Source organism: Enterobacter sp. C4G1 (genome assembly GCF_052886895.1).
In genome coordinates this window covers 959982-1190667 of record NZ_JBQVVV010000002.1, presented here as the reverse complement: position 1 = coordinate 1190667, position 230686 = coordinate 959982, and the positions used below count along the sequence as shown (strand labels likewise).

The 230686-nt window shown below is 54.5% G+C and carries 202 protein-coding genes and 6 pseudogenes (2 of these 208 only partly in view); 120 read left to right on the top strand and 88 right to left on the bottom strand.

Features of this window, described 5'->3' with window-relative positions; all coding sequences use genetic code 11:
- The 5 genes from flhC to cheW all read left to right on the top strand — a co-directional run.
- Window positions 1-286, top strand: partial view of a flagellar transcriptional regulator FlhC gene (gene flhC / locus ACT9TW_RS19640; RefSeq protein WP_014070721.1) — the 3' portion only. The gene continues 296 nt to the left of window position 1, outside the view; the window shows 286 of its 582 coding nt (coding positions 297-582); the start codon falls outside the window, past its left edge; the stop codon is at window positions 284-286.
- A gap of 123 nt (window positions 287-409) precedes the next feature.
- Window positions 410-1297, top strand: coding sequence for a flagellar motor stator protein MotA (gene motA / locus ACT9TW_RS19635; RefSeq protein WP_094935636.1), 888 nt, complete (start codon window positions 410-412; stop codon window positions 1295-1297).
- A complete protein-coding gene (motB, locus tag ACT9TW_RS19630) occupies window positions 1294-2223 on the top strand; it encodes a flagellar motor protein MotB (RefSeq protein ID WP_182061532.1) in 930 nt (309 codons plus the stop codon). Before motA ends, motB begins: the two co-directional genes overlap by 4 nt.
- Before the next feature lie 4 nt (window positions 2224-2227).
- Window positions 2228-4249: a chemotaxis protein CheA gene (cheA, locus tag ACT9TW_RS19625; protein WP_446493445.1), complete on the top strand. Its 2022-nt coding sequence runs from the start codon at window positions 2228-2230 to the stop codon at window positions 4247-4249.
- Window positions 4250-4268: 19 nt separating this feature from the next.
- Window positions 4269-4772 (top strand): chemotaxis protein CheW, encoded by a 504-nt coding sequence (gene cheW, locus ACT9TW_RS19620; protein WP_182061530.1) that lies wholly within the window; start codon window positions 4269-4271, stop codon window positions 4770-4772.
- Between the two features lie 127 nt (window positions 4773-4899).
- Here the strand turns inward: cheW and ACT9TW_RS19615 are convergent, their stop codons facing one another.
- Window positions 4900-6159, bottom strand: a complete 1260-nt coding sequence (locus tag ACT9TW_RS19615) for a dicarboxylate/amino acid:cation symporter (RefSeq protein ID WP_315686073.1) — start codon at window positions 6157-6159, stop codon at window positions 4900-4902.
- A gap of 430 nt (window positions 6160-6589) precedes the next feature.
- Between ACT9TW_RS19615 and ACT9TW_RS19610 the strand changes: the two genes are divergently transcribed.
- The 11 genes from ACT9TW_RS19610 to cheZ all read left to right on the top strand — a co-directional run bounded on the left by ACT9TW_RS19610 (window position 6590) and on the right by cheZ (window position 18206).
- Complete coding sequence (locus ACT9TW_RS19610) at window positions 6590-7162, top strand: Csu type fimbrial protein (RefSeq protein ID WP_446493444.1); 573 nt, start codon at window positions 6590-6592, stop codon at window positions 7160-7162.
- 8 nt (window positions 7163-7170) lie between these two features.
- The gene (locus ACT9TW_RS19605) at window positions 7171-7719 is read left to right on the top strand and encodes a Csu type fimbrial protein (protein WP_446493443.1); all 549 of its coding nucleotides are present in this window, start codon (window positions 7171-7173) and stop codon (window positions 7717-7719) included.
- Window positions 7720-7735: 16 nt separating this feature from the next.
- Complete coding sequence (locus ACT9TW_RS19600) at window positions 7736-8497, top strand: fimbrial biogenesis chaperone (protein ID WP_446493442.1); 762 nt, start codon at window positions 7736-7738, stop codon at window positions 8495-8497.
- Window positions 8473-10857: a fimbria/pilus outer membrane usher protein gene (locus ACT9TW_RS19595; RefSeq protein WP_446493441.1), complete on the top strand. Its 2385-nt coding sequence runs from the start codon at window positions 8473-8475 to the stop codon at window positions 10855-10857. The genes ACT9TW_RS19600 and ACT9TW_RS19595 overlap by 25 nt, the downstream gene beginning before the upstream one ends.
- Window positions 10854-11816 carry a Csu type fimbrial protein gene (locus ACT9TW_RS19590; RefSeq protein ID WP_446493440.1) on the top strand — a complete coding sequence of 321 codons (963 nt, stop codon included), beginning with the start codon at window positions 10854-10856 and terminating at the stop codon, window positions 11814-11816. Before ACT9TW_RS19595 ends, ACT9TW_RS19590 begins: the two co-directional genes overlap by 4 nt.
- 83 nt (window positions 11817-11899) lie before the next feature.
- The gene (tar, locus tag ACT9TW_RS19585; RefSeq protein ID WP_446493439.1) at window positions 11900-13567 is read left to right on the top strand and encodes a methyl-accepting chemotaxis protein II; all 1668 of its coding nucleotides are present in this window, start codon (window positions 11900-11902) and stop codon (window positions 13565-13567) included.
- 44 nt (window positions 13568-13611) lie between these two features.
- A complete protein-coding gene (gene tap, locus ACT9TW_RS19580) occupies window positions 13612-15213 on the top strand; it encodes a methyl-accepting chemotaxis protein IV (RefSeq protein ID WP_446493438.1) in 1602 nt (533 codons plus the stop codon).
- Window positions 15214-15232: 19 nt separating this feature from the next.
- Window positions 15233-16099 (top strand): protein-glutamate O-methyltransferase CheR, encoded by an 867-nt coding sequence (cheR, locus tag ACT9TW_RS19575; protein ID WP_217186435.1) that lies wholly within the window; start codon window positions 15233-15235, stop codon window positions 16097-16099.
- On the top strand, window positions 16096-17145 hold the full coding sequence (locus ACT9TW_RS19570; RefSeq protein ID WP_014832418.1) for a protein-glutamate methylesterase/protein-glutamine glutaminase: 1050 nt from the start codon (window positions 16096-16098) through the stop codon (window positions 17143-17145). The genes cheR and ACT9TW_RS19570 overlap by 4 nt, the downstream gene beginning before the upstream one ends.
- A 16-nt stretch (window positions 17146-17161) precedes the next feature.
- Entirely contained in the window at window positions 17162-17551 is a 390-nt protein-coding gene (gene cheY, locus ACT9TW_RS19565) for a chemotaxis response regulator CheY (RefSeq protein WP_182061520.1), read from the top strand.
- Between the two features lie 10 nt (window positions 17552-17561).
- Complete coding sequence (gene cheZ / locus ACT9TW_RS19560) at window positions 17562-18206, top strand: protein phosphatase CheZ (protein ID WP_182061519.1); 645 nt, start codon at window positions 17562-17564, stop codon at window positions 18204-18206.
- A gap of 47 nt (window positions 18207-18253) precedes the next feature.
- Here cheZ and ACT9TW_RS19555 read toward each other — a convergent pair whose 3' ends face one another.
- The 4 genes from ACT9TW_RS19555 to ACT9TW_RS19540 all read right to left on the bottom strand — a co-directional run bounded on the left by ACT9TW_RS19555 (window position 18254) and on the right by ACT9TW_RS19540 (window position 23362).
- Window positions 18254-19411 (bottom strand): fimbrial protein, encoded by a 1158-nt coding sequence (locus tag ACT9TW_RS19555; protein WP_446493437.1) that lies wholly within the window; start codon window positions 19409-19411, stop codon window positions 18254-18256.
- Window positions 19401-21872, bottom strand: a complete 2472-nt coding sequence (locus ACT9TW_RS19550) for a fimbria/pilus outer membrane usher protein (protein ID WP_446493436.1) — start codon at window positions 21870-21872, stop codon at window positions 19401-19403. Before ACT9TW_RS19550 ends, ACT9TW_RS19555 begins: the two co-directional genes overlap by 11 nt.
- Window positions 21873-21965: 93 nt before the next feature.
- Complete coding sequence (locus ACT9TW_RS19545) at window positions 21966-22658, bottom strand: fimbrial biogenesis chaperone (RefSeq protein ID WP_446493435.1); 693 nt, start codon at window positions 22656-22658, stop codon at window positions 21966-21968.
- A 128-nt stretch (window positions 22659-22786) separates the two neighbouring features.
- Window positions 22787-23362 (bottom strand): fimbrial protein, encoded by a 576-nt coding sequence (locus ACT9TW_RS19540; RefSeq protein WP_446493434.1) that lies wholly within the window; start codon window positions 23360-23362, stop codon window positions 22787-22789.
- A gap of 496 nt (window positions 23363-23858) precedes the next feature.
- Here ACT9TW_RS19540 and flhB point away from each other — a divergent pair, with 496 nt between their 5' ends.
- From flhB to bglB, 5 genes are all read left to right on the top strand, one after another.
- Window positions 23859-25007, top strand: a complete 1149-nt coding sequence (gene flhB / locus ACT9TW_RS19535; RefSeq protein ID WP_182061514.1) for a flagellar biosynthesis protein FlhB — start codon at window positions 23859-23861, stop codon at window positions 25005-25007.
- Window positions 25000-27078, top strand: a complete 2079-nt coding sequence (gene flhA, locus ACT9TW_RS19530) for a flagellar biosynthesis protein FlhA (protein ID WP_446493433.1) — start codon at window positions 25000-25002, stop codon at window positions 27076-27078. The genes flhB and flhA overlap by 8 nt, the downstream gene beginning before the upstream one ends.
- The gene (flhE, locus tag ACT9TW_RS19525; RefSeq protein WP_446493432.1) at window positions 27078-27470 is read left to right on the top strand and encodes a flagellar protein FlhE; all 393 of its coding nucleotides are present in this window, start codon (window positions 27078-27080) and stop codon (window positions 27468-27470) included. Before flhA ends, flhE begins: the two co-directional genes overlap by 1 nt.
- A gap of 260 nt (window positions 27471-27730) precedes the next feature.
- A complete protein-coding gene (locus tag ACT9TW_RS19520) occupies window positions 27731-29314 on the top strand; it encodes an MFS transporter (RefSeq protein WP_446493431.1) in 1584 nt (527 codons plus the stop codon).
- 4 nt (window positions 29315-29318) lie between these two features.
- Complete coding sequence (gene bglB, locus ACT9TW_RS19515; RefSeq protein WP_446493430.1) at window positions 29319-30458, top strand: beta-galactosidase BglB; 1140 nt, start codon at window positions 29319-29321, stop codon at window positions 30456-30458.
- Window positions 30459-30493: 35 nt separating this feature from the next.
- On the opposite strand, the gene argS is transcribed toward bglB, so the two are convergent.
- Window positions 30494-32227, bottom strand: coding sequence for an arginine--tRNA ligase (gene argS / locus ACT9TW_RS19510; protein WP_315686064.1), 1734 nt, complete (start codon window positions 32225-32227; stop codon window positions 30494-30496).
- Window positions 32228-32465: 238 nt separating this feature from the next.
- On the opposite strand from argS, the gene ACT9TW_RS19505 reads away from it, so the two are divergent.
- Together ACT9TW_RS19505 and cutC are read left to right on the top strand one after the other, a co-directional pair.
- Entirely contained in the window at window positions 32466-33026 is a 561-nt protein-coding gene (locus tag ACT9TW_RS19505) for a VOC family protein (RefSeq protein WP_315686063.1), read from the top strand.
- A gap of 85 nt (window positions 33027-33111) precedes the next feature.
- Window positions 33112-33855, top strand: a complete 744-nt coding sequence (gene cutC / locus ACT9TW_RS19500) for a copper homeostasis protein CutC (protein ID WP_446493429.1) — start codon at window positions 33112-33114, stop codon at window positions 33853-33855.
- A 141-nt stretch (window positions 33856-33996) separates the two neighbouring features.
- Here cutC and cmoB read toward each other — a convergent pair whose 3' ends face one another.
- The 5 genes from cmoB to ACT9TW_RS19475 are packed head-to-tail and all read right to left on the bottom strand — an operon-like array spanning window position 33997 to window position 37577.
- Window positions 33997-34968: a tRNA 5-methoxyuridine(34)/uridine 5-oxyacetic acid(34) synthase CmoB gene (cmoB, locus tag ACT9TW_RS19495; protein ID WP_446493428.1), complete on the bottom strand. Its 972-nt coding sequence runs from the start codon at window positions 34966-34968 to the stop codon at window positions 33997-33999.
- Window positions 34965-35708: a carboxy-S-adenosyl-L-methionine synthase CmoA gene (gene cmoA, locus ACT9TW_RS19490; protein WP_446493427.1), complete on the bottom strand. Its 744-nt coding sequence runs from the start codon at window positions 35706-35708 to the stop codon at window positions 34965-34967. The genes cmoB and cmoA overlap by 4 nt, the downstream gene beginning before the upstream one ends.
- Before the next feature lie 40 nt (window positions 35709-35748).
- Window positions 35749-36144, bottom strand: a complete 396-nt coding sequence (locus ACT9TW_RS19485; protein WP_182061505.1) for an MAPEG family protein — start codon at window positions 36142-36144, stop codon at window positions 35749-35751.
- Window positions 36145-36195: 51 nt separating this feature from the next.
- Complete coding sequence (locus ACT9TW_RS19480) at window positions 36196-37014, bottom strand: DUF72 domain-containing protein (protein ID WP_446493426.1); 819 nt, start codon at window positions 37012-37014, stop codon at window positions 36196-36198.
- Entirely contained in the window at window positions 37011-37577 is a 567-nt protein-coding gene (locus ACT9TW_RS19475; RefSeq protein ID WP_446493425.1) for a hydrolase, read from the bottom strand. Before ACT9TW_RS19475 ends, ACT9TW_RS19480 begins: the two co-directional genes overlap by 4 nt.
- 266 nt (window positions 37578-37843) lie before the next feature.
- On the opposite strand from ACT9TW_RS19475, the gene aspS reads away from it, so the two are divergent.
- The 6 genes from aspS to ruvB all read left to right on the top strand — a co-directional run bounded on the left by aspS (window position 37844) and on the right by ruvB (window position 43207).
- Window positions 37844-39616 carry an aspartate--tRNA ligase gene (gene aspS, locus ACT9TW_RS19470; RefSeq protein ID WP_446493424.1) on the top strand — a complete coding sequence of 591 codons (1773 nt, stop codon included), beginning with the start codon at window positions 37844-37846 and terminating at the stop codon, window positions 39614-39616.
- Between the two features lies 1 nt (window position 39617).
- Window positions 39618-40061 (top strand): dihydroneopterin triphosphate diphosphatase, encoded by a 444-nt coding sequence (gene nudB, locus ACT9TW_RS19465; protein WP_182061501.1) that lies wholly within the window; start codon window positions 39618-39620, stop codon window positions 40059-40061.
- A 139-nt stretch (window positions 40062-40200) separates the two neighbouring features.
- Entirely contained in the window at window positions 40201-40941 is a 741-nt protein-coding gene (locus ACT9TW_RS19460) for a YebC/PmpR family DNA-binding transcriptional regulator (protein WP_014070693.1), read from the top strand.
- A 34-nt stretch (window positions 40942-40975) separates the two neighbouring features.
- The gene (gene ruvC / locus ACT9TW_RS19455; RefSeq protein ID WP_182061500.1) at window positions 40976-41497 is read left to right on the top strand and encodes a crossover junction endodeoxyribonuclease RuvC; all 522 of its coding nucleotides are present in this window, start codon (window positions 40976-40978) and stop codon (window positions 41495-41497) included.
- 79 nt (window positions 41498-41576) lie between these two features.
- Window positions 41577-42188, top strand: coding sequence for a Holliday junction branch migration protein RuvA (gene ruvA / locus ACT9TW_RS19450; RefSeq protein WP_014070691.1), 612 nt, complete (start codon window positions 41577-41579; stop codon window positions 42186-42188).
- A gap of 8 nt (window positions 42189-42196) precedes the next feature.
- Window positions 42197-43207 carry a Holliday junction branch migration DNA helicase RuvB gene (gene ruvB, locus ACT9TW_RS19445; RefSeq protein ID WP_315686059.1) on the top strand — a complete coding sequence of 337 codons (1011 nt, stop codon included), beginning with the start codon at window positions 42197-42199 and terminating at the stop codon, window positions 43205-43207.
- Between the two features lie 78 nt (window positions 43208-43285).
- Here the strand turns inward: ruvB and ACT9TW_RS19440 are convergent.
- The 3 genes and pseudogenes from ACT9TW_RS19440 to znuC form a co-directional block, all read right to left on the bottom strand.
- Window positions 43286-44040, bottom strand: a pseudogene (locus ACT9TW_RS19440) (DDE-type integrase/transposase/recombinase); the annotation flags it as partial.
- A gap of 189 nt (window positions 44041-44229) precedes the next feature.
- Window positions 44230-45015 carry a zinc ABC transporter permease subunit ZnuB gene (znuB, locus tag ACT9TW_RS19435; RefSeq protein WP_182061498.1) on the bottom strand — a complete coding sequence of 262 codons (786 nt, stop codon included), beginning with the start codon at window positions 45013-45015 and terminating at the stop codon, window positions 44230-44232.
- Window positions 45012-45767, bottom strand: a complete 756-nt coding sequence (gene znuC, locus ACT9TW_RS19430) for a zinc ABC transporter ATP-binding protein ZnuC (RefSeq protein WP_446493423.1) — start codon at window positions 45765-45767, stop codon at window positions 45012-45014. Before znuC ends, znuB begins: the two co-directional genes overlap by 4 nt.
- Before the next feature lie 77 nt (window positions 45768-45844).
- On the opposite strand from znuC, the gene znuA reads away from it, so the two are divergent.
- The 3 genes from znuA to lpxM all read left to right on the top strand — a co-directional run bounded on the left by znuA (window position 45845) and on the right by lpxM (window position 49215).
- Window positions 45845-46789 carry a zinc ABC transporter substrate-binding protein ZnuA gene (gene znuA, locus ACT9TW_RS19425; protein ID WP_446493857.1) on the top strand — a complete coding sequence of 315 codons (945 nt, stop codon included), beginning with the start codon at window positions 45845-45847 and terminating at the stop codon, window positions 46787-46789.
- A gap of 15 nt (window positions 46790-46804) precedes the next feature.
- On the top strand, window positions 46805-48124 hold the full coding sequence (gene mepM / locus ACT9TW_RS19420) for a murein DD-endopeptidase MepM (protein ID WP_446493422.1): 1320 nt from the start codon (window positions 46805-46807) through the stop codon (window positions 48122-48124).
- A 119-nt stretch (window positions 48125-48243) separates the two neighbouring features.
- Entirely contained in the window at window positions 48244-49215 is a 972-nt protein-coding gene (gene lpxM, locus ACT9TW_RS19415) for a lauroyl-Kdo(2)-lipid IV(A) myristoyltransferase (RefSeq protein WP_182061495.1), read from the top strand.
- Window positions 49216-49874: 659 nt separating this feature from the next.
- On the opposite strand, the gene pyk is transcribed toward lpxM, so the two are convergent.
- Both pyk and ACT9TW_RS19405 read right to left on the bottom strand, forming a co-directional pair.
- Window positions 49875-51317, bottom strand: a complete 1443-nt coding sequence (gene pyk, locus ACT9TW_RS19410; protein WP_182061494.1) for a pyruvate kinase — start codon at window positions 51315-51317, stop codon at window positions 49875-49877.
- Between the two features lie 123 nt (window positions 51318-51440).
- Window positions 51441-52310, bottom strand: coding sequence for a MurR/RpiR family transcriptional regulator (locus tag ACT9TW_RS19405; protein WP_041162241.1), 870 nt, complete (start codon window positions 52308-52310; stop codon window positions 51441-51443).
- A 356-nt stretch (window positions 52311-52666) separates the two neighbouring features.
- On the opposite strand from ACT9TW_RS19405, the gene zwf reads away from it, so the two are divergent.
- The 11 genes from zwf (at window position 52667) to ACT9TW_RS19350 (ending at window position 68668) form a co-directional block, all read left to right on the top strand.
- Window positions 52667-54142 carry a glucose-6-phosphate dehydrogenase gene (zwf, locus tag ACT9TW_RS19400; protein ID WP_182061493.1) on the top strand — a complete coding sequence of 492 codons (1476 nt, stop codon included), beginning with the start codon at window positions 52667-52669 and terminating at the stop codon, window positions 54140-54142.
- A 234-nt stretch (window positions 54143-54376) separates the two neighbouring features.
- Window positions 54377-56188: a phosphogluconate dehydratase gene (edd, locus tag ACT9TW_RS19395; protein ID WP_446493421.1), complete on the top strand. Its 1812-nt coding sequence runs from the start codon at window positions 54377-54379 to the stop codon at window positions 56186-56188.
- Between the two features lie 37 nt (window positions 56189-56225).
- The gene (gene kdgA, locus ACT9TW_RS19390) at window positions 56226-56867 is read left to right on the top strand and encodes a bifunctional 4-hydroxy-2-oxoglutarate aldolase/2-dehydro-3-deoxy-phosphogluconate aldolase (protein ID WP_014070680.1); all 642 of its coding nucleotides are present in this window, start codon (window positions 56226-56228) and stop codon (window positions 56865-56867) included.
- A gap of 694 nt (window positions 56868-57561) precedes the next feature.
- Complete coding sequence (locus ACT9TW_RS19385) at window positions 57562-60075, top strand: type VI secretion system Vgr family protein (protein WP_446493420.1); 2514 nt, start codon at window positions 57562-57564, stop codon at window positions 60073-60075.
- On the top strand, window positions 60072-62210 hold the full coding sequence (locus ACT9TW_RS19380) for a T6SS effector phospholipase Tle3 domain-containing protein (protein ID WP_446493419.1): 2139 nt from the start codon (window positions 60072-60074) through the stop codon (window positions 62208-62210). The genes ACT9TW_RS19385 and ACT9TW_RS19380 overlap by 4 nt, the downstream gene beginning before the upstream one ends.
- A gap of 13 nt (window positions 62211-62223) precedes the next feature.
- Window positions 62224-62943 carry a T6SS immunity protein Tli3 family protein gene (locus ACT9TW_RS19375; RefSeq protein ID WP_446493418.1) on the top strand — a complete coding sequence of 240 codons (720 nt, stop codon included), beginning with the start codon at window positions 62224-62226 and terminating at the stop codon, window positions 62941-62943.
- A 524-nt stretch (window positions 62944-63467) separates the two neighbouring features.
- The gene (locus tag ACT9TW_RS19370; protein WP_446493417.1) at window positions 63468-65618 is read left to right on the top strand and encodes a T6SS effector phospholipase Tle3 domain-containing protein; all 2151 of its coding nucleotides are present in this window, start codon (window positions 63468-63470) and stop codon (window positions 65616-65618) included.
- Window positions 65619-65620: 2 nt separating this feature from the next.
- Window positions 65621-66316 (top strand): T6SS immunity protein Tli3 family protein, encoded by a 696-nt coding sequence (locus ACT9TW_RS19365; protein ID WP_446493416.1) that lies wholly within the window; start codon window positions 65621-65623, stop codon window positions 66314-66316.
- Between the two features lie 2 nt (window positions 66317-66318).
- On the top strand, window positions 66319-67035 hold the full coding sequence (locus tag ACT9TW_RS19360; protein WP_446493415.1) for a T6SS immunity protein Tli3 family protein: 717 nt from the start codon (window positions 66319-66321) through the stop codon (window positions 67033-67035).
- The gene (locus ACT9TW_RS19355; RefSeq protein ID WP_446493414.1) at window positions 67035-67292 is read left to right on the top strand and encodes a PAAR domain-containing protein; all 258 of its coding nucleotides are present in this window, start codon (window positions 67035-67037) and stop codon (window positions 67290-67292) included. Before ACT9TW_RS19360 ends, ACT9TW_RS19355 begins: the two co-directional genes overlap by 1 nt.
- A complete protein-coding gene (locus ACT9TW_RS19350; RefSeq protein ID WP_446493413.1) occupies window positions 67292-68668 on the top strand; it encodes a hypothetical protein in 1377 nt (458 codons plus the stop codon). Before ACT9TW_RS19355 ends, ACT9TW_RS19350 begins: the two co-directional genes overlap by 1 nt.
- A gap of 294 nt (window positions 68669-68962) precedes the next feature.
- Here the strand turns inward: ACT9TW_RS19350 and purT are convergent, their stop codons facing one another.
- Window positions 68963-70141, bottom strand: coding sequence for a formate-dependent phosphoribosylglycinamide formyltransferase (purT, locus tag ACT9TW_RS19345; protein ID WP_182061491.1), 1179 nt, complete (start codon window positions 70139-70141; stop codon window positions 68963-68965).
- Window positions 70142-70339: 198 nt separating this feature from the next.
- Between purT and ptrB the strand changes: the two genes are divergently transcribed.
- Entirely contained in the window at window positions 70340-72400 is a 2061-nt protein-coding gene (gene ptrB, locus ACT9TW_RS19340; RefSeq protein ID WP_446493412.1) for an oligopeptidase B, read from the top strand.
- Here the strand turns inward: ptrB and exoX are convergent.
- From exoX to ACT9TW_RS19325, 3 genes are all read right to left on the bottom strand, one after another.
- A complete protein-coding gene (gene exoX / locus ACT9TW_RS19335; RefSeq protein ID WP_446493411.1) occupies window positions 72397-73059 on the bottom strand; it encodes an exodeoxyribonuclease X in 663 nt (220 codons plus the stop codon). The genes ptrB and exoX overlap by 4 nt on opposite strands.
- 24 nt (window positions 73060-73083) lie before the next feature.
- Window positions 73084-73734, bottom strand: a complete 651-nt coding sequence (locus ACT9TW_RS19330; RefSeq protein WP_446493410.1) for a nitrilase-related carbon-nitrogen hydrolase — start codon at window positions 73732-73734, stop codon at window positions 73084-73086.
- A gap of 109 nt (window positions 73735-73843) precedes the next feature.
- Window positions 73844-74074 carry a DNA polymerase III subunit theta gene (locus tag ACT9TW_RS19325; RefSeq protein WP_045908216.1) on the bottom strand — a complete coding sequence of 77 codons (231 nt, stop codon included), beginning with the start codon at window positions 74072-74074 and terminating at the stop codon, window positions 73844-73846.
- A 137-nt stretch (window positions 74075-74211) separates the two neighbouring features.
- On the opposite strand from ACT9TW_RS19325, the gene yobA reads away from it, so the two are divergent.
- Genes yobA through ACT9TW_RS19310 form a run of 3 tightly spaced genes read left to right on the top strand, consistent with a single transcriptional unit; the run spans window position 74212 to window position 75810 of the window.
- Window positions 74212-74586 carry a CopC domain-containing protein YobA gene (gene yobA / locus ACT9TW_RS19320; protein ID WP_446493409.1) on the top strand — a complete coding sequence of 125 codons (375 nt, stop codon included), beginning with the start codon at window positions 74212-74214 and terminating at the stop codon, window positions 74584-74586.
- A 1-nt stretch (window position 74587) separates the two neighbouring features.
- Window positions 74588-75457: a copper homeostasis membrane protein CopD gene (gene copD, locus ACT9TW_RS19315; RefSeq protein WP_446493408.1), complete on the top strand. Its 870-nt coding sequence runs from the start codon at window positions 74588-74590 to the stop codon at window positions 75455-75457.
- Between the two features lie 14 nt (window positions 75458-75471).
- Window positions 75472-75810 (top strand): YebY family protein, encoded by a 339-nt coding sequence (locus ACT9TW_RS19310; protein ID WP_446493407.1) that lies wholly within the window; start codon window positions 75472-75474, stop codon window positions 75808-75810.
- A gap of 481 nt (window positions 75811-76291) precedes the next feature.
- Here ACT9TW_RS19310 and ACT9TW_RS19305 read toward each other — a convergent pair whose 3' ends face one another.
- Window positions 76292-77233, bottom strand: a complete 942-nt coding sequence (locus ACT9TW_RS19305) for a VirK/YbjX family protein (protein ID WP_182061483.1) — start codon at window positions 77231-77233, stop codon at window positions 76292-76294.
- A 178-nt stretch (window positions 77234-77411) separates the two neighbouring features.
- On the opposite strand from ACT9TW_RS19305, the gene pphA reads away from it, so the two are divergent.
- Window positions 77412-78056, top strand: coding sequence for a protein-serine/threonine phosphatase (pphA, locus tag ACT9TW_RS19300; protein WP_315686053.1), 645 nt, complete (start codon window positions 77412-77414; stop codon window positions 78054-78056).
- A gap of 38 nt (window positions 78057-78094) precedes the next feature.
- On the opposite strand, the gene ACT9TW_RS19295 is transcribed toward pphA, so the two are convergent.
- From ACT9TW_RS19295 to yebS, 4 genes are all read right to left on the bottom strand, one after another.
- Window positions 78095-78334, bottom strand: a complete 240-nt coding sequence (locus tag ACT9TW_RS19295) for a YebV family protein (RefSeq protein WP_014070670.1) — start codon at window positions 78332-78334, stop codon at window positions 78095-78097.
- A 105-nt stretch (window positions 78335-78439) separates the two neighbouring features.
- Window positions 78440-79882, bottom strand: a complete 1443-nt coding sequence (rsmF, locus tag ACT9TW_RS19290; RefSeq protein WP_446493406.1) for a 16S rRNA (cytosine(1407)-C(5))-methyltransferase RsmF — start codon at window positions 79880-79882, stop codon at window positions 78440-78442.
- 76 nt (window positions 79883-79958) lie between these two features.
- A complete protein-coding gene (locus ACT9TW_RS19285) occupies window positions 79959-82592 on the bottom strand; it encodes an MlaD family protein (RefSeq protein ID WP_446493405.1) in 2634 nt (877 codons plus the stop codon).
- Window positions 82561-83844, bottom strand: a complete 1284-nt coding sequence (gene yebS / locus ACT9TW_RS19280) for a membrane integrity lipid transport subunit YebS (RefSeq protein WP_182061479.1) — start codon at window positions 83842-83844, stop codon at window positions 82561-82563. The genes ACT9TW_RS19285 and yebS overlap by 32 nt, the downstream gene beginning before the upstream one ends.
- Window positions 83845-83976: 132 nt before the next feature.
- Here yebS and ACT9TW_RS19275 point away from each other — a divergent pair, with 132 nt between their 5' ends.
- The 4 genes from ACT9TW_RS19275 to htpX all read left to right on the top strand — a co-directional run bounded on the left by ACT9TW_RS19275 (window position 83977) and on the right by htpX (window position 88403).
- On the top strand, window positions 83977-84474 hold the full coding sequence (locus ACT9TW_RS19275; protein WP_446493404.1) for a GAF domain-containing protein: 498 nt from the start codon (window positions 83977-83979) through the stop codon (window positions 84472-84474).
- Between the two features lie 96 nt (window positions 84475-84570).
- Window positions 84571-85260, top strand: coding sequence for an RNA chaperone ProQ (gene proQ, locus ACT9TW_RS19270; protein WP_182061477.1), 690 nt, complete (start codon window positions 84571-84573; stop codon window positions 85258-85260).
- Window positions 85261-85279: 19 nt separating this feature from the next.
- Window positions 85280-87328 carry a carboxy terminal-processing peptidase gene (gene prc / locus ACT9TW_RS19265; protein WP_446493403.1) on the top strand — a complete coding sequence of 683 codons (2049 nt, stop codon included), beginning with the start codon at window positions 85280-85282 and terminating at the stop codon, window positions 87326-87328.
- 193 nt (window positions 87329-87521) lie between these two features.
- Window positions 87522-88403 carry a protease HtpX gene (gene htpX / locus ACT9TW_RS19260; RefSeq protein WP_446493402.1) on the top strand — a complete coding sequence of 294 codons (882 nt, stop codon included), beginning with the start codon at window positions 87522-87524 and terminating at the stop codon, window positions 88401-88403.
- 49 nt (window positions 88404-88452) lie between these two features.
- Here the strand turns inward: htpX and ACT9TW_RS19255 are convergent, their stop codons facing one another.
- Entirely contained in the window at window positions 88453-89826 is a 1374-nt protein-coding gene (locus tag ACT9TW_RS19255) for an MFS transporter (protein WP_182061474.1), read from the bottom strand.
- Between the two features lie 178 nt (window positions 89827-90004).
- Here ACT9TW_RS19255 and kdgR point away from each other — a divergent pair, with 178 nt between their 5' ends.
- Window positions 90005-90796, top strand: a complete 792-nt coding sequence (kdgR, locus tag ACT9TW_RS19250) for a DNA-binding transcriptional regulator KdgR (protein ID WP_182061473.1) — start codon at window positions 90005-90007, stop codon at window positions 90794-90796.
- 61 nt (window positions 90797-90857) lie between these two features.
- On the opposite strand, the gene ACT9TW_RS19245 is transcribed toward kdgR, so the two are convergent.
- Window positions 90858-91097: a YobH family protein gene (locus ACT9TW_RS19245; protein ID WP_436353303.1), complete on the bottom strand. Its 240-nt coding sequence runs from the start codon at window positions 91095-91097 to the stop codon at window positions 90858-90860.
- A 160-nt stretch (window positions 91098-91257) separates the two neighbouring features.
- On the opposite strand from ACT9TW_RS19245, the gene mgrB reads away from it, so the two are divergent.
- From mgrB to rlmA, 7 genes and pseudogenes are all read left to right on the top strand, one after another.
- Window positions 91258-91401: a PhoP/PhoQ regulator MgrB gene (gene mgrB, locus ACT9TW_RS19240; protein WP_013096124.1), complete on the top strand. Its 144-nt coding sequence runs from the start codon at window positions 91258-91260 to the stop codon at window positions 91399-91401.
- 74 nt (window positions 91402-91475) lie between these two features.
- On the top strand, window positions 91476-91763 hold the full coding sequence (locus tag ACT9TW_RS19235) for a YebO family protein (RefSeq protein WP_446493401.1): 288 nt from the start codon (window positions 91476-91478) through the stop codon (window positions 91761-91763).
- Between the two features lie 23 nt (window positions 91764-91786).
- Window positions 91787-92776, top strand: a complete 990-nt coding sequence (locus ACT9TW_RS19230) for an MBL fold metallo-hydrolase (RefSeq protein WP_446493400.1) — start codon at window positions 91787-91789, stop codon at window positions 92774-92776.
- A gap of 527 nt (window positions 92777-93303) precedes the next feature.
- A pseudogene (locus ACT9TW_RS19225) lies at window positions 93304-93448 on the top strand (DUF2627 domain-containing protein).
- 12 nt (window positions 93449-93460) lie between these two features.
- On the top strand, window positions 93461-93670 hold the full coding sequence (gene cspE / locus ACT9TW_RS19220) for a transcription antiterminator/RNA stability regulator CspE (protein ID WP_001062678.1): 210 nt from the start codon (window positions 93461-93463) through the stop codon (window positions 93668-93670).
- A gap of 230 nt (window positions 93671-93900) precedes the next feature.
- Complete coding sequence (ftsI, locus tag ACT9TW_RS19215) at window positions 93901-95607, top strand: peptidoglycan glycosyltransferase FtsI (RefSeq protein ID WP_446493399.1); 1707 nt, start codon at window positions 93901-93903, stop codon at window positions 95605-95607.
- Between the two features lie 65 nt (window positions 95608-95672).
- On the top strand, window positions 95673-96485 hold the full coding sequence (gene rlmA / locus ACT9TW_RS19210; protein WP_315686049.1) for a 23S rRNA (guanine(745)-N(1))-methyltransferase: 813 nt from the start codon (window positions 95673-95675) through the stop codon (window positions 96483-96485).
- Here rlmA and mntP read toward each other — a convergent pair.
- The 5 genes from mntP to manX all read right to left on the bottom strand — a co-directional run bounded on the left by mntP (window position 96482) and on the right by manX (window position 100635).
- A complete protein-coding gene (gene mntP, locus ACT9TW_RS19205) occupies window positions 96482-97048 on the bottom strand; it encodes a manganese efflux pump MntP (RefSeq protein WP_182061468.1) in 567 nt (188 codons plus the stop codon). The two genes, rlmA and mntP, sit on opposite strands and share 4 nt — an antisense overlap.
- Before the next feature lie 399 nt (window positions 97049-97447).
- On the bottom strand, window positions 97448-97906 hold the full coding sequence (locus ACT9TW_RS19200; protein WP_446493398.1) for a DUF986 family protein: 459 nt from the start codon (window positions 97904-97906) through the stop codon (window positions 97448-97450).
- A 54-nt stretch (window positions 97907-97960) separates the two neighbouring features.
- Window positions 97961-98812, bottom strand: a complete 852-nt coding sequence (locus tag ACT9TW_RS19195) for a PTS mannose transporter subunit IID (RefSeq protein ID WP_014070653.1) — start codon at window positions 98810-98812, stop codon at window positions 97961-97963.
- A gap of 12 nt (window positions 98813-98824) precedes the next feature.
- The gene (gene manY / locus ACT9TW_RS19190) at window positions 98825-99625 is read right to left on the bottom strand and encodes a PTS mannose transporter subunit IIC (protein ID WP_008500490.1); all 801 of its coding nucleotides are present in this window, start codon (window positions 99623-99625) and stop codon (window positions 98825-98827) included.
- A 47-nt stretch (window positions 99626-99672) separates the two neighbouring features.
- Window positions 99673-100635, bottom strand: a complete 963-nt coding sequence (gene manX, locus ACT9TW_RS19185; protein WP_446493397.1) for a PTS mannose transporter subunit IIAB — start codon at window positions 100633-100635, stop codon at window positions 99673-99675.
- A gap of 463 nt (window positions 100636-101098) precedes the next feature.
- Between manX and yoaE the strand changes: the two genes are divergently transcribed.
- Window positions 101099-102658, top strand: coding sequence for a CNNM family cation transport protein YoaE (gene yoaE / locus ACT9TW_RS19180; RefSeq protein ID WP_446493396.1), 1560 nt, complete (start codon window positions 101099-101101; stop codon window positions 102656-102658).
- Between the two features lie 6 nt (window positions 102659-102664).
- Here yoaE and ACT9TW_RS19175 read toward each other — a convergent pair whose 3' ends face one another.
- From ACT9TW_RS19175 to pabB, 4 genes are all read right to left on the bottom strand, one after another.
- The gene (locus ACT9TW_RS19175) at window positions 102665-104263 is read right to left on the bottom strand and encodes an EAL domain-containing protein (protein WP_446493395.1); all 1599 of its coding nucleotides are present in this window, start codon (window positions 104261-104263) and stop codon (window positions 102665-102667) included.
- 132 nt (window positions 104264-104395) lie between these two features.
- Window positions 104396-105760 (bottom strand): L-serine ammonia-lyase, encoded by a 1365-nt coding sequence (sdaA, locus tag ACT9TW_RS19170; RefSeq protein WP_014070649.1) that lies wholly within the window; start codon window positions 105758-105760, stop codon window positions 104396-104398.
- Window positions 105761-105944: 184 nt separating this feature from the next.
- On the bottom strand, window positions 105945-106523 hold the full coding sequence (locus ACT9TW_RS19165) for a CoA pyrophosphatase (RefSeq protein ID WP_014070648.1): 579 nt from the start codon (window positions 106521-106523) through the stop codon (window positions 105945-105947).
- A 3-nt stretch (window positions 106524-106526) separates the two neighbouring features.
- Window positions 106527-107885, bottom strand: a complete 1359-nt coding sequence (gene pabB, locus ACT9TW_RS19160; protein ID WP_446493856.1) for an aminodeoxychorismate synthase component 1 — start codon at window positions 107883-107885, stop codon at window positions 106527-106529.
- Between the two features lie 61 nt (window positions 107886-107946).
- Between pabB and ACT9TW_RS19155 the strand changes: the two genes are divergently transcribed.
- Window positions 107947-108132, top strand: coding sequence for a YoaH family protein (locus ACT9TW_RS19155; protein WP_182061461.1), 186 nt, complete (start codon window positions 107947-107949; stop codon window positions 108130-108132).
- A gap of 6 nt (window positions 108133-108138) precedes the next feature.
- On the opposite strand, the gene ACT9TW_RS19150 is transcribed toward ACT9TW_RS19155, so the two are convergent.
- Complete coding sequence (locus tag ACT9TW_RS19150) at window positions 108139-108483, bottom strand: RidA family protein (RefSeq protein ID WP_446493394.1); 345 nt, start codon at window positions 108481-108483, stop codon at window positions 108139-108141.
- A gap of 132 nt (window positions 108484-108615) precedes the next feature.
- Between ACT9TW_RS19150 and ACT9TW_RS19145 the strand changes: the two genes are divergently transcribed.
- From ACT9TW_RS19145 to rnd, 5 genes are all read left to right on the top strand, one after another.
- Window positions 108616-110526 carry an ATP-dependent DNA helicase gene (locus tag ACT9TW_RS19145; RefSeq protein ID WP_182061459.1) on the top strand — a complete coding sequence of 637 codons (1911 nt, stop codon included), beginning with the start codon at window positions 108616-108618 and terminating at the stop codon, window positions 110524-110526.
- Window positions 110527-110592: 66 nt separating this feature from the next.
- A complete protein-coding gene (gene tsaB / locus ACT9TW_RS19140; RefSeq protein ID WP_446493393.1) occupies window positions 110593-111288 on the top strand; it encodes a tRNA (adenosine(37)-N6)-threonylcarbamoyltransferase complex dimerization subunit type 1 TsaB in 696 nt (231 codons plus the stop codon).
- Window positions 111289-111325: 37 nt separating this feature from the next.
- Window positions 111326-111907, top strand: coding sequence for a Slp family lipoprotein (locus tag ACT9TW_RS19135; RefSeq protein WP_182061457.1), 582 nt, complete (start codon window positions 111326-111328; stop codon window positions 111905-111907).
- Window positions 111908-112110: 203 nt separating this feature from the next.
- A complete protein-coding gene (fadD, locus tag ACT9TW_RS19130) occupies window positions 112111-113796 on the top strand; it encodes a long-chain-fatty-acid--CoA ligase FadD (RefSeq protein ID WP_331410898.1) in 1686 nt (561 codons plus the stop codon).
- Window positions 113797-113879: 83 nt separating this feature from the next.
- Complete coding sequence (gene rnd, locus ACT9TW_RS19125; RefSeq protein WP_182063595.1) at window positions 113880-114995, top strand: ribonuclease D; 1116 nt, start codon at window positions 113880-113882, stop codon at window positions 114993-114995.
- Between the two features lie 82 nt (window positions 114996-115077).
- On the opposite strand, the gene minE is transcribed toward rnd, so the two are convergent.
- Genes minE through minC form a run of 3 tightly spaced genes read right to left on the bottom strand, consistent with a single transcriptional unit; the run spans window position 115078 to window position 116891 of the window.
- A complete protein-coding gene (gene minE, locus ACT9TW_RS19120) occupies window positions 115078-115344 on the bottom strand; it encodes a cell division topological specificity factor MinE (RefSeq protein WP_003859937.1) in 267 nt (88 codons plus the stop codon).
- A gap of 3 nt (window positions 115345-115347) precedes the next feature.
- Window positions 115348-116160 carry a septum site-determining protein MinD gene (gene minD / locus ACT9TW_RS19115; protein WP_182061455.1) on the bottom strand — a complete coding sequence of 271 codons (813 nt, stop codon included), beginning with the start codon at window positions 116158-116160 and terminating at the stop codon, window positions 115348-115350.
- A 23-nt stretch (window positions 116161-116183) separates the two neighbouring features.
- Window positions 116184-116891: a septum site-determining protein MinC gene (gene minC, locus ACT9TW_RS19110; protein ID WP_446493392.1), complete on the bottom strand. Its 708-nt coding sequence runs from the start codon at window positions 116889-116891 to the stop codon at window positions 116184-116186.
- A 124-nt stretch (window positions 116892-117015) separates the two neighbouring features.
- Here minC and ACT9TW_RS19105 point away from each other — a divergent pair, with 124 nt between their 5' ends.
- From ACT9TW_RS19105 to ACT9TW_RS19095, 3 genes are all read left to right on the top strand, one after another.
- The gene (locus ACT9TW_RS19105; protein WP_182063594.1) at window positions 117016-117291 is read left to right on the top strand and encodes a YcgL domain-containing protein; all 276 of its coding nucleotides are present in this window, start codon (window positions 117016-117018) and stop codon (window positions 117289-117291) included.
- A gap of 47 nt (window positions 117292-117338) precedes the next feature.
- Complete coding sequence (locus ACT9TW_RS19100) at window positions 117339-117998, top strand: fumarylacetoacetate hydrolase family protein (protein ID WP_446493391.1); 660 nt, start codon at window positions 117339-117341, stop codon at window positions 117996-117998.
- A gap of 93 nt (window positions 117999-118091) precedes the next feature.
- The gene (locus tag ACT9TW_RS19095) at window positions 118092-118532 is read left to right on the top strand and encodes a YcgN family cysteine cluster protein (protein ID WP_217186477.1); all 441 of its coding nucleotides are present in this window, start codon (window positions 118092-118094) and stop codon (window positions 118530-118532) included.
- A gap of 123 nt (window positions 118533-118655) precedes the next feature.
- Here the strand turns inward: ACT9TW_RS19095 and dsbB are convergent, their stop codons facing one another.
- Together dsbB and nhaB are read right to left on the bottom strand one after the other, a co-directional pair.
- Window positions 118656-119186, bottom strand: a complete 531-nt coding sequence (gene dsbB / locus ACT9TW_RS19090; protein ID WP_014070634.1) for a disulfide bond formation protein DsbB — start codon at window positions 119184-119186, stop codon at window positions 118656-118658.
- Window positions 119187-119329: 143 nt separating this feature from the next.
- The gene (gene nhaB, locus ACT9TW_RS19085) at window positions 119330-120868 is read right to left on the bottom strand and encodes a Na(+)/H(+) antiporter NhaB (RefSeq protein ID WP_315686027.1); all 1539 of its coding nucleotides are present in this window, start codon (window positions 120866-120868) and stop codon (window positions 119330-119332) included.
- Between the two features lie 200 nt (window positions 120869-121068).
- Between nhaB and fadR the strand changes: the two genes are divergently transcribed.
- Window positions 121069-121788 (top strand): fatty acid metabolism transcriptional regulator FadR, encoded by a 720-nt coding sequence (gene fadR / locus ACT9TW_RS19080; RefSeq protein ID WP_182061450.1) that lies wholly within the window; start codon window positions 121069-121071, stop codon window positions 121786-121788.
- Window positions 121789-121897: 109 nt separating this feature from the next.
- On the opposite strand, the gene ACT9TW_RS19075 is transcribed toward fadR, so the two are convergent.
- A complete protein-coding gene (locus ACT9TW_RS19075; RefSeq protein WP_446493390.1) occupies window positions 121898-123430 on the bottom strand; it encodes a SpoVR family protein in 1533 nt (510 codons plus the stop codon).
- Window positions 123431-123752: 322 nt separating this feature from the next.
- On the opposite strand from ACT9TW_RS19075, the gene ACT9TW_RS19070 reads away from it, so the two are divergent.
- Both ACT9TW_RS19070 and dadX read left to right on the top strand, forming a co-directional pair.
- The gene (locus ACT9TW_RS19070) at window positions 123753-125051 is read left to right on the top strand and encodes a D-amino acid dehydrogenase (protein WP_014070630.1); all 1299 of its coding nucleotides are present in this window, start codon (window positions 123753-123755) and stop codon (window positions 125049-125051) included.
- A 12-nt stretch (window positions 125052-125063) separates the two neighbouring features.
- Entirely contained in the window at window positions 125064-126134 is a 1071-nt protein-coding gene (dadX, locus tag ACT9TW_RS19065) for a catabolic alanine racemase DadX (RefSeq protein WP_446493389.1), read from the top strand.
- Between the two features lie 111 nt (window positions 126135-126245).
- Here the strand turns inward: dadX and ACT9TW_RS19060 are convergent.
- Window positions 126246-127913: pseudogene (locus ACT9TW_RS19060) on the bottom strand (potassium/proton antiporter); the annotation flags it as partial.
- A 97-nt stretch (window positions 127914-128010) separates the two neighbouring features.
- Window positions 128011-128925, bottom strand: coding sequence for a muramoyltetrapeptide carboxypeptidase (gene ldcA / locus ACT9TW_RS19055; RefSeq protein ID WP_446493388.1), 915 nt, complete (start codon window positions 128923-128925; stop codon window positions 128011-128013).
- Window positions 128926-129033: 108 nt separating this feature from the next.
- Here ldcA and emtA point away from each other — a divergent pair, with 108 nt between their 5' ends.
- Complete coding sequence (emtA, locus tag ACT9TW_RS19050; RefSeq protein WP_166715770.1) at window positions 129034-129645, top strand: membrane-bound lytic murein transglycosylase EmtA; 612 nt, start codon at window positions 129034-129036, stop codon at window positions 129643-129645.
- Between the two features lie 37 nt (window positions 129646-129682).
- Here the strand turns inward: emtA and ycgR are convergent, their stop codons facing one another.
- Window positions 129683-130414 carry a flagellar brake protein YcgR gene (ycgR, locus tag ACT9TW_RS19045; RefSeq protein WP_182061444.1) on the bottom strand — a complete coding sequence of 244 codons (732 nt, stop codon included), beginning with the start codon at window positions 130412-130414 and terminating at the stop codon, window positions 129683-129685.
- Between the two features lie 206 nt (window positions 130415-130620).
- Between ycgR and ACT9TW_RS19040 the strand changes: the two genes are divergently transcribed.
- Complete coding sequence (locus tag ACT9TW_RS19040) at window positions 130621-130875, top strand: GlsB/YeaQ/YmgE family stress response membrane protein (RefSeq protein ID WP_182061443.1); 255 nt, start codon at window positions 130621-130623, stop codon at window positions 130873-130875.
- 113 nt (window positions 130876-130988) lie between these two features.
- Complete coding sequence (locus tag ACT9TW_RS19035) at window positions 130989-133091, top strand: TonB-dependent siderophore receptor (protein ID WP_446493387.1); 2103 nt, start codon at window positions 130989-130991, stop codon at window positions 133089-133091.
- A 438-nt stretch (window positions 133092-133529) separates the two neighbouring features.
- Here the strand turns inward: ACT9TW_RS19035 and ACT9TW_RS19030 are convergent, their stop codons facing one another.
- Entirely contained in the window at window positions 133530-135215 is a 1686-nt protein-coding gene (locus tag ACT9TW_RS19030; protein ID WP_446493386.1) for an alpha,alpha-trehalase, read from the bottom strand.
- Between the two features lie 355 nt (window positions 135216-135570).
- Here ACT9TW_RS19030 and ACT9TW_RS19025 point away from each other — a divergent pair, with 355 nt between their 5' ends.
- Complete coding sequence (locus tag ACT9TW_RS19025) at window positions 135571-136929, top strand: glycoside-pentoside-hexuronide (GPH):cation symporter (protein ID WP_446493385.1); 1359 nt, start codon at window positions 135571-135573, stop codon at window positions 136927-136929.
- Window positions 136930-137026: 97 nt separating this feature from the next.
- A complete protein-coding gene (locus tag ACT9TW_RS19020; protein ID WP_446493384.1) occupies window positions 137027-138409 on the top strand; it encodes a carbohydrate porin in 1383 nt (460 codons plus the stop codon).
- A gap of 13 nt (window positions 138410-138422) precedes the next feature.
- Here ACT9TW_RS19020 and ACT9TW_RS19015 read toward each other — a convergent pair whose 3' ends face one another.
- Entirely contained in the window at window positions 138423-139379 is a 957-nt protein-coding gene (locus ACT9TW_RS19015) for an AraC family transcriptional regulator (RefSeq protein ID WP_446493383.1), read from the bottom strand.
- 116 nt (window positions 139380-139495) lie between these two features.
- On the opposite strand from ACT9TW_RS19015, the gene ACT9TW_RS19010 reads away from it, so the two are divergent.
- Window positions 139496-140686: an MFS transporter gene (locus ACT9TW_RS19010; RefSeq protein WP_315686015.1), complete on the top strand. Its 1191-nt coding sequence runs from the start codon at window positions 139496-139498 to the stop codon at window positions 140684-140686.
- A gap of 137 nt (window positions 140687-140823) precedes the next feature.
- Here the strand turns inward: ACT9TW_RS19010 and gap are convergent, their stop codons facing one another.
- The 4 genes and pseudogenes from gap to hpaX all read right to left on the bottom strand — a co-directional run bounded on the left by gap (window position 140824) and on the right by hpaX (window position 145668).
- Window positions 140824-141834, bottom strand: a complete 1011-nt coding sequence (gene gap / locus ACT9TW_RS19005; protein ID WP_446493382.1) for a type I glyceraldehyde-3-phosphate dehydrogenase — start codon at window positions 141832-141834, stop codon at window positions 140824-140826.
- A gap of 78 nt (window positions 141835-141912) precedes the next feature.
- The gene (locus ACT9TW_RS19000; RefSeq protein WP_446493381.1) at window positions 141913-142893 is read right to left on the bottom strand and encodes a GlxA family transcriptional regulator; all 981 of its coding nucleotides are present in this window, start codon (window positions 142891-142893) and stop codon (window positions 141913-141915) included.
- 52 nt (window positions 142894-142945) lie between these two features.
- Window positions 142946-144142 carry a DUF2235 domain-containing protein gene (locus ACT9TW_RS18995; protein ID WP_446493380.1) on the bottom strand — a complete coding sequence of 399 codons (1197 nt, stop codon included), beginning with the start codon at window positions 144140-144142 and terminating at the stop codon, window positions 142946-142948.
- Between the two features lie 138 nt (window positions 144143-144280).
- Window positions 144281-145668: pseudogene (gene hpaX, locus ACT9TW_RS18990) on the bottom strand (4-hydroxyphenylacetate permease).
- Between the two features lie 265 nt (window positions 145669-145933).
- Here hpaX and ACT9TW_RS18985 point away from each other — a divergent pair.
- The 17 genes from ACT9TW_RS18985 to catA all read left to right on the top strand — a co-directional run bounded on the left by ACT9TW_RS18985 (window position 145934) and on the right by catA (window position 159835).
- Entirely contained in the window at window positions 145934-146407 is a 474-nt protein-coding gene (locus tag ACT9TW_RS18985) for a MarR family winged helix-turn-helix transcriptional regulator (protein ID WP_014070613.1), read from the top strand.
- Between the two features lie 333 nt (window positions 146408-146740).
- A complete protein-coding gene (locus ACT9TW_RS18980; protein ID WP_446493379.1) occupies window positions 146741-147865 on the top strand; it encodes an amidase in 1125 nt (374 codons plus the stop codon).
- A gap of 99 nt (window positions 147866-147964) precedes the next feature.
- On the top strand, window positions 147965-149092 hold the full coding sequence (locus ACT9TW_RS18975; RefSeq protein ID WP_446493378.1) for an acyl-CoA dehydrogenase family protein: 1128 nt from the start codon (window positions 147965-147967) through the stop codon (window positions 149090-149092).
- Window positions 149093-149114: 22 nt separating this feature from the next.
- Window positions 149115-149474, top strand: coding sequence for an IacB protein (locus tag ACT9TW_RS18970; protein WP_446493377.1), 360 nt, complete (start codon window positions 149115-149117; stop codon window positions 149472-149474).
- A gap of 11 nt (window positions 149475-149485) precedes the next feature.
- A complete protein-coding gene (locus ACT9TW_RS18965) occupies window positions 149486-149998 on the top strand; it encodes a nuclear transport factor 2 family protein (protein WP_446493376.1) in 513 nt (170 codons plus the stop codon).
- 19 nt (window positions 149999-150017) lie between these two features.
- The gene (locus ACT9TW_RS18960) at window positions 150018-151331 is read left to right on the top strand and encodes an aromatic ring-hydroxylating oxygenase subunit alpha (protein ID WP_446493375.1); all 1314 of its coding nucleotides are present in this window, start codon (window positions 150018-150020) and stop codon (window positions 151329-151331) included.
- Window positions 151331-151810 carry an aromatic-ring-hydroxylating dioxygenase subunit beta gene (locus ACT9TW_RS18955; RefSeq protein WP_182063593.1) on the top strand — a complete coding sequence of 160 codons (480 nt, stop codon included), beginning with the start codon at window positions 151331-151333 and terminating at the stop codon, window positions 151808-151810. Before ACT9TW_RS18960 ends, ACT9TW_RS18955 begins: the two co-directional genes overlap by 1 nt.
- A gap of 10 nt (window positions 151811-151820) precedes the next feature.
- Window positions 151821-152555, top strand: a complete 735-nt coding sequence (locus ACT9TW_RS18950) for an SDR family NAD(P)-dependent oxidoreductase (protein WP_446493374.1) — start codon at window positions 151821-151823, stop codon at window positions 152553-152555.
- A 9-nt stretch (window positions 152556-152564) separates the two neighbouring features.
- Window positions 152565-153497, top strand: a complete 933-nt coding sequence (locus ACT9TW_RS18945; RefSeq protein ID WP_446493373.1) for a PDR/VanB family oxidoreductase — start codon at window positions 152565-152567, stop codon at window positions 153495-153497.
- A gap of 10 nt (window positions 153498-153507) precedes the next feature.
- A complete protein-coding gene (locus ACT9TW_RS18940) occupies window positions 153508-154002 on the top strand; it encodes a flavin reductase (RefSeq protein ID WP_182061425.1) in 495 nt (164 codons plus the stop codon).
- 30 nt (window positions 154003-154032) lie between these two features.
- Window positions 154033-155346, top strand: a complete 1314-nt coding sequence (locus tag ACT9TW_RS18935; protein ID WP_446493372.1) for an MFS transporter — start codon at window positions 154033-154035, stop codon at window positions 155344-155346.
- Window positions 155343-156026 carry a 3-oxoacid CoA-transferase subunit A gene (locus ACT9TW_RS18930; RefSeq protein WP_446493371.1) on the top strand — a complete coding sequence of 228 codons (684 nt, stop codon included), beginning with the start codon at window positions 155343-155345 and terminating at the stop codon, window positions 156024-156026. Before ACT9TW_RS18935 ends, ACT9TW_RS18930 begins: the two co-directional genes overlap by 4 nt.
- On the top strand, window positions 156023-156685 hold the full coding sequence (locus tag ACT9TW_RS18925) for a 3-oxoacid CoA-transferase subunit B (RefSeq protein WP_446493370.1): 663 nt from the start codon (window positions 156023-156025) through the stop codon (window positions 156683-156685). The genes ACT9TW_RS18930 and ACT9TW_RS18925 overlap by 4 nt, the downstream gene beginning before the upstream one ends.
- A 12-nt stretch (window positions 156686-156697) precedes the next feature.
- The gene (gene pcaD, locus ACT9TW_RS18920) at window positions 156698-157477 is read left to right on the top strand and encodes a 3-oxoadipate enol-lactonase (protein WP_446493369.1); all 780 of its coding nucleotides are present in this window, start codon (window positions 156698-156700) and stop codon (window positions 157475-157477) included.
- Complete coding sequence (locus tag ACT9TW_RS18915; protein WP_446493368.1) at window positions 157461-158576, top strand: muconate cycloisomerase family protein; 1116 nt, start codon at window positions 157461-157463, stop codon at window positions 158574-158576. Before pcaD ends, ACT9TW_RS18915 begins: the two co-directional genes overlap by 17 nt.
- A gap of 9 nt (window positions 158577-158585) precedes the next feature.
- A complete protein-coding gene (gene catC / locus ACT9TW_RS18910; protein WP_182061420.1) occupies window positions 158586-158873 on the top strand; it encodes a muconolactone Delta-isomerase in 288 nt (95 codons plus the stop codon).
- A gap of 35 nt (window positions 158874-158908) precedes the next feature.
- A complete protein-coding gene (catA, locus tag ACT9TW_RS18905; RefSeq protein ID WP_446493367.1) occupies window positions 158909-159835 on the top strand; it encodes a catechol 1,2-dioxygenase in 927 nt (308 codons plus the stop codon).
- 161 nt (window positions 159836-159996) lie between these two features.
- Here the strand turns inward: catA and ACT9TW_RS18900 are convergent, their stop codons facing one another.
- Complete coding sequence (locus tag ACT9TW_RS18900; protein WP_182061411.1) at window positions 159997-160317, bottom strand: AzlD domain-containing protein; 321 nt, start codon at window positions 160315-160317, stop codon at window positions 159997-159999.
- A gap of 1 nt (window position 160318) precedes the next feature.
- A complete protein-coding gene (locus ACT9TW_RS18895) occupies window positions 160319-161059 on the bottom strand; it encodes an AzlC family ABC transporter permease (protein ID WP_446493366.1) in 741 nt (246 codons plus the stop codon).
- A gap of 120 nt (window positions 161060-161179) precedes the next feature.
- Between ACT9TW_RS18895 and ACT9TW_RS18890 the strand changes: the two genes are divergently transcribed.
- Window positions 161180-161494: a cupin domain-containing protein gene (locus tag ACT9TW_RS18890; RefSeq protein WP_446493365.1), complete on the top strand. Its 315-nt coding sequence runs from the start codon at window positions 161180-161182 to the stop codon at window positions 161492-161494.
- Window positions 161495-161511: 17 nt separating this feature from the next.
- Here ACT9TW_RS18890 and ACT9TW_RS18885 read toward each other — a convergent pair whose 3' ends face one another.
- The 3 genes from ACT9TW_RS18885 to ACT9TW_RS18875 all read right to left on the bottom strand — a co-directional run bounded on the left by ACT9TW_RS18885 (window position 161512) and on the right by ACT9TW_RS18875 (window position 166286).
- Window positions 161512-162414 (bottom strand): LysR family transcriptional regulator, encoded by a 903-nt coding sequence (locus ACT9TW_RS18885; protein ID WP_446493364.1) that lies wholly within the window; start codon window positions 162412-162414, stop codon window positions 161512-161514.
- 105 nt (window positions 162415-162519) lie between these two features.
- The gene (locus ACT9TW_RS18880; RefSeq protein WP_446493363.1) at window positions 162520-164808 is read right to left on the bottom strand and encodes an FdhF/YdeP family oxidoreductase; all 2289 of its coding nucleotides are present in this window, start codon (window positions 164806-164808) and stop codon (window positions 162520-162522) included.
- Between the two features lie 578 nt (window positions 164809-165386).
- Window positions 165387-166286: a LysR family transcriptional regulator gene (locus ACT9TW_RS18875; RefSeq protein ID WP_446493362.1), complete on the bottom strand. Its 900-nt coding sequence runs from the start codon at window positions 166284-166286 to the stop codon at window positions 165387-165389.
- A 146-nt stretch (window positions 166287-166432) separates the two neighbouring features.
- Here ACT9TW_RS18875 and ACT9TW_RS18870 point away from each other — a divergent pair, with 146 nt between their 5' ends.
- Together ACT9TW_RS18870 and ACT9TW_RS18865 are read left to right on the top strand one after the other, a co-directional pair.
- Window positions 166433-167455, top strand: a complete 1023-nt coding sequence (locus tag ACT9TW_RS18870) for an aldo/keto reductase (RefSeq protein ID WP_446493361.1) — start codon at window positions 166433-166435, stop codon at window positions 167453-167455.
- Window positions 167456-167501: 46 nt separating this feature from the next.
- Window positions 167502-168197: pseudogene (locus ACT9TW_RS18865) on the top strand (carboxymuconolactone decarboxylase family protein); the annotation flags it as partial.
- Window positions 168198-168536: 339 nt separating this feature from the next.
- Here ACT9TW_RS18865 and ACT9TW_RS18860 read toward each other — a convergent pair.
- The 4 genes from ACT9TW_RS18860 to nifL all read right to left on the bottom strand — a co-directional run bounded on the left by ACT9TW_RS18860 (window position 168537) and on the right by nifL (window position 173677).
- On the bottom strand, window positions 168537-169046 hold the full coding sequence (locus ACT9TW_RS18860; protein ID WP_182061398.1) for a nitrogen fixation protein NifQ: 510 nt from the start codon (window positions 169044-169046) through the stop codon (window positions 168537-168539).
- Complete coding sequence (gene nifB, locus ACT9TW_RS18855; protein ID WP_446493360.1) at window positions 169046-170452, bottom strand: nitrogenase cofactor biosynthesis protein NifB; 1407 nt, start codon at window positions 170450-170452, stop codon at window positions 169046-169048. Before nifB ends, ACT9TW_RS18860 begins: the two co-directional genes overlap by 1 nt.
- Window positions 170453-170618: 166 nt before the next feature.
- Window positions 170619-172193 carry a nif-specific transcriptional activator NifA gene (gene nifA / locus ACT9TW_RS18850; RefSeq protein WP_182061396.1) on the bottom strand — a complete coding sequence of 525 codons (1575 nt, stop codon included), beginning with the start codon at window positions 172191-172193 and terminating at the stop codon, window positions 170619-170621.
- Window positions 172190-173677, bottom strand: a complete 1488-nt coding sequence (nifL, locus tag ACT9TW_RS18845) for a nitrogen fixation negative regulator NifL (protein ID WP_446493359.1) — start codon at window positions 173675-173677, stop codon at window positions 172190-172192. The genes nifA and nifL overlap by 4 nt, the downstream gene beginning before the upstream one ends.
- A 356-nt stretch (window positions 173678-174033) precedes the next feature.
- On the opposite strand from nifL, the gene ACT9TW_RS18840 reads away from it, so the two are divergent.
- Complete coding sequence (locus ACT9TW_RS18840; protein ID WP_182061394.1) at window positions 174034-174564, top strand: flavodoxin; 531 nt, start codon at window positions 174034-174036, stop codon at window positions 174562-174564.
- Window positions 174565-174651: 87 nt separating this feature from the next.
- Here the strand turns inward: ACT9TW_RS18840 and nifM are convergent, their stop codons facing one another.
- The 14 genes from nifM to nifH form a co-directional block, all read right to left on the bottom strand.
- Complete coding sequence (nifM, locus tag ACT9TW_RS18835) at window positions 174652-175446, bottom strand: nitrogen fixation protein NifM (RefSeq protein WP_446493358.1); 795 nt, start codon at window positions 175444-175446, stop codon at window positions 174652-174654.
- Window positions 175443-175886 (bottom strand): nitrogen fixation protein NifZ, encoded by a 444-nt coding sequence (locus ACT9TW_RS18830; RefSeq protein ID WP_182061392.1) that lies wholly within the window; start codon window positions 175884-175886, stop codon window positions 175443-175445. Before ACT9TW_RS18830 ends, nifM begins: the two co-directional genes overlap by 4 nt.
- The gene (locus ACT9TW_RS18825) at window positions 175883-176140 is read right to left on the bottom strand and encodes a nitrogenase-stabilizing/protective protein NifW (RefSeq protein WP_074779443.1); all 258 of its coding nucleotides are present in this window, start codon (window positions 176138-176140) and stop codon (window positions 175883-175885) included. Before ACT9TW_RS18825 ends, ACT9TW_RS18830 begins: the two co-directional genes overlap by 4 nt.
- A 2-nt stretch (window positions 176141-176142) precedes the next feature.
- Window positions 176143-177282 carry a homocitrate synthase gene (gene nifV, locus ACT9TW_RS18820; RefSeq protein ID WP_446493357.1) on the bottom strand — a complete coding sequence of 380 codons (1140 nt, stop codon included), beginning with the start codon at window positions 177280-177282 and terminating at the stop codon, window positions 176143-176145.
- 10 nt (window positions 177283-177292) lie between these two features.
- Entirely contained in the window at window positions 177293-178495 is a 1203-nt protein-coding gene (gene nifS, locus ACT9TW_RS18815) for a cysteine desulfurase NifS (RefSeq protein ID WP_446493356.1), read from the bottom strand.
- 15 nt (window positions 178496-178510) lie between these two features.
- Window positions 178511-179350, bottom strand: coding sequence for a Fe-S cluster assembly protein NifU (gene nifU / locus ACT9TW_RS18810; RefSeq protein WP_315685956.1), 840 nt, complete (start codon window positions 179348-179350; stop codon window positions 178511-178513).
- Between the two features lie 207 nt (window positions 179351-179557).
- Window positions 179558-180022 carry a NifB/NifX family molybdenum-iron cluster-binding protein gene (locus ACT9TW_RS18805; protein ID WP_446493355.1) on the bottom strand — a complete coding sequence of 155 codons (465 nt, stop codon included), beginning with the start codon at window positions 180020-180022 and terminating at the stop codon, window positions 179558-179560.
- Window positions 180009-181394, bottom strand: a complete 1386-nt coding sequence (gene nifN / locus ACT9TW_RS18800; RefSeq protein ID WP_446493354.1) for a nitrogenase iron-molybdenum cofactor biosynthesis protein NifN — start codon at window positions 181392-181394, stop codon at window positions 180009-180011. Before nifN ends, ACT9TW_RS18805 begins: the two co-directional genes overlap by 14 nt.
- A gap of 10 nt (window positions 181395-181404) precedes the next feature.
- Window positions 181405-182778, bottom strand: a complete 1374-nt coding sequence (nifE, locus tag ACT9TW_RS18795; protein ID WP_446493353.1) for a nitrogenase iron-molybdenum cofactor biosynthesis protein NifE — start codon at window positions 182776-182778, stop codon at window positions 181405-181407.
- Between the two features lie 156 nt (window positions 182779-182934).
- Complete coding sequence (locus ACT9TW_RS18790) at window positions 182935-183597, bottom strand: NifB/NifX family molybdenum-iron cluster-binding protein (RefSeq protein ID WP_446493352.1); 663 nt, start codon at window positions 183595-183597, stop codon at window positions 182935-182937.
- An 11-nt stretch (window positions 183598-183608) separates the two neighbouring features.
- Window positions 183609-183827 carry a putative nitrogen fixation protein NifT gene (nifT, locus tag ACT9TW_RS18785; protein ID WP_182061384.1) on the bottom strand — a complete coding sequence of 73 codons (219 nt, stop codon included), beginning with the start codon at window positions 183825-183827 and terminating at the stop codon, window positions 183609-183611.
- A 40-nt stretch (window positions 183828-183867) separates the two neighbouring features.
- Window positions 183868-185430, bottom strand: a complete 1563-nt coding sequence (gene nifK, locus ACT9TW_RS18780; protein ID WP_446493351.1) for a nitrogenase molybdenum-iron protein subunit beta — start codon at window positions 185428-185430, stop codon at window positions 183868-183870.
- A gap of 55 nt (window positions 185431-185485) precedes the next feature.
- A complete protein-coding gene (nifD, locus tag ACT9TW_RS18775) occupies window positions 185486-186934 on the bottom strand; it encodes a nitrogenase molybdenum-iron protein alpha chain (protein WP_182061382.1) in 1449 nt (482 codons plus the stop codon).
- A 27-nt stretch (window positions 186935-186961) separates the two neighbouring features.
- Window positions 186962-187843 (bottom strand): nitrogenase iron protein, encoded by an 882-nt coding sequence (nifH, locus tag ACT9TW_RS18770; protein ID WP_182061381.1) that lies wholly within the window; start codon window positions 187841-187843, stop codon window positions 186962-186964.
- A 386-nt stretch (window positions 187844-188229) separates the two neighbouring features.
- On the opposite strand from nifH, the gene nifJ reads away from it, so the two are divergent.
- Both nifJ and ACT9TW_RS18760 read left to right on the top strand, forming a co-directional pair.
- Window positions 188230-191742: a pyruvate:ferredoxin (flavodoxin) oxidoreductase gene (gene nifJ, locus ACT9TW_RS18765; protein ID WP_446493350.1), complete on the top strand. Its 3513-nt coding sequence runs from the start codon at window positions 188230-188232 to the stop codon at window positions 191740-191742.
- 103 nt (window positions 191743-191845) lie between these two features.
- A pseudogene (locus ACT9TW_RS18760) lies at window positions 191846-191965 on the top strand (IS3 family transposase); the annotation flags it as partial.
- A 145-nt stretch (window positions 191966-192110) separates the two neighbouring features.
- Here the strand turns inward: ACT9TW_RS18760 and ychF are convergent.
- Both ychF and pth read right to left on the bottom strand, forming a co-directional pair.
- Complete coding sequence (gene ychF, locus ACT9TW_RS18755; protein ID WP_182061379.1) at window positions 192111-193205, bottom strand: redox-regulated ATPase YchF; 1095 nt, start codon at window positions 193203-193205, stop codon at window positions 192111-192113.
- A 126-nt stretch (window positions 193206-193331) separates the two neighbouring features.
- Window positions 193332-193916, bottom strand: coding sequence for an aminoacyl-tRNA hydrolase (gene pth / locus ACT9TW_RS18750; protein WP_182061378.1), 585 nt, complete (start codon window positions 193914-193916; stop codon window positions 193332-193334).
- 273 nt (window positions 193917-194189) lie between these two features.
- Between pth and ychH the strand changes: the two genes are divergently transcribed.
- Both ychH and ACT9TW_RS18740 read left to right on the top strand, forming a co-directional pair.
- On the top strand, window positions 194190-194465 hold the full coding sequence (ychH, locus tag ACT9TW_RS18745; protein WP_182061377.1) for a stress-induced protein YchH: 276 nt from the start codon (window positions 194190-194192) through the stop codon (window positions 194463-194465).
- A 119-nt stretch (window positions 194466-194584) separates the two neighbouring features.
- The gene (locus ACT9TW_RS18740) at window positions 194585-195631 is read left to right on the top strand and encodes a MerR family transcriptional regulator (RefSeq protein WP_446493349.1); all 1047 of its coding nucleotides are present in this window, start codon (window positions 194585-194587) and stop codon (window positions 195629-195631) included.
- On the opposite strand, the gene dauA is transcribed toward ACT9TW_RS18740, so the two are convergent.
- The 4 genes from dauA to lolB all read right to left on the bottom strand — a co-directional run bounded on the left by dauA (window position 195614) and on the right by lolB (window position 199982).
- Window positions 195614-197308: a C4-dicarboxylic acid transporter DauA gene (dauA, locus tag ACT9TW_RS18735; protein WP_446493348.1), complete on the bottom strand. Its 1695-nt coding sequence runs from the start codon at window positions 197306-197308 to the stop codon at window positions 195614-195616. The two genes, ACT9TW_RS18740 and dauA, sit on opposite strands and share 18 nt — an antisense overlap.
- Window positions 197309-197432: 124 nt before the next feature.
- A complete protein-coding gene (gene prs / locus ACT9TW_RS18730) occupies window positions 197433-198380 on the bottom strand; it encodes a ribose-phosphate diphosphokinase (protein ID WP_003856663.1) in 948 nt (315 codons plus the stop codon).
- A 124-nt stretch (window positions 198381-198504) separates the two neighbouring features.
- Window positions 198505-199374, bottom strand: coding sequence for a 4-(cytidine 5'-diphospho)-2-C-methyl-D-erythritol kinase (gene ispE / locus ACT9TW_RS18725; protein WP_182061374.1), 870 nt, complete (start codon window positions 199372-199374; stop codon window positions 198505-198507).
- A complete protein-coding gene (lolB, locus tag ACT9TW_RS18720) occupies window positions 199371-199982 on the bottom strand; it encodes a lipoprotein insertase outer membrane protein LolB (RefSeq protein WP_446493347.1) in 612 nt (203 codons plus the stop codon). The genes ispE and lolB overlap by 4 nt, the downstream gene beginning before the upstream one ends.
- Before the next feature lie 234 nt (window positions 199983-200216).
- Between lolB and hemA the strand changes: the two genes are divergently transcribed.
- From hemA to kdsA, 6 genes are read left to right on the top strand one after another with little or no spacing between them, the layout of a single operon-like run.
- Window positions 200217-201473 carry a glutamyl-tRNA reductase gene (gene hemA / locus ACT9TW_RS18715; protein WP_166715684.1) on the top strand — a complete coding sequence of 419 codons (1257 nt, stop codon included), beginning with the start codon at window positions 200217-200219 and terminating at the stop codon, window positions 201471-201473.
- Window positions 201474-201514: 41 nt separating this feature from the next.
- The gene (gene prfA, locus ACT9TW_RS18710) at window positions 201515-202597 is read left to right on the top strand and encodes a peptide chain release factor 1 (RefSeq protein ID WP_182061372.1); all 1083 of its coding nucleotides are present in this window, start codon (window positions 201515-201517) and stop codon (window positions 202595-202597) included.
- Complete coding sequence (gene prmC, locus ACT9TW_RS18705) at window positions 202597-203427, top strand: peptide chain release factor N(5)-glutamine methyltransferase (protein WP_446493346.1); 831 nt, start codon at window positions 202597-202599, stop codon at window positions 203425-203427. The genes prfA and prmC overlap by 1 nt, the downstream gene beginning before the upstream one ends.
- On the top strand, window positions 203424-203816 hold the full coding sequence (gene sirB2 / locus ACT9TW_RS18700; protein WP_446493345.1) for an invasion regulator SirB2: 393 nt from the start codon (window positions 203424-203426) through the stop codon (window positions 203814-203816). Before prmC ends, sirB2 begins: the two co-directional genes overlap by 4 nt.
- Window positions 203817-203819: 3 nt before the next feature.
- Window positions 203820-204629, top strand: a complete 810-nt coding sequence (sirB1, locus tag ACT9TW_RS18695) for an invasion regulator SirB1 (protein ID WP_182061369.1) — start codon at window positions 203820-203822, stop codon at window positions 204627-204629.
- Between the two features lie 36 nt (window positions 204630-204665).
- A complete protein-coding gene (gene kdsA / locus ACT9TW_RS18690) occupies window positions 204666-205520 on the top strand; it encodes a 3-deoxy-8-phosphooctulonate synthase (protein WP_446493344.1) in 855 nt (284 codons plus the stop codon).
- 89 nt (window positions 205521-205609) lie between these two features.
- On the opposite strand, the gene chaA is transcribed toward kdsA, so the two are convergent.
- A complete protein-coding gene (chaA, locus tag ACT9TW_RS18685) occupies window positions 205610-206710 on the bottom strand; it encodes a sodium-potassium/proton antiporter ChaA (protein ID WP_446493343.1) in 1101 nt (366 codons plus the stop codon).
- A 447-nt stretch (window positions 206711-207157) separates the two neighbouring features.
- Between chaA and ACT9TW_RS18680 the strand changes: the two genes are divergently transcribed.
- Window positions 207158-207853: a gamma-glutamylcyclotransferase gene (locus ACT9TW_RS18680; RefSeq protein WP_182061367.1), complete on the top strand. Its 696-nt coding sequence runs from the start codon at window positions 207158-207160 to the stop codon at window positions 207851-207853.
- Between the two features lie 42 nt (window positions 207854-207895).
- On the opposite strand, the gene ACT9TW_RS18675 is transcribed toward ACT9TW_RS18680, so the two are convergent.
- The 3 genes from ACT9TW_RS18675 to ACT9TW_RS18665 all read right to left on the bottom strand — a co-directional run bounded on the left by ACT9TW_RS18675 (window position 207896) and on the right by ACT9TW_RS18665 (window position 210593).
- Window positions 207896-208135, bottom strand: a complete 240-nt coding sequence (locus ACT9TW_RS18675) for a DUF1883 domain-containing protein (RefSeq protein ID WP_182061366.1) — start codon at window positions 208133-208135, stop codon at window positions 207896-207898.
- A 213-nt stretch (window positions 208136-208348) separates the two neighbouring features.
- Window positions 208349-210133 carry a methyl-accepting chemotaxis protein gene (locus ACT9TW_RS18670; protein WP_446493342.1) on the bottom strand — a complete coding sequence of 595 codons (1785 nt, stop codon included), beginning with the start codon at window positions 210131-210133 and terminating at the stop codon, window positions 208349-208351.
- Between the two features lie 106 nt (window positions 210134-210239).
- On the bottom strand, window positions 210240-210593 hold the full coding sequence (locus tag ACT9TW_RS18665; RefSeq protein ID WP_182061364.1) for a DsrE/DsrF/TusD sulfur relay family protein: 354 nt from the start codon (window positions 210591-210593) through the stop codon (window positions 210240-210242).
- A gap of 73 nt (window positions 210594-210666) precedes the next feature.
- Here ACT9TW_RS18665 and nasR point away from each other — a divergent pair, with 73 nt between their 5' ends.
- From nasR to ACT9TW_RS18630, 7 genes are all read left to right on the top strand, one after another.
- A complete protein-coding gene (gene nasR, locus ACT9TW_RS18660; RefSeq protein ID WP_446493341.1) occupies window positions 210667-211851 on the top strand; it encodes a nitrate regulatory protein NasR in 1185 nt (394 codons plus the stop codon).
- Window positions 211852-212080: 229 nt separating this feature from the next.
- Complete coding sequence (locus tag ACT9TW_RS18655) at window positions 212081-213328, top strand: CmpA/NrtA family ABC transporter substrate-binding protein (RefSeq protein ID WP_446493340.1); 1248 nt, start codon at window positions 212081-212083, stop codon at window positions 213326-213328.
- Window positions 213329-213330: 2 nt separating this feature from the next.
- Complete coding sequence (gene ntrB / locus ACT9TW_RS18650) at window positions 213331-214212, top strand: nitrate ABC transporter permease (RefSeq protein WP_446493339.1); 882 nt, start codon at window positions 213331-213333, stop codon at window positions 214210-214212.
- 9 nt (window positions 214213-214221) lie between these two features.
- On the top strand, window positions 214222-215010 hold the full coding sequence (locus ACT9TW_RS18645) for an ABC transporter ATP-binding protein (RefSeq protein ID WP_182061360.1): 789 nt from the start codon (window positions 214222-214224) through the stop codon (window positions 215008-215010).
- A 13-nt stretch (window positions 215011-215023) separates the two neighbouring features.
- Window positions 215024-219010: a nitrite reductase large subunit NirB gene (gene nirB, locus ACT9TW_RS18640; RefSeq protein WP_446493338.1), complete on the top strand. Its 3987-nt coding sequence runs from the start codon at window positions 215024-215026 to the stop codon at window positions 219008-219010.
- Window positions 219007-221523 (top strand): nitrate reductase, encoded by a 2517-nt coding sequence (locus tag ACT9TW_RS18635; protein ID WP_446493337.1) that lies wholly within the window; start codon window positions 219007-219009, stop codon window positions 221521-221523. The genes nirB and ACT9TW_RS18635 overlap by 4 nt, the downstream gene beginning before the upstream one ends.
- Before the next feature lie 171 nt (window positions 221524-221694).
- The gene (locus ACT9TW_RS18630; protein ID WP_446493336.1) at window positions 221695-223101 is read left to right on the top strand and encodes a YchO/YchP family invasin; all 1407 of its coding nucleotides are present in this window, start codon (window positions 221695-221697) and stop codon (window positions 223099-223101) included.
- Window positions 223102-223103: 2 nt separating this feature from the next.
- Here ACT9TW_RS18630 and narL read toward each other — a convergent pair whose 3' ends face one another.
- Together narL and narX are read right to left on the bottom strand one after the other, a co-directional pair.
- Window positions 223104-223754 carry a two-component system response regulator NarL gene (gene narL, locus ACT9TW_RS18625; protein WP_003856701.1) on the bottom strand — a complete coding sequence of 217 codons (651 nt, stop codon included), beginning with the start codon at window positions 223752-223754 and terminating at the stop codon, window positions 223104-223106.
- Entirely contained in the window at window positions 223747-225543 is a 1797-nt protein-coding gene (gene narX / locus ACT9TW_RS18620; protein WP_446493335.1) for a nitrate/nitrite two-component system sensor histidine kinase NarX, read from the bottom strand. Before narX ends, narL begins: the two co-directional genes overlap by 8 nt.
- A gap of 309 nt (window positions 225544-225852) precedes the next feature.
- Here narX and ACT9TW_RS18615 point away from each other — a divergent pair, with 309 nt between their 5' ends.
- A complete protein-coding gene (locus ACT9TW_RS18615; protein WP_446493334.1) occupies window positions 225853-227250 on the top strand; it encodes a NarK family nitrate/nitrite MFS transporter in 1398 nt (465 codons plus the stop codon).
- A gap of 44 nt (window positions 227251-227294) precedes the next feature.
- Here the strand turns inward: ACT9TW_RS18615 and ACT9TW_RS18610 are convergent, their stop codons facing one another.
- A complete protein-coding gene (locus tag ACT9TW_RS18610; protein ID WP_446493333.1) occupies window positions 227295-229574 on the bottom strand; it encodes a patatin-like phospholipase family protein in 2280 nt (759 codons plus the stop codon).
- Between the two features lie 353 nt (window positions 229575-229927).
- Between ACT9TW_RS18610 and ACT9TW_RS18605 the strand changes: the two genes are divergently transcribed.
- A protein-coding gene (locus ACT9TW_RS18605; RefSeq protein ID WP_446493332.1) for a nitrate reductase subunit alpha crosses the window boundary here: on the top strand, window positions 229928-230686 show its 5' end (the start). The gene runs 2985 nt beyond the window's last position; 759 of the gene's 3744 nt are visible here — the first part of the coding sequence; the start codon lies at window positions 229928-229930; its stop codon lies off the right edge, out of view.

The following is a 230686-nucleotide window of genomic DNA, read 5'->3' as shown; positions in this document are numbered from 1 at the left end:
TAAACTTTACCTTGAGCAATGCCCACAGCAGAATGACGACGGTCCGCTGCTGGCCTTAACTCGTGCCTGGACGCTGGTGCGTTTTGTTGAAAGCGGAATGCTTGAACTGTCACGCTGCAATTGCTGTGACGGTAATTTTATTACCCATGCTCATCAGCCTGCTGGCAGCTTTGCCTGTAGTTTATGCCAGCCTCCATCCCGAGCCGTAAAAAGACGTAAACTTTCCCGGGATGCTGCCGATATTATTCCACAACTGCTGGATGAACAGATCGAACAAGCTGTTTAACCCGAACGTGTGGGCAAGACTCCAGCAGCGGTAAGAAATTACCGCTGCTTTTTTTTACCCCGCATTCCGGTCACACACTCGAAATGAACGTCCTGCCTTAGTCACTAGCGGAAGGATGATGTCGTGCTTATCTTATTAGGTTACCTGGTAGTTCTCGGTACAGTTTTCGGCGGTTACATGATGACCGGCGGGCACCTTGGAGCACTCTATCAACCGGCTGAACTTATTATCATCGGCGGCGCAGGGGTAGGGGCTTTTATCGTTGGTAACAACGGTAAATCGATCAAGGGGACGCTGAAAGCTATTCCACTGCTGTTCCGTCGCTCGAAATACACCAAAAGCATGTATATGGACTTGCTGGCGCTGCTCTATCGCCTGATGGCGAAGTCGCGTCAGCAGGGAATGTTCTCGCTGGAGCGAGACATTGAAAATCCAAAAGAGAGCGAAATCTTTGCCAGCTATCCGCGCATTATTGCCGACGCAATGATGCTGGATTTTATCGTTGATTATCTGCGCCTTATCATCAGCGGCAACATGAACACCTTCGAAATCGAAGCGCTGATGGACGAAGAGATCGAAACCCACGAAAGCGAATCCGAAGTGCCAGCAAACAGCCTTGCGCTTGTGGGTGACTCCCTTCCGGCCTTCGGTATCGTTGCGGCGGTAATGGGGGTAGTACACGCCCTGGCGTCTGCGGATCGTCCGGCGGCAGAACTGGGTGCCCTGATTGCGCACGCAATGGTCGGAACCTTCCTCGGTATTTTGCTGGCCTACGGTTTTATTTCTCCGCTGGCAAGCGTGCTGCGTCAGAAGAGCGCGGAAACCACCAAAATGATGCAGTGCGTGAAGATCACGCTGCTCTCTAACCTCAACGGCTATGCACCGCCGATCGCTGTCGAATTCGGTCGTAAAACGCTTTACTCCAGCGAACGTCCATCGTTTATCGAGCTGGAAGAACATGTGCGTGCGGTGAAAAACCCAAATCAACAGACGACAACTGAGGACGCATGAAAAACCAGTCCCATCCGATCGTCATCGTAAAAAAGCGCAAGCACAAGGGCGGCGGGCATGGTTCGCACGGCTCCTGGAAAATTGCTTACGCCGACTTTATGACCGCAATGATGGCGTTCTTTCTGGTGATGTGGCTTATCTCCATCTCCAGCCCGAAAGAGCTTATCCAGATTGCTGAATATTTCAGAACCCCGCTGGCGACGGCGGTGACAGGGGGGCAGCGTATCGCGAATAGCGACAGCCCAATCCCTGGCGGCGGTGATGACTACACCCAACAAAAGGGTGAAGTGAAAAAAGAGCCGAACATTGACGAGCTGAAAAGACGGATGGAACAGGCGCGCCTGAAAAAACTGCGTGGCGATCTGGATCAGTTGATTGAAGCCGATCCGAAACTGCGCGCATTACGCCCGCATCTGAAGATAGACCTGGTGCAGGAAGGTTTGCGTATACAGATTATTGATAGCCAGAACCGCCCAATGTTTAAAACCGGCAGTGCTGAAGTTGAACCTTATATGCGCGACATTTTGCGTGCAATTGCGCCGGTTCTGAACGGGATCCCAAACCGCGTCAGCTTGTCAGGACACACGGATGATTTCCCGTATGCCACGGGTGAGAAGGGATACAGCAACTGGGAACTTTCTGCCGACCGTGCCAACTCCTCGCGTCGCGAGCTGGTGGCGGGTGGGCTTGATGATGGCAAGGTACTGCGCGTGGTCGGCATGGCCGCAACGATGCGCGTCTCCGACCGCGGGCCAGATGATGCCATCAACCGTCGTATCAGTCTTTTAGTGCTGAACCAGCAGGCGGAGCAGGCCATCCTGCATGAAAACGCCGAAAGTCAGAATGAGTCACTGGACGATTTAAAACAGCCTGGGGCCGTACCTTCGGCTGCCGTTCCAACATCGCCACCAGCCAATCCGAGGTGATAGCGTGAGCATGGATATTAGCGATTTTTATCAGACATTCTTTGATGAAGCCGACGAATTGTTGGCTGACATGGAGCAACACCTTTTGGATCTGGTGCCTGAAGCACCGGATTCAGAGCAGCTCAATGCCATCTTCCGTGCGGCGCATTCTATTAAAGGCGGAGCAGGGACGTTTGGTTTTACCATCTTGCAGGAAACAACCCATTTAATGGAAAACCTGCTCGATGAAGCGCGCCGCGGTGAGATGCAGCTCAATACCGACATTATTAACCTGTTTTTGGAAACCAAAGATATTATGCAGGAACAGCTCGACGCCTATAAAAGCTCGGCAGAGCCTGATGCCGCCAGCTTTGAATACATCTGCAACGCGCTGCGTCAGTTAGCGCTGGAAGCAAAAGGTGAAGCAGCGGCTCCCGCTGTTAGCCCGGCAACCCTGAGCGTTGTCGATTCCGCTGAAGACGTCGCGCCTGCCGCTGCGGCAAGTAAGTTGCGCGTTGTGCTATCTCGCCTTAAAGAGAGCGAAGTCAATCTGCTGGAAGAAGAGCTGGGTAATCTGGCCAAATTAAGCAATGTGGTGAAGGGGAAAGACAGCCTTGCCGCAACGCTTGAAGACGGCATTAGCCAGGACGACATCGTGGCAGTGCTGTGCTTTGTAATCGAAGCCGATCAGATTGATTTTGAGAAAGAAACTGCTCAAGCCCCTGCGGTGGCAGAAGCGGTTGTTGCGGTCGCTGAAGTGGCGGCTCCTGCTGTTGTTCCTGCCGCGCCAGCGCTGAAAGCGGTGCCAAAAGAATCAGCAGCACCTGCCCGCGGTGAAAAACCGGCGGCACGTTCAAGTGAATCCACCAGTATTCGTGTTGCGGTCGAGAAAGTTGACCAGCTGATTAACCTGGTGGGCGAACTGGTGATTACCCAGTCCATGCTTGCCCAGCGTTCCAACGAACTGGACCCGGTCACTCATGGTGATCTCATCACCAGCATGGGTCAGTTACAACGTAACGCCCGCGATTTGCAGGAATCGGTGATGTCCATCCGTATGATGCCGATGGAATATGTCTTCAGCCGTTTCCCGCGTCTGGTGCGCGATTTGGCCGGTAAACTGAACAAGCAAATTGAACTGACGCTGATGGGCAGCTCTACCGAACTGGATAAGAGCCTGATCGAGCGCATCATCGATCCATTAACGCACCTGGTGCGTAACAGCCTTGACCATGGTATCGAACTGCCGGAAAACCGCGTTGCTGCGGGGAAATCACCGGTCGGTAACCTGATTTTGTCTGCGGAACACCAGGGCGGCAATATCTGTATCGAAGTGACCGACGACGGTGCTGGCCTGAACCGCGAACGTATTCTGGCGAAGGCAATGTCTCAGGGTATGGCGGTAAGTGAAAACATGACCGATGAAGAAGTGGGGATGCTTATTTTCGCGCCTGGCTTCTCGACGGCTGAACAGGTGACGGACGTTTCCGGCCGTGGCGTGGGCATGGACGTGGTGAAACGTAATATCCAGGAGATGGGTGGCCACGTTGAGATCAAGTCTAAACAAGGTTCCGGTACGACCATTCGCATCCTGCTGCCGCTAACGCTGGCGATTCTGGATGGTATGTCTGTCAAAGTTGCTGGTGAAGTCTTCATTCTGCCACTGAATGCGGTAATGGAATCTCTGCAACCGCGTGAAGAAGATCTGCATCCACTGGCGGGTGGCGAGCGCGTACTGGAAGTGCGTGGCGAGTATCTGCCACTGGTTGAACTGTGGAAAGTATTCGAAGTCGATGGTGCGAAAACCGAAGCGACGCAAGGCATTGTGGTTATTTTGCAAAGTGCAGGACGCCGCTATGCGCTGCTGGTCGATCAGTTGATTGGTCAGCACCAGGTCGTGGTGAAGAACCTCGAAAGCAACTACCGCAAGGTGCCGGGAATTTCTGCCGCCACCATCCTGGGTGATGGTAGCGTTGCGCTGATCGTTGATGTATCAGCGCTTCAGGGATTAAATCGTGAACAACGTGTGGCATACACAGCCGCCTGATTAAGAAAAAGGTAATAACATGACCGGTATGAGTAATGTAACGAAACTGGCGGGCGAGCCATCTGGACAGGAGTTCCTGGTCTTCACTTTAGGCGATGAAGAGTACGGAATCGACATCCTTAAAGTGCAGGAGATCCGTGGTTATGACCAGGTTACGCGTATTGCTAACACCCCATCTTTTATCAAGGGCGTGACGAACCTGCGCGGTGTGATTGTGCCAATCGTTGACCTGCGTGTGAAGTTCAGCCAGGGCGACGTGGATTACAATGACAACACCGTGGTGATTGTCCTGAATCTGGGCCAACGTGTTGTGGGTATTGTTGTTGATGGCGTGTCTGATGTGCTGTCACTGACCTCTGACCAAATCCGTCCTGCGCCAGAGTTTGCGGTAACGCTGTCCACCGAATATCTGACCGGTCTGGGTGCGCTCGGCGAGCGTATGCTGATTCTGGTGAATATCGAGAAGCTGCTGAACAGCGATGAGATGGCGCTGCTGGATATCGCAGCGAGTCATGTAGCTTAAAACAAAGCCGGGTGGCGCGAACGCTTACCCGGCCTACGTGTGCGAGCCATTTGTAGGCCGCCGGCCTACGTGTGCGAGCCATTTGTAGGCCGGGTAAGGCGAAGCCGCCACCCGGCTTTTTTACATCTTAAGCTTCCTGCTCTACCAGCTCAGCTTCCGCTTCCCGCGCACCTTCGTTCTGTGACAGCATCGCCGTCGCAATCCCGTTCCCCAGCACGTTAATTGCAGAACGCCCCATATCCAGGAAGTGGTCAATCCCCATCAGCAACAGAATACCCGCCACCGGGATATTAAAGCTTGGAATGGTCGCAGCCAGCACCACTAGCGAAGAGCGCGGCACACCCGCAATCCCTTTGGAGGCCAGCATCAGCGTCAGCATCAGAACGGTGACTTCGGAGAAACTCAGATGAATGTTGTACGCCTGGGCGATAAACATAGAGGCAAAAGAGCAATACACCATCGAACCCACCAGGTTAAAGGAATAACCAATCGGCAGAACGAAAGAGGCAATATTGCGTGAACAGCCAAAGCGCTCCAGCTGTTCCAGTGTTTTTGGATAAGCGGCTTCAGAACTGCTGGTGGTAAACGCGACCAGTACCGGATCTTTCAGCATACTGACCAGACGAAACACCTCTTTTTTCAGCACCATGTAACCCACCGCCAGCAGCACCATGCAGGTGAGCAGGATGGCAACATAGTAACCGCCAATAAATGACGCGTAGTTCAGCAAAATGCCCAGACCCTGCGTGGCAATGACGGATGAAATCGCCGCGAAAATGGCCAGTGGTGCAACGTACATCACGTAGCCTGTCACCTTCAGCATGATGTGCGAAACCACATCCAGCGCGGCAACCAGCGGAGCATTGAATTTTTGACCCAGTGACGCGCCTGCAATACCGAAGAACATCGAGAACACCACAATTTGCAGGATCTCGTTATTCGCCATCGCGCCCGCAATACTGGTTGGAATGGTGTGAGACAGGAAGGCTTTCAGCGTCATTCCCCCCACGGCCAGGCCGGTATCAACCGCTTCTTTCGGGATAGTCAGGTTCAGGCCGCTACCCGGGTGTTCCAGGGTGACAATAAACAGCCCCACCAGAATAGAAAGCACGGAAGAGCTGATAAACCACACCATCGCTTTGCCGCCAACGCGGCCAATGGTAGAGGTTTCGCCCAGCTTCATAATGCCGACGGTTAACGTACTGAACACCAACGGCGCTATCACCATTTTAATCAGTCGCAGGAAAATATCGGTCAGCAGCGTGATGTTATCCGCCCAGGCGGTAATGACATCCTGTGATGCGTACTCGTGAATTACTGCCCCTGAAAGAATACCCGCCAGCATGAATATCACGATGAAGAGTGTGAGTTTGTTTGCACTTGCCACGAAAAAAGACCCTCTATGCGCTTAAGATTCATCCCCGCGCCGATACATATAGATTTTTTATTACAGCGCAGGAAAATATTCGGCACATAAATTGACGTAAAGCGAGTGGGGATACAACTGGTTTTTAATTTTTATTAATTTTGTTGCTAATGCCTCAACGATATATTGTGATGCTTATCACGTTTTTATGGATATATTCTCAGGATGAGACGCATTTACTTCCCGTAAATTGTTTTAACTGATTGTTTTTTAATTAACTAAGTTGTCAATACGGCAAAAGTTGCACGTATCCTGGCAAGGGTGGTTGAAGCGGTATCCATCAACTAAATTCACAATAACCCCCTTTCGGGATTGTTCAGTGGGGCTAACATCTTGAACAGTATAAATAAAATGTGGTAAGCGAACGGCGACATCTTCTGGAGGGGGAAAAATGAAAAGAAAACGCCTTTTAATATTTGCAGGCACCCTGCTTATCGCCACGACCGCCTGGCAGGCGCTGGCGGTAACCAGTAGCGGCACCATCGGCGCGACACTGACTCTGACCAACGGTTGTTTGATCAACGGATCACCTACTCAAAACGGAATTAACTTCGGGACGCTGGATTTCGGGACCCATCCTGCGACCTTTTCTACGCTGACTACCCAGTTGACCGGGGCCAGCGGCGGTAACTCCTTCAGTATTCAATGCACCACCGCCAGTTATACGGTGGCGATAACCGGCAATACCAACTCCACCGCTCCGACCACCGTGGTAGGGACACCAGGTACGCCCGCGCGTTATCTGATTAATACCACCGACGCGGCACAGGGTGTGGCATACAGCTTGTACAGCGACAGCGGATTTAACAACATCATCGCCAATAACGCGGCGTTGCCGGCAGCGTCGACGACGGGCGAGGTGAGCAGTTACACCCTGTACGGACGCATCACCGGAGGCGGCAACAGCGTTACGGTTGTCCCGGGAACCTACACTGACACCATTAACGTCAGCGTAACCTACTAGTTCCAGTCATGAAGGCATTCTGGTTATGTCTGCGCGAAAGCGCAGAGGGTTTCCTGCAACCTTTTTTTGTCCTCGCTGTGGGGCTGATGCTAGCGCCCATCTCCGGGGCGGTGACGTCGCAGCCATTTAAGGTCAGTGCGACCATTGTGCCGGGCTGCTCGGTAATTTCCGGAACCGGTGGGCTGTTGGGTACGCTGGATTTTGGCACACGTACTGGGGTAGAAAGCGCCCCGGTCAGTACCAGCTTTGTGCCCAACGGGGCATTGTCCATTGCCTGTACGCCAGGCGTGGCGCTGAGTATGAGCATTGATGGTGGACAGAATTACGCTTCTGTACGGCGAATGAAACGTTCAGGCGGAACCGATGTTGTGGCGTACCGACTCTACAGCAACAGTTCTCTGGCCGCGAACAGTGAGATTGGGGTCAACCAGGCGGTCGCGGTGACCTATACCAACAGCAACAACATCTCACTGCCACTCTTCGGTGTGGCGCTCCTGACCGGGTTTAGCCCGGCAGGTGTGTATTCTGATCAACTCGTCGTGACGTTGTCATGGTGATTAAGGGAGAAAATCGATGCAGCCATTATTCAGGCGTATTTGTCTGGTAAGTATGTTGGGAGTCACCGCCGTTGCAACAGGCCAGGCGCACGCGGCTGCGACCATTCTGTTATGGCCCATCGACCCGTGGCTTTCGGCAGACACCAAAGCGACGGAATTATGGATCCAGAATCAGGGCAACAGCGCGACGACCATGCAGGTACGCATTGTGCGCTGGAAGCAGGAAGAAGGGTTTGAACGCTATACCGCACAGCAGGATGTTGTCGCCAGCCCGCCGATTGTCACCATCGGCAAAGACAGCAAGCAGCTTATCCGTCTGATCAAACAGGGCGCTGTCCCGATGGGCGTCGAACAAGCCTACCGCATTATCGTGGATGAAATTCCCCAGCCTGATGCCAAAGCTGAACCGACCATCGGCCTTAAACTCCAGATGCGCTACTCCATTCCGCTCTTTGTTTACGGGCAAGGGATCCCGACAATAAAAGAGGGTGCGCATCATGCGCTGGTGGAGAGTAAAAATCTGAGCTGGCGGGTAACGCAGGAAGGAGGGCATCCTGCGCTTGAGGTTCGTAATCAGGGAGATGTGCACGTCAGGCTGAGTCAGGTGACGCTGGAGCAGGGCGGGCAGAAACGAACGGTTGCTGATGGATTGCTGGGGTACGTGCTGCCCGACAGTACCCGCAGGTGGCCGATCCCGGCGGGAATTCGCCAGCCAGAGCAGATGAGCGCGCAGATTAATGCCAGGGATACGCAATGGCAGTCGACGCCCGTCAACTGAAACCGGCGATGATTATCCTGCTCTGCGTCAGTACCAGCACCTGGGCCGAGCCTGGCGATGACAGTTTGCCGCCGCCACCGCAAGCCCAGGCAATAAAAGGTGAAGCCGTTTTCCAGCTTGCTCTCGTACTGAATCACTATGACACCGGGCTGGTGGTGCCCGTCACGCAACGCGATGGCGCTTACTTTATTTCCAGCGCCGATCTGCTGCGTGCCGGGCTTCCCCCCGAGCATGTGCCGAATGGGGACGTCAATCTTTCTACGCTTTCTCAGGTGCGCGTGGAGTACGACAGCGCCGCACAGCGGCTGTTGATAACCGTGCCTCGCGACTGGGTTTCATCCCGCATCACGCCGTTTAGCGGCCTGGCAGCACAGAGCAAACCTCATTATGGACGGGGGGCGCTGCTGAATTACGATCTCTATACCAATCATACCGACCACATTGGCGGCCAGGCGTCTCTCTGGCATGAGTTCCGCTACTTCAATGAAAACGGCTCGTTTTCATCTACTGGCTACGCCCGACAAAATTTCTCCGGGGACAATGGTCAACAGGAAGGTTACGTTCGCTATGACACCACCTTGTTGATGACTAACGAAGACGATGCAACCACCTGGACTGCCTGGGATGTGATAAGTGATGCCCTGAGCTGGAGCAGCAGTGTACGGATGGGCGGGATAAGCTACGGGCGTGATTTCTCTCTGCGCCCGGATCTGGTGACCTGGCCGCTGCCGGAGTTCTCGGGGGAAGCGGCCGTGCCCACCTCCGTCGATCTGTTTATCAACGGCTATCGTTCGGGCTCTACTCAGCTCCAGCCCGGGCCATTCACCCTCACGAACCTGCCCTATATCAACGGCGCCGGGGATGCCGTGCTGGTGACCACCGATGCGCTGGGTCGACAGGTCAGCACGACGCTGCCGTTTTATGTCACCAGTGATGTGCTCAAACAAGGGCTGAGTGACGGCGCGGTGACGCTCGGGAGCCTGCGGCGTAATTATGGAATCAAAAGTTTCGACTACGGTCCGGCGGCAGGCAGCGGATCGTATCGCTATGGCCTTACAGACTGGCTGACGCTGGAAGGACACGCAGAAGGCGCGCAAGAGCTGGCACTGGGCGGGGCGGGAACGGTGGTGAAGCTCGGACGTTTTGGTGTGGTGAATACGTCATATACCCGCAGTCAGATGCGTGGGGACGATGGCGGGCAAATCAACTGGGGTTATCAGTACAGCACCAGTGAGTTTAACCTTGCCACCCAGCATAGCCGGCGAGGTCGCGGCTTTGGCAACCTGGCACTGTATGACCAGCCGACGGTCTATGATGAAAACAACCGTCCGATTGCCAGTTTTAGCCGCAATACTGACCAGTATTCGCTGACCTTTAACCTCGGGCAGTACGGCAATTTTGGCGTGGCCTGGATCGGTGTTGAGAGTTTTGATAACCAGAAAACGGAGCTGCTGAATCTCTCCTGGAGCCGCAATCTGTGGGGGGCCAGCAGTATCTATCTGGCGGCCAGCCGCGACCAGCAGCGGGGGGACTGGACGGTCGCACTCTCGCTACAGGTACCGCTGGGTGAACGTGACAGCGCCGCCGTCACCTTTGAAAATACCCCGGATGCAGGCAGCACACAGCGCATCAACTACAACCATTCCATGCCTTCCGATGGTGGGTTTAGCTGGAATATGGCGTGGGCCAACCAGTCGCGGGCGAATAACTATCAGCAGGGAACGCTGGGCTGGCGCAACAATAATATTGAATTGCAGGGCGGGGGATACGGCGAACAGGACATGATGACCTGGTGGGGCGAGGCGATGGGCTCCCTTGTGCTGATGGACGGCGAGTTGTTTGCCGCCAACAAAATCAATGATGCGTTCGTGGTGATCAGTACTGATGGCCATCCGGATGTTCCCGTTAGCTATGAGAACCAGCCGGTCGGCAAAACCAATAACAATGGTTATCTGCTGGTGAGCGGCGTGTCGGCCTATTATCCGGCGAGCTACAGTATTGATACCCTGAATCTGCCTGCCGATACCCGGCTGAAAGAGACCGAGAGGCGGGTGGCTATTCGTCGTCACAGCGGTTATCTGGTCGATTTCCCGATGGAGCAGGAACGGGTGGCAAGCGTGATTCTGCATGATGCGCAGGGGCAGGATATTCCGGTTGGAAGCCAGGTGAGACGCGCCTCGCGCAGCAATGCGGTGGTGGGGTATGACGGCATTGCCTGGCTGGAAAATCTCAGCGACGTGAATCCGCTGGATATTACCACCCCGGAAGGCAAACACTGCACGGCGACGCTGACCATTGGTGCAAACCCGGATCATAAGCTGCAAACCTATGGGCCACTGGTGTGCCGGGAGGGGCCATGAAGCGCCTGCTGCTGGTGATTATGCTGCTCTTTTCCGGCGGCAGTGGGGCGGTGTGTACCATCAGTACTGTGAATGCTGCATTTGGCAGCGTAGGGTCATTTTCCCTTAGCGGAACCGGGGAGGTGGAAACTACCGGCACTCTGGTGGTTTCCTGTGATGCGATACTCAATCTGTTGACTAACGATTCGGTGACGCTGAGCTACACGTCGGCTTCGGTATCCGGTAACAGCCGCGCCACGATGAAACGCACCGACAACGCAACCATCACCGATGTGATCCCCACGCGGCTATGCGGTTTATCGGGCTGTGCAAGCAACAGTGAAGTGCAAATCAGCAAGACCTACACCTGGAGTGGTAACACGCTGCTGGGGCTGCTGGGGTCGAAGCAGTACAACATTCCGCTCTATTTCCGAACCGTGGCCGGGCAAAACGTGACGGCAGGGCCGTATCAGGTGCTGTTGACCTTCAGTATTAACTACAATGTCTGTTCTGTGGGGGTTCTGGGGCTGTGCACTACGCCGCAAACGGGGACGGCGACGACAAGTATTCTGCTCAACATGACCGTGACCAACGACTGTAGCGCCATGACTACGCCGGACGTGAACTTCAACAGCGCACCGCTGGTACAAAATTTCCCCACCATTTCGCAAGCCATCGCCGTGACCTGCACCAAAGGCAGCACTTACACCATAGGAATTAACAATGGTGCCAACGCGCTGAACAATGTGCGTCGTATGGTTAGCGGCAGTAACTATATGAGTTACGACATCTACAAAGAAGCGACCACCAGCCGCTGGGGCGGCAGCGGCACCGAGCGCTGGGCCAGCTCAGCCTCTTCACAGCTGAGCACTGACGGCCTGCTGCGTACCTATAACTACACGGCCAAAGTGCTCACCAACCAGACTACCCCACCTGCCGGGACCTACAGCGATACGCTAATTGTCGACGTGGCGTTTTAACCGGTGCTTTTCCCTTTCGCAAATGTAAAGTTCCTGTGGTCAGTGCCGATAACACCGTTAATAAATCTATGAGAAGGTGTTGTATGTTGAACCGTATCCGCGTTGTCACAATGCTCATGATGGTGCTGGTCATTTTCGCGCTTCTTCAGCTCATTTCAGGCGGGCTTTTTTTCTCGTCGTTAAAAAATAATCAGGACAGCTTTGCCGCATCAAACGATCTGCGTTTGCAACAAAGCGAGCTGACATCGACCTGGGATCTGATGCTGCAAACGCGCATTAACCTGAGCCGCTCTTCTGCCCGCATGATGATGGACCCCAATAACCAGCAGAGCACCGCGAAAACGGATCTGCTGAAAAATGCCCGCGCAACGCTTGCCGATGCCGCGAAACATTACGACGCCTTCAAAAAAATCGCCCCGCAGCCTGCCATGGAGCAGGTGAGCAGCAACATCGATGAAAAATACACGGCTTACTTTGCAGGCCTGACGGAGCTGATTCAGTTCCTGGAAGGCGGCAACATGGATGCCTACTTTGCGCAGCCAACCCAGGGGATGCAAAACGCCCTCGGTGCAGCGCTGGGTGAATACGCCAAAGCCAGTAGCGACCTGTATCACACCTCCTTTACGGAAAGTCAGAACGATTACCGCTTCGCCAAATGGCAGATGGCCGTACTGGCGCTGGCGCTGGTGATTGTGCTGGTTGGCGTGTGGTATGGCATTCGCCACATTCTGCTGAATCCGCTGGGCCGCGTGATTGCCCATATCCGTGAAATCGCCAGCGGCGATCTGACCAAAACGCTGACCGTATCAGGGCGTAATGAAATCACGGAGCTGGCGAACACCGTTGACCACATGCAGCGCTCGCTGATTGATACCGTGACCAATGTGCGTCAGGGATCGGATGCCATCTATACCGGCACCAGCGAAATTGCGATGGGCAACAACGACCTTTCTTCTCGTACCGAACAGCAAGCTTCGGCGCTGGAAGAGACGGCAGCCAGCATGGAAGAGTTAACCGCGACCGTGAAGCAGAACGCGGATAACGCCCGTCAGGCTTCTCAGCTTGCCGAAAGCGCTTCCGACACCGCACAACGCGGTGGTCGTGTGGTAGATGGTGTGGTGAAAACCATGCATGAAATCGCCGACAGCTCGAAGAAAATCGCCGACATCATCAGTGTTATCGATGGTATTGCCTTCCAGACCAACATCCTGGCGCTGAATGCTGCCGTTGAAGCGGCGCGTGCCGGTGAACAGGGCCGTGGGTTTGCGGTGGTGGCCGGTGAAGTGCGTAACCTGGCAAGCCGCAGCGCCAACGCGGCGAAAGAGATTAAAGCGCTGATTGAAGATTCTGTTTCCCGTGTGGATACCGGCTCCGTGCTGGTTGAAAGCGCAGGGGAAACCATGAATGACATCGTGAATGCCGTTACCCGCGTAACGGACATCATGGGTGAAATCGCCTCTGCATCGGATGAGCAGAGTCGTGGTATTGACCAGGTCGCCCTGGCGGTATCTGAAATGGATCGCGTGACACAGCAAAACGCCGCGCTGGTGCAGGAGTCCGCCACGGCGGCGGCTGCACTGGAAGACCAGGCGAGCCGTCTGAAGATGGCCGTCTCGGCGTTCCGTCTTGCTTCAAAAACGACAAATACGGCCATCACGCGTGCAATGCACAGTGGGTCAGCGACTGCCCCGGCAGCGGCTCGCACCCGCACCGTGACGACCGGACAAGATGAAAACTGGGAAACATTTTGACTGAACTTTAAACCGCGGCTGCTTGCCGCTTAATGGGAGCGTGGATGTTAAATCGTATTCGTATCTCGACCACACTGTTTTTGATTCTGATCCTTTGCGGTGTGTTGCAGGTTGGCAGTAACGGGTTGTCTTTTTGGGCGTTTCGCGATGGCTATCAGAATTTGCAGGAAGTTGAGGCGAGTAATCAACAGCGCTCCGCACTGGCACAAACGCGTGCCGTGCTGTTGCAGGCAAGCACTGCGCTGAACAAGGCGGGGACGTTGACCGCGTTAAGTTATCCGCCGGATGACATTAAGGCACTGATGGCAACGGCGCGCGACAGCCTTAAACAGGCTGACGCGCAGTTTAAAGCCTTCACGTCTCAGGAGGCTGTCAGCGAGAAAGGCAAAACGCTGAAAGTCGCCATGAAGAAGAACTTTGAGCAGTGGCACAGCGATCTGGATCACCAGGCGACGTGGCTTGAGAACAACCAGCTTTCTGATTTTATGACTGCGCCAGTGCAGGAATCACAGGCGGCCTTTGATGGCAGCTTTAACGCATGGCAGCAGGACATCAACCAGTTTGTTGAGCGCGCAGGGGCAGACAGCCGCACCAGTTACCACATGTCCGGCGTGATTTTTGCCGTGGTGGTGATTCTGGCGGCATTGCTGACCGGGGGGGCACTCTTCTGGTCGCGCAGGATGATTGTGCAACCGCTGGCGATCATCAGCAGCCATTTCGACAGCATCGCGAAGGGCAACCTGGCGCGCCCGGTTGCGGTGTACGGTAAGAACGAGATTTCGGCGATTTTCGCCAGCCTGAAGGCGATGCAGGGGTCACTGCGTGAAACAGTGACCGATGTGCGTCAGGGCAGTTATGCCATGCACACCGGGATTTCAGAGATTGCGGCAGGCAATAACGATCTCTCTTCAAGAACCGAGCAGCAGGCGGCCTCGCTGGCACAAACGGCCGCCAGCATGGAGCAACTGACGGCAACGGTAAGCCAGAACGCCGATAACGCGCGTCAGGCATCTGACCTGTCAAAACAGGCCGCGCAAACGGCGAAGAAAGGGGGCGACCAGGCGACTCACGTTGCCAGCACTATGCATGAGATAGCCGCCAGTTCACAGAAAATTGGCGACATTATCAGCGTGATTGACGGTATTGCTTTCCAGACCAACATTCTGGCCCTGAACGCCGCCGTGGAGGCAGCGCGCGCAGGGGAACAGGGGCGCGGGTTTGCGGTCGTCGCCGGTGAAGTCCGTAACCTGGCAAGCCGCAGTGCCAACGCGGCAAAAGAGATTAAGGTACTGATTGAAGAGTCGGTGTCTCGCGTTGAGCAAGGCTCTGCGCTGGTGGACACGGCAGCAAAAACGATGACCGAGATTGTCACCTCAGTGACCCGGGTTAACGACATCATGGGTGAGATTGCCTCCGCGTCAGATGAACAACGTCGCGGGATCGAGCAGGTAGCCCAGGCGGTCAGCCAGATGGATCAGGTGACACAGCAGAACGCCTCACTTGTGGAAGAGGCGGCCGCGGCAACCGATCAGCTGGCAAACCAGGCCGATCACCTGACCGGGCTGGTCGCGGTATTTAATGTAAATGAGCACGTTGAAGCAGTAACAGAAGTCGGGCGGTCGCAGGCCGTGCCAGTTGGAACCTGAATGTGATTAAGAAGGCGCTATGACATCACCAATGCCCTCAGGGCAAACGTCATTACTGTTACAGATGACACAGCGCCTCGCGCTGTCCGACGCGCATTTTCGTCGGATATGTCAGTTAATCTACCAGCGTGCGGGGATCGTGCTTGCCGATCATAAGCGAGACATGGTTTACAACCGGCTGGTGCGGCGCTTGCGCACTCTCGGGCTGGATGATTTTGGCCGCTATCTGAGTATGCTCGAAGCGAACCAGAACAGCGCGGAATGGCAGGCATTTATTAACTCATTAACCACTAACTTGACCGCGTTTTTCCGCGAAGGGCACCACTTTCCGGTGCTGGCGGATCATGCGCGTCGTCGTAGTGGAGAGTATCGCGTCTGGAGTGCGGCAGCTTCAACCGGTGAAGAGCCGTACTCGCTGGCGATCACGCTGGCGGACACGCTGGGGATGGCACCAGGACGCTGGAAAGTGTTCGCCAGTGATATCGACACTGAAGTGCTGGAGAAAGCCCGTAACGGGGTCTATCGCCAGGATGAACTGAAGACGCTCTCGCCTCAGCAGCTCCAGCGTTACTTCATGCGCGGTACGGGTCCGCATGAAGGGCTGGTGCGCGTGCGCCAGGAGCTGGCGAACTGCGTGGAGTTCACCTCTGTAAACCTGCTGGATAAGCAGTACAACGTTCCGGGGCCGTTTGACGCCATTTTTTGCCGTAACGTGATGATTTATTTTGATAAAACGACGCAACAGGACATTCTGCGTCGCTTTGTTCCGTTGCTCAAGCCTGACGGTTTACTGTTTGCCGGGCACTCGGAAAACTTTAGCAACCTCGTGCGTGAGTTTAGCCTGCGTGGGCAAACGGTATATGCGCTGAGTAAGGAAAAAGCATGAGTAAAATCAGGGTGTTGTCTGTCGATGATTCGGCGCTGATGCGCCAGATCATGACTGAAATTATCAATAGCCACAGCGATATGGAGATGGTGGCAACAGCGCCTGATCCGTTAGTTGCGCGGGATTTAATCAAAAAATATAACCCCGACGTGCTAACGCTGGATGTCGAAATGCCGCGCATGGATGGCATCGATTTTCTGGAAAAATTAATGCGTCTGCGCCCGATGCCGGTGGTGATGGTGTCATCCCTGACGGGGAAAGGATCCGAAATCACGCTGCGCGCGCTGGAGCTGGGGGCGGTGGATTTTGTCACCAAACCTCAACTGGGTATCCGGGAAGGGATGCTGGCCTACAGCGAGATGATCGCCGAGAAAATCCGCACTGCATCGCGCGCAAAGCTGGCGGCTCATACACCGACCGCAGTACCGGCAACACTGAAGGCTGGCCCGTTACTCAGCTCGGAAAAACTGCTGGTGATTGGTGCATCAACCGGGGGAACAGAGGCAATTCGCCATGTACTCCAGCCATTGCCGCTTTCAAGCCCAGGTATTCTTATTACGCAGCATATGCCGCCAGGCTTTACCCGCTCGTTCGCGGAGCGTCTGAACAAATTGTGTCAGATAAGCGTGAAAGAGGCGGAGGACGGCGAACGTGTTCTTCCGGGGCACGCGTATATCGCGCCGGGCGACAAGCATATGGAGCTGGCGCGCAGTGGCGCGAACTATCAAATCAAAATTCATGACGGGCCGCCGGTTAACCGGCACCGTCCGTCGGTGGATGTGCTGTTTCATTCGGTGGCGAAACATGCGGGGCGCAACGCCGTTGGGGTGATCCTGACGGGGATGGGCAACGACGGTGCCGCCGGAATGTTAGCAATGCACCAGGCTGGCGCCTGGACGATTGCGCAGAATGAAGCAAGTTGTGTGGTGTTCGGCATGCCGCGCGAGGCCATCAATATGGGTGGCGTGAGCGAAGTGGTCGATCTTAGCCAGGTAAGCCAGCAGATGCTGGCGAAAATCAGTGCCGGACAGGCAATACGTATTTAAAGAGGAGTGTAGTTTTATGGCGGACAAAGAGCTCAGATTTTTGGTTGTGGATGACTTTTCCACCATGCGTCGCATCGTGCGCAACCTGCTGAAAGAGCTGGGCTTCAACAACGTTGAAGAAGCAGAAGACGGCGTGGATGCGCTGAACAAACTGCAGGCTGGTAGCTTTGGGTTTGTAATTTCTGACTGGAACATGCCTAACATGGACGGTCTGGAACTGCTGAAAACCATTCGCGCAGATGCAGGTATGGCATCACTGCCGGTGCTGATGGTGACCGCAGAAGCGAAGAAAGAGAACATCATTGCAGCAGCACAGGCGGGCGCAAGCGGCTATGTGGTGAAGCCATTCACCGCTGCAACCCTGGAAGAGAAGCTCGGTAAGATCTTCGAGAAACTCGGCATGTGAGGTGATGAATATGTTGCAACCTACTATGAAACCTGTTGAAGAACATTCACCGAGCGACATTATTGCCCGCATTGGTAGCCTGACGCGTATGTTGCGTGACAGCCTGCGTGAATTAGGGCTGGATCAGGCCATTGCTGAAGCGGCGGAAGCGATTCCGGACGCGCGCGATCGTCTGGACTATGTTGTGCAGATGACTGCTCAGGCGGCTGAACGTGCACTGAACAGTGTCGAAGCATCACAGCCACACCAGGACGCTATGGAGAAAGGGGCTAAATCCCTGACCAAACGCTGGGACGAGTGGTTCGAAAATCCAATCGAGCTGGCGGATGCCCGTGAGCTGGTGACCGATACCCGTCAGTTCCTGGGGGATGTGCCGGGTCACACCAGCTTCACCAACGCGCAATTGCTGGACATCATGATGGCGCAGGATTTCCAGGACCTGACTGGTCAGGTTATCAAGCGCATGATGGATGTGATTCAGGAGATTGAGCGTCAGCTGCTGATGGTTCTGCTGGAGAACATCCCGGAACCGGCTGCGCGTCCGAAACGCGAGAACGAAAGCCTGCTCAATGGCCCACAGCTCGACGCGACCAAAGCGGGCGTTGTGGCAAGCCAGGATCAGGTGGACGATCTGCTGGACAGCCTTGGTTTCTGATTATGCTGTTACCCTCAGGTTGTTTGTTCAACCTGAGGGTATTTTGACTAACGAAGATCCATTTTTACTGTGACGTTACCCTCAAAGCTCCCGGAACCGGGTTTCGCACTGGTGGTGCTGACTGGCGCGGCTTTAATGCGAATCACACCATTTCCTTGTTCATCCACCGTGACGGGAAACGCATAGCTGCCGTCCAGCGCAATATCCTGATTCTGTTCATCGAACACCCTTACGCCGATATCATCCCTTCCGATCATTTTCGCAATCACGGGATTACTGCTGTCTATGACCCCCTGATCGGCACTCAGCGTGAGTTTAATCCTGTCATTTTTACCTACGGTGTTACTGCCGCACTGGTAGGAAATGTCGACATCTTTCAGCGTAAAGCCTTTCGGTTGTTGTCCCTTATTCACAAACTGACTGGAGACCAGGTCGCCAAAATCGACCTCGATGGTACTTCCCTCGTTAATCGTGCAACTTAGAGGGGCAGTAAGAGAACCGCTTAACCAGATATTTGATACCTGTTCAGCGTTGGTTGGGTCGCAGCTGCCGGAGCCGTAGTAGAGGCAGGCATAGTTTTGTACCACGATGGTCGGGGGAATGATGGCTTCTCCCAGAATGGTTTTTTTGACCAGAAATCTCGCCACAATGACATTCCATCGGAATTGCCGCTTCACGGGGAGAGTGCTTTCAGGGCGGGTGCTTTCACTGCAAACGCTGGCAGTGCCCTCAGTGGTTTTTATCTTTTCGATCAATTTATCCATCGACGAGAGCGACGAAGGGTACGCGTTGATATCGAGTTTGGTTAAATTCGCCCCATCAGGCGAGTTAATCGCATCATTGTAGCCGGATACGTGAATATCCAGCGAGTCTGTAAGATAACCATAGCCGCTGGCACCGGGGCTAAGCGGGCTGCCGGCAAGCGTCAGCTCCATGATTGCTGTACTTTCATCCAGACCTTTTGGGCAGCTACAGTTAGCTTCCATTTCGCTACCGCTACCGACAAGGTGCTCGTTATCATTTACCGCATTACCCACAACGTTATCCGTGGCGGAGAGCTCCCGGCTATAGGAAATCTGGTAATCCTGAGGGGCCGCGAAGCAATTCTTTAATACCGTTGCGGCTTGTCCTGTAAGGGGGAAGGCGAAGGCGTACAGGAGGACCTGAAGGCGCGTCAAAACAGATTTCTGGCGTTTACTGATCATGCGGTTGTTCCTGCTGGCATATCACGCGGGCCTGGCGGATCCCCGTGGGGTTGTTTGAATTTTGCAAATCGGAAAGCGTGATGGGCGCCGTGCAGCGTTGATCGCTGGTGTCTCCCCAGACGACGTCAAGTTCAGCATTTTTGCTTATCCCTGCAAGGTAGAGCGTGCCCATATCGTCGACAATTCCTGTCATACTGGACGCTCTCATCGTCGCTATCGCACCGAAAGGGACGTTCCTGCCATCCTGGCGGGTAAGTGTGATCAGGGCACGGTAACCAACATGGGCGTCAAAGCTCGCGGTCACGGCGGCATTTCGCGAAGGTACTACGGTGATCGAGGTGTCGCTGGTATCCACATCTCGTGGCAGGCTGGTGGTATCGATGCGTATGCGGTTTTCCTGATAGGGCGTGAGTGAGGGGATCACCGCATTTCCCTGCCAGTCTGTCTGGACTCCCCGCTGATTCTTGAAGCGAACCCCCGCCGCACCGGAAGCACTGACGATGGCAAACTGATCGCCTAATGGTTGGGCAAGAGTGATCCCGTGTGGATGAGCTACGATTGCGCCGCTGGCGCCGTAACTGAGCTGCTGGCTGTTATCTGATGAGTAGTAATAGCCCGCATTGAGATTGGCGTACTGCGAACGATAACTGCCGTAGAGGCTGCTGCTATCGTCAGCATCGTGGTTGGCATGGCTCTGTTGCAACGAATAGCTGAGCCGTTCATCGTCCAGAAGGGTGCCGCTGAGACCCAGGTTTTGTCGGGTGTAACCCTTTTTACTGTTGCTTAAGGAATAACTGCTCCACGCTCGCGGCAGCCATTTGCTGAGTGGGATGCTGAAACCAAAGGAGACCATCTGATCGCTGCTGTCGTCGCTGGTTTTACTGTAGGTGTAAGCCATGTGCAGGCTGACCCCTTCCACAACGGTGTTTGCGCCAGCGGAAAGGCTGCGCTCTTTACGCGAGCTTCCCCAGTAATCCTGCTGATAGCCATTCAGATAAAAACTACTGCCAAACAGGCTCTGGCTGATACTGGCCTGAAGACGGCTGCGTTTGTTGTACTGATACAGCCAGTCGTTTTCATTACCTTCATACTTCTGGTTGGCATCAGCAAAACTGTAATAGCCCGCCGTGGAGTAGCGATAACTGCCGAGCGTGAAGTTGGTCTCTGTGGCATCGACTTTCCCTGAGTAGAGCAGGCGGTAAGACTGCCCGGTGCTTTCTTCCCCATTATCCAGCCGGGTTTTGGCCACCGTCACGTCCGCTGAAAGTGAACCCACTACGCCGAGTGCAATTCCCGCGCCGCTGTTAACCGCCTGATAATCCTCAGACGTGGTGACACCGCCAAACAGCGTCATGACATTGTTCAGACCATAGATGGCACTACCCTGCACAAACGTGGGTTCTTTTTGACCGCTGCCGCTGTCGGCGCGGTAGCGTGCAGCGGTCACTTCATACTTCAGATGGCCGGGACGCTGCATCACGGCGACACTAGAGTAGGGCTGGGTGAAGTGGTGCTCGCTGCCGTCGGCTTCTTTCACCGTGACCTCAAGGTCGCCGCTGTTAGTCGTCGAGTAGAGGTCGTGTATCTCAAACGCCCCAGGCGCAACGCTTTGCTGATAGATGAGATAGCCGTTCTGACGAATGGACACCTCAGCACTGGAACTGGCTATCCCTCGTATTACGGGGGCATAACCCCGCTGGCTGTAGGGCAGCATCTCTTCGTCGGATGCTATATTCACCCCGCGATACTGGAGACTGTCAAAAACCTCTCCTCGTGTACTGTTTTCACCAGCGGTGAATTGTGCTTTCAGGGCATCAATATCATGCTGTAGATAGGTATTAATGGTACTCCAGTGAGCGGCGTCCTGCGTTTTGCTCCAGGTTGAGTAGTTGCGAAGCCGCCAGCCACCAAGATTGGCGCCGCTGCGCAGATTTAGGTACTGACTGGTGGTCGTATTCTGCGCGTCGTCATTATGGCGGGTACCCGAAAAGGCATAATCCGAGAACATGACCGGCACACCGTCGTTCCACCTTGACGGGTCAATATAATCCTCGGCATTGCTGACCATACCCGCCTGCGGAATGCTAAGGCTCAGCGTCATTTTGCTGAAATCAAGTGCTGAGGAGGCGAAAGGAATAAAATCGCCGAGGGGTTTATCGAGCGGCGTCTGAACATCGTAGTCTGCAAGTTTAGGGTACATATCGACATCCACCCCCCACTGACGCAGCATATCCGGCGTGATCTCTGCGACCAGCTCGCCCGTCGGGCTGTTCACATAATGTATGTCGGCATCGCGCATCCGCGTTTTGTTGATGACGATATGGGATGAATAACGGCCAGGAGGCTGAGCGTTGGGCTTCGAAAAGAGTGAAAGGTCGATGTCCTGCTGAGCAAGCGTGCTGCCTTCCAGTGAAGAGGGTGAAAAAAGGTATTCCCGTGCGAGAAGGGGCGTAGAGGTCATCAGTAAAACGCCGCAAAAGCAATGTACCAGCGATGCGAATGTGTTGTTCCGTTTGCCGGGTAAATGGCATAGTCCATTCGTCATTTTGTTGATTTATCCCTGAATCATTGTGGATGTGTATTTTTCCGATGCATTTCCGTAATCAGTAATACAACGCCAACTAACTTGAGCGCCTGAGGTCTTCGCCGGAAGAGGAACGGAGACACGGGAAAACGGCGCAACCATATCCGCCTTTGATAGCGGGGTATTCCCGAACTGTAGGTTGTCGAAAACGCTGTAAAATGCCCCGTCGTTAATGATAATTACGTCGCCCTTTTCCTGGCGAAAATGCAGGTTTTTACAGGTGTCACCGGGCGTCCCTTTAAGCCCAGAAGGGCGCCAGAACAGCTTCAGGCGGGTCTTATAAATAAGGCGCAGCATGTTTTTATCGCTGTCTTCTTTCGCGGTTGCTGGAATGGTGCGGATGTTCATATAAAACAACGATTCACGGTCTTCAGGGAGCGAGGATCCATTCCAGGCGATGCGGAGACTTTGCTCCTTTTGTGCATCCAGGCGGAAAAGTGGGGGGGTGACAATAAAGGGGCCACGCGTTGTCTCGTCGCCTGTGTCCGTCCAGGACTGGATGAGCCAGGGAAGTGCGTTATCTTTGTTGACGAGCGGAAGGGCTATCTCTTTTTTTTCGGCGTTGTAAATAATACGCGTGCGGCCAATCTGGACACCTGCTGCATGGCTCAATGTGGGCATTATTAGCGAGAGGTAGATAAATGCTTTCGACAATTTACGCATGGTCAGCCTGCTGTTCGTAATTTAAAATAAAATAGAATAATCCGGGCTTATCCGAACTATTCTATTTGGTATTCTGAGAGTGTGTTTTTAGTTAAAAATTGAATTGATGAATGTTCGATGGCGATCTGTTAACGGTAAAGAATGTTAATTGTCATATCGGCATCTGCTGGGCCTGGCGTGACATCAGATGCAAAAGATTGATAACGCGCATTGAAATCAGCATGAACCTGATCTTCTTTCGTCGTGGGTAGCGTAATACGTACCTGATCTTCGCTGCCATCGAAGGAAATATAGTCTTCGTTATCATCTGCCGGGGTCACGGCAATGCCAATGCCTGTCGCTGCCGTATCGCCATCTGTGGTGATTTTACTGACGTCCAGTAAGGTCGTTGAACCTGTGACGGCAGTGCTCCCGTTAAACGTTAGCTGTACTGACGGTAGACCATCACTTTTGACCGGGCAGTCTGAGAGACTGATACTAAAAGGGATCAATTCACTTTCTTTACCCACCTCGGTAAACAATGAGTTTGGATACGTACCCAAAGGGACAGTGCTGTCTGTGCCGTTATCACCATCAATCGTACAGCTTGGTTCAATAATTTGCCCGGTAAAGTGAATTGTCCCTGCATTCATTTCAGCAGCAATTGCGCTAACAGAAACGAGGCTAAGAATAAAACTGGCTACCATTGTTTTGGTACGTTTCATAACTAGTGTCCTTCAATAAATAATGCATCTTTTCGTTGAGTATTAGAGGGTTTGGTAATAGTGATGCTGATGCTGTGGGGAGTATACACCCTTATGTAGAGCTGAAAAGATCGGTGAAATTGAAATGGACTTGATAAACGTGCTATTTATTTTGTGAATTTTTTTGTTTAATTGATCGAATTGATCTTTGTATTTGTTTGTATACATATCGGAAATGTGATTAGGTAATGTAAAAGCTATTTCTGCGTGTTGTGGCGATTGCCGTAAATTTATTGTGTATGAGTTGTAGTAATAAGTTTTGAAACACGTAAGGGTTTAACAAACATTGTTAACGAATAATACATCTGGGCATTTTTCTGAAAAATGAAGCAGTGTTGAAAAAGCCTTGTGGAAAGTAAACCAGGTAAAAACGGTGAGTTATAGAGTCTTTTCCAGCCATTGAATGCCCTGAGCTCTGGCATGATAACCGTGACTTAATGGGCTGCGAGCACGTACAGTGTCAGAAGAAAACGACGACAAAACGGAAGCCCCCACACCCCACCGACTTGAAAAAGCGCGTGAGGAAGGGCAGATCCCCCGTTCCAGAGAACTGACATCCCTGCTTATTTTAGTAGTGGGTGTTTGCATTATCTGGCTGGGAGGGGAGTCGCTCGCCCGAAGACTGGCTGGAATGCTCTCTACCGGATTACGTTTTGATCACAGCATGGTCAACGATCCGAACCTGATCCTTAGCCAAATCATTCTGCTCATCAAAGGTGCCATGATTGCCTTGCTGCCGCTGATAACCGGCGTGGTGCTGGTGGCTATCGTCTCACCCGTTATGCTGGGCGGCCTGGTGTTCAGCGCGAAATCGCTGCAACCTAAGTTTTCCAAACTCAACCCGCTGCCGGGCATCGCCCGCATGTTTTCCGCCCAGACCGGCGCGGAGCTGGTGAAAGCTATTCTGAAATCCACGCTGATGGGCAGTGCGGCGGGTTTTTATCTTTTGCACAACTGGCCCGAGATGATGCGCCTTATTAGCGAATCACCGTTAAGCGCGATGAGTAACGCCATGAACCTTGTCGGGCTGTGCGCGTTACTGGTGGTGCTCAGCATTATCCCGATGGTAGGTTTCGACGTTATTTTCCAGTTGTACAGCCACTTCAAGAAACTGCGCATGTCACGTCAGGATATTCGTGATGAATACAAGCAGATGGAAGGTGACCCGCATGTGAAGGGGCGTATTCGCCAGATGCAGCGCGCTGCCGCTCGCCGTCGCATGATGGAAGATGTGCCAAAAGCCGATGTCATTGTCACCAACCCGACGCACTACTCGGTGGCGTTGCAGTACGACGAAAACAAAATGAGCGCGCCAAAAGTGGTGGCGAAAGGGGCCGGGCTGATTGCGCTGCGTATTCGTGAGATCGGCACTGAGAATCGCGTTCCCATTCTTGAAGCACCGCCGCTGGCGCGTGCCTTATACCGTCATGCCGAAATAGGACAACAAATCCCGGGGCAACTTTACGCCGCAGTGGCGGAAGTTCTGGCCTGGGTATGGCAATTGAAACGCTGGCGTTTAGCAGGTGGTCAACGACCTGTGAAACCTGAAAACCTTCCAGTGCCAGAAGCGCTGGATTTTATGAACGAGAAGGACACTGATGGCTAATCTGGTGGCAATGTTGCGCCTGCCGAGCAACATGAAATCGACGCAATGGCAGATTCTGGCCGGGCCGATTCTCATCCTGCTGATTTTGTCGATGATGGTACTGCCGCTCCCGGCATTCATCCTCGATCTGCTTTTCACATTCAACATTGCACTGTCCATCATGGTGCTGCTGGTGGCGATGTTTACCCAGCGGACACTGGAGTTTGCAGCGTTCCCGACCATTCTGCTGTTTACCACCTTACTGCGTCTGGCATTGAACGTGGCCTCCACGCGTATCATCCTGATGGAAGGGCATACCGGTGCAGCGGCGGCGGGTAAAGTGGTTGAAGCCTTCGGTCACTTCCTGGTGGGCGGTAACTTTGCCATCGGTATCGTGGTGTTCGTGATCCTCGTTATCATCAACTTTATGGTTATCACCAAAGGTGCAGGGCGTATCGCAGAAGTCGGTGCGCGCTTCGTGCTGGACGGGATGCCGGGTAAGCAGATGGCGATCGACGCCGACCTTAACGCGGGTCTTATTGCTGAAGATGAAGCCAAAAAGCGCCGTTCGGAAGTGACTCAGGAAGCCGACTTCTACGGCTCGATGGACGGTGCGAGTAAGTTTGTGCGTGGGGATGCCATTGCGGGCATCCTGATTATGGTTATCAACGTGGTGGGCGGCCTGCTGGTCGGTGTTCTGCAACATGGTATGGACATGGGCCACGCGGCGGAAAGCTATACGCTGCTGACCATCGGTGACGGTCTGGTTGCACAGATCCCGGCGCTGGTTATCTCTACTGCTGCGGGTGTTATTGTTACCCGCGTCAGTACGGACCAGGACGTTGGCGAGCAGATGGTTGGCCAGCTGTTCAGCAACCCTCGCGTGATGCTGCTGGCTGCGGCTGTGCTGGGGCTGCTCGGTATGGTTCCGGGGATGCCGAATCTGGTGTTCCTGCTGTTTACCGCCGCTCTGCTTGGCCTTGCCTGGTGGATGCGCGGGCGTGAAACCCAACCCGCTGCCGAGCCTGTTCCCGTTAAAGTGCAGGAGAATACCCAGGCGGTCGAAGCCACCTGGAACGATGTCCAGCTGGAGGATTCACTGGGGATGGAGGTGGGCTATCGCCTGATCCCGATGGTGGATTTCCAGCAGGATGGTGAACTGCTTGGGCGTATTCGCAGTATTCGTAAGAAATTCGCGCAGGAGATGGGCTTTTTGCCTCCGGTTGTCCATATCCGCGACAACATGGATTTACCGCCAGCGCGATACCGTATTCTGATGAAAGGTGTGGAAATTGGCAGCGGTGATGCTTATCCGGGACGCTGGCTTGCTATCAACCCGGGCACGGCTGCCGGTACTCTGCCGGGTGAACAAACCATCGATCCGGCCTTCGGTCTGGCCGCTATCTGGATCGAGAGCGCGCTAAAAGAGCAGGCGCAGATCCAGGGGTATACCGTGGTGGAAGCCAGTACCGTAGTGGCAACCCATCTTAACCATCTGATTGGGCAATTCTCGTCTGAACTGTTTGGCCGCCAGGAAGCGCAGCAACTTCTTGACCGCGTCACGCAAGAGATGCCGAAGTTGACCGAAGATCTGGTACCTGGCGTGGTGACGTTGACTACGTTACACAAAGTGCTGCAGAACCTGCTCGACGAGAAAGTGCCCATCCGCGATATGCGCACCATTCTTGAAACCCTGGCGGAACATGCCCCGCTGCAAAGCGATCCGCATGAGCTGACGGCGGTGGTTCGTGTGGCGCTGGGACGTGCTATTACCCAACAGTGGTTCCCGGGAACAGGTGAAGTGCAGGTAATTGGTCTTGATACTCCGCTGGAACGCTTACTGCTCCAGGCCTTGCAGGGTGGTGGCGGTCTTGAACCTGGGCTTGCAGACCGACTGCTGGCACAAACCCAGGAAGCGCTGGGGCGTCAGGAGATGCTGGGTGCGCCACCTGTTCTGCTGGTGAACCATGCCCTGCGTCCGTTGTTGTCCCGCTTCCTGCGCCGTAGCCTGACGCAGCTGGTGGTGCTGTCCAACATGGAGCTGTCGGATAACCGCCATATCCGCATGACGGCAACCATTGGAGGTAAATAATGCGTAAGTGGTTATGGGTACTGTTCTTCCCGCTGGCGGCACAGGCCGCAGGCGAAGGGACATGGCAGGCCAGCAGCATGGGGATTACGCTCAATCATCGCGGTGAGTCGATGTCTTCACGCCCGCTATCGCCTTCAGAACCTGCTTCTGGCCTGATGACGCTGGTGGCATGGAATTACAGACTGATTGGCCCAACGCCCGCAGGGTTGCGCGTACGTCTGTGTACACAGACCCGTTGCGCGGAAATCGATGGGGAAAATGGCACAACTCAGGCGTTTAACGGCGTATCGGCCCTCGAACCACTGCGCTTTATCTGGGAAGTTCCTGGCGGCGGGCGTTTGATTCCTGCGCTGAAAGTTCAGAGCAACTCTGTCATCGTCAACTACCGCTAACTGCCCGCCTTAACGCCCGACATCAGGTGATTCTGATGGCGGGCTCGCAAAAATGACACCTGCTTTTGATGCAAAAGAAACGCTGTTTTATAAATCAGTGACACGCATAGCGACACTCTTTGCATTTTTGCCATCCCCTTGTTTGAGGTGGCAAAAACAAAAAGGTATCACCCTGACGATACTTTTACTGTAGCCGTGTAAAAACTCCCGGATGAGGTTGCTTACAGGGAGTCTCCCAACACTGATTAGGGTTGACGGCTATGAAAACACGTAAAATTGGACTCGCAAATTACCTTGCTTATGGCTCTGGCGATTTCCTTGGCGCAGGGACGACTGCGCTGACCTCCGCCTGGCTTTTATATTTTTATACGACCTTCTGTGGACTCTCGCCGATTGAGGCAACCTTTATCTTTGCTGCTGCAAGGGTACTGGATGCTGTGGTCAGCCCGTTAATGGGTTTTTTAACCGATAACTTTGGCACGACCTGGTTTGGAAAACGCTTCGGACGGCGTAAGTTCTTTATCCTGCTCGGCATTCCTTGCGTGTTCAGCTATTCACTGATGTGGGTAGGGGACATGAGCTTCTGGTACTACTTGCTGACCTATCTGGTGTTCGATGTCGTCTACACCATGATTCTGGTGCCATACGAAACGCTGGTACCGGAGATGACCGATGACTTCAAACAGAAAACCAAATTCTCTGGCGCGCGTATCTCAATGGCGCAGATGTCGGCCATTCTTGCTTCATTCCTGCCGGGTGTCTTACTGACTCACTTTGGTAAAGACAACGCGGTTTCCTTCTTCTATGCAAGCCTGGTCTTCTCTGTGCTCTGCGCGGTGATGCTGACCTTCGTCTGGTGCTTTACCTGGGAACGCCCGCGTGAAGACTGGACAGAAGCGGCGCTGCGTGCCGAAGAAGAGAAGAAAAAACTGTCTCTGAAACAGAGTCTCAACCGCCTGTTTGTGGAGTTAAGCTCTACGCTGCGCATTAAAATCTTCCGTCAGCACCTGGGGATGTACCTGGGGGGTTACATCGCGCAGGACGTGTTCAATGCGGTATTCACCTACTACGTGGTGTTTGTCCTGATGCAGGAAGCGTCAATGGCGTCGACCCTGCTCGGTACGATGGCGAGCTTCCAGTTTATTGCGGTCATCGCCATGATCCCGTTGTGCATCCGCTTCGGACCTGCGCCATCCTACCGCATGGTGGTGGTGCTGTTTGGCCTGGCGTCTGTTTCGTATGCCGTGCTTTATTACGCCGGACTGAGTGACATCTTCTCACTGCTGTTGCTGGTTTCCGCGGTGGCGGGGCTGGGCCGCGGTGGTATCAACTACGTGCCGTGGAATACCTACACCTACATTGCTGACGTGGACGAAGTGATCACCGGTCAGCGCCGCGAAGGGATCTTTGCCGGCATCATGACCCTGACCCGTAAAGCATCTCAGGCGGGTGCGGTAATGCTGGTGGGGATAGTGATGCAGATGTCCGGCTTTGTCAGCGGGCAGAAGGTTCAGCCTGCTGAAGTGAGCCACACCATTCTGATGATACTGAGTGTGGGTACCGTTCTGGTGCTGTTCTGCGGCTTCCTTGTGTCCCTGCGGTTCAAACTCAATTTGCAGACCCACAGCACGCTGCGTGAAGAGACCGCCAAAATGCGTGAGTCTGGCCGGGCGATGCCTGAAGCTGCAACCCCGCAAGCCCGTGCGACGGTGGAGATGCTCGCCGGGATGCCATTCGAGTCACTGTGGGGCAACAATAACATCGGTTACCTGAATCGTAATAAGCCAGCGGCACCTTCTCTGAAGGATGGCTCGGTACTGAATTCGACATACAACAGAGGTTAAGATTATGAAAGTTTGGCCTGTCAAACAGAGCCCGTTACTGCGTCAGCCTGAGCGTTTTATCGCCAGGGATGAGCTGAAATCACTGATTCAGAAGGTGACGCATAATCTGGTTAACATTCACGATAAAACGGGCGAATTTTTACTGCGACTGGACGACGGACGCGTGATCGACACCAAAGGTTGGGCGGGATGGGAATGGACGCATGGCGTCGGCTTATACGGCATCTGGCAGTATTACTGCCAGACCGGCGACGTAGCGATGCGTGACACTATCGACAGCTGGTTTACCGACCGCTTCGCGGAAGGGGCGACCACCAAAAACGTCAACACTATGTCACCGTTTCTGACCCTGGCATATCGGTACGAAGAGACGAAAAACCCGGCCTGGCTGCCGTGGCTGGAAAGCTGGGCAGAATGGGCGATGAACGAGATGCCGCGCACCGATCACGGCGGGATGCAGCACATCACACTGGCCGAAGAGAACCATCAGCAGATGTGGGATGACACGCTGATGATGACGGTGCTGCCGCTGGCGAAAATCGGTAAGTTGCTGAACAAACCGGAATACGTTGAGGAAGCGGTGTATCAGTTCCTGCTGCACGTGCAGAACCTGATGGACAGGGAAACCGGGTTGTGGTTCCACGGCTGGAATTACGAAGGAAACCATAACTTTGCCAGGGCCCGCTGGGCGCGCGGCAACAGCTGGCTGACCATCGTCATCCCGGATTTCCTCGAGCTTGTGGATCTGCCGGAAAACAGCGCCGTGCGTCGTTATCTGGTTCAGGTGCTGAACGCACAGATTGCGGCCCTGGCAAAATGTCAGGACGACAGCGGCCTGTGGCACACGCTACTTGACGATCCAGACTCCTACCTCGAGTCATCAGCAACTGCGGGGTTTGCTTACGGTATTCTGAAAGCCGTGCGTAAGCGCTACGTCGGGGCGGAGTATGCCGACGTCGCCGATAATGCGATTCGCGGAATTGTGAAAAATATTTCGCCGGAAGGAGAGTTACTGCAAACGTCATTCGGTACGGGGATGGGGAGCGACCTGGCGTTTTATCGCCAGATCCCGTTGACGTCGATGCCGTACGGCCAGGCGATGGCAATCTTGTGTTTAACGGAATATTTGCGTAAGTACTTCTGATAATAAAAAACCCGGCGCTTGCCGGGTTTCTTTTTTTACATACGCTCTACGGTTTCGATACCCAGGGTATCCAGACCCAGTTTCAGGGTCTTCGCCGTCAACTGCGCCAACTTCAGGCGGCTGTTGCGCACCTCTTCGCTTTCTGCTGACAGGATAGGGCAGTGCTCGTAGAAGCCAGAGAACAGTCCAGCCAGATCGTACAGATACGCACACATCACGTGCGGGGTGCCATCGCGGGCAACGACTGACAGCGTCTCTTCGAATTGCAGCAGGCGGGCGGCCAGTTGGGCTTCACGATCTTCGCTGATCTGAACCGCGGCATTGGCCAGTACGCTTTCGTCGATATTCGCTTTACGGAACACAGACAACACACGGGTGTAGGCATACTGCATATACGGCGCAGTGTTACCTTCGAACGCGAGCATGTTATCCCAGTCGAACACATAGTCGGTGGTACGATTCTTGGACAGATCCGCGTATTTCACGGCACCAATACCTACCGCGTTAGCCAGTTTTTCCAGTTCATCGGCTGGCATATCCGGGTTTTTCTCAGCCACCAGACGACGGGCGCGTTCCAGCGCTTCATCCAGCAGGTCAGCCAGTTTTACTGTGCCGCCAGCGCGGGTTTTGAATGGTTTACCGTCTTTGCCGAGCATCATCCCGAACATGTGGTGTTCCAGTGGAACAGAATCAGGCACGTAGCCTGCTTTACGCACAATCGTCCACGCCTGCATCAGGTGCTGGTGCTGACGGGAATCGATGTAGTACAGCACGCGATCGGCATGAAGGGTTTCGTAACGGTATTTCGCGCAGGCAATATCGGTGGTGGTGTACAGATAGCCGCCATCCTTTTTCTGGATGATCACGCCCATCGGTTCGCCTTCCTTGTTTTTGTACTCATCAAGGAACACAACCGTTGCGCCTTCGCTCTCTACCGCCAGACCTTTCGCTTTAAGGTCAGCCACAATACCTGGCAGCATTGGGTTGTACAGGCTTTCACCCATCACATCGTTACGGGTCAGAGTCACGTTCAGGCGGTTATAGGTTAACTGGTTCTGGGACATGGTGATGTCTACCAGTTTGCGCCACATATCGAGGAAGTACGCATCGCCGCCCTGCAATTTCACCACGTAGCTACGGGCACGCTCGGCGAAGACTTCGTCTTCGTCGTAGTGTTTTTTCGCTTCGCGGTAGAAACCTTCCAGGTCTGACAGCGCCATTTCGCCTGCATTTTCCTGCTGCTGTTTTTCCAGGTAAGCAATCAGCATCCCGAACTGCGTACCCCAGTCACCCACGTGGTTCGCACGGATAACGTTGTGGCCGAGGAACTCCAGCGTGCGTACGGACGCATCACCAATGATGGTGGAGCGCAGGTGACCGACGTGCATCTCTTTCGCCACGTTTGGCGCAGAGTAGTCAACCACGATGGTCTGCGCTTCTGGCTGCGTTACGCCCAGACGGTCAGACTTCAGCGCTGCATCAACATTGCCTGCCAGGAATGTCGGGTCAAGGAAGATATTGATAAAGCCAGGGCCGGCAATTTCAGTTTTGCTGGCTATACCGGTGAGATCCAGATGAGTCAGCACCTGCTCAGCGAGTTGTCGCGGCGGCATGCCCAGTTTTTTAGCCACTGCCATCACGCCATTAGCCTGATAGTCGCCAAACTGTACTTTTGCTGACTGACGAACCTGCGGTTCGCAATCCGCAGGTGCGCCTGCGGCAATCAGTGCCTGACTGACTTTTTCTGAGAGAAGAGCCTGAATATTCACCTGGATACCTTACATTTTTGATGCGGACTCAACACATCCGCGCCAGTTTAAGAATTTAGGGCGGGAGTATACTGCAAATGCCTTCTGGCGTCAGCACTGCGGGGGGCTTTGATTGTACAGAATCCAGGCTAAGGCAGCATGCATAATCATGCAGTCATAAAAACCGCAACGCTGCGGTTGGTAGAAACGAGGCAACAGAGTAAATTAGCGGCTTTGCGACATATTGAGAGACGATTTTATGGCGAACTGGCAATCCATTGACCAACTGCATGATATTTCCGCAGATCTCCCGCGTTTCACCCAGGCGTTCACAGAACTTGCCACCCGTCTTGGTCTGGATATTGCGCCGCTTGAGGCCGATCACATTTCGCTGCGCTGCCACCAGAATGCCACCGCCGAACGCTGGCGTCGTGGGTTTGAGTTGTGCGGGGAGCTGCTGTCAGAAAACATCATCAACGGACGCCCAATTTGCCTGTTTAAGCTGCACGAACCGGTTTGCGTTGCCCACTGGCAATTCAGCGTTGTTGAGCTGCCGTGGCCGGGTGAAAAACGCTACCCGCATGAAGGCTGGGAACACATCGAAATTGTGCTGCCGGGCGAGCCTGAAAACCTGAATGCCCGCGCGCTGGCCCTGTTGTCTGACGAAGGATTAAGCAAGCCGGGTATCTTCGTGAAAACCAGCTCACCAAAAGGGGAGCGCGAGCGTTTGCCAAACCCGACGCTTGCCGTGACAGACGGGCAGGTTACCGTGAAGTTTCATCCGTGGACGATTGAACAGATTGTTGCCAGCGAAGCCTGAGTGTAAGACTTGTGAGTTCACGCCAGGACCCGCAGCGGCAGGCGTGTCATGATAGTTCGTTTCGTGGATTTTTAAGGAGGATTGAATGGCGCTGCTGGAGATTTGTTGTTACAGCGTGGAGTGTGCCGTGACCGCACAACAACATGGGGCCGATCGCATTGAACTGTGCGCGGCACCCAAAGAAGGGGGCTTAACACCCTCTTACGGGATGCTGAAGTCTGCCCGTCAGGCGGTTTCCATTCCGGTTCACCCGATCATTCGTCCGCGCGGCGGTGATTTTTGTTACACGGCGGGTGAATTCAGTGCCATGCTGGAAGATATCGCCCTCGTTCGCGACCTGGGATTCCCGGGCCTGGTTATCGGCCTGCTTGATGAAGACGGCAATGTCGATATGCCGAGGATGCGTCAGGTCATGGATGCGGCGAAAGGGCTGGCAGTCACTTTTCATCGTGCATTTGATATGTGTAAAAATCCAGTGCAAGCCTTTGATAATATGGCAGAACTTGGCGTTTCGCGTATCCTGACATCGGGTCAGCAGTCGTCCGCAGAAAAAGGACTGCAATTAATTACGGAACTAAAAGCACATTCCGGTGTTCTAACAATAATGGCAGGTGCAGGAGTTCGCACCAGCAATCTGAATCTGTTTTTAAACGCAGGGGTAGAAGAGCTTCATAGCTCAGCAGGCAAATGGATGCCTTCGCCTATGCGTTATCGCAATACAGGGTTGTCAATGTCGACGGATGCTGAGGCGGATGAGTATTCACGCTACGGTGTAGATGGAGAGTCGGTTGCGGTAATGAAATCGATGATTGAACGTCATCACGTGTAGCAACGTACCGATTTTTACCGCGCATCATGTCGCCCAATATGATGCTTGCTTGTACCAGGCCCCTGCCAATTACACAGGGGCCTTTTTTTCTTCTTCATATTTCAGGCCGCAGCTGCGTTAGCCGCCACCCGGCAAAAAAGACTACGGCTTCGTCGCAATCAGCACCGCACGCATCGGTGCCGGATAGCCTTCAATCGTTTTACTGTGGTTTGCCGGGTCGAGGAACTGCTCCAGCGATTCGGTAATCATCCAGTCTGTACGGCGCTGCTCTTCGATTGAGGTCACGCTCACATCGGCAATGCGCACATCCACAAAACCGCACTTCTCAAGCCAGTTTTTCAGCGCCAGCGCGGAAGGAATAAAGTACACGTTGCGCATCTGCGCGTAGCGGTCGCCAGGCACCAGAACGGCATTCTCGTCACCTTCGATAACCAGCGTTTCCAGTACCAACTCACCACCGCTGACCAGCTGATCTTTTAGCTGCCACAGATGCTCAAGCGGGGAACGACGGTGATAAAGCACGCCCATAGAGAACACGGTATCAAAGGCTTTCAGCGCCGGTAATTGCTCGATACCCAGCGGCAGCAGATGCGCTCGCTGGTCATTGCCGAGCAATTTACGCACGGCTTCAAACTGACACAGGAACAGCTGCATAGGATCGATGCCGACCGCCAGATGCGCGCCTGCACCAATCATGCGCCACATGTGGTAACCGCTGCCGCAGCCCACATCCAGAATGGTGCGCCCGCTGAGGTCAGACAGATGCGGCAGAACGCGATCCCATTTCCAGTCTGAACGCCATTCCGTGTTGATGTTCACACCGTAAAGCGAAAACGGCCCTTTGCGCCATGGCATCAGGTTACGCATCAGCGTTTCGATACGGTTCGTCTGGCCAGCGGAGAGGGGCTCTTCGCTTTCGGCCGTTACACTGTGAAGCAAATCAAGACGATGAGGAGCCAGTTCCGGCAAAAACTCCACCGCATTCGACCACTGCTTTAACAGACCATGCTGCTGATCGCGCTGCCAGGTGGCGATTTGCGCAGGCAGTGTTTCCAGCCAGTGAGAAAGGTGATTTTTGGCGATTAACTGATAGAAATTACCGAACTCGATCATGCTGCGTCTCCGGCTTTCAGCGCCACCAGAGAGCCAAAGTTGAAGCACTGGAACCACAGTTCGCAATGCTCAAACCCGGCTTTGCGCAGACGCGCTTTGTGGGTATCAACGGAGTCTGTCAGCATGACATTTTCAAGCATACTGCGCTTCTGGCTGATCTCCAGCTCGCTATAGCCGTTCGCCCGTTTAAAGTCGTGGTGCATGTTAAACAGCAGCTCGCCCACATCGGCATCCTCGAAACTGAATTTCTCGGATAACACCAGCGCGCCGCCCGGGTTCAGGCCTTTATAAATCTTGTCCAGCAGCAGCTGGCGGTCTTCCGGCACCAGGAACTGAAGGGTGAAATTCAGTACTACCATTGAGGCGTTCTGAATGTCGATATCGCGGATATCGCCTTCAACAACCTCAACCGGCGTTGGGGCTTTATACGCGTCAATATGGCGACGGCAGCGTTCAACCATGGCCGGAGAATTATCAACAGCGATGATTTTACAGCCTTCGTGATGAACGTTACGACGAACCGACAGCGTTGATGCGCCAAGCGAACACCCCAGATCGTAGACCTGCGTGCCGGGCTGAACAAAACGTTCAGCCAGCATCCCAATCATGGAGACAATATTGGAGTAACCAGGAACAGAGCGCTGGATCATGTCAGGGAAGACTTCGGCTACCCGTTCATCAAAGGTCCAGTCGCCCAGACTGGCGATAGGCGCGGAAAAAAGCGTGTCGCGATCAGACATAACGTAAAAATCCGGGAAAAATAAAGTGGCGTATTGTGCGCTAATGGAAGGAGAAAACCAACTCCCACGGCATATACCAAAGGTTAGCCAGCACCATCAGCAAAAGCGAACACCAGGTTGCGCTCATGCCGGAACGACGCCAGCGGAATAAGCGGTGGTGAAAGCCGTAATAATGCATTAACCGGCCTGCAATCAGAAGCAGACCACAGATGTGGACCATCCAGGTTTCCGCGCCGTTCATCTCCATAAACAGCAGCAATATCAGCGCAACGGGAATGTACTCAACCGCATTACCGTGGACGCGGATCGCGCTTTGCAGCTCGGAAAAACCACCGTCGCCGTAGGACACGCGGTACTGCATTCTGAGGCGCACAACATCAAACGAAAACTTAATCAGCAGTAATGCACCTAACACCGCATAGAGCGCGCTGACCATACAAACTCCCTGTTTTTGGCAGATGGCACGTCTATATGATATGGGGTGATATCAGAAAAGAGAAGATTGTTGTGGGATAGAGGGCGCGTCGCCTACAGACGGAACTGCATTCTGCAAGGCCTGCCAGAGCGCATCGACCAGTTCGGGAGCCTGGGCAATATCAGGCGTATGCAAAAAAAGGAACGGGGTTGTTGTCTGTTCCCATTTCGGCAGGGTTTGCAGCCAGACGGCGAACATCTCCTGATTTTGCAGCATGTTATCGCTGCCGATAAACCGCACTATCGGGTTACTGGCCGTTACCACGGCATGGACGGGAACCTTGGGTTTCTTACGCTGCGCGTCAATAATGGCCTCGTTATGCGCAATGGCACTATGCACCGGGCGGCTATCGAGGATCACGCGGTTAACCGCGCGTTCATGCAAACCGCGATTGAGGGCTGTTTCAGCCTCGCCTTTGGCAAAAAAATCGGGATGCCGCACTTCAACGCCGTAGGTAAATTCTCGGGGCAGGGCATCGAGAAACTGCCACAGGGCGGGGAGGTCGCGAGGGCCAAATGTCGCAGGAAGCTGGAGCCAGTACTGGCCGATACGATGTGCCAGCGGAGACATCCGAGCAAAAAATTCAGCGGTTAAATCACCACAGTTACGCAATGCCGCGGTATGACTTATGGTTGCCGGAAACTTAAAGCAGAAGCGGAAGTCATCGCTGGTTTGCTCCCGCCAGCGTTCGACGATCTCTGCTCTCGGAAGGGCATACAGGGTGGTATTGCCCTCCACGCAGTTAAAGTAGCGGGCATACTCTTCGAGGCTGGTTATCCCAAGACGCACCCATTTCGGGTGCGACCACTGGGGCAGACCCACATACATCATAGGGCGCTTAAAACCTCATCGGTGCTGCGCACACGACCGATGCGCGGGAAGATATTGGTCATGCTTCCCTGGTGTTGTTCCGCAGAGCCTGCGCTGCACGCATCTTCCACGATGACCAGATTAAAGCCCAGCTCCCACGCGTTACGGGCGGTGGACTCGACGCCGATATTGGTGGAGATCCCGCACAAAATGATGGTGTCTATCCCGCGACGACGCAGCTGTAACTCCAGGTCGGTGCCATAGAAGGCGCCCCACTGGCGTTTAGTGACTTCGATATCGCTGTCGCGTTTGCCAAGGGATACCGGATATGTCCACCAGTTTTCCGGCAGCGCATGTCCTGCTGCCTGTGCATCGACAGGCTGTTTTAACGCTTCGGCGAAATCCGCAGACCAGCCGACACGCACCATGACAACAGGCGCGCCACTGGCGCGGCATTTTTCCGCCAGACGGGCGGCACGGCTGACCACATTATCAGCCGTGTGCGGGCCGCCGGCAAATGGCAGGATACCTTCCTGTAAATCAATCACCACAAGTGCGGTTTTGGTGGCATCGAGTGTAAACATAGTAACTCCAGTCAAATTAATCGCTTCGGCTACACCTTACGATGTTCCGGCCTGTTACCGGGCGGATAATTTTGTTAATTTTTGTGAGAATGCGCAATAAGAGTGCAGCAAACGTGCCTCAGACAGCGCTTCTCTCTTATCGTCGGGCGGAATTTCCAGTATAATAGCCGCCTTTTTTCATCCAGTTGTGACATACAGTTAAAGCTGCGACAACGTAGCCTGATTTAAAGGCGACAAACAGCCTGCGGCTAAATAAGGGATATCTCATGCGTACAGAATATTGCGGGCAGCTGCGTCAGTCCCACGTCGGGCAGCAGGTTACCCTGTGTGGTTGGGTCAACCGTCGTCGTGATCTTGGTAGCCTTATCTTCATCGATATGCGCGACCGCGAAGGTATCGTTCAGGTGTTCTTCGATCCTGATCGCGCAGAGGCGTTGAAACTGGCTTCTGAGCTGCGTAATGAGTTCTGCATTCAGGTCACTGGCACCGTTCGTGCGCGTGACGAGAAAAATATCAACGCGGACATGGCGACCGGCGCAATCGAAGTGCTGGCGTCTGACCTGGTTATCATCAACCGTGCTGAAGCGCTACCGCTGGACTCCAACCACGTCAACACTGAAGAAGCGCGTCTGAAATACCGCTATCTTGATCTGCGTCGCCCGGAAATGGCTCAGCGCCTGAAAACGCGCGCGAAGATCACAAGCCTGGTGCGCCGCTTTATGGACGACCACGGTTTCCTCGATATCGAAACTCCGATGCTGACCAAAGCCACGCCGGAAGGCGCGCGCGATTACCTGGTCCCGTCCCGCGTTCATAAAGGCAAATTCTACGCGCTGCCGCAGTCACCACAGCTGTTCAAACAGCTGCTGATGATGTCCGGCTTCGACCGTTACTATCAGATTGTTAAGTGCTTCCGTGACGAAGACCTGCGTGCTGACCGTCAGCCTGAATTTACCCAGATCGACGTAGAAACCTCCTTCATGACTGCAGAGCAGGTGCGTGAAGTGATGGAAGCGCTGGTGCGTAGCCTGTGGAACGACGTAAAAGGCGTTGAGCTGGGCGATTTCCCAATCATGACCTTTGCAGAAGCCGAGCGTCGCTACGGCTCTGATAAACCAGACCTGCGTAACCCGATGGAGTTGATGGACGTGGCAGACCTGGTGAAAGCCGTTGAGTTCGCGGTGTTCTCTGGCCCGGCTAACGATCCGAAAGGCCGTGTTGCTGCGCTGCGTGTACCGGGTGGCGCAAGCTTAAGCCGTAAGCAGATTGACGACTACGGCAACTTCATCAAGATCTACGGCGCGAAAGGTCTGGCCTATATTAAGGTTACCGAGCGTGCAAAAGGTCTGGAAGGCATTACCAGCCCGGTTGCTAAATTCCTGAACGCAGAGATCGTAGAAGCCATCCTTGAGCGCACTGGTGCGCAGGACGGCGACATGATCTTCTTCGGTGCAGACAACAAGAAAGTGGTTGCCGATGCGATGGGTGCGCTGCGTCTGAAGCTGGGTAAAGACCTGAGCCTGACCGACGAAACCAAATGGGCGCCGCTGTGGGTTATCGACTTCCCGATGTTTGAAGACGACGGTGAAGGCGGCCTGACTGCGATGCACCACCCGTTCACCTCGGCAAAAGAGATGAGCGCGACAGAGCTGAAAGCGGCACCGGAAGAGGCTGTGGCGAACGCCTACGACATGGTTATCAACGGCTACGAAGTGGGTGGCGGTTCCGTACGTATTCATAGCGGCGAAATGCAGCAGACCGTGTTCGGTATTCTGGGCATTAACGAGCAAGAGCAGCGCGAGAAATTCGGCTTCCTGCTGGATGCCCTGAAATACGGCACGCCTCCGCACGCAGGTCTGGCATTCGGTCTTGACCGTCTGACCATGTTGCTGACCGGTACCGACAACATCCGTGATGTTATCGCCTTCCCGAAAACGACCGCCGCGGCGTGTCTGATGACGGAAGCACCAAGCTTTGCCAACCCGGCCTCACTGGCTGAACTGGGCATCGACGTGGTGAAAAAGGAAGAGAAAAACTGATATGACATATAAGCTTCCCGTTTCTGTCTTAGTTGTCATTTATGCCCTGGACACGAAGCGGGTGCTGATGTTGCAGCGGCGTGACGATCCTGATTTCTGGCAGTCGGTTACCGGCAGCCTGGAAGAGGGTGAAACTGCACCGCAGGCCGCCGCGCGCGAAGTAAAGGAAGAGGTCGCCATTGATGTTGCTTGCGAGCAATTGACCCTGAAGGACTGTCAGCGCACGGTGGAGTTTGAAATTTTTAGCCATTTACGTCATCGCTATGCTCCGGATATCGAGCGCAATACGGAATCGTGGTTCTGTCTCGCGCTCCCCCATGAACGGGAGATCGTGTTCACTGAACACCTGAGCTACCGCTGGGTGGATGCGGCGGATGCCGCCGCACTGACCAAGTCGTGGAGCAACCGGCAGGCGATTGAAGAATTTGTAATTAATGTTAATTAATTTCCAAGCATTTCAGTTTCCAGGAAGGCGGCAAGGCCGTGAAGTGCCTGGAGCTTACATTAGTAAGTGACTGGTATGAGCGGGCGCAGCCAACGCATCTGGAAGCTGAAAGGCGCAGGATAATTTTGGAGAACTTTTTATGGCAGGTCATAGTAAGTGGGCCAACACCAAACACCGCAAAGCGGCACAGGATGCCAAACGCGGTAAGATCTTTACCAAAATCATTCGTGAGCTGGTAACAGCAGCACGTCTGGGTGGCGGCGATGCGGGTTCTAACCCACGTCTGCGTGCAGCGATTGATAAAGCACTGTCTAACAACATGACTCGTGACACCCTGAACCGTGCAATCGCACGTGGCGTGGGCGGTGATGACGATGCGAACATGGAAACCATCATTTATGAAGGTTACGGCCCTGGCGGTACTGCGGTCATGGTTGAATGTCTGTCTGACAACCGTAACCGTACCGTTGCCGAAGTGCGCCACGCGTTCACCAAAACCGGTGGCAACCTGGGTACTGATGGCTCCGTCGCTTACCTGTTCAGCAAAAAAGGCGTGATTTCTTTCGAGAAAGGCGACGAAGATGTGATCATGGAAGCGGCGCTGGAAGCCGGTGCTGAAGACGTTGTGACCTTCGATGACGGTGCTATCGACGTGTACACCGCGTGGGAAGAGATGGGTGCGGTGCGTGATGCGCTGGAAGCGGCGGGTCTGAAAGCAGACAACGCTGAAGTCTCCATGATCCCGTCAACCAAAGCGGACATGGACGCAGAAACTGCGCCTAAATTGCTGCGTCTGATCGACATGCTCGAAGACTGCGACGATGTGCAGGAAGTGTACCACAACGGTGAAATCTCTGATGAGGTTGCAGCGACTCTCTGATGAGAGCGTTTAAACCGTTTACAGGAGGCGCGTGATGTCGATTATCCTCGGGATTGACCCCGGCTCACGCGTCACCGGTTATGGCGTCATCCGCCAGGTTGGACGCCAGCTAACCTACCTGGGCAGTGGCTGTATTCGTACCAAAGTGGACGATCTGCCATCACGTCTTAAGTTGATCTACGCAGGCGTGTCAGAGATTATCACTCAGTTTCAGCCTGACTATTTCGCTATCGAGCAGGTCTTTATGGCGAAAAACGCCGATTCGGCGTTAAAGCTTGGCCAGGCACGCGGCGTAGCGATTGTTGCTGCCGTGAACCAGGATCTTCCGGTGTTCGAATACGCGGCAAGACAGGTTAAGCAGACGGTGGTTGGAAATGGTGGCGCGGAGAAAAGCCAGGTGCAGCACATGGTGCGCACGCTGTTGAAGCTCCCCGCAAATCCGCAGGCTGATGCCGCCGATGCGCTGGCGATTGCGATAACCCACTGTCATGTCAGCCAGAACGCGATGCAAATGAGTGATTCGCGGCTCAATCTGGCGCGAGGCAGGTTACGATAATGACAAATCAGGCTGGATGTTTATCCAGCCTTTTTTTATTATACCCGCAGTTAACTCTTCCAGAACGCAGGAGCGTCACGTGATAGGCAGACTCAGAGGCATCATCATTGAAAAACAACCCCCGTTAGTGCTGCTTGAAGCGGGAGGCGTAGGCTATGAAGTCCATATGCCAATGACCTGTTTCTATGAACTTCCTGACGCGGGCAAAGAAGCCATTGTCTTCACCCAGTTCGTCGTGCGTGAAGATGCGCAGCTGCTCTACGGTTTTAATAACAAACAGGAACGCACCCTGTTCCGGGAGCTTATTAAAACCAACGGTGTCGGGCCGAAACTGGCGCTGGCGATTTTATCCGGCATGTCTGCGCAGCAGTTTGTGAATGCCGTAGAGCGCGAAGATCCAGTAGCGCTGATTAAATTGCCTGGCATCGGTAAGAAGACCGCAGAGCGCCTGATTGTTGAAATGAAAGACCGCTTTAAAGGCCTGCACGGCGATCTGTTTACCCCTGCGGCCGACCTGGTGCTGACATCGCCGGGTGCGCCAACGGCTGATGATGCCGAGCAGGAAGCGGTTGCTGCCCTGGTGGCGCTGGGCTATAAACCTCAGGAGGCCAGCCGTATGGTGAGCAAAATCGCCAAACCGGATGCCAGCAGTGAAACCCTGATTCGTGAAGCGCTGCGCGCTGCATTGTGAGGTAAAGGATGATTGAAGCAGACCGCCTGGTATCGGCAGGCACCCTTCAGGCAGAAGACGTCGTGGATCGCGCGATCCGCCCGAAACTGCTTGATGAGTACATTGGCCAGCCACAGGTTCGTTCCCAGATGGAGATCTTCATCCAGGCGGCAAAACTGCGTGGCGATGCGCTCGATCATCTGCTGATTTTCGGCCCGCCGGGGTTAGGTAAAACCACGCTGGCAAATATCGTTGCCAATGAAATGGGCGTAAATCTGCGTACCACTTCCGGCCCGGTGCTTGAAAAAGCGGGCGACCTGGCAGCGATGCTGACCAACCTTGAACCGCATGATGTTCTGTTCATTGATGAGATCCACCGTCTTTCACCGGTGGTGGAAGAGGTGCTCTATCCGGCGATGGAAGATTACCAGTTGGACATCATGATAGGTGAAGGCCCGGCTGCGCGCTCCATTAAAATCGACCTGCCGCCGTTTACGTTGATTGGTGCCACAACCCGCGCTGGTTCATTAACATCACCACTGCGTGATCGCTTCGGAATTGTGCAGCGCCTTGAGTTTTATCAGGTTCCTGATCTCCAGCATATCGTCAGCCGTAGCGCGCGTTACATGGGGCTGGAGATGAGCGATGAAGGGGCGTTTGAGGTTGCAAAGCGTTCTCGAGGCACGCCGCGTATTGCTAACCGTCTGCTGCGACGCGTCCGTGACTTCGCTGAAGTGAAGCACGATGGCACTATCTCGTCAGATATCGCTTCACAGGCTCTGGACATGCTGAATGTGGATGCGGAAGGTTTCGACTATATGGACCGCAAGCTGCTGCTGGCGGTGCTGGATAAATTCTTTGGCGGGCCAGTGGGGCTGGATAACCTGGCGGCAGCGATTGGTGAAGAGCGCGAAACCATAGAAGATGTGCTGGAGCCGTATCTTATCCAGCAGGGCTTTTTACAGCGCACCCCGCGTGGACGCATGGCGACGGTGCGGGCGTGGAATCACTTTGGGATTACGCCACCGGCAATGCCGTAGCCTTATTTTCCCTCTCCCTTTGGGATGTACAGTCCGGGGACATGGTAGACAGGTGTTCGGGGACATGGTGAACACTTTTTAACATCCTTTACCCATGGTGATCGACTTTTTCTTCAGGTCGATCACCCCACTTTTGTACTGTACCACCACACCTCGTAATACCCTTCTTCCCGTGTCTCTTTCAGCCCGACGCTTTCCCCCCTGAAGGCCTTACCTGCTCTCAGACAGATACCTTTGACGCTCAGCTTCCCGCTGCTATCCACCTTCCTGACCATTACCCCTTCATCGTATTCCGGTGGCGCCATGGTGCCGCTGTACTGCCGCGCAGACGGCTGATACCGCGACCCCGGCACCATCATATCCAGGGCCTCGTGTGGCCGTTCCAGGTTATAGACGGTGCGCCAGTGGTCGAAGGCGCGCTGCACTTCACCGCTGTCTGCGAACCACTTACCCTGCAGTACTTCCGCCTTCAGGCTGCGGTGAAAACGCTCCAGCTTGCCCTGTGTCTGCGGATGATAAGGCCGTGAGTGACCCACCCGGATACCCAGGCGCATCAGCCACAGCTCCAGCGCCGTCCAGGTGCCAGTGGTGTCACCCCACGGCGAGCCGTTGTCCATTGTCATCCGCTCCGGCAGGCCGTAGCGTTCAAACACGCTGACCAGTTGCTGCTGTACGGTCTCACGCCGTTCATCGGAACAGTGTGTCAGACACAGGGAGAAACGGGAGTGGTCGTCCAGCAGGGTGAGCGGATGACAGCGGCCCCCGCCAAAGGGGAAGTGCCCCTTAAAATCCATCTGCCAGAGCCGGTTGGGTGCGGCATGTTCGCCCCGTCCTGCGAGGCGAACAATATAAACTCGGTACGTAATGACATGGTATCTCTCGCATCCCAGGGCATAAGCGACTCCATAAACGGGTTCTTATGCCTTAGTTGTAAGTGTCTACCATGTCCCCGAACAAGCGTTCACTATGTCCCCGGACTGTACAGGGAGAGGGTTAGGGTGAGGGCATCAGCGCCCTCGATGTTAACCTGCAGCCTTCTTCATCATACTGAAGATAAACAGCACAGCTGCACAGAGAACCACTGACGGCCCCGCTGGCGTGTCGTAGAACGCCGAGAAGGTCAACCCGCCTGTTACTGCAATCATCCCTACAATAACGGCCACGCCGGCCATTTGTTCTGGCGTACGGGCAAAACGACGTGCGGTCGCAGCCGGGATGATCAGCAGGGACGTAATAATCAACGCCCCGACAAACTTCATCGCCACACCAATGGTCAAGGCGGTCACCAGCATCAGGAGCAGTTTCACGCGCTGAAGCTTAACGCCATCGACGAATGCCAGATCCGGGCTAACGGTCATCGCCAGCAGGTTGCGCCACTGCCATAACAGAATAGCCAGCACCACTACCACACCGATGGCGATAGAGATCAGGTCTTCCGGGGTAACGGCCAGCAGGTCACCAAACAGGTAGGCCATCAGGTCGACACGAATATTCGACATCAGGCTCACAACGACCAGACCCAGTGACAATGCGCTGTGCGCCATAATGCCGAGCAAAGTATCAATGGCGAGGTGCGGCCGTTTTTCCAGCCACACCAGACCGGCTGCCAGCATCAGCGTCACCGCGATCACCGCATAAAACGGGTTTACATTCAGCAGCAGACCAAAGGCAACGCCGAGCAGCGAGGCGTGCGCCAGCGTATCGCCGAAATAGGACATTCTGCGCCACACAACAAAAGAGCCCAGCGGCCCTGCGGCGCAGGCGAGCATAATCCCGGCCAGCCAGCCGGGCAGTAACAATTCAATCATGAGTGTCCATTTCCCCGACGCAGCACAATTCGTCCCTGTAAATCATGGCGGTGATTGTGGTGGTGGCGATAGATGCCAAGCTGTTCGGCTCCGCGAGGGCCAAACATAGAGATAAATTCCGGGTGCATCGACACCACTTCCGGCGTGCCGGAGCAGCAGATGTGGTGGTTCAGGCACAGCACTTCGTCGGTTTTTGCCATCACCAGATGCAGGTCGTGAGAAACCATCAGCACCGCGCAGTCAAGTTCACGGCGAAGCTGATCAATCAAATCGTACAGCGCAACCTGGCCGTTCACGTCAACACCCTGGGTCGGTTCATCGAGGACCAGCAATTGCGGACTGCTCAGTAATGCGCGAGCCAGCAGAACACGCTGCGTTTCGCCGCCAGAGAGCTTTTGCAAGGGTGCATCGATCAGATGCCCTGCCTGCACGCGTTTCAGGGCTGGCAGAATTTCGTCTTTACGTGTGCCAGGGCGCAGGCGCAGGAAACGGCTCACCGTGAGTGGCAGGGTGGCGTCCAGGTGTAATTTTTGCGGCACATAGCCAATACGCAGTTTGTTATCACGTTTGATAACACCTTCATCGGGTGCAACCAAACCCAGAACCACGCGCACCAGGGTGGATTTCCCGGCACCATTAGGGCCGAGCAGCGTCAGTATTTTACCGGGTTTCAGTTCCAGCGAAACGTCAGAAAGGACGCGACGCTGACCGAATGACACCGAAATATTTTCGAGAGAAACCAAAGTCGTCATGTCAATTTAAGCTTGCAGAAGTCATCGAATGTTATAATATCACATTCCCCGAACTTATTACGATGAATAGTCGCATTATGTTACATAAAAATACGCTTCTTTTCGCAGCATTATCCGCTGCCCTTTGGGGTACAACAGCACAAGATGTTAACGCTGCCGTTGTCGCTTCGCTTAAACCCCTTGGCTTCATCGCATCTGCCATTGCAGATGGCGTAACGGAGACCCAGGTTTTGCTCCCTGATGGTGCCTCTGAGCATGATTATTCTCTGCGCCCATCAGATGCAAAACGCTTACAAAACGCGGACTTAGTCGTATGGATCGGTCCGGAAATGGAAGCGTTTATGCAGAAGTCTGCCCAACAGGTTCCGGCTCAAAAGCAGGTCACCATTGCGGACCTTGCAGGCGTGAAACCGTTACTCATGAAAGGGGCTGACGACGACGAGCACGAAAGTGAGCATAACCACGCTGAAGGCGAAAAAGGTGACGACCATCACCATCACGGCGAGTACAACATGCATCTCTGGCTCTCGCCAGAGATAGCGCGGCTTTCGGCGGTTGCAATCCATGACAAATTAGTGGAACTTATGCCGCAAAGTCGAGCCAAATTAGACGCCAACCTGAAGGATTTTGAGGCAAGTTTAGCCGCAACCGATAAACAGGTGGGTAACGAGCTCGCACCGCTGAAAGGCAAAGGGTATTTCGTTTTTCATGACGCTTATGGCTACTACGAAAAACACTACGGTTTGACCCCGCTCGGTCACTTTACCGTCAACCCTGAAATTCAGCCTGGTGCGCAGCGTTTACATGAAATCAGAACACAGTTGGTTGAGCAAAAAGCGACATGCGTTTTTGCTGAGCCACAGTTCAGGCCAGCGGTCGTAGAAGCCGTGGCCAGGGGAACATCCGTGCGCATGGGTACCCTTGACCCGCTAGGAACGAACATCCAGTTGAGCAAAGCGAGCTATTCGCAGTTCCTCAGCCAACTGGCGAACCAGTATGCGAGCTGCCTGAAAGGAGATTAACGAGGAAGTGAATACGTGCAACAGATAGCCCGCTCTGTCGCTCTGGCATTTAACAATCTGCCCCGACCCCATCGCGTTATGCTGGGGTCGCTTACAGTTCTCACTCTGGCGGTCGCCGTATGGCGGCCCTATGTCTACCACCCGAGCTCTACCCCTGTTATCAAAACCATCGAGCTTGAGAAGAGCGAAATCCGTTCTCTGTTGCCTGAGGCCAGTGAGCCTATCGATCAGGCGGCTCAGGAAGATGAAGCTATTCCGCAGGATGAGCTTGACGACAAAACCGATACCGAAGCGGGTAACCACGAATACGTGGTATCCACCGGAGATACACTCAGTAGTGTACTGAACCAGTACGGCATCGAGCTGGGGGATATCAGCCAGCTTGCCGCCGCAGATAAAGACTTACGTAACCTCAAAATCGGTCAACAACTCTCCTGGACCTTAACCGCAGAGGGCGATTTACAACGTCTGACGTGGGAAGTTTCCCGCCGTGAAACCCGTACTTACGATCGCACTGCAAACGGTTTCAAAATGAGCAGTGAAATGCAGCAGGGCGACTGGGTTAATAGCGTGCTGAAAGGCACGGTAGGGGCGAGTTTCGTCAGCAGCGCGCGTGATGCGGGCCTGACCAGCGCGGAAATCAGCTCGGTGATTAAAGCGATGCAGTGGCAGATGGACTTCCGCAAGCTGAAAAAAGGCGATGAGTTCTCAGTGCTGATGTCTCGTGAGATGCTGGACGGTAAGCGTGAGCAAAGCCAACTGGTGGGCGTGCGTCTGCGTTCTGATGGCAAGGATTACTACACAATCCGCGCTGAAGACGGCAAGTTCTATGACCGAAACGGTACGGGGCTGGCGAAAGGCTTCCTGCGATTCCCGACTGCGAAGCAGTTCCGTGTCTCTTCTAACTTTAACCCGCGTCGTCTGAACCCGGTTACTGGCCGCGTTGCGCCGCACCGTGGTGTTGACTTCGCCATGCCTCAGGGAACCCCTGTGCTGGCGGTGGGTGATGGCGAGGTGGTCATGGCGAAACGCAGTGGTGCCGCAGGTTACTATGTTGCCGTGCGCCACGGTCGTACCTACACCACCCGCTATATGCACTTGCGTAAACTGCTGGTTCAGCCGGGGCAGAAGGTAAAACGTGGCGATCGTATCGCGCTTTCCGGTAATACTGGACGTTCAACCGGGCCACACCTGCACTATGAAGTGTGGATCAACCAGCAGGCGGTTAACCCGCTGACGGCGAAGCTGCCGCGCACCGAAGGCCTGATCGGTAAAGATCGCACCGATTATCTGGCGCAGGTGAAAGAGGTGATGCCGCAACTGCGTTTTGACTAAGCTCGTATTTTGTAAAGCCGGTGCCCTCGCGCGCCGGCTTTTTCTTTTGTACGTAAGCGCCAGCCTCGCTACACTATCCGCATTGTTCTTTATTTTGCGTCACCTTCCCTGGAATCAGCATGGAAACAAAAAAAAATAACATTGAGTACATTCCTGAGTTTGAGCCGTCGTTTCGCCATCCGTCTAACTGGGGCGCCTGGCTGGGTGTCTATGCGTTTGCCGGTATTGCGCTGCTCCCGGCGGCCGTCCGCGATCCCATTCTGGGCAAAATAGGCCGCCTTGCCGGGCGGATGGGTAAAAGCGCCCGTCGCCGCGCACAAATTAACCTCTACTACTGCTTCCCTGAGAAAAGCGACGCCGAGCGTGAAGCTATCATTGATGCGATGTACACCACAGCACCGCAGGCAATGGCGATGATGGCAGAGCTGGCGCTGCGCGGGCCAGAAAAGCTGCTTAGCCGTGTTGACTGGAAAGGGTTGGAAATCATTGAAGAGATGCGCCGCAATGACGAGAAGGTGATCTTCCTTGTTCCTCACGGTTGGGGTGTTGATATCCCGGCCATGCTTATGGCATCGCAAGGGCAGAAGATGGCTGCCATGTTCCATAATCAGGGCAATAAGATCTTTGATTATGTGTGGAACACCGTCCGCCGTCGTTTTGGTGGTCGCCTGCACGCGCGTAACGACGGTATCAAACCTTTTATTCAGTCTGTGCGTCAGGGCTACTGGGGATACTATCTACCGGATCAGGACCACGGTCCTGAGCACAGTGAGTTTGTCGATTTCTTTGCCACTTACAAAGCCACGCTGCCTGCGATTGGCCGCCTGATGAAAGTGTGTCGCGCCCGCGTTATTCCGCTGTTCCCAGTTTATGACGGCAACACGCACCGCCTGAGCATTGAGGTGCGCCCGCCAATGGATGACCTGCTGACGGCAGACGATCACACCATTGCGCGCCGGATGAATGAAGAGGTTGAGCTGCTGGTGGGGCCGCATACGGAACAGTACACGTGGATACTCAAGCTGCTTAAAACGCGTAAGCCGGGCGAAAAAGAGCCCTATAAACGCAAAGAGCTTTTCCCGAAGAAATAAAAAAACCTCGGCAAGGAGCAATGCCAGTCAGTTAAGCGATATTAAGCCACTCTGTTATTTTTGCGGCATCGTTCCGTTCACTCAGACTTTCCTGCTACCTGCATAATCCGCTGCGGTGAACGTGCTAAGGGGGCTGCCGCCGCCCCCTTAGCAATCCCGGCTCCCGGCAAAGAAAATCGCCGCTTCGCGGATTGTTCGCCCCATCCCTGGGGCTCACCCCTTCGGGGCCAGCGCAAGCGCTGTCCAAAATTGCTCCTGGCAATTTTGTCCTCAGCTTATTCCTTCCGGCTTATCGGGGACGGGCGGAGGTAACGTCCCTGTAAATCCGCCCTCGCCGCGCATCGCCCCGGCCTACAGGTAACGCTTCGGCGATTTTCAGCCGGACTCACGAACCTTCAACCTTCTCTGCGGCCTGAAAATGGCACGGATATTGAGTCCCGCCGACCGCAGGCAGAGGGTCGTGAGGTGAGCGCAGTGCGAAGCACCGATTTCTTTGCGGGCCGTGGGGATTGATAAGGGGGCCGCGGTGGCCCCCTTATCCCGTTCACGTGTGCTGAACGAGTTATTTTCTGCGGATATTAAGGTGAACGGAATCCTGCACCGTGCTTAACTGGCAAGCCTAACCTCCGCAAGGAGGAGGCTTTTTAACAGCATCGGGATTATTCGACGGTCATAACACGGGTGGTGTTGGTTGAACCCACGGTGCTCATCACGTCACCCTGAGTCACGATAACGATATCACCGGACACCAGGTAGCCTTTGTCGCGCAGCAGGTTAACGGCATCATTCGCAGCGGCAACGCCATCGCTGGTGCTGTCGAAGTAAACCGGGGTCACACCACGATACAGCGCAGTCAGGTTCAGGGTGCGCTCGTGACGTGACATAGCAAAGATTGGCAGACCGGAGCTGATACGGGACGTCATCAGTGCGGTACGGCCAGATTCGGTCATGGTGATGATGGCGGTAACACCTTTCAGGTGGTTTGCCGCGTACATTGCGGACATCGCAATGGCTTCTTCCACGTTGTCGAACTGCACGTCCAGACGGTGTTTAGACACGTTGATGCTTGGGATCTTCTCAGCGCCCAGGCACACGCGCGCCATGGCAGCAACGGTTTCAGCCGGGTACTGGCCTGCCGCTGTTTCAGCAGACAGCATGACCGCATCGGTACCATCCAGCACGGCGTTTGCCACGTCCATGACTTCTGCACGGGTTGGCATTGGGTTGGTAATCATTGACTCCATCATCTGGGTCGCAGTGATCACCGCGCGGTTCAGCTGACGCGCACGGCGGATCAGCGCTTTCTGGATACCCACCAGTTCCGGGTCGCCGATTTCAACGCCCAGGTCACCACGGGCAACCATCACCACGTCGGAGGCCAGGATAACGTCATCCATCGCATCCTGATCGCAAACGGCTTCTGCACGCTCAACTTTGGCAACGATTTTCGCATCGCAACCTGCATCACGCGCCAGACGGCGAGCGTAGTTCAGGTCTTCACCACAGCGTGGGAAGGAGACCGCCAGGTAATCCACACTAATCTGGGCGGCAGTAACGATGTCGGCTTTGTCTTTATCGGTCAGCGCTTCAGCAGAGAGACCACCACCGAGTTTGTTAATACCTTTGTTGTTGGAAAGCGGGCCACCCACGGTCACTTCGGTGAACACTTTCATGCCCTGAACTTCCAGCACTTTCAGCTGAACGCGGCCATCGTCGAGCAGCAGAATGTCGCCAGTCACCACGTCAGCAGGCAGACCTTTATAGTCGATGCCCACTTTCTCTTTATCGCCTTCACCTTTGCTCAGGTTGGCATCAAGCAGGAACTTATCGCCAACATTGAGGAAAACTTTGCCTTCCTTAAATGTTGATACACGGATTTTTGGCCCTTGCAGGTCACCGAGGATAGCAACATGGCGGCCCAGTTTAGCCGCGATCTCACGTACTTTATCTGCACGCAGTTTATGGTCTTCTGGCGTACCGTGAGAGAAGTTCATACGTACCACGTTGGCACCTGCGGCGATAATTTTCTCGAGGTTATTATCGCGATCGGTAGCCGGGCCTAAGGTGGTTACGATCTTGGTTCTGCGAAGCCTTCTGGACATGTAATACTCCGTTGACTGAAACAATTTTGGTGTTGCGTGAACATTGAATCGGCGTTCTGCCTGCTGCAAGGCAACAGTGAACTGACCGAGTGCTGTGAATCGTTAAAACATCATTATTAACTATTAGGGAACATCGCTCTTTATGAGCAATTCTTTATCAAAACGCGATTCCTTGAGCGCTTCCTTGACCCGCTTCAAGTTATCTCTGAATTTTGCCCCTCGACGCAAGGTAAAACCGGTCGCCAGTACGTCAATCACGGTGAGTTGCGCAAGACGTGACACCATTGGCATATACATGTCGGTGTCTTCAGGCACATCCAGAGTGATGGCGAGAGTCGCTTCTCGTGCCAACGGCGTACCTGCTGTTGTAAGCGCTATCACCATAGCATCGTTATCACGCGCCAGCTGAGCCAGTTCTACCTGGCTTTTGGTGCGTCCGGTATGCGAGATAAGAACCACCACATCATCTTCGCTACAATTCATACAACTCATGCGTTGCAGCACAATGTCATCGGAATAAATGACCGGGACATTAAAGCGAAAGAACTTGTTCATGGCATCGTGAGCAACCGCTGCGGACGAGCCCAGACCGAAGAAGGCTATCTTCTTGGCCTGGGTCAGTAAATCGACTGCGCGATTAACCGATGTCATATCCAGCGACTGCCGGACATGATCGAGCGTTGCCATCGCGGATTCAAATATTTTCGCGGTATAGGCATCAACGCTGTCGTCTTCATCTACATTGCGATTAACATACGGCGTACCGTTTGCCAGACTTTGTGCCAGATGCAGTTTAAAATCGGGGAAGCCACGCGTTTCAAGGCTTCGACAGAACCGGTTAACCGTCGGTTCGCTAACGCCCGATTCCTGTGCCAGAGCGGCGATGCTTGAATGAATCGCCTGAGCGGGGGAGGCGAGAATAACTTCAGCCACTTTTCGCTCGGATTTGCTAAGGTGTTCCAGTTGAAACTGGATTTTTTCCAGCATGTTCATCGTTAACCAGGCGCTCATGGGTGGAAACGATTTCATTGATTGATGAAATCATGATTCGATTGAGTCGATATTACCCCTCAGGCTTCCTTAAAGGGTAATGTACGACAAGAAATGTTGTTGTTTTTTTTCATTACTTGATCGCTGTCGGGTTTTGCAGTGACCGGGCAGTACAAAGATTCAACGGATCCAGCGTTTTTGCCGTGCCACAGGCGTTTTACGGGCGAAAAATCGCGGTATCGCACGTGACGATAAGCGCTAATGGTTTCGGGAATGACGTAAAAGCAGTACAGTGCATTGTAATAAAATTACAACGATACCTGGCAGAAGTACCAGGTTATCCAACTGAGGAGAATGACATGGCGGTAACGCAAACAGCCCAGGCATGTGACCTGGTCATTTTCGGCGCGAAAGGCGATCTTGCACGCCGGAAATTGCTGCCTTCCCTGTATCAACTGGAAAAAGCGGGCCAACTTCATCCGGATACCCGTATCCTGGGTGTCGGGCGCGCCGAATGGGACAAGGACGCTTATACCAAAGTCGTGCGTGAAGCGCTCGAAACTTTCATGAAAGAGAAAATCGATGAAAGTTTGTGGGATACGCTGAGCGGACGCCTCGATTTCTGTAACCTGGACGTGAACGACGTTAGCGCGTTTTCTCGTCTGGGCGAGATGCTGGACCAGAAAAACCGCGTCACCATCAACTATTTCGCAATGCCACCAAGCACCTTCGGCGCCATCTGCAAAGGCCTGGGCGAAGCGAAACTGAACGCCAAACCTGCACGCGTCGTGATGGAAAAACCGCTGGGTACATCGCTTGCGACCTCCCGCGAAATCAACGATCAGGTGGGCGAGTTCTTTGAAGAGTGCCAGGTTTACCGTATCGACCACTATCTTGGTAAAGAGACGGTACTGAACCTGCTGGCGCTGCGTTTTGCGAACTCCCTGTTTGTGAACAACTGGGACAACCGTACTATCGATCACGTGGAAATTACCGTGGCCGAAGAGGTGGGTATCGAAGGGCGCTGGGGTTACTTTGACCAGGCCGGCCAGATGCGCGACATGATCCAGAACCACCTGCTGCAAATTCTGTGCATGATCGCCATGTCTCCACCTTCTGACCTGACGGCTGACAGCATCCGCGATGCAAAAGTGAAAGTGCTGAAATCTCTGCGCCGCATTGACCGTTCAAATGTGCGTGAGAAAACCGTGCGCGGCCAGTATACCGCAGGCTTTGCCCAGGGTAAAAAAGTGCCGGGCTACCTGGAAGAAGAGGGCGCGAACAAGGCCAGCAACACCGAGACCTTTGTGGCGATCCGTGTGGATATCGATGACTGGCGCTGGGCGGGTGTTCCGTTCTACCTGCGTACCGGTAAACGTCTGCCAGCCAAATGCTCCGAAGTGGTTGTGTACTTTAAAAACCCTGAGCTGAACCTGTTCAAAGAGTCCTGGCAGGAGCTGCCGCAGAACAAGTTGACCATCCGTCTGCAACCGGACGAAGGTGTGGATATTCAGATCCTGAACAAAGTGCCAGGTCTGGATCACAAACACAACCTGCAAACCACTAAGCTTGATCTGAGCTACTCCGAGACTTTCAACCAAACACACCTTGCGGATGCTTACGAGCGTCTGCTGCTGGAAACCATGCGTGGTATTCAGGCGCTGTTCGTACGTCGCGATGAAGTGGAAGAGGCGTGGAAATGGGTTGATTCCATTACCGAAGCCTGGGCTGCCGATCAGGACGCGCCAAAACCGTATCAGGCGGGCACCTGGGGACCTGTCGCCTCTGTGGCGATGATCACCCGTGATGGCCGCTCCTGGAACGAGTTTGAGTAGGATAATCCTCTAGCCCGAAGGTGTTATTTTACCGGTAACATGATCTAACACAGTTAGTGGCACAATTTTTAATCTTTTAAGCTCCGCGTGGATTTCCCCGCGGAGCTTTTTTTATTACACTGCCGGAAGCGATTTTGCCCCTGAGCTCCGGACAGCAAGCGTTTCAGCGTTGTTAACAACTGCCAGAGACTTTGTAAACTCCCGAGCCCGGACAGATAAATTAGAGGAGCTTTTATGAATCCGACATTGTTACGCGTAACACAACGCATTATTGAGCGCTCGAAAGAGACGCGTTCTGCCTACCTCGCCCGTGTTGAACAGGCCAAAAGCAACACCGTACATCGTTCACAGCTGGCCTGCGGTAATCTGGCCCACGGCTTTGCTGCCTGCCAGCCGGGTGACAAAGACTCGCTGAAAAGCATGTTGCGTAACAATATCGCCATCATTACCTCCTATAACGATATGCTCTCGGCGCACCAGCCGTATGAGGTCTACCCGAATATCATTCGTAAAGCGCTGCACAGCGTCAATGCGGTGGGGCAGGTTGCAGGGGGCGTACCGGCCATGTGCGACGGTGTGACCCAGGGCCAGGATGGGATGGAGTTGTCCCTGCTGAGCCGTGAAGTGATTGCCATGTCTGCGGCGGTAGGGCTATCGCACAACATGTTCGATGGCGCGCTTTACCTGGGCGTGTGCGACAAAATTGTCCCGGGCCTGGTGATGGCGGCGCTCTCCTTTGGTCATCTGCCTGCGATTTTCGTGCCGTCAGGCCCGATGGCAAGTGGCCTGCCAAACAAAGAAAAAGTGCGTATCCGCCAGCTGTATGCCGAAGGTAAAGCGGATCGTCAGGCGCTGCTGGAAGCCGAAGCTGCCTCCTACCACGCACCAGGTACCTGTACGTTCTACGGTACGGCCAACACCAATCAGATGGTGGTGGAATTTATGGGTATGCAGCTTCCGGGTTCATCCTTCATTCAGCCGGATGCGCCACTGCGTCAGGCGCTGACCGAAGCCGCTGCCCGCCAGGTTACTCGCCTCACCGGAAACGGTAACGAGTGGATGCCGATGGGCAAAATGGTGGATGAGAAAGTTATCGTCAACGGGATTGTTGCCTTGCTGGCAACCGGCGGTTCTACCAACCACACCATGCACCTGGTTGCGATGGCACGTGCGGCGGGCATTCTGATTAACTGGGATGATTTCTCTGACATCTCAGCCGTTGTGCCGCTGATGGCGCGTCTGTACCCGAATGGCCCGGCAGACATTAACCACTTCCAGGCGGCTGGCGGCGTACCGGTACTGATGCGTGAACTGCTCAAAGGCGGCTTGCTACATGAAGATGTGAATACGGTGGCAGGCTTTGGCTTGCAGCGTTACACCATGGAGCCGTGGCTGAACAATGGCGAACTGGACTGGCGTGATGGGGCGACTGCCTCCCTGGACGCACAGGTTATCGCAACCTTCGATACCCCGTTCTCCCGTCACGGTGGCACAAAAGTGCTGAGCGGCAACCTGGGGCGCGCGGTAATGAAAACCTCTGCCGTACCGGAAGAGAACCAGATTATCGAAGCTCCGGCTGTGGTATTTGAAAGCCAGCACGATGTTTTACCTGCCTTCGATGCCGGTCTTCTCGACAGGGATTGCGTGGTGGTCGTGCGCCATCAGGGGCCAAAAGCGAACGGGATGCCAGAATTACATAAACTTATGCCGCCACTTGGTGTATTATTGGACCGCTGTTTCAAAATTGCGTTGGTTACCGATGGACGCCTCTCTGGTGCTTCAGGTAAAGTGCCTTCAGCAATCCACGTGACGCCTGAAGCGTACGATGGTGGATTGCTGGCGAAAGTCCGTGACGGCGATATGATTCGCGTCAATGGCCAGACAGGCGAGTTAACCCTGCTGGTGGATGAGGCTGAACTTGCTGCCCGTAAACCGCATATTCCTGACCTGAGCGCATCGCGCGTGGGAACCGGACGCGAAATGTTCAGTGCGCTGCGCGAGAAACTCTCCGGCGCGGAACAGGGTGCGACCTGTATTACGTTTTAAGACGACCTGAATTATCGATCTGGCGAGAGAAACTCTGATGAAAAACTGGAAAACAAGTGCAGAAGCAATCCTGAAAACTGGCCCTGTCGTGCCGGTAATCGTGGTGAATAAGCTGGAACACGCTGTACCTATGGCAAAAGCGCTGGTTGCTGGCGGTGTTCGCGTGCTGGAAGTGACCCTGCGTACTGCCTGTGCAATGGACGCGATCCGCGCGATCGCCAAAGAAGTACCGGAAGCAATTATCGGTGCAGGCACGGTTCTGAACCCACAACAGCTGGCTGACGTGACTGAAGCAGGCGCGCAGTTCGCTATCAGCCCTGGCCTGACTGAGCCACTGCTGAAAGCCGCTACCGAAGGCACCATTCCTTTGATCCCGGGTATCAGCACCGTTTCTGAACTGATGCTGGGCATGGACTACGGTCTGAAAGAGTTCAAATTCTTCCCGGCTGAAGCTAACGGCGGCACCAAAGCGTTGCAGGCCATTGCTGGCCCATTCTCTCAGGTTCGTTTCTGCCCGACTGGCGGTATTTCACCGGCGAACTACCGTGACTACCTGGCGCTGAAAAGCGTGCTGTGCATCGGTGGTTCATGGCTGGTTCCGGCGGATGCGCTGGAAGCGGGCGACTGGGATCGCATCACCAAACTGGCTCGCGAAGCGGTTGAAGGCGCGAAACAGTAAGTTTGCTTGCCGGGTAACCCGGCCTGCGAACTAAAAAACGGGCCTTTTGGCTAATGCCGATCGTTTAAGGATCGGTTGACCGATCCAATGGCTGGTGTAAAAAGGGTTCATGTCTTCACATGGACCCTTTTTAATGGAACTTTCTCAGGCACTTGGCATTATCAATATCATCTCTGCGGTGCACGCCCGTTCTCTCTCCGACCTCATCCCTGCCGAGCTTATTCACCGGCCCCTGACCCTTACCGATATCCTCATGTACGGGTAACAGATAAAATCCCGCTCACTGATACCGCCGTGTGTTCGTATCAGGCTGTGAGTAAGCTCAATGTTTATTGTTGCTCACTGCGTATCACTGATTTGTTTCAGGGGAAAGGGCCAAATAACCCGTCAACGGCAGATATTGAATATTTGATCATGCGCTCACAGGAAATAATCATCTTTATGTGAAAACTGGCGGCAAAACTTTTCACCAGTATTCCCTGTCTTAACCGGAGGCAGTGCTTATTCTCTTTGGCTGGGAATAATCTCCCGGCCATTTTATTTAACGGCTAAATGTTTTTGTTTTATTTATTTATTGCGTGAATAAATTACATTTTATTATTTATTTTGAATTATGAAATGGTATTTTAATCAACCTGCTGTGGGCGTATTATTTTGAGTGAATCTAATCGCTTTATCAAAAGGATATTTGACGATGGCAGAACAGTCAGGCATTGTTCAACAACAGGATACGTTAAACCGTTATTTACTGTATTTCCCCAGGAGCAAATCTGTTTTACCGGATGTTCACTCTTTTACCGGGGAAGAAGAACTCAGTAAGCCCTACCGCTATACCATCCGCTTTACCAGCCCTGCACCGAACATAGCAATCAACGATGTCCTCAATCAGAGGGCGGAGTTTATTCTGCGCGCCCCGAATCCGAAAGCTGGCTGGTACGATCAGAAGCCCTGGCTGCCGGTGCGCCAGATTTACGGGGTGATCACGTCGTTTGCCCGTCTGAAGTCGTCCGCCGATGAAGCTCTGTATGAATGTGTGCTGGAGCATGAACTGGCGCTGCTGGATCGGAACTACCGTTCGGCCGTTTACATGGACATGACAGTGCCTGAGCTCGTCACGAAGCTGATGAAGGAGAGCAGGTGTTTTCAAGGTTACAACATCGATTTTGACCAGTTGAGCCACAGCTACCCCAGCCGTGAAATGATTATTCAGTGGAAAGAAACTGATCTCCAGTTTATCCGCCGTCTGCTGGCCGAGGTAGGGATCTGGTTCCGCTTTGAAAACCTCGACAAGGTGCAGGGCGAAACGGTGGTGATCTTTGGTGACGGTGGCCGTCGCTATGTCTTCAGCGATAAGCCGCTGCCGTACGTCCGCCATTCCGGCATGACCAGTCATGAAGAATACATTACAGAGCTTGAAGAACAATACGAACTCATTCCCGAAAACGTGCTGGTGCGTACGTATAACTACCGCAATCCATTTTCGGCACAGGCGGATAAAACCATTTTCGAAAATGATATTCCCGAGGGGATAACTAGCGGAAAACAGTATCACTATGCCGATCATTATCTGGAGGGCGGCGATTTTTACGGTGAGGAGGCGGAAACAGCCACGTTCTACGCACGCCTGCGCTATGAGCGTTTGATGAACAAACAGAGTGTGTTGGGGGGGACAACCAGTGACCCGGCATTGCTGCCGGGGGTGATGTTCAAACCGACAGGGGATATTCCTGACGGATTTAAACACGGTTTTCTTGTCACCACGATGACGCTTTCCGGCAGCCGTGCGCAGCACTACCGTGCCGTCCTGAAGGGGATCCCTTATCTGAACGGCTACTGTTATCGTCCGGAATATCTGCCGCGACCGGTGATTGCCGGTACGGTACCCGGTCGCGTGGCGGCCATCAATCGGGATCACACTTATGCCGGAGTCGATGCCCAGGGCCGATACCGCGTGAAGTTTGATTTTGACCTCGACGAGAAACGTGACGGTTTTGAAAGTGCGCTGATGCGTCTGGGCAGACCGTACGGCGGGGATGTGTTTGGTTTCCATTTCCCGCTGCTGGATGGCACAGAAGTGGCTATAGCTTTTGAAGGCGGAGATCCGGACCGGCCTTTTATTGCGCATGTCATGCATGACGGCAAACACCCTGATCTGGTCACAAACCGCAACGACACCCGCAACGTGATCCGCACTGCTGCTTCAAACAAAATCCGTCTTGAGGATCGGCGTGGGAAGGAACACATCAAGATTTCCACGGAGTACGGCAAGAGTCAGGTCAGCGCTGGCCACCTCGTTGACGCAGAGGGAAAGCAGCGCGGTGAAGGTGTGGAAGCGCGCACTGACAACCATATGGCGCTACGTGCCGCCAAAGGGGTGATGATCACCACGGAAGCCCAGCCGCGTGCTGCGGGTAAGCAACTGGATATGACGGCTGCCATTGCGCAGCTGGAAAAAGCGTTGTCGCTGGCAATGACGCTGCAACAAAGCGCACTGACGGCAGGGGCTAGTAATGTGGAAACCGATCAGCAAAACCAGCTGAACCAGGTGCTGAGTAATCTGGCAGGACCGGGTCTGCTGACCTATGCCGACAAAGGGCAGGCGCACGTCACGCCGGACAGTCTGCAACTGTCTGCCGGGAAAGATGTGATTGTGACGGCGGGCCAGGATACCAGCGTAAACGTGGTGAAAAAGTTCTCGCTGGCCGTGGGGGAAAAACTCTCGCTGTTTGCCCGCAAGCTCGGCATTCAGATGATTGCCGGTGCCGGGGATATCACGACGCAGGCCCAGCGCGGAGAAATGCATATGCTTTCGCTGAAGGATTTCACGATGGCGAGTACCGACGGACAGCTGAACGGCAGCGCCAAGCAGGGGATACAGCTGGTCTGCGGTGGTGGAGGGATACGCGTCAGCCCGAACGGGCTGGTCACTATCTTCTCGCCAACGGGAATCGAACTGAAAGGACCCAATCTGAAGTACGACGGCCCGGAAAGCGCACAGGTCACGGTCCCGCCGTTCAATCAGGGCGCGTTTAAACTCCGCTACCAGCTGCACGCCGGAGACGACCCGGAGCAAATTCTCGCAAACAAAAAATTCAGGCTGACCAGCACGGCCGGGAAAGTGGTGGAAGGTGTAACGGACAGCAACGGCCATTCATCGTTGCTTGATGCCGATGACCTGGATACCTACAAAATGGAGTTAATGGAATGACGGACGCTAAACAAAGCCCGTACGCCCCGCGGGTAGTATCAGAAGGGGATATTCCGGTACACAAGACTCTGGGAGAAGTCGCCCAGACCCGCCGAGTGGGTGTCCCGCGTCCGATGCCGGGGATTGTGATCCTCGTTCACGGGGTGAACGACGTCGGGGAGGCCTACCAGAACCAGGAAAAAGGCATTCTTGCGGGACTGAGTAAGCGTCTTAATCGTCAGGATTTTTACGTGCATGAATGGGGGGAGTACAGAATTGCGCACCCCGGCCGTTCGCCTGTTATTCCGTTTTACTGGGGGTATAAGCCTGTTACGCATGAAGACTACCGGGCAGATCAGAAGCGGTACCGGGATGAAGTCAGCAAACTGAGTGACGCAGCGCACCTGCCGTTTGATGCTTATCAGGAGGATAACGAGAAGAACAAAGCGGCGCTGGGTAACGACGGCAAAGGTGCGTTTAAGTACCAGAATGATAATTTCAAAAACGCCCTCGATACGAATTTTGCCAAAGGTGGAGGGACGTTTGCCAATGCGACAACCAACATTCTCGATATGTTAGGACCGGGAGCTGGCGGCGCGGCACTGGCCGCCGCAGGGTTTGCCACATTGCACATGAACGGCGGCGATTACACACACCCGATATTCCCGAATCCGCACCGCATCTATCAATTCTTTGCCGCGCAGCGCCTGGCGGATTTGATCCTGACTATCCGCCGAAATCCAGTGACCGGGAAGGATGTTATTAATGTAGTGGCGCACAGCCAGGGCACGATTATCACCATGCTGGCAAATATGCTGGTCAAACAGGAGGGTTTTGATCCGGTTAATTGCACCATTCTGAACCACTCACCGTATTCGCTGGAAGGTCGTCTCAGTGAAGACGCCCAGCCCGGCCATCACCAGACAGCATTTGCCCGCCAGGAGACGTTTAAACACTTCTGCGCACTGATGGCGACCCAGTACAAAGGCGGAGAACTGTCAGACGCAGATATGCTGGCAATGGAAGCCAGTTGTGCTTCGCGCAAGCCTTCTGATAACCCGTTACGCGAGGACGCCAGATATCGTCGCGATAATAACGGCAAAGTTTATAACTACTGGTGTCCACAGGATGGCACTGTGTCTTTGCAAAACATTCAGGGATTCGGCTGGAGGGGCATTCCCGATGAGTTAGCTGCTGGCATTCCTAACCTGCGTCAGCGGGTATTCTGCCAGCATCGCTGGGTTGGCCGCATGGAGACGGAGCCGTTTAAGATGGCACCGGAGAGGAAGGGTGATTTCAGCACCACGCCGGTGATGAATGCGGGATATTCGTACAGCGATGTGGTGATTAACGGCGAAGAGCTGCCGGAGCCGTTTATTTTCAAACTCATGGGGCAGGATAACCATCCGGATAACGATCCGAAAACCAGTGATAAACCGTACACCGCGTATATCGATCCGGACAGTCCTGACGCTTACATTTCCTATTCGGCTAAAGCCAGTGCCATCCCGCGCACGGCATCGGCTACCTATGCACTTAATAGCTATCAGCGTATCAGCTGGCAACCGGGCCATGTATTAACGGCAAACGAGCTGCAAATGGAAAGTTTTGACCGGGGGCATGAAGTTATTCGCGGTGAAGTGACGGGAACGAGAGATTTTTCTCAGTTGACACTGACCTGGCTTAAATCCCGTGATGAACTTGAAAAGGAGTGGCAGAAAACCGATCCGGTAGGCTACAGCCAGCACTCTTCTATCGTGGCGAGCGAGTTTGCGCCGTCTCATGCGATGGCTTTCGATCTGGCTATCGGTCAGTGCAAATCGTTTGACTATCAGGCGGGTAAGTTCTGGGAAGGATTGTTACACCGCGCAGACTGGCGTGACCCTCAAAATGGTTATCCTTTCGCTAAAGAATATTACCGAACCGGTAAGCTGGATAACGTGACGACAAAATTTTTCATGAATAAGCCGGATGACATTTTACCAAAAGGTGATTTCGGTGTGGAAAATCAGTTTAACAACGCTACGGCAGTCAAGCCGTCCCGTGACTTAGCTGCCGGGAATCAGGAGGTGGCAAATCTACAGTGGGATATGCCGAAGCCAAAATCTGACAGTGACCTGGGAATAGCGAAACAGAAATCGTGGTGGGAATCATGACAGGGAGAGAGAGATGAGTCTGAAATATACAACGGGTATTGCCTTAGCAGCGGTATTGATAGGTTCCGGGTGCCAGGCTTCAGAACCGCCGACGCAGGTAGTTTACCGTTTTGATGACCACCGCTATCTGGAGCTGAAGGGCTGGGACTGTGAGGGCGAGCTCTGGTATACGGATATGCAACGAGGCATTCACACCGAGCCTGTCAGCCAGTTTTACCGGATTTACACCAAAAAATTTATTCATTCCTCTGAACGTTATATTGCTATTCCTACCTGGGATTCTCCAGGGGCTATGGTTTCGAAAGATTATGGGCAAACCTGGTATCCTTCGGCGTTTGCTCCCAGAGAAAACGAGCCTAACGGTGACTCTTCGCCTCCTTACGACGACATTATTTCCTTCACCGTCGTTAACGATCAGGGTTTTTTGCAGACCAAACACCGGCTGTATATGTCGTCCAAGCCGTTTGATGATCCGCGACTTGCCGCTGGCGGTCCTGGGATTGAATACACCGTGGATGACGGTATGGGAGGTAAGGTAAACGGCAAGCTGGAGCCAAGCAATGCTGGCCCTGCATGGGGGCTGGATTACATTACCAAACAAGGTCTGAAGGAAGATACGGCTCAGTTTAAGACCAACTATCAGGGATTACCCGACAAAATTCCGGAAGTGAAAGGGTACACCGGCTGGGATCACATGCGCTGCGATATGGACGCAGGAAGGAAAGGATACTGATGAAAGGCGTAATTCGGCTGAATGACCCGCTGGTGAGCGGCGGGAAGGTAATTAAGGTGTCAGGTGCGCAGTTTATGGGCCTGCCTGTCGAGCTGAAAGGTGATGAGGTGACGTATCCCGAACACAAGGGGACGTTCCCTGTTAACGAGTGCCATCCGACCTGGACAGCTGAACGGCAGCGCCAAACAGGGGATACAGCTGGTCTGCGGTGGTGGAGGGATACGCGTCAGTCCGAACGGGCTGGTCACTATCTTCTCGCCAACGGGAATCGAACTGAAAGGGCCAAACCTGAAATACGACGGTCCGGAAAGCGCACAGGTCACGGTCCCGCCGTTCAATCAGGGCGCGTTTAAACTCCGCTACCAGCTGCACGCCGGAGACGACCCGGAGCAAATTCTCGCAAACAAAAAATTCAGGCTGACCAGCACGACCGGGAAAGTGGTGGAAGGTGTAACGGACAGCAACGGCCATTCATCGTTGCTTGATGCCGATGACCTGGATACCTACAAAATGGAGTTAATGGAATGACGGAAGCCAAACAAAGCCCGTATGCCCCACGGGTGATATCTGAAGGGGATATTCCGGTACACAAGACTCTGGGAGAAGTCGCCCAGACCCGCCGTGTGGGCGTTCCGCGTCCGATGCCGGGGATTGTGATTCTGGTTCACGGCGTAAACGATGTAGGTGAAGCCTACCAGAACCAGGAAAAAGGCATTCTTGCGGGACTGAGTAAACGCCTTAATCGGCAGGACTTTTACGTGCATGAGTGGGGGGAGTACAGAATTACCCATCCTGGCCGTTCGCCTGTTATCCCGTTCTACTGGGGGTACAAGCCGGTCACGCATGAAGACTACCGGGCAGACCAGAAGCGGTACCGGGAAGAAGTCGGAAAACTGTCTTCCGGTGCCCATCTGCCGTATGACGCCTATCAGGAAGATAATGAGACGAACAAGGCCGCGCTGGGTAATGACGGTAAGGGTTCGTTTAAGTTCCAGAATGACAACCTCAAGAATGGTCTTGATTCAAATTTTGCCAAAGGTGGCGGGACGTTCGCGAATGCGACTACCAACATTCCCGATATGCTGGGGCCAGGAGCTGGAGGTTTTGGCGTGGCAGCGGCGGGATTTGCATCACTGCATATGAACGACGGGGATTACACTCACCCCATTTATGAAAACCCGCACCGTATTTATCAGTTTTTTGCCGCTCAGCGTCTGGCTGATTTGATTATTCAGATCCGCCAGCAACAAGAGACGCGTGATGATGTGGTAAATATTGTCGCCCACAGCCAGGGCACGATTATTACCATGCTGGCAAATATGTTAGTAAAGCAGGCAGGTTATGAGTCGGTTAACTGCGTCATTCTGAATCATTCCCCTTATTCACTGGAGTCCCGCGTGGCTGAAAATATTCAGCCCGGATACCAACAGACGGATGAAGCCCGACAGAAGACATTCAAAAACTTCTGTAGCCTGATGCATACGCAGTGGAAAGGGGGGGGTATATTAGGCGAGGATGAATTACTGACCCTGGAAGCCTCCTGTACGCTGCGCAAACCTTCTGATAATCCGTTGCGAGCTGATGATCGCTATGGACGTAACAATAACGGTAAAGTGTATAACTACTTCTGTCCAAATGATGGCGTTGTATCGCTGGAAAATGTACAGGGATTTGGCTGGCGTGGGATCCCTCAGAAAATTGCGGATGGCATTCCTAACCTGTTCCAGCGAGTTTTTTATCAACACGGCGAAGTAGGGAAAGCACCAGACACTACACCCTTTGAGTTGCCACAACGAAAAGAGGGGGATGCAAAATATTCGTTTTTCCCGAATGCCAGCTACCGCGCCCATGACGTAGTGGTAAACGGTGAAGAATTGCCGGAGCCGTTTATTTTCAAACTACAGGGTCAGGATAACCATCCGGATAATGACCCTAAAACAAGTGACAAGCCATATACGTATTATATCGACCCGGATAGCCCGGATAGCCCGGATGCCTGCATATCTTATTCGGCTAAAGCCAGTGCCATCAAGCGCACGGATTCTGCGATGTATATGCTTAACAGTTATCAGCGTATTAGCTGGAAGCCTGGGCATGTTTTAACACCAGATGAGCTGAAGGTGGAAAGCCTTGACCGGGGGCATACCGTTATTCACGGGGAAGTTACTGGTTCAAAAGATTACCCTGTGTTGTCCATTACCTGGCTGAAGACCCGTGAAGAACTGGAAAAAGAATGGAAAAAAGCTGACCCGGTAAGCTACAGCCAGCATTCGTCAATTGTTATGAGCGAGTTCGCGCCATCGCACGCGATGGCGTTCGACCTTGCAATTGGTCAGTGCAAGTCATTTGACTACAAAGCCGGTAAATTCTGGGAAAGTCTGTTACACCACGCTGACTGGCGCGATCCGCAGAATAAAAATAAGTTTGCGGTCGATTATTACAGAACCGGAAAGTTGAATGATGAAACAACAAAATGGTTTATGAATAAACCTGATGATGTACTGCCGAAAGGTGATTTTGGGGTGGAAAACGAATATGCCGGTATCTGGCCTCGTCCGCGTAACCTGATGGATATTGAGACGGGAACTGTCCGGTCGGGAGATTTCCAGGAAATAAAACTGCTGCAATGGGAAATGCCAAAGCCTAAGAGTGATAGCCAGTTAGCTAAAGGATAAACATGAAAGGATTATGCGCAGGGATTATTACTACTGTTGTTTTATTTGCGGCGACTTGTAAGGCTTCAGAACCGCCAACACAGGTGGTTTACCGTTTTGATGATCATCGGTATCTGGAGCTGAAGGGCTGGGACTGTGAGGGGGAACTCTGGTACACGGATACACAGCGGGGTATCCACACGGAGCCTGTCAGCCAGTTTTACCGGATATTTACCAAAAAATATGTCCATCCATCTGAGAAATATATTGCAATAACTGGTTGGGGAGTTGGTGGATTTAGGGTTTCGAAAGATTATGGGCAGACCTGGCAAATTGCACAGTTTTCCCCTGGTGAAAATGATCTTAATGGAATGAATGCCCCACAGCAGGAAGATGTTCTTTCCTTCACGGTGGTTAACGACCAAGGATTTTTACAGACGAAACACCGGCTGTATATGTCGTCAAAACCGTTCGATGATCCGCGTATTCTTCCAGGTGGTCCAGGGATTCACTATGAACTTGAAGATGGTGTGAAAGGTTATATTACGCCCCAATTTCCAGGTCCCTCTTGGGGGATGGATTACATTACGAAAGAAGCTCTTGAGCATGATACTGCTAAATATCATACCAATTATCAAAACTTGCCAGACAAAACCCCTGAGGTGAAAAATTATACGGGCTGGGACCATATGCAGTGCAACATGGATGCGGGGAAATAGCCATGAAAGGATTATGCGCAGGGATTATTACTACTGCTGTTTTATTTGCGGCGACTTGTAAGGCTTCAGAACCGCCAACACAGGTGGTTTACCGTTTTGATGATCATCGGTATCTGGAGCTGAAGGGCTGGGACTGTGAGGGGGAACTCTGGTACACGGATACACAGCGGGGTATCCACACGGAGCCTGTCAGCCAGTTTTACCGGATATTTACCAAAAAATATGTCCATCCATCTGAGAAATATATTGCAATAACTGGTTGGGGAGTTGGTGGATTTAGGGTTTCGAAAGATTATGGGCAGACCTGGCAAATTGCACAGTTTTCCCCTGGTGAAAATGATCTTAATGGAATGAATGCCCCACAGCAGGAAGATGTTCTTTCCTTCACGGTGGTTAACGACCAGGGTTTTTTGCAGACCAGACACCGGCTGTATATGTCGTCTAAGCCGTTTGACGACCCGCGCCTTGCCGCTGGTGGTCCTGGGATTGAATATACCGTTGACGACGGAACTGGGCAAAAGGTAAGCGGGAAAGTGGAACCTCGTTCACCTGGCTGGCCTTGGGGAATGGTGTATATGACCAAACAAGGTTTAGAAGGCTCTACTGAGCAACTTAAAACCAATTGGCAGAATCAACCCGATAAGGTTCCGGAAGTGAAGGGGTACACGGGCTGGGATCACATGCGCTGCAATATGAATGCAGGAAGGAAAGGATACTGATGAACGGCGTAATTCGACTGAATGATCCTCTGGTGAGCGGCGGGAAGGTAATTAAGGCGTCTGGAGCACAATTTATGGGCCTACCAGTGGCCCTGAAAGACGATCTGGTGACGTGCCCTGAGCATAAGGGGACGTTCCCTATCAATGAATGTCACCCGAACTGGACGATGCATGGCCGGGGCGTGGTCGTGGATGGCTGTAAAGCGGCGTGCGGCTGTGCTATCCGCACCACGCTCTCCACTGCGGGGGCTGTGTAATGAGTAGCAACTGGTGGAACTATAAAGATCAGGCTAAGCCGGACCGCTCCGGATTGCCTGTGTGGCCGACGATTGTGGTTTTTGTGGTGGCTATTGCCATCGGTTTTCTCATTCGTGCCCTGACCTGGCCGGATAACAAGCATGTAAACGGTGCTTTTATTGCCGACGCGATTTTAATTCCTTCTCTGTTAGTGATGACACTGGCCTCTTTTATGCTGATGGTTGCCAGCGTTGATCGGCATTATGACGAAACCCGTCTGGCGATTAAAAAGCGTCGCGATGAGGTGTTAAAGCGGTATGCCAGAAAGAAGATGGTCATTGCAGGCTGGCATACGCTGACACCAATGAAAGATGACCCGGCTCTCGCGATGCTGAAGCTGGAGGGTGAGTTTCCGCTTGCTCCTAAAACCCCGCTTAAACTTCCCCGTGAAGATTCGTTTGAGTTTACTACCAATGAAATGATCTTCATGCCGTTGGTTGCCCCGCTGGTGGACAAGCTGAAAACCTATTATCGCCAGTTTGAGGCGGTGGTCTGGGTGAATGGGGGTGATGAGTCCTGCGCTGGCGATTTACAACGCACGCTTGAGCGTCTGGGGGTTAAGCCTGGGAAGGTGGAGTATCTGGCGGAATGCCCTGGCTATGTGCAGGTTGATTCATGGATAGATAGCGCCCGCGATTATGTGTTTAACCGGCTGCTGGTCATCGTGGATAAACAGGATGATGAAAATGAGTCAAAGGCGATGGAGAGCGCTACAGCCATACTGCTGACCAACGCTTACACGCGAACGGAAGGAGAAGCGCCGGTTTACCTTTATCGTCCTATTGTCGGCATCATCGATGCTGAAAAGGCGGTGCCTGTTTACCTGTTTGCCGAGTCCGTTAGCGCACCGAAGGTACTCTGGTACACGGGATTGTCTCGCACGCAGAAATACCCGCTGTTGAAAGTGCTGGACGAACACCAGCTGGCGGCGACCCGACTGGGGGCAGAGGATTCATTTGGGGACAAATCGGCGGGGTATCAGTGGCTGCTGGTGGCGCTGGCCGCTGATGCTATAAGCTACGCGCAGGGCGACCAGCTGGTGGCTGCGCCAGAGAAAAACCGAATGAACATCATTTCATTGTCTTCGCGTTTAAGCCCTGATCCGGTATCTGACTGGTGGGTTGATTATTTATCTCCCTGGCAATATGGCATGTTGTTAGGTTTGTTTTTCGGTTTCAGCTTACTCCTTGCTATTAGCTATTTAAATAAACCAGACCCCCTATCGGGGTTCTGCACATTAGCTGTTATTTTGGGACCATTTTTTATTATCACCGGGCTGGGGATTTTGCTAACCATTTCATTTTCTAATAAAGCTTATGATGATATGAGGGCATGATGATGAATGAATTGGTCTGATCTTACCCCATAAAGCTCGCAGGCGCGAAAACAATAGCCCGGACTATCGGGAGAGATATACCGGCATCGCTGGGAAATAGTACTGGGTTACTGGGAAGCAAAGCAGGGGATGCCGGGTGAGTTAAGAAGCCTGAATGAACAGGCGAAATGGCTGATATTACCAGGCTGACGGGAGCGGAGTTATCCACACTGAAGGTAAGAACGAGAAAGTATCCCGAGAAAAAATCTGCCGGTCACCTTAAGTGACCGGCATTAGGCCTTTTGGCCCGTTTTTTTATCCTGCGACGATAATATTCGCCGCGGCTACTTTGGCTCTTGCCACGGCATCGTCCACGTTATCACCGGTGGCTAGCGCCACGCCAAGACGGCGCGTGCCGTCGATTTCCGGCTTACCAAACAGACGTACCTGCAACCCTGCGCCAACGGCACCGTTGACGTTATCAAACGTCACGTTCTGACTGGTCAATTGCGGCAGGATCACCGCCGATGCTGCCGGGCCGTACTGACGAATGCCGCCAACTGGCAGGCCAAGGAATGCGCGGACGTGCAGGGCAAACTCTGAGAGATCCTGTGAAATTAACGTCACCATCCCGGTATCGTGCGGACGAGGGGAGACTTCGCTGAACACCACATCGTCGCCACAGACAAACAGCTCAACGCCAAACAGACCATAACCGCCCAGGGCCAGAACCACTTTGCGGGCGATATCCTGCGCACGCTCCAGCGCCAGTGCGCTCATCTGTTGAGGCTGCCAGGATTCACGATAATCGCCATCTTCCTGACGATGGCCGATTGCTTCGCAGAAATGCACACCGTCCACAGCGCTGACGGTCAGAAGGGTGATCTCGAAATCAAACTTCACCACGCCTTCAACAATCACGCGTCCGGCGCCTGCACGGCCACCTTGTTGCGCGTAATCCCAGGCCTTGTCCAGCGTGGTGCTGTCGCGGATAAAGCTTTGTCCTTTGCCGGAAGAGCTCATCACTGGCTTAATGATGCACGGGTAGCCAATCTCTTCCACAGCGTTGATAAAGGCCTCTTTGCTGTCGGCAAAACGGTAGCTGGAGGTCGGCAGAGCCAGCTCTTCTGCCGCCAGGCGGCGAATGCCTTCGCGATTCATGGTGAGCTTTGCCGCTTTCGCACAAGGCACAACGCGCTGGCCTTCCTGCTCAAGCGCAATCAGCGTATCGGTGGCAATGGCTTCGATTTCGGGCACCACAAAATCCGGTTTTTCTTGTGCAATCAGTGCACGCAGGGCATCGCCATCCAGCATATTTATCACATGTGAGCGATGGGCAACATGCATGGCAGGTGCATCGGCATAACGGTCGACCGCAATCACTTCCACGCCTAAACGCTGGCACTCGATGGCGACTTCTTTACCCAGTTCACCCGAGCCCAGCAGCATTACGCGGGTGGCTGCCGGACGCAGCGCAGTTCCTAAACGAATCATAACAATCCCCCTGAAAAAGTTGCGCGCAGTATAAACGAAAACGTTTGCGTCTGTCTTGTCTCTGGCCCGATGAGGGGCTTAAGAAATTGTGCTTTCGAATTTCAGGGCTAAATTGCGGGGCTGACGGCGATGTTTCGCTTGCATCGTGCGTGTGTTTTGCCAACCTTATAGGGTGTAAAACCAAAACGAATAAATAACATGTCACCAAAAGCCCGACGCGAACCTCACGCCATTACCACGCATGGCGATACACGCATAGACAACTATTACTGGCTGCGGGACGATTCGCGTTCCCGCCCGGAGGTTCTCGACTATCTTCACCAGGAAAATGACTATGGCCGCAAGGTGATGGCCAGCCAGCAGGCGCTTCAGGACCGGCTATTAGCCGAAATGGTGGAGCGTATCCCGCAGCGCGATATCTCCGCCCCCTGGACCAAAAATGGCTATCGTTATCGCCATATCTACGAGCCCGGCAACGAATACCCGGTCTATCAACGCCAGTCTGCCCTGAGCGCAGAATGGGACGACTGGGAAATCCTGCTGGATGCCAACCAGCGCGCAGCCCACAGTGAATTCTATACTCTGGGCGGCATGTCCATCTCCCCGGATAACGCCATTATGGCGCTGGCCGAGGATTATCTTTCACGTCGGCAGTACGGCCTGCGTTTTCGCAATCTTGAAAGCGGGAACTGGTATCCCGAAATGCTCGACAACGTGTCACCGGATTTTGTCTGGGCGAATGATTCCGAAACGGTCTACTACGTTAAAAAACACGCGGTGACATTGCTGCCTTACCAGGTCTGGCGCCATACCGTTGGGACATCCGCCGCTCAGGATGAGCTGGTGTATGAAGAGAAAGACGAAACCTTTTACGTCAGCCTGAGCAAAACTACCTCCCGTCATTATGTTGTTATCTCTCTTGCCAGTGCGACCACCTCAGAAGTGCTGCTGCTGGATGCGGAGCTTCCTGACGCGCAGCCTTTGTGCTTCCTGCCGCGTCGTAAAGATCATGAGTACAGTCTGGATCACTACCAGCACAGCTTTTACCTGCGCTCAAACCGCGAGGGTAAAAACTTCGGCCTTTATAAAACCAAAGTGCGCGAAGAGCTGAAATGGGAGGTGTTAATTCCGGCCCGCGAACAGGTGATGCTTGAAGGATTTACGCTGTTCACTGACTGGCTGGTGGTGGAAGAGCGCCAGCGTGGGCTGACCAGCCTGCGGCAGATCAATCGTAAAACGCGGGACGTCGTGGGGATTGCCTTTGATGACCCGGCCTATGTGACGTGGATTGGCTTCAACCCGGAGCCGGAATCGTCTCGTCTGCGCTATGGTTACTCGTCAATGACTACGCCGGACACGCTGTTTGAGCTGGATATGGACACCGGGCAACGTCAGGTGCTGAAACAGGCTGCGGTTGCGGGTTTTGAGTCGGAAAATTATCGCAGTGAACATCTGTGGGTGAAAGCCCGGGATGGCGCGGAAGTGCCGGTATCGCTGGTGTATCGACCTGAACATTTTCGTAAGGGCAAAAATCCATTGCTGGTCTACGGTTACGGCTCGTATGGCGCCAGCATGGATGCCGATTTTAGCAGCAGCAGGCTTAGCCTCCTCGATCGAGGTTTCGTTTTTGCGATAGCCCATGTGCGTGGCGGCAGTGAGCTGGGCCATCACTGGTACGAAGAAGGGAAATTCCTCAGGAAGAAAAACACCTTCAATGACTATCTTGATGTCTGTGATGCGCTGATAGAGCAGGGCTATGGCGATCCGGGGCTCTGTTTCGGTATGGGGGGCAGTGCCGGGGGAATGCTGATGGGGGTAGTGATAAATGCGCGGCCCGAGCGTTTTAAAGGTATCGTCGCCCAGGTGCCGTTTGTCGATGTATTAACCACGATGCTGGATGAATCCATCCCGCTGACCACCGGTGAGTTTGAAGAGTGGGGCAATCCGCAGGACGAAGCCTATTACCGCTACATGAAAGAGTACAGCCCTTACGACAACGTAGAGGCCAAAGCCTATCCGCATCTGCTGGTGACCACCGGATTACATGACTCGCAGGTACAATACTGGGAGCCGGCAAAATGGGTCGCTAAGCTGCGCGAGTTAAAAACTGATGATAATCTGTTGTTGCTCTGTACGGACATGGATTCCGGCCACGGGGGGAAATCGGGGCGTTTTAAATCCTACGAAGGGGTGGCGCTGGAGTATGCCTTTTTGATTGGCCTGGCGCAGGATACGCTGCCAGGCCGTGCCGGGAATTAAGATTCGCCCAGGTAGTGCCGGAGGGTTAAACGAAGCTCCGGGCTCATTCTGTCGAGGTTATTGTACAGCCAGCGCAGATAGCCCGGATCCTTGTCGGCAATTTCAGACACCGCTTTTCCGCGATATTTGCCGAACGTAAACGTTGTCAGCAATGCCGGACGTCCGGTTATGGTTGCCATATCATCCGGCGTCCAGCCCGAGGTATTCATAATATCGATGAGCAGTGCTGCGGTGATATAGCAATCATACAGCGCACGGTGATGGTGAAGCCCTTCCGGGGTTCTCACGCTCAGCTTGCGCGATTTGTAGAGCGCCATATTGCTGTATTTGATCCCCGGCCATAAGCGGCGGGCCAGCTTCATGGTACAGATCCACTCGCCGGGCATTTCCGGCAAGACGCGGCGGTCAAAGCTGGCGTTATGCGCCACGTACCACATGCTGCCGTAGTAGTGAGGGATGACCTCTTCAATCCAGGGCTTATCCGCCACCATCGATTCCGTAATGCGGTGAATGGCCATCGCCTGCGGGCTTATCGGACGATCGGGACGTACCAGGTGACTCATGGGATTGACTATTTTACCGTCAACCACGTCCACAGAGGCAACTTCCACAATTCCGCCCTGAAGATCGCAAGTTTCGGTATCGATTACGCGCAGCATTGATCGCTCCTGACCCTAAAACGCTTAGCCTAAAGGAATGATATCGCCTTGCCAACCCTGTCTGTCCCGGGAGCCTGTCAATAACAGTTCACCTTTATCGGCCCGGACGATGAGTTGTCCTTTTTCATCCCACAGCGCGCTGCCGTTGCGGGCATTCGCCATCAACACGGCAATCGAATATTTGTGGGAAAACCGCTGTAGGGTACTAATAGACTGACGCCAGCGATGGTCGCCCACATCCTGACTGCTGGTTAATAAGGTGGCCATTGGGTCGAGGTTCGGCGTGTCGGAGTGGGTGTCTATTATGGTGAGTTGCGTATCATCGCGGGTAATACACGCGCCACTGCCTTGCGGATAGCGCAGGGAGGTATCGCAACACGGGCTAAACAGGGCCAATCCTTTCTGGCGCTGACCCTGGTTTTCCAGCGTGATCCCGGCGATAACGGTAATACGGTAAATCTGGGCTGCGCGCAGCAGAGGTTCTAGCTGGCGATCGCTGGGGGGCGCAGGCAAATCCTCATCACCGGGGCCGGTTAACGAAAGCTCTGGGAATACCAGTAAATCGCACTGCTGTCGTGCGGCTTCGGCAATGAACCGTAAATGGTGCTCGACGTGCGCGTCCACGCAGTGATGCTGGGGGGCATACTGGGCGGCAGCAATATTCCATCGTGACATCGTGACATCCTTATACACAGAGTCGCAGAATTTAAGAATACACCTTATAACATCAGGGTTTTCTTATCCTGCCACAATCCGTGTAAGGAAATGTAACACGTCGTTAAGGTTACTTAACTTTCGGTTCGTAGGGTAAACGCGAAAGATTAACTGAGGCAAGACGGTGGGCAATAAGGCGTTCGCGGAACCAGTTGCGCAGGTGCGCAGGCTGTTCACGTTCGACAACTTCGGCCACGACAGGCATGTTGTAACGCTCTTTAAATGCCACGCCAGCGGCAGCGAGATCGACATTCACTTTGTCCATCTCGTCCTGAGGAAGGGCGGCCAGATTGATCTTCATTTCCTTCTCCTTTTTTGCGGCGGCAACGTTACCGCGATTGCACGGCGTTGACAAGCAGGCGCGAGGATGATCCTCGACTCGTTTATTATACAGAGTTATTCTCTGTCATGTAGACATAACAAAAAGGAATGATTGCGATGGTTTTTTCCTCGACCCGCGCGGTTTGCGCGTTAACCTTTCTGATTGCTTCGGTGGTAACACCTTCTGTCCTGGCGCACGCGCATCTTAAACAGCAAACCCCGGCGGCCGACGCCGTGGTTGCAACGGCACCACAGGCGTTAACCCTGCATTTTTCAGAAGGCATTGAACCTGCCTTTAGCGGAGTGACCGTGACAGGGGATCAACAGCAAACGGTCAAAACGGGCGCGGTTAAGCGTGACGAGAAAGACAAAACGCAGCTAATTGTGCCCTTAGATGAAACGCTGGCGACGGGAACGTATCTCGTCGAATGGCATGTGGTTTCTGTGGATGGCCACAAAACCAAAGGCAGCTATCATTTCAGCGTGAAATAACATGCTGGCGTTAAGCTATGTGGTGCTGGGTTTTATCCACTTCGGCGCGCTGATGCTGATTTTTGGCAATGCGTTGTACAGCGCATGGCTCGCGCCTTTTTCGCTGCACAGACTGATGACGCGGCGTTTTCAGCAACAGCAAAAAGCCATGGTAATAGTCAGCCTGATTTCTGCCCTCCTGATGTTTGGCCTTCAGGGTGGGTTGATGGGGAATGGCTGGAGTGATGTGTTGCGCCCGGAAATCTGGAGTACGGTGGCCTCCACGCAATATGGTAGCGTCTGGGTGTGGCAGATAATTCTGGCATTAATCACCACCGCATCCGCCTGGATTGCGCCGCAGAAAGGGGCGCGATTACTTTTGCTGGCGATGGGGCAATTTTTTCTGCTGGCGGGCGTCGGCCATGCAGCAATGAATGAAGGCATTGCCGGAGGCGTGCAGCGCGTGAATCATGCAGTGCACCTGCTGTGTGCTGCAACCTGGCTCGGCGGATTGCTGCCATTGCTGTTTTGTATGCAACTGGCGAAAGGTCGTTGGCACGTTCCCGCCATCTACACCATGATGCGTTTTTCCCGCGTGGGGCATTATGCGGTGGCGGGGGTTATTGTTACCGGGGTAATCAATGCGCTGTTTATCCTTGGGTTTAATGCCCCCTGGCAGACGCACTACGGGCAACTTTTGTTGTTCAAATGTGCGCTGGTGGCAATGATGGTGGTAATTGCGCTGACGAATCGGTATTTTCTGGTTCCACGATTTCGACCGGATGCCGGACGAGAACAACAGATTTTTATCAGGATGACACAGGCAGAGGTTGTGCTGGGTGCGCTGGTGCTGGCAACTGTCAGCCTTTTTGCCACCTGGGAGCCCTTCTGAGAAGGTTAAAACATATGAAAAAGACACTACTTTCGCTCTTACTGCTGGCCAGCGCCACAAATGTACTGGCGGCGCAGCAGGTGATCACGGTTAGCCGTTTTGAAGTGGGCAAAGAGAAATGGGCGTTCGATCGTGAAGAGGTGATGCTGACCTGTCGCCCTGGTCATGCCCTGTATGCCATTAATCCAAGCACCCTGGTGCAATACCCGCTCAATGATATTGCGGAGCAGCAGGTCGCCAGCGGAAAAAGCAGCGGGAAACCTATCAGCGTGATCCAGATTGACGATCCAGCAAATCCGGGCCACAAAATGAGCCTGGCTCCGTTTATCGAGCGAGCCGACAAGCTCTGCTAGTACTCTGGTTTCCAATAAAAAAACCGCAGGCGCTTGCGAGAGCACTGCGGTTTTTCAGTTTTATGATGTTGATACGCTTTTTTTCAGGCCACTTTTACAGTGGACTGGAAAACCTGGCGCTCTCATCTATTCTTAAAAGGCAAGGCGATTTTAGCCTGCATTAATGCCAACTTTTAGCGCACGGCTCTCTCCCAAGAGCCATTTCCCTGGACCGAATACAGGAATCGTATTCGGTCTCTTTTTATGTGCTTGTTTTTTCACAGTGCTTGTCGGTGTTAACCCGAAACCACCCGAAAATTTCTCGAATTTTCCATATCCTTTCTAAACCATAACATACTCTGCACTGCGTTCGTCCAGGTATTTTTGTCATTGTTACATTTTCGTGTTTGAGTGTTCTGGTGAATGGATGCGGGGTGAGGGGGATATAAAAATGCCGCCCGAAAGCGGCATATCCTGCACCGGGTTTATACCCGTTTCAGGCTTAAAAGCGTGATTTTACTGACGCTTCAATTTCGTCGAGCAGTTCAAAACGGCGGCGGTATTCAGCACGTTTTTTACTGGCAATCTCTTCCAGAGATTTACGTTCCATCTGCAAAGGTAACTGCCAGCGGAAGGTAGACAGTTTTTTGCCGTCAATAGACTCCCAGAACTCATCGTAGCTGGCGTGGAAATGGCGGCCTTTGCTCAGACGGTAACGCAACGCGCGGAAGATGTGGCCTTCGTCGCTGACGGCGTAAATGGCTTTGATGCCAGAAAGCGTTGCCAGCTGGAACAGCACTTCCATCAGCACGCGTTTAGGGAACAGGCCATGGCAGGCGCGGGTGGCTTGTTTAATCACATCACGGGACACGCTGCGGCGCGGACCTTGCAGACCGCCGATCACCAGCACCGGCTGGCCGTTTTCTCGGGCGACACAGAACGTCAGGCTCGCCAGCAGGGTATTTTCGTTATCACGCAGCCACAACGTACATTCACCTTCACGTTCAGCTTTGCTGGCATTCATGGCGTTGACGTTATAGCTGACGCCTTCTTTCGCATGAAACTCAACAATCGACTGTTCCTGCGGGCCCGTTAAAGCCTTGACCAGACTGGCGTCTTTCAGGGAATCGATCCACTCATAGTGGCTGACGATGGCTTCGGCACGATCGTTGGCATTCATGCCGCGCATCAGATACTGGCGGTGAGTTTTGCTCGGCAAGGTGATTTGCGAGGCCAGAAGCTGATCAAAATCGTCACGGCGAGACAGTGCTTCCAGCATCCGGTGAGTTGAAGACCAGAACAGCAGCGAGCGAAGAAGAAATTTCATTCGATACTCGCGTTTTTGCCAGATTGGGCCTGGGACGAGTTTACCTTTCACCAGATCGGAAATAATAGTTGCGCGATGAGAATGTGCTACATCGTTTTGCAGGCGCGAATTTGACACGTGAGAACCTCAGATTTTATGCATTGCATATTTTAGGGGGCATGCAAAAGTGAATTAATACTGGTGAGAGATTTATTTATCCTTAGTTTACTGTTTGTTTAGCATTATGAAAAGGTGCATCACAGAGCGGCTCCGTATGGTCTTTTACGTTGCGGCTATACTCCTTTGAGGAGGGGTTATGTATCAACGAATCGATGGTTCACAGTGGCGTCATGTCTGGGTGGTCAGCGATATACATGGCTGCTATCAATGGCTTATGGACGAACTCAAACGCCGGCATTTTAATCCTTATGAGGATCTGCTTATCTCGGTTGGGGATCTCATCGACCGTGGGCCAGACAGTGTTAGTTGCCTCGCACTGATGCATGAAAAGTGGTTTCGTGCGGTTCGGGGTAATCATGAGCAAATGGCCCTGGACAGCCTTCAGGATAATGATTTCGCACTCTGGACGATAAATGGCGGCATATGGTTTGCCAGGCTTGAGAGCGGGCAGCAAAAACGAGCCCTGGCGTTGCTTGAGGAGTGTCGAACGTTACCACTTATTATTGAAATCACCTGTGCAAACGGCCTCAATGTGATTGCTCATGCAGATTATCCATCAGAGGAGTATGCCTGGAACAAGCCCGTTAGCGCGCAGCGGGTCTTATGGGACCGTAACCGCTTAATGGGTTTTATGGCGGGTAAAGGGCAGGGGATTAGCGGCGCGGATCACTTCTGGTTCGGGCATACGCCCCTCGATAAACGCTATGATTTTAATAACCTGCACTATATCGATACCGGCGCAGTCTTTGACGGGTATTTTACACTGGCGCAGCTACAGTAACGCATAAATAACCCGCCTTCGGGCGGGTTCTCTTTAGGTCAGACAAGCCGCATGACCCAGGCATCGGAATTACGATCGTAGTGCTCACGGTAAAGAACAGAGTGTTCGCCATCAAGAATGGCAGGAATGCTGATATCGGCATCCCAGGCATCCAGTTGCATACATAAATCCGGGTCGGATTTGCAGGGAATACTTAACGTTCGGTCGCCTTGAGTTTCGCCGCGCAATTCTGCATCGTCGATTTCAAAAGCGCCAATACGCACGCTGGTTTTCGTCATAATGCTCTCCGGGGTTTGTGCTAAAAATCTGGTATGACCAGTAGGTCACCCAGATTTTAGAGTAGCCAGGGGGAGCAAAATCGCCAGTAAAAAAGTGCGCTTTTTTCAGGCGGTGCGATCGTTACCGGTAAACAGGCGGCCATCGCGCACCAGTTCGCGCGGGTAGCTGTTTTTCAGGCGTGAGCCCACTTTCTTCGCCAGCCCTATCGGGTATCCCTGATGGGTGACGACCACTTCGTCAGACGCAGGCGTATTTTCAGGGTAAACATCCCGGCCGCGATACCACTCTTCGGCTTCCTGATGAGTCAGGGCGAAGGTATTTGTCTCACCAGCAAGCGCAATGACCGCTTCATGTTGCCAGCGATACCCTTTGTTATGCACCTCTGCGAGGCGAATACCAATGCGCGAAAAACGAACTTTGCCGATCAGCGGCTCAATATTGACCGGGAAAAGCCAAATCTCTTTGTCACGCATCCAGAGGCGCAGGCTCTCATCCCAGGAAATCCCGGCCTTACGTGCAGCCTCTTCGGTCTGTGCTGCTTCACGTCCTTTTAACGGCGTGAAGGGGAAATTACCGACTTTGAATTTCGGGGCGGGCAGTGGTGCGATTGCGCAGATTTTACGCAGTCGGGCGACGAAGAACCCTTCGCAATCGTAAATCTGCGGGAAAACATGCAGGAAGCCTTCAGGCGTCAGTGCCTCTTTTGCCGAAGAAAACAGCTCGCCAAGCGGCAGAAATTCGACAGCATCCGGGTATTGCGCCTTGAGCCACAGGCAGACGTCTTCGTTCTCGTCGCGGTTTAATGTGCAAGTGGAGTAGACCAGCGTGCCGCCGGGGCGCAATGCATGGAATGCGCTGTCGATAAGTTCACGCTGCGTGGCGGCGATATCCAGATTACTTTCAACGGACCAGTTCTTAAGCGCATCGGGATCTTTACGTACCACACCTTCACCTGAGCAGGGCGCATCCAGCAAAATGGCATCGAAAGCTTCAGGTAATGCCGCGCCAAACACGCGGCCATCAAAGTGCGTAAGGGCAACGTTATGGATGCCGCAGCGGCTGATATTGGCGTGCAGCACTTTGACGCGACTGGCGGAGAATTCGTTAGCGAGTATTGCCCCGTGGTTACCCATGCGTGCGGCAATCTGGGTGGTTTTTGAACCGGGCGCGGCGGCGACATCCATAACCCGTTCAGGCGTATTGCCGTCGGCGAACAACGCAGCAACCGGCAGCATTGAGCTGGCTTCCTGAATATAAAACAGCCCGCTCAGGTGTTCGGCGGTGCTGCCCAGCGGCAGGGCTTCTTCGTCATCACGCTCAATCCAAAAACCTTCTTCACACCAGGGAACGGGCGTCAGCTGCCAGTTGTAGGGCGACACCAGCGTCAGAAAATCGGTCACGCTGATTTTCAACGTATTGACGCGGATGCTGCGGCGTAACGGACGCTGGCAGGCCGCGATAAAATCGTCAAACGAAAGATGAGAAGGAAGCGCCTCGCGCATCTGCGCCAGGAATTGTTCAGGAAGAAATACGGAGTTTTGAGCCACGGGCACACCACAGGGAATAATTCAGGTGCGCAGTGTAACATAAAGGCTCCGGCGCGTTGACACCGGAGCCCTGAGATTAACGCGGTAACGCGGTTCCCCACTCGCGCCACTCTTTTGGTTCGCTTTCCAGCAGCAGGAAGTGTTTATCCGGCTGCGCTTTTGGCGCAAGCGGCGTACCTGGCGGTGTGGCGAAGGCAATGCCACCGCGGATGAACTGGTTGAAGGTCCCGGTTTTCACCACGCCTCCCGTCAGACCAAAGTCCAGCGAATAACCTGAAGCCAGCCAGAATACCGAGTTGTTCCGCACCAGATGCTGGTAACGTTCGCTGATCCTGAGGGCTACCATCACGCGGTCAGACAATGTCCCGAGCGTCAGGCCGGTGACGGTCCCGACTTCGATGCCGCGGAACAGCACCGGTGTCCCGATGTTCAGGGAACCTGCTTCCGGCACTTCGACCACAATGCTCAGGCCGTCAAGATAACGGGAATCGGTAATGGTGGCTTCCTGGAGCTCAAAATCGCGACGCGCGTTGCCACGACCGGGTTCGACGTTGATGTACGGTTGCAGGATGGTATCCAGATGCTCAACACCCGCGGCAGAAATTTGCGGTGTGACCACCGAAAAACGGCTGCCCGTTCTGGCGAAGGTCTGCACATACTCCGGGTACAGCACGGCAGTTGCCTGCACTTCGTTACGCGCGGTGATAAGCGTTAACTTCTGGATCTGCCCGATGTCGATACCCAGATAGCGAATAGGCATTCCTTCCGCCAGCTTGCCCGCATCAAATGCATGAAGCGTTATCTGCCCGCCGACCGCGCGTGCTGCCGTCTCTGACGGGAAGAGAATACGTTTATCGCCTTTACGCAGGTTCGCACCTGCACCGCTGAGGTTGTCGAAGCTGATCGCCCCGCGCAGGGCCCGGGAGAGCGGGGAGGCCTGAACGGTTAAACCGCTGCCATTGAGCTGCACTTTCGCGCCACCTTCTGCCCAGAAGACGCTATTCGGGGTCAGCAGATGGCGGTATTCCGGTTTGATATGCAATTCGATATCAAAGGCATCGGCACGCGGGCGCACGGTGATCACTTCACCCACGTCGAACTTACGGTAGAGCACCACCGAGCCGGCCTGGACATCAGGCAGGGTTTCGGCGCTGAGCGTCAGAGTGGTTGTGGGTAAATCACTCAGGCTGTTTTCAATCGCCTTGTCGAGATTGGCATACAGCGGATAACTGTCGCGCAGCGGGCCTTTATCGCCCGGCAGAATACGAATACCCCCGTTGACCCATTCGCTGGCGCTGGCACCAAGAAACTCCACGCCATCCAGACCGACCTTCACATCAACACGGCTGTTAACCACAAATTTGCTGTCGCCATGCAACAGGTCACGATACTGCGGCTCGACGGCAACGGAGAAGGTCACTCCCTGTTCTGTCAGTTTACGCTCCAGCACCTGGCCGACCTGAACGCCGTGTAAGATCAACGGCTGGCCCGCTTCGATACCGTAGCTTTCCGGGGCATTCAGCGTCACCGTGATGACGCCAGGCTGTTGCAGCAGTGATTTATCTGCCGGGGCGATAACAAAACTGCTGACAGGCTCGCCGTCACCGGGGATCAGCTCAAAGGTGCTGCCGGTCAACAGGCTACTGATGTTCGCATCGCTCAGAGATAGCTTCGGATTACGCATTTCAATGCGCGTCTTTTCTCGCAAGAGATCGACCACGCCAGGGTCGACAGTCATCTCTCCGGTGACCGAGCCGCCAGGATTGAGCGTCATTTTGGTAAGCTGACCCACCTGCAAGCCCTGATACATCAGCGGCGTAGAACCGGCTTTCAGACCTTTGGCATCTGGCAGAGCCAGTTTGACGATAACGCCACGCTGGCTGTGGGCAAGGTCGGCGTATAGACCGAAGGTATCGTCCGCTGTTGCTGCGCTGGAATTGTCCGGGGAGTCGAACGCGATGGCACCATTGACAAGGGCCGCCAGACTCTCAAGTCTCACTTTGGCGCCGCTCAGGCTCAGGTCCGCGTCCACGCCAGAAACATTCCAGAAACGGCTGCCTTTTTTGACCAGGTTAGTGAAACGGCGCTCGATCAGGACGTCAATAGTCACCCCCTGTTTGTTGGGGTTGATCGTGTAGTCATAGACACGCCCGACAGGGATTTTACGGAAATAGACCAGTGAACCGCTGTTCAGCGAGCCCAAATCCGGGGATTGCAGGTGAATCATCAAATCACCGTTGTTGAGACGGTATTTGGGTTGGGTATCCAGGGCGGTGAAGTGATCCTGGGGTTCGCCTTTACCGGGCATCATGCCGATGTAGTTCCCGCCCACGAGCGCATCCAGGCCCGATACGCCAGCCAGTGAGGCTTTTGGCGTAACCAGCCAGAACTGTGTTTCACTGCGCAGGGCGTCCTGCATATCGGATTTAATACTGGCGCGAACCTGAATCTTATTCAGGCTTTTTCCCAGCGTAATATCCTGAACCGTACCCACTTCCACACCCTGGAAGCGAACAGGGGTTCGTCCGGCGACAATGCCGTCCGCGGACTGGAAATCAATGGTGATGGTATTACCGCGATCTTGATAGCTCGTCCAGACGAGCCAGCCTGCAATCATCAGCGCGATGACCGGCAGCAACCAGAATGGCGAAATGCGGCGTTTTGTTTTAATTCTCGCTTCAGTCGGCGAAGCGGGCGTTTCCTGACTCATGTGCATCCCAAAGTAAGCGGCTATCCAGCCATTCCACTGCAAGAATAGTCAATATCACCGCAGAGCCGAAGTAAAAAGCTGCGGGTCCCATTGTAAAAGCAAGTAACTGATCGCGATTGATGAGCGACATCATCAACGAAATCACAAACAGATCCAACATCGACCAGCGACCAATCCAGGTGACGAGCCGCAGGAGAAGGACGCGCGTGCGTAATCCTTGCTCACATTTAAAGTGAATGCTGATAAGCAACGTAAACATCACCACAACTTTGGTAAATGGCACCAGAATACTGGCGATGAATACAATGGAAGCCACGGCAACGTTGCTGTGACCCAGCGAGATAATACCCGAGAGGATAGTATCTTCCTGTCGACCTCCGTTAACATAAATGATTGAAATTGGAAGCATGTTCGCAGGTATCAGTAACACCACCGAAGCAATCAGTGCCGCCCAGCATTTTTGCAGGCTGTTGTTGCGGCGTAATCTTAACGGGATATGGCAGCGCTTGCAGCGATCACGAGCGTCGGGCAAGCCGGTATAGTGGCAACCCAGACACACGCGTAGGTTGTTATCGGGGCGCGTGGCAGGTCGCTGGGGATAAAACCGCTCCCAGAGCTGTTCCACATTGAGATGGATGAGCGTCAGAATACTGAGCAACACCAGTGAGAGAAACGCCACCAGGCCAATGCCTGGCTGCAAAAATGCATAGTCCTGTACCTTAATAGAAGCAACGCCAACGCCGACCAGGTAGATATCGAGCATTACCCACTCTTTGAGCTTTTCCAGCATCAGCAGCACAGGGCGCAGGTTCATCCCGAGAATGTTGCCGAACCACAGGTAGGCAATGGACGCAACCAATACCAGCGGCGCGCCAACGGTACAAAACAGCACCATCGCTGCCGTCAACGGGTCGCCCTGACGGGTCATTTGCCAGATACCTTGCAACACGTTGGCATCAATGCGAACGCCAAGCAGATAGAGCTTGAGCAGCGGTTCGCTCCAGGCGAAAGGCATCAGCATCAGCATGGTCACCGCCATCGCCGCGAGCCGGGTTAACGACCAGTCGCGACCACTGCGGATTTTTGCGTCGCAGCGGGGACAAAATGCACTTTGGTGCGATTTCATCTTCGGCAACGTAAAAAGCGTATCGCACTGAGGACAACGCTGATAATGTGCACGAGGCAGCGCATCGCTTACCGCATGAACTGTTATCTTTTTTGCCGGCGTAATTTTGGGTGTTTTTAGAGCCATCAGTCGCGCACAGATAAGTATTGTTGAAGGTTATATTAACTCATGAACTGATTCATCTTGAGCATGAACGCATTTAATGCTTATTTTAATAGGCTATGCGGTGATTTTGTAAGACAACCAAGTGATTGTATAATGAACAAAACAGAATTCTACGCGGATCTCAACCGCGACTTCCAGGCATTAATGGCAGGTGAAACCAGCTTTTTAGCCACTCTGGCAAATACAAGTGCGTTACTGTTTGAACGTCTTTCCGGCGTTAACTGGGCCGGTTTTTATCTTCTTGAAGATAAGACGCTGGTGCTTGGGCCATTCCAGGGGAAAATCGCCTGTGTGCGTATTCCTGTAGGTCGTGGCGTATGTGGCACTGCAGTTGCGACAAACCAGGTTCAGCGTGTAGAAGACGTCCACGCCTTTGACGGACATATTGCATGTGATGCGGCCAGTAATTCTGAAATCGTTCTTCCGCTGGTGGTGAATGATCAGATTATTGGCGTTCTGGACATCGACAGTACGGTCTTCAGCCGCTTCACAACTGAAGATGAGCAGGGGCTTCGCGAGCTGGTCGCTCATCTTGAAAAAGTAATAGCAGCCACCGATTATCAAAAATTCTTTGCGAGCGTCGCAGGATAATCAACGGATAACGTAGCATTTACTGATGGCGTCATTATAATGTCGCCTGTTCATGCCTGCGCTTGTTGGCAACGTCCGTTGTAATCAGGAAATTTCATGGAAAATCAACCTAAGTTGAATAGCAGTAAAGAAGTTATCGCATTTCTGGCCGAGCGTTTCCCACAGTGCTTTAGCGCTGAAGGTGAAGCTCGTCCCCTGAAAGTCGGTATTTTTCAGGATTTGGTAGCACGCGTTGAAGGTGAGATGAATCTCAGCAAAACTCAGCTGCGTTCTGCCTTACGTCTTTATACTTCGAGCTGGCGTTACCTGTACGGTATCAAAGCGGGCGCGACGCGTGTCGATCTCGACGGCAACCCTTGCGGTGAGCTGGACGAGCAGCACGTAGAGCACGCTCGTAAGCAGCTGGAAGAAGCGAAAGCCCGTGTTCAGGCACAACGTGCTGAGCAGCAAGCGAAAAAACGCGAAGCCGCAGCGGCAAACGGTCAGGAAGAAGCGCCTCGTCGTGAGCGCAAACCGCGTCCTGCCCCACGTCGCAATGAGAATAACGATCGTAAACCGCGTACCGACAAACCAGCAGCAGCGAAAGCCCCGCGTGCGCCTCGTGAAGAGCCGCGCCACACCCCAGTTTCTGACATCAACGCACTGAGCGTGGGTCAGTCGCTGAAGGTCAAAGCGGGTAACAATGCTATGGACGCCACCGTACTGGAAATCACCAAAGATGGCGTTCGGGTACAGCTGACTTCTGGTATGTCAATGATTGTACGCGCAGAACACTTGTTGTTCTGAAACGGAGGCCAAGCCTGGCATGAACACTTTTTTTAAGCTCACCGCGCTGGCGGGCCTGTTTGCTATAACAGGTCACGCTTTCGCAGTGGACGATATTACGCGTGTTGATCAAATTCCGGTTTTAAAGGAAGAGACTCAGCACGCGACGGTGAGTGAGCGTGTGACGTCACGCTTTACTCGTTCGCATTATCGTCAGTTCGATCTTGATCAGGCCTTTTCGGCCAAAATCTTCGACCGCTATTTAAACTTGCTGGACTACAGCCATAACGTGCTGTTGGCCAGCGATGTTGAACAGTTCGCAAAACGTAAGGCCGACGTGGGCGATGAACTGCGCTCCGGTAAGCTGGATCTGTTCTACGACCTGTATAATCTGGCACAGAAGCGCCGTTTTGAACGTTACCAGTACGCGCTGAAAGTGCTGGAACGTCCGATGGACTTCACCGGAAATGACACCTTTAATCTGGATCGCAGCAAATCTCCCTGGCCGAAAGATGAAGCCGAGCTGAATGCGTTGTGGGACGGAAAGGTAAAATATGACGAGCTGAGCCTTAAGCTCGCCGGCAAAGACGAAAAGGAGATCCGTGACACGCTGACGCGTCGTTATAAATCGGCCATTCGTCGTCTGGCGCAAACCAACAGTGAAGATGTGTTCTCGCTGGCAATGACTGCGTTTGCCCACGAAATCGATCCGCATACCAACTACCTTTCCCCGCGTAATACCGAACAATTCAATACTGAAATGAGCCTGTCTCTGGAAGGTATTGGTGCGGTACTGCAAATGGACGACGATTATACGGTCATCAACTCCATGGTGGCGGGTGGCCCTGCATCCAAAAGCAAAGCGATTAGCGTTGGCGATCGTATTGTCGGTGTCGGCCAGACCGGGCAGAGCATGGTTGATGTTATCGGTTGGCGTCTGGATGATGTTGTCGCGCTGATCAAAGGACCAAAAGGCAGCAAGGTTCGCCTGGAAGTCCTGCCTGCCGGTAAAGGCACCAAAACCCGTATCGTTACCTTGACCCGCGAACGTATCCGTCTGGAAGACCGCGCGGTGAAAATGTCGGTCAAAACCGTGGGTAAAGAGAAGGTCGGTGTTCTGGATATTCCTGGCTTCTACGTTGGCCTGACGGATGACGTAAAAGTGCAGTTGCAGAAACTGGAAAAGCAAAACGTCAGCAGCATTATCATCGATCTGCGTAGCAACGGTGGTGGTGCATTAACCGAAGCAGTCTCACTTTCCGGGTTGTTCATTCCGTCTGGTCCGGTGGTTCAGGTACGCGATAACAACGGTAAAGTGCGTGAAGACTCTGATACCGATGGTGTGGTTTATTACAAAGGCCCGCTAGTGGTGTTGGTCGATCGCTTCAGTGCTTCAGCTTCTGAGATCTTTGCGGCTGCAATGCAGGATTATGGCCGTGCGCTGATTGTGGGTGAGCCAACCTTCGGTAAAGGTACTGTTCAGCAATACCGTTCTCTGAACCGTATTTACGATCAGATGCTGCGCCCTGAATGGCCAGCGCTGGGTTCCGTACAGTACACCATTCAGAAGTTCTATCGTGTGAATGGCGGCAGTACGCAGCGTAAAGGCGTAACGCCGGATATCATGATGCCTACGGGCACGGAAGAGACAGAAACCGGCGAGAAGTTTGAAGATAACGCACTGCCGTGGGATAGCATCAACGCCGCGACGTATGTGAAATCTGGTGACATGACCCAGTTTGGTCCTGAACTGCTGAAAGATCATAACGATCGCATCGCAAAAGATCCTGAGTTCCAGTACATCATGAAAGACATTGCGCGTTTCAATGCCATGAAAGATAAACGGAACATTGCTTCTCTGAATTACGCACAGCGTGAGAAAGAGAACACGGAAGATGATGCAACCCGTCTGGCGCGTATCAACGATCGCTTCAAACGTGAAGGCAAACCGCTGCTGAAAAAACTGGACGATCTGCCTAAAGATTACCAGGAGCCAGATCCGTATCTGGACGAGACGGTGCATATCGCTCTCGACCTGGCGAATCTTGAAAAAGACAAGCCAGCCGTGCAACCTGCACCGGCAAAATAACCCCCAGACAGGCACAAGTAATTGTGCCTGTTCTTTTTAGTTCTGCATCCTCCCGTCAATCAGCTTTCCAATTGTGTAAAGTTGTGTCTTTCTGGTGACTTACGCCCGTCGAATCCTTGAAAATAGACGCAATACCCATACGATGTGGGTAATCGCATAGTGCGTTTTGTTAAACTGAGGTTAAAAGAAAATTATGATGCGAATCGCGCTCTTCCTGCTCACCAACCTGGCGGTTATGGTGGTATTCGGGCTCGTGCTAAGCCTGACAGGAATTCAGTCGAGCAGCGTTCAGGGTCTTTTGATTATGGCGCTGCTGTTTGGTTTTGGTGGTTCCGTCGTTTCTCTGCTGATGTCGAAGTGGATGGCACTGAAATCTGTGGGTGGTGAGGTCATTGAGCAGCCACGTAACGATATGGAACGGTGGCTGATGAACACTGTTGCTCAGCAGTCGCAACAGGCGGGTATCGCCATGCCACAGGTCGCCATTTACCATGCACCGGACATCAATGCGTTCGCCACGGGTGCGCGTCGCGATGCGTCACTGGTTGCGGTCAGTACCGGTCTGTTACAGAACATGAGCCGTGACGAAGCCGAAGCGGTTATCGCTCACGAGATTAGCCATATTGCCAACGGTGATATGGTGACCATGACTCTGATTCAGGGCGTGGTGAACACCTTTGTTATCTTTATTTCGCGTATCCTGGCGCAGATTGCCGCTGGTTTTATGAGCGGAAACCGTGACGAAGGTGAAGAGAGCAACGGTAACCCGCTGATCTATCTCGCTGTGTCGATAGTACTGGAGCTGGTGTTTGGTATTCTCGCAAGCATCATTACCATGTGGTTCTCTCGTCACCGTGAATTCCATGCGGATGCGGGCTCTGCGAAACTGGTAGGGCGTGAAAAGATGATTGCCGCGTTGCAGCGTCTGAAAACCAGCTACGAGCCGCAGGAAGCAACCAGCATGATGGCATTCTGCATCAACGGTAAATCTAAATCGTTGAGTGAGCTGTTTATGTCTCACCCGCCGCTGGATAAACGTATCGAAGCGCTGCGTAGTGGGGAATACCTGAAGTAACGCAGTTTGTGATGAAGAGCCGGGCAGGAGCCACTCCGCCCGGCTTTTTTTATGCCTGAACACCGGGCTGAGTGACGCGAAGCCCGCTGATAATCGCAGCAATGGTAGCGAGTGTCCCGGCGGTAAACAGCGCCACGTGTGTGCCATTCTGACCGGCGAGGTTAAACATCAGAGCGACCAGCGCAGCCCCGGTACTTTGTCCAAGTAAACGTGCCGTACCCAGCATTCCGCTGGCACCACCGCTGCGATGGCGCGGGGCGGAAGTGATAATGGTGTGGTTGTTCGGTGACTGGAACAGACCAAACCCGGCGCCGCAGAGGATCATTCGCCAGATAATATCCAGGTCAGAGGGCGAGGAGGGGAGCAATGCCAGAGCGAAAAGCCCTGTTGCCATCACCACCAGACCGAGTGCACCCAACAGCCCGGCATGAACCCGCTCAATCAAATAACCTGCCAACGGTGCCATCACCATCGTGGCCAGCGGCCACGGGGTTAACAACAGCCCCGTTTCAACCTCAGTACGGCCAATCACGCTCTGTAAGAAGAAGGGCAGAGATACCAGCGCCAGCATCTGCGCGCAGAATGAACAGATTGACGTACCAATAGAGAGTGAAAACAGTGGAATGCGTAACAAATCAACTGGCAGCAGGGGCACAGGCAAGGACAACTGGCGGCGAACAAAGAAGAAGCCGATAACCAGCATCGCGGCAATTTCTGCGGCGATTAAGGTGATGGACTGACCTTGAGCAAATCCGCTAAGGGCGGTGATCAGCAGACCGAAGGTCAGCGCATTCATCACCGCACTGGGTAAATCGAATCGCGGCATGGTGTTTTTCGGGCCATTTGCCGGGAGGTAGCGCAGGGCAAAGACGATAGCAATGATGCCCAGCGGCACGTTGATAGCAAAAAGCCACTGCCACGACGCAACGGAGAGGATTGCAGCGGCAATGGTTGGCCCGGCCGCCGAGGAGACCGCGACAATAAAGGAGTTTATCCCCATGCCGCGACCCAGATGGCGCTGCGGGTAGATAAGGCGTATCAGCGCCGTATTCACGCTCATCAGTGCTGCGCCGCCAAATCCCTGGGCGATACGGGCGAGAGTAAGTGTATGCAGGGAATCCGACAGGGCACAGAAAAGTGAGGTGAGCGTAAAGACCACCAGACCGCACTGATAGACCCGGCGATAGCCAAACATATCACCGAGGAAAGAGAGCGAAAGAAGAGAAACCACGATCGCTATCTGGTACGCATTCACAATCCAGATGGAACTGGCGGGTGAGGCATGAAGGTCGCTGGCGATGGTTGGCAGGGCAACGTTAGCAATTGCACCGTCAAGGACAGCCATCGAAATACCGATAATAATGGTGGCAATGGCGCCGTACCGCTGGGGTAAAGGCAGTCCATCAGAAGGGATTTTTTCCATGGGGAATAAAAAGCTCAACGTGAAATTATTCTCAGAGTAACTATTTTAGCATTGTTAATTCCGTTTTATGTCGCAGATTTGTAACGAAGTAAACAGGGATTGATTGCAGGTATCATGACAGGAATTTATAATAAAAACCGGTTCTGATTTTTATAAAACACTCTCTATGAGGTGATAAATGGCAATCGCAGATTTGGATAAGCAGCCAGATTCTGTTTCTTCCGTGCTGAAGGTGTTTGGCATCTTACAGGCGCTCGGAGAAGAGCGTGAAATTGGTATTACAGAGTTGTCGCAGCGTGTGATGATGTCGAAAAGCACCGTTTATCGCTTTTTGCAAACCATGAAGTCTTTAGGGTATGTCGCGCAGGAAGGCGAATCTGAAAAATATTCTCTGACGCTGAAACTCTTCGAACTGGGTGCCCGCGCGCTCCAGAACGTCGATCTGATTCGCAGCGCCGATATCCAGATGCGTGAATTATCTCGTTTAACCAAAGAGACGGTTCACCTGGGGGCGCTGGATGAAGACAGCATTGTTTACATCCACAAAATTGACTCCATGTACAACCTGCGCATGTATTCGCGCATTGGCCGTCGTAACCCGCTGTACAGTACCGCAATCGGTAAAGTGCTGCTGGCCTGGCGCGATCGTGAAGAAGTGACCCAGATCCTCGATGGCGTGGAATATAAACGCAGCACCGAGCGAACCATCACCAGCACTGATGAGCTGTTAACGGTTCTCGATAAGGTTCGCGAGCAGGGTTACGGCGAAGATAACGAAGAGCAGGAAGAAGGTTTGCGTTGCATCGGTGTGCCGGTGTTTGATCGCTTCGGGGTGGTGATTGCCGGCCTGAGTATTTCGTTCCCGACGCTGCGTTTCTCTGAAGAACGTCTGCACGAGTATGTGGCGATGCTGCATACCGCTGCGCGTAAAATCTCCGAGCAGATGGGTTATAACGAGTATCCGTTTTAATCCAGGCTAAGATAAAAACGCCGCGTAATCGCGGCGTTTTTTATGAATTTCCGTTGTGATGTTAGCCGTTATCGATAACGACCGTCATCTTGCGCAGCACCGGGCAGTTGGTTAACCCAATGAAACCGCTGTCTGAATGCAGGTATTGTGCCGTGCTTACCCCACGAGCAGTCACATACTTACACTGAATACCTAAGCCCGCCGCATTTTCTGTGCTTCCCACAAGTACACCGTATCCGGTTAATAACAGGCCAATCCAGATAATGGCCAGTGCAATAATGGTGCGAATGATTAAACGCATCTTTGCCTCTTTTTGTTAGTTGTCATGCCTTTAAGCGTAACGGGTTTACGCAATGAAACAAGTGCACTATTCCGAAAAGTACTTGATGACAGTACAGTTAGCCCCTGTTTAAGATAGCCATGCTAACCTGGTTACATCAGGTCATAAGACGGAGTGTGGAGTGAAAAAAATACGCTGGGTAATTCTGGTTATCGTGCTGATAGCATGCGTGGTGTTGTGGACGCAGACTATCAATGTGATGTGCGATCAGGATGTACAGTTCTTCAGTGGCGTTTGTGCAATCAATAAGTTTATTCCGTGGTAAGACTCATTTTTTCTCAAGGTGATTTCCTTCCTTCGCGCCAGTGGTAAAATAGACGTTTTTATTGAGGTGGTGAAATGGGTGAGTTACTGAATTCAGGGCTGCTGAGCATGGCGTCCCTGGTTATCTCTTTGGTTATTATGGTTGTGGGTTTGGTTCTGTGGTTTTTCGTCAATCGCGCCAGCTCCCGTACAAACGAGCAAATTGAGTTACTGGAAGCATTGCTCGATCAGCAGAAACGACAGAATGCCTTGCTGCGCCGTCTGTGTGAAGCCAACGAGCCAGAAGAGAAAGAAGCGGTAAAAGAAGCGGTTGTTGAAGATAAAGAAGAAGACGATTTTATTCGCCTGGTGGCTGAACGTTAATCTGTGATTCACGGGAGGTGGCTGTGGTCTGGAAAAATCCCTGGTATGACCCCTCCCTGAAGCATCACACCCCCGCTGGTTTTCGCAATACGCTCCCCGCTGGCCATCAGCAGGGAGATGTCGAACGCTGGCGAAAAGAGCGTAAATCAGCCGGGTTGCCTAAACCGCCCGCAGCGGGCTATGACACCTTTCTTAAGCAGTGGTGGCAGCCTGTAACCCTTAACGCGTTATCCGAAGATGGCGTATGGTGGCTGGGCCATGCCAGTATGCTATTGCGTATGGACGGGAATTACATCCTGACCGATCCCGTTTTTTCCCGACGTGCCTCTCCGTTTCCTTTTCTTGGGCCCGAGCGTAAAACGCCTCCGGTTATCTCTGTCGATAAACTCCCGCAGCTCGATATTCTGGCCATTTCCCATAATCACTATGATCACCTCGATGCCGCCACCGTTCGTCATCTGTTGCGTCGTTTCCCCGATCTGCACGTGTTTGTGCCATTAGGTCTGGCGAGCTGGTTTCGTCGTCGGGGAGCAAAAAATGTGACTGAACTCGACTGGTGGCAGAGCATAACGTGGCAGGGTATGACGCTCACGGCTGTACCCGCGCAGCACTGGAGTATGCGCACGCCGTGGAACCGAAATCGCTCCCTCTGGTGCGGCTGGGTATTTGAAAGCCGTCATCATCGCTTTTGGTTTAGCGGTGATACGGGTTATACGCCGGAGCTGCTCACCATCCCCGAACGGCTTGGAAAGATTGACGCTGCCGCATTGCCGGTTGGCGCGTATGCACCGCGCTGGTTCATGTCAGTACATCATATGGACCCGCAATCTGCCGTTGCGTTATGGCAACAACTGGGTGCTCCGCTGGCATTCCCCATTCACTGGGGCGTGTTTGAATTGGGGGATGAATCGCTGGAAGAACCGGTGCAGGAGTTAAATCAGGCACTCGCCAATTTAGCACCAGTTAATGATTCATTCAGGACACTGAAAATTGGTGAATATTTACCCTTCTAAACGCAGCGCTGATTTGTTGCATATATTCTGTATTTTAATCACGCAAAGAGAATTTTATTTTTATCGAAACGTTTTGCTTGCCTTCTTTTGAGGCAGAGTCATAAAAATTTCATTATTTTGGTGCATAACGATATTTATTAAGCGGTGAATTTTAATACAACTCGGGCGGGTTTTTTAACAACGTATTTTCATTACAACAGCTCCGGTACGGTGGAATGATTTAAGCATAACTTTTCACAATTTGTTCTAACTCAATCATTGCATGGAGGATTCTTTTGCCTGGCGCTGGACGCACCGAAGTGATTGAGCTAAGGTAAAAAAGTCTTAGATTACAGCGGTTGTGAAAACATCGTTAATGCAGTTCAGGCTGGTAATGCCGATCGCAAACATTGCGCATAATTGTGCAGAAGGTTGCAAGGCAGCGCCAGAATTTGTGCGGCGGATCTAGACACGTTTAAAAATGGCTTGCCATAATTAACGTTGTGTGTGATAACACGTTTTGGGTCAAACGAGGTACAGTTCTGTTTATGTGTGGCATTTTCAGTAAAGAAGTCCTGAGTAAACACGTTGTCGTTGAATACCGCTTCTCTGCCGAACCTTATATTAGTGCCTCAAGCAGTAATGTCTCAGTTTTATCTAAGTCAATGCCTGCGGGCTAAGAAAACACTCTAAGGAATTTTGCAAATGGCAAAGATTAAAGGTCAAGTTAAGTGGTTCAACGAGTCTAAAGGTTTTGGTTTCATTACTCCTGCTGACGGCAGCAAAGATGTGTTCGTACACTTCTCTGCAATCCAGGGTAACGGCTTCAAAACTCTGGCTGAAGGCCAGAACGTTGAGTTCGAAATTCAGGACGGCCAGAAAGGCCCAGCTGCAGTTAACGTAACTGCTATCTGATCGAACCACTGCTGACTGAAGTGCTTCTGCGCTTCGATCTCAGATATAAAGCCTCGCTTATGCGGGGCTTTTTTATTGCCTTATCTTTCAAAATATTACGAATGAACGCCTTGTTAGCAACTTGTTGCAAAGCTACGAGGTTATTAGCATTGTTTTCACCGCGTCAGCCGGCCTTTTCCCGTTAAATCAGGGCGTTGTTCAACGGACCTGGGGTTCAGGTGAAAAAGAAAATGATAACGACAGCCGGAAACTTTACCCCGGCTCGTTTTGCGCTGCTGTGTCTTGCTATTTTTTGTAGTCTGGCTTTCTTACTGGGCCGTGTTGCCTGGTTGCAAATCATCAAACCTGACAATCTCGTTAAGCAGGAAGATATGCGCTCGCTACGTGAAGTCGCGATTGATGCGCCGCGCGGGATGATTGTTGACAGGGAAAACAGACCGCTTGCTGTCAGTGTACCGGTAAGAGCCGTCTGGGCTGATCCGAAAACCGTGCTGGCAAAAGGCGGTGTGGGGTTTGATGAACGCTGGCAGGCGCTGGCGAATGCATTACATCTCTCTCTTGGCACACTCTCTGCCCGAATCAACAGCACACCGCAGGGGCGCTTTATTTATCTTGCCCGTCAGGTTGACCCTTCTCAGGCGCAATGGATCGATAAACTCAATCTGCCAGGCATCAACTTGCGCGACGAATCGCGGCGCTTTTATCCCGCCGGTCATGTTGCAGCCAACCTGATAGGGTTCACGAATATTGACGGGCAGGGCATTGAAGGGGTTGAGAAAAGCTTTAACGCACAACTTTCAGGGAAAGCCGGCGTCAGGCAGGTGAGGGAAGACCGCTACGGGCGCGTGGTTGAAAACCTGACTGAGATAGCGCCGGTTCCAGCGCACAACATCCAGCTTAGTATTGATGAGCGTCTGCAAACCATTACGGAAGATGCGCTGGATAACGCTGTCGTGTGGAATAAAGCCGAATCTGGCGCCTCCGTTCTGATTAACGTCCAGACGGGCGAGATCCTGGCGATGGCGAGTTTCCCTGATTTCAACCCTAATAATCGTGATGGTGCGACTTTGAACGATTTTCGCAATCGCGCCATCAGCGACACCTTTGAACCGGGCTCTACCGTCAAGCCTCTGGTGTTGATGACCGCGTTACAGCAAGGGCTGGTAAAGCCCGACAGCGTGATAGATACCCATCCGTACATGCTTGATGGCCACCGCATTCGGGATGTGGGGTATTACCCTGAACTGACGATGACCGGTATATTGCAAAAATCGAGCGACACAGGGGTGTCTCGTCTCTCTCTGGCGATGCCGATTCAGCGATTGCTTGATACCTATAAGAACTTTGGTTTTGGCACGAACACCGGGCTTGGCTTAACGGGGGAAAGCTCTGGTTTGCTGCCGCAGCGTAAATTCTGGAGCCAGCTAGACCGGGCCACCTTCGCGTTTGGCTACGGGCTGATGGTCACGCCACTGCAACTGGCGCATGTCTACGCTACTATTGGCAGCTATGGGCTGGAGCGCCCGTTGTCGATAACCCGAATTGATCCTCCGGTAATCGGGCACAGGGTGATGTCTGAGGAGATTGCCCATGAAGTTGAGCATATGATGGAAAGCGTGGCGCTGCCGGGTGGCGGTGGCATTAAGGCTGCGGTACGCGATTATCGTGTCGCGGTTAAAACCGGGACAGCGAAAAAAATCGGCGATGACGGTAAATATGTCGATAAATACGTGGCTTACACCGCAGGCGTTGCGCCCGCCAGCCAGCCGCGTTTTGCGTTAGTGGTGGTGATTAACGATCCTCAAAACGGGGATTATTACGGCGGGGCAGTATCAGCACCGGTTTTCAGCGAGATCATGGGGAACGTTCTACGCCTTGAAAACGTCAAACCTGATGGTTTAGCGGCGGATTCCTCTCACCTTATCGTCATGCGTTAGCCAGGCGTTTATAACCCGGGCGAATAGCGGTACACTTTCGCCCTTTATGATTGCCCGGAGCCACCATGTCCTTCAGTTGCCCACTTTGCCACGCGCGTCTGACGCGTTCTGAGAAAAGTTTTACCTGCCCGCAAGGGCACCAGTTTGATATGGCGAAAGAGGGCTATGTGAATCTTCTTCCGGTGCAACATAAACGTTCGCGCGACCCGGGCGACAGCGCGGAGATGATGCAGGCGCGCCGAGCATTTCTTGATGCCGGACATTATCAGCCCCTGAGAGACACTGTTGCACAGCTACTGACAGAAAACCTTTCGACGCCTTCAGCCATTCTGGATATTGGCTGTGGTGAGGGTTACTACACAGCGTTGTTTGCTGATGTGGCCCGCGAGAAAGGCGCTGAAACCTACGGTCTGGATGTCTCTAAAGTGGCTATCCGCGCGGCGGCGAAGCGCTATTCGTCGGTGACGTTCTGCGTGGCGTCCAGCCATCGCTTGCCATTTGAGGATGCCAGCATGGATGCCGTGGTGCGAATTTATGCGCCCTGTAAAGCGGAAGAGCTGGCGCGGGTCGTAAAACCCGGTGGCTGGGTGATTACCGTTACGCCGGGCCCGCGTCATCTGATGGAGCTGAAAGGTTTGATTTACGATGACGTGCGCTTACATGCACCGCATTCTGAACAGCTGGCGGGTTTTAGCCTGCAACAGGAACAGACGGTCGCGTATGAGATGAAACTCAAAGGGGATGAAGCGGTAGCCTTGCTGCAAATGACGCCCTTTGCGTGGCGGGCGAAACCTGCTGTGTGGGAGACGTTAGCGAAACAGAACGAGTTTTGCTGCCAGACGGATTTCAGTATCCACTGCTGGCAGCGCAAAGATTAACCGGCGAAGTGTGCCCACAGGATTTGGGCACCAATCCCGATTAACACGATACCCCCCAGAATTTCGGCTCGCTTGCCAAGCAGCGGGCCGATAAAGCGGCCAACCATCATCCCCAGCGTCGACATAATCAGGGTGGCACAGCCAATCGCCAGGGCGGTGGCGATAATGTTGACCTGAAGGAATGCCAGACCAACCCCTACAGCCATCGCGTCAAGACTTGTGGCGATCGCGGTCGTGACCAGCAACCAGAATCCATGGCGGTGTTGCGGTGCTTCATCTTCATCGCTGCTTGCGCGAAAACCTTCGATAACCATTCGCCCGCCGAGGAACACCAGCAGAACAAACGCGATCCAATGATTCCACTCCAGGACGAACTGGCTGGCGAGCATTCCCAGACCCCAGCCAATCAGCGGTGTCAGCGTTTCGATGGCACCAAAGATAAGACCGGTGCGTAACGCTTCAGAGAATTTTGGTTTGTGGAGAGTGGCACCTTTACCAATGGAGGCTGCAAAAGCGTCCATGGACATGCCGAAAGCCAGAAGAATTGTTGCAGAGATATTCATAAGAGCGTCCAGACCGGGAGATATCCATATGACACATCACTGCCCCCAGTAAACAGCAGTTAATGTATCTATGGTCTCGCCTGATCTTTTCGAACACCGCAACTGTGCAAAAAGATCCGTACGCGCCACGTTTTTCAACGAGTATGTTGACACGTACATTTCCTGGTAAACAGGAAATCAGCTACTCCCCAACGACGGGCGCAACCTTAACATATTTTTAGAATATAAAACAACAACAGAAAAGTATTATTCCATTAACTAGTTGATAACGATTTTCATTTAGATTTAAGCGTAAACTTATCGTTAATAAATATAAGTGTTTTTGGTTTCTGAATATAGCTAAGGCTATATTCTCAGCGTGAAAATACCGCAATATATAGCCAGTGCTATAAGTGTAACTTATTGAGTTTTAACGAGTAACTTGTATATCTTTTCAAGGTCATCAATATTTTTGACCCGAATAAGAAGGCGGCGTTGTTCTAATTGCATAACCAGAACACCATCTTCCGATAAATTCATCTCTTTAATGCGGTTATATTCTATCCATACATTGGCAAAGAAAAACCCCTGACTTTTAAAGATGACCTTCGGTGTGCGGACCCAGAACAAATAAATCGCCATTAATACCAGCGCACATAATAACCATGTGGTTAATAATGCACCGTGACTCATGATGTTGTTGTAAATCAGAATGACCAGTAAACCCACAAAGATGACGGCATCGATGCGGTTACGGCGCAGAAGAGGGATGGTGAGCAACGATTCGCCATGGCGGCGGGGCATGATGAACTCATCATAAATGGCGTAAGCCAGAAGGGCAGCAATAAAAAGAACCAGTACGATGTCCGTGGCAGTCATTCATCCTCCAGATAAAAAAACCGGGGGCAAGCCCCCGGTATATAAAGCAGTAACTTACAGACCCAGCAAGCCGACAGCGTAGCCCGCGATACCGATGACGAAGAAGCCAACGATGATCCACAGCGGGTTAACTTTCTTACGCAGCAGCCACATACAGGCGAAGGTCAACAGCAGTGGAACCAGGCCTGGCATCAGCTGATCCAGAATGGTTTGCACCGTGGTGACGCGCGTCTGACCATCCTGACCGGTAATGGTCGACACCACCAGCGGGATGTTCACGTGCGTCCATTTGTTAACCAGTGCCCCCATGACAAAGAGGCCGAGAATAGACGCCCCCTCGGTCAGTTTTTGCAGGAAGCCACCGCCCATGTCCTTAACGATGTCAACACCTTTACGGTAGCCGTATGCCACGCCGTAATAACGGGTCAGCAGACGCACAGCGTTGAACAGGATGAAGAACAGCAGTGGGCCGAGCAGGCTCCCACTCATTGCGATACCTGCACCAAGAGCCGCAAATACCGGACGAACAGTACCCCAGAAGATGGGGTCGCCCACGCCTGCCAGCGGCCCCATCAGACCAACTTTGATACCGTTGATGGCACCATCGTCAATCTCTGCGCCGTTAGCACGCTGCTCTTCCATCGCCAGGGTAACGCCCAGAACCGGTGCCGCTACATAAGGATGGGTGTTGAAGAATTCCAGGTGACGCTTAATCGCCTGACGACGCGCTTCGTTGTTTTCCGGATACAGGCGTTTGATCGCCGGTACCATGGAGAAGCAGAAGCCGAGCGCCTGCATACGTTCGAAGTTCCATGAACCCTGAAACAGGTTAGAACGGATGAACACGCCACGAATATCACCCGGAGTGAGTTTCTTCTCAGTGGTATTTTTTGTCATATCAACCATTTCGCTCACCTGCTAGTCCAGTTCGTTATCGAGATCGTTATTACCAGCAGCCTGTGCCGGAGCACCCGCTACGCGGTTGTATTTCGGGCTGAGCTGGATGTAGAGAATCGCCATGACCGCACCAATCACACCCAGAGCAACCAGGTTGAAGTTGGTGAACGCAGCGGTAACGAAGCCGAGGTAGAAGAACGGCATCAGATAGCCTGCGCGCATCATGTTGATGACCATCGCATAACCTACTACCACGATCATGCCACCTGCGATGTTCAGGCCGCCGGTCACCACTTCAGGAATGGCGTTCAGCATACTCTGCACTTCGCTGGTACCGACAGAGATAGCAACGATAACGGCCGGGATTGCAATACGCATTGCTTGCAGGAACAGGGATGAAACGTGGATCCAGGACAACGCCGTCAGGTTGCCATTTTCGGCCGCCTTATCCGCCGCGTGCTGGAAGGCTACGGTGATGGTACGAACGATGATGGTCAGTACCTGGCCTGCTGCTGCCAGTGGAATCGCCAGCGCGATACCTGCACCGATGCTTTGGTGGCCGGCAATAACCAGAACGGTAGAAATAATGGATGCTAGCGCGGCATCTGGCGCAACCGCCGCACCGATGTTCATCCAGCCGAGGGCGATCATTTCCAGGGTACCACCGATGATGATACCGGTTTTCATATCACCGAGAACGGCACCAATCAACGTACAGGCCACCAGAGGGCGGTGGAACTGAAATTCATCAAGTACGGATTCCATACCCGCAATACATGCGACGACGAACACCAGCACAATCTGAAGAGTGGTAATCTCCATTGCACTTCTCCTATTACATAAGCTTTATGTGAAAAATCAGCGCGGGGTTATTTCCCAACTTTGCCGATCAAATCCATCATTTTCAGTTTCTGGTCTGTGGAAACTTTACGGGCTTCCAGCTCAATACCGCGTGCATTCAGTTTGTTGAATGCTTCGATATCTTTCTCATCGACTGAAATCGCGTTGTTGACCTGAGTTTTCCCCTGACGGAAAGCCATACCACCAATGTTAACAGAGGTGATTTTCACGCCGCCTTCAACAATGCGCTCTACATCTGTCGGGTTAGTAAACAGAAGCATCACGCGCTCACCAGCATATTTCGGGTTGTTATAAACGCGGAGCATCTTGGCGATATCCACAACGTGCGCGGTTACACCCGGTGGGGCAACCTGCGTCAGCAGGGTGCTTCGCACCGTGTCGGCGGCAACTTCGTCGCTGACCACGATAATGCGTTTAACGTTGGTTTCTTTGGTCCAGCGTGTTGCCACCTGGCCGTGGATTAAACGGTCATCGATACGTGCGAGGCCGATAACCATGTAATCGTTAGGGCCCATCGGTTTCGCTGGTGCGGCGGCTTTTGGCGCCACGGCAGCAGGTACAGGCTTCGCAACCGGTTGTGCTTTCAGCGCTTTCACGCCTTCGCGACCGGTTTGAACGGCCAATGCCACCAGCTCATCGAAAGACGGGTTGTCGTCACGCGCCATGAAGGTTTCTACCAACATCGGGACATTGACCCCGGCGATGACTTCATAGTGCTCTTTATCGACGACAATGCGACTGGCAGCGTTGAATGGGCTGCCGCCCCATGTATCGACGAGAAACAGCACGCCTTTGCTGGTATCCAGCTTCTCCAGTTGAGCAGTGTATTTCTCAATCAGCGTTTCGGCGTTTTCACCGGGAACGAAATCGATCCAGCCCACGTTTTCCTGCTCGCCCAACAGCATTTCTGCTGTTTTGAGTAACTGCTCTGCAGCCCAACCATGTGTGCCTATTACAATAGCAATGGTCACTTGCTACCTCCTTTTATTATCATTAATACGTCTGCCAGGCATTCGTACTGAGAATCGTATTAGGTGAACCGAATCGATTCAGATAAGGGTTAGAGTTAAATTAACTAAGACTTCCGCGATTTATTTTAGATAGTGAAAAAATAATTTATGTGATGAAGATCCGTAATTTAGCTACGGATTTCAGATTTTTCGGTAAGGTAAAGCACTTGTGTTACAGATGTTTGCAAAGGAACGTAAATCTTTGCTAAAAACCCATTGTCTCTGATATGTTTAGCCTCCGTTTAATTGTTCAGGAGTATAGGGCAGCAGCCCACTGTATGGACCGTCACCGACGTCAGACATCTTTCAGGCTATTTCATGCCTTTTTCACCGGCGTTCCTCGCCACGCATCAATTCTGTCTACCCTTGATTTGCCCACGTTGAGTGGGGCACCGTTTCGTCATTCCTTTAGCAGGAGCTTGTCATGGAATTCTTAATGGACCCGTCAATCTGGGTGGGATTACTCACGCTGGTGGTACTTGAGATTGTTCTCGGTATCGATAACCTGGTGTTTATTGCCATTCTCGCGGACAAACTGCCGCCGAAACAGCGTGATAAAGCGCGTCTGATCGGCCTCTCGCTGGCGCTGTTTATGCGACTGGCGCTGCTGTCCGTCATCTCGTGGATGGTTACGCTGACCAAACCGCTGTTCTCCGTGATGGATTACACCTTCTCCGGCCGTGATTTGATCATGCTGGTCGGGGGTATATTCCTGCTTTTCAAAGCGACGACGGAGCTTCACGAACGGTTAGAGAACAGACAGCATGATGATGGCCACGGTAAAGGCTATGCCAGTTTCTGGGTTGTGGTCCTGCAAATTGTGGTGCTGGATGCCGTGTTCTCGCTGGATGCGGTGATTACTGCGGTCGGTATGGTGAACCATCTGCCGGTCATGATGGCGGCTGTTGTCATTGCGATGGCGGTCATGCTGCTGGCGTCTAAACCGCTGACGCGCTTCGTGAACCAGCATCCGACGGTCGTTGTACTCTGTCTGAGCTTCCTTCTGATGATTGGCCTGAGCCTGGTGGCAGAAGGGTTTGGCTTCCATATTCCGAAAGGTTACCTGTATGCCGCAATTGGCTTCTCGATCCTCATCGAGCTGTTTAACCAGATTGCGCGCCGTAACTTTATCAAACAGCAGTCCAATCAGCCGCTGCGCGCCCGCACGGCGGATGCCATTCTGCGTCTGATGGGCGGTCGTCGTCAGGTGAACGTGCAGTCTGATTCAGACAACCGTAACCCGGTCCCGGTGCCTGAAGGGGCGTTTGTCGAAGAAGAGCGTTACATGATTAACGGCGTGCTTTCTCTGGCCTCCCGTTCGCTACGTGGGATCATGACGCCACGCGGTGAGATCAGCTGGGTAGACGCGAACCTCAGCGTGGATGAAATTCGCCAGCAGTTGCTCTCTTCACCACACAGCCTGTTCCCGGTGTGTCGTGGTGAGCTCGATGAGATAGTGGGTATCGTGCGCGCGAAAGAGCTGCTGGTAGCCCTTGAAGAGGGGGGGAACGTTGAAGCCATTGCCGCAGCGTCGCCTGCTATCGTGGTGCCTGAAACGCTGGATCCGATTAACCTGCTGGGCGTGTTGCGTCGTGCCCGCGGCAGCTTTGTTATCGTCACCAACGAGTTTGGTGTCGTGCAGGGGCTGGTCACGCCGCTGGACGTGCTGGAAGCTATCGCAGGTGAATTCCCGGATGCGGATGAAACCCCGGAAATCGTCGCCGATGGTGACGGATGGCTGGTAAAAGGTACCACCGATCTGCACGCGTTATCCCATACGCTGGGGGTGGAAAACGTGCTCAACGATGAAGAAGACATTGCCACCGTGGCAGGTCTGGTCATTTCGGTAAACGGACAAATTCCGCGTACCGGTGACATCATCGAACTGCCGCCGTTGCACATCACGATTGTCGAAGCGAACGACTACCGTGTTGATTTGGTGCGTATTGTTAAAGAGCAATCAGCGCATGACGAAGATGAATAAGTGGCTCTAACGTAACGGCATTAAGGGCACGATGTGCCCGTTATGACGCGCTGGCGGAGGCGAGCTCCCCGCCAGCCATTTTGGAAACTCCCGCAACGGCATCGGCCGGGCGTAAAAAAATCCCTGCAAGATATGCACACCGTGGCGGCGCAGATACTGCGCCTGCTCCTCGGTTTCTACACCTTCCGCAACCAGTTCAATATTGAGTCGCTGACCCAGCGCGATGATGATATCCGTCACGGTCGAATTTACCGCGTCTGTACCAATCGCCGTAGTAAATGACTGATCGATTTTCAGTACATCCGGGTGCAGCTTTTCCAGCCATGAGAGCGAACTGTTTCCTGTCCCAAAATCATCAATGGCGAGCTTCACCCCTTTATTGTGAAGCTCACGCACTATCCGGTAGTCCACATCCATAAGTGCATCGCGCTCGGTTAATTCGATAACCAACTGCTGAGCCGGACCCACGTTAAACCAGGAATGGTTGAGATCTTGCAATAGGGTGGCGTGGCGAAAATGGCTGGCGGCAACGTTAATACCTATCTGAAACCCAGAGGACGCGGGAAAAAAGCCAATCTGACGAACCGTTTCGGTAATAACATAGCGGGTTAGTGGGACTATCAGGTTGTGCTCTTCTGCCAGAGGGATAAACACTTCAGGGGAAATCCAGCCCTGACGCGGGTTATTCCAGCGCAGTAAAATTTCAACGCCAACACAATTCTGCGTCCGGGCATTCACCAGCGGCTGACAGAAGAGTTCAAATTCACGCGCCGCCAGCCCCATGTTAATTTCCCACGTGAAGCTCATTCTCCTGGCCGTTGCAAGCCAGGCGACATAGCCAAGCAGCAGGCTGAGCATGAGCGCCAGCGGTAACTGGGTTGGCAGATTTTTCAGCGCCAGTTTCCCGGGGCCGGGGCCACTCACCGTAATGCTGAAGGGATAGTGTGATGACGCTTTGTGCAGAAGCGAATCGCCATCATCAAAGGTCAGGTTATCCGTCACCTGTTGCCCGTAGCGCAGGAAGTTGTTGCCCACCCTCAGGACAACGTCAGTAATCAGTGGAGGTTGCGGCTCCAGCATCATTCGGGTGATGAGATCAATGTTAACAATCTCCATCACCCCATCTTCACCACTTTGTGAAACGGGATACCACTGGATGAGGATTGGGCTGCCTTTCAGCAGCCACTGATCGGTCGATAAAATGAGCCGGGGTGCGTTATTGGGTAAAGTGGGCTGTACCTCACGTACAAGAACGTCCCGCGTTCCGAAGATACTCGAACAATACAGCACGCCATCCTTGACCAGCGCGATGGAGCGAACGGTTTGCAAAATGGCGGCTTGCTTTCGCAGCACCAGATGCGCTTGCGTGCAGGGCTGGCCGACCAATGATTGCAGCATACCGCGACGGTTTTCTAACGAAAGCAGGACCTTATCCATCGAATTAACGGTGTGGCTGGTAAAGTCGCGGATCTGTTCCTGATTTAAATTGCGCTGTGAAATAAACCGAATTCCCAGCGTAAGGATGAGCGTAAGAAGCGCGACCGTGACACTGACGATAACGCGTTTTTGGCGGTAGTTTTTAATGATCGTTTGTGCAGTTTGCATAAAACGGTCGCCTGAAACGCCACTGGCACCAAAAGCCAGAAGCAACAGAGAAAGTGTAGTGGGGAAATGCTAAGGCGACGAGAAAGAAGGGGAAAATTCGCCCATCCGTTGCAGATGGGCGAGAGCGAGGTATTAGTCGCACTGCACCTTAATGGCCAGCCCGCCACGCGAGGTTTCGCGATATTTAGCGTTCATGTCTTTACCTGTTTCATACATGGTTTCGATAACCTTATCCAGCGATACACGTGGTTCGCTGGTACGGCGCATCGCCATGCGGGACGCATTGATCGCTTTTACTGATGCGATTGCATTACGCTCGATACAAGGCACCTGCACCTGGCCTGCGACCGGGTCACAGGTCAGACCGAGGTTATGCTCCATACCAATTTCGGCAGCAACACACACCTGCTCAGGGCTTGCACCCAGTAGTTCTGCAAGACCGGCAGCCGCCATAGAACAGGCCACGCCCACTTCGCCCTGGCAACCGACTTCAGCGCCAGAGATAGAGGCGTTCATTTTGTACAGCGCGCCAATTGCACCTGCCGCCAGGAAGTAACGGATATAGATATCCGGGCTGACAGATTCAATAAAGTGATCGTAATAGGCCAGCACCGCCGGAACAATGCCGCACGCCCCGTTGGTTGGTGCGGTAACAACACGACCGCCAGCGGCGTTCTCTTCGTTTACCGCAAGCGCAAACATGTTCACCCAGTCGACCACATTCATCGGGTCGTTGGAGAATTTATCGGTTGTAACCAGCATCCGGCGCAGGGCAGAAGCACGGCGCGGAACGCGCAGTGGGCCAGGCAGTACGCCTTCGGTATTCATACCGCGATCGATACAGGCACGCATGGTTTGCCACACGTTAGCAAAGTAGTCTTCAATCTCTTTCTTGCTGTGCAGCGCCAGTTCGTTCTGCATCACCATGCCGGAGAGTGATAGCCCCGTTTCTTTGCAATACGCCAGCATCTCGGTGGCAGACTTGAACGGATACGGCACGCTGACGTCGCCAGCGCTGTCTTTGCCAAAGTGCTCTTCATCAACGATAAAACCACCGCCGATGGAGTAGTACGTTTTGCTGTAAATCTCTTTTTCGCCGTTCCAGGCATGGATGGTCATGCCATTTTCATGCAGCGGCAGGTTGTCGCTGCGAAAACGCATTCCGTCATCCTGCGGGAAATCCACTTCGTGCTGGCCGTTTGCCAGCAGCAGGCGACCGCGTGTTTCAACGTCGCGGATGAATGCCGGGATGGCATCAATATCAACAGTGTCCGGCATATTGCCCGCCAGACCCATAATAATGGCGATATCGGTGTGGTGGCCTTTACCCGTCAATGACAGCGAGCCGTAGACATCCACGGCAACACGGGTAACGCTTTCCAGTAATCCTTTTTCGACCAGGTCATCGACGAACTGTTTACCGGCCTTCATCGGCCCTACAGTATGGGAAGAAGAAGGACCAATTCCCACTTTGAACATGTCGAATATACTAATCACTTTCACACTCCTGACAGGGTTACCGGGTTTCCAGTAACGATGTTATAACTGCGCATAGTGTAAGAGGGAACACTGGCCTCGGCTTAACTATTCACATGAATTAAACTAATGGATAGCAGCTGTTTTGCTAATAGCGCGACAGCGATCGCAAACCTGGCGGAAAAGGGTGGAATGTAAAGTATAGTCAAGGCTTCAGGCCGATTTGCAGCGCCAGCTCACGAATGATACCCGCCGTCATGCCCCAGACAAAATAATGCTGATACCAGGAGAGCCACACACGGTGAGCATGTCCACGGCGCTGAATATCCAGAGGATGATAGCGACCAAGACGAAGGGCCTCTTCCAGCGGCATTTCAAATACCGCAGAGACTTCATCCACGCTGGCGTGATACTGAAGGTCGGGGGGAATGATGCCCACCACCGGCGTGACCTGAAAGCCCGTTACGCTGTCGACCGGCGGCAAAACTCCAATAATTTCAACAGACTCAGGCGGGATGGCAACCTCTTCCTGTGCTTCACGCAGCGCCGCGGCAATTAATGACGCATCAGTGCTGTCAACCGCACCGCCCGGAAACGCGACCTGCCCGGCGTGCTTGCGCAAGTGCGGTGAACGCTGAGTGAGCAATAAGCCCGGGTGTTCGCGCCGCACAACCGGGATCAGCACGGCAGCCTGACGGTTGTTCAGCGTTTCGCGGCGCGTCTGCGGACGCAAAAGCTGGAATCGCGACAAAAAATCATCCAGCGTCAGGTTATCTTTCTCCACCCGTTAGTTCTCCAGTTGTTTCAGGATACGGTTAACTTTATCAAAGGTTTCCTGATATTCCGCCTCAACCTGGCTGTCAGCAACGATGCCTCCTCCGGCAGAGCAATACAGTGTTCCCTCACAGGCCGTCAGGGTGCGGATCGTAATGCTGGTGTCCATTGTGCCGCACAGGCTCACATACCCAATACTGCCGCACCATGCGTTACGACGGTGAGGCTCCAGCTCATCGATAATTTCCATCGCCCGCACCTTTGGCGCTCCGGTGATTGAGCCACCCGGAAATGCGGCACGCAGCAGGTCGCAAGCGGTGCGCGAGTCCGGCAGGTGCGCGGTAATGGTACTGACCAAATGATGTACGGCCGGGAAGGGTTCGACAACAAATAGCTCAGGTACGCGCACGCTACCCGGCTCGGCAACACGGCCAATATCGTTACGCATCAAATCCACAATCATCAGATTCTCAGCCCGGTCTTTCGGGGAAGCGGCGAGTTTTTCTGCCTGCTGATGGTCGGCGACAGGGTCGGTAAGACGCGGTAGCGTACCTTTAATTGGCCGGGTCTGAATGGTCCCTTCCGCCAGATGAATAAAACGTTCCGGCGACAGGCTTAAAATCGCGCCATGTTCAAGGCGCAGGAACGCGCTGAAAGGTGCCTTATTGCTGGCATTTAGACGGGTAAACGCCTGCCACTCATCCCCCTGATACGTCGCCTGGAAACGCTGCGCAAGGTTGACCTGATAACAGTCGCCGCTTTGCAAATACGCCTGAACGCTGGCGAATTTATCCGCGTATTCCTGCGCCGTCATATTCGAACGCCACCCGGAAGTAAGGCGAAAATCGCGACTGGCGACAGGCGTTTGCGCGTCGAGCCAGGCGCGGCGTTGCGCGATATCAGTATGACTTAACAGGGAAACGACCTGTTTGCGGTGATCAACAATGATTGCCCAGTCATACAGCCCCACGGCCATGTCCGGCAGGGCAATATCCTGCTTTGCGAGGTCCGGCAGCGTTTCGAAACGGCGACCTAAATCATAGCCAAATAAGCCCAGAGCACCGCCCTGGAATGGCAGGTCGGGGTTTGCTGGCGCGTGTAAGTCCAGTGAATCGAGAGCCTGCTGAAGCAGGAGGAGCGGGTCATCAGTGGAGGTCTGAACATCAGCCAGGGATACCGTCGTGGTGTCACCCTGCGTCACCAGCGTACCCCGCGGGTCGGCCACCAGAATATCAAAGCGGCTATAGGGGTGGTCTGCGTGGCCGGAGTGCAGCAGCATCGCAAAAGGAAGATGGCTCAGACGGGCAAACCAAAATTCAGCAGCGTCTGTACGCCAGGGCAAGATAATAACAGTGGGGAAGCGCATGTTCATGTGTGGCATACTACCGGGCAGCGTGAAATAATTAGCGCGAATAATTTAGCAGGAGTTGACGATGTTTGCAGGTTTACCTTCTCTGAGCCACGAGCAACAGCAGAAAGCTGTAGAGCGCATTCAGGAACTGATGACCCAGGGCATGAGCAGCGGCGAGGCGATAACCGTTGTCGCGCAGGAAATTCGCGCCAGTCATACCGGCGAGCGGATCGTGGCGCGATTTGAAGACGAAGATGAAGAAGAGTAATCGGGCTTAGGCAGCCGCGATAATCTTGATCTCAACCTTATATTCCGGTTTCATCAACGTGGCCTGTACGGTACAGCGTACAGGCGCGTGACCCGCCACTACCCACGCATCCCAGGCTTTGTTCATCGCCGCAAAATCCTCTTTATTCGCCAGGAAAATGGTCGCATCCAGAATGCGGGACTTGTCGCTGCCTTGCTTGACCAGTACGGCATCAATTTGCGCCAGCGTGTTGGCCGTCTGTTCGAAAGCGTCTGCATCCAGGTTTGCCGGCACGCCGGTGTAGTACAACGTCTGGTTATGGATAACCACATCAGACCAGCGGGCTTCGGCATCAATGCGCACAATTGTCATAAACGTTTCCTCGTTATTTTTCGTATCAGGCGGCAAGACTGCCATATTGTTCTCCCCTCGTCACTATTTGGGGTGGCACTGGCGAGAGCGGGCTGACATAATCCCTGTGTAAAAATACAGTGAGAGAGCACCGTGGCAGACGATTTTTCAGCAGATGGTCAGTTAGCGCAGGCGATCCCCGGCTTTAAGCCGCGTGAACCTCAGCGCCATATGGCGCACGCCGTTGCGCACGCAATCGACAATGCACAACCGCTGGTGGTGGAGGCAGGTACTGGAACCGGTAAAACCTACGCTTATCTGGCCCCGGCGCTGCGTGCAAAAAAGAAAGTGATCATCTCCACGGGATCTAAAGCGTTACAGGATCAGCTCTATAGCCGCGATCTGCCCACGGTGGCTAAGGCACTGAAATACAAAGGGCGACTGGCATTGCTGAAAGGTCGCTCCAACTACCTTTGCCTTGAGCGTCTGGAACAGCAGGCGCTGGCCGGGGGCGATCTCCCGGTACAAACACTGAGTGATGTCATCATCCTGCGGGCGTGGGCGAATCAGACCGAAGACGGAGATATCAGCACCTGTGCGAGCGTGGCGGAAGACTCGCAGGCTTGGCCGCTGGTGACGAGCACCAACGATAACTGCCTTGGCAGCGACTGCCCGCTGTATAAAGACTGTTTTGTGGTAAAGGCGCGTAAAACGGCAATGGATGCGGATGTGGTGGTGGTAAACCATCATCTGTTTCTGGCGGATATGGTGGTGAAGGACAGCGGGTTTGGTGAGCTGATCCCGGAAGCCGACGTCATGATCTTCGATGAAGCACATCAACTGCCCGATATTGCCAGCCAGTATTTTGGTCAGTCGATCTCCAGTCGTCAGCTTCTGGACCTGGCGAAAGATTTCACCATTGCCTATCGCACAGAGTTAAAAGATACCCAACAGCTGCAAAAATGTGCCGACCGTCTGGCACAAAGTGCGCAGGATTTCCGCTTACAGCTCGGGGAGCCGGGTTATCGCGGTAACCTGCGCGAGCTGCTGGCCGATAAAAATATCCAGCGCGCATTGCTGTTGCTGGATGATTCGCTGGAGCTTTGCTACGACGTGGCAAAACTGTCGCTTGGGCGCTCCGCGTTGCTTGACGCCGCTTTTGAGCGCGCGGCTGTGTACCGTGGCCGTCTGAAACGACTCAAAGAGATCAACCAGCCAGGATTCAGTTACTGGTACGAATGCACTTCACGCCATTTCACCCTGGCCTTGACGCCTTTAACCGTGGCGGATAAATTCAAAGAGGTGATGGCACAAAAGCCGGGGAGCTGGATTTTTACCTCGGCAACGCTGTCGGTGAATGACGATTTACACCACTTCACCGAACGTCTGGGAATTGAGCAGGCCGAATCCCTGCTGCTGCCAAGCCCGTTTGATTACGAAAAACAGGCGCTGCTCTGTGTGCCGCGCAATCTGCCGCTGCCAAACCAGCCCGGTGCCGCACGCCACCTGGCGGCGATGCTGAAGCCGATGATCGAAGCCAATAATGGCCGCTGCTTTATGCTCTGTACCTCCCACGCCATGATGCGCGACCTTGCGGAACAGTTCCGCGCCACCATGACTTTACCGGTACTGCTCCAGGGGGAAACCAGTAAAGGGCAACTGCTGCAACAGTTTGTCAGCGCCGGTAATGCCCTGCTGGTGGCAACCAGCAGTTTCTGGGAAGGCGTAGACGTGCGCGGTGATACGCTCTCACTGGTTATTATCGATAAACTGCCGTTTACCTCGCCGGACGATCCATTACTCAAAGCGCGTATGGAAGACTGCCGCCTGCGTGGCGGCGATCCCTTTGACGAGGTGCAACTGCCTGATGCGGTGATTACCCTGAAGCAAGGGGTAGGGCGTCTTATTCGCGATGTCACCGACCGTGGCGTGCTGGTTATCTGCGACAACCGGCTGGTGATGCGCCCGTATGGTGCCACTTTCCTGGCAAGCCTGCCGCCCGCGCCGCGTACGCGGGACATTAAACGCGCGGTTCGGTTCCTCGCGAACCCAACAGCGGAGTAATTTGCTCCGGGGTGTGCTAAAATGTGCGCCATTTTGTGACTGACCATTGCGAGAGCGCGACGACTCATGCGAATTCTGGCTATTGATACCGCCACAGAGGCCTGTTCTGTTGCCCTGTGGAACGACGGTGCTATCTGTGCTCATTTCGAAGAGTGCCCACGAGAACATACCCAACGGATCCTGCCGCTGGTAAAAGAGATCCTCACCAAGGGCAATACCACCTTAACTCACCTTGATGCGCTGGCCTACGGCCGTGGCCCGGGCAGTTTTACGGGCGTACGTATCGGTATCGGCATTGCGCAGGGGCTGGCCCTGGGCGCAGAACTGCCGATGATCGGTGTTTCTACACTGGCAACCATGGCGCAGGGCGCATGGCGCATGACCGGTGCAACGCGCGTGCTGGCGGCAATTGACGCACGTATGGGTGAAGTTTACTGGGCGGAATATACCCGCGACGAAAACGGCGTCTGGCACGGTGAAGAGACTGAAGCGGTACTCAAACCGGAAGCAGTAACCGAACGTCTGCAACAGCTCTCAGGCGAATGGGCAACGGTAGGTACCGGCTGGCCAGCATGGCCGGAAATGGCGAACGATACCGGCGTGACGCTGGTAGACGGCAACATGCTTCTGCCTGCCGCGGAAGACATGTTACCTATCGCTTGCCAACTGCTCGGCGCAGGAAAAACCGTTGCAGTTGAACAAGCTGAACCAGTTTATTTGCGAAACACGGTCGCGTGGAAGAAACTTCCGGGCCGCGAGTGAATCTCAGTAACAGGAACTGAGAAAAAGGAGTCGCACCATGGCGGTTCAAACTAAAGTAGTACGTCTGATGATGGCGGGTATTGTTGCCGCAGCGCTGAGCGGGTGCGTTACCGTTCCTGATGTGATCAAGGGAACAAGCCCAACACCGCAGCAGGATCTGGTGCGCGTAATGAATGCGCCTGAGCTCTATGTTGGCCAGGAAGCGCGTTTTGGCGGTAAGGTGGTTGAAGTCTTAAACCAGCAAGGGAAAACCCGCCTGGAAATAGCCACCGTCCCTCTGGATAGCGGCGCAAGACCGGTCCTGGGTGAGGCCTCGCGCGGGCGTATCTATGCTGACGTCAGCGGCTTCCTCGACCCGGTTGATTTTCGCGGACAACTGGTGACTGTTGTCGGCCCCATTACCGGCACGGTACAGGGCAAAATCGGCAGTACGTCGTATAAATTCATGACCATGCAGGTAAACGGCTATAAACGCTGGCGGCTTGAGCAGCAGGTCATAATGCCACCACAGCCTATTGATCCGTGGATGTGGGGCCCACATCCATACCGTTACGGCTATCCAGGATGGGGCTGGTATAACCCAGGACCTGCACATGTTCAGACCGTTGTAACCGAGTAACTAACTGTTATATATAGGAAATAGACAGCGGCTCAGCCGCTGTCTCTGTTTTTTTACGGATAAAACTAAAAAAAAGAGTGACGCGCTTCGCAACCTTAAATCTGAACAATTAATAAACTGGTACGCTGAGTTAATATAATGTTAACAAACTGTTTATTATCGGGGTTGTGATGACGACGAACACTCATTTCAGAGGTGATGCATTGAAGAAGGTTTGGCTTAACCGTTATCCCGCAGATGTTCCTGCGGAGATCAATCCTGACCGTTATCAATCCCTGATTGAATTATTTGAGAATTCAGTTGCGCGTTATGCCGATCAGCCTGCGTTCGTGAATATGGGCGAGGTGATGACGTTCCGTAAGCTTGAGGAACGTAGCCGTGCATTCGCGGCTTATTTACAGCAAGGGTTAGGGCTGCAAAAAGGGGATCGCGTTGCGTTAATGATGCCGAACCTGTTGCAGTATCCAGTGGCGTTATTTGGCATCCTGCGTGCCGGGATGATTGTGGTCAACGTTAACCCGCTGTACACCCCACGCGAGCTGGAGCACCAGTTAAACGACAGCGGCGCTGCGGCGATTGTGATTGTCTCTAACTTTGCCCATACCCTCGAGAAAATAGTCGAAAAGACTCAGGTTAAACACGTCATTCTGACCCGCATGGGCGATCAGCTTTCCACCGCCAAAGGGACGCTGGTTAACTTTGTTGTGAAATACGTCAAACGCCTGGTGCCGAAATACCACCTGCCGGATGCCATCTCCTTCCGCCGTGCGCTTCATGCAGGCTACCGGATGCAATACGTTAAGCCGGAAGTGGTTGCGGAAGACCTGGCATTTCTGCAATACACCGGCGGTACGACGGGTGTGGCAAAAGGAGCCATGCTGACGCACCGCAATATGCTGGCAAACCTCGAACAGGTTAATGCGACCTATGGGCCATTGCTTCACCGTGGCAAAGAGTTGGTCGTGACGGCACTGCCGCTGTATCACATTTTTGCCCTGACAATGAACTGCCTGCTGTTTATTGAACTGGGTGGACAGAACCTACTGATTACCAACCCGCGCGATATCCCGGGACTGGTCAAAGAGCTGGCAAAATATCCGTTCACGGCCATGACCGGGGTGAATACCCTGTTCAACGCGCTGCTCAATAACAAAGAGTTCCAGCAGCTCGATTTCTCAACGCTGCATCTGTCCGCCGGCGGCGGGATGCCAGTGCAACAGGCCGTTGCCGAACGTTGGGTTAAACTCACCGGTCAGTATCTTCTGGAAGGTTACGGCCTGACGGAATGTGCTCCGCTGGTCAGCGTAAACCCGCATGATATCGACTACCACAGTGGCAGTATCGGGCTGCCTGTTCCGTCGACGGAAGCCAGACTGGTTGACGACGACGATAACGAAGTCGAACCCGGTCAACCCGGTGAGTTATGTGTGAAAGGCCCGCAGGTAATGCTGGGTTACTGGCAGCGCCCGGACGCCACGGATGAGATAATCAAAAATGGCTGGCTGCACACCGGTGATATCGCCGTAATGGATGAAGAGGGCTTCCTGCGCATCGTTGACCGTAAGAAAGACATGATCCTGGTGTCCGGTTTTAACGTTTATCCGAACGAAATTGAAGACGTGGTCATGCAGCACTCCGGCGTGCAGGAAGTGGCGGCTGTGGGTGTCCCTTCCGGCAGCAGCGGTGAAGCGGTGAAGATTTTTGTGGTCAAAAAAGATGCATCGCTTAGCGAAGAGGAGCTTATTACCTTCTGCCGCCGCCAGTTAACGGGCTATAAAGTGCCGAAGCTGGTTGAGTTTCGCGATGAGCTGCCGAAATCCAACGTCGGGAAGATATTACGACGAGAATTACGTGACGAAGCCCGTGCCAAAGTGGACAATAAGGCATGAGCTTCACGCTAATCGCCCAGACGCCGGTTTAGCCGGCGTTTTTTATGGGTGCAAACAAAAGAGAATCCGTTTTGAATTACCAGATGATCACCACCAACGACGAGCTGGCTTCGCTGTGCGAGGTTACGCGTGACTTTCCAGCCATCGCGCTGGATACCGAGTTTGTCCGCACCCGAACGTACTACCCGCAGCTGGGTTTGATTCAGATGTACGACGGTAAACATGTTTCACTTATCGATCCGCTTGGTATTACCGACTGGTCGCCGATGCGTGAGCTGCTGCTGGATACTGGCGTCACCAAATACCTGCACGCCGGCAGTGAAGATCTGGAAGTGTTTCTCAACACCTTTGGCATCATGCCGCAACCCCTGATTGATACGCAGATCCTGGCGGCATTCAGCAATCGTCCACTCTCATGGGGCTTTGCGGCAATGGTTGAGGAGTACACGGGTATCGCGCTGGATAAAAGCGAATCCCGTACCGACTGGCTGGCGCGCCCGTTAACCGAACGTCAGCTGGAATATGCTGCAGCAGACGTGTTTTACCTGCTGCCGATTGCCGGCCAACTGATGAAAGAAGCTGAAGCCTCTGGCTGGTTGCCTGCGGCGCTGGACGAGTGTCGCATGACACAGCAGCGTCGTCAGGAAGTGGTCTCTCCGAAAGAGGCCTGGCGCGATATCAGCAACGCATGGCAGCTGCGTACGCGTCAGCTGGCCTGTTTGCAGTTGCTGGCCGACTGGCGCCTGCGTAAAGCGCGCGAGCGCGATCTGGCCGTTAACTTTGTGGTTCGTGAAGAACATCTCTGGGCGGTTGCGCGTTATATGCCAGGTAGCATGGGCGAGCTGGACAGCATTGGCCTTTCCGGGAGCGAGATCCGTTTCCACGGTAAAACCCTGCTGGCGCTGGTGGAAAAAGCTCAGCAAACGCCGGATGACGCGCTGCCTGAACCGCTGTTGAATCTGATGGACATGCCGGGTTACCGCAAGGCATTCAAAGACATTAAGGCACTGGTGCAGGACGTTGCAACTGAGAGCAAACTCGGTGCTGAATTGCTGGCGTCGCGTCGTCAGATCAATCAGTTGCTGAACTGGCACTGGAAGCTGAAAACACAGAATGGATTGCCGGAAATGATGGCAGGCTGGCGCGGGGAACTGATGGCCGATCGCCTGAATACGCTGCTGGAAGGGTATCCGCGATAAAATATGCCGGGTCATGAAACCATGCCCGGAATATCTCCCCGGTGGCGCTAGCGCTTACCGGGGCTACAAAAACAAAACCTGATTAACGTGACTCTTCCGCTTCTGGTAGCGTAACGTTCAGCTCCAGAATCGAAATATCCCCGTCTTTTTGTTCCAACTGTACGGTGACCATTTCCGGGTCAATCTGCACATACTTACAGATCACTTCCAGGATGTCCTTGCGCAGCTGCGGCAGGTAATGTGGCTCGGCGTCACTACGACGACGCTCCGCAACGATGATTTGCAGACGCTCTTTAGCGATGTTGGCGGTGCTTTTTTTCCGCGAGAGAAAAAAGTCCAGTAATGCCATAACTTATCCTCCGAACAGGCGTTTGAGGAAACCTTTCTTCTCTTCTTCAATGAAGCGGAAAGGACGTTCTTCTCCCAGCAGACGATCAACGGTATCGGCGTAAGCTTTACCTGCGTCTGCCATCGTATCCAGAATAACCGGCTCACCCTGGTTAGAGGCGCGTAACACGGATTGGTCTTCCGGGATGACACCCACCAGTTTAATGCGCAGGATCTCCAGCACGTCTTCCATGCTCAGCATATCACCTTTGTTCACGCGACCCGGGTTGTAACGGGTCAGCAGCAGGTGCTCTTTGATTGGGTCTTGGCCATTTTCCGCACGACGTGATTTAGAGGCGAGGATACCCAGAATTCGGTCAGAGTCACGTACGGACGATACTTCAGGGTTAGTGGTGATGATCGCTTCATCAGCGAAGTAGAGCGCCATCAGTGCACCTGTTTCGATACCGGCAGGGGAGTCGCAAACCACAAAGTCGAACTCCATCTTTTTCAGATCGTCGAGCACCTTTTCCACGCCTTCGCGGGTCAGGGCATCTTTGTCACGCGTCTGAGAGGCCGGGAGAACATAGAGATTCTCGGTGCGTTTATCTTTAATCAGCGCCTGGTTCAGCGTGGCATCGCCCTGAATGACGTTCACAAAGTCATACACCACACGACGCTCACAACCCATAATCAGGTCCAGGTTACGCAGGCCGATATCGAAATCGATAACGACGGTTTTCTTTCCCTTCTGGGCCAAACCAGTAGCGATGGCCGCGCTGGAGGTGGTCTTGCCAACGCCTCCTTTACCCGAAGTAACAACAATAATGCGTGCCATAGAAATTCCTTGTTAAAAAGGGATCAATTCAACGGTTGAACGGTCAACGCGTCGTCTGCCAGTCGCAAACGAGCCGCTTTGCCATAAAATTCGGCTGGGATCTTGTCGCTCAGCCAATATTCACCTGCGATGGAAACCAGTTCCGCCGTCAGGTGAGTACAAAATATTTGTGCATCCCGATCGCCACTTGCACCTGCAAGCGCACGCCCACGCATCATACCGTAGACGTGAATATTGCCATCCGCAATGAGTTCTGCACCGGCGCTGACGTGGCTTGTAACAATCAGATCACAGTTTGGTGCATAAATCCGCTGACCGGAACGAACCGGCACATCAATCAATCGCGTTTTTGTGACAGGTGTAACGTTCTGAACTGGCAGCGGGGGTGTTTGCACGGCAACAGGTGCCGGACGTGGGGCTTTCTCTTTGCCTTCCGTCAGAATGGGTAGCCCTGCGCGGTCAATCTCAGCTTTCAGTTCGGCGTCTTTGCAACCGCTGATGCCGACAATGCGCAGCCCGGTTGATGACACTGCCTGCTGGAGAAGTTTCCAGTTAACAGGGGCATCAAGGCCGCTGACATTGACGACGACGGGGGCGTGCTTCAGAAAAGCAGGAGCCTGCGCGATTTTGTCTTCTAACGCCTGACGAATAACCTCGGGTTTTGCATCATGCAAATGAACCACTGATAAGGTGAAACTACTGCCTTTAAGCTCGATGGGCGTGTTTGACATCCTGGCCTTACTCAATTTGCTATTAACCACAACGCTGTCGTTGCGATATTCCGAAGAGTATCAGGCATGTTATAGTCAGGAGTATATTGAGGCAAGCAACCACCCGAGAATTCAGAGTAAAAACATGTTTTGTGTGATCTATAGAAGTACCAGCCGCGACCAGACCTATCTTTATGTCGAAAAGAAAGACGATTTCTCCCGCGTGCCTGAAGAATTAATGAAGAACTTTGGCCGTCCGCAGCTGGCAATGCTGCTGCCACTGGATGGGCGAAAGAAACTGGTTAATGCCGATCTGGAAAAAGTGAAATCAGCATTAGCTGAACAGGGCTATTATTTACAGCTTCCGCCACCACCCGAGAATTTATTAAAACAGCATCTTGAGGTGAACGGAAAGAAATAGTCCGGCAAGCGTCCGGGCACAACACATCAACCGTTTAGGGGTCGTAAATGTATCAACATCATAACTGGCAAGGTGCATTACTGGATTATCCCGTCAGCAAAGTTGTCTGCGTTGGCAGCAATTATGCGAAACACATTCAGGAAATGGGCAGTGCCATGCCAGAAGAGCCGGTGCTGTTCATTAAACCGGAAACTGCGCTTTGCGACATTCGCCAGCCGCTGGCGTTGCCACAGGGGTTAGGTTCAGTTCATCACGAAGTGGAGCTGGCCGTACTGATTGGCGCAACCCTGCGTCAGGCCTCTGAAGAGCATGTGCAAAAAGCGATTGCTGGCTACGGTGTCGCGCTGGATCTCACGCTGCGTGATGTGCAGGGCAAAATGAAAAAAGCCGGGCAGCCGTGGGAAAAAGCTAAAGGGTTTGATAATTCCTGCCCGATCTCCGGTTTTGTGCCAGTGGGTGAGTTCAGTGCTGACCCGCAGGATACGCCGCTTTCTCTGAAGGTTAACGGTGAATACCGCCAGCAGGGCACCACCGCCGATATGATCCACAAGATCCTGCCGCTGATTGCCTATATGAGCCGTTTCTTTACCCTGAAACCGGGTGATGTGATCCTGACCGGTACGCCAGAAGGTGTTGGCCCGCTAAACAGCGGCGACGAACTGGAAGTCAGTTTTAACGGCCAGTCCTTGAAAACTCGCGTGCTGTAAAAGCAACTTGCCGCCTTCTTCGGGCGGCAAAACTTGCATCAACGTGCCAGACTCGTTATAAGGTGCGCTTTCTTTTGACGTGTGGACATCCCGATGAACGACATCCCTTTCTGGCAAAGCAAAACTCTCGACGAAATGACCGACGAGGAGTGGGAATCGTTGTGCGATGGATGCGGGCAGTGCTGCCTGCATAAGCTGATGGATGAAGACTCGGACGAGATCTATTTCACCAACGTTGCCTGCAAACAGCTGAACATCAAAACCTGCCAGTGCCGTAACTATGAGCGTCGCTTCGAGTTTGAGCCGGACTGCATCAAGTTAACCCGTGATAACCTGCCAACCTTCGAATGGCTGCCGCATACCTGCGCCTATCGTCTGCTGGCGGAAGGTCAGGACCTGCCGAAGTGGCATCCGTTGCTGACGGGGTCAAAAGCGGCGATGCACGGTGAGCGTATTTCCGTGCGCCATATTGCGGTGAAAGAGTCAGAGGTGCGGGACTGGGAAGACCACATCATGAATCATCCCAACCGTTGATACGAAAAAAACCGCCTGGGCGGTTTTTTAATGTGGTGTGCTGCCTGATGCCCTCACCCCAACCCTCTCCCACGGGAGAGGGCGCAAACACTAAAAACGGCAACCGAAGTTGCCGTTTTGCTTTTATCTTCCGAACAAATCGCGTTTCTTCGGTTTGAACGGCTGAGCAATCAGCACCAGTAGCGCCACCACGAAGTAAGCAACAAAAATCCCTACCAGCCACTGAGGCATCTCCAGCGTCAGGAACTCCCACTGACGCACAGAGCAGTCACCGGATGCTACGAACACCTGCGGCAGCCATTTATCCAGCGGCAGCCAGCTCGGGAAGCGGGCGGCAAAATCACAGGTCATAAACGGTGACGGATGCAGTTGCATCATAGTGTGCTGCCAGGACAGCTCAATACCTTTCCAGGCACTGTAAATCCAGATGGCGAGGCCGGCATAGCGAAGCGGGGATTTTGGCGCAATAGCTCCAACCAGACCCGCCCCCATAATACCGAACAGTGCGCAACGTTCGTAGATACACAGCACACAAGGCTTAAGCCCCATAACGTGCTGGAACCACAGAGCGACCATTTCCAGCGCAAAGGCGGTCAGGGCCATTAACAACCACGCTCCGCGACCGCGAGAGCACTGGTTTAAAAATCTCAACATAATCATTTCCCTGGAACATGCTTAGAAAGCGCAGTGTAAACGAATTCATTTCCTGCGCCACCTGTGCCTTGCGAATTAAAGCGTAATCGGATGTTTATCATGCGAAAACGCAAACGGGCAGCGAACTGCCCGATATGCCTGACTTACTGCGCCGCAAGTATACCTGCTTGTAGCAACCAGTGCGTATAGGGAATGAGGGTAATTTTGACGCAAAGCAATCCCACGAGCGTCAGTACCAGCGTGTACGGCAGCGCCATCCATACCATTCTTCCATAAGAAAGTCGTATGAGTGGGGCGAGGGCAGACGTCAGCAGGAATAAAAAGGCCGCCTGTCCGTTCGGTGTCGCAACGGAAGGTAGGTTCGTTCCGGTATTAATGGCGACCGCAAGCAGTTCAAACTGCCCGGCGCTGATAGCCCCATGCTCCATCGCAGCTTTTGCTTCATTGATATACACGGTACCGACAAAGACGTTATCCGAAATAGACGATAACAGGCCGTTAAACAGGTAGAAGAGCGTCAGCTGCGAATCAGGGGCGGCCTGAAGTACGAAAGCGATGATCGGCGTGAACAGCTGCTGGTCAATAATGACCGCCACAACCGCGAAAAATACCGCCAGCAATGCGGTAAACGGAAGAGCTTCGGTAAAGGCTTTGCCTATAGCATGTTCGTCTGTAACGCCGGTAAATGACGTGGCCAGAATAATCACCGACAGGCCGATTAAGCCTACTTCCGCGAGATGGAACGCCAGCGCGGCGATAAGCCAGAGGCCGATAATTCCCTGGGCTATCAGGCGCAATGTTTCCTGTCGGGTGCGCTGGCTGCGACTCTGTTGGTCAAATTTGCGTAACTCCAGGAGTACCGGCTCCGGGAGTTTTGCGCCGTAACCAAAGACGCTGAATTTCTCGACCAGAATGCAGGTGACCAAACCGCAGATAAGCACCGGTACGCTGACAGACGCCATGCGCAGAAAGAACTCGCCGAAATGCCAGCCTGCGGCTTTCGCGATAATCAGGTTTTGCGGTTCGCCGACCATGGTCATCACCCCGCCCAACGCGGTACCGACACCCGCGTGCATCATCAGGCTGCGCAGGAATGCGCGGAACTGCTCCAGCACAACACGATTATGCGCGTCGATGTGGCTGTCGTCCTGCAGGTCATCGCCCTGCCGTGATGAAGCAACACGGTGATAAATGCCGTAAAACCCGACTGCCACGCTTATCACCACCGCGACCACGGTTAGGGCATCGAGAAACGCAGACAAGAAGGCTGCGGCAAGGCAGAAGGAGAGCGACAGCAGCGTTTTCGAAGGAATGCTTAACAGCAGGCGCGTGAAAATAAATAGCAGAAGCTGCTTCATAAAATAGATGCCAGCCACCATAAACATCAGCAGCAGAAGCACTTCAAGATTCGATGCCAGCTCTTCTTTCACATGTTCGGCACTGGTCATACCGATGACAACAGCTTCAAATGCCAGCAAGCCGCCAGGCAATAATGGATAGCATTTCAGCGCCATTGCCAGGGTAAAGATGAACTCTGCAACCAGCAGCCAGCCGGCATAAAAGGGACTGACGATAAAAATGATCGGATTAACAACCAGAAATACCAACAGAGTGAGTTTGTACCAGTCAGGTGACTGGCCTAAAAAATTGCGCCACAGTGCGCGACCAAATGAAATTTCCACGACAGACGTCCTTCCCCGTCAAGACAGCTAAAACATCAGTATACGCAAAATTAGCGCCCGGGAGGACAACAGGCAGTATTGTAAATTTCACAAAAATGAAACGGTGATCCCTCTTTTCTCTTGCTGCCGCGCTACCTGCCGCTTCTGGCCTCTGGTATGATGAGTCCAATTTGCTAAAGCTGTGTAATGGAAATCTCACTATGGTCATTAAGGCGCAGAGCCCGGCGGGTTTCGCGGAAGAGTACATCATTGAAAGCATCTGGAATAACCGTTTCCCTGCGGGATCAATTCTTCCTGCTGAACGCGAACTCTCTGAACTGATTGGTGTCACCCGTACCACGTTGCGAGAAGTTCTTCAGCGACTGGCGCGTGATGGCTGGTTGACGATTCAGCACGGCAAGCCAACAAAAGTAAACAACTTCTGGGAAACGTCCGGGCTGAATATTCTCGAAACGCTCGCGCGTCTTGATCACGAAAGCGTGCCACAGCTGATTGATAACCTGCTGTCTGTTCGTACCAACATTGCCACCATCTTTATCCGTACAGCGTTCCGCCAGCACCCGGACAACGCGCTGGAAGTGCTGGAAAGCGCAAAAGCAGTTGAAGATCATGCCGATGCCTTTGCCACCCTCGATTACAACGTATTCCGTGGGCTGGCGTTTGCATCTGGTAACCCGATTTATGGCCTGATCCTCAATGGCATGAAAGGGCTGTACACCCGCATTGGTCGTCACTATTTTGCGAACCCGGAAGCCCGTAGCCTGGCACTGGGGTTCTATCACAAGCTGAGCGAGCTGTGCACATCGGGTCAGCACGATCAGGTTTATGAAACCGTGCGTCGCTATGGTCACGACTCCGGCGAGATCTGGCACCGGATGCAGAAAACGCTGCCAGGCGACCTGGTTATCCAGGGCCGCTAAAATAAAAAACCTCTCGCTTGAGAGGTTTTTTTCGCCCGGTGGCGCTTCGCTTACCGGGCCTACAAAACCCGTAGGCCGGGTAAGGCGTAGCCGCCACCCGGCAAAAAAACTACAAGGTATTTAACCGCGTCGGGCAGCGTTCCAGCAGCTCCACGCTACCGTCTTCGTTCTGCTGCTCCAGCAACACGTCAAAGCCCCACAGGCGATGCACATGTTTCAGCACCTCTTTGCGGCCTTTATCCAGCGGCGCGCGGTTATGCGGAATGTAGCGCAGCGTCAGCGAGCGGTCGCCGCGTAAATCCACATTCCACACCTGGATGTTTGGCTCGAGGTTGCTCAGATTGTACTGGGAAGAGAGGCGCGAGCGGATCTCGCGGTATCCCTCTTCGTTATGGATAGCGGAAATTTCCAGATAATTATTCCGGTCATCATCCAGCACGGTAAAGAAGCGGAAGTCACGCATGATCTTCGGCGACATAAACTGGCTGATAAAACTTTCGTCCTTAAAGTCACGCATCGCAAAATGCAGCGTTTGCAGCCAGTCAGAGCCGGCAATATCCGGGAACCAGTATTTGTCTTCTTCCGTTGGCGACTGGCAAATACGTTTAATGTCCTGGAACATCGCAAAGCCGAGCGCATACGGGTTAATACCGCTGTACCACGGGCTGTTGTACGGCGGCTGGAACACCACGTTAGTGTGGCTGTGCAGGAATTCCATCATAAACCGCTCGGTGACTTTCCCTTCATCGTACAGATGGTTAAGGATGGTGTAGTGCCAGAAAGTGGCCCAGCCTTCGTTCATTACCTGGGTCTGTTTTTGCGGATAGAAATACTGGCTCACCTTGCGCACGATACGCAGGATCTCACGCTGCCACGGCTCAAGCAGCGGGGCGTTTTTCTCCATAAAGTAGAGCAGGTTCTCCTGCGGCTCAGACGGATAACGGCGTGCCCCAGTCACCGTTTTCTCTTCTTCACGTTTCGGCAGGGTGCGCCACAGCATATTCACCTGGCTTTGCAGATACTCTTCACGGCTTTTCTGCCGGGCTTTCTCCTCCTGTAAGGAGATCTTCTGCGGACGTTTATAACGATCTACCCCGTAGTTCATCAGCGCGTGGCAGGAGTCGAGCAATTTCTCAACTTCATCTACCCCGTAGCGTTCTTCGCATTCGGTGATGTATTTACGGGCGAAAATCAAATAATCGACAATCGAGCTGGCATCCGTCCAGCTGCGGAAAAGATAGTTATTCTTGAAAAATGAGTTATGCCCGTAGCAGGCATGAGCCATGACCAGCGCCTGCATGGTAATGGTGTTCTCTTCCATCAGATAAGCAATACACGGGTTGGAGTTGATGACGATTTCATACGCCAGCCCTTGCTGGCCGTGTTTGTACAACCGCTCGGTTTCGATGAATTTTTTACCAAACGACCAGTGCGGATAGTTGATAGGCATCCCAACGCTTGAGTAGGCATCCATCATTTGTTCGGACGTAATCACCTCAATCTGATGGGGATAGGTATCCAGGCGATACAGTTTTGCCACCCGGTCGATCTCGGCCAGGTAGACATCCAGCAACTCAAAGGTCCAGTCGGGCCCATCACTCAGACGTGTGCTGTCCTTGGATATGGAATCAATAGTAGCCATTAGCGCGCCCTCGTTGTTGGTGCTCTCTCTGTCTGGAGAGCCTCTTTTCAAGCATAGAACAACGCATTCAAAAGCGTGCTGGCGCAGAAATTTTTTCTTTGCGATTTCCCGTTTTTGAAACGGGTGAAAAAGCGATGACTGCAATATTTTATGCTGGCTAAAAATAACGCGCAGCAGGAGATCCCAAATAAGCCCTGTCCCCGTATACAGGGGAAGGTGTGAGATAAGTCACCATAAAAAAGTCGTATGTTGAATAATATTTTCAACTAGGTTATCAATCTGTAATTAGAAGATTGTTCTTTTGCACATAATGGAGTTGGCTATGCGTGTTGTCATACTGGGAAGTGGTGTCGTTGGTGTAACCAGCGCCTGGTATTTAAGTCAGGCGGGACATGACGTTACTGTTATCGACAGGGAACCCGGCCCGGCACTGGAAACCAGTGCGGCAAACGCCGGACAGATATCTCCGGGCTATGCAGCACCGTGGGCCGCTCCGGGCGTGCCGCTGAAGGCGATTAAATGGATGTTCCAGCGCCATGCGCCGCTGGCTATCAGCCTTGATGGCTCGCAATTCCAGCTCAAGTGGATGTGGCAAATGCTGCGCAACTGCGACACCCGCCATTACATGGAAAACAAAGGCCGCATGGTTCGCCTCGCGGAATACAGCCGTGACTGTCTGAAAGCGCTGCGTGCCTCTACCGGCATTGAGTACGAAGGGCGTCAGGGAGGCACCTTGCAGCTGTTCCGTACCGCGCAGCAATACGAAAACGCCACGCGGGATATCGCCGTGCTTGAAGACGCCGGTGTGCCGTATCAGCTGCTGGAAGCCAGCCAGCTGGCGCAGGTTGAACCGGCGCTGGCGGAAGTAGCACACAAGCTGACCGGCGGGCTGCGTTTACCAAATGATGAAACCGGCGACTGCCAGCTGTTTACTCAGCGTCTGGCAGCGATGTGCGAACAGGCAGGGGTGAAATTCCGCTTTAACACCTCCGTCGATAAGCTGCTGTCGGAAGGTGAAAACATCTACGGCGTGAAGTGCGGTGACGAAGTGATTAAGGCCGATGCTTACGTCATGGCGTTTGGCTCGTACTCCACCGCGATGCTGAAAGGCATTCTTGATATTCCGGTGTATCCGCTGAAAGGCTACTCACTGACCATTCCGGTCAAAGAGGAAAGCGGCGCGCCAGTCTCAACTATTCTTGATGAAACCTACAAGATTGCGATCACCCGTTTTGACAACCGCATTCGCGTGGGCGGTATGGCCGAAATCGTGGGCTTTAACACCGAGCTGTTACAGCCGCGTCGTGAAACGCTGGAGATGGTGGTGGGCGATCTGTTCCCGCGCGGCGGCTTTGTTGAGCAGGCGACATTCTGGACCGGGCTGCGCCCTATGACGCCAGACGGCACGCCTATTGTTGGGCGTACACCGTTTAAAAATCTGTGGACCAACACGGGCCACGGCACGCTGGGCTGGACAATGGCCTGCGGCTCAGGCCAGCTGTTGAGCGACCTGATTTCCGGGCGTACACCGGCGATTCCGTTTGACGATTTAAGTGCCGCGCGTTATCAATCGGGATTTACCCCATCGCGCCCACAGCACCTGCACGGCGCGCATAATTAACAAGGAGTTGTCATGTCCCGTCCTATTCTGGCTCAGCTGGATCTGAAGGCGCTGAAGGATAACCTCCAGATTGTTCGTCGTGCAGCGCCAGGCTCGCGTGTATGGTCGGTCGTCAAAGCTAACGCCTACGGCCACGGTATTGATCGCATCTGGAGCGCGCTCAGCAGCACGGATGGTTTTGCCTTACTGAATCTGGAAGAAGCCATTTTACTGCGTGAGCGCGGCTGGAAAGGGCCGATACTGCTGCTGGAAGGGTTCTTCCACGCCGACGATCTGCCGCTGCTGGATAGGTATCGTCTGACAACCAGCGTGCACAGTAACTGGCAAATCAAAGCACTGCAAAATGCGAAATTACATGCTCCGCTGGATATCTACGTCAAAATGAACAGCGGCATGAACCGCCTGGGCTTCCAGCCTGAGCGCGTGCATACGGTCTGGCAGCAGCTCCGCGCCCTGCAAAATGTGGGTGAAATGACGTTAATGGCGCATTTCGCTGATGCAGAAAAACCTGATGGTATTGCCGATGCCATGACGCGTATCGGGCAAGCTGCCGAAGGTCTGGATTGCCCCCGTTCGCTTTCCAATTCAGCGGCCACGCTCTGGCACCCTGAAGCCCACTATAACTGGGTGCGTCCGGGAATTATTCTGTACGGTGCTTCTCCGTCGGGTCAGTGGCAGGATATTGCCAACAGTGGCCTGAAACCGGTGATGACCCTGCGCAGTGAAATCATTGGCGTGCAGACGCTGAAAGCAGGAGATACCGTCGGTTACGGCAGCCGCTACCGCGCAACGGGTGAGCAACGTATCGGGATTGTGGCAGGCGGTTATGCTGACGGCTATCCACGCGTCGCGCCAACGGGCACGCCGGTATGGGTTGATGGCGTTCGTACCGGTACGGTGGGAACCGTTTCGATGGACATGCTGGCGGTTGATTTAACACCGTGTCCGCAGGCGGGCATTGGGTCGCCCGTCGAGCTGTGGGGGAATGAGATTAAAATCGATGATGTGGCCGCTGCGGCGGGGACTATCGGGTATGAACTGATGTGCGCGCTGGCACCGAGAGTGCCTGTTGTGACAGTGTAACCACTCTTTTTGCCGGGTGAGCGTTAGCGCCACCCGGCAAAACAGTTACTCCTCGTCCTCTTCCATCGGCCTTACGCCGACCTTACGCACCGCGTTATCTTCTTTCTCGGCCACCGTCCAGATCATCCCGGCAAACTCCACCTGGTCACCGACAACCGGTGCCGCACCCAGCAACTGCTGGATAATCTCACCCAGGGTCTGTTGCTTGTCGCGATACTCCAGGCCTTCATCCAGGCCGTAAATCAGCGCGACATCGGCAAATTTGGCATTCGCTTCCAGAATAAAATCACCGAAGAATCGCTGATCCAGCGCTACCGGCGGAGACTGACTGAACAGCTTCCCGAGTGCCGGAAGGTCGCGCTCACGGCCAATGACGCAGAGAATATCGCCTTCCCGCAGGCGCGTACTGCCCGTCGGGTGCAGCAGGATATTATCGCGGAACAGGGCGGCAATTCGCGTTTCGGCAGGCATGTGCAAATCGCGCAGCGAAGCACCCACGCACCACTTGTCAGCGCTCAGTTGATAGACAAACTGTTCCCACGGGTTTTCCGGGTGAATATCCAGCCCCACGCGGGAGACAGGCCAGCCGACAGGCGGAACCACCACTTTGGCTTTTTTGGCGGCCCATCCCAGAGATGTCCCCTGGAATAAGAGCGATACCAGCACCACGAAGAAGGCCACGTTAAAGAACAACCGCGAGTTATCAAGCCCAGCCATCATCGGGAAAACGGCAAGGATAATCGGCACTGCGCCTCGTAGCCCCACCCAACTGATAAAAATACGCTCGCGCAGGTTGAACCCGCGAAATGGCAGCAGCCCGGCAAAGACCGACAGCGGACGGGCAAAGAAAATCATCCAGGCAGACAGGATTAACGCAGGAACAGCAATCGGCAGCAGGTCGGATGGCGTAACCAGCAACCCCAGCACCAGGAACATGCCGATTTGTGCAAGCCAGGCCAGACCGTCAAAGTTCTGCAAAATGGCGTGGCGGTTACGAATAGGGCGGTTGCCCAACAGGAATCCGCACAGATAGACCGCCAGAATACCGCTGCCGTCCATCGCCGTAGTGAGGCCGAAAATAAGGATCCCGCCACTCAGGGCCAGCAAAGGATAGAGGCCCGCAGGCAGTGAGATGCGGTTGATCATTTGCTGTAGCAGATAACCGCCGGAAAGGCCGATGACAATCCCCAGACCAAACTGCTGCAAAATGTGCCAGGCAAACATCCAGCTTAAACCGGTTTCGTGCTGCTGGATCATCTCAATCAGGGTGATAGTGAGGAACACCGCCATCGGATCGTTACTGCCGGATTCAATTTCAAGCGTTGAACCAACACGCTCGTTCAACCCTTTACCGCCGAGCAGGGAAAAGACCGCCGCTGCATCGGTCGAGCCGACAATCGCGCCAATCAGCAAGCCTTCCATGATGTTAAGGTGAAACAGCCACGCCGCCATCATCCCGGTCAGGCCAGAGGTGATAAGCACCCCGACAGTCGCAAGCGAAAGCGCTGGGCCTAAGGCGACCCGAAACGAGCTGGCCTGAGTACGCATCCCGCCGTCCAGCAAAATGACCGCCAGGGCGAGGTTACTGATCATATAAGCGAAGGGATAGTTATCGAAAGGAATACCGCCGATGCCATCTATACCGGCCAACATCCCGATAGCGAGGAAAATAACAAGAATAGGGATGCCAAGGCGCGAAGAAAATGAACTTAATAAAATACTACAGGTTACAAGGACAGAACCCAGAATGAATAGGCTGATTATCGCTGCGGCATCCAATGTTGTCGTACTCCCACCTTAATGCTGTATCTGTTATTAAAACCCTATCATATTAACGGCAGACACAGCGTTTTATTGCGGTGGTTTAACGGCTTTTTTATGCCTTTATGACCGGATGACCGCTTATTGTTAACCGACTGCCCGAATTATCGTGCTTCAGGAAAGCCTGCGCGCCAAGCGGAAGGGTTACCGTTTGTTGTTCATGACCAAATGCCAACCCGGTTATCACCGGAATATCCAGCCTGGAGCGGATAAAATCGACCATCGTTTCAAGAGAATAGCCAGCGTCGTACTCATTCGGGGCGGAGCCGCTAAAACTGCCCAGCACGATAGCCGACTGACGCGCAAGAATACCGGCATGATAAAGCTGAAGTAACATCCGCTCGACACGGAACGGGTGTTCATTGATATCTTCAAGCACCAGAATACCGTCATCAATATCAGGGAGCCACGGAGTGCCAATCAGCGAAACCAGCATCGCCAGATTTCCGCCCCACAGCTGCCCCTCACATTCCCAGTGTGGCCCGTCGCCTTGCCACTCGACGCTGTAGGTCGGGTTACGCAGGGCGCGCCAGAAATGCTCCTGGGTAAAGGCGTCAAGCTCTGGTGCGCCAAAATTACCGGCCAGCATCGGGCCGCTGAAGGTCATCACATTATGCAGTGCCAGCAGACCGAGCTGGATAACCGTGAAGTCGCTGTGGCCGCAAATCAGCAGGGGATCGTGCTGCTGGCGTTTTGCCAGCCCTGCCCAGTCAATGCTTTCCAGCAACCGGCTGGCGCCGTATCCGCCTCGCACCGCCAGCACGATGTTATTCTCACCCTTCAGGTTCACCAGACTGTTGATATCATCCAGTCTTTGCGCTTGTGTCCCGGCAAAACGTTGCTCGCGGCGGGGGATAATCATCTGATTTTCTACCTGATGGCCGGATCCCAGTAAGCGCTGAACGCCCCGTTGTGCCGCCTCCTGGTTAATGCAGTAGCCCGACGGTGCGATGAGATGAAACTGAGACATGGCAATTCCTTGCTGAATGAGAAGCTAATTGTCTATATCATGCCGCTTACACGCTGCCTGCTTCAAGAGGCAGTGTGACCGCGATGACCGGCTATAAGGATAGATGACGTGAAATTGAGATGGTTTGCTTTTTTGATTGTGTTGCTTGCTGGCTGTAGTACCAAACATGACTACCAAAATCCGCCGTGGAACCCGGAAGTGCCTGTTAAACGGGCAATGCAGTGGATGCCAATCAGCGAGCAAGCCGGAAAGGCCTGGGGCGTGAGCCCGCGTCTGGTGACGGCGATCATTGCGGTGGAGTCGGGCGGTAATCCGACCCTGGTCAGTAAATCGAACGCGGTGGGGCTGATGCAGCTGAAGGCTTCTACGGCCGGGAAAGAAGTTTATCGCTATATGGGATGGAGCGGGCAGCCATCGACCAGCGAGCTGAAAAACCCGGAACGTAATATCTCAATGGGGACCGCGTATCTGAGCATTCTGGAACACGGGGTGCTGAAAGGCATTGAAGATCCAGAAGTGATGCAATATGCGCTGGTGGTCTCTTACGTTAACGGTGCGGGCGCGTTGCTCAGGACATTCTCCTCGGATCGTAAAGAAGCGATCGACGAGATTAATGGAATGGATAAAGATGAGTTCTTTGAACATGTGGTGAAGAATCATCCGGCACCACAGGCTCCACGTTATATCTGGAAAGTACAGAAAGCGATGGATGCCATGTAATGCCGCCGTCGGGCGGCGCTCTGCTGCCCGACATCTGTCACAGGACTTTGTTTGCTCTTTCCCGTGCTTCGCGTTCCAGCGAGAAGATAATGCGCTGAAGTTCCCGCTCCGCACCTGGCCCGACATTAAGAAAACGGAAGCTCAGACGCGGGGTGGTGATGGTTTCGTTTTTGCTATCAACCACTTTGCGCTCGCTGATGGCAATCAGCTGAGCATCAAAATAGAACCGCCCCCAGCCGCCCATATCCAGCTCAATTTGCGAGAAACGCATCCCTTCGACCAGTCCGTCGGGTTTTGGCGTATCCATTAATGCACCCATTCCGCCGAGCGACAAATCAAACAGGCGGAAGCGAAACTCTTTCCTGTCCGGCATTCGCGCCTTGCAAAAATAAGCAGGATGAAGCGGGGCGCTGATACGAAAATATTCGCGGCGTTGCACAAACCACAGGTTAGTCGGCAAGGGCGTGATAAACGCAGGAAGGCCCTGGAATTCACCCTGTGTCAGTCGTGGCAGCACAAACTCTACTTTTGCACCCTGCGTTTCAGCCATCACCGAGATATTTTCTGCCCGAAGCGCCGCACGGTTTTCGTACTCCTGGCTACCCAGATCGATGACCAGGCGCTCCGACGAGGCTTCGAGGATTTTGCTAATAAACTGATTTGTTGCCCAACTGATGCGCAGCGGCACCTCGCCTTTTTGCAGATCGCGTAATACCCCTAATACAGCCAGCGGATTTTGTTTCAGGAACTGCTCACTGTAATTACTCACGCCAGATGGCTCCTCGATATGTGACAGACTGTCTTTGAGTTATCGGCAGCCTGAAATGAAACTTAATACAAACCGGTGAGTTTTTTTCAGTGCGCCAGCAATTTAAGTCGGTGAGATGAAATCGGTTTTATGGCTTTAGCCTATAATTAGAGTACATGTGCAGAAGGTTTTCTGCGTATGCGTTAAACCTGCAAGAGGGCATTGCTATGGGTATCATCGCCTGGATTATCTTTGGTCTTATTGCCGGCGCTATCGCCAAACTTATCATGCCGGGGCGTGATGGTGGCGGCTTTATTCTGACCTGTGTCCTCGGGGTCGTTGGTGCAGTTGTTGGTGGCTGGCTGGCAACAATGTTTGGCCTCGGAGGTAGTGTGAGTGGTTTTAATATGCACAGTTTCCTGGTTGCCGTGGTGGGTGCCATCGTGGTACTGGGCGTGTTCAGGTTACTCAGAAGAGCATAAGAACAGTGAAAAACGGCTCTCTTCGGAGGGCCGTTTTCTTTGGTGGTATTGATTTGTTTATGCAAATGATAATAATTGTCGTTCCTAATATCATTTAATAATAAGACGACAATATGATCACTTCGCGTTTTGCGTTATGTGCGTTGGCAGGAGCCGTGACGCTGGCATTGCAGGGAGCGGCTTTTGCCGAAGAAACAACACTTGTGGTGACGGGTTCAGCGCAGAGCGATGTGCTACCAACCTGGACAAACAGTGCCACCAAGTCTGCGGTGGCGGAAAGTAAAACCCCGCAGGTCATTAATACCCTGTCTGCGCAAGAGATTGAACAACGCCATGCGAACTCGGTGAACGAGATCCTGCGCTATGCTCCGGGCGTGTCGACCGAGGTACGTGGTAATACGTCGTACATGAGCGAGTATAAAATTCGCGGCTTTACCGTCGACCAGGAGTTCTACAACGGTCTACAACTGCCTTACAACGTCACCGGTAACACCAAAGCGCGCATCGATCCTCTGCTGATCGAGAGCGTCGATATTCTCAAAGGGCCATCGTCGGTGTTGTATGGCGGGGGCTCACCGGGTGGCCTGGTGAATATTCAGGGTAAGATGCCGCAAAAAGAGGCGAAAACCGAGCTGGGCTTTACCACTGGTAACCGCAATCTGAAAGAGGGATATCTCGATTCGACCGGGCAACTTGCCGACAGCGACTGGAATTACCGTCTGTTGGGTAAAGCCACCGAAAATGACGACCAGCCACACACCACGCGCTATGAAAACTATCTGGTGGCACCGTCAGTGACCTGGCAACCCGATAGCAACACGCGGCTCACGATTGATGCACTGGCGCAAAACACCCCGAGTTTGTCGCCATCTAACCCGCTGCCGTTAGCGTATTTGCGCTCTGAATATGCCGGGCGTCGTGATTATGCCGGGGATGAATGGAGCGGTTTTAAACAGCGGCAGTGGATGCTCGGATACCACTTCGAACATGCGTTTGACAGTGGCTGGGGCTTCAGCCAGAAAGTGCGTTATTTCGATGTAGACACGCATCAGCGCAGCGCCTATTCCACCGGGCAGGGAAGTGAAGTGTATGAACTTAACCGCTTCGCCTATACCACGGATGAAGACCTCCAGAGCTTCAACATGGATAACCAGGTCACCAAAACGGTAACCCTCGGTGAGTGGCAACATCATCTGCTGGCAGGGTTCGATTACCAGAAGCTGAACTCCCACTTCCACTATCGCTACGCCTCCGCCACACCGGGCATCGATATGCGTGACCCGGACTATTCACAAATTCATGAAAGCGAGCTGGGTTTATATACCGCGCAGAAAAACCGCCTGAGCTATCAGCAGAACGGTTATTACGTGCAGGATCAGGTGGTCTTTGGCGGGCTTAACCTGCTGGGTAGCCTGCGTTATGACGATTACCGCTCTGTGACGACCAATTACCTGCAAAACGGGGATAAAGCGTGGGTTTCACAGGATCGTGTCACCAAACGTCTGGGCGCGCTGTATGCCTTCGACAATGGCATTTCGCCGTTTATCAGTTACTCCGAAGGATTTGCCCCGGTATCGCCGCAAGGCACGCTGACGGCCCAGGACGTCAAGCCAACGACCAGTAAACAGGTGGAAGGCGGGGTAAAATATCTGCTGGAGGACTTCGCGACCACGCTGACTGCCTCGGTATTTAACATTCGCCAGAAGAACGTGGTCACAACCGATCCCGGCTTCCTGAACTACCGCCAGACCGGCGAGGTGGAGTCTGAGGGGGCGGAGCTTTCAGCTATCAGTCGCCCGACGGACAACCTGACGCTGGTGGCCAACTATGCGTATACCCACGCGATTAACACCGAGGATGATAAGTACAAAGGCAAACGCCCGACCCAGGTGCCGGAGAATGCGTTTAACCTGTGGGGTGACTACACCTTCGACAGCACGCCGCTGAAAGGGGTGAATATCGGTGCCGGGGCACGTTATACCGGGCCAATGGAAATTGTGCCAGCCAACGACGCGGGCAAACTGGGCGGCACCACGCAGTATGACCTGGCGGCGTCTTATCGTATGGGTGAACTCCTGCCGTCGCTTGCGGGACTAACGCTGAAGATGAGCGCGCAGAACATTACCAACAAAGAGACGCTGACCTGCTACGACGCCAGCAACTGCTGGATAGGCCGCGACCGCACCTGGCAGCTGGGAGCTAGTTACAGCTTCTGATGCCCGGTGGTTTTCTCCCTCTCCCTCAGGGTTGAGGAATCCCCACAAAAATACGAGCACGGACGGCTCCCTCTCCTTTTTGGGGAGAGGGCTGGGGTGAGGGGGAACATACGGCTCAGGTGGTCATTCCGTTCACTTTACGTTCCTTGCTACTCTGTCACCACCATACCGGTGAACGTGCCAGGGTGGCTCACCGCCACCACCCTGGCGACCCGGGCTCCCGGCAAGAAAATCGCCGCTTCGCGGTACCCTCAGCGTTTGCTCCAGGCTAATCGGGGACGGGCGGATGAAACGTCCCTGTAAAGCCGCCCTCGCCGCGCATCCATGCGCGTCGCCCCGGCCTTCCGTAAACGCTTCGGCGATTTTCAGCCGGACCATGGCACCGCTGTAAGCCTTTTATTTCAATGGCGTAATATCATCGCTGAATAAAGACAAACATTACTGCGCCACACTTTTTGCCGGAGCCGCGACCTCCTCATTTGCCGCAGGCTGATTCTCCGGCACACTCTCGCACGGCTTCTCTTTCGGACACACTAAATCCAGCATTTTCAGCGTCACGCCGTTTGTCCAGCCGAAGCCGTCCTGCAAGGGATACTCTCCGCCGCCGCCACCGGTGCCAGTAGTAGAAACATCATATTTCTCAACCAGTTTCTGCTCGCGATCGTAGGTATGCTGAACATTTTTCAGGAACCGCCAGGTGACATCCATTGCCACCTTGTCTTGCCCGTAATTCTGTAACCCTTCCGTCGCGATCCACTGCAATGGTGCCCAACCGTTTGGCGCATCCCACTGTTGCCCGCTGTCGATTGTGGTCGTCGAAATGCCGCCAGGTTTCAACAGCCGCGCAGAGGCCGCAACTGCCACTTTATCCGCCCGATCCTGCGCCGCTGCTTTCACAAACAGCGGGTAAAGGGCAGCTGCGGTCAGCTGATTACGCACCTTTTTGCTTTTCAGATCGTAATCGGCGTACCAGCCCTCTTTTTCATTCCACAGATGCCCCTCAATGGCTTTCTGGCGTGCGGTTGCCAGGGCGTCATATTTAGTCGCACTGGCTGTATCCCCAGCGTCCTGGCTGGCTTTTGCCAGCAGCTTTTCCATCTTGTACATCAGCGCGTTAAGATCGACTGGCACAATGCTGGTGGTGCGGATCGTGCCAAGCTTTTGCGGATCATCCATCCAGCGGGAGCTGAAATCCCAGCCGGATGCCGCGGCGGAACGCAGATCGCGATAGATCTCCGTTGCCGGGCGGTTGGGATTCTTTTTCGCGGTGGTCACATCATCAAGCCAGGACTCCGGGCGCGGCGTATCACGGTCGTCCCAGTAGCGGTTAAGAATGGTGCCGTCATCCAGTTTCACCACCCGCTTACTGGCTTGACCCGGCTGGAGTGCGTCCACGCCGTCCATCCAGTACCGATACTCTTTTTCCATCTGCGGGCGGTATTTTTTCAGCGCATCGCTGTCGTGCGTGGCTAACAACTCAACCATCAGTGCGAAGAACGGCGGTTGCGAGCGGCTCAGGTAGTAGCTGCGGTTGCCGTTTGGGATATGCCCCCAGGTATCAATTTCATAGGCAAAGTTGTCTACCATATCGCGGATTTTGTCCCAGTGGTCGCTTTCTGCTAAACCAAGCATGGTGAAATAGCTGTCCCAGTAATATACCTCGCGAAAACGACCGCCGGGCACCACATATGATTTTGGCAGCGGCAGCAAAGAATTCCATTTACTGGCTTTGTCAGTGGTCCGCGTCAGCACCGGCCACAGCCCGTCGATATGCGCCCGTAAACTCTGTCCAGACGGTGGGACATACTTTTCACCTTCCGTTGGCAGGGTAAAGTTCATTTCCACAAAATGCCGCAGGTCGAAACCGGTCTGAGTGTGCTGCATCCGGTAATCCGCCAGGATAGTCAGGGGATCGCTTTTAGGAACCGCATCGGCAAAGGTCTTTTGATCGGGAAAGAGTTTGGCACTCTGGACATCGTTAAAAAGGGGCCCGAGCAGTATGTCAGGGGGCGTCGACTGGCCGGTTGCCTTGTCTTCTGCGTAGCCAGATAAGGTGACGCCCAGCAGTGCGCCGCCAAGCGCGAGCGATAAAAGTGTAGGGTGGCGCATATGAGGTTTTATCATCGGTTCTCTCCTGTATTTGCTGAGCAGCGTGACCGCTGTCATCAACCACGTGAAAACCTTAGACGAATATCGAGATATTCGCGTGTCGAATATCCCATTTTTTGCAGACTCAGACAATTTACCGTTGCGTTTAGGTCCACGTCGAATAAGTGAAATATTGACCGGGAGAATAATTGCGACATTATTTAATATAGAGTGAAGAGCACTCTTGCGGTCATTTCATTATTTTAATTGTCAGGATCACATAAAACAAAAAACATAATCTTGTAGTGAAAAAACATAATGGATAATCGTGCGACTCTCAGCGAAATTATCGCCGACAACAGAAACCGGTTTCATAAAATGAGGTGAATGTATGGCGATGACAGAACGAATTCCAGTAAAAGAAAAAATAGGTTATAGCCTGGGGGATGCGGCAAGTCATATTGTATTTGACTCGTCAGTGGCCATTCTGGCGTATTATTACACTGATATATATGGTCTGCCACCCGCAGTCATGGGGACCATGTTCCTGCTGGTCCGTTTATTAGACGCAATAACTGATCCGATAATGGGTGCGATTGCGGATGCAACGTCAACGCGCTGGGGGCGTTTTCGCCCGTGGCTGTTAGCAATGTGTATTCCCTTTGCAGTAAGTTGCGTGCTGGTGTATTCCATTCCTGATTTTACCGAAACTGGAAAAATCTATTATGCCGTCGGGGCGTATATCTTTATGACCCTGATGTATACCGCCATTAATATCCCTTACTGCTCACTTGGTGCGGCGTTAACCTCCGACCCACGCGAAAATCTCTCGTTGCAGTCCTGGCGTTTTGCCATTACCCCCATTGATGGCGCGCTGGGAACCGCCTGCATTCTGCCGCTGGCGGATTATCTTTTCCCAGGCGATCGAGCCACCGGCATTCAGGTCGCAATGGGCATTTTTGGCGTGATTGGCTGCCTGATGTTCCTGGTCTGTTTTCTCACGACCAGAGAGCGGGTTCAACCCATTAAAGAAGAGAATCTGAACATCTCCCGAGACGTTAAGATCCTCTTTCGTAACGACCAGTGGCGCATTTTGTCGGTCTATAACTTCATGATGCTGGTCGCGGTGGTGATCCGTGGCGGCGCCGTGGTTTATTTCGTCAATACGGTCCTGAACAAAGGCGCGGACATCATCTCATTCTTTATGCTGGGCGGAATGCTGGCGTCAATGTTTGGCTCAGTACTGGCGCAACCGTTCGGGACTCGCTTTTGCAAGGTTAAACTGTCGTTCTGGATCAATATTCTTAACGCCGCGCTTGGCGTAGCGTGTTTCTGGCTCCCGTTGGAGTTCTGGATTATTCCGTTAATTGCCCACGTCCTGATTCAGATAGTGCAGGGCGGAAATGGTGCATTGCAGTGGTCAATGATTACTGATGCAAATAACTATGGTGAATGGAAAACGCAGCGTCGAATAACGGGTATGAATGTCGCTGCCAATATTTTTGTCATTAAATTGGGTGTCGCAGTCGGTGGGGCAATTCTGGGATGGGTACTGGCCTGGTTCAATTATGAATCAAACAGTGAAGTACAGCCTGAATCCGCAGTGCAGGGTGTTATTCTGTTATTCACTCTCATCCCATCGTTCTTTTATTTGCTTACGGCGTTCTCAATTAAGTTCTATGGTCTGACGGAAAATGTGATGAACGGCGTAGTCCGTGATTTGAATAAAGGTGAGTTCGCAAAAGAATAAAATAACGATTGATGTATTAAGCCGGTAATACAGCAGTATTACCGGTATAGGGTAGTACCACTCAGGACGTAATGAATAATTCACGAGGATGGAATCCATGAGAGTTAAGTCTATTGCTCTGGTCATTAGTGCTTTTTGTACCACAGGCGCTTTCGCAGCAAAAAATACCCCGACCCTTGAAGAAAAACTGGCGAAACTGGAAGCTCGCCTTGAGAGCGCAGAAAATCGCGCGGCGCAGGCAGAAGCGCAAATTCAGGTTCTCCAGCAACAGCAGGTTGTGACCACGCAGAAACCTGCCAGCGTGAATGTGGAATCAGCGGAGCCAGTAGCCCAATCAGCCGTACCAAAACTGACGTTATCAGGCTATGGCGATATTAAATTCTATGGCGACGTCGAATTTAACATGGATGCGGCCAGCAAAACCGGCAGCCTGACATCAATGAAAACCACGGCCAATAAAGACTGGGCACCTGGCAGCAATGAGCGCTGGGACATCAACGGCCGTCTGTTGCTCGGTTTTGACGGTTATCGCCGGATGGATAACGGCAATTTTGCCGGTTTCTCCGTGCAACCGCTTGCCGACCTGACCGGCAAAATGAACCTTGATGATGCCGTGTTCTTCTTCGGAACGGAAAACGACTGGAAGGTAAAAGTGGGCCGCTTTGAAGCCTACGACATGTTCCCGCTGAACCAGGACACCTTCGTAGAGTACTCCGGCAACACGGCAAACGACCTTTACAGCGATGGCTACGGCTACATCTACATGCTGAAAGAAGGGCGTGGGCGTAGTGACAGCGGCGGAAACTTCCTGCTCAGTAAAACGGTTGATAACTGGTATTTCGAGGTCAACACCTTGCTGGAGAACGGCAGTACGCTGTTTGTCGATAAGCAGTACCACGGCGTTGATCTCGATAACGAGAAAAACGTGGCTTATGTACGTCCGGTCATCTCATGGCAAAACGGGGGCTTCTCAACCGCCATCGCGATGGAGAGCAACCTGGTGAACAACGCCTACGGCTATCGTGATGCATCCGGCAAATGGGTGGATCAGTCCGAACGTACCGGCTACGGCCTGACGATGACCTGGAACGGCCAGAAAGCCGATCCGGAAAATGGCGCGGTGATAAACCTGAATACAGCCTACATGGACGCCACGGATGAGAAAGACTTTACGGCGGGTATCAACGGATTATGGCGCAAGTTCGAGCTGGGTTACATCTATGCGCATAATGAAATCGACAAATTTGACACCGCCAGCTTCAACGCCGACTGTGACAACGACTGCTGGATAACCGATCCGGGCGATTACGATATCCATACCGTTCACGCTTCCTATCTCTTCGATAACGTCATGAAGATGAAGAACTTCAATATCTATCTGGGCGCGTATGCGTCCTGGGTTGAAGCGCATCCAAACCAGGGCGACAGTAATAACGACTCCCGATACGGTGGCCGCGTACGCTTTAAATATTACTTCTGATACCCCCTGACAGTCAGACCTCTTCCGGGGTCTGACTGGATTCCCGCAGTGAACCGGGCGCCTGGCCGACAATGCGCTTGAACGCCCGGCTAAACGCGGCAAGTGACCCGTAGCCAAGACGCAGTGCTACCGTTTCGAGCGGTTGATGTTCGTGACGAATATACTGAATGGCCAGCCGCATCCGCAGTTCTGAAAGGTATTTGGCCGGAGTGGTGCCGGTCGCCGACAGAAAACGCTCGGCGAAGACGGAACGTGACGTTCCGGCCTCTTTTGCCAGGTCCGCAACGTTCCAGTTTACCCCCGGCTGTTGATGCATGGCATAAATCGCGCGGCTTAAACGTGGATCGCGCAACACCTGGACCCATCCGGTCGATTTCCCGCATCCGGCCTCCACCCAGCCCCGCACAATCAGCGCGGCCACCACATCGGCAAGGCGTGCCAGAATGCCGGCAAAACCGACCTGCCGGGTCATGGATTCTCGCTCCATTGCGGCGAGCAGCGGATGGATCTCCGGCCACGTGGACATCAGGCGGCTTACCATCATCACTTCCGGCATCGCTTTGATCAGGGGTTGCATCCCGCCAAGCTCAAAATCCATGCAACCACTGAATATTACCGTGTTCTCGCTGTCCGGGCAGGGTTCACAGGTGATAGCGCAGACTGAGTTGCAAATCGGCTCACTCGGAAACGCGCTCACCGGCGTGATGTCGGCATGTTCGTCAGAAAGTAAGGCATGGGCGTTGCCGTTTGGGATGAACAGTGCATCGCCGCCGCTCAGGGAAAACGTCGCGCCACTCTCCATGCGCAGCAGTGCGGAGCCGTGGCTCACAAAATGGAATTGCGCTTTGCCGGGCGCCTGATGAAACGCCACACCAAAGGGGGCGCTGGCTTCAATGCGGCGATATTTCACACCGGAGAGGCGCATTCCACGAAGAAGCTCGCTGATCAAATCGGGTGACGGGTTGCTCATGTCTTCACTTTCGGACGAATAATCAATAATCAAAGATTATATGTCATAGATCGTCCAGGGGGAACTCACTATGCTTTTGCGACAGTTGTCACATTTTTCTAACGGGAGAACAACAGATGAATTCATGTGTCGCGGCGAGAGAGGCCATTGCACCCGCAAAGCCCGCCTGGCGAGCAGTCTATTCACTGGGTCTGGGGGTCTTTGGCCTGATAACGGCAGAGTTTTTACCCGCCAGTTTACTGACGCCGATGGCGGCCAGTCTTGGCGTAAGCGAAGGGATGGCGGGGCAAGCCGTTACCGCAACGGCGTTGGTGGCACTGGTGACCGGGCTGCTGATTACTTCGGCCACCAAAAGTATCGACAGGCGCTGGGTACTGATGTTTTTCTCAGTGCTGCAAATCATTTCCAGCCTGCTGGTCGCTTTTGCGCCAACTCTGCACGTGTTGCTGCTCGGGCGTCTGCTGCTGGGCGTTGCCATCGGCGGTTTCTGGGCAATGTCTACCGCCACGGCGATGCGTCTGGTGCCTGCCGATAAAGTGCCGAAAGCGCTGGCGGTGATTTTCTCCAGCGTGTCGATTGCCACGGTGGTTGCCGCACCGCTGGGTAGCTATCTCGGCAGCCTTATTGGCTGGCGTAACGTTTTTATCCTCTGCATTCTGCCAAGTATCCTGGCGCTGCTCTGGCAGCTGTGGGTTCTGCCCTCTATGAAGCCGGAAAGCAGCGGTAGCCTGGGGACGCTGTTCCGCGTACTGCGCCGTCCTGGCATGATTGGCGGGATGCTGGCGACTATCCTGATTTTCAGCGGTCACTTTGCCTTCTTCACCTATCTGCGTCCGTTCCTTGAAACGGTAGGACAGGTAAGCGTTGAGAGCATTTCGCTGATCCTGCTGGGCTTTGGCGTGGCAAACTTTATCGGTACGTCGATTGCCGGGCATCTGCTGGCACGAAATCTGCGCCTGACGCTGGCGTTGGTCCCGTTCGCGATGGGGATCCTGGCGCTGATGATGGTGGCGTTCGGGCACCTGGCGATGCTGGATGGCTTACTGGTGGCGCTCTGGGGCTTTGCGTTTGGGCTGGTGCCGGTAGGCTGGTCAACATGGCTTGCCACCACCGTACCGGATGAAGCCGAAAGTGCAGGGGGGCTGCTGGTGGCATCCATCCAGCTGGCTATCAGTGCAGGTGCGGCTGGCGGCGGTGCGGTATTTGATCTTAATGGGGCCAGCGGCGTATTTGCCGGAAGCGGCCTGCTGCTGGTAACAGCAATGGTGATTGTGTTTATGGGCGTGAGGGTGAAGGCGGAAGAGTAACGCGTCAGCCATTGTAGGCCCAGTAAGCGTAGCGCCACTGGGCTTGTTGGTACGTTCACTCGTATTGTGGTGACAGTGAGGCAAGGAACATAAAGCGAACGGTGGCCCTATGTTCCTTAAACTCAATCACCTGTCACTCACAACCCTTTCTTATCCATCAGCACTGCCAGGTCCACCAGGCGATTCGAGAATCCCCATTCGTTGTCATACCACGCGAGGATCTTGACCATATTGCCGCCAATCACCAGCGTGGAAAGGCCATCAATAATGGAGGAGCGCGGGTCGCCCTGATAATCACTTGATACCAGCGGCTCATCGCTATAACCCAGGATCCCTTTTAGTGGACCGCTGGCAGCGGCTTCGCGGAAGGCGGCGTTAACCTCTTCAGCGGTCACGTTGTGACTCAGCGTTACCGTTAAATCCACAATCGACACTACCGGAACCGGTACACGGAGTGAATACCCCGTCAGTTTGCCATCCAGCTCGGGAATGACCTTGCCAAGCGCTTTTGCCGCACCGCTGGAGTAAGGCACAATCGACAGAGCCGCAGCTCGCGCGCCGCGCAGATCTTTTTCCGGCTGGTCGTGCAGCGCCTGGCTGTTGGTGTACGCGTGGGTGGTATTCATCAGCCCGTGTTCGATACCAAATGTCTGATGCAGTACCTGCGCCGCCGGTGCCAGCCCGTTGGTGGTGCAACTCCCGTTACTGACGACAAAATGCTGAGCCGGGTCGTAATTCCCGTGATTAACGCCCATCACCACCGTCAGGTCATCGTTCTTGCCCGGGGCAGAGATGATGACGCGTTTCGCGCCGCCGCGGGTGATATGAACCGCCGCTTTTTCGCGCTCGGTGAAAAATCCGGTCGCTTCGATAACAATGTCCACGCCTACATCGCGCCAGCGAATGTTTGCCGGATCACGTTCGCTAAACACCCTGATGCGCTGGCCATCGACCTGCAATGCGCCGTCTGCCGCTTCAACGGATACCGGTAACGTACCGAGCAAGGAATCGTATTTCAGTAGATGGGCGAGGGTTTTGCTGCCCGTCAGATCGTTAATCGCCGCAATCTGAATATCCGGGTTCCCCAGTGCAGCGCGTAAGAAATTACGTCCGATCCTGCCGAAGCCATTAATACCGACCTTAACCATGATTAACTCCTTATCTGTGTTGTCTGGAGTCAATGTAGGCTTTAGGTGAAATGGCGTAAATGACAAAAAAGGATCACATTACGCCATCTTGCGACAGTGAAAACGCTGGCGATATTCCCCAGGGGTGAGGTGAAGCTGTTTTTCAAACACCCGACGCAGATTAATGCTGCTGCCAAAACCACTTTTTTCGGCAATGCGATCCAGGGTTTCCGCTGTCTGTTCCAGGAGTTGTCGTGCCGCCGCCAGCCGTGCCTCGGTGACATACCGCGCCGGGGAGGCTCCGGTTTCACGGGTGAATACGCGGGTAAAGTTACGCGGGCTCATGGCGACTTTTTCTGCCAGGTTTTCAACGCACAGGTCGGCAGTGAGGTTTTGCAGGATCCAGCGTTGCAGGTCATTTATCGGCCCGGAAGCGCCAGGCTGATGCAGGTTATAGCGGCTGAACTGGAGCTGCCCGCCGGGGCGGCGCAGGTACATCACCATGTCCTGCGCAACGTCACGGGCAAGGCTAAATCCATAATCATCTTCAACCAGCGCCAGCGTCAGGTCAAAGCCGGAGCTAACGCCGCCGGATGTCCATATCGGACCATCCTGAATATACAGCGGCCCACCTTCAACATTGATTTTAGGGTAGGTGGTCTGCATGGTTTCCAGCAGTCGCCAGTGGGTCGTTGCCCGTCGGCCATCCAGCAAACCGGTCTGCGCCAGCAGCATGGCACCGCCGCAAATCGATGCCACACGGCGTGCGTGCGGTGCTGCCAGGTGCAGCCAGTCGACCACCGCAGTGCTCTCCAGTTCGTTCATCCCGCGTCCGGTAATGATGATGGTGTCGAGCGGCTCGCGGGGATCAAGCTCTGGCAGGCGGTAGTCCGCCAGCAGGTTTAACCCGGACTGACCGTGGATCACCTGGTGAGGCTGAGTGGTGGCGATAATAATGCGATAGCAGGGATGTTGCGGGCCTTCCGGGTGCAGCCGGTTGGCCTGCATCAGAATGTCGGCGATACCGGCGGCTTCAAATAACATGCCCCCATCCGGGACGATAATCAGGATCTTCTTCATGTCCTGAAAAGTACCTTTATCGCAAAATAAGTCAAGAGGTGGCTGTGCTTAATCAGGGATGGATAACAATCCCGTTCAGCGGTTGCCAGCTGGCATTCACATAAGGCTGTATCGACGCCGGGCGATACAGCTGCGCCCCCCACATCCCGGTGTTGTCCTGCACGGGAAGCGGAGTCGGCCAGGCCATTCTCGATACCGCAGAACTGTGGATAGCAAGGTCCGGGCTGTCGGGACGTCGGAGCTGCCGGACGCCCAGCTTGTAAGGTATCTGGTACCACTCGCAATGGATAGGCCCTTTGAAATCCACATTAACCTGCACAGGATCCAGATGCACGCCAAGCTGACCCAGCTCGGTGCGGATCCACAGATAAGCGCCGTTCGATAATCCGGTTCCATTATTGGTGCTGCTGTAACCGCCACCGACATCTGCGTGGATCCCCGGAAAATAGATCTGCACGATATTGTCGCGTTTGTCCCAGAAGGTGGGGGTAAAATCCAGCCGCATTTCATCAATGGCAATGGCCTGTCGGCCATATTTGACGTGCTCCCCAAGCGCGGTGCTGGCAAATTTAAAGGCATCGATACGGGCGTCTTTAATATATTCAGGAATACCCAATGAGCCCACGGTTTCCCAGACGGTAACGGCTTTAATCGGCACAAAATAGATAATCTTGTTCGGATCAACCTGCTCATGCAAAAACATCGGGGCATCGCGGATAATTCGGTCTAACAGCGAACCGTCAACGTTGGTTTTTTGCCGGTACTGACGCCATACCGCGGTTCCCAGACGGTAGGCTTCCTCTTTGTCAGTGAGGTCGATTTTGTTTTTATCCAGCAGCCCGCATTCGCCAATCATCCCTGCCAGAGCGCGTGCCGTGTAGGCTCCCCGGCTAAACCCGATAAGAAAGATATCATCATCCCTGTCGTAATTACGGCAGATGAAGGTATATCCACGCACGATGCGTTCAATGATCCCCGCACCAAACACCCCGCCCAGCATTTTATCGAGCCAGTTATTTGAATCCCCCACGCCATGAATGTACTTACTGACCTGCAAAACCACTCCCGATTTATTTCTCAGCGTTTTTTCCTGCTCATTGCGCACAAACATATCGGGAGTATCGGCGGTGCCATCCAGCTCATTAAATAGCCGCAAAACATTTGTGTAATCGGGGATATCGTCCTTGTTATCGTCGTTATTCGGTCCATTCCACGTACCATCTGCACAAAAAATAATGTTTTTACTCATGATGTTTTTTCTCACATAACGGGAACGGGAACACCACCCAATTTTCGGCGTGGTTAACAGGGTTAACCCTCATGAGTATTGATGATCTTTGCGATTAAAACCCGAAACGATACATACCGTTTCGGGTCCGGGACTTGCTTAATGCGCGGGTTGCGCCGCGTTTTTTGCCATTGGGATCGCGGCGATAATCACCGCACCCAGCACCAGGAATCCGGCCACCATAAAGATCCCGGCATTGAAGTTCCCCGTGGTGTCTTTCATCAGGCCCATCAGCAGCGGGCCAAGCGCGGCGCCAGTCATCCCGGTGGCGTTGATCACCGCAATGCCCACCGCGCGGGCGCGCACGGAGATAAACCGGTCAGGTGTCGTCCAGAAAATCACCATTGCAGCAAAGGCGCCAGCAGAGGCCATCACTATCCCGGTGAACTGGAACAGCGGCGTGGTGCTGGTGGCGGTTAACATCCATCCTGCGGCTGCAAACAGATAGGGGAGCAGGGTGTGGATTTTACGTTCGTTCAGCCTGTCCAACGCTTACTCCACCAGACCATCGCGATGATGGTACACACCTGGGGAATGGCGCTCAGAATGCCGATGGTCACGTTGCTGCTGGTTTCGTTAATACTGCGCAAAATCAGCGGCGTCCAGACGCTCAGCGCGCTAAGGGTATTGGTCAGGCAGAAGTAAGCCACGGTGTAGAGGATAATGACCGGGGTAAAGAGATCGCGCGCCAGACTGCGCTGCGCCACAGGCGCGGTATTTGCCGCGAGCTGAGTCTTTCGCACCGCCACTTTGTCCGCCTCCAGCATCTCGTTCAGGCAGGCTTTGTCATCATCCGTTAACCATTTGGCTTTTGCCGGGCTATCGTCCAGCCAGAACCAGACCACCAGGCCCAGCAGCACGGACGGGAACCCTTCCAGCAGGAAAAGCCACTGCCAGCCTTTCAGGTTTAGCAGGCCGTCCATATTCAAAATATACCCGGATGCCAGCGAACCCAGCGCCATGGTCACCGGCATCGCAATCATAAACAGCGCGTTGGCGCGGGCACGATAGTGCGCCGGAAACCAGTAGGTTAAATAGAGCAGCAAACCGGGCAGAAAACCGGCTTCGGCAATCCCTACCAGCATTCGCAGCACGTAGAGGCTGTTTGGCCCGGTGGCGAACATGGTGGCGGTAGAAGCAATCCCCCAGATAACCATCAGGATAGCAATCCAGCGGCGCGCGCCGACAATACTCAGCATCACGTTACTGGGGATCCCGCAAATAACATACATCACATAAAACAGGGTGGTGGCCAGGCCAAACATGGTGCTGGTGAGCCCCAGATCTTTGCCCATCGTTAACCCGGCAAAGCCAATGTTGATGCGGTCAAGGTAGGAAAAGACGAACAGAATAAATAAAAAAACAATTAAACGGCGGAACAGCTTTTTGATAACGGCCTGCTGGCGGGGATCCAGCGTGGTATCTCCCGAGGCAGGCGGGGCCAGCGTTCCGTTCTGAGTCTGTTCTACAGAGGCATTATCGTTCATGAAAGCTCCACATTGCGTTTTTTAGTATGAGTGTGCAGGTCGGCTAACGTATAGAAAATCGCCACATGAAGCGTCAAATTAATGTTCAAAAAATGATACGTATTTGTTAATTGCATAGCATTTGTGAATCATAATGAGACAGAGATCGCACCCGGAGCTCCCCGGATCGCCGCCAGGGGTTTTGCAGGCTGCAATGGTGCTATAGCCGTCACAGATTCGCAGGGTATAATCGCGTTATCTGCCGCTTTTTTTGGTAAGGAAACGCATGAGTAATATAAAAAAAACAGCCGAAGAACAGGCCACCGATCCTGCCTTCCATCGAGAAGAATTTCCCTTCTACTGGATTGTTAATGTCTATGCGCGCTACACGCAAATCATGGAAATTACACTGAAAAAAGCGCAGCTGGATGTCTCTGGCTTCCGGGTACTGATGGTGACGCACCAGTACGGTAAAGCGAGCATTTCACAAATTTCCGAATACGCGATGGCAAAAATGCCGACGGTGACCAAAATCGTCGGGCGGCTGCGGGAGGATGGCCTTGTGACCACCGCCAGTAGCGAAAATGACGCCCGGGTAACGGAAGTGATGCTTACCGACGCCGGGCGGCAAAAAGTGGAAGAAGCCATGGCCCAGGCGGGAAAAGTGTTCGAGAAAGGCTTCAAAGGAATGACCCGAAATCAGGTTGCCAAAATGAACCTCTCCCTGGCAAAAGTGCTCGATAACCTTAACGAGCTATAAGCCAAAAAAACCGAATGACAAATTTGTGACCTGCGTTGAAAATCGGTTTAACCCGTTGTAAATAATCACCTTTTACTCAACCGCTGTTGCAAGTGATTGCAACAGCGGTTCTCGCCGCTTTCGTCTTTTTTGCTTTATTTTTCATCACCATGAATGATTAACCATGCACATATAATGGTTAATAAAATGTTACTGTTGCGTAAAATTAACGTGAAATATTACTTGAATTTTCATCTAATTCTTCCATGATTGACCTAACGTTAGTCAGGACAAAAAGACAGCGATGACTGTCAGTCTGAATGTGATTCAACATTTCTGGTCAAGGTGTCAATCATGAAGCCAGTTTTAGAGAGCAATGGTTATACTGAGCAGTTCATCCTCGGCGAAGGCGATCTGCGCTTCGCCGTCAAAGACACGCTGGATATCGCCGGATACCGCACCCAGGCGGGTTGCCCGGCGCTGGCAACGTCGCCTGCCGCGCACAGCCATGCAAGCGTCGTGTCGCAATTACTGGAAAACCGTTGCGTACTGACGGGTAAAACCACGCTGCATGAACTGGCCTTCGGGGTAACAGGCATCAATCCGCGTTGCGGTACGCCGGTTAACCCGCGTTTCCCGGCGCTGATCCCGGGTGGCTCATCCAGCGGCTCGGCGGCGGTCGTTGCCTCCGGCGAGGTGGATTTTTCACTCGGCACCGATACCGGCGGCTCCGTGCGGATGCCAGCGGCCTGCTGCGGCGTGATGGGCCTAAAGCCTGGCTATGGCGTGTTAAGCCGTCAGGGCGTTATGCCTGCCGAAAGCTCTCTCGATTGCGTGGGTGTCTTTACCCGTAATGCCGCTGTGCTGCGCCAGGTGATGACGCGCCTGTCGGTGCCTGTTGACGCACCGCTGAATTCCTTGCCGCCGGTAGCGTATGTGCTGGCGGCGGAGCCCGATATCGACGCCTTAATCCTGAACTCACTCTCACAGACCGGGGTTTCTGTACTGGAAACCACGCTGCCACTGCTGGAAGAGGCGCACCGCGCGGGGTTAACGCTTATCAGCTATGAAAACTGGCTGGCATTAGGCCCGCTGCTGGCAAGCGGGGCCGTCTCGCCGGACGTGGCGTCCCGTATCCGCGCCGGAGCAGACGTTAGCCGCGAAGCGCTGGAGCAGGCAGAAAAGGTCCGCGTGGCGTTTAGCGAACACCTTGATGCCGTGCTCGAACAGACGCCGCTGCTGGCGCTGGCCACGCTGCCAGAGCTGCCGCCCACGTTACAGGAAGCACAAGATCCACTCACTGTCGTCAACCTGACCCGACTGGTACGCCCGTTCAACCTGAGCGGCCATCCCGCACTCACGCTGCCGGTGGGTGAGATCGACGGCCGCCCTGTGGCGCTGCAACTGGTCGCCCGCAAAGGGCATGATGGCCTGCTGGTGCAGGCCGCCGAATGGCTCACGGCGCGACGACGCCACTAGCCACCCCCTGTTTTCATTTTCCTGATTTCTCAGTGAGTACGACTCATTGCGGCCCCGTTCGCCCTCGCGACAGCCGCGGATAACTTTTCGGAGGTCGCTATGTCTGCTGTACAGGTTCGTGAAGAGCTGGTTTCGCTGCTGAGTGATGTTGCCGCACGCAGCCCTGATTTTGAGCACCAGCGCCATATTTCTGACGATGTGATCGCCCGTTTCAGAGAGGTGGGCGTATACCGCGCACTGGTGCCGAAAATGTACGGCGGTGATGAATGCTCTCCGGCGCAATTTTGCGAGCTGATAGAACAAATCTCTACCGCCGATGGCTCTGCCGGATGGGTGGCAAGCTTTGGCATGAGCCCGTTTTACCTGGGCGCACTGCCGCCGGATACCCTGAAAGAGCTGTATCGCGACGGGCCGGACGTGGTCTTTGCGGGCGGCATTTTCCCTACCCAAAAAGCCACCCAGGCCGATGGTGGTTATCGTGTGAGCGGTCGCTGGAGCTTTGCCAGCGGCAGCATGGGGGCCACGGTGCTGGGCGTGGGCATTTTGCCGGAAGGCGATCAAGCTCTGCCGCGCATGGCGGTACTTCCCCGCGAGCGCGTACAGATTGATCCCGTCTGGGACACCGTCGGACTGGCCGGTACCGGCAGTCATGACCTGGTGGTAAACGACGCCTTTGTTCCGAACGAATGGACCTTTATTCGCGGCGGCGCACTGAATCTTGAAGGGCCGCTGTACCGCTATCCGGTGCTTTCCCTGGCGACTCAGGTGCTGTCGGTTGTCGCGCTCGGCGTGGCGCGTGCTGCACTCAACGAGATCTACGCCATCGCCCATCGCCAGCAGTCCGTTACCGGCGCACCGCGTCTGGCCGACCGGCCGCAGGCGCAGATGCAAATTGCCCGCTGCGAGGCGGAACTGCGCTCAGCGCGCGCCTGGTTCTACGACGCCATCGACGACGTGTGGCAGCGACTGCTGGCGGGCGATGACGCCAGCTGCGAACAAATTAACGCGCTACGTCTTTCCTCAACGCACGTGACCCGCGTGGCCGCCGATGTGGCGCGCCAGGCGCTGGCACTCAACGGGATGGGCGGCGTCACCATGCGCAGCCCGCTGCAACGCTACGTGCGCGACACGATGGTGATTACCCAACACGCCTTTATGGGCGACCTCTCGTACCTCAATGCCGGGACGGTCTTTTTCGGCGGCAAACCGCTGCCGGGTTACCTGTGATTTTTAACGAAAGGAGCAACACATGAGCCAGTCAACTACCTTACGCGTGCTGTTTTGTATTGGGGTGAATCAGAACTTTTTTGACGCCAGCGCGACCGAGGCAAAACAGGTCTGGACCGCCTTTGGCGTGATGATGAAAGGCATCGACGAGACGCCGGGGATCCGCGTGATCGGCAACATGGATGACGACCAACTGATGGTCGGGCCATCCACTACCGCCCCCTGGACCACCTACGTGCTGGCAGATGCCGAGCGCCTGGAAAACGTGGCTGCCGTCTGCAACCTGTTCCGCACCACGCCGGTAGGCGACAGCGGCAGCAAGCTGTGGAAGTACTGCAAAATCGAAGCCCGCGTGGGCCGTGAACTGATTATCCAGAACTAACGGAGCCCGCGATGAACGCCCAGGATGCGCTGCGTTTACAGCAGCTTGAAGACAGCCAGGCCGCCCGCGTTTGTATTAGCGACTACATGCGCCTGTGCGACAGCCTCGACAGCCCCGAAACCGTGCAGGCCATTGGCGCCTTGTTTACTGCCGATGCCTGCTGGGAGGGTATCGGTGAACCTTATGCTACGCGCCTGGGGCGCCATCTGGGGCGCGAGGCCATCGTCACCATGATGGCGGGTTACGTGCGTCAGCCTGCGCACTTCGCCATGAACGCCCATTTTTTGTGCTCAGAGGCGATATGGCATGAGCCGGACGGGCAGTTGAAGGGCCGCTGGCTGATGCTGCAAACCTCGGCGTTCAGTGCCGGTGGAGCGCACCTGAATGCGGCGGAACTCCGCGTCACTTTTGTGCGCGATGCGCACGCCATGGCGATGGCCCATTTCACGACCCGCAATCTGTTCAGCAGGCCGGTTGACCACTGGCACGCAGCGGATGTGCTTCCCGTACCGGATAAAAAATAAGACTTGCAGGAGACTGGACATGCAATGCGATCACCTCATCAACGTGAAGAACATCGATACCACCACGCCCGCCACGCCGACGGCGGCGGAGATTGCGGCGCTGGTGCAGCACGACCGGGTACACACCTCGCTGTACACCTCGGAAGCGCTGTTCAGCCTGGAGCTGGACAGGATCTTCAGCAAAACCTGGGTGTGGGTCGCCCACGCCAGTGAAATCCCGGACACCGGCAGTTTTAAAACCACCGAGATCGGCACACAGCCGGTGATCGTGGTGCGCGATCGCAAAGGCACGGTTCACACCCTGCTGAACCGCTGTCGCCATCGCGCAGCGACCGTTTGCGAACACCGCAGCGGCAAAACCAACAGCTTTGTCTGCCCATACCACGGCTGGGGCTATGCGCTGGACGGCAGCCTGCGCGGCGTGCCGCACCCGGAAAGCTACGCCGACCAACTGGAAAAAGGCGAGCTGGGGCTGGTGTCGTTACGTACCGAACAATATGCCGGGATGATTTTCGCCACCTTTAACGACCAGATTGAGCCGCTGGAGGATTTCCTCGGCGTGGCGAAGAAGTGGATGGATCTGTTTATGAAACAGGGCGCAGGTTACCCGATCAAAACCGGCCCGGCACACCGTTTCCGCTTCCCGGGCAACTGGAAAATCCAGCTGGAAAACACCACTGACGGCTACCACTTCCCGGTGGTCCACCGTTCGTTTTTAAGCTCGGTCGATAAGCAAACAGAAGAGATGCTGAATTTTGTGGATGGCAGCGGCTACGTCGAAGACTTAGGCAACGGCCACAGCGTGATGGTGATGATCCCGGAACTGGTGGATCTTGACGCTAACCTCGATGCGCCCATCCCGGAGCGCTTTAGTGAGCTGGCAGACGCCCTGCGCGAAGACCACGACGAAGAGCAGGTCCGGCGTATTGTGCGCGCGGTCGGCGGCTCCGGTTTTAACCTCAATATCTTCCCGAACATAGCCTGTTCGATGGCGTTCTTCCGCGTGCTTCAGCCAGTGTCCGTCAACGAAACCGAAATTCACCATGCGGTGATCACCATGGATGGCGGGCCGGAAATCGCCAACCAGGCGCGTCTGCGTCTGCACGAACACTTCCAGGGGCCGATGGGCTTTGGCACGCCGGATGACTCCGAAGCCTGGGAGCGCGTTCAGCGCGGGGCCACCTCGGGCAACGATCTCTGGATCATGCTCAACCGTGGGCTGGCAGGGGAATACCGCTCCGACGATGGCCTTCGCAGTGACGTGAGCGCCGAAACCGGGATGCGCGCCGCCTACCAGCAGTGGAAAAAGCTCATGACGGAGAACGCGCAATGATGACGCCTGATTCAGCACTCTTTACCGCCATGTCGGTAATCAATCTCGAAGGTGATTTGCTCGATCAGGGCGAATTCAACACCTGGCTTGAACTGTGGCAACACGATGGCCTGTACGTGGTGCCAATTGATCCGACCGAAACGGATTTCAAAAACACCCTCAACTACGCCTGTGATGACCACCACATGCGGGAAAAACGTGTGAAACGTCTTTACAGCGGGGAGTCGATCTCCACCACGCCACGCGCCCGTACCTTGCGCACCCTGTCGCGCTTTCGCGTGCTGGGATCCGCCGAGGACAGCATTGTGGTGCGCGGGGCACAGTCCTTGTGGGAGCACCGTAAAGGCCACAGCCGCCACTACGCGGCGGACATTACCTGGCACCTCCAGCAGCAGGATGGCCGCTGGCTTATTCAGCAAAAGGTGATCCGCCTGGTGAACAGCGACGATGTGCTGCACAGCATCGGCTACATCCTCTGAGGAGCTGACCATGACGCAAACCGTATTAGTGACTGGCGCTGCCGCCGGTCTGGGACAGGTTATCGCCGCCACACTGCTCGGGCAGGGCTATCAGGTGGTGCTGACCGACGTAGACGTCCGCCGCGCGCAGCAGGAGGCAGATGAACTGGATAACGGTAAGGTGCTGGCGCTTGGGCTGGACATCCGCCAGCCGCAGGATTTTGCCCGCGCGCTTGATGCCACCCTCGCTCGCTTTGGCAGCCTGGAGGTGCTGGTGAACAACGCCGCGCTGACGCTGGCCACGCCGGTGATGGAGATAGACGTCGACGAATTCGACCGGGTGATCTCCACCAATCTGCGCGGCACCTTTGTCGGGTGTCAGACGATGGGGCGCTATTTCGCCGGCCGGGGCTACGGCCGAATCATCAACCTGGCGTCCCTGGCCGGGCAAAACGGGGGCACGGCATCCGGGGCGCACTATGCGGCGTCCAAGGGCGGCATTTTAACGCTGACCAAAATCTTTGCCCGCGAGCTGAGCAAATCTGGCGTAACGGTGAATGCCATCGCACCAGGCCCGATGGATCTGCCCACCGTTCACGCGCTTGTCCCGGAAGAGAAGATGGCCGGGCTGCTGCAAATGATCCCGGTGGGCAAACTGGGCGAGGCGGAGTTTGTCGCTCAGGCCGTTGCGTTGCTGGCTTCACCCCAGGCGTCGTTTGTCACCGGGGCGACCTGGGACATCAACGGCGGCCTGTTTATGCGTTGAGGAGTGAACATGCTGACATTACAGGTTATCCGACGCGAGGTGCAGGGCGACGTGGTGTTGCTGACCCTGGCGCATTCTGAGGGCATCGCACTGCCGGCGTTTCGCGCGGGGGCTCATATCGACCTGCATCTCAGCGCCGACCTGGTCCGCCCGTACTCCCTTTGCGGCGATCCGCAGGACCGGCAGCACTATCAGCTGGGCATCCTGAAAGAAGGGCGCTCAAAGGGCGGATCCCTTGCGGTACATGCCCTGCGTGAAGGCGATGCCATTGCGGTCAGCGAGCCGCGCAATCTGTTTGAGCTGGAAGACCGCGCGGCGCACACCCTGCTGATTGGCGGGGGAATTGGGGTCACGCCGATGCTGGCGATGGCTGCTGAACTGCACGCCGCCGGACGTTCTTTCGCACTGCACTACTGCGCCCGTTCGCGTGTGCAGGCGGCGTTTGTCCCACAGCTGGAACGTGCCCCTTACGCAGCACAGGTGCAACTGCACTTCAGCAACGAACAACGCCTGGATCTGGCGGCGGTGCTGACCGATCTGCCAGCGCAAACCCACGTGTATGTATGTGGCCCCACGCGGCTGATGGATGCCGTCACTGAACAGGCGCAAACCCTGGGGTACTCGTCGGGCCAAATCCATCAGGAATGTTTCAGCGCTGAGGTGCAAACCGGCGGCTCGGCCTTTGATGTGGTAGCGGCCACCAGCGGTATCACCGTGAAGGTGCTGGAAAACCAGACCATTGTCGAAGCCCTGGCCCAGGCCGGGTTGAAGGTGAATGTCTCCTGCAAGCAGGGGATCTGCGGCAGTTGTTTAACCGACGTGCTGGAAGGGGATGTGGATCATCGTGACCACTATCTTACCGATGAAGAGAAAGCCGACGGCGATCAAATCCTGCTGTGCTGTTCCCGCGCGAAGTGCGGGCGTTTAGTTATCGATCTGTAAGGGGATACCCATGACTCTGCAAACTGAATTTCGTAATGCGATGGCACAGCTCGGCAGCGCGGTATCGGTGATCACCACCGACGGCCCTGCGGGCAAATTTGGCTTCACCGCCTCTGCCGTGTGTAGCGTGACCGATCAGCCGCCAACTCTGCTGGTCTGTATGAACCGCAACTCTTATGCCCACGAACACTTTCGCCGCAACGGGGTGTTGTGCGTCAACGTGCTCTCCAGTAGCCATCAGGAGTTATCCGGCGTGTTTGCCAACGCCAGCCTGCGCTCGGATCAGCGTTTTCTGCATGACAGCTGGCAGGTGATGAGCAGCGGCGCGCCGGTGCTGAGCTCCTCAGTGGCCAGTTTCGACTGCCTGATAGCCGATTGCCATGAAGTTGGCAGCCACTCGGTTTTTTACTGCCAGGTGCAGGCCATTCGCATCAGCGAACAGCCGTGTGGGCTGGTCTATTTTAACCGCCGTTACCATGCCGTCGGGCATGACATTGAGGCTTAAGCCTTTTTCCCGAATACAGGGGAGTGCGTAATGAGCAATGTCGTCACAGAAAACACCATCACCACCGGGGTGAACCAGGATGCGGGCCAGATGCGCAAGCTGGTGATCGCCTCGGTACTGGGGAATGCGCTCGAGTGGTATGACTTTTTCCTCTATGGCACCGCAGCGGCGCTGGTCTTTGGGCCGCTGCTCTTCCCGGTCGGCGGCGATCCTCTTCAGGGGACGCTGCTGGCGTTTTCCGGTTTTGCGGTCGGCTTTCTGGCGCGTCCGCTGGGTGGCATCGTCTTTGGGCACATGGGTGACCGCTACAGCCGCAAGATGACGCTAATCATGACCTTAACGCTGATGGGGGCGACCACGTTTGTGATTGGTCTGCTGCCGGTCTATAGCCAGATTGGCATCTGGGCGCCGTTGACGCTGATTATTCTGCGCTTTTTGCAGGGCGTGGCCTCGGGTGGCGAGTGGGGCGGTGGCGTGCTGATGTTGAGCGAAAATGCACCGGCATCGCGCCGTGGGTTCTACACCGCGTGGAGCCAGATGGGCGTCTCGGGCGGGTTCGTGCTGTCGGCATTTGCCTTCTGGCTGGTTCAAAAACTCCCGGAGTCCGACTTTATGTCCTGGGGCTGGCGCGTACCGTTCCTGCTGAGCATTGTCATCTTTCTGGTCGGGGTTTACATCCGTAAAAACATCCGCGAAAGCAAGGCGTTTACCCAGGCGAAGCCGGAAGATAAACACGAAAAAATCCCCCTGCTGGTCCTGGTGCGTGAACACCCGAAAGCGCTGCTACAGGCCATCGCCCTGCGCCTGCCGGAAAACGGCGCGTCGTACATCTTTTTCACCTTCTCCGTGGTGTATGCCAGGCACATTGGCATCAGCACCGGGGACATCATCAGCGCCGTGACCCTGGCGATGCTGGTGGAGTTTTTCTCCATTCTGTTCTGGGGCGCGTTGTCGGATCGCATCGGCCTCAAACCGGTCTATTACATCGGCGTGATTGGCCTGCTGGTGATGGCCTTTCCGTTTTTCTGGCTGCTTTCTACGGGGAGCTACGGCGCGATCATGCTGGCCATGTTCCTCGGCCTGCCGTTCTGCCACGGGGCGATGATCGGCACGCAACCCTGCATCATGAGCGATCTTTTTCCGGTGCGGGTGCGCTACTCCGGGCTGGCGCTGGGGCATGAGGTGGGGTCGATTTTCTCCGGCGGATTAGGGCCGATGCTGGCGGTGGCGTTGCTTATCGAGTTCGACGCTGCCTGGCCGGTCTCCATTTTACTGGTGGTCTACGCACTTCTGGCGTGGGTTGCGCTACGTAGCCTGCCGTCTCAACACGAGGAAAAACAATGATTGATAAAAGGATGACGGACATCGACAGCGCGGTGGCGGACGTGTTCGATGGCGCGGTGGTGATGGTGGGCGGCTTTGGCCCGGCGGGGCAACCGTCGGCGCTGCTGGACGCGCTGATCCGCTGCAAACCCCGGGGGCTGACGCTCATCAGTAATAACGCAGGCAATGGCGACTACGGCCTGGCGGCGCTGCTGAAAGCCGGCTGCGTGAAAAAGGTGATTTGCTCCTTCCCGCGCCAGGTGGACTCCTGGGTGTTCGACGACCTCTATCGTCGCGGGGAAGTGGAGCTTGAGCTGGTGCCGCAGGGCAACCTCGCGGCGCGGATCCAGGCGGGTGGATCGGGTCTGGGGGGCATCTTTACGCCAACCGGGTTCGGCACGGAGCTGGCGCAAGGCAAAGAGACTCGCCGTATCGCCGGCAAAGATTATGTGTTTGAAACACCCCTGAAAGCCGACTTTGCCCTGATCAAAGCGCTGAAGGCAGACCGTTGGGGCAATCTGGTGTACGACAAAACCGGGCGTAACTTCGGCCCGATTATGGCCACCGCGGCGGCCTGCACCATAGCGCAGGTGAGTGAAACCGTCGCGCTCGGCGAGCTTGATCCCGAAGCCGTGGTCACGCCGGGGATTTTTGTGCAGCGCGTGGTGCAGGTGGCTACTGCGCTTAAGGAGTCTGCGTGAATAAATTAACCCATCAGCAGCTGGCGCAGCGTATTGCGCGCGATATCCCGGAAGGGGCGTACGTCAATCTCGGCATCGGGATGCCCACGCAAATTGCGAACTACCTTCCGCCAGACCGCGAAATTTTCCTGCACAGCGAAAACGGTATTCTCGGCATGGGGCCTGCGCCCGCGCAGGGAGAGGAAGATCCCGAGCTCATCAACGCCGGAAAACAGCCCGTCACGCTGCTGGCAGGCGGCTGTTATTTCCACCACGGCGACTCCTTCACCATGATGCGCGGTGGACATCTCGATATCTGCGTGCTGGGGGCGTATCAGGTGTCCGAACGTGGCGACCTGGCGAACTGGAGCACTGGTGAACCTTCCTCTATTCCTGCCGTGGGCGGGGCGATGGATCTGGCGATTGGTGCGAAAAAAGTGTTTGTGATGACCGAACACCTGACCAAAAACGGTGCCTGCAAAATCGTCAACGCCTGTACTTATCCGCTTACCGGGATGGCCTGTATTGACCGCATTTTTACCGACATGGCGGTAATGGATATCACCGACAGCGGCGTGGTGGTCCGCGAGCTGTTCGGCGATATCACTGCCGACTATCTGCAATCTGTCACGCCCGTTGCACTGACGTTCGCGTTACAGGCTGACGAAGCCACGGCGTAACGGAGGGTGGCGATGGATCTGGAATATCGACTGGACGGTGACAGTACGTTGCCGCTTCTGGTGCTCTCTAATTCGCTGGGCACCACCTGGGAGATGTGGCAAGCGCAGCTGCCCGCCCTGACAGAGCATTTTCGCGTGCTGCGTTACAACACGCGCGGACACGGTCGTTCACCGTTAGCGCAGCATGACCTCAGCCTGGCCACGCTTGGGCAGGATGTTATTTCGCTGCTCAACCATCTTGGCGTGGAGCGTGCCTTTTTCTGCGGGATATCCCTGGGCGGCCTGACCGGGCTGTGGCTCAACCGCCACGCGGCGGGGCGTTTTCATCGTCTGGTGGTGGCGAACACCGCCGCCAGAATCGGTGAAACAAGCGGATGGTTGCAGCGCGCAAAGCTGGTGCGTGAGCAGGGTATGGCGCCTGTGGCAGCCAGTGCTGCTGACCGCTGGTTTACGCCAGCATTTCGACAGGCTCATCCGGCGGTGGTGGAAAACCTGGTGACCGCCCTGGCCCACACGCCCACAGAGGGTTATGCAGCCTGTTGTGAAGCGCTGGCGCGCGCCGACCTGCGCGATGAGGTGCCAGCCATGCAGCGCCCGATGCTGGTGATTGCCGGAGAAGACGATCCGGTAACCACCACGCGCGATGCCGAATGGCTGGTGGTGGAAGCCCCGCACGCGCACTACCTGGCGTTGCCTGCTTCGCATCTGTCTAACGTCGCCTGTGCCCAGGCATTCAGTCAGCACGTCATCTCTTTCTTAACTACCGGAGCAGAATATGAACATCACGATTGAATCCATCGCCTGCTGGCTGGTGGATATCCCGACTATTCGGCCACACAGGCTGTCGATGACCACGATGGGCTGCCAGACGCTCGCCATCGTGCGCATGACCTGTGCGCAGGGCGTGGTGGGCTGGGGCGAGGCCACCACCATCGGCGGCCTGAGCTACGGGGCCGAAAGTCCGGAGGCCATTAAATCGGCCATTGAAACCTACCTGGCACCGCTGCTGTGCGGCAAAAGCTTCAGCGGCCCGGCTGCGCTGGCCGAAACCATGAACGCCAGCGTGAAGGGCAACACCTTTGCGAAGTCCGCCCTCGAAACCGCGTTCCTTGATGCGCAGGGAAAAACACTTGGCGTGCCCGTCAGCACATTGCTGGGGGGCGCGCTGTGCGAACGGCTGCCGGTGCTCTGGACGCTGGCGAGTGGTGATACCGACAAAGACATCGAAGAGGGCAAACGCCTGCTGGCGGAAGGCCGACACAGCGCCTTCAAACTCAAAATTGGCGCCCGCGAACTGGCAACAGATGTTCGCCACGCCCTGGCGATCAAGGCGGCGCTGGGGGATGAAGTCAGCATTCGTGTGGACGTTAACCAGGCCTGGGATCTCACCACCGCAATGAAGGGAATGCGCCAGTTGCAGGACGGGGGGATAGACCTCGTGGAGCAGCCCATTCCGCTGTGGGATATGCAGGGGTTAATCACCCTCAGCCAGCGCTTTGAGGTGCCGATTCTGGCTGATGAAGCGGTGGCGACTTGCCACAACGGTTACGCCCTGGCGCGTGGCGGCTTCACGGGCGCTTACGCGCTGAAAATTGCCAAAGCGGGCGGCCCGGTGCAGGCGCTGAAGCTGGCACAGGTGGCCCAGGCGGCGGGCGTGGCGCTCTATGGTGGCACCATGCTGGAAGGCACGCTGGGAACCGTTGCCTCACTCCATGCCTGGTCAACGGTCAGGATGCAGTGGGGCACGGAGATGTTTGGCCCGCTGCTGCTGAAAGACGACATCGTGGTGCGCCCGCTCGATTTCAGCCAGGGGCAGGTGAGCGTACCGCAAGGCCCGGGCCTGGGTATTGAGATTGATGACGATAAATTGCGCCATTACGCGCGTCAGTAAGGGGTTCATATGCTGTTTAAAGTGGAAATGACGGTCAACATTCCCGCCTCACTGCCAAAGGTGCAGGCGGATGAAATTAAAGCCAAAGAGAAAGCCTATTCGCAACGGTTACAGCGCGAAGGCAAATGGCTGCATATCTGGCGGGTGGTGGGGCAATACGCCAACGTCAGCATCTTTGACGTTGCGGACAATCAGGAGCTGCACACGCTATTAACAGAGTTACCGCTCTACCCGTATATGGACATCACCGTGCAGCCGTTATGCGCGCATCCGTCGTCGATTGATAACGAAAAATAGTAAAAACCGTACCCTACAATAACGAGGAACATGCAATGTCCAAAAATCCTGCACATCAGTCTGAACTGGAAACCTTACTCACCATCAGCAGCGGTCTGAATGCCGACGGCGGAAACGATCGTTTTAAGAACATCATGCACCAGCTCCTGAGCGACCTGTGCCAGACCATTAAAAAATTCGACATCACCGACGAAGAGTTCTGGGTGGCGGTGAACTACCTGAACGAACTGGGTGAGCGCAAAGAGGCGGCGCTGTTGGCGGCAGGGTTAGGGCTTGAGCACTATCTGGATATGCGCGCCGATGAAAAAGAGACCGCAGCCGGAACTGAGGTGGGCACCCCTCGCACGATCGAAGGGCCGCTGTATGTGGCCAATGCGCCACTGAGCGAGGGGTTTGCGCGCATGGATGATGGCAGCGAAAAAGCAGAAACCATGTGGCTGCACGGTAAGGTGACTGACCTTGACGGTAAGCCGGTTGCGGGGGCGATTGTCGATATCTGGCACGCCAATACGCATGGCGGCTACTCGTTCTTCGACCCGTCACAAAGCGAGTACAACCTGCGTCGCCGTGTTAAAACCGGCGCGGACGGCCGCTACGCGGTGCGCAGTATTGTGCCATGCGGTTATGGCTGCCCGCCGGATGGCCCAACGCAAAAACTGCTGACCGGCCTTGGTCGTCACGGCAATCGTCCGGCGCACGTGCATTTCTTTGTCTCGGCACCAGGCTTCAAACACCTGACCACCCAGATCAACCTCAATGGTGATCAATATCTGTGGGATGACTTTGCCTTTGCAACCCGTGAAGAGCTGATTGCTGACCCGGTGAAAATTACCGACAACAAACTCGCCCGCGAGCGCGATATCAACGCGCCGCATACGGAGGTGAGCTTTAACTTTTCGCTGGTACAGGCAGCCGAAAATGCTGAGGAGTCGAGGGGGAAACGCTCGCGCGTGAAAGAGTAACACCGGCGGGCAGCATCCCGGTACATCAACCCGTGGAACTCACAGCCCGCTGCGTGCTGCTTGTAAAGCAAGTGCGATACAGAAATGTTTGATGAAATCAGCCCTCTCCTCAAAAAGGAGAGGGCGTTGGCAGTACCTGCATTTTCGCAAGTCACTGCACATCACATCAAAAAATAGCTCAAACCCGAAAACGCCACCATTCCCGCAAGCACCGTCGCGAAAAGGCTGCGCGTCACTATCCCGGCTAATGCAGCAACCGTCGCCGCCAGCAGCGAAATGCTGACCCCGGACGGTGTCAGCGCCGGTTTACCCAGCAGCTCGGCGGTGATAATGGCGGCCATAATGGCGGCTGGAATAAAGCTCAGCCACTGCTGCAACGCCGGAGCAAGACGAAAACGGGAAAGCAGCAGAATAGGCACGGTGCGCATCAGTGCGGTAACCAGCGCAGAGATAAAAATCGCCAGCAGGATATTTCGTTCCATCTTATTTCCCTCCCTTGCTGAAGAGGCGCAATCCCAGGGTGGCAAGCGTGGCCGAAACTGATGCCGCGATAATCACCACCAGGCTGATATCCATCTGGTGGGCGGTCAGCAGCGTAATCACCACGGCGGCGGCGATGCTGAATGTCTCCAGCGCTTTTCGGTGGCTGGCAAACCACAGCATCAGCACCAGTCCAATAAACATCGATACCAGACTAAAGCTCAGGCCTTCCATCAGCGATGGCGGAAGGGCAGAGGCAAGCCAGGCGCCGACCACACAGGCGAGGATCCAGTTCAGCCAGGCGGCGACATTAAGCCCAAGCATCCAGGCAAACGGAACGGTGCTGTGCTGGCTGCCGCGCTGCACGGCAACGCCGAAAGTTTCATCGGTCAGTAACAGGCCACTGATCAGTTTTTGCAGGGTGCTGTGTTCGCGAAAGAAAACGCTCATTGCGGAGCTCATCAGCAGATAACGCAAATTCACCAGAAAGACGCTGAACACCACCGAGGCCACTTCTGCTCCGGCAGCCCACAGTGAATAGAACAGAAATTGTGCCGAGCCGGTATATAGCACGCTTGCCAGCAGTGCGGTTTGCAGAGTGGTAAACCCGGAAAGGGTGCCGATAGCGCCAGCGGCGAAACCAATACTCCAGTAGCCAGGGATCGTGGGCAGGCAGGCGGTGATCCCTGCGCGAAACTCCGCGCCTGCCTCATCTTTGTGTGAGGCCTTTGTTTTCATCAACATCAGTATTTCCTGTACCAGTGCATTAAGTCAGAATCGTGATAATCATTTGATCTATTGATATTTGTGAACATCAAATGGTGAGGTACAACTAACTTATCATGTCCTGGCCGAAGTATTCCGATGAAAAAGAGTTCAATTTTTAGTGTGGTAGAAGGGCTGCAGCAGTTCTGGCAGTCGCGCATTCTGGGGCAGGTTGGTGATGCCAGCATTAAAGTTATCAGGATGGGCGGAGAGGGGATCCCTGCGGAAGTACATGACGATTTCGATGAGTGGCTGCTGGTACTGGAGGGTGAATTGCCTCTGGTGGTGGCGGAAAACGTGTTCACCCTGGCTGCCGGAGAGTATATCGTTGTGCCGCGTGGCGTAACGCACCATGTCCCTGCGGGGAGTGTCGGCACGCTGTTGCTGGTGGATATTAACGCACCGGGGCCGTAATGCTCGCCCGCACTCCGCTATTGGTAACGCTCATTTTCCTCCGTATAAATCTCCTGAGCGTCGGCAAAGCAGCGCAGCGCCAGGGATGACACCGGCTCCTGCTTACGCATAATCAGGCCAATAGGGGCGTCGATATTCGAGTCGGTTATCGGGGTAATCAAAAAGTGGCTGTTTAAGTTCTCAAGCCCGTTATTCAGCGGCATGACGGCACAGCAGATGCCACTTTCTACTGCCTGGATTATCTGAAAGGTTGAGTCGCTCTCAAACACATAGTCCGGGGTGATCCCGGCGGACTTAAAACTGACGTCCATATGGTCGCGATAGTGCATCCCTTTGCTCAGGAAACCCAGCGGGAAATTCACCAGGTCCTGCCAGCTGAGCGTTGTTTTATCCATCTGGAAATGGCGGGAGTCGTGCAATAAGCCCATTTTGGTTTTCGGCAACTGAATAACATTAAAGACGCTTGTGTTAATATTATTCAGATAGCAAATCCCCAATTCCAGCTGATTACTGTTTACTCCTTCAGCGATTTGTTCTGACGACATGGAATACAGGCTAAATTTCAGTTCGGGGTATTTTTGCGTCAGCAGGCGAATAAAGATCATCGGGTCAACGCTTGCCAGCGGAACCATGCCAAGACGCAGCTCACCCACCACTTGCCCTTTGCACAGGGCGGCCTCCGCCTGAAGCCCATCGTGTGCGGCAAGCAGGGCGTGCGCCCAGGCCAGGATCCGTTCTCCCTCAGGCGTAAAACCTTCAAAACGTTGCCCGCGGACGATCAACACCAGACCAAGCTCCTCTTCCAGGCTGCGAATACGCATGGAAAGCGTCGGCTGAGTGATATTGCATTGCGATGCGGCCTTACCAAAGTGACTGGTTTGATCCAGGGCGATCAAATATTTTAATTGTTTTATGTCCATTATTTTTCTCTGATCGGGCAGGTGCTACGAGTATTACATAAATGCGGAAGGAATTGAGAAATCCCCCTTATTCATTGCCGAAGCGTTGAATAAGGGGGACTGAGATCAGAGCATCCGGATTTCTTTTGAACGCAGGGTCACGCGTACAGGCACGGACTTATAGGACGGGGTACCACTGTCTTTATCGAGGTAGTTAAGCGGCACCAGCACGTTAGCTTCCGGGTAGTATGCGCCAACGGAACCCGAAGCAATGCTGTAGGCTACTACGGTAATATCTTCCAGGCGCTGAACACTTCCCGCCAGCGCGGTTTCGATATCCACGCGATCGCCGTGCTCCAGACCCAGGCTATCCATATCGCCTTCATTCATAAACAGAATATCCCGGCGGCCAAAGACGCCGCGATAGCGATCGTCCAGCGCATAGATGGTGGTGTTGTACTGGTCGTGGCTGCGAAGGGTAATCAGGCGCAGAACGTTGTCGCCTTCGCCTTTGGCATTCTCATCCACGCCATCGAACACCGAGAACATTGCTTTACCGGTAGCGGTAGGCCAGATGCGCTGGATTGGCGGCAGCGGCATCCGGAAGCCGCCCGGCACACGAATGCGGTCGTTATAGTTGTCAAAACCGGGGATGGTTTGCTCGATCAACTCACGGATCAGATCGTAGTCTGTCACCAGTTCCATCCAGTTCACTTTGGTCTGTTTCAGCGTCGCGCGAGCCATGCCCGCAACGATAGCCGGTTCAGAGCGAATCAGCGGGGAGGCGGGTTTCAGCTTACCGGAGGAGGCATGAACCATCGACATGGAATCTTCTACAGTAATGGACTGACGCCCCGTCTGCTGCATATCCAGCTCGGTACGGCCAAGACACGGCAGGATATAGGTTTCTTTGCCTACCAGCAGGTGAGTACGGTTCAGTTTGGTGCCCACGTGCACACTCAAATCCAGAGTATGCATCGCCGGGAATCCATTCTCGTGATCGGGCATCGCAACCGCAAAGTTACCGCCGAGGCAGATAAGGGCTTTTGCATGGCCGTCGATCATCGCCTGCGTGGCCTGCACGGCATCGTGGCCATGTTTGGCTGGCGCGTCGAAGCCGAAAACGTCCTTAAGGCGTTCGATAAACGCTGCCGTAGGTTTCTCGGTGATCCCCACTGTGCGGTTGCCCTGCACGTTAGAGTGGCCACGAAGCGGACAGATCCCCGCGCCGGGTTTGCCAATATTGCCGCGCATTAACAGCACATCGGCAATCAGCCGCACGTTCGCCGTACCTTTGTTGTGCTGGGTGATCCCCATACCGTAGGTGATAATGGTGGCGTTCGATTTCGCGTAGGCTTCAGCCACGCTTTTCAACGCGTCCGGCGTTAACCCGGACTCGCGCTCAATGGCCTCCCAGGAGGTTTGCGCGATATCGTCAGCAAAAGCAGAAAACCCCTGGGTGTGTTCGGCAATAAATTCACTATCCAGCACGCCACCGCGTTCCTGTTCCATGAGCAGAAGATGTTTGGCGATCCCTTTTAATGCCGCGGCATCGCCACCTGCTTTCACCTGGAAATAAGTCGATGCGATATCGGTGGAGCTGTAGGTGGCCATTTCAATGACGCTTTGTGGGTCGGCGAAACGTTCAAGGGCCCTTTCACGCAGCGGGTTAAAGACGATAATCGGCACATTGCGGCGCGCCAGCTCGTGAAGCGTACCCATCATGCGCGGGTGGTTTGTGCCCGGGTTGTGACCAATGGAGATAACCAGTTCTGTTTTGTCGAAATCATCCAGTGAAACGGTGCCTTTCCCGATACCGATTGAGCGCGGTAAGCCGACGCTGGTGGCTTCATGGCACATGTTGGAACAATCAGGAAAGTTGTTCGTACCGTATTCACGGGCAAACAGCTGGAACAGATAAGCCGCTTCGTTCGATGCTCTGCCAGAGGTATAAAATTCGACCTGGTCTGGTTCAAGCCCGCGCAGGACTTCGCCGATCCGCTCAAAGGCCTCTTCCCACTCAACAGGGCGGAACGTGTCACTAGCCCGGTCGTAACGCAGCGGGCGGGTCAGACGACCATAGCCTTCAAGTTCGTAATCGGATTTTGCCAGCAGGGAGGTGACGGTGTTTTTCGCCAGGAATTCCGGGGTGACGCGCTTGCTGGTGGCTTCCCACGTTACGGCTTTCGCGCCGTTTTCACAGAACTGGAACGTGGATTTGTGTTCTTTATCCGGCCACGCGCAGCCCGGGCAGTCAAACCCATCGGGCTGGTTGGTGCGCAGCAACGTGACGGGAGCGTCCAGCGCATCCATCTGCGTGCGTACGGCTATCGCCGTCGCTTTTAAGGCACCCCAGCCACCGGCAGGCCCGTCATAATGTCTGATCCCGGGAACTGAACGTCTTTTCTTATTCATGCGAACTCCTGACTATTCTGGTCATGACAAAGCGCGGCCATATTAACCATAAATAAATCATGGTTAATTAAGAGGGCCACTAAAGCAGTGGATTGGGGTAATAAACAGAAGCAATGAATAATCGTTGTGTAACTCATTACATAGCCGATGATAAATTTCATTTAAAACACACCGTTTGCAGCGGTTAACAAAATCAATGCCTTTGATTTAAAGAAATTATAACAGGAATTTATCATCTTCATAATAAATGTTATCTATCACTTATTAAATTTAACCTATTTACCCTTCGCAGAGGATTGTCTGAGGATTATTCAGCGCGCCAAACCCCTCGCCGTAGTCGGGCTGAAATATGAATAAAATCAGTGGTAAGCGATAAGATTAGGGATGACAAAATGGCGCTGTTTCACAAGCCTGGGAAGAGAGCGATGGCGGGGTCTCTGTAGGAATTATTATGTGCAGGTGAATATGTTAATTATATTTCAATGTCAGCTCTGAAATCTTACATTCTGACATATTTAAAATTCACCAGACCGTGATTATTAATAATGGTATTTCCCCTTCTGCAATGGAAAGCCGTATTATCTGGCGTTTTTTAAGATTAAAAATTCAATAAGGCTTTGGACTCTTTTGGCTTTACCCGCGCTTTTAGGATAATAAAGAAACACCGGAGGATAGGTTTTCCAGTAGGGCTCCATCACCGGGATAAAACGGTCTTTATCGGACTGTAACTGATACACCGGCTCGAAAAGACGCCCGATGCCCAGTCCGCTGCGGATCCCGTCTGCCATCACATCAATATCATTGCTGATAAGCTGGCCTTGCATATCAAGGGTTAACTGCTCACCGTTTTCCTCGAGAATCAACGGCAGAATACGGTTGTTGGTGATAAACCGATAGCCTATCAGACGATGCCGCGAAAGATCTGCGGGGGTCACAGGAATACCAAATTCCTCAAGATAGGCGGATGAGGCATACAAGCCCTCACGAAAGGGCGCCATCAGTTGACGTGCGACGACGCCACCTTCGAGGATATCGCCAAACCGGATCCCCAGATCATAGCGTTCATCGACAATGTTGATGGTGCCATCGTAAACGGATACCTCAAGCTGAATACCCGGGAACTGAGCACAAAACTCGGCCATATGAGGCTTGAGGATCAACAGATATGCGAAGCGAGACAGGGTGATCCTGACCAGCCCGGAAGGTGCCTGATGCGTATCCTTGATGCCCTCCAGCGCATTTTCCAGTGACGCTACCGCCGCCTGAGTTTGCTGCAAAAGCTGTTGCCCGGCGTCCGTCAGTTCTATATGCCGTGTCGTGCGGACAAAAAGAGGATGCCCGATGTGCTGTTCCAGCAGTTTTAGCGCTTTGCTCACGGACGGAGGCGTAATTTCCAGCTTTCTGGCCGCAGCCGTGATGCTGCCCTCGCGGGCAATGCTTTGAAAGATCCGTATCTGGTTGTAAATCACATTGTTCATTAGGCCATCCTGATGCAATCAGCGTACTGATTATTAGCTGTTGGCTAACTATCTTTGAATCAATGATGACCTAATCTTCCCGCGATCGCGAGCTTATACTGGCGGTGTATTTTTACATTTTTGCTACGTTCAGGAGGGGAAAGCGAATGCAATACAGTCAGTTGGGTAACAGCGATTTACGCGTTTCCCGCATTTGTATGGGGTGCATGGGGTTTGGCGATCCTTCTTCGGGTCAACACAGCTGGACCCTGAACGAGCCGGAAAGCCGGGACATCATCCGCTACGGCCTGGAGCAGGGGATCAATTTCTTCGATACCGCTATCGCCTACCAGAATGGCTCAAGTGAACGTTTTCTCGGGAAAGCGCTTCGCGATATGGCAAGGCGAGATGAGGTGGTGCTGGCAACGAAATTTTTGCCCCGAACAGGGCAACAGATTGCCGCAGGGATCAGCGGTCAGCAGGCCATTGCGCACTCGCTTGACCAGAGTCTGCAAAACCTCGGCATGGAGTATATCGACCTTTATATCTACCACATCTGGGATTACAACACGCCAGTCCTGGACGTGCTGATCGCGCTGCACCAGGCGGTTCAGGCGGGAAAAGTGCGTGCCATTGGCATCTCAAATTGCTTTGCCTGGCAGCTGGCGAAAGCCAACGCGCTGGCTGAACGCGAAGGCTTGACGCCTTTTGTCTCTGTCCAGAGTCATTACAACCTCATTATGCGCGAGGATGAGCGCGAACTGGCGGGGCTCTGCGCGCAGGACAATATCGCCATGACGCCTTACAGCGCTCTGGCCAGTGGCCGTCTTTCCCGCATTGATAATGCTCAGACACGACGAGCCAGGGAAGACACCTATGCCAAAGGGAAATACGACAAAACGGCAGAGCAGGACGCAGAGATAATTGCCCGGGTGGCGGAGCTTGCCAGCCGATACCAGGTGTCAATGACCGAGGTTTCGCTGGCCTGGCTGTTAACCAAAGTGACGGCTCCGGTCGTGGGAGCAACGAAAAAGCAACATGTCGAGGGCGCGGTCAAGGCTGTGAACGTGCGGCTGAGCGAGGAAGATATCCGTTATCTGGAGGCCTGCTATCAGCCTCACGCATTGTCCGGGATCATGGCGCAAAACACCCCAGACACGAAAGACCAAAAACAGGTCTGGACCCGCTAACGGCCTGGGGAATCAATAAGGTGAAAACACAATGAAAGTTAATGCATCTGTACTGTCTGACGCCGATATTCAGTCGGTTTCACCCGCACTTGCCCGGTTTGGTAATGATGTTATCTCCAATGAACTGTGGCAGCGAAATGACCTGTCACTGAGGGATCGCAGTATCGTCACGCTGGCCATTCTTATCGCCAGAAACCAGCCTGCCGAACTGAAACACTATGTGGAAGTAGCGCTCGAGTGTGACGTAACCCCGGCTGAAATCTCCGAAGTAATTACTCATCTGGCGTTTTATTCCGGCTGGCCGAATGCGATGGCGGCCATTGCGGTGACTAAAGATATTTTCCGCACACGCGGAGTGAGCCCTGATGCACTCCCGCAGGCGACACCGCAGCTATTGCCCCTGAATGAAGAGGTTGAACGGCTGCGAGCTGAAACCGTGAAAAAGAACGTCGAGCCTGTTTCACCGGGGCTGGTGAAATTCACCGCCGATCCTCTTTTTCTTGAGTTGTGGCAACGCCCAGCACTGGCCCCCCGCGACCGGAGCCTGGTTACTGTCAGCGCGCTGATTGCCTCCGGGCAGAGTGCGCAAATCGGCTATCACCTGAACCGGGCGATGGACAATGGGCTTACCGCGCAGGAAGCGGGTGAGATTGTTGCGCACGCCGCATTCTACGCCGGCTGGCCAAATGCCTTTTCAGCAGTTGGTGTGGTGGGGGAAGTATTGCAGGGGCGGAAAGCCTGACGCTGCTACGCCATAAAAAGAAAAATCCACGCATTGGCGTGGATTTTTTTTAAGTGAGGGAGGGTTAGACGTAGAGCCGTGATTCATATTACATATTATAGATATTTATTAGTGTATTTGGCATTTTATATTTCACGTACTCTCAGTTGAGAATCAGGAGCATGATTACAATTAATAGCTATTATGGATTTATTGATTCTAATTAGTCCTCTTTCCGCAAATTGGAATTAGTTCATCCAGAATTTATTATTACTTTTTTTACCTGATTATTAATCCGCATGAAGATGCAACTTAGATTATCCTGCCCGCTCAGCAACATCCCCCGTCGTCACATATATTTCAGGAATCTGAAAAACAGATTTCGCGTTCGCAGCAGGCGTCGCAACTTGGGGAGCGGCAAATAAGCTCCCCAGCAGAATGCAGGCAGCGCTGACGATAAAAAAACTTTTTCCAGCGCATATTTTCACTGTTCATTTCTACCAGCAGAGGAAAACAGTCACTCATTAACTCGCGCAACTCCTGACGCGAACTTAACCCCAGATCCTGCCACAGGTGGTTAAACGCCAGCGAAGCACTGGCGATAATGTTGTGCATCGGTGCCGCGCCTGACACCATATAGCCCGCCAGCCACTGCGCCAGTTGTTGCTGTTCGTCGCTACGGGTGGCATTCAGCTCGCTCATCAGTTTTTGGCGCAGCAAACAATCGGCGGGCATCGGCTGCGTGGGGGGATCGAACTGCGCCTGCAGGGCATGCCATTCGGTCACCTGCAAGCCCATCATCAGCGGATAACAGCCTTCTCCGTGCGCATAGAGCCACAGCAAACGCCGCAGCCAGTCGTGAACAGGCATTATGCCACCCCCATTGACGCGGGATCGGACTGCACCTTTTTCCGCCATTGCTGCCACCAGCTGGTCAGCGCCTCGTTAACCGGCTCCCAGGCGTGATCGACGCAGGGTTGAATGCCGCGCGCTTCCAGTTTCTGCCACGGCCCGTAGCCGATACGGGCGCAAAATACGGCTTTCACATCGGCCAGCAGATCGAGAACCGCGTCCATCCGCGCGTCGCTGTCCTGCGGTTCGCAGTTGTCGCTTCCCTGACAAAATTTCGGCGTAAAGCGTTCGTTGACCAGCACCGCACCCGCCGCCGACAGGCTGTATATGCTAAAGCGATCGGCATGACCAAAGTGGCAATCAATCGCATCGCCACGCATTGAGGCAACCGCCACCAGACAGGCATCCGGCTCTTCCGATTCGCCGCGCGTGGCAATGCTGGCATGCAACTGCGCACGGTGGTAAAGCGTTGGTAACCACGGCTGCGGCAACTCTTCAACCGGCGTCAGGGAAAACTGCTGGCTGCGATCTTCACCGAGCATACCGATCGCGTCAGCGCGGCACTGCTGGCAGTGCGTCATCTGCGGCATCACCTCGCCGCAACACTCACGCACCTGGGCTACCATCTGCGCATCAGGCTCCGGCTGTCCGTTCAGACCGAACACCGTACCGTGCTCCGGGCGGGCGATCAGCGGCATAATATTGTGAATAAAGGCGCCGCTGGCGCGCAGTTCGCGGCTGACATCGATCAGAACGCCATCGTTGATGCCGGGGATCAATACCGAGTTGATCTTCACCAACACGCCTTTGGCTGTCAGGCGACGCACGCCTTCAAGCTGGCGGGCAATCAGGATCTCACCGGCTTCACGTCCGCTGTAACGTTCACCGTCGAGCCACAGCCAGGCGTAGATTTGCGCCGCGATATCGGCATCCAGCGTATTGATCGTCACCGTGACATGGTCAACGCCAACATTCACCAGTCTCTCTACCGCATCCGGTAGCATCAGCCCGTTGGTGGAGAGGCAAAGTTTCAGGTCGGGGAGCTGTTCGCGCACCATTTCCAGGGTGGTGAATGTGCGTTGAATATTGGCCAGCGGGTCGCCAGGCCCGGCGATGCCCACCACCGACAATTGCGGGATCGCCGCAGCCACATGGCGCACTTTGGCTACCGCCTGTTCCGGCGTCAGCAGCGATGACGAGACGCCGGGGCGCGATTCATTACTGCAATCAAATTTGCGGTTGCAGTAGTTGCATTGCAGGTTACAGGCAGGCGCGACCGGCAGATGCATACGGGCATAACGATGATGGCCGTTTTGCGAGTAGCAGGGGTGCGACGCCACCTTACCGGCAACGACATCAGATAAAGGTTCACGCTGCCCGGTGTGACAGCGTGAACCGCCAGCGGCGGATGTGCAGGAAGTCATGGGCGTACCTTGGTTGTGTGGTCATAACCTCCTGTTGCAAAACCTGTACCGCTTGTCATCATTGTAACTTACTGAAAATTAATGTTTTAAATTCAGCGCGTCATCGTCTGTTTGTCGAGTTTGTGGCGTTTGGCTGACAATGTGCCGAATGTCACAAAAAACAACGCTACATTCGCGGCATGGTGATGTCCATCGTCTGAATACGGTAAGCCACCTGGCGCGGGGTCATTCCCAGCAGGCGTGCGGCTTTTGCCTGTACCCAACCGGCTTTCTCCAGCGCGGCGATCAATCTTTGTCGCTCGTCGAGATTCTGATCAAGCCAGCTCTCTTCACGCGGTGCGCTGGGTTGTGGCGGTTTTGGCAGAGTTTCACGGTGATGAAACAAAATCACGTCGCGATCGATCAGCCCGCTTTCCGACATCACCGCCGAACGTTCAAGGCAGTTTTCCAGTTCACGCACGTTTCCGGGCCAGCTATAGCTCATCAGTAAACGGATCGCGCCATCGCTGATGCGAAGTGTGCGGTTCTGGTTTTGCGCGATTTTGCGCACCAGAAAGTGCGCCAGCTCGGCAATGTCCTCCTGGCGCTCGCGGAGCGGGGGCAGGGAGATGGGCATCACATTGAGGCGGTAGTAGAGATCTTCGCGAAAATTCCCCTGCCGCACTTCCTCTTCCAGATTGCGGTTGGTGGCGGCAATGATCCGTACATTCACCCGCAGCGTTTCGTCACCGCCGACGCGTTCCATTTCGCCTTCCTGCAAAATACGCAGCAATTTCGCCTGAAACGAGGCGCTACTTTCGCCGATCTCATCAAGAAATAACGTTCCTCCATCCGCCAGTTCGAAGCGGCCTTTGCGCTGGCGTACCGCGCCGGTAAACGCACCTTTTTCATGGCCGAAGAGTTCACTCTCCAGCAGCGTGTCGGGTAGCGCCGCGCAGTTGAATTTGACGAACGGTGCAGCAGCGCGCGGTGAATTGTGGTGGATAGCATTGGCTATCAGCTCTTTACCGGTCCCGCTTTCGCCACGCACCAGCACGGTGGTGTCCCAGCGCGATACCTGGCGAATAATTTCCAGCGTCTGGCGCATGGCCGCGCTTTTACCGACCATGTTTTCAAAACCAAACGATCGCGACGGTGCGCACCCACGCTGACTGGCGATCTGCGCGGCGGCCGCTCGGGGTGAGGGCGCGACGCTGGGCGGCGTCATCAGGCGGACGGTTTGCACCACCAGATTGGCGACAGTTTCCAGAAAGCGAGTGCAGGCGGGCAGCCGCTCCTCGTAGCGGGCCATCGGCTGGGCTGCCAGCACGCCGATAGGCTGCGAGTTTGGTCCTATCAGCGGCACGGCGATAAACGGCAGGCTGTAATCATACAATCCAAGGCGATCGAGAAAACGCTGGTCGTCGGAAACGCAGGGCAGCACCAGAGATTGCCCCTGCGACAGCACCGTGCCTACCAGCCCTTCACCCGGGCGGTAACGAATCTGCGAACTGCCTGGAATGAGCTGCTGATCGGCCTCCTGCAGGGCTTCAATGTTAAGGATCGCTTGTTGGCTGTCGTACAGACAGATCATCCCGTGCTGCATAAAGGCATTGTTGTGCAGCACGCACAGCACTTCCTGTAGCGTTTGCCCGACCTCTGTCGCCCGGCTTAGCACCTCGCTGATACGCTGCATGGCGGTAAACTGCTGGGAGAGGTCAAAGCGCCAGACGGTTGTACCCGACTCCGTTCGCTGAGTCATAGTGAGCCTCCGGTCAGAGAGTGAAATAACGGGAAACGCAGGGTCAGGCAGGTGCCCCCCTGAGGGCGGGAGGTCAATTCAATTGCGCCGCGATGGTGGGCGACCAGCGTCTGGATCAGCCGCAGCTCCATGCCTTTACCGGGGGCATTGAGCGCATCGGGGGAATGGGTGTAGCGCACCTGAGTCAGCGGTACATTGTCGTTTAAATAGAACGACAGCCAGCCGCTCTCTTCGCGGGCGTAAAGTTGAGTCTGTACCGTGAAATCACGTAGCTCAGCGGCAATATCCAGCGTTCTGTCGAGCCACAGGCTCAGGCAGGCAAGCAGTTGTGTTCGCTGACCAAAGCCCACCAGATAGGGCGATTCCAGCTCAATTTGCAGGTTTTCGCCCTGGTTATATCGGAGGTGATACAGAGCGAGCAGATCGTCAAGGAACGGCTGGAGCGGCCAGACTGCCGGGCTTTCCAGCTCCAGCGACGGACGGCACCGTTGCAGCCGCGCCATCGCTTCTTCGCCTTCACGCCAGGCGGCATCCAGTGCCAGATTGCTGTGATCGTCGCCATTTAAACGACGGGCGGCGGCCAGCATATTAATTGGGCAATTGAGTTGAACCAGCGCGGCGTCCAGCGATTCGCGGATCGCCGCCAGCAATTTACCGCTGGTTATCTGCTGCTTCAGACGGTCGAGACGCCCCTGTTCCTGTTGTTGCTGCTGCTGGGTATTGTCGGTGATCACCAACAGCGTGCGCGGCACGGCGCTATCAATAAAGTAGCGGCCCGCTTCCTCACTGACGCCCGGCAGCGCCCAGCAGGTGATGGACAACCAGCGTACTGTGCCGCGCAGCGCTACCGGTAGTACCAGGCCCTGCGCCAGCTCTGCCTTATGGGCGGAAAAATTGAGTTCGGTCAGCAGCTCTTTACCGCCGCAATCGGCGCAAAAAGTTTTATAGGCGAGGTTATCCATCACCACCTGATCGCGTTCATCCACCACCACAACCGCCGCCGGAATATTATTCAAAACGGCTTCAGTCAGCGTCATATGATTACGCAGCCGTTGTTCCAGCGCGTAGCTGGTACTGATGTCGCGCTGCATGGCCAGGTAATGTTCGAGTTTGCCTAACGTATTAAACAGTGGGGTGATGTCGATCTCCACCAGAAACAGGCTGCCGTCGCGGCGACGATTGATCAGTTGCCCGCGCCACGGACGGTGTTGCAGCAGGGTGTGCCACATATCCTGGTAGATTTCACGCGGCGTCTGTTTACTGGCGAGCAGGCGCGGGTTTTGCTGCAACAACTCTTCAAGCTCATACCCCGACTGGAGGCAAAACGCCGGGTTGGCATACAGAATGTGGGCATCGGCATCAGTCAGGGAAATCGCAACGGGAGCCTGTTCAACCATGGTGAAAAACAACCCGGGATGCTGTTGTGAGAGCGCTCCGGCGATCTCGGCGGGCGCTGCGGCGTCCATCATCATATTCAGGGTCATCACAAACTCCTGTGGTCAAAATGGGAATGTCGCAGTTATGACAATTTGTGCCACCTGTCGACTTTCGTCCGAACATAAACGGACAATCATTAACCATGCAAAGGGTGCGCCTTTGGTCCTTGTTACTCGCTGTAAGATTGATCCAGATCCCTGTTTGCCGCCGATTTTTACCCTTTGCCCTCTGGCTGTGCGTGGCAACGCCCAATAGGGTGGATAAAAAAGCGCCGCTCTGGTGCATAACGGGCCAATACAGTGCAGCGATTGCCCGGCAAAAAAGCTGGCACAGCCTTCGCAATATCTCCGGTGATAGCTGCCTGTTCAGGGCGGATTCACACTTTTTCTCACAGGAGCATGCGATGGCTAACATTGGAATTTTTTTCGGTACCGACACGGGCAAAACCCGCAAGATTGCCAAAATGATCCACCAAAAACTGGGTGCAGCGGCCGATGTGCCGGTGAATATCAACCGTACCGATCTCGACACGTTTCTTTCTTATCCGGTACTGCTGTTAGGGACGCCGACGCTCGGCGACGGGCAACTGCCAGGGCTGGATGCGGGCTGTGAGGACGCGTCATGGAGAGAGTTTGTCGCTCAGCTTGAGATCAACAGCCTGAGCGGTAAAACCGTGGCGCTCTTCGGTCTTGGCGACCAGGTGGGTTACCCGGATAACTTTGTCAGCGGCCTGCGCCCGCTGTATGACGCGCTGAAAAACAGCGGTGCGCAGATTGTTGGCCACTGGCCGAATGAAGGCTATGAATTCAATGCCTCATCGGCGCTGGAAGCGGATAAATTTGTCGGATTAGTGATCGATCAGGACAATCAGTATGACCTGACCGACGAGCGCCTGGATGCCTGGCTGGAAACGCTTAAACCGATATTGTTGTAAGTGATGTTGCCGGGTAACGCGCGTTACCCGGCAACATAACCGGTTCGACAGGAAGGCCTGTTACCGGTATTTGTTCTGAAGGTGAAATTAATCCGCCATCACGCTGCGGGTTAACGCTGCCAGCCACGTGCGCTGGTACTGCTGCTGGTTCTGACGAACCAAATAGTTTCGTGCTTTTTCCAGCGCTTCCTCTTGCGGCATTGGCTCGGCGTCACGGATCGCTTCGCACCATAACAGATGCCAGCCGAGGCGGGTTTCGATAGGGGTGCTAAGGCCATTTTCCGCCAGCGCAAACAGCGCGGTGTCGAGTTCGGGATAGAGCAACCCCTGGCTTATCCAGCCCAAACGTCCGCCTTCAAGCGCGCTGGGGCAGTGGGAGTAGCGCTGCGCCAGCCGGGCAAAGTATTGACGCGAGATGCTAATATCCTGATGAAAATGGCGGATCTGGCGCTGCACTGCGCCATCGTCGTTATCGACCGTCAGCAACAGGTGAGATGTCAGCCGCTGCGGCGGGCGCATAAACTGCGCCTGATGTTGCTGATACCAGGCCAGCACCTGTAAATCGTCCGGCAGAGGGGCGCGCCCGGCAATCTCGGCGAACTGCCACTCCATGCGGGCATGATGCCGGACCACTGTCTGCCGTTCGTCAGCAGAAAAATGCCCGCCATCCAGCCAGCTTGCCAGCGAGGTTGCGACACTCTCCAACACGCTATCCGGCAGGGAGGTGCCAGCGGCTACCTCCACCACAGCCTTTTCCAGCTGGCACTGGCGGGCGAAGGCATCGTCAAACGCGGTTTGTTGATCGGCAGGAATGTGTTCCGGTTCGCACTGCCAGCGTGTTATCGCCAGCCGCCGTCGGGCGAAGCGTTGCCACGGCGTCATGCGTCATCCTCCAGCAGGGTAATGGCGCCAGCGGGGACCAGGAACCAGCGCCCGGAAAACGTGACGGTGTAACTCTCCCCATCCTCGCCCTGGTCTGTTCCTTCAATACGGCCATGCTCTCCGGCGGCGATCACCACTTCGCCATTTACCGACAGCGCGTGGCGGCAGGCAACCCGATCGCCATACTGAAACTGCCCGGCGTGCCACGGCACGGAAAGCGGCAGTAGCTCCTGCTCGCGGCAGCCAACCACCAAATCATCATCGAGAAAATGCACCTGATAGATAATCTGATCCATCAAAAATGTGCCCCATTCGCGGACAAAACCGGTACTGCCGCGACGAACCAGCAGGTCGCCGCGCGCGAAGCCGCGCATGGTGCCGTCATTGCGAATGGCGCGGGTAACGCGCACTTCTTCGCCAAAATCGAATTTTTGTCTCATGAGGTATGCTCCGGAAGGTAGTGCTGATAGCTTTCCGTCAGCAACCGGCGCGCCAGTAGCCACGGGGCGCGGGGCGCCTCTTCAAGCAAATTGCGCAGCGGTACGTTTTGCCGCAGCCGCTGGTGAAACTCCCGCAGCACCGGCAGACAGCAGTGGCGTAGCACCAGCGGGTCATATGGCACGCTAAAGAATTCAAAAAAAGACTCGGCGGTATCGAGCTCATCCACGCCGGGAATTTGATAAAACCACTCCATCGTCAGCCCCTCGCAAAGTGTGCGGATTCCCCGCACAGCGCATCGTAAAATGCCACCAGCTCATCCTCTTTCGGCGTACGTTTCCAGCGCTCGGCAAAGCGGCGGATCTCCGGCAGCAGCAGATCGATTTGTAGGGTATCGAGGTGATACCCCATGCGGGCGAAGACGCCATCCACCGCCTGGCGACCAGAGTGTTTACCCAGCACCAGCCGATACTCGCGCCCCATCAGTGCCGGATCAATCGCCTGATAGCTTTCGCGATCGCGCAGTAGCGCGGCGACATGAACGCCGGATTCATGGGTGAAAACCTGTGAACCTACCAGCGGTTGCTGCGGGTCAATCGCCCGCTGTGTCGCGTCGGCCACGGTCTGGCACAGGGACGGCAGGCGCGTAAAATCAACACCACAATCCTGTTGCAGACAGCGGCTCAGGCTCAGAGCAACGGTTTCCAGCGCGGCATTACCTGCGCGTTCGCCCAGCCCGAGCACGGTCGTGTTGACGCTGGTGGCTCCGGCGCGCACCGCCGCCAGCGTATTGGCGGTCGCCAGCCCCAGATCGTTGTGCGCATGCATTTCGATTTCGCCCGGCCAGTATTCACCAAGCGCCTGAATGCGGGTGGTGGTGGTAAAGGGATCGAGCAGGCCGAGAGTGTCGGCGAAACGCAGTCGTTTCGCGCCCGCCTCGCGGGCGATATCGGCAATCTGGTTCAGCGTCTGATCGCTGGCGCGTGAGGCATCCTCACAGCCGATACAGACCTGCATTCCCAGCGTCCGCGCTTGTGCAATCAGCGTACCCAGTTTATCGAGCAACTTCGGCAGCGGTTCGCGAAGCTTGTACTGACGCAGCTTATCCGAAGCGGGCAGGGAGATATCCACCCAGTCCATACCGAGATCCGCGCTCTGGCGGATCTCGTCGTGGTTCATCCGACACCAGGACATCAGCGTTGCGGCGGGCACATGCCGGCGCACCTGCAAAATGCGCTGGCGCTCCTCGTCGCCCATCGCTGGCGTGCCAACTTCGAGCGCGGTAATGCCCGCAGCAAACAGCGCCTCGGCGATGGCGATTTTCTCGCTGGCGAGAAACGCGACGCCCGGACTCTGTTCGCCGTCACGCAGGGTGGTGTCGTTGATAAGCACATTCATACTCGCCGCCTTAGCCGTATAACGGCGCAAATGCTGATTCAGCCGCCCCGGGTTTTCCCTCCTGCCAGTAGGGCGAGAGCATCCGCAGCCGGGCAATAATCGTTGGCAGGGTGTCGATCACGTAGTCGATCTCCTTCTCACGCGTGTAGCGCGAGAGCGAGAAACGAATACTGCCGTGCGCGGCGGTGTAAGGAATGTTCATCGCCCGCATGACATGCGAAGGCTCCAGCGAACCGGAGGTACAGGCGCTGCCGCTCGATGCCGCAATTCCCACCTGGTTTAGCAGTAATAAAATGGCTTCCCCTTCGATAAACTCAAACGCCAGATTGGTGGTGCCTGGAACGCGCGGCTGGTTGCCGCCCATTACCATCACGGAAGGCACCTGCGCAATAAGTCCTTCCTGCAGTCGATCGCGCAGGTGTGCCAGCGAGGAGGCACCTGGCAGATGGATCTGCGCAAGTTCGCAGGCTGCGCCCATGCCGACAATCCCGGCAATGTTTTCCGTCCCTGCGCGGCGTCCGCGCTCCTGATGGCCGCCGCGCAGCAGCGGACGAAAACGCGTTCCGCGCCGCAGATAGAGGCAGCCGACACCCTTCGGCCCGTGCAGTTTGTGCGCCGAGCAGGAGAGCATATCGATCTGCGTGCGACCAATATCCAGCGGAATTTTGCCGACCGCCTGTACCGCATCGCAGTGGAACAGCGCGCCGTATTCATGGGCCATGGCCGCCATTTCAATCACCGGAAACAGCACGCCGGTTTCGTTGTTTGCCCACATCACGCTCACCACCGCCACTCGCGTGCTGAGCGCCTGGCGGTACTGCTCCATATCCAGCGCACCGTCGCTATTCACACCAATGCGGTGGATAAGGTAACCCTGACGCTCCAGATGTTCGCAAACGGCGAGCGTGGCCGGGTGCTCCACTGCAGTGGTGATAATTTCCCGGCGCTCCGGCATCAGTTCAATACAGGCGTGCAGCGCGGTTGACGTGGCTTCGGTTGCGCAGGAGGTGAAAATAATCTCGCTGGCATGATCGGCCCCAAGCAGGGCGGCAACCTGTTGGTGCGCGCGCTCAAGGGCCTCACGGGAAGGCGTGCCGAAATCATGAATCGAAGAAGGGTTGCCATAATGCTCGGTCAGAAAGGGCATCATCGCTTCCAGCACCATTGGATCGATTCGCGTGGTGGCGTTGTTATCCAGATATACCTGTTTCATGCTCTTTCCCCTCTGTTAATACACTGCGGCTTCACCAGCCACGACTTCCATATAACAGCCGGTGCGTTCCATCAGTTTTTGCTGTAACCAGGCGAGCGTCATGTCGGTCATCATGCAGCCGCTACAACTGCCGGAGAGGCTGACCGTGACTTTATGATTTGCCACGCTGAGCAGCGTCATATCGCCGCCATCGGCCTGAATATGCGGGCGCAGTTCAGTGATGGCATCAACCACTTCCTGCCAGTGCGGATCTTTGGTTGTCGTAACCGGCGCGGCGACCTGTGGGTGCTGCGCGAGAATATCCGCCAGCGCCAGTTCGATTTTTTCATGACACGAAGTACAGCCGCCGCCTGCTTTGGTGTAGTTGATCACCTCTTCCAGCGTGGTCAGCCCGTTACTCAGCACCGCGCGGCGAATCTGTCCTTCATCCACGCCAAAGCACTTACAAATCAGCGCGCCTTCTTCGTGGTCATCTTCCAGCGTTTCGCCGCGGTAGTTGGCGATGGCAGCGCGTAACGCTTCCTGGCCCATGACCGAACAGTGCATTTTTTGCGGCGGTAAACCGTCAAGATAATCGGCAATTTGTTGGTTGGTGACCTGTTCGGCCTGCGCCAGTGTGCGGCCGATAATCAGTTCCGTTAAGGCGGAAGAAGAGGCAATTGCGCTGCCGCAGCCAAAGGTCTGAAACCCGGCCTCAAGAATGGTTTCATCTTGCGGATCCACTCGCAGCATCAGCCGTAACGCATCGCCACAGCTTAACGATCCCACATCACCCACGGCGTTAGCGTTTTCCACCACCCGGGCGTTACGGGGATTAAAAAAATGATCTTTCACTTTCTCGGAGTAATTCCACATGCTTTTGGCTCCCAGTATGTATGACGGAACGCGCCGGAGCGCATTACACCGCGTCAATCAACAGCGGGTAATATCGTAGAAGCAAAAGCAGTACCAGAAGATGAAATCGTTATATTTCAATAAGATGATTTTGAAGCCTGACATAAAACTGCGAACTATGTCGCAGTTTTATGTTGGCTTTGTCACAGAGCTGACACAGAAAAGGCATCAGCGCTCATCCTCTTCCTGCCACTCATCTTCCAGCAGTAGCCCGGCAAAGCGATCGGTATTGCGGCTGCGCGCACTTCTTCGCTGCTCTTTGTCGTACCAGTAGTGTTGGATTTCCTGCAACAGCCCGACAATCGTTGTATCTGCCGGAACGCGCACCGCGCGCACGCCGACCTGTAAAAGCTGGCGAAAAACCGCCTCGCCGATCGCCACGCAGTAGAGCGTCACACAATCCTCCAGCGCGCTAATCCGGCTGGTCAGTTTCTCCTGCTGATGGCCGGGCAGTACCGAGAAATCCACCACCCGCAGCAGGGTGACGTCATCCTCTTTGACGCCGTACACCACCAGCCGCGGCGTGGCGCCGAAATGCTGATCGACATGGTGGTAATCGGAACTGGCAAAGGCCACTCTCATCGACCATTCACTGTCGCAAATAGTGCTGAATTGTCGGCTAACATGTTGCATAGTCACCTCCCGAAGATGCAGGTTCGTAAAAACGCTGGCGCAGCGGCGAGTGATAAGCGGCAAGATGATGGTGGCGATCGCGCAGTGCATTCGCCAGCTCAAACAAGGTGTCGCGCATCCCGGCGTAACCCTGACGCACGCGGCGAAATTCGCCCAGACGGTCGAACAGGGGGAAACCGGCGCGCACCAGCGGAATGTTGAACTGCCTGGCCAAATCCGCAGCGTGAGAATTGGACACCAGCAGTGATGCAGGCGTTTTGCACAACAGATCCTGCATATCCTCCAGATCGCCGATGATGACGTTTTCGACCGGCAGATCCTGCAACCCTTTCTGGCTCACTGGCGCCACCACCGGGCCGGGAACCATGCCCATATCACGGGCGAAATCGCACCAGGCGGCGAGCAGATCGCCCTCGGCGGCCAGCGCGACAGGCGCGCCCTGTAACCACATATGGCAATCGATCATCGCATCCTGCAATTGCCCGCGCTGGCGCTCGATCCACGCCGGAACATCACGCCCGGAGAGGCGCTTCAGTTGATGAATAAACGTATCGCACTGGCTCATGGTCATCAGGTGCGGCAGCGTGATGACCTCTGCGTGGCTGCGCTGCGTCAGCAACTGCGCGGCGCGGGAGAGGGAAACGCCAATGGCGAACGTGCCGAGGCTCTGTCCCATCTGTTCAATCAGCCGCAGATTACTGCCGCCCTGGGTAATAGGCGAGAAATCCCCGCTGGCGAGATGGCCGTCCAGCGACTGGGAGAGATCCGGCACAATCACCGGTTGCAGGCCAAATGCCTCGACATAACTGCGCAGCAGCTCGACGTCGCCCGGCGTCAGCAAGTGGCTGAGCAGCAGATTCACGCGGCGATTGCGCACGCCCGGCTGCGGTTTTTCCGGCACCCACTGTTCAACCATGCTCTCCAGTACCGCGCTGTAGCCGTTTTCCAGGCTGCCATAAAAATCCGGTGTGTTAACGGTCAGCAGCGCCACCCCTTTATGGCGCGGAAATTCATCGCGGAACTGGCGCACCACACGCGAAATATCGCTGCCCTGCGCCTCAGAAAGACCGGTGCTCAGCAGAACAATCGCTTTCGGGTTGTTACGTGAGCACAGCACATTCAGTGCGGTAAAGATGTTCCCATCGGCACCCATAATGGTGGATGTCGGGTCCATTGCCGTCGATTGCAGCGGGATCGGATCGTGAAAATGCTGAATAAAAAAGACCTTTGCGAAGGCGCTGCACCCCTGAGCACCATGAACCAGCGGAATGCTCTGTTCAAAGCCCATGCTCGCCAGAATCGCGCCCAGCGGCTGGCCGCTTTTTACCGGACTGACGGCCAGCGGCTTTTTACTACGGATAATTTCTGCCATTGTGGGCTCCTTATTGCCATGGTGCTCGGGAATGGGTTTGTGGCCAGACCGGGCTTTCCATGGTCAGGCAGAGTTGTTCAGCCAGCGTGACAATGCCGCGGTAGCCGGCAAAGGCGTGCTCGCGCTCCTGATTGATATCGAGGAACGGCAGCCGCGCTTTGTAGGCGGTATACATATTGCGTCCCCCGGCGATCATTATGTCCGCCTGGTAGCGGTAAACCACGTCCAGAAGCGAACGGGCGTTGCCTTCATCAAGCATCAGCGCATCGGTGCCCATCAGTTCGCGGATGCGCTGTTTATCCTCTTCAGTGGATTTGCGTGTGCCGGTCGCCACCACTTCCATGCCCAGATCCTGAAGAGCCGAGACCACCGACCAGGATTTCACGCCGCCGGTATAGAGCAGCGCTTTGCGCCCGCGCAGGCGCTCGCGCAGCGGGGCCAGAGCCTGCTCTGTTCGCTGTTCTTCGCGGGCAATGAGTTGTTCAGTGCGCTGCACCAGATCGCGGTCTGCGGTCAGTGCCGCCAGTTGACGCAGAGCGTCGGAAGTGGCGCGAACACCATAAAAACTGCCTTCAAACCACGGCGTGCCGTAGCGCTGCTCCAGCGAGCGGGCGACATTGATCAGCGCCCTGGAGCAGACCAGCATATTGACCTGTGCCCGGTGCAACGTCTGGATCTCACTGAAACGCCCGTCGCCGGAAAGGCTACCGAGCACGCGAATACCCAGCTCATCGAGCAGCGGCTGAATGTGCCAGAACTCCCCGGCAATATTGAATTCGCCAATCAGCCCGATATCGTGGCGGTGCGCCGGGGCAAAAGGGGTATCTTCCGGCCACGGTGCGGGTTCACGCCCGCCAATTACCTTTTTCACCATCACTTCACCGGCCAGCCGGTTGCCGAGATTTTTGCTGCCGTAAAAGCCGGCGACATCAACGGCAATCACCGGTACGCCGGTAGCGGTTTCTGCCGCCTGGCAGACGGCTTCGATATCGTCGCCCTCCATTGCGGGTACGCAGGTGTTATAGATAAAGACGGCGGCCGGGTGGTAGCGGTTGACGATGTGGCGCACGGCATGGAACAGGCGGCGCTCGCCACGCCCCATGATCACATCCTGTTCGCTCAGATCGGTGGTAAAACCCAGCCGGTTGATCGTCGGGCCGGAGCTGAAGCTGCCACGGTTATCCCATGAACTACCGGTACAACCAATGGGGCCGTGCACCAGGTGGGCAACATCGGAGAGTGGCAGCAGGGTGATCTGCGCACCGTCAAAGGCGCAGCCACCCGCCGTCGCGCCGGGTTTCGGCGCGCTGCAGCCGGATTTCTGTTTGTGGTTGTGCTCGCAGGCAGGTTCATCGAGCAAAGCCAGGATCTCGTTCCCCTTCATCTTCACCTCATCATCTGGTTGGGTTGTTGCAGAAGGTGCAATTCGCGAGCCAGTAATGAGTGATTGATTTTTAAGAGAAAAAAAGTGTCGTTTTTGCAACAAAGCAGACAATTGGCGCAATGTTCACGCAAAAAAAATCCCCCGAAGGGGATTGATTCAGAACACCCGTTCTTCCAGCGGGTTGGCGCGCTCAAGGCGTTTTGCCAGCCACGGCGGCAGTTGCCCATTGAGTAGCGTTTTGATGGCGTCGCACTGCGAGGTAATGGTCTGCCCGGGGGTGACTTTCATCGGATGGATATTGTGGCGGATCAGGCGGGCAGCGGCGGGGCCGCCAATCGCTTCGCAAAACAGCAGATGGCAATCGCCAAGCAATTGCGCGCGGCTCTCGTTGGGCTCTTTGTCCTGCGGGCTGGCGGCGTAACGACGTAAGTCATACAGCCAGCCGTCCTGGTCATCAAAGGCATAAATAAAAAACAGCCGCCCCTGGCCGAAATGACCGTTGATTGCCAGTCCATCCTGCGAGCAGAAGGCGACAATCAACTGCGGGCGACGCGCCGCGTAGTCGATAACGCGCAAGTGGGCAGGCAGATCGCCTTTCAGGCACGCGTTTACCCGTGCCCAGCGCCCGGCGGACATTAATGCTTCCTCATGAGGAAAACGCTGCTCCAGATGGTGTTGATCCAGCGAGGCCAACAGTTCCGGCGTCAGCGGTTCATCGCAGTCACCGGTCAGCCACGCCATGATTTGCGCGGGTTGCAGTTCCGGCAGCGCCTGGAACAGCGCCAGCATCCGCCAGAAAAGGGTATCGTTTTCGGACATGGCTCGTCTCCTTACACCAGGGCGTCGCGGGTGGCGCGCAGGCTAATGGGAAATGAGGGCCGTCCCGGTTGCACATTGACGTAATAGCGGCGACCGCCCTCAAGAGAAATCGTACCGCCCCAGCGTTCCGGGGTGTCGTGCTCAACGACCAGGATTTTCGCTTCCAGATCCTGTTTAGCGATATAGCAGTAGAGATCCGCGCCGCGCTGGCGAATAATAACGACCGGCATAGTGCCTCCCTGAGCCCCGCACAAGGCGGGGCTGTGATGGTTAACGGATAAGATCGAAGCTGTAGTCGGTTTTGCCGAGCTTGATGGTCTCTCTGTCGACTTTCTCCAGCACCGCATTAACCAGCGTGGTGAGGATACTCATTGCCCCTTCGTAACCCCAGGTGGTCTGGCGGTGCAGATGGTGGCGATCGAACAGCGGGAACCCGAGGCGGATCAGCGGCACTTCAAACTGCTCACCCTTCGCCAGCGTATCGCGCTGGATAAACTTGGCGTAGGAGTTGCCGATCATAAAGTCCGGCTGACGGGTAAACATCAGCGAGCGGAAATGCCACAGATCACAGTTGATAAAGACTTCGCTCTCTTTACCGTACGGCGAGGCTTCAAGCATTTTCTTCATCGCTTTCTGCCAGCGTTTGTTGCCGTTATGGCACAGAATCACCGTCGGTTCGCAGCCCAGTTCCAGCAGGAAGCGGGTCAGCCCCATGACAAAATCCGGGTCGCCGAACAGGCCGAATTTCTTGCCGTGCAGCCAGGTGTGGGAGTCGAGTATCATGTCCACCAGCCGGCCGCGTTCCAGCGCTAAGCTATCCGGAATGGCTTTGCCGGTTAACTGGCTTACTGCCATCAGCAGTTCGTCGGTTCCGGCCAGCCCCATCGGGATTTGCACCTCGGTGGCGGGCTGGTTCCAGCTTTCCTGCACCACTTTTTTAGTTTTCGCCAGCTGCCAGGGTTGCAGTAGCAGGGTGTCGATAGCGTCAGGCGCTTCGCGTATCTCCTGCTGGGTCGTACCGCCGGCATACATCTGGTAATGCCCGTCAGCCGGGGTATCCAGTACTTCGGAGGGATCGGAAAGCAGACTGCACGGCACTTCCATTTGCTCCATCATGCGTTTCAGCACGCGGAAATTGCCGAGATAGGTTTCAAATCCGCTAACCAGATTGATACGCGGTAGCTTGCCCGGCTGCCCGCTGTAATCGGCGGTAAAGGTACGGGCGAAGCCCTCAAACATATTGTCCCAGCCGGTGATATGGCTGCCGATAAAGCTCGGCGTATGCGCATAAGGCACCGGGATCGCCGCGTCAATAAAGCCGTCTTTTTTGGCGTTAGCAATAAACGCCTGCAGGTCGTCGCCGATGACCTCCGCCATACAGGTGGTGGAGACGGCAATGATTTCCGGCTTGTAGAGGGCGCTGGCGTTCTGCAACCCGGTGTTCAGGTTATTGTTGCCGCCGAATACTGCTGCATCTTCCGTCATCGAGTCGGAAACACAGGCAATCGGCTCTTTAAAGTGACGGTTAAAATAGGTGCGGAAATAGGCCACGCACCCCTGGGAGCCGTGAACATACGGCAGGGTATTGGCAAAGCCCAGCGCGCAAAGTACCGCGCCCAGAGGCTGGCAGGCTTTTGCCGGATCGATAGTCAGCGCTTCGCGTTGAAAGTTAAGCGCTTCATACTCTGCCGTGGTGGTCCATTGAAAGACCTCCTGCACGCGCGCCGGATCGTGGGCCTCTTCCAGTTGCCGTTTATCTTTAAACAGCATCTGGTACGCATCCTGTTCAAACAGCGGATGACAGTTTTGAATTTTCTCAACACTTTGGCTCATGGTGTTCTCCTCCCGCGCCACAAATCGGTGAACAGACGGGATAGCAGGATTAAAATTAGGCGGATTTCAGCCACGGCGCAGTCAACTGGCCCCACGCGGGGTTGTTGAGCGTCATATCCATATCACGGGCGAAGATGGCAAAGCCGTCATAACCGTGATAGGGGCCGGAGTAATCCCAGGAGTGCATCTGGCGAAACGGCACGCCCATTTTCTGGAAGATGTACTTCTCTTTAATACCGGAGCCGATCAGATCCGGCTTCAGCGCTTTGACAAAGGCTTCCAGTTCATAACTGCTGGCATCGTCGAACAGCAAGGTGCCTTCTTTCAGATCCGGCAGGGTACGGTCGTAGTCATCGTTATGGGCGAATTCATAACCCGCAGCGATAATTTCCATCCCCAGATCTTCATAAGCGCCAATCACATGGCGAGGACGTAAACCGCCCATATACAGCAGCACTTTGCGGCCTTCCAGACGCGGACGGTATTTGGCGATGATGGCGTCGTTCTGCGCCTGATATTTGGCGATCACCGCTTCAGCGTTGGCGCGAATGGTGTCATCAAACATGTCGGCGATTTTGCGCAACGACTCGGCGACTTTGGTCGGGCCGAAGAAGTTGTACTCCATCCACGGAATACCGTGTTTCTCCTCCATATGGCGGGAGATGTAGTTCATCGAGCGGTAGCAGTGCACAAGGTTGAGTTTGACGAACGGCGTGTTCTCCATCTCAACCAGCGTGCCGTCGCCGGACCACTGCGCCACCACGCGCAGGCCCATCTCTTCGAGCAAAATGCGCGAAGCCCAGGCATCACCGCCGATGTTGTAATCACCGATGATCGCCACGTCATAAGGACCGGCTTCAAACGGCTTGCCTTCACGGTTATCCAGTACCCAGTCGCGGATCACGTCGTTGGCAATGTGGTGACCGAGTGACTGGGAAACGCCGCGAAAGCCTTCGCAGCGCACCGGAATAACCGGTTTATTGATGGCTTTGCGGCTGGCGTTGGCAACGGCTTCAATGTCATCGCCAATCAGGCCGACCGGGCATTCAGACTGAATGGAGATCCCTTTGGTCAGCGGGAACAGCGTCTCCATCTCTTCAATCAGTTTGGCCAGCTTTTTATCGCCGCCAAACACGATATCGCGCTCCTGAAAATCGGAGGTGAAGTTGAGCGTACCGAAGCTATCAACACCGCTGACGCCGGTGTAGTAGTTACGCCGACCGGCGCGGGAGTACTGACCGCAGCCGATCGGGCCGTGGGAAATATGGGCCATATCTTTGATCGGCCCGAATACCACCCCTTTAGAACCGGCGTAAGAGCAACCGCGCACGGTCATCACGCCGGGCTGCGACTTACGGTTGGAGATGATGCATTTCCCGACGCTTTCCAACTCCGGGTCGCTCACCATCATGTGCTTTCTGCGTTCTTTGCGCGTTTTTTCCGGAAAGATCTCCAGCACTTCCTGGATGATCTCCAGATTACGTTCGCCTGTTGCATTGCTCATAGTTGTCTTCCTGTTGGCGGGCGTGCATCAAACCGCGCTTTCTTCTGCGGCGGTTTTACCGATAATGCTGGTATCTTCCACATCCATAATGCCGAATTCCATCAACAGCTCTTCCAGTTCGTCCATGGTGATGGGCGTTGGTACCACCATTTTGGTGTTGTTGACGATCTTGTTCGCCAGCGAGCGGTATTCGTTGGCCTGGTTGCAGTTCGGATCGTACTCAATCACCGTCATACGGCGGATTTCTGCGCGCTGTACAATGTTGTCGCGCGGAACGAAGTGGATCATCTGGGTGCCGAGTTTTTCCGCCAGCGCCATGATCAGTTCATCTTCACGGTCTGTCTGACGGGAGTTACAGATCAGCCCGCCAAGGCGTACTTTGCCGGATTTGGCGTATTTCACGATGCCTTTAGAGATGTTGTTGGCGGCGTACATCGCCATCATTTCGCCGGAGCAGACGATGTAGATCTCCTGCGCTTTGTTTTCGCGAATTGGCATGGCGAACCCTCCGCACACCACGTCGCCCAGCACGTCGTAAAAGACGAAATCGAGGTCGGGAACATAGGCGCCTTCTTCTTCAAGGAAGTTGATGGCGGTAATTACCCCGCGACCGGCACAGCCTACGCCTGGTTCCGGGCCGCCGGATTCTGCGCAGCGCACGTCGCCGTAACCGATTTGCAGCACATCTTCCAGTTCCAGATCTTCCACGGAGCCGACTTCAGCCGCCATCTCCATAATGGTGTTCTGCGCTTTCGCATGCAGGATCAAACGGGTGGAGTCTGCTTTCGGGTCGCAGCCGACGATCATTACTTTCTTGCCCATCTCCGCCAGCGCGGCGACCAGGTTTTGCGTGGTGGTGGATTTACCGATACCACCTTTGCCGTAAATGGCGCATTGACGCATGGTCATGGTGTTTCTCCTGTTGGTTGTGTGAGTGGCGATTGCCTCACTCTGTTTTGCAGGGAACATACCAGCCGTGCCATTTCATTTAATTTATTGATTTTAAAGATATTGATTTTTTCTCTGTCGCAAAAGAAGGGACAAAGAGTAAACAATCGCCTTACCAATTGTTCGAAACAGAACAATTCCACACATCGTTTCTGTACATCGGGGGATAACCCACGGCGTGCGACACTTTGTCGGCAGTTCAACAGGATGTCGCGTCTACTGTCTTGTTTCATGCAACCGTTTTGTTGTAGTTGCCTTTAATGCATTGTTTATAAAGGGATAAATGAGCTGGCACAGGCTGTGCAACGACGTCAGGGAGATGACCTCTTACAGTCGAGGAATGAGCAATGTCCGGAAAGATGAAAACAATGGATGGCAACGCGGCAGCGGCATGGATTTCGTATGCCTTTACCGATGTCGCCGCGATTTACCCCATTACCCCCTCAACGCCGATGGCGGAAAACGTCGATCAGTGGGCGGCTGACGGCAAGAAAAACCTGTTTGGCCAGCCGGTGCGTTTAATGGAGATGCAGTCAGAAGCGGGCGCGGCCGGTGCCGTACACGGCGCGTTGCAGGCCGGGGCGCTGACCACCACCTATACCGCTTCGCAGGGGTTGTTGTTAATGATCCCCAATCTGTACAAAATCGCCGGTGAACTGCTGCCCGGTGTGTTTCACGTCAGCGCCCGCGCGCTGGCAACCAACTCGCTGAACATTTTCGGCGATCATCAGGATGTGATGGCGGTTCGCCAGAGCGGCTGCGCGATGCTGGCGGAGAGCAACGTTCAGCAGGTGATGGATCTCTCGGCGGTAGCACACCTCTCCGCCATTAAAGGCCGCGTACCTTTTATTAACTTCTTTGATGGCTTTCGTACTTCTCACGAGATCCAGAAAATTGAAGTACTGGAGTATGACGATCTGGCACCGTTGCTGGATACCGACGCGCTGAACCGCTTTCGCCGTAACGCCCTGAACCCGGATCATCCGGTGATTCGCGGCACCGCGCAAAACCCCGATATCTATTTTCAGGAGCGGGAAGCTGCCAACCGCTACTACGATGCGCTGCCGGAAATCGTCGAAAATTATATGGCGGACATCTATCGCCTGACCGGTCGCGAATACCACCTGTTTGATTACTACGGCGCAGACGATGCTGAACAGATCATTGTGGCGATGGGGTCGGTGTGCGACACCATTTCCGAAGTGGTGGATGCGCTAATCGACAGTGGTGAAAAAGTTGGCCTGGTGACGGTGCATCTGTTCCGGCCTTTTTCGCTGTCGCACTTCTTCGCCAAAATCCCGAAAAGCGTTAAACGTATTGCGGTGCTCGATCGCACCAAAGAGCCGGGCTCGCAGGCAGAACCGCTGTGCCTGGATGTGAAAAATGCGTTTTATCACCAGCATGACGCGCCGCTGATTGTCGGCGGGCGCTATGCGCTGGGCGGTAAAGATGTGCTGCCGGGGCATATTGTCTCGGTGTTTGAGAACCTGAAAAAACCGCTTCCGAAAGATGGTTTTACGGTGGGGATTTTCGACGATGTCACGCACACCTCGCTGCCGGTGCCTTCTCATGAGGTTCACGTTTCCCGCGAGGGGATCACCGCCTGTAAATTCTGGGGGCTGGGTTCCGACGGTACGGTCAGCGCTAACAAGAGCGCCATCAAGATCATCGGTGATAAAACGCCGATGTATGCGCAGGCCTACTTTGCCTACGATTCGAAAAAATCCGGCGGCATTACCGTTTCGCACCTGCGTTTTGGTGAACGGCCGATTACCTCGCCATACCTGATCCACCGCGCGGATTTTATCGCATGCTCGCAGCAATCCTACGTCGACAAGTACGATCTGCTGGAGGGGCTGAACTCTGGTGGCACATTCCTGCTGAACTGCACCTGGTTTGGTGAAGAGCTGGAAGCGCGGCTGCCAAACAGTATGAAGCGTTATATCGCCCGCCAGGGGATCCGTTTTTACACCCTCAATGCGGTGGAAATTGCCCGTAAGCTGGGGCTGGGCGGGCGCTTTAACATGCTGATGCAGTCGGCATTCTTCAAACTGGCGGGGATTATTGAACCCCAAGCGGCGTCCGATTACCTGAAGCAGGCAGTCGAGAAATCCTACGGCAGTAAAGGGCAAAAAGTGGTGGATATGAACAATGCCGCCATTGATTTGGGGATGGAAGCCATCCAGGAAGTGATGGTGCCGGAACGCTGGGCGACGCTGGAAGATGACTCAGTGGAAGATACGCGGATGATGCCGGATTTTATCCACGATATTCTGCAACCGATGAACCGGCAGAACGGCGACAAACTGCCAGTCAGCGCCTTTGTTGGTATGGAGGACGGGACATTCCCGACGGGAACCGCGGCGTGGGAGAAACGCGGCATTGCTTTGCAGGTGCCGGTGTGGAACCCCGAAGGCTGTACCCAGTGCAATCAGTGCGCCTTTATCTGCCCGCATGCTGCCGTTCGTCCGGCACTGCTGAATCAGGAAGAGCGCGATGTGGCGCCGGTAGGGTTGTTGAGTAAAGCGGCGCAGGGGGCGAAGGATTACGACTATCATCTGGCCATTTCGCCGCTCGATTGTTCCGGCTGCGGCAACTGTGTCGATATCTGCCCGGCGAAGGGGAAAGCCCTTACGATGCAGCCGCTGGAGAGTCAGTTAGCGATGCAACCGGTGTGGGACTATGCGCTGGCGCTGTCGCCAAAAAGCAATCCGTTCAACAAAACCACGGTTAAAGGCAGCCAGTTTGAAACCCCACTGCTGGAGTTTTCAGGTGCCTGTGCGGGCTGCGGTGAAACCCCGTATGCGCGGCTGGTGACGCAGTTGTTCGGCGATCGCATGATGATCGCGAATGCCACGGGTTGTTCGTCTATCTGGGGGGCCAGCGCGCCGTCAATTCCGTGGACCACCAACCATAAAGGGCAAGGCCCGGCATGGGCTAACTCGTTGTTTGAAGATAACGCCGAGTTTGGTCTGGGGATGATGCTCGGCGGGCGCGCGGTACGTGAACAGCTCGCCAGTGATGCGATGGATGCACTGGCTGCGCCGCATAGCGAGGCGTTACAGCAGGCGGTGCAGCAATGGCTGGAAAGCAAAGATCGTGGTGAAGGCACGCGCGAGCGCGGCGAGCAACTGAGCGCGTTGCTGGCGCAGGAGAAGGGCGACGATCCGCTGCTGAACCGCATGTACCAGAACCGCGACTATTTCGCTAAACGTTCGCAGTGGATTTTTGGCGGCGACGGTTGGGCGTATGACATCGGTTTTGGCGGCCTCGATCATGTGCTGGCTTCCGGCGAGGATGTGAATATCCTGGTGTTTGATACTGAGGTGTACTCTAACACTGGCGGTCAGTCGTCGAAATCGACGCCGGTTGCGGCGATTGCCAAGTTTGCCGCCGAAGGCAAACGGACGCGCAAGAAGGATCTCGGCATGATGGCGGTGAGCTACGGCAATGTGTATGTCGCGCAGGTGGCGATGGGCGCGGATAAAGCCCAGACGCTGCGGGCGATTGCTGAAGCGGAAGCGTGGCCTGGCCCGTCGCTGGTGATCGCTTATGCGGCCTGTATCAACCACGGCCTGAAAGCCGGGATGGGATGCAGTATGCGCGAGGCAAAACGCGCGGTGGACTCCGGTTACTGGCATCTGTGGCGCTATAACCCACAGTTGATGGCGAAGGGTAAGAATCCGTTTATTCTCGACTCCGACGAACCAGAGGAGAGCTTCCGCGACTTCCTGATGGGCGAAGTGCGCTACGCAGCGCTGGGCCGCACTGCGCCGGAACTGGCGGATCAACTCTTCGAGCAAACCGAGCAGGACGCGAAGCAGCGTTTAGCGCAGTATCAGCGAATGGCGGGGGAGTAAACGGTAATGTTTGGTGGCATGGAAGTTTCTGAGGTGAAGCGGCTCAAGTCGCTTGAAGATGAGAACGCCCGCCTCAAGAAGCTTCTTGCCGAAGCCATGCAGGCGACAGGATTATGACGAGTGTCGCCCACATTCATCGCTGGATTACCAGACTCGAGCTGAATTTGCAGCAGACTGGCAAAATGGGGGATATGAAGAAAAGCCAACCGACATGACTAACTGAAGGTTGTATCTAATTCTGGGGGCAGGTCATTGTTACGAGATGAGTTGAGACAATATGAAATGAAAAATCCACGCAATTGCGTGGATTTTATAGTTTTTCGATGCTCATGAGGTTCAACGAAACCTCATAAGACAACAAATTTTATTTAGACGTTGAACAGGAAGTTCATCACATCGCCATCTTTAACGATGTAGTCTTTACCTTCTGCACGCATCTTGCCGGCTTCTTTCGCACCTTGCTCACCTTTGTAGGTGATGAAGTCTTCAAACGCGATAGTCTGCGCACGGATGAAGCCTTTTTCGAAGTCGGTGTGGATTTTACCTGCAGCCTGTGGCGCAGTGGCGCCCACCGGGATGGTCCATGCGCGTACTTCTTTCACGCCAGCGGTGAAGTAAGTTTGCAGGTTCAGCAGTTCGTAGCCTGCGCGGATCACGCGGTTCAGACCCGGCTCTTCCAGACCCAGCTCAGCCATGAATTCATCACGGTCTGCGTCGTCCAGCTCAGCGATATCAGACTCAACGGCTGCGCAAACAGCAACAACTACAGAACCTTCTGCAGCAGCGATTTCACGCACTTTGTCCAGGTACGGGTTGTTTTCGAAACCGTCTTCGTTGACGTTAGCGATGTACATGGTTGGCTTCAGCGTCAGGAAGCTCAGGTATTTGATGGCTGCCTTGTCTTCTTCAGTCAGGTTTTTCAGCGCACGCAACATGCCGGCGTTTTCCAGCTGTGGCAGACATTTTTCCAGTGCGGTCAGCTCAGCTTTGGCGTCTTTATCGCCGCCCTTGGCTTTCTTCTGCACGCGGTGAATGGCGCGTTCGCAGGTGTCCAGGTCAGACAATGCCAGCTCGGTGTTGATAACCTCGATGTCGTCAGCCGGATCCACTTTATTGTTTACGTGGATGATGTTGTCGTTTTCAAAGCAACGTACAACGTGGCCGATGGCTTCGGTTTCACGGATGTTGGTCAGGAACTGGTTACCCAGGCCCTCACCTTTAGATGCGCCTTTTACCAGGCCCGCGATATCCACGAATTCCATCGTCGTTGGCAGAATGCGCTGCGGTTTAACGATTTCAGCGAGCTGATCCAGACGTGGATCGGGCATCGGTACAACACCGGTGTTTGGCTCGATGGTACAGAACGGGAAGTTTGCTGCTTCGATGCCCGCTTTGGTGAGCGCGTTAAACAGGGTGGATTTGCCAACGTTAGGCAGACCAACGATACCGCATTTGAATCCCATTTCTAAATCACCTTAATATCTTGATAATCAATCCGTTAGCGTTAACCGACTGAAGAAAAGTAAATAACTCTGCCTATTATACACGTAACACGTACGCTGCGCGGCAAAAAAGCCGTAATGTGCGTATTATTGCGCTTTGAAGGCGTGTAAGCGATTTGTGGCTTTGGTTAAACCGTCTTTGAGCCAGATCTCGGTGCAACGGGCCGCTTCGTCTACCGCTTCGTCAATCAGTTTCTGCTCAGAAACCGGAGGTTTACCCAGCACAAAACCGACAACTTTGTTTTTATCGCCCGGATGGCCAATTCCGACGCGCAAACGATGGAAATTCGGGTTATTACCCAGTTTGCTGATAATGTCTTTCAGACCGTTGTGGCCGCCATGACCACCGCCGAGTTTAAACTTTGCCACGCCCGGCGGCAGATCAAGCTCATCGTGGGCGACGAGAATTTCGTCAGGATTGATGCGATAGAACGTCGCCATTGCAGAAACCGCTTTACCACTCAGGTTCATAAAGGTGGTCGGGACCAGCAGCCGCACATCCGCCCCGGCAAGGTTAATACGTGATGTATATCCGTAGAATTTCGGTTCTTCACGCAGGGGAGCACGCAACCGTTCGGCCAGCAAATCAACATACCAGGCACCCGCGTTATGGCGAGTTGCTGCGTACTCTGCGCCTGGGTTGGCAAGACCGACAATCAGTTTAATCGTCACGATGTAATTCCTAAAGGGTTCCAGATCTGGCGCGTAGTTTACTGTCTGGCGAGCCGGTTGACAAAATTCTGCGACAGCAACCACGAAATACGAATAATTGCTTATCTGAACAATTAGAATTTCAAGCTGTTCAAGACGTTATTTGTAAGTTTTTGTCTGGGAGCGATCCGTAAATGTGATCATTCACGCAACTCATAAAATGGGCGTTGTCTATACTTTACACACAAGGATTAGGGGCTTTCCCCTTGCAACCCAAAGTTCCGGAGGTGACATATGAAACGCAAAAACGCTTCGATGCTCGGTAACGTGCTAATGGGGTTGGGACTGTTCGTGATGGTGGCCGGGGTGGGTTATTCTATTTTAAACCAGTTGCCACAGATTGACCTTCCACAATATTTCGCACACGGCGCGGTGCTAAGTATCTTCCTCGGTGCGGTTTTGTGGCTGGCAGGTGCGCGTGTGAGCGGCCATGAACAGGTCAGCGACAGGTACTGGTGGGTGCGCCACTATGATAAACGCTGCCGCCGCGATCAGCATAAACACAGTTAGCAGTTAAACGGTTTTATAAGAACGGTTCCTTCAGGAGCCGTTTTTTTTTGCATATCATCTTGACCCTCACGTAACGTAAGGCTCCAGAGTGGGGCAACTGGCAAAGAAAAGGAGCTGCTATGTTGATTCAGGTGGGGGAACTGGCAAAGCGTGCCGGGATCACCGTACGCACGTTACATCACTATGAACAAACAGGGCTGTTGCTGCCTTCTGCCAGAAGCGAGGCAGGTTATCGGCTCTACAATCTGCACGATGTTCAGCGTTTGCATATGATACAGGCGCTGGCAAAAGCGGGGCTGGAACTTGCTGAAATCAGGGACTTTCTGGAAAAGGAGTCACTCTCTCTGGCGGAACTGCTCGACGCACAAATCACGTTGCTGGAAAAACAGGCGCGCAGCATTACAACGCTGCGTGACAGGCTGGTGGATTTGCGTACCGGGCTTACCGCAGATGAAGACCCCGATCTTGAGTTCTGGCTACAGACTCTGGAGTTAATGAACATGTACGATCGCTGGTTTAGCAAAGAAGAGTTGCAACAGTTGCCGTTCGCGATACAGAAAGATGAACTGGGCGTCATTTGGGCAGGGCTGGTTACAGAGGCAAAAGCCCTGCTGGAACAACGCGCCGACGTATCAGACCCACGTGCCATGGATCTGGCCACACGCTGGATGGTGCGCCTGGAGCAAGATACGGCGGGAAAACCGGAGTTTCTCACCCGTCTTAACGAGATGCACAGCGTTGAGCCGCAGATGCGTCAGCAAACGGGGATCACCGCGGAAATGACGGACTACATTACCCGGGCATTCGCGGAAACAAAGCTCGTTATCTGGCAGAACTATCTTTCCCCGGACGAGATGGCATTCACTCGCGCGCACTATTTTGACCGCATGATGGAGTGGCCGCCGCTGGTGGCAAAACTGCACCAGGCGCAGAGCGCGTGCCTGGAACCCTCATCAGAAGCGGCGCAAAAACTGGCAGAGAACTGGCTGGCGCTGTTCCAGTCTTATGCCGGAACTGATCCTGCGACACAGCAAAAGTTTCGCGTAGCGATGCAGCATGAGCCGCACCTGATGAAAGGGACCTGGATGACGCCTGCCGTGCTCGAATGGCTACAGCAGGCGATTGGTTTCATGATGCAAAGACGAATGTCAGTGCAGGGTCGGTGACAGGTCGGCTAACGCGGCGGCACGGTCAGGATAGAAGGCAAGGCGGCCAGGGATCGGCTGCACGCCAGCTCGCGCCATCGTACGCAGCGGCTGGAACTCAAGATTACTTACCCGCAATTCACAGCCTTCCGGCAGGCGTTTCACGAAGCGCTGGAAGGCATCAAGTCCCCCCGCGTCCAGCACCGGCACCGCATCCCATTTCAACACCACAATCCGCTTGCCTGCGATACGTGACTCCAGATCGCTAAACAAACCTTCTGCGGCAGCAAAGAAAAGTGGGCCAATCACGCGCAGCACCAGCACATCGTCCGGGACGTCAACGTTTACCGGGGCCAGACGGGTCATCCGCGCAATGCGACGCATAAACAGCAGGGAAGCCAGCACGATACCTACGCTGATGGCGATAACCATATCGAATAATACAGTCAGCGACATACAGATGAGCATCACGATAATGTCGTCTTTCGGCGCTCGGCGTAACAGGTTCACCACTTTATGCGCCTCGCTCATATTCCAGGCCACCATAAGCAGCAGGGCCGCCATTGCCGAGAGCGGCAGCCAGGAGAGCAGCGGGGCGAGGATCAGCAGGGCGAGGATCACCAGCACGGAGTGAATGACCGCCGAAACAGGAGACGTGGCTCCCGCACGCACGTTAGCCGCAGAGCGAGCGATCGCCGCCGTGGCGGTAATGCCGCCAAAGAACGGGGCAATGATATTCCCCAGTCCCTGGCCCACCAGTTCGCTGTTTGCTTTGTGTTTGGTGCCCGTCATGCCGTCCAGCACCACGGCGCACAGCAGAGACTCAATCGCCCCCAGCATCGCCATAGAAAAGGCGGCAGGAAGCAGGGCTCGCAGAGAATCCCAGCTTAAGGTGAAGCTTGAGCCCGGCATATCCCACGGCAGCACCAGCTGCGGTAACAGCTGTGGGATCCCGCTCCCCTGAGAACCGTTTGCCAGCGTGTAATGGAACTGAGAGCCAATCGTTGCCACATGGCCGCCAAGCATATTGACGATGGCCATCACCGCGCAACCCAGCAGCAGTGCTGGTAAGTGCCCGGGCAGACGAATACCCAGGCGCGGCCAGATAATCAGCGTACCCAGCGTCACCACCCCGATAGCAGCGTCCCCAAGGTTCGCCGTCGGCAGCGCCATAAACAGCGCACCCACTTTTTGCAGGTAGTGTTCAGGAACGTGAGCCATTTGCAGACCGAGGAAATCCTTGATTTGCATTGTCCCGATGGTGATACCAATCCCGGAAGTAAACCCCAGCGTCACGGAAAGGGGTATGTACTCGATCAGGCGGCCAAAACGGGCCAGCCCGAACAAAATCAAAAAGACGCCGGACATCAGGGTCGCAACCAAAAGGCCTGCCAGCCCAAACTGTTGAGAAACCGGATAGAGAATGACCACAAACGCGGCGGTCGGGCCTGACACGCTAAAGCGCGAACCGCCGGTCAGTGCGATGACAATCCCGGCAACGGCCGAGGTATACAGACCGTACTGTGGTGCCACGCCGCTGCCAATAGCCAGCGCCATTGCCAGGGGAATAGCGATGATGCCAACGGTTATCCCGGCAATAACGTCGCGCAAAAAGCGTGACGAGGTGTACTTCTCTTTCCAGCAAGCGTCGATGAGGGCGCGAAAGGGCAGAACATGTGAGGAAGCTACGTTTTTCACAATTATCTATCATCCGTGTGCGCATCATCTGTCATATGAATGGCAGGTGAAGGAGGCATTAGTCATACAAATTAAAACCAGAGACAAAAAAACCCGCCGCAGCGGGTTTTTTGGCCGTGTTCGATTAGTGTTCGAACATTGCAGAGATGGATTCTTCGTTGCTGATACGACGAATCGCTTCGGCCAGCATCCCGGACAAGGTCAAAGTACGCACGTTTGGCAGTGCTTTGATTTCGTCACTCAGTGGGATGGTATCGCACACCACAACTTCGTCGATAACGGAGTTACGGAGGTTGTTCACGGCATTACCGGAGAAGATCGGGTGAGTTGCGTAAGCAAATACGCGCTTAGCACCACGTTCTTTCAGCGCTTCAGCTGCTTTACACAGCGTACCGCCGGTATCGATCATGTCGTCAACCAGCACGCAGTCGCGGCCAGCAACGTCACCGATGATGTGCATCACCTGAGAAACGTTAGCGCGTGGACGACGTTTGTCGATGATCGCCATGTCGGTGTCGTTCAGCAGTTTCGCGATAGCACGAGCACGTACCACACCGCCGATGTCCGGGGAAACCACAATCGGGTTATCCAGATTAAGTTGCAGCATGTCTTCCAGCAGGATTGGGCTGCCGAATACGTTATCAACCGGAACGTCGAAGAAGCCCTGGATCTGCTCTGCGTGCAGGTCAACGGTCAGTACGCGGTCAACGCCTACGCTTGACAGGAAGTCAGCGACAACTTTGGCAGTGATTGGCACACGCGCGGAACGGACGCGACGGTCCTGGCGGGCATAACCAAAGTAAGGGATTACAGCAGTGATACGACCTGCGGAAGCACGGCGCAGGGCGTCGACCATAACAACCAATTCCATCAGGTTGTCGTTCGTTGGAGCACAGGTGGACTGGATGATGAAAATATCACCACCGCGTACATTTTCGTTAATTTGTACGCTGACTTCGCCGTCGCTAAAGCGACCTACGGCGGCGTCGCCGAGGGAAGTGTACAGGCGGTTGGCAATACGTTGTGCTAGTTCCGGGGTGGCGTTACCAGCAAAAAGCTTCATATCAGGCACGAGAAGAACCTCAGGCATGCGTCCAGTGGTGGATAACCTTCGCCAAAAACTGTGCGGGCCAGGCGAACGCTATCCAGGCGTGTATTAAAGAGCGCGATGCAACGTCTGGAACAGGGTGACGTTGTCACCGAAACTCAGTCTGCGCCAGAATGGCTTGCTGTAGGGGGGAGGTGTTCATCCCGCGAGCTACAAAACCATGCAGCCAAACCGGCGCTTGCTCAAGCACCTGACGAGCAGTGGACTCAGTGTCAAATTCAGCAAAGACACAAGCCCCTGTACCAGTCAGGCGCGACGGCGCGTATTCTAACAGCCAGGAAAGCACCTCATCAACCTCGCGAAAACGTTTTCTTGCGATATCCTCGCAATCGTTGCTGAATTCACAATTTAATAACGTTTCTATTGACCGCACCGGGGTATTTCTTTTCAGGTCAGGATCTTTAAAGATGACCGGTGTCGGAATACTGACCCCCGGGTGGGCAACCAGGTACCACTTTTCCGGTGGTTCTGCGGGGGAGAGTATTTCCCCTACGCCTTCGGCAAACGCCGCATGACCACGAACAAACACCGGAACATCCGCGCCCAGCGTTAACCCTAAGGCGGCAAGTTCGTCTTGCGACAGCCCGCATCCCCAAAGATGATTTAGCGCAACCAGCACGGTGGCAGCATTGGATGAACCGCCACCTAAACCGCCGCCCATCGGCAGACGCTTTTCGATGCTGATATCTGCACCGCTTCCGGCAGGCAAACGACCAGAGTCGGCGGCTGCCTTCATCAACAGGCGCGCGGCGCGCACAATCAGGTTGTCTTCGTGCGCCACACCCTCCACTGCAGTGAGCAGGTGAATCTGGCCATCGCGGCGCAGTTCAATCGAAATCGTGTCACCATAATCGATAAACTGAAACAGCGTCTGCAACGTATGATAACCGTCAGCACGCTGCCCGGTGATGTATAAAAACAGGTTCAGCTTTGCGGGTGAGGGCCATTGGGTCATCATTTAATGATCCAGTTGTCCATTTTCAGCTTGATACGCTGGCTACCCTGCGTCAGCTCCATATTGGATGGCAGAGACGGTTTGGTATTGCTGTCGTAGGCGCTGTAAACCACTTTCCAGGTTTTACCGTTTTGAGTGTAGTTGACCTGGCTCAGACGATACTGGTCGTCGAGTGTGTAGTCGGTCGAATCACCCGGCAGGCCCAGGATCCACTGACGCAGGCTGTTCAGCGGTATTGGCATTCCGGTCAGTTTGCCAATCATCTCTTCGGCATCGGTCGCGGTGTAGTGCTGGCCTTTGTTGTCGGTTATCTGCGCTTCACCCGGTTTGGCGATAAGCTCCAGTTCAGTGCTGCCCAGCGGGTTCAACAACAGCAGGCGATAGTTGTCCTGGCCCGTCTGCTGCCAGAAGAAGCGCGCATAAACCTTTTGTTCGTCAGACAGATAAGCAAAGGCACCGCGGGTCTGATACTGGCTCAAATTACGTACGTCCTGCTGGTGCTGACGCCACTGCGGAGAGTCCGGGCTTTTGCCTGGTCCTTTTGGTTGGGTGACGGTACATGCGGTCAGAACCAGTGCCGCCAGCGGCAGAAGGCGAATCAGTCGGGTCATGATAATGACAAATCCTTGAGATACGTTGCAGTTATAACTGTTAATGCTAGCGTCACAGGGTGCCACCGTCTACGTTCAAATTATCTCAAAGCGTTGTATCTACCCTAAATAATGTGAGTTGCTTGACCGGTATAAGCTATTACTCCGAAAGGGTGCAGTCTCTTTTATTGATCTCGCGCATCCTGTATGATGCGACCTGCTAACCTTATTAACGCTGGTACTACTCCCGCTCATATGACCCTTTTAGCACTCGGTATCAACCACAAAACAGCCCCGGTTTCTCTGCGAGAACGCGTAACGTTTTCGCCAGATACGCTCGACCTGGCGCTGGACAGCTTGCTTGCACAGCCAATGGTGCAGGGCGGCGTGGTGTTGTCGACGTGCAACCGTACCGAGCTGTACTTAAGCGTGGAAGAGCAAGACAACCTGCACGAAGCGCTTATCCGTTGGTTATGCGACTACCACAATCTGAACGAAGAAGAGCTGCGTAAAAGTCTTTACTGGCATCAGGACAACGATGCCGTCAGCCATCTTATGCGCGTGGCCAGTGGCCTGGATTCACTGGTGCTGGGCGAACCGCAGATCCTGGGCCAGGTAAAAAAAGCCTTTGCCGATTCACAAAAAGGGCACCTTAAGGCCAGTGAACTGGAGCGTATGTTCCAGAAATCCTTCTCTGTGGCGAAGCGAGTGCGAACCGAAACCGACATTGGTGCCAGTGCGGTTTCTGTTGCTTTCGCAGCCTGTACGCTTGCGCGTCAGATCTTTGAATCGCTCTCCACCGTTACGGTGTTGCTGGTCGGTGCGGGTGAAACCATCGAACTTGTGGCGCGTCATTTGCGCGAACATAAAGTGAAAAAGATGATTATCGCCAACCGTACCCGTGAGCGTGCGCAGGTGCTGGCAGACGAAGTGGGCGCAGAAGTGATTGCGCTCAGCGACATCGATGAACGCCTGAAAGAGGCGGATATCATTATCAGCTCCACCGCCAGCCCGCTGCCGATTATCGGTAAAGGGATGGTAGAACGTGCCCTGAAATCCCGTCGTAATCAGCCAATGCTGCTGGTGGATATCGCCGTTCCGCGCGATGTTGAGCCAGAAGTAAGCAAACTGGCTAACGCCTATCTTTACAGCGTGGATGACCTGCAAAGCATCATTTCGCACAACCTGGCGCAGCGTAAAGCCGCAGCGGTTCAGGCAGAAACGATAGTTGAGCAGGAAACCAGTGAGTTTATGGCCTGGCTGCGCGCGCAAAGCGTCAGCGAGACTATCCGCGAGTATCGCGGGCAGGCAGAACAGGTGCGTGACGATCTGACTGCCAAAGCGCTGGCTGCCCTTGAACAGGGTGGCGACGCACAAGCAATCATGCAGGATCTGGCCTGGAAACTGACCAACCGCCTGATCCATGCACCAACCAAATCTCTTCAGCAGGCAGCCCGAGACGGGGATGACGAACGCCTGACTATTCTGCGCAACAGCCTCGGGCTGGAATAGCGCCACATACCCATTTTCTATTACAAGGTGCACTTACGCCTATGAAGCCTTCTATCGTCGCCAAACTGGAAGCTCTGCACGAGCGCCATGAAGAAGTCCAGGCGCTGCTCGGCGATGCCGGGACCATTGCAGACCAGGACCGTTTTCGCGCGCTGTCGCGCGAGTACGCGCAGTTAAGTGATGTTTCTAAATGCTTTACCGACTGGCGACAGGTCCAGGAAGATATCGAAACCGCGCAGATGATGCTCGACGATCCTGAAATGCGCGAAATGGCGCAGGAAGAGTTACAGGAAGCAAAAACGCGTTCAGAAGAGATGGAGCAACAGCTCCAGGTTCTGCTGCTGCCAAAAGATCCGGACGATGAGCGCAACGCGTTTGTGGAAGTCCGCGCCGGGACCGGCGGTGATGAAGCCGCGCTGTTTGCAGGCGATCTGTTCCGCATGTACAGCCGCTACGCGGAAACCCGCCGCTGGCGTGTCGAAATCATGAGCGCCAACGAAGGCGAACATGGTGGTTTTAAAGAAGTGATCGCCAAAATCAGTGGTGACGGTGTTTACGGTCGTCTGAAATTTGAATCCGGTGGCCACCGCGTCCAGCGTGTTCCCGCCACCGAATCGCAGGGGCGTATCCACACCTCCGCCTGTACGGTTGCGGTGATGCCAGAGCTGCCGGAAGCAGAACTGCCGGACATCAACCCGGGTGACCTGCGTATCGACACCTTCCGTTCTTCTGGTGCGGGTGGTCAGCACGTTAACACCACCGACTCCGCAATTCGTATTACCCACTTGCCAACCGGCATTGTGGTGGAGTGTCAGGACGAACGTTCCCAGCACAAAAACAAAGCCAAAGCGCTTTCCGTGCTCGGCTCGCGCATTCGTGCCGCGGAAGTGGCTAAACGCCAGCAGGCGGAAGCCTCGACCCGTCGTAACCTGCTGGGTAGCGGCGATCGCAGCGATCGTAACCGTACCTATAACTTCCCACAGGGCCGCGTTACCGACCACCGCATCAACCTGACGCTGTACCGTCTGGACGAAGTGATGGAAGGGAAACTCGATATGCTGATTGAGCCTATCGTGCAGGAATACCAGGCCGACCAACTGGCGGCATTGTCCGAGCAGGAATAATGGATTTTCAGCACTGGTTACGTCATGCCGTCAGCGCGCTTTCAGAGAGTGAAAGCCCGAAGCGTGATGCCGAGATATTGCTTGAGTTTGTGACGGGTAAAACCCGCACTTACCTGCTGGCTTTCGGCGAGACGGTGCTCACTGCTGAACAGGAAACACAGCTCGAGGCGCTGCTTTCCCGCCGTAAAACCGGCGAGCCGGTGGCGCATCTGGTGGGTGAGCGCGAATTCTGGTCATTACCGCTGTACGTCTCCGCGGCCACGCTCATCCCGCGCCCTGACACCGAGTGTCTGGTGGAGCAGGCGCTGGCGCGTTTACCGGCAACTCGCTGTAGCATTCTCGATCTTGGCACCGGTACCGGCGCGATTGCGCTGGCGCTTGCCAGCGAACGCCCAGACTGCGACGTAACGGCGGTGGATGTCATGCCTGATGCCGTGGTGCTGGCACTGCGTAATCAGGAACGCCTCGGATTAAGCAACGTGACGGTACTGCAAAGCAGCTGGTTTAGCGCGCTGTCGAACCGTACGTTTGCAATGATAGTCAGCAATCCGCCCTATATCGACGAGCGCGATCCGCATCTGGCGCAGGGTGACGTGCGCTTTGAACCACTGACAGCGCTGGTTGCCGCCAATGAAGGTCTGGCCGACCTGGATCATATTGTGTCGACATCGCGCCAGCATTTGCTGCCGGGTGGATGGCTGTTGGTCGAACACGGCTGGACACAAGGCGAAGCGGTTCGCGCGCTGTTTAGTGCGGCAGGGTACACCGCGGTGGAAACTTGTCGTGACTATGGCGGCAATGACCGCCTGACACTAGGACAGTGGCTATGAGCCTGTTTTACGTTCTCATTACCGCTCACCTGGTGTCGGTGGCACTGACCATCGGGTTTTTCATCGTCCGTTACTGGTGGCGCTACAGCAATAATCCACTGATTGACGCGCGCTGGGTGCGCATTGCGCCGCACTGTATCGATACGGTGCTGTTCCTGTCTGGCGCAGGATTAATGTGGAAGACCGGCTATCTGCCATTTACTGATAAAGGCGCATGGCTGACTGAAAAGCTGTTTGGCGTTATCATCTACATCGTTTTGGGTTTTATCGCGCTTGGGCGTCGTCGTCCGCGCAGCCAGCAGGTGGGGTTTATTGCCTTTCTGCTGGGTCTGGTGGTGCTGTACATCATCATTAAACTCGCCGCCACAAGAATACCGTTACTGGGGTAAGTCATGAGGTCCTTAGCCGATTTCGAATTTAACAAAGTGCCGCTTTGCGATGGGATGGTCCAGATTTCGGAGATGATCCGCGACGACTTTTCGTCACGCTTTGTCTACGATGAGCTGGAAAGCCTGGTTAGCCTGGCGCGAGAAGAGATTAATCAGGCGCGTCCTCAGGACTGGCAATTAGAGAAGCTGGTTGAGCTTTTCTATGGCGAATGGGGCTTTTGCGACACGCGCGGCGTGTACCGTCTTTCTGATGCGTTATGGCTGGATCAGGTTTTAAAAAATCGCCAGGGTAGCGCGGTTGCGCTGGGCGCTATTTTACTGTGGGTTGCCCACCGTCTTGATATTCCACTGGTGCCGGTCATTTTCCCGACGCAGATGATCCTGCGTGCGGAATGGCTGGACGGTGAGATGTGGTTAATTAACCCCTTCAACGGTGACACGCTGGACGAACACACGCTGGATGTCTGGCTGAAAGGTAACATTAGCCCGGTGGCTGAGCTCTTCAACGAAGATCTCGACGAGGCGGATAACTCAGAAGTTATCCGCAAGCTGCTGGATACGCTGAAAGCTGCGCTGATGGAAGAGCGGCAGATGGAGCTGGCGCTGCGTGCCAGTGAAGTGTTGCTGCAATTTAACCCGGAAGATCCGTACGAAATTCGCGACCGTGGTCTTATCTATGCTCAGCTCGACTGCGAGCATGTGGCGCTGAATGATTTGAGTTATTTCGTCGAGCAATGCCCGGAAGATCCGATTAGCGAAATGATTCGTGCGCAGATCAATTCGATCGCGCATAAACAAATTACACTGCATTAAATTTAATTCCGATTCACACCTGAATAAGGCGATCCTATGAAACAAAAAGTGGTTAGCATTGGTGATATCAAGGTAGCAAACGACCTGCCGTTCGTGCTGTTTGGCGGTATGAACGTGCTGGAATCCCGTGATCTCGCGATGCGCATCTGCGAGCACTACGTGACCGTGACCCAGAAGCTGGGCATCCCGTATGTGTTTAAAGCCTCTTTTGACAAAGCCAACCGCTCCTCTATCAACTCTTACCGTGGCCCAGGCCTGGAAGAGGGGATGAAGATTTTTCAGGAGCTGAAACAGACCTTTGGCGTGAAAGTGATCACCGACGTGCATGAAGCCTCTCAGGCGCAGCCAGTGGCTGACGTGGTTGACGTGATTCAGCTTCCGGCCTTCCTGGCGCGCCAGACTGACCTGGTTGCCGCGATGGCGAAAACCGGTGCGGTTATTAACGTGAAGAAACCACAGTTCGTGAGCCCGGGTCAGATGGGTAACATCGTCGATAAGTTTATCGAAGGCGGTAACGACCAAATTATCCTGTGTGACCGTGGCGCAAACTTCGGTTACGACAACCTGGTTGTGGACATGCTGGGCTTCAGCGTGATGAAGAACGTGTCTAACCAGTCTCCGGTTATCTTCGATGTGACCCATGCCCTGCAATGCCGTGACCCGTTTGGTGCCGCGTCTGGCGGTCGTCGTGCGCAAGTTGCCGAGCTGGCGCGTGCCGGTATGGCGACTGGCCTGGCTGGCCTGTTCATTGAAGCGCACCCGGATCCGGCTAACGCGAAATGCGACGGCCCATCTGCGCTGCCACTGGATAAGCTGGAGCCGTTCCTGAAACAGATTAAAGCGATTGACGATCTGGTGAAAAGCTTCGACGAGCTGGATACCAGCAACTAATAAAAAACCCGCTTCGGCGGGTTTTTTTATGGGGCATATTGCCGGGTGGCGTGTAGGCCCTGCAAGCGAAGCGTCGCTGGGCAAAAAAACTACGCAAATATCGTCATCAGATACGCAATAAACAACGCCATATGCGCCGCACCGTTAAGCACGTTAGTGCGCCCGGTTGAGAACGAGATATGGCACAACACCAGCGACGCCACCATCACAATCATCTCTGGCGCGCCCAGCGCAAAGTGCAGTTCGTTACCCGTCATAAAGGCAATCAGCGTCACCACCGGTACGGTAAGTGAAATCGTCGCCAGCACGGAACCAAAGAACAGGTTCATTGCACGCTGTACCTGATTGTTCAGCACCGCCCTCAGCGCCCCAAGGCCTTCCGGTGAAAGGATAAGCAGCGCGACCAGGAAACCGGTAAACGCCACCGGCGCGTTCAGTTCGGTCAGCAGCGTCTCCAGCGGGTTAGCGTTCATCTTGGTCACCGCGATAACCGCAATAAGATGTACGATCAGCCAGACGGTATGCCACACACTGCTATGCGCAGACGGTTTACCGTGATGCGGGTCGTCATCGTCGCTGTCATCTTCGTGCTCATAGACAAACAGGCTCTGGTGCGTTTTGGTCTGAATCAGCAGGAATACGCCGTACATGGCCGCGGAAATCAGCGCAACCAGCAGTGCCTGGCCGGTGGTGAAGTTTGCGCCCGGCAGCGCCATCGGGAACACCAGTACGATAATCGCCAGCGGAAACAGGGCAATCAGGTACTGCTTAATGCCGAACAGGTTCATATATTGGGTGGCGAATTTACGCCCGCCCAGCAACAGGGAAAAACCAACCAGGCCGCCCGTTACAATCATAATGATGGAATAGAGCGTGTCGCGCATCAGCGTTGGCGCGGCGTCACCGGTTGCCATCAGGGCAGAAATAAGGCTGACCTCAAGAATAACGACGGAAAGGCTTAATATTAAGGATCCGTACGGCTCGCCCAGACGGTGAGCTAATACATCAGCGTGGCGAACAACGCTGAATGCACTGGATAAAATACCAATAAGTGCAAGAATATTGATACCAACGACCACTGGCAGTGACTGACTGCTTCCCCAGAAGAGCAGCACAGCCAGCGCCAGAACCGGGAAAATGAGTGATGTCTCCTTGTGGCGGGTTTTCACCGCCTCATGTGTTGCTGTCATGTTCTTCTCCCTCAATGCAGGTGCTTGTAATTATAGATAGAAAATTTGAGGTCATTAAACTAACAGATAACGATTTAAATCCAGTTATCTTTTACTTAATTTTACTGTATTGCCATTATTTTTATCGAATTATCTGTAATGACGTGTTTTTGCTAAATAAAACATAAATAACAAAGCATTATGAATGGAAGTTTTGCACTCTCGTAATGAGAAGGCATGTGGGCGAAATCACCAAAATATCAGAGCAGCTATCGCCTGGTGAGTCTATTGCAGGCAAATGATTAGCCTCCTGCATTTTGACTTTTCAGGCGGTTGAACTTTCGTTGTATTGCAACTGGCCCATGAATTGCTTATCGTTAATCAACTGCTGGCAAAATGACCAGCACATAATGCCGGGAAGGCGAATTACAGATGTCGCAAGGAAGCATGCAGTGGCGGAGGTGTAAAGTGTTAACGCGTGATTTCTTAATGAAGGCAGATTGTAAGACGGCATTTGGTGCTATTGAGGAATCGCTTCTCTGGTCGGCTGAACAACGTGCGGCATCGCTTGCTGCAACGCTTTCCTGCCGCCCGGATGATGGCCCGGTATGGATTTTTGGCTACGGCTCCCTGATGTGGAACCCGGCGCTTGAATTTGTAGAATCAGCGACAGGGACACTCCCTGGCTGGCATCGTGCATTTTGTTTGCGTTTGACCGCCGGGCGGGGCAGTGCATGTCAGCCTGGACGGATGCTTGCACTGAAAGAGGGCGGACGCACCACGGGCGTGGCATACCGGTTGCCGGATGCATCCCTGGAAGACGAGCTGACGTTGCTCTGGAAGCGCGAAATGATCACTGGTTGCTATATGCCGAGCTGGTGCAAGCTTGAACTCGACGACGGTCGTACCGTCAATGCGCTGGTGTTTATTATGGACCCGCGCCATCCCCTGTACGAAGCTGATACCCGTACGCAAGTTATTGCCCCGTTGATTGCCGCTGCCAGTGGGCCGCTTGGCACCAACGCCCAGTATCTCTTTTCACTGGATCAAGAGCTGACTCGCCTTGGCATGAAGGACGATTGCCTGAATGAGCTGGTGACGAAGGTGAAAGCGTTACTGGAAGGGAACCTGCTGAATAACCCGTTGCGCCCGGGTTTTGCCTGATAAAACGCCCGGTTGCCAGATGGCAAACCGGGCGTTCATTTATTACGCGGCAACGTAGCTTACGGAATGCTCAAGAGACTGACTGTGGCTGTCAATCAGCACATCCCAGGTGCCGGTGTAGGGCACGGTCAGCCACGCTTTATCATCCTGCACGGTCAGAATATCGGCCTGCGATTGCTTTTGCTCTTTAGAACTCATCAGATGAATGCGGCAACGCTCTGAGCAACGCACCACAACAGTATCCCCGCCAAACAGTTTCAAACTTGTTTTTACCAGTGCCATTTTTAAACCCCGTAGTCTTAAACAACGCTCTCCTTGCAGCCAATCCTGAGCGTGATGTTGTTCACAATTCACTCATTGCATAACACCAAAGGGGAGGGTACGGGATGCTGATTTTGATCAAAAAAAGGCATAACGATTAAACAAAAATGACAAAACACCTGAAAGCTTTCAGCCTGCGGGCATTTAACCAGGTAAATGCCCGCGGGTGGAACATTAAATGCGGAAATGACCCGCCGTTTCAGCAAGGTCGCCCGCCTGGCTTTGCAATGCACTGGCCGCAGCGGCTGATTGTACAACCAGTTCGGCGTTTTGTTGCACCATACGATCGAGATGTGTTACTGCGTGGTTAATCTCATGAATACCTTTCATCTGCTCGCTGGTTGCAATAGAGATTTCACGCATAATCCCCGACACGTTACCGATGCTGGAGCGGATTTCATCCATGCTTTCACCGGCCAGATGCACATAGCGGGAGCCCGTTGCCACGCTGTTGGTGGTGGAGTCAATCAGGGATTTGATCTCTTTCGCGGCCTGAGCGCTGCGGCTGGCAAGGTTACGCACCTCGCCGGCTACCACGGCAAACCCGCGCCCCTGTTCCCCCGCACGGGCGGCTTCTACCGAGGCGTTTAGCGCCAGAATATTCGTCTGGAAGGCAATGCCGTCAATCACGCTGGTGATATCGCCAATTTTTGCCGACGCCACTTCGATTGACTGCATGGTGCTGATGGCCTGAGACACCACGTCACCCCCGCGAGAGGCGGCAGCCGAGGCTTTGCTTGCCTGGTCGTTGGCTTCCGCAGCGGATTCATTCGACTGGGTAACGGATGCGGTGATCTCCTCAACGGCGCTGGCGGTTTCGCGCAGGCTGGATGCCGCCTGTTCGGTTCGCCCGGAAAGGTCGTGGTTGCCTGCGGCAATTTCCTGGGCCGCATTTTTCACCGAGGCGCTGGCATCACGTAACTGCGCCATCACCACCGACAACTTATCGCTGAAGGCGTTAAACGCCTGCGCAATTTGCGCTACTTCATCATCGCCACTATCTGGCAGACGCTGTGACAGGTCGTTAGTGCCGTTAGCAATGTTGTGCATGGCATCGCGAATATCAGACAGGCGCTTCAGCAGACGGGCAATCAGGAAGTGGACAATGGCACCGCTCAGCAGAGCAAGGATCACCAGCGACAGCGCAGAAGCCTTGAGCAAGGCACGCATCCCGGAGGTGGCGTCGTTGTTGTCGAGCGCGACAATGAGCATCCAGTGCGTCCCGTTAACCGGCGTCGCCACAAAGGTCTTTTCTGCGCCATTAAAGGTGCCGTCAAGCGGGTTGCCGTTTTTCAGCGAAGCAAAATCAACGCCTTTGATGGTTTCAGCGAAGGGTTTCAGAGTCAGGGCCGGATCGTTGGCGGCAATAACGGTGCCGTCGCTGTCAACCAGCAGCCCGCTGCTCGCCGGTGTAGGGTGAATGCCGCGCACGTTAGACACCACGCTATCCATCGCCACATCACCCGCAACAACGGCCTTCAGCGTCCCGCTGTCTTTAACCGGTACGGCAAAGGTCACCACCAGCTTCCCGGTGCCTGCGTCAACGTAAGGCGCGGTCACCACCGGCGCATCGGTGCTGACCACCTGCTGATACCACGGACGCACGGTAGGATCGTAATCCGCAGGCACACCCGCAGGATCAGAGAATTTCGCCGTCTTGCTGGCGTAACCCACATAAACGTTGGTGAACCCGCCAGCCTGCGCCAGCTGTTTGAATACCGGCACCGGGTCATCGCTCAGGGCAACCGATTGTGCGGAAGAAATAACCGTCATTTTGCTGTTTACCCAGTCAGCAATGGCCATGTTATGACTGGCGCTGGTGCTGCTCAGAATATCGCGCTGCGACTGCTGGTTATCCTGACGGGTAACCTGGAAGTTAATAACGGTGTTAAGAATGAGTGCGACGATCAGACAACCTGTCGTCGCGGCAATGATGCGTGCACGAATGGACCTGAACATAAGTGAAATACCTGCTGTGTTGTTTCCATGCCTATCGGCAACCTTGCAGGTAAACTTGATGCTGAAACCGCGTCCATAAGAAAATAATATTTTTACGGGTTTATTATTAAAACGTTAATACTTTATCGGCGGTCAGTGTCCACTGCGCCAGCTCAATCAGTGTCCCAATCTCCACCCCGTCAATCAGCGGCAGGGCAGTAATTCCCCGCCCGTCGGTGCAGGTCTTGCACAGCTTCACCGGGACGTTTTGCGCCGTCAGGATCTCCAGCATCTGCTGAATGTTGTAGCCCTCGGCGGGTTTTTGTCCCTTCAGCCCGGCAGTCACAGCATCCGACATCAAAAAGAGACGTAACTGAAGCTCGCTGTCCTGATCGCGCAGGGCAATGGCCAGACGCAGGCTGTTGAAAAGAGATTCACTTCCGTATGCCGCACCGTTAGCGACGATCACAATCTTCTGCATGTTGACTCCTGTTATTTGAAAAGGCACGAATTTTGCTTATTTCTCTGTATAGAACCTATCCGGGAGAATAAGTATGACGTTAATGGCTGGCAGTTCGCCCGGCGCAACCGAATGGTTTCAGCGTGCAAAACAGTTGCGTCAGTTGCAACTCAACAAGCTCGCACAACTGGGCGAGCTGGTGAACGGCATCAGCCAGCTGGTGCATATGCTTCAGTGCGAGCGCGGTGCGTCAAACGTCTGGCTCTGCTCGCAGGGGCAGCTCTATGCCCCCGAATGCAAGGCCAGCCGGGCGCTGGTAGACGAAAACCTTACCGCACTTCACCGGATGCTTAACGAACAATCCCCGATGCCGGGCAGCGCCGTGTGCGAACGCATCGCCAGCGCGTTGTTAAGCCTGGAAGGTCTCATCGCCCTGCGTGACGGGGTGAGCGCACAACACATTGCAGCGCCGATGGCGATGGAGCATTACAGCCGGATGCTGCGCCAGCTGCTCAGTATTGTACCGCAACTGAATGACAGTATTGATGATCCGCAAATCGCCGGGCGATTTGTCGCGCTCTATAGCCTGATGCAGGGCAAAGAGCTGGTGGGGCAAGAGCGGGCATTAGGGGCGATTGGCTTCACGCAGGGATTTTTTAGCGATGAGACTCGTCAAAAGCTGGTCGACCGTATTGATGGCCAGCAGGCCTGTTTTGAGGTCTTTTTGTCGCGCAGCGGCGATGACATCCGCCAGACATTTACCCTCAACTGCCAGCCGTGTCTGGAAACAGAACAGCTGCGGCGCGTGGCCTGCACGCGCCAACCTGCGGAAGATAATGGCCAGACGGCCCTCAACTGGTTTGCCCTGCAAACGGCGCGTCTTGAGCACCTGCGCACGCTGGAAGAGATGGTTATCGCCGACCTGATGGTCGCCGTGGATGCACGTATTCACAGTGACGATGAGATAACCCTCGCCGGGGATGAACACGACGATCCCCTTGCGTGTTACCCGGACAAACCCTTGCTGCCTCTGGTACGCCAGCAGGCGCGGGAAATAGAGCTACTGTCCCGCCAGCTGGCATCGCTTCGCGACACGCTGGAAGAGCGTAAAACCATTGATAAAGCCAAAAGCGTATTGATGAGCCACCAGAATATGAATGAAGAACAGGCATGGTATGCCCTGCGCAAAATGGCGATGGACAAGAATCAGCGCATGGTGGATATCGCCCGCGCGCTGCTCACCGTGAAGACTTTATGGCAGATAACACCAAAGGAGTAGTTGCACAATCAGTGGGCATTTTGTGCCTGATTGAGGTGCGTAAAGTTGCCGTAAACCCGACGAAGAGTAGAAAAACAGGGGCTTAAAAGCTGGCATCGACTTTGCATTAACTAATTAACCATTTTTGACGATGCGCCAACGGCGGTGCAATCGTCTGCGGGATAAAGGCGTCCAGCGGTGCTTCGGCACTGTAGGGCGCTTTTTTTTGTCTTTTTTTCAGGAGTGGGTCATGGCGGATTTGTCGAGACGGCGGTTTTTGCAGGCCAGCATGTTGGCGAGTGGCGCAATGTTGTTACCGGGCGTTATGCAGGCTGCATGGGCCGCAGGTTCGGATAAACCAGAACAGGACACAGTGCGCATCGGGTTTATCCCTCTGACCGATTGCGCCCCGGTGGTGATCGCGGCGCTGAAAGGGTTTGATAAAAAATATGGCATCACCATTGTGCCCACCAAAGAGGCGAGCTGGGCTGCGGTGCGTGACAAGCTGGTTGCCGGTGAACTGGACGCGGCACACATTCTCTACGGCCTGCTGTACGGGCTGGAGCTGGGCATCGCCGGTAAGCCGCAGCAGATGGCAAACCTGATGACCCTCAACCATAACGGCCAGGCGATTACACTTTCAGCCGATCTGGCGGAGAAGGGCGTGCGCGATCTCGACGGGCTGAAAAAGCTGGTCGGGCAGCAGGCCCCGGGCACTTACACCTTTGCGCACACTTTCCCGACCGGGACGCACGCCATGTGGTTGTACTACTGGCTTGCCAGTGCGGGCATTAATCCATTCGACGATGTGCGCACCGTGGTGGTACCGCCACCGCAAATGGTGATGAACATGCGTATTGGCAACATGGTCGGCTTTTGTGTGGGGGAACCGTGGAATGCGCGCGCCATTAACGACCGCATCGGTTTTACCGCCGCAACGTCACAGTCCATCTGGCCGGAACATCCTGAAAAGATCCTCGGCACACGGCGGGAATGGGTAGAGAAGAACCCCAATACCGCCCGTGCGCTGGTGAGTGCCGTGCTGGAAGCGTCTCGCTGGATAGATGCCTCACCAGAAAACAAACGCGAAACCGCGCAGATCCTCTCGCGTCGGGCGTGGCTTAACACCAAAGAGCAGTACCTCACCGGGAGAATGCTTGGCGAATACGACAACGGAATTGGCAAGCGCTGGCAGGACGCCAACCCCATCCGCTTCTTTAACGACGGGGCGGTCAGCTATCCGTATCTGTCAGACGGCATGTGGTTCCTGACTCAGTTCCGCCGATGGGGATTACTCAAAAGCGCACCGGACTACGCGGCCATTGCCGCACGCATTAATCAGACCTCGGTCTGGCAGGACGCCGCCACGGCAGTGGGCGGGATCTCTGCGCCATCATCACCTGTTCGTAGCAGCACCCTGATGGACGGCACCGTCTGGAACGGTACCGACCCGGAAGGTTACGCAAACCGCTTCGCCATTCATCGTAAAGGGGCCTGATTATGAAGCATCTGCAAAACACCAGACATGTTGAAGAAAAGCCACTGAGTGGGGAAGTGATCACCCTGCCGCCTGTTCAGGTTCGCCGCCGCGCTCCGGCACTGGCCCGCAAGGTCAATGCACTGTTACAACGCATTATTCCTGCATTTCTGGGGCTGGGGTTGCTGGTGGTGCTCTGGCAACTGGCGGCAATTAGCAGCAAAGGTTTCCCGACGCCGCTCAGCACTCTGGATTCCGCGCTAACGCTGTTTGCCGATCCGTTTTACCGCGACGGGCCAAACGACATGGGGATTGGCTGGAACGTGTTGGCCTCGTTACAACGCGTGGCGGTGGGCTTTGGCCTGGCGGCGCTGGCGGGTATTCCGCTGGGCTTCCTGATTGGCCGTTTCACCTTTATCTCGCGCATGTTTACGCCGCTGATTGCGTTACTGCGCCCGGTCAGCCCGCTGGCGTGGCTGCCTATCGGATTGCTGTTGTTCCAGAAAGCGGAGCCTGCCTCTAGCTGGACCATTTTTATCTGCTCTATCTGGCCGATGGTCATTAACACCGCCGAGGGCGTACGCCGAATTCCGCAGGACTACCTCAACGTCGCCCGCGTATTGCAGCTTTCCGAGTGGACCATCATGCGCAAAATTCTGTTCCCGGCGGTATTACCCGCCGTGCTGACCGGGGTGCGTCTCTCCATCGGGATCGCCTGGCTGGTGATTGTCGCCGCCGAAATGCTCACCGGGGGGCTGGGGATCGGTTTCTGGATCTGGAATGAGTGGAACAACCTCAACGTCGAAAACATTCTCATCGCCATTGTGATCATTGGCGTGGTCGGGTTGCTGCTGGAGCAGGGGTTGATGCTGATCGCCCGCCGCTTTAGCTGGCAGGAAAAATAAGGAGTGACTATGAAACCGTTAATTCAGGTACAGGCCGTGAGCCAGCGTTTTTCCACCGCCAGCGGTGAGTTCCTGGCGCTGCAAAATGTCTCTTTCGATATTCACGAGGGCGAAACCGTGAGCCTGATTGGCCACTCCGGCTGCGGTAAGTCGACGCTGCTGAACCTTATCGCCGGGATCACGCTGCCGACAGAAGGCGGGTTGATTTGTGATAACCGCGAAATTGCTGGCCCCGGGCCGGAGCGCGCGGTGGTCTTCCAGAACCACTCTCTGTTGCCGTGGCTGACCTGCTTCGACAATGTGGCGCTGGCGGTGGATCAGGTGTTTCGCCGCACCATGAGTAAGGCGGAGCGTAAAGAGTGGATTGAGCACAACCTTGATCGCGTACAGATGGGCCATGCCCTGCACAAGCGCCCGGGGGAGATCTCCGGTGGCATGAAACAGCGCGTCGGTATCGCCCGCGCGCTGGCGATGAAGCCGAAAGTCCTGCTGATGGACGAGCCGTTCGGCGCGCTGGATGCGCTAACGCGCGCCCATCTTCAGGACTCGGTGATGCAAATCCAGCAGGCGCTGAACACCACCATTGTGCTGATTACGCATGACGTGGACGAGGCGGTGTTGCTGTCTGACCGCGTATTGATGATGACCAACGGCCCGGCGGCCACCGTCGGGGAGATCCTCAACGTTGATCTGCCGCGCCCGCGTAACCGGGTACAGCTTGCTGACGACAGCCGCTATCACCACATGCGCCAGCAGATCCTGCATTTCCTCTACGAAAAACAGCCGAAAGCGGCGTAACGAGGAGGTCACGATGCGTCTGGTCATTATCGGCAACGGCATGGCAGCAACACGACTGATAACCGCGCTCACTGAGCGCGCACCGGGCCGTTTTGTTATCACCGTCATCGGTGATGAGCCAGAACATGCCTATAACCGCATTCAGCTCTCTCCGGTGCTGGGGGGCGAAAAAGAGGCTGCGAAAATCCGTCTTCAGGATGACGACGGGTATCGCGCACAGGGCGTCACGGTATTGCGGGGCGAAAAAGTCACGGCAGTGGATGTGGCAGGCCGTGAAATCCACACCCAGTGCCGGACGCTGACGTGGGATGAGCTGGTCTTTGCTACCGGTTCCAGCCCCTTTGTACCGCCGATTCCTGGAAACCAGGCACCGCATGTTTTTACCTTCCGCACCCTGAAAGATACCCGTGCCATTCAGGGGATCGCCGGCCCGGCTGTAGTGCTGGGCGGTGGGGTGCTGGGTGTAGAGGCTGCCGCAGCTCTTGCGCTCTCGGGTGACAACGTCACGTTGGTGCATCGCGGGGAATGGTTGATGGAACAGCAGCTGGATCAGCAGGCGGGATTGCTTCTGGAAGAAGCCCTGGCAGAGCGAGGAGTTCGCTGCGAACTGTCGTCCGGTATTACGGCGATTGCGGAGGATTCGGTCACGCTGGCGAATGGTCGCCAGCTGCCGGCTGCACGGGTGGTGATGGCCACAGGCGTTATCCCCAACAGCCGTCTTGCGAACGAGAGCGGTATTGCCTGCGCCAGAGGCATCCTGGTTAACCACCAGATGCAGACTTCCGTCGCGCACATCAGCGCCATCGGCGAGTGCTGCGAGATTGACGGCCAGACGTTTGGCCTGTTCGCCCCCTGTCTGGCGCACGCGGATATTCTCGCCGCACGCCTGGCCGGGGAGACGCCACCGGCATTGAGTCATCACGACAGCGGGATGCGTCTCAAGGTGACAGGCGTGGAGCTTTTCAGTGCCGGGCGCGCCCAGGCAATGCCGGAGGATGGGGTCTGGAGTTCGTGGGATCCGCTGACCCGGCATTATCGCCGTTTATTAATTCATCGCGGCACCCTTACAGGCGTGCTGCTGATGGGAGATTGCCGCAGCGCGGCGACATTTACCGAATTACTGGCGACGCCTGTTCCCGCGCATGTGGACTGGCTGTTCGATCGTTTCACTACGCAACCGCAGGTTGCAGGACAGAAAGCTATGACAAAACCTACTCTGGTGGTGGTTGGGCACGGTATGGTCGGCCACCATTTTCTTGAGGATTGCGTAAACCGCAATCTGCATCAGCAATACCAGATTATCGTCTTTGGTGAAGAGCGCTATGCTGCCTATGACCGCGTGCATCTTTCCGAGTATTTTGGCGGTCGCAGCGCAGATTCCCTTTCGCTGGTTGAGGGTGATTTCTTTGCCGACAACGGTATCGAACTGCGTTTATCCCAGCAGATCACCGCTATCGACCGGGAGTCCCGGGTGGTGCGCACCGCCAGCGGGCATGAAACCCACTGGGACAAACTGGTGCTGGCGACCGGTTCTTATCCGTTCGTGCCACCCGTGCCGGGCAATGACCAGCCAGGATGCTTTGTCTACCGCACGCTCGACGATCTGGACAATATCGCGGCTCATGCCACGGGTTCCCGCCGTGGAGTAGTGATCGGCGGCGGCCTGCTGGGGCTGGAAGCGGCAAATGCCCTGAAGCAGCTCGGGCTTGAAACGCATGTGGTGGAGTTCGCCCCAAATCTGATGGCGGTACAGCTCGACAACGACGGCGCGGCGATGCTGCGTAAAAAGATTGAGGCGCTTGGTGTGGGTGTGCATACCAGAAAAGCGACGACCGAAATCGCCGCTACCGATGCGGGCCTGGTACTGCGCTTTGCCGATGGCGAGCAGCTTGATACCGATATGGTGGTCTTCTCTGCGGGGATCCGTCCGCAGGATGCACTGGCGCGCAGCAGCGGCCTGGCGGTGGGTGAGCGCGGGGGGATCTGCATTGATGCCCGGTGTCAGACCTCCGATGAAAACGTGTACGCCATCGGTGAGTGCGCTCTGTGGGAAGGAAAAATATTTGGCCTTGTGGCCCCGGGATACCAGATGGCGCGCGTGGCGGCAGCCTGTCTCGCGGGCGAAGAGAAGACCTTTGCCGGTGCCGATATGAGTACCAAACTGAAGCTGCTCGGGGTGGATGTTGCTTCGTTTGGCGATGCGCATGGCCGCACGCCGGGGGCATTAAGTTACCAGTGGACCCACGGCCCGCAGCAGATCTACAAAAAAATCGTCGTCAGCCACGACAGTAAAACGTTACTTGGCGGTGTGCTGGTGGGCGATGCCAGCGAATACGCCACCCTGGTGCAGATGATGCTGAACGGTATCAGCCTGCCAAAAGAACCTGAAACGCTGATTTTACCAGCCGTTGCGGGCAGTGCGCCCAAAGCGCTTGGCGTGGCGGCGCTGCCCGAGAGTGCGCAGATTTGCTCATGTCATAACGTCAGCAAAGGCGACATCTGCCAGGCGGTCAGTGCCGGGGCAACGGATATCGGTGCCATCAAGCAGTGCACCAAAGCGGCCACCGGCTGCGGCGGCTGTAGTGCGCTGGTCAAACAGGTGATGGAGTTCCAGCTTGCTGAGCAGGGCGTGGAGGTGAAAAAGGACATTTGCGAACACTTCCCGTATTCGCGCCAGGAGATTTATCACCTGGTACGTGTTAACCACATCCACACTTTCGATCAGCTGATCAGCCGCTACGGACAAGGGCACGGGTGTGAAATCTGTAAGCCTCTGGTGGGCTCCGTGCTGGCGTCCTGCTGGAACGAGTATCTGCTTAAGCCTGCGCATTTGCCGCTTCAGGACACCAACGACCGTTACTTCGCCAATATCCAGAAGGATGGGACTTACTCCATCGTGCCACGAATGCCGGCCGGTGAAGTCACCGCCGACGGGCTGATTGCCATCGGCCAGATTGCCAAACGCTATCAGCTGTACAGCAAAATTACCGGCGGGCAGCGAATTGACCTGTTTGGTGCCACCCTCGAACAACTGCCGGAGATCTGGCAGGCGCTGGTGGAAGCGGGCTTTGAAACCGGGCACGCGTACGGCAAATCCCTGCGGACGGTAAAATCCTGCGTCGGCTCAACCTGGTGTCGCTACGGCGTGCAAGACTCCACCGGGCTCGCCGTCAGGCTGGAGCATCGCTACAAGGGGCTGCGCGCGCCGCATAAAATCAAAATGGCCGTCTCGGGCTGTACCCGCGAATGTGCGGAAGCCCAGAGCAAAGATGTCGGCGTTATCGCAACCGATAAAGGCTGGAACTTGTACCTGTGCGGTAACGGCGGCATGAAGCCTCGCCACGCTGACCTGTTCGCCAGCGATTTGGATGACGAAACGCTTATCCGCACGGTTGACCGTTTTCTGATGTTCTATATCCGAACCGCGGATCGCTTGCAACGTACCAGTACCTGGATGGATAACCTGGAAGGCGGCCTTGATTACCTTCGCGAGGTGATCCTGGACGACAGCCTGGGAATTGCCCACGAGCTTGAGCAGGAGATGGCGCGGGTTGTGGATACCTACCAGTGCGAATGGCAAACCACGCTTAACGATCCTGACCGTCTGGCGCTGTTCCGCACTGCGGTGAACGACACGCCAGCGGATGAGGACAAACGCTGGCAGGAAATCTGCGGCATTGATGAGATTCCTGAGCAGGCGGGCATTGGCGCGACACTTGGTCGCAAACACATTGCGCTGTTCCGCTTTGGCAAAAGCGTCTATGCCCTTGACGATCTTGAGCCCGGCAGCACCGCCCGCGTGCTTTCGCGCGGCATTCTGGGCGATGCGGGGGGCGAGCCGGTTGTCATTTCGCCGCTCTATAAGCAACGCATCCGTCTGCGCGACGGGCGCCTGGCTGAAAACGGCGAGTCTGCCGTGCGCGCCTGGCCGGTGAAAATTGAAAACGGCAAGGTGTGGGTCGGAAACGAAGAGCTGGTGATGCGCGCGGAGGCCTCATGAATGAAACCCGTACAACCTGTCCTTACTGCGGCGTAGGCTGCGGTGTCGTTGCCCGCGTTGAGGGCGAGACAGTCAGCGTGCGGGGGGATGAAACCCATCCTGCGAATCTGGGGCGGCTTTGTGTTAAAGGCTCGGCGCTGGGTGAAACCACGGGGTTAGCGGGGCGGTTGTTACGCCCTGTGGTGGATGGCGAAGAGACGACGTGGCCGCAGGCGCTGGACGTGGCGGGTGAGCGCCTGCGGGAGATCATAGATACCTGGGGGCCACGGGCGGTGGCGTTTTACGCCTCTGGCCAACTGCTGACCGAGGATTACTACGCTGCCAATAAACTGATGAAGGGATTTATCGGCGCGGCAAATATCGACACCAACTCCCGGCTGTGTATGTCGTCGGCGGTCGTGGGGTACAAACGCGCGTTTGGCGAAGATATCGTGCCGTGCAGTTACGAGGACGTAGAAAACAGCGATCTGGTGGTGCTGGTGGGCTCGAACGCCGCATGGACGCACCCGGTGCTCTATCAGCGGCTGGTGCAGGCGCGCCAGCAGAACCCGGCGATGAAAGTGGTGGTAATCGATCCGCGCAGGACGGCCACCTGCGATATCGCGGATTTGCATCTGCCGTTGCTTCCCGGCAGCGATGCCGGGCTGTTTGTCGGCCTGCTGAATATGATTCAGGGGACTGCGGAGTGGACGCTCGCACGGGTGGCAGAATTTTGTGGCTTGCCGGCAGAGGATATCGGCACGTTTTATGACTGGTTTATCACCGCGCCCCGGGCGATCACGCTCTACACCATGGGGATTAATCAGTCTTCCAGCGGCAGCGATAAATGTAACGCGATCATCAATGTCCACCTGGCCTGCGGGAAGTTCGCTCGGCCGGGCTGCGGCCCGTTCTCCTTGACCGGGCAACCCAACGCGATGGGGGGGCGAGAGGTGGGTGGGCTGGCGAATCAACTGGCAGCGCACATGAATTTTGAACCGGACGACTTATCGCGCGTGGCGCGTTTCTGGGGAGCTGAACGGCTGGCGCAAACGCCGGGGCTGATGGCAGTCGAGCTGTTTGATGCCATCGCGCGCGGAGAGGTCAAAGCGGTGTGGATTATGGGGACTAACCCTGCCGTATCGCTGCCGGACAGCCACGCGGTGTGTCAGGCGCTGGCATCCTGCCCGCTGGTCATTGTCTCTGAAGTGATGCGCGAGACGGACACCAGTTGCTTCGCCCATATCCAGTTTCCGGCGCTCGGCTGGGGGGAAAAAAACGGCACTGTAACCAACTCGGAACGGCGTATCTCGCGCCAGCGTGCTTTTCTGCCCGCGCCCGGAGAAGCCAGACCGGACTGGTGGATAATCGCCCAGGTGGCAAAACAGCTTGGCTACGCAGAGGCGTTTTCCTGGCAGCATCCGCAGGAGATTTTTTGTGAACATGCGGCGCTCTCGGCATTTGAGAATGATGGCGCACGGGCTTTTAACCTAAAAGAGCTGGCTTCGCTGAGCCGTGAAGAGTGGGACGCGCTGGCCCCGTACCAGTGGGCAGCGGGGGATTTTCCGCAACGGAAGATAATCCCGGTGTCGCCAGAAAAGCACGGTGCCAGGGTGGATGCGCTTTATCCGCTGCTGCTGAACAGCGGGCGTATCCGCGATCAGTGGCACACCATGACCCGCACCGGCTACGTACCGAGGCTGATGCAACATATGGATGAGCCGCACCTTGAGATCAGTGCAGAGGATGCCGCGCATTTTGCCCTGTGCGAAGGCCAGCTGGCACGCGTGAGTTCACCGCGTGGGGTGATGGTTGCCAGAGTGAAGATCAACAATGGTCAGCGGGCCGGAGAGCTGTTTACCCCGATGCACTGGAACGGCTGCTTTGCCCGTCAGGGGAAGGTCAATGCTCTGGTGGAAGGGCGTTGCGATCCACATTCAGGCCAGCCCGAAAGCAAGCAGACGGCGGTCAGAGTCATGCCCTGGCAACCCGCCTGGCAGGGGGAGCTATACGCCCGTGACGTGCCGGAGCTACCGCTATCGGCCTACTGGTGGCGCAAAGCCGCGCAAGATGTGCAGCGCATCACCGTGGCAGGGGATAAATCGCTGCTGGAGTGGGTCATGGCGCACTGCACCGGACAAGGCTGGCAGCTGCAAATTGCGCAGACCGGTGAGCGCAGCAGCGTGCTGGCCTGGCAAAACGGCGCATTAATGCTGGGATTCTGGGAAGGTAGCGCGTTGCCAGCGCTGGCGCATTCGTTTATTGAGGAGGCTTTTCGTGCCGCGCCGGAACAGCTGGCCGGGCGCCATGCCTTGCTTAACGGACAACAGCCCGGAGAGCGCGTCGAGCAAGGGCGTATTATCTGTAGCTGTTTTAGCATCGGCGAAAATGCCATCCGCGAGGCGATTAGCAAAGGCTGCAACACTGCGGCAGCGCTGGGGGAAAAACTGCGTTGTGGCACAAACTGCGGCTCCTGCGTACCGGAGCTGAAGGGCATGATTGTCGCTATTCAGCAGGTGAATCCTCTCTCCTGAGCGCCCGGAATACAGTTATTTATCGAATTATTACGTAACCGGCTTTCTGCGTAAGGCCAAAGGGAATCTTCAGTTTATTCCTGAAATTTCCCTTAAGGCTGCAATTCTTTCCCAATCGCGTTAAGGTGTGAAGCCTGTTTTTTTAACCACAGGCTTCATCTCACGACATTGATGGTTGTTTTACCCCGTATTCGCACGCTGTGTTTACTCCTCCTCTGTTCTGCCGGAGCCGTTCAGGCTGCGCCGAATTCCTTTATCCAGCAGGCGCAGAATCCCTTTGATAACAACGGTGATGGTCTACCCGACCTTGGGCTGGCGGCACCGTCGTCCGCAAGGGAAAAACATCTGGCGGAGATGGCGAAAGCATTCGGTGAAGCGAGCATGACCGATAATGGCCTGACGACCGGCGAGCAGGCCCGCCAGTTCGCCTTTGGCCAGGTACGTGATGCGTTAAGCGGTGAGGTGAATCAGCAAATTGAAACCTGGCTCTCGCCCTGGGGTAGTGCCAGCGTGGATTTGCTGGTGGACGAGGAGGGGAAATTCACCGGCAGCAGCGGGCGATGGTTTGTGCCCTGGCAGGATAATAACCGCTACCTGAGCTGGAGCCAGCTTGGGCTGACTCAGCAGACGGACGGGCTGGTCAGCAATGCCGGCATTGGGCAACGCTGGCTGGCCGGGACATGGTTGCTGGGCTACAACACCTTCTACGACAACCTGCTGGATGAAAACTTGCAGCGTGCGGGGCTGGGCGCCGAAGCCTGGGGCGAGAATCTGCGCTTGTCGGCAAACTACTACCAGCCGTTTTCCAGCTGGCGCAACCACTCGGATGTTCAGGAGCAGCGAATGGCCCGTGGCTACGATGTCACAGCGAAAGCATGGCTGCCGTGGTTCCATCACCTGAACACCAGCGTCAGTTTTGAACAGTATTTTGGCGATAGCGTGGATCTGTTCGACAGTGGAACCGGCTACCACAACCCGATGGCGGTAAATCTGGGGCTGGATTATACCCCTGTGCCGTTGCTGACGTTTTCGGCTGCACACAAGCAGGGCGAAAGTGGCGTCAGCCAGAACAATCTGGGACTTAAGGTCAATTACCGTTTCGGAGTTCCGCTGGTTAAACAGCTCTCTGCCGGTGAAGTGGCCGCCACACGCTCGCTGCGCGGCAGTCGTTACGATTCGCCAGAGCGGGATAACCTGCCAGTGATGGAGTACCGCCAGCGCAAAACCTTATCGGTGTATCTGGCGACGCCGCCCTGGGATCTGAAAGGGGGCGAAACGGTGATGCTGAAGCTACAGGTGCGCAGTACTCACGGTATCCGTAAGCTGCACTGGCAGGGTGATACGCTGGCCCTGAGCCTGACGTCGCCGGCAAAAAATAACAGCAGCGATGGCTGGAGCGTCATTATGCCCGCCTGGAGTGAGCAGAGCGGCGCACGCAATAGCTGGAAATTATCGGTGGTGGTAGAAGATGAAGACGGGCAGCGTGTCTCTTCCAATGAGATCACGCTTGCTGTGGCACAACCGCTGGTGGCATTACCTAACGACGACCCACGCTGGAAGCTGCTGCCGGATGAATGAAATCAGAAGATACGTTCCTGATGTACCCAAACCGCCGCCTCAACGCGGGATTTTAATTTCATTTTCTTGAGCATATGTTTCACATGCACTTTGACCGTACTTTCGGTGATATCCAGACGACGGGCGATCATTTTGTTTGGCAGGCCCTGAGCAATCAGCTTGAGAATGTCACGCTCGCGTGGCGTTAACTGGCTGACATCGCGGTCAGAAGTGGCACGGTTGGCGCGCAGGCTGGCGGCCAGCACGGGCGTTAAGGCTTCGCTCAGCACCATCTCACCGGCTGCGGCCTGTTGCAGCGCTTTGAGCAGATCTTCCGGCTCCATATCTTTCAGTAAATAGCCATCGGCACCCCGTTTCAGTGCGGTCACGACGTCTTCTTCATGATTCGAAACGCTGAACACAACTACCCGGCCAGACAGTGATTTCTCACGCAGTTTGTCGAGCGTTTCCAGACCGTTCATACCCGGCATATTGAGATCGAGCAGGATCAAATCAGGATCAAGCGATTCGGCAAGTTCGATACCCTGTTCGCCGTTGCTGGCTTCGCCAACCACCGTGATATCTGGTGCCATGCTGACAAGTTGCTTCACGCCTGTGCGCAGCATCGGATGGTCGTCAATCAACAGGATGGATGCCGGTTCCTGGTTAGTCATGGTTTTCTCCTTGGGCAGTTATAAGGGGCTTTTCGGGAATAAAGGTGACCACTACCTCGGTGCCACCAGACTCTCCCCGGCGAACCTGGCAATCTCCGCGCAGGCTTTGTGCGCGATCTCGCATGATAATTAAACCATAGTGGTTACTTCTTTCGGCATTTTCCGGCACGCCGCAGCCGTTGTCCTGGACCGTAAGCTTCACCTGATTATTGTGCTGGCGGACGGTCACGGTTACTGCCGTCGCACCCGCGTGTTTGAGCACGTTGCTCAGGGCTTCACGGGCTATCTGCAGTAAATGTATGGCCTGATGAGAGGGGACAAAACGCGGTGGAAGCTGGTAGTCGAGCTTCACCGGGAACCCCAGTCGGGCGCTAAATTCGTGGCAGCTGGACTCGAGGGCCGGGCGCAGGCCTGGCTCGGTCAACTGCAAACGGAAGGTGGTCAGCAGTTCACGAAGCTGTACCCAGGAGGTATTAAGCTCGTTGCGGATCTGGCTGAGGAGCTGTTTGCTGCTTTCCGGCAGCCCGTCGTCCTGCATTTGCAGGCAGCTGACCTGCATCTTCATACAGGAAAGCGATTGGGCAATTGAATCGTGAAGCTCGCGGGCAATGGTGGCACGCTCTTCCATAACGATCAGCTGCTGTTGTTTTTCCTGGTGGCGATCGAGCGCGAGTGTGGCGGTCAGCTGTTCAACCAGCGTGTCTACCAGTTGCTGCTGGTCATGGTTAAGGTGACGCCCGGCTGGCAGGGTAGCCAGCAAAATGCCGTACTGCGTGTGGCTGTCTGTCAGACGCCATTTGAGCGTGGTACCACTGCCGGTAAGCGGCGGTAATCCGCGTGGGCAAAGATGGCAACCTTTATCATCACAGGACATGTCCGACTGACAGGTAAACTCCTGATGATTTTCTTCGTCTTCGATGTCGTAAACCCGTAGTTCCAGATCGTGAAGCAGGGTTAAATTTTGCAGGCCATTAAGCACCGGTGAGAGGCGCTCACACAGAGGAACCTGCATATGCAGGCGGCGATTAGCCTGCCATAAAAACGAGAGGATTTCGTTTTTCTGCTCAAGACCGGCTGTTTTTTCCTGGACGCGTTTTTCCAGTACCGCATAGCTTTCAGACAGCTCTTCCGACATGGTATTGAGCGCTTGTCCGAGCATCGCCATTTCATTGCGGCCGCTGATGTGGGTACGCTGGGTAAAATCTCTTTGCGTGACCGCGCGCGCCATCGCCAGCAGCTGTTTCCATGGGTTGAGCAGCCGCGCACGCAGCCAGACGATGGTGAACACCAGCAGTAACGCCATAAATATCGCCATCGCCCGATGGACAACCACTACCCGGTCAATACGGTGTTCGGTGGTTTGGTCGAAGGAGGAGACCAGCGCATCGATGCGCGCGACAAAACCGGCGACGTCCTGCGATACGGTGTCTGCATGTTGCGCACCTTCCAGGCCGGGTTTTAACTGCGAGTGCCAGTAGCCCTGGAGCGCCTTAAGCTGCGACTCTTGTCCGTCGCGTGTGGCGGCTCTTTCCAGTTCGGGGCTAAATGCCGTGCGCTCCATTTCGTTGATCAGCGGCTGATCGTTCTGCGTAAGGGGAACGGCCGCCAGCAGGCGATAACTCTGCATGCGTAGCGAGCCTGCCTCGTTAATGGCATGCGCATTACCCTGCACACCCTGTACCAGCGAGCCAGAGATAGCCATGCCGGTCACACCAATAGCGGTGGACAGCAAGACAATCAATGCCAACTGGTTAACGAGTGTCAGCGGGGATAAACATTTTTTTAACATAGAGTTGCCGGGCTCCTGACGTGGCCTGCTTGCAGGAATGGCGCTATTTTCATGCATACCCTGGAGTATACCCATACCAATAAAGGATTACCCCTAAATTGCCAGTTGGGTGATGTCTGGGGGGAAGGGAGTTCGGGGAAGCGTCAGTACCGTGAAAAACCACACCTTTTTTACCGTAAAAGCCTACTCACTTAGAGTAATGGCTTTTTTTTCGCCATAAATCTGCCCACTTTTCCTTTGATTTATATCAACTTACCGCCGGCCTAAAACCCTAATGTTTGCAGCATCATTCGAGAATCAGAGGTGTCTATGAGTCACTCATCCGCCCCCGAAAGGGATAATGGTGCCGTAATTACAGAATGGCGTCCGGAAGATCCGGCGTTCTGGGAACAACGCGGCCACCGTGTAGCAAGTCGTAATCTGTGGATTTCCGTTCCGTGCCTGTTGTTAGCGTTTTGCGTATGGATGTTGTTTAGTGCGGTGGCGGTGAACCTGCCAAAAGTCGGGTTCAAATTTACCACCGATCAGCTGTTTATGCTGACGGCGCTGCCAGCGCTGTCGGGCGCATTACTGCGTGTTCCTTACGCGTTTATGGTTCCCCTGTTTGGCGGTCGCCGCTGGACGGCGTTCAGTACCGGCATCATGATCGTGCCTTGCGTGTGGCTCGGTTTTGCCGTGCAGGATACCTCTACACCGTTCAGTGTGTTCGTGATTATTTCTCTGCTGTGCGGTTTTGCTGGCGCAAACTTCGCCTCAAGCATGGCCAACATCAGTTTCTTCTTCCCGAAAGCGAAGCAGGGCGGTGCGCTGGGCATTAACGGCGGTCTGGGGAATATGGGCGTGAGCGTGATGCAGTTGATTGCACCGCTGGTTATCTCTGTTTCTGTCTTTGCTGTATTTGGTGGTACGGGTGCGCAGCAACCGGATGGCTCTTTGTTGTACCTTCAGAACGCAGCGTGGATTTGGGTGCCATTCCTGGTGGTATTAACGCTGACGGCCTGGTTCTTTATGAATGACCTGTCGGCCTCGAAAGCTTCCCTGAGCGAGCAGTTGCCGGTGCTGAAACGCGGACACCTCTGGGTGATGGCGCTGTTATACCTTGCAACTTTCGGATCCTTTATCGGTTTCTCCGCAGGCTTCGCGATGCTGTCAAAAACCCAGTTCCCGGAAGTGCAGATCCTTCACTATGCGTTCTTTGGTCCGTTCATTGGTGCGCTGGCCCGTTCTACTGGTGGGATGATTTCTGACCGCCTGGGCGGAACGCGTGTGACGCTGGTGAACTTTGTGGTGATGGCTATCTTCTGTGCGCTGCTGTTCCTGACGCTGCCAACCAACGGCCAGGGCGGAAACTTTACCGCGTTCTTCGGCGTGTTTATGGTGCTGTTCCTGACGGCCGGGCTGGGCAGTGCCTCTACCTTCCAGATGATCTCGATTATCTTCCGTAAGCTGACGATGGACCGCGTAAAAGCGCAGGGCGGCAACGAAGCACAGGCCATGCGCGAAGCCGCGACCGATACCGCAGCGGCACTGGGCTTTATCTCTGCCATTGGCGCGATTGGTGGTTTCTTCATTCCGAAAGCGTTCGGTATTTCGCTTGACCTGACCGGCTCTCCGGCAGGAGCAATGAAAGTGTTCCTCGTATTCTATATCGCCTGCGTTGTGATCACGTGGCTGGTATATGGCCGTAATACCAAGAAAAATAAGTAAGTTTGATTATCCGTTTGCGCGGCCTTAGGGCCGCGTTTTTTTTACTATGACAGCATATTCCTTGTAATCGCTTTACCCGCCTGCAAACCTAGCTGATGGTAGGCTTCCCACTGCTCCTCATCAAAGAATTGATCGCCCGTCGTTTGCTGCGGAAAATCATCATGTCGTTTTGCGTAGCGTTCGGTATCGAGCCCCATGTTTTCCAGCAAATGAGGTTTTACAATCAGCAATGTACCTTCCATTTTGGGCAAGGGGCCTTGTTTCGGGTACGATATTGTCGCTTTGATAAGCGGTGCTGCTGCTTCCCCTTTTTTCAGGTCGTAGAGAGGAATAAACATCGGCTGGGCTGGTGTATCAAAAGTGATGATAATGCCGTAATCAATGCGAGCTTTACGCACCAGATTTTCAAGATCGTCAAACCTGTATTCTGGGTCAGCACCGCAGTCAGCCACAACGATCGTTTTTACCCGCCGTTTTAGCAGGGGGTATACACCGGTGTTTTCGAAATGTCCGCCATCAGAGAGATACCAGTATTCGCTGTTTTTGCCGGGAAATCGGGCAAACATTTCGGCAAACAGGGCAGGTAGTGAAGCGGTCACGTCATCTTTCGGATTGAGGTTTTTTTCCCAAAAACCCAGCCTGCCACCAATCAGGAAAAGAATAAATGCCAGACCAGGGGATGTCAGAGAGCCCATTCCTGTTGCGGCTGCGGCTCCCGATATGGCAATCCACTTCGATAACGTACTGTCTTTTAATGCGTTGGAAGGGAGTGGGAAATGCGTGCCTGTTTCAACACCAAATGAGCTGACCGTCAGTGCAATTCCCTTTCTGTCGGCATTATAGTTTCCTGATCGATCGTCAACTGTCTGGTTTATACAGCAGGTGATCAGGTGAATCGGCCCCAGATGACTATGCGGGTTATAGTCTTTAAATTGAACGTCATCGCAGTGCAAGGGGTCCGTGACTTTCTCGATATTGGCAAGCTTGTTGTTTAACTGGTCTTCTAATGGGTTCTGTGGAAAGCGGTGTTTTGGCGGAGAGCCTACATTTGTAACAGAAAGCCAGGCGCGTTCAATACGTGAACGGTAGAAATTATGCAGAGAACTTAAATTCAGGAACGTAATTATTCGTTTTGGCTGGCAGAGGTAAATGAAGAATAACACCACTGCAAAAGCGAACAGTGAAGGATAGAGAGCGTAGTGGAAAAGTGAATCGTACCTGATGATTTTGATCTCAGCGGCGCAGACCGTTATCAGCGAAAAAATTAACAACAGATAGCCAAGAATGTTCGCACCTTGCATCAAACTGATGGATATAAAAGAGTGGCCGTTTTTCATTTTACTGAACAATTTTTTGACGGCGGTGAGCTCCCAGCTTGCTTTTAGCAACGCGAGTAATGCTGGAGGGAGTAGCGTACCCGAAGCAGAACTTTCTCTGGACCATAGCAGCCCCAGAGCGTATACCCCCCATAAAATAAGTATGGCACCTGCCAGCCACAGGCTGTTTGTCATCGCCCGTGTAAACTGTTGTCTCAGTTTCCCTGAAGTGGAACTGAGCGTTTTTAATGCAGAGTGAATGAGCTTTACATTTGTGACCGCAATAATGAAAAGGGCGATCGGAGGCAAGTATGATTGTAGAAAGTAATCAGGAAAATCGATTATCCATGCTAAACATGCATAACAAATTGTCATCACAGTAAGGGCGAATTTTAAGGATTTCCTGGGTTTTTCTTCATCCAGTATCCAGTAAGAGAAGGCCATCACGGCAGAAAAATAGAGCGGGACAGAGAGCGCTATCAGCCAGGGCGTTGTTTCGAGAAATTTTGGCTGGAGAACTAACATTGTATTAAGACTGATGGCAATACCGCTTACGACGAGACACATTAGCGTCAGAAGAAATAATGCCGCAATAAAAGAGCGAAAGATTTGGGTAATCGCCAGTGACTTGTCGAGAAACCCCGCAGGTGTAAGATACCGACCGTTATTCCGTAACCATGCCAGTAAAATGGTATCGTCGCTGGCGAGTGCTTTTTCAATCGAATACTTCTCGTTATTCTTTGTATATAAGCGGCCCAGCATTCCGCCTAAATAACCACCACCAGATACAGTCGACAGATAATCGATTTTTTTCAGAAGCCCATTTTTAGCGAGCGCACGAACCAGACCTAAACAAAAGGTTGCACTGCGAATCCCCCCACCTGATAAAGCCAGCCCCAGCGTACCCGTGTATTCTATGTTCTGAAGTTTACATTTTTCCCGGCGTTCTTTAATGGCATCTTTTTCGTTATCAGGTGAGAGGTTATGAACATCTGACGCTTCGCTCATCGTTGTGCCCTTACCAGGTAAAATTTAGGGTGATATAAAATGACTCTAGACCAGGCGTAAAAAAATGAGACTCATGCACTGTTCTTAAACAGCCAAAAACACCTACCACTTAATAACTAATCTTGTTAGGGTTTTACGCCTTCCTCGATGAAAGTTAATAAATACCTATAAAAAACAATCAATTAAAAAACATAAAATACTACTTCTTTGGTGGTATTTTGCGCATCCACTCGTTTTGCCAACCCTGTTGCCCTTGATCGTTATCAATTCTCGCCATCTATCAGAGCGTTACCTTCGCTGCAAATCAGCAATGTCGATTTAGAGAGCCACAGGCTCCACACAGGAGATACCCGATGAGCAAATTTTTGGACCGGTTTCGCTACTTCAAGCAGAAGGGCGAAACCTTTGCCGATGGGCACGGCCAGGTTCTGGATACCAACAGGGACTGGGAAGATGGATACCGTCAACGTTGGCAGCATGATAAGGTCGTTCGTTCCACCCACGGCGTAAACTGCACCGGTTCGTGTAGCTGGAAGATTTTCGTTAAAAATGGCCTGGTGACCTGGGAAATGCAGCAGACCGACTATCCGCGCACGCGCCCGGATATGCCAAACCACGAACCGCGCGGCTGCCCACGTGGTGCAAGCTACTCCTGGTATCTGTACAGCGCCAACCGCCTGAAATATCCGCTGATGCGCAAACGCCTGATGAAAATGTGGCGCGAAGCTAAAGTTCAGCACAGCGATCCGGTTGATGCCTGGGCCTCTATTATTGAAGATGCCGATAAAGCCAAAAGTTTCAAGCAAGCGCGTGGCCGCGGTGGTTTTGTGCGTTCGTCCTGGAAGGAAGTGAACGAGCTGATTGCCGCCTCAAACGTCTATACCGTCAAAACCTATGGCCCGGACCGCGTGGCGGGCTTCTCGCCGATCCCGGCGATGTCGATGGTGTCCTACGCATCGGGCGCACGTTACCTGTCCCTTATCGGCGGCACTTGCCTGAGTTTCTACGACTGGTACTGTGACCTGCCGCCTGCGTCTCCGCAGACCTGGGGTGAGCAAACCGACGTTCCTGAATCTGCCGACTGGTATAACTCCAGCTACATTCTGGCGTGG

Excerpts from the sequence above, each read along its gene's own strand:
- motB (WP_182061532.1), top strand. The coding sequence starts at position 1,294 with ATGAAAAACCAGTCCCATCCGATCGTCATCGTAAAAAAGCGCAAGCAC.
- cheW (WP_182061530.1), top strand. The coding sequence starts at position 4,269 with ATGACCGGTATGAGTAATGTAACGAAACTGGCGGGCGAGCCATCTGGA.
- ACT9TW_RS19610 (WP_446493444.1), top strand. The coding sequence starts at position 6,590 with ATGAAAAGAAAACGCCTTTTAATATTTGCAGGCACCCTGCTTATCGCC.
- ACT9TW_RS19605 (WP_446493443.1), top strand. The coding sequence starts at position 7,171 with ATGAAGGCATTCTGGTTATGTCTGCGCGAAAGCGCAGAGGGTTTCCTG.
- ACT9TW_RS19600 (WP_446493442.1), top strand. The coding sequence starts at position 7,736 with ATGCAGCCATTATTCAGGCGTATTTGTCTGGTAAGTATGTTGGGAGTC.
- ACT9TW_RS19595 (WP_446493441.1), top strand. The coding sequence starts at position 8,473 with ATGGCAGTCGACGCCCGTCAACTGAAACCGGCGATGATTATCCTGCTC.
- ACT9TW_RS19590 (WP_446493440.1), top strand. The coding sequence starts at position 10,854 with ATGAAGCGCCTGCTGCTGGTGATTATGCTGCTCTTTTCCGGCGGCAGT.
- tar (WP_446493439.1), top strand. The coding sequence starts at position 11,900 with ATGTTGAACCGTATCCGCGTTGTCACAATGCTCATGATGGTGCTGGTC.
- tap (WP_446493438.1), top strand. The coding sequence starts at position 13,612 with ATGTTAAATCGTATTCGTATCTCGACCACACTGTTTTTGATTCTGATC.
- cheR (WP_217186435.1), top strand. The coding sequence starts at position 15,233 with ATGACATCACCAATGCCCTCAGGGCAAACGTCATTACTGTTACAGATG.
- ACT9TW_RS19570 (WP_014832418.1), top strand. The coding sequence starts at position 16,096 with ATGAGTAAAATCAGGGTGTTGTCTGTCGATGATTCGGCGCTGATGCGC.
- cheY (WP_182061520.1), top strand. The coding sequence starts at position 17,162 with ATGGCGGACAAAGAGCTCAGATTTTTGGTTGTGGATGACTTTTCCACC.
- cheZ (WP_182061519.1), top strand. The coding sequence starts at position 17,562 with ATGTTGCAACCTACTATGAAACCTGTTGAAGAACATTCACCGAGCGAC.
- ACT9TW_RS19555 (WP_446493437.1), bottom strand. The coding sequence starts at position 19,411 with ATGATCAGTAAACGCCAGAAATCTGTTTTGACGCGCCTTCAGGTCCTC.
- ACT9TW_RS19550 (WP_446493436.1), bottom strand. The coding sequence starts at position 21,872 with ATGACCTCTACGCCCCTTCTCGCACGGGAATACCTTTTTTCACCCTCT.
- ACT9TW_RS19545 (WP_446493435.1), bottom strand. The coding sequence starts at position 22,658 with ATGCGTAAATTGTCGAAAGCATTTATCTACCTCTCGCTAATAATGCCC.
- ACT9TW_RS19540 (WP_446493434.1), bottom strand. The coding sequence starts at position 23,362 with ATGAAACGTACCAAAACAATGGTAGCCAGTTTTATTCTTAGCCTCGTT.
- flhA (WP_446493433.1), top strand. The coding sequence starts at position 25,000 with ATGGCTAATCTGGTGGCAATGTTGCGCCTGCCGAGCAACATGAAATCG.
- flhE (WP_446493432.1), top strand. The coding sequence starts at position 27,078 with ATGCGTAAGTGGTTATGGGTACTGTTCTTCCCGCTGGCGGCACAGGCC.
- ACT9TW_RS19520 (WP_446493431.1), top strand. The coding sequence starts at position 27,731 with ATGAAAACACGTAAAATTGGACTCGCAAATTACCTTGCTTATGGCTCT.
- bglB (WP_446493430.1), top strand. The coding sequence starts at position 29,319 with ATGAAAGTTTGGCCTGTCAAACAGAGCCCGTTACTGCGTCAGCCTGAG.
- ACT9TW_RS19505 (WP_315686063.1), top strand. The coding sequence starts at position 32,466 with ATGGCGAACTGGCAATCCATTGACCAACTGCATGATATTTCCGCAGAT.
- cutC (WP_446493429.1), top strand. The coding sequence starts at position 33,112 with ATGGCGCTGCTGGAGATTTGTTGTTACAGCGTGGAGTGTGCCGTGACC.
- cmoB (WP_446493428.1), bottom strand. The coding sequence starts at position 34,968 with ATGATCGAGTTCGGTAATTTCTATCAGTTAATCGCCAAAAATCACCTT.
- cmoA (WP_446493427.1), bottom strand. The coding sequence starts at position 35,708 with ATGTCTGATCGCGACACGCTTTTTTCCGCGCCTATCGCCAGTCTGGGC.
- ACT9TW_RS19485 (WP_182061505.1), bottom strand. The coding sequence starts at position 36,144 with ATGGTCAGCGCGCTCTATGCGGTGTTAGGTGCATTACTGCTGATTAAG.
- ACT9TW_RS19480 (WP_446493426.1), bottom strand. The coding sequence starts at position 37,014 with ATGATGTATGTGGGTCTGCCCCAGTGGTCGCACCCGAAATGGGTGCGT.
- ACT9TW_RS19475 (WP_446493425.1), bottom strand. The coding sequence starts at position 37,577 with ATGTTTACACTCGATGCCACCAAAACCGCACTTGTGGTGATTGATTTA.
- aspS (WP_446493424.1), top strand. The coding sequence starts at position 37,844 with ATGCGTACAGAATATTGCGGGCAGCTGCGTCAGTCCCACGTCGGGCAG.
- nudB (WP_182061501.1), top strand. The coding sequence starts at position 39,618 with ATGACATATAAGCTTCCCGTTTCTGTCTTAGTTGTCATTTATGCCCTG.
- ACT9TW_RS19460 (WP_014070693.1), top strand. The coding sequence starts at position 40,201 with ATGGCAGGTCATAGTAAGTGGGCCAACACCAAACACCGCAAAGCGGCA.
- ruvC (WP_182061500.1), top strand. The coding sequence starts at position 40,976 with ATGTCGATTATCCTCGGGATTGACCCCGGCTCACGCGTCACCGGTTAT.
- ruvB (WP_315686059.1), top strand. The coding sequence starts at position 42,197 with ATGATTGAAGCAGACCGCCTGGTATCGGCAGGCACCCTTCAGGCAGAA.
- znuB (WP_182061498.1), bottom strand. The coding sequence starts at position 45,015 with ATGATTGAATTGTTACTGCCCGGCTGGCTGGCCGGGATTATGCTCGCC.
- znuC (WP_446493423.1), bottom strand. The coding sequence starts at position 45,767 with ATGACGACTTTGGTTTCTCTCGAAAATATTTCGGTGTCATTCGGTCAG.
- znuA (WP_446493857.1), top strand. The coding sequence starts at position 45,845 with ATGTTACATAAAAATACGCTTCTTTTCGCAGCATTATCCGCTGCCCTT.
- lpxM (WP_182061495.1), top strand. The coding sequence starts at position 48,244 with ATGGAAACAAAAAAAAATAACATTGAGTACATTCCTGAGTTTGAGCCG.
- pyk (WP_182061494.1), bottom strand. The coding sequence starts at position 51,317 with ATGTCCAGAAGGCTTCGCAGAACCAAGATCGTAACCACCTTAGGCCCG.
- ACT9TW_RS19405 (WP_041162241.1), bottom strand. The coding sequence starts at position 52,310 with ATGAACATGCTGGAAAAAATCCAGTTTCAACTGGAACACCTTAGCAAA.
- zwf (WP_182061493.1), top strand. The coding sequence starts at position 52,667 with ATGGCGGTAACGCAAACAGCCCAGGCATGTGACCTGGTCATTTTCGGC.
- edd (WP_446493421.1), top strand. The coding sequence starts at position 54,377 with ATGAATCCGACATTGTTACGCGTAACACAACGCATTATTGAGCGCTCG.
- kdgA (WP_014070680.1), top strand. The coding sequence starts at position 56,226 with ATGAAAAACTGGAAAACAAGTGCAGAAGCAATCCTGAAAACTGGCCCT.
- ACT9TW_RS19385 (WP_446493420.1), top strand. The coding sequence starts at position 57,562 with ATGGCAGAACAGTCAGGCATTGTTCAACAACAGGATACGTTAAACCGT.
- ACT9TW_RS19380 (WP_446493419.1), top strand. The coding sequence starts at position 60,072 with ATGACGGACGCTAAACAAAGCCCGTACGCCCCGCGGGTAGTATCAGAA.
- ACT9TW_RS19375 (WP_446493418.1), top strand. The coding sequence starts at position 62,224 with ATGAGTCTGAAATATACAACGGGTATTGCCTTAGCAGCGGTATTGATA.
- ACT9TW_RS19370 (WP_446493417.1), top strand. The coding sequence starts at position 63,468 with ATGACGGAAGCCAAACAAAGCCCGTATGCCCCACGGGTGATATCTGAA.
- ACT9TW_RS19365 (WP_446493416.1), top strand. The coding sequence starts at position 65,621 with ATGAAAGGATTATGCGCAGGGATTATTACTACTGTTGTTTTATTTGCG.
- ACT9TW_RS19360 (WP_446493415.1), top strand. The coding sequence starts at position 66,319 with ATGAAAGGATTATGCGCAGGGATTATTACTACTGCTGTTTTATTTGCG.
- ACT9TW_RS19355 (WP_446493414.1), top strand. The coding sequence starts at position 67,035 with ATGAACGGCGTAATTCGACTGAATGATCCTCTGGTGAGCGGCGGGAAG.
- ACT9TW_RS19350 (WP_446493413.1), top strand. The coding sequence starts at position 67,292 with ATGAGTAGCAACTGGTGGAACTATAAAGATCAGGCTAAGCCGGACCGC.
- purT (WP_182061491.1), bottom strand. The coding sequence starts at position 70,141 with ATGATTCGTTTAGGAACTGCGCTGCGTCCGGCAGCCACCCGCGTAATG.
- ptrB (WP_446493412.1), top strand. The coding sequence starts at position 70,340 with ATGTCACCAAAAGCCCGACGCGAACCTCACGCCATTACCACGCATGGC.
- exoX (WP_446493411.1), bottom strand. The coding sequence starts at position 73,059 with ATGCTGCGCGTAATCGATACCGAAACTTGCGATCTTCAGGGCGGAATT.
- ACT9TW_RS19330 (WP_446493410.1), bottom strand. The coding sequence starts at position 73,734 with ATGTCACGATGGAATATTGCTGCCGCCCAGTATGCCCCCCAGCATCAC.
- ACT9TW_RS19325 (WP_045908216.1), bottom strand. The coding sequence starts at position 74,074 with ATGAAGATCAATCTGGCCGCCCTTCCTCAGGACGAGATGGACAAAGTG.
- yobA (WP_446493409.1), top strand. The coding sequence starts at position 74,212 with ATGGTTTTTTCCTCGACCCGCGCGGTTTGCGCGTTAACCTTTCTGATT.
- copD (WP_446493408.1), top strand. The coding sequence starts at position 74,588 with ATGCTGGCGTTAAGCTATGTGGTGCTGGGTTTTATCCACTTCGGCGCG.
- ACT9TW_RS19310 (WP_446493407.1), top strand. The coding sequence starts at position 75,472 with ATGAAAAAGACACTACTTTCGCTCTTACTGCTGGCCAGCGCCACAAAT.
- pphA (WP_315686053.1), top strand. The coding sequence starts at position 77,412 with ATGTATCAACGAATCGATGGTTCACAGTGGCGTCATGTCTGGGTGGTC.
- ACT9TW_RS19295 (WP_014070670.1), bottom strand. The coding sequence starts at position 78,334 with ATGACGAAAACCAGCGTGCGTATTGGCGCTTTTGAAATCGACGATGCA.
- ACT9TW_RS19285 (WP_446493405.1), bottom strand. The coding sequence starts at position 82,592 with ATGAGTCAGGAAACGCCCGCTTCGCCGACTGAAGCGAGAATTAAAACA.
- yebS (WP_182061479.1), bottom strand. The coding sequence starts at position 83,844 with ATGGCTCTAAAAACACCCAAAATTACGCCGGCAAAAAAGATAACAGTT.
- ACT9TW_RS19275 (WP_446493404.1), top strand. The coding sequence starts at position 83,977 with ATGAACAAAACAGAATTCTACGCGGATCTCAACCGCGACTTCCAGGCA.
- proQ (WP_182061477.1), top strand. The coding sequence starts at position 84,571 with ATGGAAAATCAACCTAAGTTGAATAGCAGTAAAGAAGTTATCGCATTT.
- prc (WP_446493403.1), top strand. The coding sequence starts at position 85,280 with ATGAACACTTTTTTTAAGCTCACCGCGCTGGCGGGCCTGTTTGCTATA.
- htpX (WP_446493402.1), top strand. The coding sequence starts at position 87,522 with ATGATGCGAATCGCGCTCTTCCTGCTCACCAACCTGGCGGTTATGGTG.
- ACT9TW_RS19255 (WP_182061474.1), bottom strand. The coding sequence starts at position 89,826 with ATGGAAAAAATCCCTTCTGATGGACTGCCTTTACCCCAGCGGTACGGC.
- kdgR (WP_182061473.1), top strand. The coding sequence starts at position 90,005 with ATGGCAATCGCAGATTTGGATAAGCAGCCAGATTCTGTTTCTTCCGTG.
- ACT9TW_RS19245 (WP_436353303.1), bottom strand. The coding sequence starts at position 91,097 with ATGCGTTTAATCATTCGCACCATTATTGCACTGGCCATTATCTGGATT.
- ACT9TW_RS19235 (WP_446493401.1), top strand. The coding sequence starts at position 91,476 with ATGGGTGAGTTACTGAATTCAGGGCTGCTGAGCATGGCGTCCCTGGTT.
- cspE (WP_001062678.1), top strand. The coding sequence starts at position 93,461 with ATGGCAAAGATTAAAGGTCAAGTTAAGTGGTTCAACGAGTCTAAAGGT.
- ftsI (WP_446493399.1), top strand. The coding sequence starts at position 93,901 with ATGATAACGACAGCCGGAAACTTTACCCCGGCTCGTTTTGCGCTGCTG.
- rlmA (WP_315686049.1), top strand. The coding sequence starts at position 95,673 with ATGTCCTTCAGTTGCCCACTTTGCCACGCGCGTCTGACGCGTTCTGAG.
- mntP (WP_182061468.1), bottom strand. The coding sequence starts at position 97,048 with ATGAATATCTCTGCAACAATTCTTCTGGCTTTCGGCATGTCCATGGAC.
- ACT9TW_RS19200 (WP_446493398.1), bottom strand. The coding sequence starts at position 97,906 with ATGACTGCCACGGACATCGTACTGGTTCTTTTTATTGCTGCCCTTCTG.
- ACT9TW_RS19195 (WP_014070653.1), bottom strand. The coding sequence starts at position 98,812 with ATGGTTGATATGACAAAAAATACCACTGAGAAGAAACTCACTCCGGGT.
- manY (WP_008500490.1), bottom strand. The coding sequence starts at position 99,625 with ATGGAGATTACCACTCTTCAGATTGTGCTGGTGTTCGTCGTCGCATGT.
- yoaE (WP_446493396.1), top strand. The coding sequence starts at position 101,099 with ATGGAATTCTTAATGGACCCGTCAATCTGGGTGGGATTACTCACGCTG.
- ACT9TW_RS19175 (WP_446493395.1), bottom strand. The coding sequence starts at position 104,263 with ATGCAAACTGCACAAACGATCATTAAAAACTACCGCCAAAAACGCGTT.
- pabB (WP_446493856.1), bottom strand. The coding sequence starts at position 107,885 with ATGAACATGCGCTTCCCCACTGTTATTATCTTGCCCTGGCGTACAGAC.
- ACT9TW_RS19155 (WP_182061461.1), top strand. The coding sequence starts at position 107,947 with ATGTTTGCAGGTTTACCTTCTCTGAGCCACGAGCAACAGCAGAAAGCT.
- ACT9TW_RS19150 (WP_446493394.1), bottom strand. The coding sequence starts at position 108,483 with ATGACAATTGTGCGCATTGATGCCGAAGCCCGCTGGTCTGATGTGGTT.
- tsaB (WP_446493393.1), top strand. The coding sequence starts at position 110,593 with ATGCGAATTCTGGCTATTGATACCGCCACAGAGGCCTGTTCTGTTGCC.
- ACT9TW_RS19135 (WP_182061457.1), top strand. The coding sequence starts at position 111,326 with ATGGCGGTTCAAACTAAAGTAGTACGTCTGATGATGGCGGGTATTGTT.
- rnd (WP_182063595.1), top strand. The coding sequence starts at position 113,880 with ATGATCACCACCAACGACGAGCTGGCTTCGCTGTGCGAGGTTACGCGT.
- minE (WP_003859937.1), bottom strand. The coding sequence starts at position 115,344 with ATGGCATTACTGGACTTTTTTCTCTCGCGGAAAAAAAGCACCGCCAAC.
- minD (WP_182061455.1), bottom strand. The coding sequence starts at position 116,160 with ATGGCACGCATTATTGTTGTTACTTCGGGTAAAGGAGGCGTTGGCAAG.
- minC (WP_446493392.1), bottom strand. The coding sequence starts at position 116,891 with ATGTCAAACACGCCCATCGAGCTTAAAGGCAGTAGTTTCACCTTATCA.
- ACT9TW_RS19105 (WP_182063594.1), top strand. The coding sequence starts at position 117,016 with ATGTTTTGTGTGATCTATAGAAGTACCAGCCGCGACCAGACCTATCTT.
- ACT9TW_RS19100 (WP_446493391.1), top strand. The coding sequence starts at position 117,339 with ATGTATCAACATCATAACTGGCAAGGTGCATTACTGGATTATCCCGTC.
- ACT9TW_RS19095 (WP_217186477.1), top strand. The coding sequence starts at position 118,092 with ATGAACGACATCCCTTTCTGGCAAAGCAAAACTCTCGACGAAATGACC.
- dsbB (WP_014070634.1), bottom strand. The coding sequence starts at position 119,186 with ATGTTGAGATTTTTAAACCAGTGCTCTCGCGGTCGCGGAGCGTGGTTG.
- fadR (WP_182061450.1), top strand. The coding sequence starts at position 121,069 with ATGGTCATTAAGGCGCAGAGCCCGGCGGGTTTCGCGGAAGAGTACATC.
- ACT9TW_RS19075 (WP_446493390.1), bottom strand. The coding sequence starts at position 123,430 with ATGGCTACTATTGATTCCATATCCAAGGACAGCACACGTCTGAGTGAT.
- ACT9TW_RS19070 (WP_014070630.1), top strand. The coding sequence starts at position 123,753 with ATGCGTGTTGTCATACTGGGAAGTGGTGTCGTTGGTGTAACCAGCGCC.
- dadX (WP_446493389.1), top strand. The coding sequence starts at position 125,064 with ATGTCCCGTCCTATTCTGGCTCAGCTGGATCTGAAGGCGCTGAAGGAT.
- ldcA (WP_446493388.1), bottom strand. The coding sequence starts at position 128,925 with ATGTCTCAGTTTCATCTCATCGCACCGTCGGGCTACTGCATTAACCAG.
- ACT9TW_RS19040 (WP_182061443.1), top strand. The coding sequence starts at position 130,621 with ATGGGTATCATCGCCTGGATTATCTTTGGTCTTATTGCCGGCGCTATC.
- ACT9TW_RS19035 (WP_446493387.1), top strand. The coding sequence starts at position 130,989 with ATGATCACTTCGCGTTTTGCGTTATGTGCGTTGGCAGGAGCCGTGACG.
- ACT9TW_RS19030 (WP_446493386.1), bottom strand. The coding sequence starts at position 135,215 with ATGATAAAACCTCATATGCGCCACCCTACACTTTTATCGCTCGCGCTT.
- ACT9TW_RS19025 (WP_446493385.1), top strand. The coding sequence starts at position 135,571 with ATGGCGATGACAGAACGAATTCCAGTAAAAGAAAAAATAGGTTATAGC.
- ACT9TW_RS19020 (WP_446493384.1), top strand. The coding sequence starts at position 137,027 with ATGAGAGTTAAGTCTATTGCTCTGGTCATTAGTGCTTTTTGTACCACA.
- ACT9TW_RS19015 (WP_446493383.1), bottom strand. The coding sequence starts at position 139,379 with ATGAGCAACCCGTCACCCGATTTGATCAGCGAGCTTCTTCGTGGAATG.
- ACT9TW_RS19010 (WP_315686015.1), top strand. The coding sequence starts at position 139,496 with ATGAATTCATGTGTCGCGGCGAGAGAGGCCATTGCACCCGCAAAGCCC.
- gap (WP_446493382.1), bottom strand. The coding sequence starts at position 141,834 with ATGGTTAAGGTCGGTATTAATGGCTTCGGCAGGATCGGACGTAATTTC.
- ACT9TW_RS19000 (WP_446493381.1), bottom strand. The coding sequence starts at position 142,893 with ATGAAGAAGATCCTGATTATCGTCCCGGATGGGGGCATGTTATTTGAA.
- ACT9TW_RS18995 (WP_446493380.1), bottom strand. The coding sequence starts at position 144,142 with ATGAGTAAAAACATTATTTTTTGTGCAGATGGTACGTGGAATGGACCG.
- ACT9TW_RS18985 (WP_014070613.1), top strand. The coding sequence starts at position 145,934 with ATGAGTAATATAAAAAAAACAGCCGAAGAACAGGCCACCGATCCTGCC.
- ACT9TW_RS18980 (WP_446493379.1), top strand. The coding sequence starts at position 146,741 with ATGAAGCCAGTTTTAGAGAGCAATGGTTATACTGAGCAGTTCATCCTC.
- ACT9TW_RS18975 (WP_446493378.1), top strand. The coding sequence starts at position 147,965 with ATGTCTGCTGTACAGGTTCGTGAAGAGCTGGTTTCGCTGCTGAGTGAT.
- ACT9TW_RS18970 (WP_446493377.1), top strand. The coding sequence starts at position 149,115 with ATGAGCCAGTCAACTACCTTACGCGTGCTGTTTTGTATTGGGGTGAAT.
- ACT9TW_RS18965 (WP_446493376.1), top strand. The coding sequence starts at position 149,486 with ATGAACGCCCAGGATGCGCTGCGTTTACAGCAGCTTGAAGACAGCCAG.
- ACT9TW_RS18960 (WP_446493375.1), top strand. The coding sequence starts at position 150,018 with ATGCAATGCGATCACCTCATCAACGTGAAGAACATCGATACCACCACG.
- ACT9TW_RS18955 (WP_182063593.1), top strand. The coding sequence starts at position 151,331 with ATGACGCCTGATTCAGCACTCTTTACCGCCATGTCGGTAATCAATCTC.
- ACT9TW_RS18950 (WP_446493374.1), top strand. The coding sequence starts at position 151,821 with ATGACGCAAACCGTATTAGTGACTGGCGCTGCCGCCGGTCTGGGACAG.
- ACT9TW_RS18945 (WP_446493373.1), top strand. The coding sequence starts at position 152,565 with ATGCTGACATTACAGGTTATCCGACGCGAGGTGCAGGGCGACGTGGTG.
- ACT9TW_RS18940 (WP_182061425.1), top strand. The coding sequence starts at position 153,508 with ATGACTCTGCAAACTGAATTTCGTAATGCGATGGCACAGCTCGGCAGC.
- ACT9TW_RS18935 (WP_446493372.1), top strand. The coding sequence starts at position 154,033 with ATGAGCAATGTCGTCACAGAAAACACCATCACCACCGGGGTGAACCAG.
- ACT9TW_RS18930 (WP_446493371.1), top strand. The coding sequence starts at position 155,343 with ATGATTGATAAAAGGATGACGGACATCGACAGCGCGGTGGCGGACGTG.
- pcaD (WP_446493369.1), top strand. The coding sequence starts at position 156,698 with ATGGATCTGGAATATCGACTGGACGGTGACAGTACGTTGCCGCTTCTG.
- ACT9TW_RS18915 (WP_446493368.1), top strand. The coding sequence starts at position 157,461 with ATGAACATCACGATTGAATCCATCGCCTGCTGGCTGGTGGATATCCCG.
- catC (WP_182061420.1), top strand. The coding sequence starts at position 158,586 with ATGCTGTTTAAAGTGGAAATGACGGTCAACATTCCCGCCTCACTGCCA.
- catA (WP_446493367.1), top strand. The coding sequence starts at position 158,909 with ATGTCCAAAAATCCTGCACATCAGTCTGAACTGGAAACCTTACTCACC.
- ACT9TW_RS18900 (WP_182061411.1), bottom strand. The coding sequence starts at position 160,317 with ATGGAACGAAATATCCTGCTGGCGATTTTTATCTCTGCGCTGGTTACC.
- ACT9TW_RS18895 (WP_446493366.1), bottom strand. The coding sequence starts at position 161,059 with ATGTTGATGAAAACAAAGGCCTCACACAAAGATGAGGCAGGCGCGGAG.
- ACT9TW_RS18890 (WP_446493365.1), top strand. The coding sequence starts at position 161,180 with ATGAAAAAGAGTTCAATTTTTAGTGTGGTAGAAGGGCTGCAGCAGTTC.
- ACT9TW_RS18885 (WP_446493364.1), bottom strand. The coding sequence starts at position 162,414 with ATGGACATAAAACAATTAAAATATTTGATCGCCCTGGATCAAACCAGT.
- ACT9TW_RS18880 (WP_446493363.1), bottom strand. The coding sequence starts at position 164,808 with ATGAATAAGAAAAGACGTTCAGTTCCCGGGATCAGACATTATGACGGG.
- ACT9TW_RS18875 (WP_446493362.1), bottom strand. The coding sequence starts at position 166,286 with ATGAACAATGTGATTTACAACCAGATACGGATCTTTCAAAGCATTGCC.
- ACT9TW_RS18870 (WP_446493361.1), top strand. The coding sequence starts at position 166,433 with ATGCAATACAGTCAGTTGGGTAACAGCGATTTACGCGTTTCCCGCATT.
- ACT9TW_RS18860 (WP_182061398.1), bottom strand. The coding sequence starts at position 169,046 with ATGCCTGTTCACGACTGGCTGCGGCGTTTGCTGTGGCTCTATGCGCAC.
- nifB (WP_446493360.1), bottom strand. The coding sequence starts at position 170,452 with ATGACTTCCTGCACATCCGCCGCTGGCGGTTCACGCTGTCACACCGGG.
- nifA (WP_182061396.1), bottom strand. The coding sequence starts at position 172,193 with ATGACTCAGCGAACGGAGTCGGGTACAACCGTCTGGCGCTTTGACCTC.
- nifL (WP_446493359.1), bottom strand. The coding sequence starts at position 173,677 with ATGACCCTGAATATGATGATGGACGCCGCAGCGCCCGCCGAGATCGCC.
- ACT9TW_RS18840 (WP_182061394.1), top strand. The coding sequence starts at position 174,034 with ATGGCTAACATTGGAATTTTTTTCGGTACCGACACGGGCAAAACCCGC.
- nifM (WP_446493358.1), bottom strand. The coding sequence starts at position 175,446 with ATGACGCCGTGGCAACGCTTCGCCCGACGGCGGCTGGCGATAACACGC.
- ACT9TW_RS18830 (WP_182061392.1), bottom strand. The coding sequence starts at position 175,886 with ATGAGACAAAAATTCGATTTTGGCGAAGAAGTGCGCGTTACCCGCGCC.
- ACT9TW_RS18825 (WP_074779443.1), bottom strand. The coding sequence starts at position 176,140 with ATGGAGTGGTTTTATCAAATTCCCGGCGTGGATGAGCTCGATACCGCC.
- nifV (WP_446493357.1), bottom strand. The coding sequence starts at position 177,282 with ATGAATGTGCTTATCAACGACACCACCCTGCGTGACGGCGAACAGAGT.
- nifS (WP_446493356.1), bottom strand. The coding sequence starts at position 178,495 with ATGAAACAGGTATATCTGGATAACAACGCCACCACGCGAATCGATCCA.
- nifU (WP_315685956.1), bottom strand. The coding sequence starts at position 179,350 with ATGTGGAATTACTCCGAGAAAGTGAAAGATCATTTTTTTAATCCCCGT.
- ACT9TW_RS18805 (WP_446493355.1), bottom strand. The coding sequence starts at position 180,022 with ATGCAACATGTTAGCCGACAATTCAGCACTATTTGCGACAGTGAATGG.
- nifN (WP_446493354.1), bottom strand. The coding sequence starts at position 181,394 with ATGGCAGAAATTATCCGTAGTAAAAAGCCGCTGGCCGTCAGTCCGGTA.
- nifE (WP_446493353.1), bottom strand. The coding sequence starts at position 182,778 with ATGAAGGGGAACGAGATCCTGGCTTTGCTCGATGAACCTGCCTGCGAG.
- ACT9TW_RS18790 (WP_446493352.1), bottom strand. The coding sequence starts at position 183,597 with ATGTCCGAAAACGATACCCTTTTCTGGCGGATGCTGGCGCTGTTCCAG.
- nifT (WP_182061384.1), bottom strand. The coding sequence starts at position 183,827 with ATGCCGGTCGTTATTATTCGCCAGCGCGGCGCGGATCTCTACTGCTAT.
- nifK (WP_446493351.1), bottom strand. The coding sequence starts at position 185,430 with ATGAGCCAAAGTGTTGAGAAAATTCAAAACTGTCATCCGCTGTTTGAA.
- nifD (WP_182061382.1), bottom strand. The coding sequence starts at position 186,934 with ATGAGCAATGCAACAGGCGAACGTAATCTGGAGATCATCCAGGAAGTG.
- nifH (WP_182061381.1), bottom strand. The coding sequence starts at position 187,843 with ATGACCATGCGTCAATGCGCCATTTACGGCAAAGGTGGTATCGGTAAA.
- nifJ (WP_446493350.1), top strand. The coding sequence starts at position 188,230 with ATGTCCGGAAAGATGAAAACAATGGATGGCAACGCGGCAGCGGCATGG.
- ychF (WP_182061379.1), bottom strand. The coding sequence starts at position 193,205 with ATGGGATTCAAATGCGGTATCGTTGGTCTGCCTAACGTTGGCAAATCC.
- ychH (WP_182061377.1), top strand. The coding sequence starts at position 194,190 with ATGAAACGCAAAAACGCTTCGATGCTCGGTAACGTGCTAATGGGGTTG.
- ACT9TW_RS18740 (WP_446493349.1), top strand. The coding sequence starts at position 194,585 with ATGTTGATTCAGGTGGGGGAACTGGCAAAGCGTGCCGGGATCACCGTA.
- ispE (WP_182061374.1), bottom strand. The coding sequence starts at position 199,374 with ATGATGACCCAATGGCCCTCACCCGCAAAGCTGAACCTGTTTTTATAC.
- lolB (WP_446493347.1), bottom strand. The coding sequence starts at position 199,982 with ATGACCCGACTGATTCGCCTTCTGCCGCTGGCGGCACTGGTTCTGACC.
- hemA (WP_166715684.1), top strand. The coding sequence starts at position 200,217 with ATGACCCTTTTAGCACTCGGTATCAACCACAAAACAGCCCCGGTTTCT.
- prfA (WP_182061372.1), top strand. The coding sequence starts at position 201,515 with ATGAAGCCTTCTATCGTCGCCAAACTGGAAGCTCTGCACGAGCGCCAT.
- prmC (WP_446493346.1), top strand. The coding sequence starts at position 202,597 with ATGGATTTTCAGCACTGGTTACGTCATGCCGTCAGCGCGCTTTCAGAG.
- sirB2 (WP_446493345.1), top strand. The coding sequence starts at position 203,424 with ATGAGCCTGTTTTACGTTCTCATTACCGCTCACCTGGTGTCGGTGGCA.
- sirB1 (WP_182061369.1), top strand. The coding sequence starts at position 203,820 with ATGAGGTCCTTAGCCGATTTCGAATTTAACAAAGTGCCGCTTTGCGAT.
- kdsA (WP_446493344.1), top strand. The coding sequence starts at position 204,666 with ATGAAACAAAAAGTGGTTAGCATTGGTGATATCAAGGTAGCAAACGAC.
- chaA (WP_446493343.1), bottom strand. The coding sequence starts at position 206,710 with ATGACAGCAACACATGAGGCGGTGAAAACCCGCCACAAGGAGACATCA.
- ACT9TW_RS18675 (WP_182061366.1), bottom strand. The coding sequence starts at position 208,135 with ATGGCACTGGTAAAAACAAGTTTGAAACTGTTTGGCGGGGATACTGTT.
- ACT9TW_RS18670 (WP_446493342.1), bottom strand. The coding sequence starts at position 210,133 with ATGTTCAGGTCCATTCGTGCACGCATCATTGCCGCGACGACAGGTTGT.
- ACT9TW_RS18665 (WP_182061364.1), bottom strand. The coding sequence starts at position 210,593 with ATGCAGAAGATTGTGATCGTCGCTAACGGTGCGGCATACGGAAGTGAA.
- nasR (WP_446493341.1), top strand. The coding sequence starts at position 210,667 with ATGACGTTAATGGCTGGCAGTTCGCCCGGCGCAACCGAATGGTTTCAG.
- ACT9TW_RS18655 (WP_446493340.1), top strand. The coding sequence starts at position 212,081 with ATGGCGGATTTGTCGAGACGGCGGTTTTTGCAGGCCAGCATGTTGGCG.
- ntrB (WP_446493339.1), top strand. The coding sequence starts at position 213,331 with ATGAAGCATCTGCAAAACACCAGACATGTTGAAGAAAAGCCACTGAGT.
- ACT9TW_RS18645 (WP_182061360.1), top strand. The coding sequence starts at position 214,222 with ATGAAACCGTTAATTCAGGTACAGGCCGTGAGCCAGCGTTTTTCCACC.
- nirB (WP_446493338.1), top strand. The coding sequence starts at position 215,024 with ATGCGTCTGGTCATTATCGGCAACGGCATGGCAGCAACACGACTGATA.
- ACT9TW_RS18635 (WP_446493337.1), top strand. The coding sequence starts at position 219,007 with ATGAATGAAACCCGTACAACCTGTCCTTACTGCGGCGTAGGCTGCGGT.
- ACT9TW_RS18630 (WP_446493336.1), top strand. The coding sequence starts at position 221,695 with ATGGTTGTTTTACCCCGTATTCGCACGCTGTGTTTACTCCTCCTCTGT.
- narL (WP_003856701.1), bottom strand. The coding sequence starts at position 223,754 with ATGACTAACCAGGAACCGGCATCCATCCTGTTGATTGACGACCATCCG.
- narX (WP_446493335.1), bottom strand. The coding sequence starts at position 225,543 with ATGTTAAAAAAATGTTTATCCCCGCTGACACTCGTTAACCAGTTGGCA.
- ACT9TW_RS18615 (WP_446493334.1), top strand. The coding sequence starts at position 225,853 with ATGAGTCACTCATCCGCCCCCGAAAGGGATAATGGTGCCGTAATTACA.
- ACT9TW_RS18610 (WP_446493333.1), bottom strand. The coding sequence starts at position 229,574 with ATGAGCGAAGCGTCAGATGTTCATAACCTCTCACCTGATAACGAAAAA.